The sequence below is a fragment of the uncultured Salinibacterium sp. genome, from assembly GCF_963974405.1.
Taxonomy (GTDB): domain Bacteria; phylum Actinomycetota; class Actinomycetes; order Actinomycetales; family Microbacteriaceae; genus Rhodoglobus.
In genome coordinates, this window is record NZ_CAXBBH010000002.1 from 396,063 (window position 1) to 600,371 (window position 204,309).

Annotated in this window: 189 protein-coding genes, 2 tRNA genes, 1 other RNA gene, 1 pseudogene and 1 riboswitch (1 of these 194 cut by a window edge); of the genes and pseudogenes, 118 read left to right on the top strand and 75 right to left on the bottom strand. The window is 60.5% G+C overall.

All coding sequences use genetic code 11. The annotated features are described in order from the left end of the window. The 6 genes from AACZ26_RS10280 to ilvA form a co-directional block, all read left to right on the top strand. Nucleotides 1-951: the 3' portion of an ABC transporter substrate-binding protein gene (locus AACZ26_RS10280; RefSeq protein ID WP_339621282.1), read on the top strand. The gene continues 162 nt to the left of window position 1, outside the view; 951 of the gene's 1,113 nt are visible here — the last part of the coding sequence; its start codon lies off the left edge, out of view; its stop codon occupies nt 949-951. 36 nt (nt 952-987) lie between these two features. Beyond that, the gene (locus AACZ26_RS10285) at nt 988-1,929 is read left to right on the top strand and encodes an ABC transporter permease (RefSeq protein ID WP_339621284.1); all 942 of its coding nucleotides are present in this window, start codon (nt 988-990) and stop codon (nt 1,927-1,929) included. Further along, complete coding sequence (locus AACZ26_RS10290) at nt 1,926-2,747, top strand: ABC transporter permease subunit (protein ID WP_339621286.1); 822 nt, start codon at nt 1,926-1,928, stop codon at nt 2,745-2,747. The genes AACZ26_RS10285 and AACZ26_RS10290 overlap by 4 nt, the downstream gene beginning before the upstream one ends. After that, the gene (locus AACZ26_RS10295; protein ID WP_339621289.1) at nt 2,744-3,838 is read left to right on the top strand and encodes an ABC transporter ATP-binding protein; all 1,095 of its coding nucleotides are present in this window, start codon (nt 2,744-2,746) and stop codon (nt 3,836-3,838) included. Before AACZ26_RS10290 ends, AACZ26_RS10295 begins: the two co-directional genes overlap by 4 nt. 64 nt (nt 3,839-3,902) lie before the next feature. Further along, nucleotides 3,903-5,069, top strand: a complete 1,167-nt coding sequence (locus AACZ26_RS10300) for an AI-2E family transporter (RefSeq protein WP_339621291.1) — start codon at nt 3,903-3,905, stop codon at nt 5,067-5,069. Nucleotides 5,070-5,073: 4 nt separating this feature from the next. Further along, nucleotides 5,074-6,297 carry a threonine ammonia-lyase gene (gene ilvA, locus AACZ26_RS10305; RefSeq protein ID WP_339621293.1) on the top strand — a complete coding sequence of 408 codons (1,224 nt, stop codon included), beginning with the start codon at nt 5,074-5,076 and terminating at the stop codon, nt 6,295-6,297. Here ilvA and greA read toward each other — a convergent pair. Both greA and AACZ26_RS10315 read right to left on the bottom strand, forming a co-directional pair. After that, nucleotides 6,294-6,785: a transcription elongation factor GreA gene (gene greA, locus AACZ26_RS10310; protein ID WP_339621294.1), complete on the bottom strand. Its 492-nt coding sequence runs from the start codon at nt 6,783-6,785 to the stop codon at nt 6,294-6,296. The genes ilvA and greA overlap by 4 nt on opposite strands. A 67-nt stretch (nt 6,786-6,852) precedes the next feature. Continuing rightward, nucleotides 6,853-7,308 (bottom strand): DUF4307 domain-containing protein, encoded by a 456-nt coding sequence (locus AACZ26_RS10315; RefSeq protein ID WP_339621297.1) that lies wholly within the window; start codon nt 7,306-7,308, stop codon nt 6,853-6,855. Between the two features lie 96 nt (nt 7,309-7,404). On the opposite strand from AACZ26_RS10315, the gene AACZ26_RS10320 reads away from it, so the two are divergent. Continuing rightward, nucleotides 7,405-7,755, top strand: a complete 351-nt coding sequence (locus tag AACZ26_RS10320) for a hypothetical protein (protein WP_339621299.1) — start codon at nt 7,405-7,407, stop codon at nt 7,753-7,755. Here AACZ26_RS10320 and AACZ26_RS10325 read toward each other — a convergent pair. Then, nucleotides 7,736-8,485 (bottom strand): hemolysin III family protein, encoded by a 750-nt coding sequence (locus AACZ26_RS10325; RefSeq protein ID WP_339621302.1) that lies wholly within the window; start codon nt 8,483-8,485, stop codon nt 7,736-7,738. The genes AACZ26_RS10320 and AACZ26_RS10325 overlap by 20 nt on opposite strands. A 63-nt stretch (nt 8,486-8,548) precedes the next feature. Between AACZ26_RS10325 and AACZ26_RS10330 the strand changes: the two genes are divergently transcribed. The 3 genes from AACZ26_RS10330 (at nt 8,549) to AACZ26_RS10340 (ending at nt 11,759) form a co-directional block, all read left to right on the top strand. Further along, nucleotides 8,549-9,334, top strand: coding sequence for an isoprenyl transferase (locus AACZ26_RS10330; protein ID WP_339621304.1), 786 nt, complete (start codon nt 8,549-8,551; stop codon nt 9,332-9,334). 222 nt (nt 9,335-9,556) lie between these two features. Next, complete coding sequence (locus AACZ26_RS10335; protein ID WP_339621306.1) at nt 9,557-10,918, top strand: PhoH family protein; 1,362 nt, start codon at nt 9,557-9,559, stop codon at nt 10,916-10,918. A 73-nt stretch (nt 10,919-10,991) separates the two neighbouring features. Further along, a complete protein-coding gene (locus AACZ26_RS10340; protein WP_339621309.1) occupies nt 10,992-11,759 on the top strand; it encodes a fumarate hydratase in 768 nt (255 codons plus the stop codon). Here AACZ26_RS10340 and AACZ26_RS10345 read toward each other — a convergent pair. From AACZ26_RS10345 to xseA, 5 genes are read right to left on the bottom strand one after another with little or no spacing between them, the layout of a single operon-like run. After that, complete coding sequence (locus AACZ26_RS10345; protein WP_339621311.1) at nt 11,756-13,153, bottom strand: class II fumarate hydratase; 1,398 nt, start codon at nt 13,151-13,153, stop codon at nt 11,756-11,758. The genes AACZ26_RS10340 and AACZ26_RS10345 overlap by 4 nt on opposite strands. A 55-nt stretch (nt 13,154-13,208) precedes the next feature. Continuing rightward, a complete protein-coding gene (locus AACZ26_RS10350; protein ID WP_339621313.1) occupies nt 13,209-13,850 on the bottom strand; it encodes a carbonic anhydrase in 642 nt (213 codons plus the stop codon). Beyond that, complete coding sequence (locus AACZ26_RS10355; RefSeq protein WP_339621315.1) at nt 13,847-14,494, bottom strand: DUF4245 domain-containing protein; 648 nt, start codon at nt 14,492-14,494, stop codon at nt 13,847-13,849. Before AACZ26_RS10355 ends, AACZ26_RS10350 begins: the two co-directional genes overlap by 4 nt. Continuing rightward, the gene (locus tag AACZ26_RS10360) at nt 14,494-14,739 is read right to left on the bottom strand and encodes an exodeoxyribonuclease VII small subunit (RefSeq protein ID WP_339621316.1); all 246 of its coding nucleotides are present in this window, start codon (nt 14,737-14,739) and stop codon (nt 14,494-14,496) included. The genes AACZ26_RS10355 and AACZ26_RS10360 overlap by 1 nt, the downstream gene beginning before the upstream one ends. A gap of 19 nt (nt 14,740-14,758) precedes the next feature. Further along, on the bottom strand, nt 14,759-15,979 hold the full coding sequence (gene xseA, locus AACZ26_RS10365) for an exodeoxyribonuclease VII large subunit (protein ID WP_339621318.1): 1,221 nt from the start codon (nt 15,977-15,979) through the stop codon (nt 14,759-14,761). 135 nt (nt 15,980-16,114) lie between these two features. Here xseA and AACZ26_RS10370 point away from each other — a divergent pair, with 135 nt between their 5' ends. Both AACZ26_RS10370 and AACZ26_RS10375 read left to right on the top strand, forming a co-directional pair. Continuing rightward, nucleotides 16,115-17,167, top strand: a complete 1,053-nt coding sequence (locus AACZ26_RS10370) for a 4-hydroxy-3-methylbut-2-enyl diphosphate reductase (protein ID WP_339621628.1) — start codon at nt 16,115-16,117, stop codon at nt 17,165-17,167. Continuing rightward, nucleotides 17,167-17,769: a DUF6264 family protein gene (locus AACZ26_RS10375; RefSeq protein ID WP_339621319.1), complete on the top strand. Its 603-nt coding sequence runs from the start codon at nt 17,167-17,169 to the stop codon at nt 17,767-17,769. The genes AACZ26_RS10370 and AACZ26_RS10375 overlap by 1 nt, the downstream gene beginning before the upstream one ends. A gap of 74 nt (nt 17,770-17,843) precedes the next feature. Here AACZ26_RS10375 and fbaA read toward each other — a convergent pair whose 3' ends face one another. Continuing rightward, nucleotides 17,844-18,869 (bottom strand): class II fructose-bisphosphate aldolase, encoded by a 1,026-nt coding sequence (gene fbaA / locus AACZ26_RS10380; RefSeq protein WP_339621320.1) that lies wholly within the window; start codon nt 18,867-18,869, stop codon nt 17,844-17,846. 210 nt (nt 18,870-19,079) lie between these two features. On the opposite strand from fbaA, the gene glpX reads away from it, so the two are divergent. After that, the gene (gene glpX / locus AACZ26_RS10385) at nt 19,080-20,069 is read left to right on the top strand and encodes a class II fructose-bisphosphatase (protein WP_339621321.1); all 990 of its coding nucleotides are present in this window, start codon (nt 19,080-19,082) and stop codon (nt 20,067-20,069) included. On the opposite strand, the gene rmuC is transcribed toward glpX, so the two are convergent. Further along, entirely contained in the window at nt 20,066-21,352 is a 1,287-nt protein-coding gene (rmuC, locus tag AACZ26_RS10390) for a DNA recombination protein RmuC (protein WP_339621323.1), read from the bottom strand. The two genes, glpX and rmuC, sit on opposite strands and share 4 nt — an antisense overlap. Before the next feature lie 80 nt (nt 21,353-21,432). On the opposite strand from rmuC, the gene AACZ26_RS10395 reads away from it, so the two are divergent. The 7 genes from AACZ26_RS10395 (at nt 21,433) to AACZ26_RS10425 (ending at nt 29,484) form a co-directional block, all read left to right on the top strand. After that, nucleotides 21,433-22,353: a LysR family transcriptional regulator gene (locus AACZ26_RS10395; RefSeq protein ID WP_339621324.1), complete on the top strand. Its 921-nt coding sequence runs from the start codon at nt 21,433-21,435 to the stop codon at nt 22,351-22,353. Between the two features lie 145 nt (nt 22,354-22,498). Next, complete coding sequence (locus tag AACZ26_RS10400; RefSeq protein WP_339621325.1) at nt 22,499-23,995, top strand: CoA-acylating methylmalonate-semialdehyde dehydrogenase; 1,497 nt, start codon at nt 22,499-22,501, stop codon at nt 23,993-23,995. A gap of 73 nt (nt 23,996-24,068) precedes the next feature. Further along, the gene (gene ychF, locus AACZ26_RS10405) at nt 24,069-25,145 is read left to right on the top strand and encodes a redox-regulated ATPase YchF (RefSeq protein WP_339621326.1); all 1,077 of its coding nucleotides are present in this window, start codon (nt 24,069-24,071) and stop codon (nt 25,143-25,145) included. A 701-nt stretch (nt 25,146-25,846) separates the two neighbouring features. Then, the gene (locus AACZ26_RS10410; protein ID WP_339621327.1) at nt 25,847-26,734 is read left to right on the top strand and encodes a hypothetical protein; all 888 of its coding nucleotides are present in this window, start codon (nt 25,847-25,849) and stop codon (nt 26,732-26,734) included. 449 nt (nt 26,735-27,183) lie between these two features. Further along, entirely contained in the window at nt 27,184-28,779 is a 1,596-nt protein-coding gene (locus AACZ26_RS10415) for a hypothetical protein (protein ID WP_339621330.1), read from the top strand. Nucleotides 28,780-28,963: 184 nt separating this feature from the next. Beyond that, nucleotides 28,964-29,197, top strand: coding sequence for a type II toxin-antitoxin system ParD family antitoxin (locus AACZ26_RS10420; protein WP_339621332.1), 234 nt, complete (start codon nt 28,964-28,966; stop codon nt 29,195-29,197). Further along, entirely contained in the window at nt 29,194-29,484 is a 291-nt protein-coding gene (locus tag AACZ26_RS10425) for a type II toxin-antitoxin system RelE/ParE family toxin (protein ID WP_339621335.1), read from the top strand. Before AACZ26_RS10420 ends, AACZ26_RS10425 begins: the two co-directional genes overlap by 4 nt. Before the next feature lie 105 nt (nt 29,485-29,589). Here AACZ26_RS10425 and AACZ26_RS10430 read toward each other — a convergent pair whose 3' ends face one another. The 3 genes from AACZ26_RS10430 to AACZ26_RS10440 all read right to left on the bottom strand — a co-directional run bounded on the left by AACZ26_RS10430 (nt 29,590) and on the right by AACZ26_RS10440 (nt 33,378). Then, complete coding sequence (locus tag AACZ26_RS10430) at nt 29,590-30,006, bottom strand: GNAT family N-acetyltransferase (protein WP_339621337.1); 417 nt, start codon at nt 30,004-30,006, stop codon at nt 29,590-29,592. A gap of 124 nt (nt 30,007-30,130) precedes the next feature. Continuing rightward, the gene (mcrC, locus tag AACZ26_RS10435) at nt 30,131-31,180 is read right to left on the bottom strand and encodes a 5-methylcytosine-specific restriction endonuclease system specificity protein McrC (RefSeq protein ID WP_339621339.1); all 1,050 of its coding nucleotides are present in this window, start codon (nt 31,178-31,180) and stop codon (nt 30,131-30,133) included. Further along, nucleotides 31,177-33,378, bottom strand: coding sequence for an AAA family ATPase (locus AACZ26_RS10440; RefSeq protein ID WP_339621341.1), 2,202 nt, complete (start codon nt 33,376-33,378; stop codon nt 31,177-31,179). The genes mcrC and AACZ26_RS10440 overlap by 4 nt, the downstream gene beginning before the upstream one ends. 176 nt (nt 33,379-33,554) lie before the next feature. On the opposite strand from AACZ26_RS10440, the pseudogene AACZ26_RS10445 reads away from it, so the two are divergent. Then, nucleotides 33,555-33,899 (top strand): annotated as a pseudogene (locus AACZ26_RS10445) (DUF933 domain-containing protein); the annotation flags it as partial. A gap of 38 nt (nt 33,900-33,937) precedes the next feature. Here AACZ26_RS10445 and AACZ26_RS10450 read toward each other — a convergent pair. Then, nucleotides 33,938-34,894 carry a class II glutamine amidotransferase gene (locus tag AACZ26_RS10450; protein ID WP_339621343.1) on the bottom strand — a complete coding sequence of 319 codons (957 nt, stop codon included), beginning with the start codon at nt 34,892-34,894 and terminating at the stop codon, nt 33,938-33,940. Between the two features lie 175 nt (nt 34,895-35,069). Between AACZ26_RS10450 and AACZ26_RS10455 the strand changes: the two genes are divergently transcribed. Both AACZ26_RS10455 and AACZ26_RS10460 read left to right on the top strand, forming a co-directional pair. Continuing rightward, entirely contained in the window at nt 35,070-35,327 is a 258-nt protein-coding gene (locus AACZ26_RS10455; RefSeq protein WP_339621345.1) for a DUF4190 domain-containing protein, read from the top strand. A 230-nt stretch (nt 35,328-35,557) separates the two neighbouring features. Further along, nucleotides 35,558-36,232 (top strand): SDR family NAD(P)-dependent oxidoreductase, encoded by a 675-nt coding sequence (locus AACZ26_RS10460; RefSeq protein ID WP_339621347.1) that lies wholly within the window; start codon nt 35,558-35,560, stop codon nt 36,230-36,232. A 40-nt stretch (nt 36,233-36,272) separates the two neighbouring features. Here the strand turns inward: AACZ26_RS10460 and AACZ26_RS10465 are convergent, their stop codons facing one another. Beyond that, nucleotides 36,273-36,857 (bottom strand): nitroreductase family protein, encoded by a 585-nt coding sequence (locus AACZ26_RS10465; protein WP_339621349.1) that lies wholly within the window; start codon nt 36,855-36,857, stop codon nt 36,273-36,275. A gap of 181 nt (nt 36,858-37,038) precedes the next feature. Here AACZ26_RS10465 and AACZ26_RS10470 point away from each other — a divergent pair, with 181 nt between their 5' ends. The 8 genes from AACZ26_RS10470 to AACZ26_RS10505 all read left to right on the top strand — a co-directional run bounded on the left by AACZ26_RS10470 (nt 37,039) and on the right by AACZ26_RS10505 (nt 43,636). After that, a complete protein-coding gene (locus AACZ26_RS10470) occupies nt 37,039-37,398 on the top strand; it encodes a zinc ribbon domain-containing protein YjdM (protein WP_339621351.1) in 360 nt (119 codons plus the stop codon). 128 nt (nt 37,399-37,526) lie between these two features. Then, on the top strand, nt 37,527-38,138 hold the full coding sequence (locus AACZ26_RS10475; protein ID WP_339621353.1) for a nucleotidyltransferase domain-containing protein: 612 nt from the start codon (nt 37,527-37,529) through the stop codon (nt 38,136-38,138). Nucleotides 38,139-38,147: 9 nt separating this feature from the next. Next, entirely contained in the window at nt 38,148-38,549 is a 402-nt protein-coding gene (locus tag AACZ26_RS10480) for a hypothetical protein (RefSeq protein ID WP_339621355.1), read from the top strand. A gap of 45 nt (nt 38,550-38,594) precedes the next feature. Further along, nucleotides 38,595-39,569, top strand: a complete 975-nt coding sequence (locus AACZ26_RS10485) for a Ppx/GppA phosphatase family protein (protein WP_339621357.1) — start codon at nt 38,595-38,597, stop codon at nt 39,567-39,569. Nucleotides 39,570-39,575: 6 nt separating this feature from the next. Then, nucleotides 39,576-40,592, top strand: coding sequence for an LLM class flavin-dependent oxidoreductase (locus AACZ26_RS10490; protein WP_339621359.1), 1,017 nt, complete (start codon nt 39,576-39,578; stop codon nt 40,590-40,592). 176 nt (nt 40,593-40,768) lie between these two features. Further along, nucleotides 40,769-41,659, top strand: a complete 891-nt coding sequence (locus AACZ26_RS10495) for a sce7726 family protein (protein ID WP_339621361.1) — start codon at nt 40,769-40,771, stop codon at nt 41,657-41,659. Nucleotides 41,660-41,667: 8 nt separating this feature from the next. After that, complete coding sequence (locus AACZ26_RS10500; RefSeq protein ID WP_339621363.1) at nt 41,668-42,600, top strand: sce7725 family protein; 933 nt, start codon at nt 41,668-41,670, stop codon at nt 42,598-42,600. Between the two features lie 220 nt (nt 42,601-42,820). Further along, nucleotides 42,821-43,636 (top strand): RES family NAD+ phosphorylase, encoded by an 816-nt coding sequence (locus tag AACZ26_RS10505; protein ID WP_339621365.1) that lies wholly within the window; start codon nt 42,821-42,823, stop codon nt 43,634-43,636. A gap of 23 nt (nt 43,637-43,659) precedes the next feature. Here AACZ26_RS10505 and AACZ26_RS10510 read toward each other — a convergent pair whose 3' ends face one another. Continuing rightward, nucleotides 43,660-45,297 carry a DUF6119 family protein gene (locus AACZ26_RS10510; RefSeq protein ID WP_339621368.1) on the bottom strand — a complete coding sequence of 546 codons (1,638 nt, stop codon included), beginning with the start codon at nt 45,295-45,297 and terminating at the stop codon, nt 43,660-43,662. A 537-nt stretch (nt 45,298-45,834) separates the two neighbouring features. Between AACZ26_RS10510 and AACZ26_RS10515 the strand changes: the two genes are divergently transcribed. Both AACZ26_RS10515 and AACZ26_RS10520 read left to right on the top strand, forming a co-directional pair. Beyond that, nucleotides 45,835-46,224 (top strand): PPOX class F420-dependent oxidoreductase, encoded by a 390-nt coding sequence (locus AACZ26_RS10515; RefSeq protein ID WP_339621370.1) that lies wholly within the window; start codon nt 45,835-45,837, stop codon nt 46,222-46,224. Nucleotides 46,225-46,515: 291 nt separating this feature from the next. Next, on the top strand, nt 46,516-48,183 hold the full coding sequence (locus AACZ26_RS10520) for a VWA domain-containing protein (protein ID WP_339621372.1): 1,668 nt from the start codon (nt 46,516-46,518) through the stop codon (nt 48,181-48,183). Between the two features lie 94 nt (nt 48,184-48,277). Here AACZ26_RS10520 and AACZ26_RS10525 read toward each other — a convergent pair whose 3' ends face one another. Then, nucleotides 48,278-49,270: a citrulline utilization hydrolase CtlX gene (locus AACZ26_RS10525; RefSeq protein ID WP_339621374.1), complete on the bottom strand. Its 993-nt coding sequence runs from the start codon at nt 49,268-49,270 to the stop codon at nt 48,278-48,280. A 7-nt stretch (nt 49,271-49,277) separates the two neighbouring features. Further along, on the bottom strand, nt 49,278-50,309 hold the full coding sequence (locus AACZ26_RS10530) for an ornithine cyclodeaminase (RefSeq protein ID WP_339621377.1): 1,032 nt from the start codon (nt 50,307-50,309) through the stop codon (nt 49,278-49,280). A 131-nt stretch (nt 50,310-50,440) separates the two neighbouring features. Here AACZ26_RS10530 and AACZ26_RS10535 point away from each other — a divergent pair, with 131 nt between their 5' ends. From AACZ26_RS10535 to gcvP, 4 genes are all read left to right on the top strand, one after another. After that, nucleotides 50,441-50,872, top strand: coding sequence for an Lrp/AsnC family transcriptional regulator (locus AACZ26_RS10535; protein ID WP_339621379.1), 432 nt, complete (start codon nt 50,441-50,443; stop codon nt 50,870-50,872). 147 nt (nt 50,873-51,019) lie between these two features. Beyond that, a riboswitch (glycine riboswitch) is annotated at nt 51,020-51,142 on the top strand. A gap of 139 nt (nt 51,143-51,281) precedes the next feature. Beyond that, complete coding sequence (gene gcvT / locus AACZ26_RS10540; protein ID WP_339621381.1) at nt 51,282-52,439, top strand: glycine cleavage system aminomethyltransferase GcvT; 1,158 nt, start codon at nt 51,282-51,284, stop codon at nt 52,437-52,439. Between the two features lie 2 nt (nt 52,440-52,441). Further along, nucleotides 52,442-52,813, top strand: a complete 372-nt coding sequence (gene gcvH / locus AACZ26_RS10545; RefSeq protein ID WP_197134092.1) for a glycine cleavage system protein GcvH — start codon at nt 52,442-52,444, stop codon at nt 52,811-52,813. After that, the gene (gene gcvP, locus AACZ26_RS10550; protein ID WP_339621385.1) at nt 52,813-55,737 is read left to right on the top strand and encodes an aminomethyl-transferring glycine dehydrogenase; all 2,925 of its coding nucleotides are present in this window, start codon (nt 52,813-52,815) and stop codon (nt 55,735-55,737) included. Before gcvH ends, gcvP begins: the two co-directional genes overlap by 1 nt. Nucleotides 55,738-55,868: 131 nt before the next feature. On the opposite strand, the gene AACZ26_RS10555 is transcribed toward gcvP, so the two are convergent. Then, nucleotides 55,869-56,660: a CPBP family intramembrane glutamic endopeptidase gene (locus AACZ26_RS10555; protein ID WP_339621387.1), complete on the bottom strand. Its 792-nt coding sequence runs from the start codon at nt 56,658-56,660 to the stop codon at nt 55,869-55,871. Continuing rightward, the gene (locus tag AACZ26_RS10560; RefSeq protein ID WP_339621388.1) at nt 56,657-57,058 is read right to left on the bottom strand and encodes a DCC1-like thiol-disulfide oxidoreductase family protein; all 402 of its coding nucleotides are present in this window, start codon (nt 57,056-57,058) and stop codon (nt 56,657-56,659) included. Before AACZ26_RS10560 ends, AACZ26_RS10555 begins: the two co-directional genes overlap by 4 nt. 249 nt (nt 57,059-57,307) lie before the next feature. Here AACZ26_RS10560 and AACZ26_RS10565 point away from each other — a divergent pair, with 249 nt between their 5' ends. The 7 genes from AACZ26_RS10565 to AACZ26_RS10595 all read left to right on the top strand — a co-directional run bounded on the left by AACZ26_RS10565 (nt 57,308) and on the right by AACZ26_RS10595 (nt 67,281). Further along, a complete protein-coding gene (locus tag AACZ26_RS10565) occupies nt 57,308-58,918 on the top strand; it encodes an ABC transporter substrate-binding protein (protein WP_339621390.1) in 1,611 nt (536 codons plus the stop codon). A 138-nt stretch (nt 58,919-59,056) separates the two neighbouring features. Next, on the top strand, nt 59,057-59,986 hold the full coding sequence (locus tag AACZ26_RS10570; protein WP_339621392.1) for an ABC transporter permease: 930 nt from the start codon (nt 59,057-59,059) through the stop codon (nt 59,984-59,986). Beyond that, entirely contained in the window at nt 59,976-60,935 is a 960-nt protein-coding gene (locus AACZ26_RS10575) for an ABC transporter permease (RefSeq protein WP_339621393.1), read from the top strand. The genes AACZ26_RS10570 and AACZ26_RS10575 overlap by 11 nt, the downstream gene beginning before the upstream one ends. After that, nucleotides 60,932-62,683, top strand: coding sequence for an ABC transporter ATP-binding protein (locus tag AACZ26_RS10580; RefSeq protein ID WP_339621394.1), 1,752 nt, complete (start codon nt 60,932-60,934; stop codon nt 62,681-62,683). Before AACZ26_RS10575 ends, AACZ26_RS10580 begins: the two co-directional genes overlap by 4 nt. Nucleotides 62,684-62,788: 105 nt before the next feature. Next, complete coding sequence (locus tag AACZ26_RS10585; RefSeq protein WP_339621395.1) at nt 62,789-64,591, top strand: ABC transporter family substrate-binding protein; 1,803 nt, start codon at nt 62,789-62,791, stop codon at nt 64,589-64,591. 186 nt (nt 64,592-64,777) lie between these two features. Continuing rightward, nucleotides 64,778-66,685 carry a translational GTPase TypA gene (gene typA, locus AACZ26_RS10590; protein ID WP_339621397.1) on the top strand — a complete coding sequence of 636 codons (1,908 nt, stop codon included), beginning with the start codon at nt 64,778-64,780 and terminating at the stop codon, nt 66,683-66,685. A 134-nt stretch (nt 66,686-66,819) separates the two neighbouring features. Further along, entirely contained in the window at nt 66,820-67,281 is a 462-nt protein-coding gene (locus AACZ26_RS10595) for a hypothetical protein (protein ID WP_339621399.1), read from the top strand. Between the two features lie 9 nt (nt 67,282-67,290). Here the strand turns inward: AACZ26_RS10595 and efeB are convergent, their stop codons facing one another. From efeB to efeU, 3 genes are read right to left on the bottom strand one after another with little or no spacing between them, the layout of a single operon-like run. Beyond that, nucleotides 67,291-68,556 carry an iron uptake transporter deferrochelatase/peroxidase subunit gene (efeB, locus tag AACZ26_RS10600; protein ID WP_339621400.1) on the bottom strand — a complete coding sequence of 422 codons (1,266 nt, stop codon included), beginning with the start codon at nt 68,554-68,556 and terminating at the stop codon, nt 67,291-67,293. Between the two features lie 60 nt (nt 68,557-68,616). Further along, nucleotides 68,617-69,792: an iron uptake system protein EfeO gene (gene efeO, locus AACZ26_RS10605; RefSeq protein WP_339621401.1), complete on the bottom strand. Its 1,176-nt coding sequence runs from the start codon at nt 69,790-69,792 to the stop codon at nt 68,617-68,619. After that, a complete protein-coding gene (gene efeU / locus AACZ26_RS10610; RefSeq protein ID WP_339621402.1) occupies nt 69,792-70,649 on the bottom strand; it encodes an iron uptake transporter permease EfeU in 858 nt (285 codons plus the stop codon). The genes efeO and efeU overlap by 1 nt, the downstream gene beginning before the upstream one ends. A 116-nt stretch (nt 70,650-70,765) precedes the next feature. Between efeU and AACZ26_RS10615 the strand changes: the two genes are divergently transcribed. The 4 genes from AACZ26_RS10615 (at nt 70,766) to AACZ26_RS10630 (ending at nt 74,711) form a co-directional block, all read left to right on the top strand. Beyond that, nucleotides 70,766-71,878: a PIG-L family deacetylase gene (locus tag AACZ26_RS10615; protein ID WP_339621403.1), complete on the top strand. Its 1,113-nt coding sequence runs from the start codon at nt 70,766-70,768 to the stop codon at nt 71,876-71,878. Then, nucleotides 71,875-72,210 (top strand): ferredoxin, encoded by a 336-nt coding sequence (fdxA, locus tag AACZ26_RS10620; RefSeq protein ID WP_339621405.1) that lies wholly within the window; start codon nt 71,875-71,877, stop codon nt 72,208-72,210. Before AACZ26_RS10615 ends, fdxA begins: the two co-directional genes overlap by 4 nt. Beyond that, nucleotides 72,210-73,316 (top strand): succinyldiaminopimelate transaminase, encoded by a 1,107-nt coding sequence (gene dapC / locus AACZ26_RS10625; RefSeq protein WP_339621406.1) that lies wholly within the window; start codon nt 72,210-72,212, stop codon nt 73,314-73,316. Before fdxA ends, dapC begins: the two co-directional genes overlap by 1 nt. Before the next feature lie 99 nt (nt 73,317-73,415). Next, nucleotides 73,416-74,711, top strand: a complete 1,296-nt coding sequence (locus tag AACZ26_RS10630; RefSeq protein WP_339621408.1) for a citrate synthase — start codon at nt 73,416-73,418, stop codon at nt 74,709-74,711. Between the two features lie 80 nt (nt 74,712-74,791). Here AACZ26_RS10630 and dapD read toward each other — a convergent pair whose 3' ends face one another. Then, nucleotides 74,792-75,733, bottom strand: coding sequence for a 2,3,4,5-tetrahydropyridine-2,6-dicarboxylate N-succinyltransferase (gene dapD, locus AACZ26_RS10635; protein WP_339621411.1), 942 nt, complete (start codon nt 75,731-75,733; stop codon nt 74,792-74,794). A gap of 26 nt (nt 75,734-75,759) precedes the next feature. Between dapD and dapE the strand changes: the two genes are divergently transcribed. The 3 genes from dapE to AACZ26_RS10650 all read left to right on the top strand — a co-directional run bounded on the left by dapE (nt 75,760) and on the right by AACZ26_RS10650 (nt 78,336). After that, nucleotides 75,760-76,857, top strand: a complete 1,098-nt coding sequence (gene dapE, locus AACZ26_RS10640; RefSeq protein ID WP_339621414.1) for a succinyl-diaminopimelate desuccinylase — start codon at nt 75,760-75,762, stop codon at nt 76,855-76,857. Beyond that, on the top strand, nt 76,839-78,068 hold the full coding sequence (locus tag AACZ26_RS10645; RefSeq protein ID WP_339621416.1) for a mannosyltransferase family protein: 1,230 nt from the start codon (nt 76,839-76,841) through the stop codon (nt 78,066-78,068). The genes dapE and AACZ26_RS10645 overlap by 19 nt, the downstream gene beginning before the upstream one ends. A 94-nt stretch (nt 78,069-78,162) precedes the next feature. After that, nucleotides 78,163-78,336: a DUF3117 domain-containing protein gene (locus tag AACZ26_RS10650; RefSeq protein WP_339621418.1), complete on the top strand. Its 174-nt coding sequence runs from the start codon at nt 78,163-78,165 to the stop codon at nt 78,334-78,336. 71 nt (nt 78,337-78,407) lie between these two features. On the opposite strand, the gene uvrA is transcribed toward AACZ26_RS10650, so the two are convergent. Together uvrA and AACZ26_RS10660 are read right to left on the bottom strand one after the other, a co-directional pair. Continuing rightward, entirely contained in the window at nt 78,408-80,900 is a 2,493-nt protein-coding gene (gene uvrA, locus AACZ26_RS10655) for an excinuclease ABC subunit UvrA (protein ID WP_339621420.1), read from the bottom strand. Nucleotides 80,901-81,036: 136 nt separating this feature from the next. Next, entirely contained in the window at nt 81,037-81,669 is a 633-nt protein-coding gene (locus AACZ26_RS10660; RefSeq protein ID WP_339621421.1) for an O-methyltransferase, read from the bottom strand. Nucleotides 81,670-81,731: 62 nt separating this feature from the next. Between AACZ26_RS10660 and AACZ26_RS10665 the strand changes: the two genes are divergently transcribed. Next, nucleotides 81,732-82,127, top strand: a complete 396-nt coding sequence (locus AACZ26_RS10665) for a Sec-independent protein translocase TatB (protein ID WP_339621422.1) — start codon at nt 81,732-81,734, stop codon at nt 82,125-82,127. On the opposite strand, the gene AACZ26_RS10670 is transcribed toward AACZ26_RS10665, so the two are convergent. Further along, complete coding sequence (locus AACZ26_RS10670) at nt 82,124-83,686, bottom strand: succinic semialdehyde dehydrogenase (RefSeq protein ID WP_339621424.1); 1,563 nt, start codon at nt 83,684-83,686, stop codon at nt 82,124-82,126. The genes AACZ26_RS10665 and AACZ26_RS10670 overlap by 4 nt on opposite strands. A gap of 60 nt (nt 83,687-83,746) precedes the next feature. Here AACZ26_RS10670 and AACZ26_RS10675 point away from each other — a divergent pair, with 60 nt between their 5' ends. Both AACZ26_RS10675 and AACZ26_RS10680 read left to right on the top strand, forming a co-directional pair. Beyond that, nucleotides 83,747-85,177, top strand: a complete 1,431-nt coding sequence (locus AACZ26_RS10675; RefSeq protein ID WP_339621425.1) for an MFS transporter — start codon at nt 83,747-83,749, stop codon at nt 85,175-85,177. Then, nucleotides 85,174-86,667, top strand: a complete 1,494-nt coding sequence (locus tag AACZ26_RS10680) for an aminotransferase class V-fold PLP-dependent enzyme (RefSeq protein ID WP_339621426.1) — start codon at nt 85,174-85,176, stop codon at nt 86,665-86,667. Before AACZ26_RS10675 ends, AACZ26_RS10680 begins: the two co-directional genes overlap by 4 nt. 45 nt (nt 86,668-86,712) lie before the next feature. Here AACZ26_RS10680 and AACZ26_RS10685 read toward each other — a convergent pair whose 3' ends face one another. Then, the gene (locus tag AACZ26_RS10685) at nt 86,713-87,150 is read right to left on the bottom strand and encodes a GNAT family N-acetyltransferase (protein WP_339621427.1); all 438 of its coding nucleotides are present in this window, start codon (nt 87,148-87,150) and stop codon (nt 86,713-86,715) included. A 73-nt stretch (nt 87,151-87,223) separates the two neighbouring features. Then, nucleotides 87,224-88,138 (bottom strand): LysR family transcriptional regulator, encoded by a 915-nt coding sequence (locus tag AACZ26_RS10690; protein WP_339621430.1) that lies wholly within the window; start codon nt 88,136-88,138, stop codon nt 87,224-87,226. A gap of 72 nt (nt 88,139-88,210) precedes the next feature. On the opposite strand from AACZ26_RS10690, the gene AACZ26_RS10695 reads away from it, so the two are divergent. Further along, the gene (locus AACZ26_RS10695) at nt 88,211-88,333 is read left to right on the top strand and encodes a hypothetical protein (protein WP_339621432.1); all 123 of its coding nucleotides are present in this window, start codon (nt 88,211-88,213) and stop codon (nt 88,331-88,333) included. 56 nt (nt 88,334-88,389) lie between these two features. Here AACZ26_RS10695 and AACZ26_RS10700 read toward each other — a convergent pair whose 3' ends face one another. The 3 genes from AACZ26_RS10700 to AACZ26_RS10710 are packed head-to-tail and all read right to left on the bottom strand — an operon-like array spanning nt 88,390 to nt 91,358. Further along, a complete protein-coding gene (locus tag AACZ26_RS10700) occupies nt 88,390-89,511 on the bottom strand; it encodes a P-loop NTPase (RefSeq protein ID WP_339621435.1) in 1,122 nt (373 codons plus the stop codon). Then, nucleotides 89,501-90,040, bottom strand: coding sequence for a DUF1003 domain-containing protein (locus tag AACZ26_RS10705; RefSeq protein WP_100389760.1), 540 nt, complete (start codon nt 90,038-90,040; stop codon nt 89,501-89,503). The genes AACZ26_RS10700 and AACZ26_RS10705 overlap by 11 nt, the downstream gene beginning before the upstream one ends. Continuing rightward, nucleotides 90,027-91,358 (bottom strand): magnesium transporter MgtE N-terminal domain-containing protein, encoded by a 1,332-nt coding sequence (locus AACZ26_RS10710; protein WP_339621439.1) that lies wholly within the window; start codon nt 91,356-91,358, stop codon nt 90,027-90,029. The genes AACZ26_RS10705 and AACZ26_RS10710 overlap by 14 nt, the downstream gene beginning before the upstream one ends. 36 nt (nt 91,359-91,394) lie before the next feature. Between AACZ26_RS10710 and AACZ26_RS10715 the strand changes: the two genes are divergently transcribed. Then, on the top strand, nt 91,395-91,994 hold the full coding sequence (locus AACZ26_RS10715) for a general stress protein (protein WP_339621440.1): 600 nt from the start codon (nt 91,395-91,397) through the stop codon (nt 91,992-91,994). 58 nt (nt 91,995-92,052) lie between these two features. Here the strand turns inward: AACZ26_RS10715 and AACZ26_RS10720 are convergent, their stop codons facing one another. Together AACZ26_RS10720 and AACZ26_RS10725 are read right to left on the bottom strand one after the other, a co-directional pair. Next, nucleotides 92,053-93,531 (bottom strand): aminopeptidase P family protein, encoded by a 1,479-nt coding sequence (locus AACZ26_RS10720; RefSeq protein ID WP_339621441.1) that lies wholly within the window; start codon nt 93,529-93,531, stop codon nt 92,053-92,055. Between the two features lie 96 nt (nt 93,532-93,627). Next, complete coding sequence (locus AACZ26_RS10725) at nt 93,628-94,641, bottom strand: endonuclease/exonuclease/phosphatase family protein (protein ID WP_339621442.1); 1,014 nt, start codon at nt 94,639-94,641, stop codon at nt 93,628-93,630. A 33-nt stretch (nt 94,642-94,674) separates the two neighbouring features. Here AACZ26_RS10725 and AACZ26_RS10730 point away from each other — a divergent pair, with 33 nt between their 5' ends. After that, nucleotides 94,675-95,559 carry a PHP domain-containing protein gene (locus AACZ26_RS10730; RefSeq protein ID WP_339621443.1) on the top strand — a complete coding sequence of 295 codons (885 nt, stop codon included), beginning with the start codon at nt 94,675-94,677 and terminating at the stop codon, nt 95,557-95,559. Beyond that, the gene (locus tag AACZ26_RS10735; protein ID WP_339621445.1) at nt 95,556-96,728 is read left to right on the top strand and encodes an aminotransferase class I/II-fold pyridoxal phosphate-dependent enzyme; all 1,173 of its coding nucleotides are present in this window, start codon (nt 95,556-95,558) and stop codon (nt 96,726-96,728) included. Before AACZ26_RS10730 ends, AACZ26_RS10735 begins: the two co-directional genes overlap by 4 nt. On the opposite strand, the gene AACZ26_RS10740 is transcribed toward AACZ26_RS10735, so the two are convergent. Continuing rightward, a complete protein-coding gene (locus AACZ26_RS10740; protein WP_339621447.1) occupies nt 96,725-97,429 on the bottom strand; it encodes a TetR/AcrR family transcriptional regulator C-terminal domain-containing protein in 705 nt (234 codons plus the stop codon). The two genes, AACZ26_RS10735 and AACZ26_RS10740, sit on opposite strands and share 4 nt — an antisense overlap. Before the next feature lie 84 nt (nt 97,430-97,513). Between AACZ26_RS10740 and AACZ26_RS10745 the strand changes: the two genes are divergently transcribed. Both AACZ26_RS10745 and AACZ26_RS10750 read left to right on the top strand, forming a co-directional pair. Next, nucleotides 97,514-98,254 (top strand): NAD(P)H-binding protein, encoded by a 741-nt coding sequence (locus AACZ26_RS10745; protein WP_339621449.1) that lies wholly within the window; start codon nt 97,514-97,516, stop codon nt 98,252-98,254. Between the two features lie 4 nt (nt 98,255-98,258). Further along, nucleotides 98,259-99,212 carry an L-lactate dehydrogenase gene (locus tag AACZ26_RS10750; protein WP_339621451.1) on the top strand — a complete coding sequence of 318 codons (954 nt, stop codon included), beginning with the start codon at nt 98,259-98,261 and terminating at the stop codon, nt 99,210-99,212. On the opposite strand, the gene AACZ26_RS10755 is transcribed toward AACZ26_RS10750, so the two are convergent. Both AACZ26_RS10755 and AACZ26_RS10760 read right to left on the bottom strand, forming a co-directional pair. Beyond that, complete coding sequence (locus AACZ26_RS10755) at nt 99,160-99,771, bottom strand: hypothetical protein (RefSeq protein ID WP_339621453.1); 612 nt, start codon at nt 99,769-99,771, stop codon at nt 99,160-99,162. The genes AACZ26_RS10750 and AACZ26_RS10755 overlap by 53 nt on opposite strands. 247 nt (nt 99,772-100,018) lie before the next feature. Continuing rightward, on the bottom strand, nt 100,019-101,518 hold the full coding sequence (locus AACZ26_RS10760) for a DEAD/DEAH box helicase (RefSeq protein WP_339621455.1): 1,500 nt from the start codon (nt 101,516-101,518) through the stop codon (nt 100,019-100,021). Between the two features lie 175 nt (nt 101,519-101,693). Between AACZ26_RS10760 and AACZ26_RS10765 the strand changes: the two genes are divergently transcribed. Further along, entirely contained in the window at nt 101,694-102,410 is a 717-nt protein-coding gene (locus AACZ26_RS10765; RefSeq protein ID WP_339621457.1) for a ferritin-like fold-containing protein, read from the top strand. Here AACZ26_RS10765 and AACZ26_RS10770 read toward each other — a convergent pair. Together AACZ26_RS10770 and AACZ26_RS10775 are read right to left on the bottom strand one after the other, a co-directional pair. Beyond that, complete coding sequence (locus tag AACZ26_RS10770) at nt 102,407-102,700, bottom strand: hypothetical protein (RefSeq protein WP_339621459.1); 294 nt, start codon at nt 102,698-102,700, stop codon at nt 102,407-102,409. The two genes, AACZ26_RS10765 and AACZ26_RS10770, sit on opposite strands and share 4 nt — an antisense overlap. A 2-nt stretch (nt 102,701-102,702) precedes the next feature. Further along, complete coding sequence (locus AACZ26_RS10775; protein WP_339621461.1) at nt 102,703-102,927, bottom strand: DUF3107 domain-containing protein; 225 nt, start codon at nt 102,925-102,927, stop codon at nt 102,703-102,705. A gap of 74 nt (nt 102,928-103,001) precedes the next feature. On the opposite strand from AACZ26_RS10775, the gene AACZ26_RS10780 reads away from it, so the two are divergent. Together AACZ26_RS10780 and AACZ26_RS10785 are read left to right on the top strand one after the other, a co-directional pair. Beyond that, a complete protein-coding gene (locus tag AACZ26_RS10780; protein WP_339621463.1) occupies nt 103,002-106,103 on the top strand; it encodes an ATP-dependent DNA helicase in 3,102 nt (1,033 codons plus the stop codon). Next, nucleotides 106,100-109,351 (top strand): ATP-dependent DNA helicase, encoded by a 3,252-nt coding sequence (locus AACZ26_RS10785; protein ID WP_339621464.1) that lies wholly within the window; start codon nt 106,100-106,102, stop codon nt 109,349-109,351. The genes AACZ26_RS10780 and AACZ26_RS10785 overlap by 4 nt, the downstream gene beginning before the upstream one ends. 83 nt (nt 109,352-109,434) lie before the next feature. Here the strand turns inward: AACZ26_RS10785 and AACZ26_RS10790 are convergent, their stop codons facing one another. Beyond that, nucleotides 109,435-110,289, bottom strand: a complete 855-nt coding sequence (locus AACZ26_RS10790) for a LysR substrate-binding domain-containing protein (protein ID WP_339621465.1) — start codon at nt 110,287-110,289, stop codon at nt 109,435-109,437. 87 nt (nt 110,290-110,376) lie between these two features. On the opposite strand from AACZ26_RS10790, the gene AACZ26_RS10795 reads away from it, so the two are divergent. After that, on the top strand, nt 110,377-111,843 hold the full coding sequence (locus AACZ26_RS10795) for an MFS transporter (RefSeq protein WP_339621466.1): 1,467 nt from the start codon (nt 110,377-110,379) through the stop codon (nt 111,841-111,843). Nucleotides 111,844-111,861: 18 nt separating this feature from the next. Here AACZ26_RS10795 and AACZ26_RS10800 read toward each other — a convergent pair whose 3' ends face one another. Further along, the gene (locus AACZ26_RS10800; RefSeq protein ID WP_339621468.1) at nt 111,862-112,863 is read right to left on the bottom strand and encodes a phosphotransferase; all 1,002 of its coding nucleotides are present in this window, start codon (nt 112,861-112,863) and stop codon (nt 111,862-111,864) included. A 67-nt stretch (nt 112,864-112,930) separates the two neighbouring features. Here AACZ26_RS10800 and nudC point away from each other — a divergent pair, with 67 nt between their 5' ends. After that, the gene (nudC, locus tag AACZ26_RS10805; protein ID WP_339621470.1) at nt 112,931-113,857 is read left to right on the top strand and encodes an NAD(+) diphosphatase; all 927 of its coding nucleotides are present in this window, start codon (nt 112,931-112,933) and stop codon (nt 113,855-113,857) included. Next, nucleotides 113,854-115,548, top strand: coding sequence for an ATP-dependent helicase (locus tag AACZ26_RS10810; RefSeq protein WP_339621472.1), 1,695 nt, complete (start codon nt 113,854-113,856; stop codon nt 115,546-115,548). The genes nudC and AACZ26_RS10810 overlap by 4 nt, the downstream gene beginning before the upstream one ends. On the opposite strand, the gene AACZ26_RS10815 is transcribed toward AACZ26_RS10810, so the two are convergent. Together AACZ26_RS10815 and AACZ26_RS10820 are read right to left on the bottom strand one after the other, a co-directional pair. Then, nucleotides 115,466-116,356: a TOMM precursor leader peptide-binding protein gene (locus tag AACZ26_RS10815; protein ID WP_339621474.1), complete on the bottom strand. Its 891-nt coding sequence runs from the start codon at nt 116,354-116,356 to the stop codon at nt 115,466-115,468. The genes AACZ26_RS10810 and AACZ26_RS10815 overlap by 83 nt on opposite strands. Nucleotides 116,357-116,469: 113 nt before the next feature. Continuing rightward, nucleotides 116,470-117,813: a zinc-dependent metalloprotease gene (locus AACZ26_RS10820; RefSeq protein ID WP_339621477.1), complete on the bottom strand. Its 1,344-nt coding sequence runs from the start codon at nt 117,811-117,813 to the stop codon at nt 116,470-116,472. 109 nt (nt 117,814-117,922) lie between these two features. Between AACZ26_RS10820 and AACZ26_RS10825 the strand changes: the two genes are divergently transcribed. From AACZ26_RS10825 to AACZ26_RS10840, 4 genes are all read left to right on the top strand, one after another. Next, on the top strand, nt 117,923-119,050 hold the full coding sequence (locus AACZ26_RS10825) for a S16 family serine protease (protein WP_339621479.1): 1,128 nt from the start codon (nt 117,923-117,925) through the stop codon (nt 119,048-119,050). Nucleotides 119,051-119,136: 86 nt separating this feature from the next. After that, nucleotides 119,137-122,022 carry a UPF0182 family protein gene (locus AACZ26_RS10830; RefSeq protein ID WP_339621480.1) on the top strand — a complete coding sequence of 962 codons (2,886 nt, stop codon included), beginning with the start codon at nt 119,137-119,139 and terminating at the stop codon, nt 122,020-122,022. An 89-nt stretch (nt 122,023-122,111) separates the two neighbouring features. Further along, nucleotides 122,112-122,188, top strand: a tRNA-Met gene (locus tag AACZ26_RS10835). A gap of 167 nt (nt 122,189-122,355) precedes the next feature. Then, entirely contained in the window at nt 122,356-122,751 is a 396-nt protein-coding gene (locus tag AACZ26_RS10840) for a VOC family protein (RefSeq protein WP_339621481.1), read from the top strand. Nucleotides 122,752-122,769: 18 nt separating this feature from the next. On the opposite strand, the gene AACZ26_RS10845 is transcribed toward AACZ26_RS10840, so the two are convergent. Further along, a complete protein-coding gene (locus AACZ26_RS10845; protein WP_339621482.1) occupies nt 122,770-124,611 on the bottom strand; it encodes a threonine/serine exporter family protein in 1,842 nt (613 codons plus the stop codon). A 91-nt stretch (nt 124,612-124,702) separates the two neighbouring features. After that, nucleotides 124,703-124,966, bottom strand: coding sequence for a hypothetical protein (locus AACZ26_RS10850; RefSeq protein WP_339621483.1), 264 nt, complete (start codon nt 124,964-124,966; stop codon nt 124,703-124,705). A 112-nt stretch (nt 124,967-125,078) separates the two neighbouring features. Here AACZ26_RS10850 and nadE point away from each other — a divergent pair, with 112 nt between their 5' ends. The 3 genes from nadE to AACZ26_RS10865 are packed head-to-tail and all read left to right on the top strand — an operon-like array spanning nt 125,079 to nt 128,121. Continuing rightward, on the top strand, nt 125,079-125,903 hold the full coding sequence (gene nadE / locus AACZ26_RS10855) for an ammonia-dependent NAD(+) synthetase (protein ID WP_339621484.1): 825 nt from the start codon (nt 125,079-125,081) through the stop codon (nt 125,901-125,903). 26 nt (nt 125,904-125,929) lie between these two features. After that, nucleotides 125,930-126,607: an ATP-binding cassette domain-containing protein gene (locus AACZ26_RS10860; protein WP_339621485.1), complete on the top strand. Its 678-nt coding sequence runs from the start codon at nt 125,930-125,932 to the stop codon at nt 126,605-126,607. Continuing rightward, nucleotides 126,607-128,121 carry a hypothetical protein gene (locus tag AACZ26_RS10865; protein WP_339621486.1) on the top strand — a complete coding sequence of 505 codons (1,515 nt, stop codon included), beginning with the start codon at nt 126,607-126,609 and terminating at the stop codon, nt 128,119-128,121. The genes AACZ26_RS10860 and AACZ26_RS10865 overlap by 1 nt, the downstream gene beginning before the upstream one ends. On the opposite strand, the gene AACZ26_RS10870 is transcribed toward AACZ26_RS10865, so the two are convergent. Further along, complete coding sequence (locus AACZ26_RS10870; RefSeq protein WP_339621488.1) at nt 128,118-130,328, bottom strand: S9 family peptidase; 2,211 nt, start codon at nt 130,326-130,328, stop codon at nt 128,118-128,120. The genes AACZ26_RS10865 and AACZ26_RS10870 overlap by 4 nt on opposite strands. 124 nt (nt 130,329-130,452) lie before the next feature. Here AACZ26_RS10870 and AACZ26_RS10875 point away from each other — a divergent pair, with 124 nt between their 5' ends. Next, nucleotides 130,453-131,316: a sulfurtransferase gene (locus AACZ26_RS10875; RefSeq protein WP_339621489.1), complete on the top strand. Its 864-nt coding sequence runs from the start codon at nt 130,453-130,455 to the stop codon at nt 131,314-131,316. A gap of 51 nt (nt 131,317-131,367) precedes the next feature. Here the strand turns inward: AACZ26_RS10875 and AACZ26_RS10880 are convergent, their stop codons facing one another. Next, the gene (locus tag AACZ26_RS10880) at nt 131,368-132,864 is read right to left on the bottom strand and encodes an APC family permease (protein ID WP_339621492.1); all 1,497 of its coding nucleotides are present in this window, start codon (nt 132,862-132,864) and stop codon (nt 131,368-131,370) included. Between the two features lie 142 nt (nt 132,865-133,006). Here AACZ26_RS10880 and AACZ26_RS10885 point away from each other — a divergent pair, with 142 nt between their 5' ends. Then, a complete protein-coding gene (locus AACZ26_RS10885; protein ID WP_339621493.1) occupies nt 133,007-133,816 on the top strand; it encodes an acetoacetate decarboxylase family protein in 810 nt (269 codons plus the stop codon). A gap of 75 nt (nt 133,817-133,891) precedes the next feature. On the opposite strand, the gene AACZ26_RS10890 is transcribed toward AACZ26_RS10885, so the two are convergent. Further along, nucleotides 133,892-135,238: a glutamine synthetase family protein gene (locus AACZ26_RS10890; protein WP_339621494.1), complete on the bottom strand. Its 1,347-nt coding sequence runs from the start codon at nt 135,236-135,238 to the stop codon at nt 133,892-133,894. A 110-nt stretch (nt 135,239-135,348) separates the two neighbouring features. On the opposite strand from AACZ26_RS10890, the gene AACZ26_RS10895 reads away from it, so the two are divergent. After that, nucleotides 135,349-136,056 carry a type 1 glutamine amidotransferase gene (locus tag AACZ26_RS10895; protein ID WP_339621495.1) on the top strand — a complete coding sequence of 236 codons (708 nt, stop codon included), beginning with the start codon at nt 135,349-135,351 and terminating at the stop codon, nt 136,054-136,056. Here AACZ26_RS10895 and AACZ26_RS10900 read toward each other — a convergent pair. Together AACZ26_RS10900 and AACZ26_RS10905 are read right to left on the bottom strand one after the other, a co-directional pair. Continuing rightward, on the bottom strand, nt 136,053-137,423 hold the full coding sequence (locus AACZ26_RS10900) for an aminotransferase class V-fold PLP-dependent enzyme (protein WP_339621497.1): 1,371 nt from the start codon (nt 137,421-137,423) through the stop codon (nt 136,053-136,055). The two genes, AACZ26_RS10895 and AACZ26_RS10900, sit on opposite strands and share 4 nt — an antisense overlap. Nucleotides 137,424-137,444: 21 nt before the next feature. Continuing rightward, nucleotides 137,445-138,689 carry a cytochrome P450 gene (locus AACZ26_RS10905; RefSeq protein WP_339621499.1) on the bottom strand — a complete coding sequence of 415 codons (1,245 nt, stop codon included), beginning with the start codon at nt 138,687-138,689 and terminating at the stop codon, nt 137,445-137,447. 146 nt (nt 138,690-138,835) lie between these two features. Between AACZ26_RS10905 and AACZ26_RS10910 the strand changes: the two genes are divergently transcribed. The 7 genes from AACZ26_RS10910 to AACZ26_RS10940 all read left to right on the top strand — a co-directional run bounded on the left by AACZ26_RS10910 (nt 138,836) and on the right by AACZ26_RS10940 (nt 144,991). Beyond that, nucleotides 138,836-139,336: a MarR family transcriptional regulator gene (locus AACZ26_RS10910; protein ID WP_339621500.1), complete on the top strand. Its 501-nt coding sequence runs from the start codon at nt 138,836-138,838 to the stop codon at nt 139,334-139,336. A gap of 120 nt (nt 139,337-139,456) precedes the next feature. After that, nucleotides 139,457-140,920, top strand: a complete 1,464-nt coding sequence (locus tag AACZ26_RS10915) for an aldehyde dehydrogenase (RefSeq protein WP_339621501.1) — start codon at nt 139,457-139,459, stop codon at nt 140,918-140,920. Between the two features lie 2 nt (nt 140,921-140,922). After that, complete coding sequence (locus tag AACZ26_RS10920; protein WP_339621504.1) at nt 140,923-141,834, top strand: catechol 1,2-dioxygenase; 912 nt, start codon at nt 140,923-140,925, stop codon at nt 141,832-141,834. After that, entirely contained in the window at nt 141,827-142,705 is an 879-nt protein-coding gene (locus tag AACZ26_RS10925) for a fumarylacetoacetate hydrolase family protein (RefSeq protein ID WP_339621505.1), read from the top strand. The genes AACZ26_RS10920 and AACZ26_RS10925 overlap by 8 nt, the downstream gene beginning before the upstream one ends. Next, a complete protein-coding gene (locus tag AACZ26_RS10930; RefSeq protein WP_339621506.1) occupies nt 142,702-142,893 on the top strand; it encodes a ferredoxin in 192 nt (63 codons plus the stop codon). The genes AACZ26_RS10925 and AACZ26_RS10930 overlap by 4 nt, the downstream gene beginning before the upstream one ends. Further along, nucleotides 142,893-144,119, top strand: coding sequence for an FAD-dependent oxidoreductase (locus tag AACZ26_RS10935; protein WP_339621507.1), 1,227 nt, complete (start codon nt 142,893-142,895; stop codon nt 144,117-144,119). The genes AACZ26_RS10930 and AACZ26_RS10935 overlap by 1 nt, the downstream gene beginning before the upstream one ends. Before the next feature lie 56 nt (nt 144,120-144,175). After that, nucleotides 144,176-144,991: a carbon-nitrogen hydrolase family protein gene (locus AACZ26_RS10940; RefSeq protein ID WP_339621508.1), complete on the top strand. Its 816-nt coding sequence runs from the start codon at nt 144,176-144,178 to the stop codon at nt 144,989-144,991. Here the strand turns inward: AACZ26_RS10940 and AACZ26_RS10945 are convergent. Beyond that, on the bottom strand, nt 144,988-146,190 hold the full coding sequence (locus AACZ26_RS10945) for an aminotransferase class I/II-fold pyridoxal phosphate-dependent enzyme (protein WP_339621509.1): 1,203 nt from the start codon (nt 146,188-146,190) through the stop codon (nt 144,988-144,990). The two genes, AACZ26_RS10940 and AACZ26_RS10945, sit on opposite strands and share 4 nt — an antisense overlap. Nucleotides 146,191-146,685: 495 nt before the next feature. On the opposite strand from AACZ26_RS10945, the gene AACZ26_RS10950 reads away from it, so the two are divergent. The 4 genes from AACZ26_RS10950 (at nt 146,686) to AACZ26_RS10965 (ending at nt 151,046) form a co-directional block, all read left to right on the top strand. Beyond that, entirely contained in the window at nt 146,686-148,203 is a 1,518-nt protein-coding gene (locus AACZ26_RS10950) for a trypsin-like peptidase domain-containing protein (protein WP_339621511.1), read from the top strand. Between the two features lie 128 nt (nt 148,204-148,331). Then, a complete protein-coding gene (locus AACZ26_RS10955) occupies nt 148,332-149,360 on the top strand; it encodes a glycosyltransferase family 2 protein (protein ID WP_339621512.1) in 1,029 nt (342 codons plus the stop codon). A gap of 4 nt (nt 149,361-149,364) precedes the next feature. Then, complete coding sequence (locus AACZ26_RS10960) at nt 149,365-150,183, top strand: CDP-alcohol phosphatidyltransferase family protein (protein WP_339621513.1); 819 nt, start codon at nt 149,365-149,367, stop codon at nt 150,181-150,183. Then, nucleotides 150,180-151,046, top strand: a complete 867-nt coding sequence (locus tag AACZ26_RS10965) for a glycosyltransferase (protein WP_339621515.1) — start codon at nt 150,180-150,182, stop codon at nt 151,044-151,046. The genes AACZ26_RS10960 and AACZ26_RS10965 overlap by 4 nt, the downstream gene beginning before the upstream one ends. Nucleotides 151,047-151,134: 88 nt before the next feature. On the opposite strand, the gene AACZ26_RS10970 is transcribed toward AACZ26_RS10965, so the two are convergent. Continuing rightward, nucleotides 151,135-153,054, bottom strand: coding sequence for a DEAD/DEAH box helicase (locus AACZ26_RS10970; RefSeq protein ID WP_339621518.1), 1,920 nt, complete (start codon nt 153,052-153,054; stop codon nt 151,135-151,137). Between the two features lie 192 nt (nt 153,055-153,246). Between AACZ26_RS10970 and AACZ26_RS10975 the strand changes: the two genes are divergently transcribed. Beyond that, nucleotides 153,247-154,539, top strand: coding sequence for a CDP-glycerol glycerophosphotransferase family protein (locus tag AACZ26_RS10975; RefSeq protein ID WP_339621521.1), 1,293 nt, complete (start codon nt 153,247-153,249; stop codon nt 154,537-154,539). Nucleotides 154,540-154,565: 26 nt separating this feature from the next. Here the strand turns inward: AACZ26_RS10975 and AACZ26_RS10980 are convergent, their stop codons facing one another. From AACZ26_RS10980 to AACZ26_RS10995, 4 genes are all read right to left on the bottom strand, one after another. Beyond that, the gene (locus tag AACZ26_RS10980; RefSeq protein WP_339621524.1) at nt 154,566-155,375 is read right to left on the bottom strand and encodes a hypothetical protein; all 810 of its coding nucleotides are present in this window, start codon (nt 155,373-155,375) and stop codon (nt 154,566-154,568) included. A 122-nt stretch (nt 155,376-155,497) separates the two neighbouring features. Continuing rightward, nucleotides 155,498-156,241: an ABC transporter ATP-binding protein gene (locus AACZ26_RS10985; protein ID WP_339621526.1), complete on the bottom strand. Its 744-nt coding sequence runs from the start codon at nt 156,239-156,241 to the stop codon at nt 155,498-155,500. Further along, complete coding sequence (locus tag AACZ26_RS10990; protein WP_339621529.1) at nt 156,241-157,041, bottom strand: ABC transporter permease; 801 nt, start codon at nt 157,039-157,041, stop codon at nt 156,241-156,243. Before AACZ26_RS10990 ends, AACZ26_RS10985 begins: the two co-directional genes overlap by 1 nt. Nucleotides 157,042-157,186: 145 nt before the next feature. Beyond that, a complete protein-coding gene (locus AACZ26_RS10995; protein ID WP_339621531.1) occupies nt 157,187-157,879 on the bottom strand; it encodes a phosphocholine cytidylyltransferase family protein in 693 nt (230 codons plus the stop codon). 199 nt (nt 157,880-158,078) lie between these two features. On the opposite strand from AACZ26_RS10995, the gene AACZ26_RS11000 reads away from it, so the two are divergent. The 3 genes from AACZ26_RS11000 to AACZ26_RS11010 all read left to right on the top strand — a co-directional run bounded on the left by AACZ26_RS11000 (nt 158,079) and on the right by AACZ26_RS11010 (nt 161,715). Further along, the gene (locus AACZ26_RS11000; protein WP_339621533.1) at nt 158,079-159,836 is read left to right on the top strand and encodes an ABC transporter ATP-binding protein; all 1,758 of its coding nucleotides are present in this window, start codon (nt 158,079-158,081) and stop codon (nt 159,834-159,836) included. Further along, complete coding sequence (locus AACZ26_RS11005; protein ID WP_339621535.1) at nt 159,812-161,383, top strand: hypothetical protein; 1,572 nt, start codon at nt 159,812-159,814, stop codon at nt 161,381-161,383. Before AACZ26_RS11000 ends, AACZ26_RS11005 begins: the two co-directional genes overlap by 25 nt. 71 nt (nt 161,384-161,454) lie before the next feature. Continuing rightward, complete coding sequence (locus tag AACZ26_RS11010) at nt 161,455-161,715, top strand: DUF3039 domain-containing protein (RefSeq protein WP_339621537.1); 261 nt, start codon at nt 161,455-161,457, stop codon at nt 161,713-161,715. Here AACZ26_RS11010 and AACZ26_RS11015 read toward each other — a convergent pair. After that, a complete protein-coding gene (locus AACZ26_RS11015; RefSeq protein ID WP_339621540.1) occupies nt 161,712-163,004 on the bottom strand; it encodes a nicotinate phosphoribosyltransferase in 1,293 nt (430 codons plus the stop codon). The two genes, AACZ26_RS11010 and AACZ26_RS11015, sit on opposite strands and share 4 nt — an antisense overlap. Before the next feature lie 72 nt (nt 163,005-163,076). Between AACZ26_RS11015 and murI the strand changes: the two genes are divergently transcribed. The 4 genes from murI to AACZ26_RS11035 are packed head-to-tail and all read left to right on the top strand — an operon-like array spanning nt 163,077 to nt 165,903. After that, nucleotides 163,077-163,913: a glutamate racemase gene (gene murI, locus AACZ26_RS11020; protein ID WP_339621541.1), complete on the top strand. Its 837-nt coding sequence runs from the start codon at nt 163,077-163,079 to the stop codon at nt 163,911-163,913. Nucleotides 163,914-163,955: 42 nt separating this feature from the next. Beyond that, nucleotides 163,956-164,711, top strand: a complete 756-nt coding sequence (gene rph, locus AACZ26_RS11025) for a ribonuclease PH (protein ID WP_339621542.1) — start codon at nt 163,956-163,958, stop codon at nt 164,709-164,711. A gap of 3 nt (nt 164,712-164,714) precedes the next feature. Next, a complete protein-coding gene (gene rdgB, locus AACZ26_RS11030; protein ID WP_339621544.1) occupies nt 164,715-165,311 on the top strand; it encodes an RdgB/HAM1 family non-canonical purine NTP pyrophosphatase in 597 nt (198 codons plus the stop codon). Nucleotides 165,312-165,357: 46 nt separating this feature from the next. Then, nucleotides 165,358-165,903, top strand: coding sequence for a HEAT repeat domain-containing protein (locus AACZ26_RS11035; protein WP_339621546.1), 546 nt, complete (start codon nt 165,358-165,360; stop codon nt 165,901-165,903). Between the two features lie 64 nt (nt 165,904-165,967). Here the strand turns inward: AACZ26_RS11035 and AACZ26_RS11040 are convergent, their stop codons facing one another. Both AACZ26_RS11040 and AACZ26_RS11045 read right to left on the bottom strand, forming a co-directional pair. Beyond that, the gene (locus tag AACZ26_RS11040; RefSeq protein ID WP_339621548.1) at nt 165,968-166,717 is read right to left on the bottom strand and encodes a VTT domain-containing protein; all 750 of its coding nucleotides are present in this window, start codon (nt 166,715-166,717) and stop codon (nt 165,968-165,970) included. A 186-nt stretch (nt 166,718-166,903) separates the two neighbouring features. Then, nucleotides 166,904-166,985: transfer RNA gene (locus tag AACZ26_RS11045), tRNA-Leu, on the bottom strand. Between the two features lie 142 nt (nt 166,986-167,127). Between AACZ26_RS11045 and AACZ26_RS11050 the strand changes: the two genes are divergently transcribed. Beyond that, entirely contained in the window at nt 167,128-168,195 is a 1,068-nt protein-coding gene (locus tag AACZ26_RS11050; protein WP_339621549.1) for a TauD/TfdA family dioxygenase, read from the top strand. Between the two features lie 199 nt (nt 168,196-168,394). Here AACZ26_RS11050 and AACZ26_RS11055 read toward each other — a convergent pair whose 3' ends face one another. The 4 genes from AACZ26_RS11055 to AACZ26_RS11070 form a co-directional block, all read right to left on the bottom strand. Beyond that, entirely contained in the window at nt 168,395-169,342 is a 948-nt protein-coding gene (locus tag AACZ26_RS11055) for a DUF2510 domain-containing protein (RefSeq protein ID WP_339621550.1), read from the bottom strand. A 203-nt stretch (nt 169,343-169,545) separates the two neighbouring features. Then, nucleotides 169,546-169,947, bottom strand: a complete 402-nt coding sequence (locus AACZ26_RS11060; protein WP_339621552.1) for a roadblock/LC7 domain-containing protein — start codon at nt 169,945-169,947, stop codon at nt 169,546-169,548. After that, nucleotides 169,944-170,513 (bottom strand): ATP/GTP-binding protein, encoded by a 570-nt coding sequence (locus AACZ26_RS11065; protein ID WP_339621553.1) that lies wholly within the window; start codon nt 170,511-170,513, stop codon nt 169,944-169,946. The genes AACZ26_RS11060 and AACZ26_RS11065 overlap by 4 nt, the downstream gene beginning before the upstream one ends. 180 nt (nt 170,514-170,693) lie before the next feature. After that, nucleotides 170,694-171,602, bottom strand: a complete 909-nt coding sequence (locus tag AACZ26_RS11070) for an EamA family transporter (RefSeq protein WP_339621556.1) — start codon at nt 171,600-171,602, stop codon at nt 170,694-170,696. Between the two features lie 95 nt (nt 171,603-171,697). On the opposite strand from AACZ26_RS11070, the gene AACZ26_RS11075 reads away from it, so the two are divergent. Then, nucleotides 171,698-172,207: a MarR family transcriptional regulator gene (locus AACZ26_RS11075; protein WP_339621558.1), complete on the top strand. Its 510-nt coding sequence runs from the start codon at nt 171,698-171,700 to the stop codon at nt 172,205-172,207. Between the two features lie 29 nt (nt 172,208-172,236). Here AACZ26_RS11075 and xylB read toward each other — a convergent pair whose 3' ends face one another. Both xylB and xylA read right to left on the bottom strand, forming a co-directional pair. Next, nucleotides 172,237-173,625 (bottom strand): xylulokinase, encoded by a 1,389-nt coding sequence (xylB, locus tag AACZ26_RS11080; protein WP_339621560.1) that lies wholly within the window; start codon nt 173,623-173,625, stop codon nt 172,237-172,239. Then, the gene (xylA, locus tag AACZ26_RS11085) at nt 173,626-174,816 is read right to left on the bottom strand and encodes a xylose isomerase (protein ID WP_339621562.1); all 1,191 of its coding nucleotides are present in this window, start codon (nt 174,814-174,816) and stop codon (nt 173,626-173,628) included. Between the two features lie 362 nt (nt 174,817-175,178). Between xylA and chvE the strand changes: the two genes are divergently transcribed. The 5 genes from chvE (at nt 175,179) to AACZ26_RS11110 (ending at nt 181,817) form a co-directional block, all read left to right on the top strand. Continuing rightward, nucleotides 175,179-176,285, top strand: a complete 1,107-nt coding sequence (gene chvE, locus AACZ26_RS11090; protein ID WP_339621564.1) for a multiple monosaccharide ABC transporter substrate-binding protein — start codon at nt 175,179-175,181, stop codon at nt 176,283-176,285. A 90-nt stretch (nt 176,286-176,375) separates the two neighbouring features. Further along, nucleotides 176,376-177,905 carry a multiple monosaccharide ABC transporter ATP-binding protein gene (gene mmsA, locus AACZ26_RS11095; protein ID WP_339621566.1) on the top strand — a complete coding sequence of 510 codons (1,530 nt, stop codon included), beginning with the start codon at nt 176,376-176,378 and terminating at the stop codon, nt 177,903-177,905. A 4-nt stretch (nt 177,906-177,909) separates the two neighbouring features. Further along, nucleotides 177,910-179,109, top strand: coding sequence for a multiple monosaccharide ABC transporter permease (mmsB, locus tag AACZ26_RS11100; protein ID WP_339621568.1), 1,200 nt, complete (start codon nt 177,910-177,912; stop codon nt 179,107-179,109). Between the two features lie 119 nt (nt 179,110-179,228). Then, the gene (locus AACZ26_RS11105) at nt 179,229-180,338 is read left to right on the top strand and encodes an ROK family protein (RefSeq protein WP_339621570.1); all 1,110 of its coding nucleotides are present in this window, start codon (nt 179,229-179,231) and stop codon (nt 180,336-180,338) included. A 69-nt stretch (nt 180,339-180,407) separates the two neighbouring features. Further along, nucleotides 180,408-181,817 carry a GH1 family beta-glucosidase gene (locus AACZ26_RS11110; protein ID WP_339621572.1) on the top strand — a complete coding sequence of 470 codons (1,410 nt, stop codon included), beginning with the start codon at nt 180,408-180,410 and terminating at the stop codon, nt 181,815-181,817. Nucleotides 181,818-181,835: 18 nt separating this feature from the next. Here the strand turns inward: AACZ26_RS11110 and AACZ26_RS11115 are convergent, their stop codons facing one another. Next, on the bottom strand, nt 181,836-183,470 hold the full coding sequence (locus tag AACZ26_RS11115) for a SulP family inorganic anion transporter (protein WP_339621574.1): 1,635 nt from the start codon (nt 183,468-183,470) through the stop codon (nt 181,836-181,838). Continuing rightward, the gene (locus AACZ26_RS11120; protein ID WP_339621576.1) at nt 183,467-183,859 is read right to left on the bottom strand and encodes a metalloregulator ArsR/SmtB family transcription factor; all 393 of its coding nucleotides are present in this window, start codon (nt 183,857-183,859) and stop codon (nt 183,467-183,469) included. The genes AACZ26_RS11115 and AACZ26_RS11120 overlap by 4 nt, the downstream gene beginning before the upstream one ends. 214 nt (nt 183,860-184,073) lie before the next feature. On the opposite strand from AACZ26_RS11120, the gene AACZ26_RS11125 reads away from it, so the two are divergent. The 11 genes from AACZ26_RS11125 (at nt 184,074) to AACZ26_RS11175 (ending at nt 193,069) form a co-directional block, all read left to right on the top strand. Beyond that, nucleotides 184,074-184,424, top strand: coding sequence for a hypothetical protein (locus AACZ26_RS11125; protein ID WP_339621577.1), 351 nt, complete (start codon nt 184,074-184,076; stop codon nt 184,422-184,424). Between the two features lie 220 nt (nt 184,425-184,644). Beyond that, entirely contained in the window at nt 184,645-185,877 is a 1,233-nt protein-coding gene (locus AACZ26_RS11130; protein WP_339621578.1) for an ATPase, T2SS/T4P/T4SS family, read from the top strand. Then, nucleotides 185,874-186,740, top strand: a complete 867-nt coding sequence (locus AACZ26_RS11135) for a type II secretion system F family protein (protein ID WP_339621580.1) — start codon at nt 185,874-185,876, stop codon at nt 186,738-186,740. The genes AACZ26_RS11130 and AACZ26_RS11135 overlap by 4 nt, the downstream gene beginning before the upstream one ends. Further along, complete coding sequence (locus AACZ26_RS11140) at nt 186,737-187,675, top strand: type II secretion system F family protein (protein ID WP_339621581.1); 939 nt, start codon at nt 186,737-186,739, stop codon at nt 187,673-187,675. The genes AACZ26_RS11135 and AACZ26_RS11140 overlap by 4 nt, the downstream gene beginning before the upstream one ends. Before the next feature lie 52 nt (nt 187,676-187,727). Next, nucleotides 187,728-188,774, top strand: coding sequence for a Gfo/Idh/MocA family oxidoreductase (locus AACZ26_RS11145; RefSeq protein ID WP_339621582.1), 1,047 nt, complete (start codon nt 187,728-187,730; stop codon nt 188,772-188,774). A gap of 71 nt (nt 188,775-188,845) precedes the next feature. Further along, nucleotides 188,846-190,678 carry a BCCT family transporter gene (locus AACZ26_RS11150; protein ID WP_339621584.1) on the top strand — a complete coding sequence of 611 codons (1,833 nt, stop codon included), beginning with the start codon at nt 188,846-188,848 and terminating at the stop codon, nt 190,676-190,678. A 114-nt stretch (nt 190,679-190,792) separates the two neighbouring features. Next, the gene (locus AACZ26_RS11155) at nt 190,793-190,975 is read left to right on the top strand and encodes a hypothetical protein (protein ID WP_339621629.1); all 183 of its coding nucleotides are present in this window, start codon (nt 190,793-190,795) and stop codon (nt 190,973-190,975) included. Between the two features lie 23 nt (nt 190,976-190,998). Continuing rightward, nucleotides 190,999-191,388, top strand: a complete 390-nt coding sequence (locus AACZ26_RS11160) for a TadE family protein (protein ID WP_339621586.1) — start codon at nt 190,999-191,001, stop codon at nt 191,386-191,388. Next, entirely contained in the window at nt 191,363-191,815 is a 453-nt protein-coding gene (locus AACZ26_RS11165) for a hypothetical protein (RefSeq protein WP_339621587.1), read from the top strand. The genes AACZ26_RS11160 and AACZ26_RS11165 overlap by 26 nt, the downstream gene beginning before the upstream one ends. Next, nucleotides 191,812-192,288 (top strand): Tad domain-containing protein, encoded by a 477-nt coding sequence (locus tag AACZ26_RS11170; protein ID WP_339621589.1) that lies wholly within the window; start codon nt 191,812-191,814, stop codon nt 192,286-192,288. The genes AACZ26_RS11165 and AACZ26_RS11170 overlap by 4 nt, the downstream gene beginning before the upstream one ends. Nucleotides 192,289-192,415: 127 nt before the next feature. Next, nucleotides 192,416-193,069: an SDR family oxidoreductase gene (locus tag AACZ26_RS11175; protein ID WP_339621591.1), complete on the top strand. Its 654-nt coding sequence runs from the start codon at nt 192,416-192,418 to the stop codon at nt 193,067-193,069. On the opposite strand, the gene AACZ26_RS11180 is transcribed toward AACZ26_RS11175, so the two are convergent. Then, entirely contained in the window at nt 193,059-193,706 is a 648-nt protein-coding gene (locus AACZ26_RS11180) for a LysE family translocator (RefSeq protein ID WP_339621592.1), read from the bottom strand. The genes AACZ26_RS11175 and AACZ26_RS11180 overlap by 11 nt on opposite strands. A 5-nt stretch (nt 193,707-193,711) precedes the next feature. Next, on the bottom strand, nt 193,712-194,968 hold the full coding sequence (locus AACZ26_RS11185; protein WP_339621593.1) for an MFS transporter: 1,257 nt from the start codon (nt 194,966-194,968) through the stop codon (nt 193,712-193,714). Between the two features lie 97 nt (nt 194,969-195,065). Here AACZ26_RS11185 and prfB point away from each other — a divergent pair, with 97 nt between their 5' ends. The 4 genes from prfB to smpB all read left to right on the top strand — a co-directional run bounded on the left by prfB (nt 195,066) and on the right by smpB (nt 198,578). After that, on the top strand, nt 195,066-196,172 hold the full coding sequence (gene prfB / locus AACZ26_RS11190) for a peptide chain release factor 2 (protein WP_339621594.1): 1,107 nt from the start codon (nt 195,066-195,068) through the stop codon (nt 196,170-196,172). A 107-nt stretch (nt 196,173-196,279) separates the two neighbouring features. Then, nucleotides 196,280-197,092, top strand: a complete 813-nt coding sequence (gene ftsE / locus AACZ26_RS11195; RefSeq protein WP_339621596.1) for a cell division ATP-binding protein FtsE — start codon at nt 196,280-196,282, stop codon at nt 197,090-197,092. Then, nucleotides 197,089-198,006: a permease-like cell division protein FtsX gene (gene ftsX / locus AACZ26_RS11200; RefSeq protein WP_339621599.1), complete on the top strand. Its 918-nt coding sequence runs from the start codon at nt 197,089-197,091 to the stop codon at nt 198,004-198,006. The genes ftsE and ftsX overlap by 4 nt, the downstream gene beginning before the upstream one ends. A gap of 92 nt (nt 198,007-198,098) precedes the next feature. Continuing rightward, complete coding sequence (gene smpB, locus AACZ26_RS11205; RefSeq protein ID WP_339621601.1) at nt 198,099-198,578, top strand: SsrA-binding protein SmpB; 480 nt, start codon at nt 198,099-198,101, stop codon at nt 198,576-198,578. Between the two features lie 31 nt (nt 198,579-198,609). On the opposite strand, the gene AACZ26_RS11210 is transcribed toward smpB, so the two are convergent. Beyond that, a complete protein-coding gene (locus AACZ26_RS11210) occupies nt 198,610-199,275 on the bottom strand; it encodes an SIMPL domain-containing protein (protein WP_339621603.1) in 666 nt (221 codons plus the stop codon). Nucleotides 199,276-199,277: 2 nt separating this feature from the next. Beyond that, a complete protein-coding gene (locus tag AACZ26_RS11215; RefSeq protein WP_339621605.1) occupies nt 199,278-199,550 on the bottom strand; it encodes a glutaredoxin domain-containing protein in 273 nt (90 codons plus the stop codon). Between the two features lie 182 nt (nt 199,551-199,732). Between AACZ26_RS11215 and ssrA the strand changes: the two genes are divergently transcribed. Next, nucleotides 199,733-200,107: a transfer-messenger RNA gene (gene ssrA, locus AACZ26_RS11220) on the top strand. 117 nt (nt 200,108-200,224) lie between these two features. Here the strand turns inward: ssrA and galK are convergent. The 4 genes from galK to AACZ26_RS11240 form a co-directional block, all read right to left on the bottom strand. Continuing rightward, complete coding sequence (galK, locus tag AACZ26_RS11225; protein WP_339621607.1) at nt 200,225-201,415, bottom strand: galactokinase; 1,191 nt, start codon at nt 201,413-201,415, stop codon at nt 200,225-200,227. Continuing rightward, nucleotides 201,412-202,521: a galactose-1-phosphate uridylyltransferase gene (gene galT / locus AACZ26_RS11230; protein WP_339621609.1), complete on the bottom strand. Its 1,110-nt coding sequence runs from the start codon at nt 202,519-202,521 to the stop codon at nt 201,412-201,414. Before galT ends, galK begins: the two co-directional genes overlap by 4 nt. Then, nucleotides 202,518-203,495, bottom strand: a complete 978-nt coding sequence (galE, locus tag AACZ26_RS11235) for a UDP-glucose 4-epimerase GalE (protein WP_339621630.1) — start codon at nt 203,493-203,495, stop codon at nt 202,518-202,520. The genes galT and galE overlap by 4 nt, the downstream gene beginning before the upstream one ends. A gap of 188 nt (nt 203,496-203,683) precedes the next feature. Next, nucleotides 203,684-204,169: a GNAT family N-acetyltransferase gene (locus AACZ26_RS11240; RefSeq protein ID WP_339621611.1), complete on the bottom strand. Its 486-nt coding sequence runs from the start codon at nt 204,167-204,169 to the stop codon at nt 203,684-203,686. Between the last annotated feature and the right edge of the window lie 140 nt (nt 204,170-204,309).

Here is a 204,309-nt window from a genome sequence, read left to right on the forward strand (position 1 = left end):
CAGGCTGAGGGCGAATTGAACGTCATCGCGCTGCCCGACAACTGGGCAAACTACGGCGAGATCAAGGCACTTTTCGAAGAGAAGTACGACATCGTCGTCAACTCGGCTGACCCCGATGTTTCCAGCGCCGAAGAAATCGCCGCTGCGGACAACCTCAAGGGCCAAGACACCGCTCCCGACGTCTTTGACCTCGGTACCGCTGTGGCGCTCGACAGCCTCGACTACTTCGCTCCCTACATGGTGGCCAACTGGGATGAAATTCCTGACGGCAACAAGGAAGCGACTGGCCTCTGGGTCAACGACTACACCGGCAGTATGTCGATCGGTTATGACTCCAACTCGGTTCCCGAGCCCACGAGCCTCGATGACTTGCTCAAGCCCGAATACCGCGGCGCTGTTGCGTTGAACGGTGACCCCACGCAGGCAGGAGCCGCGTTTGCTGCTCTTGGTCTCGCTACGGTTCACAGCGGTGGAACGCTCGATGACTTCACGCCAGGCATCGAGTTCTTTGAGAAGCTCAACGACGCAGGCAACTTCATCCCGGTCAATGTCACGGGAGCAACCATTGCTGCCGGCGAGACTAAGGTTGCCTTCGACTGGAGCTACAACAACCTTGCTGCCGCAGCAACGGTTGATGGCTGGAAAGTCACGACTCTTCCCGGCGCCGTCTACACGAGCTTCTACAACCAGGCCATCAACAAGGATGCCCCGCACCCGGCCGCTGCTCGCCTCTGGCAAGAATTCCTCTACAGCCCTGAAGCACAAAACCTCTTCATCGTGGGTGGCGCGTACCCCGTCACGATTCAGGCCCTGCAGGATGCCGGAACCGTTGACTCCGCAGCGCTGGATGCTCTCGGCGCTCTCGAGGGTGAACTTGTCACCCCGACCCCCGAGCAGGCTGAGAAGAACGCTGGCATCTTGGCCGAGAAGTGGGCTGCGGCAATCAGCTAACGCTGGTTCCCTCACGCACCTTCAGCTGAATACATCGTGTCGCTAGCCACCGCGCCAGCGCCCGAACAGGATGGTGTCGAGCTCACCGCTCGGCACCATCCTCGGGTGGCTTTGGCCAAGCCGTCGAATCGGCGCCGTCGCCTCGCTTATGCGGGGCTAACGCCGTTTGCGGTCTACGTTCTCATCTTCCTCGCCCTGCCGACGGTGCTTGCCGTCGTCACGGGCTTCTTCTCTGACGACGGTTCGCTGACGTTCGAGAACATCACGGGGCTGTTCACCCCGACCATCCTCGCCACTTTTGGCAGCTCGTTTTGGCTCTCGGGAATCACCGCTGTGATCGGTGCCGTCGTTGGTGCCCTCATTTGCTATGCGATGCTCGGCACCAAGGTCGGTGGGCTGCTGCGCACCATCATCGAGTCGGCGGCGAGCGTGCTTGCCCAGTTCGGCGGTGTGATGCTTGCCTTTGCCTTCATCGCGACGATCGGTGTGCAGGGGCTCATCACGGTCATCCTGCGTGACAGCTTCGGGATCGACATTTTTGCGGATGGCGTGTGGCTCTATCAGGTGCCCGGCCTCATCCTTCCCTACGTCTACTTTCAGGTACCCCTTATGGTGATCACTTTCTTGCCCGCCCTGACGGCGCTGCGCCCGCAATGGGCCGAGGCCAGCGCAACTCTCGGGGGAACCCGCTTCGCCTACTGGCGCCACATCGCGGCTCCTGTGCTGGCTCCGGCCTTCCTCGGGTCGTTGCTGCTGCTCTTTGCCAACGCCTTCTCGTCGTTCGCAACGGCGGCCGCGCTCATCAGTCAGGGCTCTCAAATCGTTCCCCTCCAAATTCGTTCTACGCTCGTCAGCGAGACCGTGTTGGGCCGCGAAAACATGGCGGGTGCACTTGCGCTCGGGATGATCGTCGTCATGGTTGTCGTCATGTGGGCGTACTCTGTGCTGCAGGCTCGCACCTCGCGGTGGCAAAAGTGAGCGCGAACCAAGCGGTGCGCATCGGAGCCGAACCGAGCCCGCTTGTTCGCCGCCTCATCCTGGGCATCATCGGGGCAATCTTCCTGATCCCCGTGATCGCGATGATCGAGTTCACTTTCCGCAATGGACTCGCGGGCGACTACACGACAAGCCACTGGGCGGGCCTCTTCAGTGAAGACAGCGCTCGAACCTACCGTGGTCTCTACCAGGCGATCGGAAACTCACTCGTTCTTGCCGCCGTCACCGTCGGCATCGTGCTCGTGCTGCTGCTGCCGACGATGGTGCTCGTGCACATGCAATTCCCGCGCCTCAAGCGCACTCTCGAGTTCATTTGCATCATCCCCATCACGGTGCCCGCGATTGTGCTTGTCGTCGGCCTCGCCCCCGTCTACTCGGTGGTCGTGCAAGTGCTCGGCGGCTCGACCTGGACTCTCGCTTTCGCCTACGGCATCACTGTGCTGCCGTATGCCTACCGCGCCATCCAGGGCAACCTCGATGCGATCCCCGTGAAGACCCTCAGCGAGGCAGCAAGCACGCTCGGCGCCGGCTGGATGACCGTGCTCTGGCAAGTGCTGCTGCCCAACCTGCGCAGGGGAGTGCTTGCGGCATCCTTCATCTCTATCGCGGTCGTGCTGGGCGAGTTCACCATTGCAAGCCTGCTCAACCGCCGCAACCTGCAAACCGCGCTGCTCCAGGTTTCACAATCTGACCCCTGGGTCGCTGTGATCTTCGCGCTCGCTGCCCTTGCCCTCGCTTTCGTCTTGCTGCTGATCATCGGCCGCCTCGGATCAGCTACGCCCTCTAGGAGAAAATCATGACCGCCACGTTTAGTCTGACGGGCCCCACCTCTACTGCCAGTCCAGCGCAACCCAGCGGGGCAACCGTCCAGCTCAGCGCTGTCGTGAAAGCGTTCGCTGGGCACACCGCCCTCAACAGCATCGACCTCGAGGTTGCACCGGGCGAACTCGTCGCACTGCTTGGTCCTTCTGGCTGCGGCAAGACCACAGCACTGCGCAGCATCTCAGGGCTTGAGAGCATCGACAGCGGTCGCATCCTCATTGATGGTGGGGATGTCGCAGACACTGCAACGAACAAGCGCGACATCGGCATGGTGTTTCAGGCGTACTCGCTGTTCCCGCACATGACGGTGCTCGAGAACGTGGAGTTCGGTCTCAAGATGCGCAAGGTTGCCACCGCTCGGCGCCGCGAACGTGCTCTCGAAACCTTGGACATGGTCGGCCTCACGAAGCATCGCGACCGTTTCGCTCATCAGCTCTCGGGCGGTCAGCAACAGCGCGTTGCTCTTGCCCGCGCACTAGTCACTCGCCCGCGTGTTCTCCTGCTCGACGAGCCCCTGAGCGCCCTCGACGCCAAAGTGCGCGTGCAGTTGCGCGAAGAGATCCGTCGTCTCCAGACCGAACTCGGCATCACGACAGTGTTTGTGACCCACGACCAGGAAGAAGCGCTCGCCGTTGCCGACCGAGTTGCTGTCATGCGCGACGGCCGCATCGAGCAGATCGGCACGCCAGAGGAGCTCTACGCGACGCCGGCCAACGCATTCGTTGCCGACTTTGTTGGCCTCAGCAACCGGATGCCCGCCGAGCTCATTGACGGCCAAGTCACCCTCCACGGCTGTAGCCTCAACCTTCTCGGCGATCCGATGCCCGATGGCCCCGTCATTGCGCTCGTTCGCCCGGAGGACATCGCCCTCTCCGCAGACGGCATCGCCGGCGTTGTCATCTCGTCGAGCTTCTTGGGCTCCCTGCGCCGCACGCGGGTGCGACTCGACGACGGCACCGTCGTGGCGATCCAGCACGAGGTGGAGCGGCATCCGTTGCCCGGCGAAGCAGTCACGGTGCGACTCAAGGGAGCGCCGGTGAGTGCGTTACCGCCCAAGGTGACGATGTAGCGAGCACGGGCGTCCATGACTGGCGCGCAGCAAGCGCACCCTTCAGCACAACTAAGATGGGCACGTGATATTCGGTCGACGTACACAAACAGACAGTCGGGTCCCGTCACGCGCCAGCACGTCAGACGCGGCTGAGGTACCCGCCGGGCTTTCGATCGCTGCTGCCTACTCGTGGCGGTTGCTTGTCGTATTGGGCTTGGTAGCAGTTCTTATCTTCTTGGTGATTACTCTCAAGTACATTGTCATTCCGTTCCTGATTGCGATTCTGATCGGGGCGCTTCTCGTTCCCGTGGTGAACTTCTTGGTACGAATGAAGTGGCCACGCTGGGCCGCAGTCACCGTGGTTCTGATCGGCTTCCTGGCTGTTGTCAGCGGACTCGTTGTCGTTGTCGTTGCTCAAGTACGTTCGGGGCTCCCCGCACTTCAAGTGCAGTCGGCGGCGGCCTACGAGAATCTGCGCGCGTTCTTGCGCGACTCTCCGCTGCACTTGAGCGATGCCGATCTCGATGGTTACTTGAGCGACATCTTTAGTGTTATTCAGCGCGACTCTCAAGCCCTTGTTTCTGGCATTCTCTCGGTAGGTTCTACCGCCGGTCACGTGCTCACGGGCGCTCTCTTGAGCCTATTCGCGACGATCTTCGTTCTTATCGATGGCAAGCGCATTTGGGCGTGGAGCGTGCGTCTGTTCCCGCGCAAGTCGCGCAACGCTGTCGATGGTGCGGGTGTGGCCGGATGGCTCACGCTCACGACTTTCGTGAAGGTGCAGATCTTCGTGGCCGCTGTTGACGCTATCGGCATTGGTCTGGGCGCGTGGATCCTTGGGCTCTTCTATGGAGGCTTCCCTCTCGTCATTCCGATCGCGGTCGCGGTCTTCTTGGGGTCGTTCATCCCCGTCGTCGGTGCTCTCGTCACGGGCGCGCTCGCGGTCTTTATCGCTCTCGTCTTCCTCGGCCCGCTCCCGGCGGTCATCATGCTGGGTATTGTTTTGCTGGTTCAGCAGGTTGAGGGCCACATCTTGCAGCCACTCGTCATGGGAACCGCCGTTAAGGTGCACCCGCTCGCCGTTGTGTTCGCGGTGGCAGCCGGCTCCTTTGTCGCAGGTATCCCTGGCGCGCTATTCGCGGTGCCTCTCGTCGCCGTGGTGAACGTCATGACGAAATACATTGCTAGTGGCGATTGGCGCGTGCACGGTCGCCCCACGATCTCTGATGTGCTCGGCGATGCTCACTAACCGGATGCCCGGCCCCACGCTTGCTGACTACGAAGCAGCACGCGTCAGGGTCGCAGAAGTTGCCGATGTCTCTCCCATGCAGACGTCGCGTTTTCTCGCGGAGATCTTAGGTTCGCCCGTCTACTTGAAGTGCGAAAATTTGCAGCGCACGGGGTCGTTTAAGCTCCGCGGCGCCTATAACCGCCTCGCCGGGTTGAGCGACGAAGAGAAAGCTCGGGGAGTGGTGGCCGCATCGGCCGGAAACCACGCTCAGGGCGTCGCTTTTGCTGCTCGTGAGTTGGGCATCAAGTCGACGATTTTCATGCCGGTAGGCGTGCCCCTGCCCAAGCTGCAAGCCACTCGCGATTACGGGGCTGAGGTTGTGTTGCGCGGTCACACGGTCGACGAACCGTTGCGGGCCGCTGCGCGTTTCGCTGAAGAGACAGGTGCTGTGCTCATCCACCCCTTCGATCACGAAGATGTAGTGGCTGGCCAAGGCACCCTCGCGCTCGAAGTTTTCGATCAAGTTCCGCTGGTAGACACCGTTATCGTTCCCATTGGTGGCGGAGGCCTCGTCTCGGGCGTCGCTGGTGCTATCAAACATCGTGCCCGGCTCGAGGGTCGCACCGTGCGCGTCATTGGCGTGCAGGCGGCGAACGCTTCTGCGTACCGGCCCTCGCTCGATAAGGGCGAGATCGTGGAGGTACGCACAACGCCCACCATCGCCGACGGTATCGCTGTCAGCCGCCCCGGGGTGCTCAACTTCAGCATGGTCCGCGAGCTTGTGGATGAAGTGATCACCGTCTCTGACGACCAGATCGCCTACGCCGTGCTCGTTCTCCTTGAGCGCGCAAAACAGGTCGTCGAGCCTGCCGGTGCCGTTGGAGTCGCTGCGATCCTCGCTGGCGCAATCGAGCCAAGCGGCAACACTGTCGTGGTGCTGAGCGGCGGAAACATTGACCCGATGATGATGGAACGCATCATTAGTCACGGTCTTTCGGCATCCGAACGCTATTTGCGTTTGCGCATCCCGCTTCCCGACCGTCCGGGCCAGCTCGCTCGTATTTCTGCCCTTGTCGCTGAAGCGAGCGCCAACGTGGTTGAGGTGCTGCACAGTCGGCACAACAACAAAGTGCAGTTCAGCCAGGTTCAGCTCGAACTGCACATTGAGACCCGCGGCCCCGAGCACGCGGAGTCAGTGCTCGCGCGGCTCAGAGACGAAGGATTTGACCCTCAGGTCGACTTCTAGCCAGAGTAGGTGGCGATCTTGACGATCTCTACTGTGATCGCTTTGCCATTGGGGGCGGTGTAGGTCGTTGATTCGCCGACCTTCATGCCGTTGATGGCGAGACCCAGCGGGCTCTTTTCGCTGTAGACATCGAGATCGCTGTCGTCGGCAACGATTTCACGGCTACCGAGCAAGAACACGCTTTCGTCGCCCATGATTTTGGCGGTGACGAGAATTCCTGGCTCGACAACACCATCATCGTCTTGAACGTCGCCCACTACAGCGTGGCGAAGCAACTGGGTGAGAACGCGGATGCGGGCCTCAATTTTGCCCTGCTCTTCCTTAGCAGCGTGGTAGCCACCGTTCTCTTTAAGGTCGCCCTCTTCGCGAGCGGCCTCAATCTTCTTGGCAATTTCGTATCGTGCTTCGCCGGTGAGCTGTTCCAGTTCGGCGGTGCGACGATCGAACGCCTCCTGGGTCAACCATGTGACGTCGTTATCTGCAGCCACTGTGTTTCTCCCTATACAAACGAGAAACCGGCCGAGATCGACCGGTTTCGAGATGATTTGGTACAGCCTAGGTGAGCCAGCACCGGTAGATCAAGCCTGACACTGCTTGTTCTGTCGTGCGAACGGTGGTGCTCAAGTCACGGTTGCGCTGATCGCTGGCCGGAACATCCACGACCTTCCAGCCAATAATCGCAAAAGTGGAGTTGAGCGCTTGAACCGCGCAGCGTGCATCCGTGTTTTCGGGAACGTTGAATTGCCAGCGCACTTCAACCGCGGTGTCGTCGATGATCTCGTAGCCGGTATCTTTCGCTTCGAACTGGGCGGGAGCCTCGAGAAGACCGCCCCAGACGAGCCAGGCGGCAAAGACCGCGACAAATCCAACTGCAGCCGCGATGACAGCGACGCGATTGTTGCGCTTTGCCTTCGGGCTGCGACCGTAGCGAGCATCCAAATCGGTGGATGCTGTGTTGCCGTTAGCGGCGTTATCAGCGGTGCCAGTGGGGTTACTGGATGCGTCAGGCACGCGGGGCTCCTTCATACGACGGTATTCTGGTTCTTACAAGGCTATTCGCAAACTCGCGTGATGAAATCATCGAGTGAACACCCCAGAGGACAACAGTTGATTTCTTTCACTTCGCTCGCAACCAGCGCGATTCTCTGGACGGCCACTCCGAGCCCCGAGCCGTCGCTCTACCCGGCGTTCGAGGGTGACCCGAACTCCGTTACACCGGGTGTTGTCGGGTTCTTGGCGACGTTGTTCATCGCGGTGGCAGCGTTGCTGATCGCAGTTGACATGGTGCGCCGCGTTCGTCGGGTGCGGTACCGCGAGCTTGCTCAGGATACGATCCGGGCTGAGCAGGAGGCTGCGGCGGCTGACAGCGCAGCAGACTTGGGCGATGGAGTCGATACTGACCCCGACCTCAACTCCGAGGCAGGGGACGACGACGCACCTACACAACGGGCGGATTAGTCGCCACGAGAAAAATGCCGACCCAGTGGCAGAGGAACGCCAGTAGCGTCAGCGTGTGAAAAATCTCGTGGAAGCCGAAGACTCCAGGGATGGGGTTGGGGCGCTTCATGCCGTACACAACGGCACCCACCGTGTAGAAGAGTCCACCGGCCAAGATCAGCGTCATCATGATCCAGTTCGCCTGAAAGAAGTCGACGACGAACATCATCGCGGCCCAGCCCAATAGCACGTACAGGGGAACGTAAAGCCAGCGTGGTGCGCCAACCCAGAAGATGCGGAAGCCGATGCCGAGAGCGGCACCGCTCCACACGAGCCAGAGCAACAGGGTTGCCTTCTCGGGCGGCAAAGCGAGCACCGTGATGGGCGTGTAGGAGCCTGCTATCAGCAAGAAGATGTTGGAGTGGTCGAAGCGCTTCAGCAGCATCCGCGATTTTTCGCTCCAATTGAAGCGGTGGTAAAGCGCTGAGATTCCAAACAACATGAGCGACGATGCCACAAAGACCGCCGAACTCACTTTGGCGGCAGTGCCATCAGCCATAACGATCAGGATCGCGCCAAGCACAATCGCGACCGGAAACGTGCCCGCATGAATCCAGCCACGCCACGTTGGCTTCTGTTCTGCCGGAGTGCGCAGCATCGCATCGTCGACGAGCGGGATCTCGGGAAGACGTGAAGCATCTTCTTGCTCGACAGCCGCTGCAGCAGCTGAATCGGCGGCATTCTGGTTCATGCGCACAGTTTACGCCCGGCGAAGTTTGACTTGCTGAGCGCCGCAGTGGTCTAACGTAGTCCCGTGAGTAAGCGACAGTCTGCATTCGGCCGCGGTTTTCTCTACGGTCTTTACCAAAAGAAACTGCGTCGCCAACTAGAGGGTCAACAATTGCCGCGCCACGTGGCCATGATCATTGATGGCAACAGGCGCTGGGCCAAGCTGAAAGATCTGGAGACAGCAGCGCACGGCCATCGCGCCGGTGCTGCCAAGTATCGCGAGTTTCTCGTCTGGTGCGACGACCTCGATATTTCGGTGGCCACCCTCTACTTGCTCTCTACCGACAATCTCACCGGGCGCTCTCCCGAAGAGTTGACCGAGCTGTTCACCATCATTGGTGACCTTGCCGAAGATCTCTCCCACTTTCGAGACTGGCGAGTTCAGCATGTGGGGTCGGATGCCGGACTCCCCGAACAGCTCAAATCTCAACTCAAAGCGGCTCATGAGCGCACCGCCTCCAACACTGGCCTTCATGTGAACCTCGCGATCGGCTACGGCGGTCGCCACGAAATCGCTGAAGCAATGCGCCGGATCGTGCGCAACCACAGCGATGAGGGCCACAGCCTCGAGGCGCTAGCCGAGCTGCTGACACCGGAACTAATCGGCGAGCACCTCTACACGAAGGGTCAGCCCGATCCCGATCTCGTGATCCGAACCTCGGGCGAGCAACGCATCAGCGACTTTATGCTGTGGCAGTCAGCCCATAGCGAGCTGTATTTCATGGAGGCTCTCGGCCCCGACCTGCGCGAGGTCGACTTTTTGCGCGCACTGCGTGATTTCTCGCGTCGCAATCGCCGCTTCGGCGCCTAGCGCACGTTCGCTGCGCCTCGGCGAACGGTATTCGCGGTGTCCCCAAAGTGACGTGATGATGTCGTCTGGCGTGTCGTTACCGCGAGATCGCTCGGCAGGTTTAGCGTTCAAGACATCAGGTATGGCGCCTGATCGAGACGGCCACGTAAGTTCGTTTTCGTAAAGTACTGGCCGTCTTCGCAGACTGGATCCGAGTGCTCGCACTCGGGGATGGAGTGCACGTTGGCCGACCTAGTTACCCCCAAGACCACGATCACCACGTCGAAGGCGGGAGGGCGGGCCAAGCGACAAGCAGAACGTACTTACGTTCTCGATACGTCTGTTTTGCTCTCCGATCCGAGTTCTATTCAGCGTTTCGCTGAACACAACGTGGTTCTCCCTGTCGTGGTGATCACTGAGCTTGAATCCAAACGCAATGACCCTGAGATTGGGTACTTTGCGCGACAGGCTCTGCGCAATCTCGATGAGATGCGCGTCAAGCACGAGCGGCTCGATTTTCCGATTGCCGTCGGTGATGCGGGCGGAACGTTGCGTGTGGAACTCAACCACTCCAACATGTCGGTTCTTCCCTCCGGACTGCAGCTCGGCGACAACGACTCGCGAATTCTCGCCGTAGCGCTCAACCTCGCTAATGAAGGTCTGGATGTCACCGTCGTTTCTAAGGACCTCCCGCTTCGTGTGAAGGCGGCATCCATCGGGCTCGCGGCCGAGGAATATCGGGCCGAGCTAGCGGTGGACTCTGGATGGACCGGCCAGGCCGAGATCGAGCTCAGCGGTGATCAAGTTGCCACTCTGTACGACAAAGAAGAACTCCACACTCGTGCCGTCGCGGATCTTCCCGTGAACACGGGACTCGTCGTGCACTCGGAACGCGGTTCGGCGTTGGCCAAGGTCACGGCGCGAGGCAAGATGACGCTCGTTCGCGGCGACCGTGACATTTTCGGTCTTCATGGGCGCAGCGCAGAACAGCGGCTCGCCATCGAGATGCTGCTTGACCCAGAGCTGGGCATTGTTTCTCTCGGTGGTCGCGCGGGCACCGGAAAGTCAGCACTCGCCCTCTGCGCTGGTCTTGAGGCTGTGCTTGAGAAGCAGCAGCACCGCAAGATCATGGTCTTCCGTCCGCTCTACGCGGTGGGCGGCCAAGAGTTGGGCTACTTGCCTGGCGATGCCGCTGAGAAAATGAATCCGTGGGCCCAAGCGGTGTTCGACACTCTTGGCTCTGTGGTTTCGGAGAATGTGCTTGAAGAAGTGCTGGATCGTGGCTTGCTCGAAGTGTTGCCGCTCACCCACATCCGGGGCCGTTCCCTGCATGATGCATTTGTCATCGTTGATGAAGCGCAATCTCTCGAACGCAATGTCTTGCTCACGGTGTTGAGCCGTATTGGCCAGAATTCTCGGGTCGTCTTGACTCACGATGTTGCGCAGCGCGACAACCTCCGGGTCGGCCGACACGATGGTGTCGCTTCAGTAATCGAAACTCTCAAGGGACATTCACTGTTTGGGCACATTACGCTCACGCGGTCTGAGCGTTCCGCTATTGCCGCTCTCGTTACTGATCTTCTGGAGGGCAATGAACTTGCCTAACAATTGAACCTCGAAGTCTGAGCGTGCCGTGAAAGTGTCAGCACGGCACGCTCAGGCGACGTAAGGTTTTCTCGTGGCTTGGGTTTGGTGGTTTCTTGCGGTTCCCCTCGGGGTGGCAGCCGTCTGGGCGATTCTTGCGCCCAAAAGTCAGTGGCGAAGTCTGTTTTCGTGGTCAGTCGCGAACGCTCACTCGTCGGAGCCGGGTGGCGCTGCCTATGCGTATCGACAAATTATTGCCGCGGCCGCGCTTGGTCTTTCCCTCCTCATGGTGCTTTTTGCCGTGATCGCTACGGCTGCACGCGAACCTCACGACCCACCGCAGGTGAGCGACACTGAGAGCATGTGGGGTTCGCCATCACCGCTACTGGTCTACCGCGCCTTCCAGACGTCCACAGCGGTCGACGAGACGCTCATTGATGTGCCGATCGAGAGCTATCTGCCGGTGAACGATGACGAGCGAGCGCCGCTTTATCTGCTCGATCTCGAACAGTTCTCGCGGCTCGGGACCACCAGCATCCCGGGTTACATCGGCAGCGCACCGACCGAAACAGATTCGACCATCAGCCGCGCTGATGTGGTTCTGCACGTGCGAGGTCCGCTGTTGTGTGTGCCGCGTCGGGTCGTGGCAATTGAGACACCAGACCTCGTGCAGCTCTCGGTGCAATATGGCTTGCCGAATCCGAGTGACGGTTCAACCCCAGACAATGTCGCCGGATGCCCTGTCGGGCAAGACCTCACCGCGTCTGTGCTGATTCCGGTGCCATTGAACGATCCGATCGGAGAGCGTTCCGTCGAATCTCTCGACGGAACGCCACTCGCGATGGCGGAATCGGAAGGTTAGCCAGGCGTCGTCATCGACAGAACGTCGAGGGCGGCATCCAGCTGTTCGAGGGTGACTTCGCCACGCTCGACGAAACCGAGGTCAATCACGGCTTCGCGCACGGTCATCGACTGAGCGACGGAGTGCTTGGCGATCTTGGCTGCTGCTTCATAGCCGATGATCTTGTTGAGCGGGGTCACGATCGAGGGCGATGATTCGGCAAGAGCCAGTGCACGTTCAAGGTTTGCCTCGAGGCCATCAATGGTCTTGTCGGCGAGGGCGCGCAACGAGTTGGAGAGCAAGCGGCTCGACTCGAGCAGCGAGGTTCCCATGACCGGAATCGCTACGTTGAGTTCGAATGCTCCGGATGCTCCACCCCAGGCGATCGTCGCATCGTTGCCGATAACGCGAGCGCAGACCATGAGAACGGCCTCGGGGATGACGGGGTTGACCTTGCCTGGCATGATCGACGAGCCGGGCTGGAGGTCAGGAATTTGCAGTTCACCGAGGCCGGTGTTGGGGCCTGAGCCCATCCAGCGCAGGTCGTTGCAGATTTTGGTGACGGAGACGGCGATCACGCGAAGAGCACCGGATGCTTCGACGAGTGAGTCGCGGGCACCCTGCGCCTCGAAGTGATCTTCGGCCTCGGTGATCGGCAGACCGGAGTTCTCGGCGAGGATCTCAATAACGCGCTGCGGGAAGCCGAGCGGGGTGTTGATGCCGGTGCCGACGGCGGTGCCGCCGAGCGGTACTTCTGCCACTCGCGGGATCGCGGACTGGATTCGTGCGATGCCGAGACGAATCTGGCGAGCGTAGCCAGCGAATTCTTGGCCAAGCGTGACGGGAGTGGCATCCATGAGGTGGGTGCGGCCAGCCTTGACGGCGCCCTTCCACAACTCGGCCTTGACGTCGAGGGCAGCAGCGAGATGTTCGAGCGAGGGGATGAGGTCGCCGATGAGGGCGCCCGTCACGGCGAGGTGCACCGAGGTGGGGAAGACGTCGTTTGACGACTGTGACGCGTTCACGTGGTCGTTCGGGTGAACGGCGCTGCCGAGCGAGTCTGTGGCCAGTCGAGCCAGAACTTCGTTCATGTTCATGTTCGACGAGGTGCCGCTACCTGTCTGGTAGGTGTCGACGGGGAAGTGATCGTGGTGCTCGCCGTCGATGATCTGGTCGGCGGCGCCCACAATGGCGTCCGCGATTGATGAGTCGAGTTTTCCGAGTTCACTGTTCGCGATGGCGGCAGCGCGCTTGACGCGGGCTAGCGCGACGATTTGAGCCGGCTCGAGCCCAGTGCCCGAGATGGGAAAGTTCTCGACTGCGCGCTGGGTCTGAGCGCCGTAGAGGGCATCCTTGGGCACACGTACCTCGCCCATGGTGTCGTGTTCGATGCGGTATTCGGTGGAACTCGTCACAGCGTTGTAATCCTTTGTTTGCGAGCGAATTGGTGTGTGAGCGTGGTGGACAGCGCTAAACGGTGCCGATTACGAGATCGGGGACTGCCCGACCTTCAAGCAAACGGTAGTTTGCGCCTACTACTGCAAGCGTACCTGCGGCTACAGCGTCGCTGATGAGCTCAGAAGCATTCATCAATTCGAGGATGGTGGCGCGCAAGTGAATGCGGCCAACGTCGTAGGCGTTGATGTTGTCGACCTCGACGGTGCCGGTGTCGCTACCAGCTACACGGCGCACGGCAGGCACAATCTTTGAAATAAGTGAGTGGATGTGTGGGGGCAGCGAGGGGGCATCCTCGGTTTGCGATTCAATCGCGGCAGCGACCGCACCGCACTCGTCGTGGCCAAGCACGAGAATGAGCGGAACGTTGAGCACGCTAACCGCGTATTCAAGCGATCCGACGACCGAGCTTGAAATGACTTGCCCCGCGTTGCGCACGACGAAGAGGTCACCGAGCCCTTTGTCAAAGATGATCTCGGCGGCGAGCCGAGAGTCGCTGCAGCCAAACAGAGCCGCGTGAGGGGTTTGAGCGTTCGCCGTTTCGGTGCGACGCTCTACGTCTTGACGGGGATGCGCGGGCTCGCCAGCAACGAAGCGTTCGTTGCCGCGCGCCATTTCATTCCAGACTTGAGCTGGTGTTCGCGTGGGGTTCGTCATTGCGCCTCCGAGTCGGCAGCAATAGCTGCAGCGAGTAGTTCGAATTGAGCATCGGCGGCGGTGCCATGAAGCACAACCGTGCTGCTGGCAATCTCTGCCGACATCGAGTATGCGTAGTTTCCGGTGTCAGCGGAAGAGCGGCGATCGTAAATTGTCCACTGGATGCCGTCGATTGTGGTGGTGCTGGTGGCAAGCGCGCCATCCGTGACAATTCCGAGCCACGTGGGATTCGCCTCTATGCCCTGCTCAAGGGCAATGAACTGAGCCGCAGAGGAATCAGTGGCTGCTGTGACGAATCCGACGTACCAGGTCTGGACTGCAGATGTGGTGCCCAGCCGTGCCGCATTCGCGTACCAGGCCTCGGGGATTTCGGGGGCGAGCAATGGTTCGCTCGCGTTGGTTTGAGCATCCGCCGCGATCGTTTGGTAGTCAGCGACAACGGGAGTCTCGGTGCTCGGACGCACGACGACTAGCACAAGGAACAACACAATGACGAGTGAAGCAACGGTGGCGCCAACAAGATTGAGCAGGGTTTGATTGGCGCGGTGCTTGCGCGACGTTTCTGCCTTGCGAGCAAAGGTCTCTTCTGGGGTTTCAGGGCGCCCCAGTTCCGCGACGATGCGTGGTTCGGTGTTCTTAGCCATTACTGGCCGTCGCTCGCGTTGGCGTCGTCGCCGAGCCCGGCGGTACGAGCCGCGTCGAGGCGAGCGCGCGCGCCAACAAGCCACTCTTCGCAGCGCTGAGCGAGGGCCTCGCCGCGTTCCCAGAACGCGAGCGATTGTTCGAGCGTTGCCGAACCTTGCTCAAGCTCGCTCACGACAGAAATGAGCTCATCCCGAGCCTCTTCATAACTGAGTTCACTGACAGGGGTTTCGTTGGGGGTAGCCACGATGTAATTCTACTGTTCTCTAGTCGTCTGCCGGCTGGCCGGAGACGGTGGTGGAAATCTTGCCGTCGGCAACCGTGAGTAGGAGCTCTGTGCCGTCGGGGGCATCGGCCGTTGACCGCACCGCAGTGCCGTCGGGCAATTGTGCAATCGCGTAGCCGCGCTGCAACGTGCGTTGAGGGGAGAGAGCGCGTAGCTGGCCAGTGAGCTCGGTGACGCCTGAGCGCGCCTTGTCGATCGCACGCTCCATGAGTTCGTTGCTGCGCGACACGTAGCGCGACAACTCATCCGCGTGGGTATCGACGAGCGACACCGGGTTCGCCAGCACCGGGCGCGTGCGCAACGACTCAAGGCGATCACCTTCGTGGCCGAGGCGCTGCGTGATTCGCAGCCGCATTCCGGCCCGAGCCTGCTGCACTCGGCTCAGCTCTTCCGCAACATCGGGCACGACACGCTTAGCCGCATCCGTGGGTGTGGATGCCCGCAAATCTGCCACGTCGTCGAGCAGCGGCCGATCGTTCTCGTGCCCGATTGCCGATACCAGAGGCGTGCTGCACGCCGCGGCTGTGCGCACCAAGGATTCATCGCTGAACACGAGCAGGTTCTGAAAATCGCCACCGCCTCGGGCGACAATAATGACATCGACTTCTGGATCGGCATCCAATTCTCGGATGCCCTGCGACACCTCATTGACGGCACGCTCACCCTGCACCGCGGCATGGGCTGTGCGGAACTTCACAGCGGGCCAGCGCAATTGTGCATTGCGGATGACATCTTTCTCAGCGTCGCTGTCTTTCGCCGTGACGAGGCCAATGCAATTGGGTAAGAAAGGGAGAGGCTTCTTGTGTTCGAAGAGGCCCTCGGCGCGCAGTTTCTGGCGCAACAACTCGAGCTTCTCCAACAGATCGCCCAAACCGACGTGGCGCATTTCGAGCACCTGCATCGTGAGGGTTCCGCCTTTAACCCAGTAGTTGGGTTTGACGAGGGCAACAACGCGATCGCCCTGCTTGAGATCATTCGGCAGCTTCGCGCGCACCGATGACCAAATCGTGAACGAAATTGTGGCATCGACTTCAAGGTCTTTGAGCTTGCCGTAGATGTTGCCGCCCGAACCACCCCACTGGGTGATCTCGCCTTCGACCCAGGCGGTGCCAAGTCGTTCGATCCAACCGCGGATCTTCTGCGATAGCACCGACACCGGCCACGGAGTATCGACGGTGGGCGGGCCCTCTGTGATCGTCACCTAGCCTCCTCAAGCTTGTGATTACAGGGTAGAGGATGCCGCTGATACCGCCCTCCGCTCGGCGTTCGTGCAGCAGTCTTCGGTAGAATCCTTTCTGTGAGCACCATTTCTAACGGAAGCGCCCAAGCGCTAGCGATGCCCCCGATGCCCGCACGCCGAGAGCAGTTGAAAGATCTGCCGGTCGCGGGCGCCAAACGCGTCGTTCTGGCGGCACCTCGTGGCTATTGCGCGGGCGTTGATCGCGCCGTCATTGCCGTCGAAAAAGCGCTCGCCAACTATGGCGCTCCCGTCTACGTGCGCAAGCAAATCGTGCACAACATCCATGTCGTCACGACGCTCGAAGCTCAAGGCGCCATCTTTGTGGATGAGGTTGAAGAAGTTCCTGAAGGATCCACCGTGGTGTTTTCTGCCCACGGTGTCTCGCCCGCCGTCGTCAAGGGTGCCGCGGATCGTGAGCTGCATGCTATTGATGCGACGTGCCCACTCGTCACCAAGGTTCACCGTGAAGCGACTCGCTTCGCTCGCGACAATTACCAAATCTTGCTGATCGGCCACGATGGTCACGAAGAGGTTGAGGGCACAATGGGCCACGCGCCTGAGCGCACGATCCTCGTGAACAGCCCCGCCGACGTGCCCAACATCGTCGTGGAGAACACCGACAATCTCGTCTGGCTCTCGCAGACGACGTTGAGCGTCGACGAAACCATGGAGACAGTTCGCTTGCTGCGCGAACGCTTTCCCACGCTTCAAGACCCGCCAAGCGACGACATTTGTTATGCAACACAGAACCGCCAGGTCGCGATCAAGAAGGTTGCCGAAGAGGCAGAACTCGTGATCGTCGTGGGCAGTGCCAACAGTTCCAACACCGTTCGTCTCGTGGATGTTGCGCTCGAGAACGGTGCCAAGGCTGCGTACCGCGTCGACTATGCGAGCGAAATCAAACAAGAGTGGCTCGAGGGCGTTTCGACGATCGGTGTCACGAGCGGAGCATCCGTTCCTGAAGTTCTCGTTCAAGAAGTTCTCGCCGACCTCGCAGAGGCAGGCTACGGCGATGTCTCTACCGTGATCACGGCCGAGGAAGATCTCATGTTCTCCCTTCCCAAAGAACTGCGCACCGACGCAGCAGGCAACCCCGATGAGCGTGGCCTCGGTGGCCGCAATCGCAAACTTGATTGGCAACAGGGTTAATGACTGATCCCCGCCCTCGCCCGAAATATGGCGAATACGCGCCGCTTCCTCCTACCGCGCCCGAGGGTGTGAGGGAGCCGGATGCGGGCACAGGGGCCTCGGGCTCCGCCGCGGGATCCCGGGTGCCACCGGTCGAGCCACCGATCGTCGACTCGTCGCTCAATGCGCAATACCAGCGCGGAGCTGCAGCGGGTTTGACCGGTGCTGGGCAGCCTGCTGTGCCAGAGCGCAAGCAGCGCATGTGGGACGTCTTTCTCACCGCAACGCTGCTGCTCTTCGGCGTTGTTGATGTCATCAACACTTTTGGCACGTTGGCGAATCTTGGCCCGGTGTTGCGACAGGGGCTCGCGCTTCAAGGTTACGATTCCTTCGCTGCAGATCAAGCGGCAGCTGACGCAGGCGCTGTGGCCAATATCGTTCGCATCGTCGCTCTGGTTGTGACAATCGTGTTTGCGCTCATTCAGGTGCAGCGCAAACGAATCGCCTTTTGGATTCCGCTCGTGGGAGCGGTTGTCGCGACTCTCGCGATCCTTATTGCGATCTTATTTGCGGCGCTGAGCGACCCAGGTTTCATGGCCTACGTCGATAGCCTTCAGCGCTAAACCGCCCTTAACGCCGCCGCCCTTAACGACACAGAGGGGCCGGTCCGAAGACCAACCCCTCTGCGCGTGAAGTCTTACTTACTGGAGAATCCAGCCGATCCCAGCTGCTTGGTGGCTTCAACGACGCGAGCGGCGAGTGCCGACTCTGCTGTCTTGCCCCAGGCGCGGGGGTCGTAAACCTTCTTGTTTCCGACTTCGCCGTCGACCTTGAGGAAGCCGTCGTAGTTGCGAAGCACGCTGTCAGCGATCGAGCGGCTGTAGGCGTACTGAGTGTCGGTGTCGATGTTCATCTTGATAACACCGTTGGCAACAGCGGTCGCGATTTCTTCATCCGTCGATCCCGAACCTCCGTGGAAGACGAGGTCGAGCGGGTTGGCGCCGGTGCCGTACTTCGCGGCGATGCCGGCCTGAATTTCGCCCAACAGTTCGGGGCGCAGCTTGACGTTGCCCGGCTTGTAGACGCCGTGCACGTTGCCGAAAGTGAGAGCTGCGATGTAGCGGCCCTGGTCGCCGAGGCCGAGCGCTTCGACGGTGGCGATAACGTCATCCAGCGTCGTGTACAGGCTGTCGTTGATGTCGTGGCTTACGCCGTCTTCTTCTCCACCGACGACACCGATTTCAACTTCGAGAATCGAGTTGATGGCCTTCATGCGGGGCAGGATGTCGCGCGCAATGGCGAGGTTCTCCTCGAGGGGAACGGCTGAACCGTCCCACATGTGCGACTGGAAGATCGGGTTACGGCCGGCCTTGACCTCTGCTTCGGATGCCGCGATGAGCGGGTAAACGAAGTCATCGAGGGCGTTCTTGGGGCAGTGATCGGTGTGCAGAGCAACCGTGACGGGGTAGTTCTTGGCAGCCTCGGTGACGAACGCGGCGAAAGCGAGAGCTCCGGATGCGCGTGCCTTGACCGACTGGCCAGCGAAGTAGTCTGCGCCACCCGTAGTGACCTGAATGATGCCGTCGGAGCCAGCATCGCTGAGCCCCTGGAGCACACCGTTGATGGTCGACGATGATGAAACGTTGATGGCGGGGTAGGCGAAGGAGTTCTTCTTCGCCTTGTCGAGCATTTCTGCGTACTGGTCTGGGGTTGCGACGGGCATTGTTGTCTCTCCTCGTACGGTACCGATTACCGCTCTGGTCCGGCTCGGGTCGATTCTATCCACCACCTCTGGGCGGGCGCGAACTGTTGCACGTTAGTGCGATCTCTGCAGTATCACCCGGGGCGGTGAAGCGATTCGGATAGAGTGGAACTGCGCTGACCACCACCGGCGCGTCCCCAGTCGACCTCTCTCAACGAAGGATGCTCTCAGGTGAGTCCAGAAACCGGCACGTTATTTCTCCATCCCGATCGCAACCTCGCTCTTGAGCTTGTGCGGGCCACCGAAGCGGCTGCAATTCGCGCCGTTCCCTTTATTGGCAAGGGCGACAAGCTCGGTGCCGATGGTGCTGCTGTTGATGCCATGCGCAAGTTCTTGGGCACTGTCGATTTCGACGGTCTCGTTGTCATCGGTGAGGGCGAAAAAGATAAAGCTCCCATGCTTTTCAACGGCGAACACGTCGGTACCGGTCGCGGCCCTGCGTGTGACATTGCGGTTGATCCGATCGACGGCACGTCGCTTACCGCCGCCGGGCGCCAGAACGCGATCTCGATGATCGCCGTGTCTGACCGTGGCACGATGCTCGACGCCTCAACCGTGTTCTACATGGACAAGATTGTGACGGGCGCTGAGGGCGTTGGTGTTGTCGACATTCACAAGCCGATCGGCGAGAACATCCGTGCGCTCGCGAAAGCTAAGGGCAAGCTGCCTGAGGACATCGTGGTTGCGGTGCTTGACCGCCCGCGTCACGCTCAACTGATTGAAGACATCCGTGCTGCGGGTGCTGGCACGCGCCTCATGCTCGATGGCGACGTTGCTGGCGGTATCAACGCGGCACTCTATGGCACGCGTATTGACATGTGTGTTGGTGTCGGTGGCAGCCCGGAAGGTGTTGCGACGGCCTGCGCGATCAAGGCTCTTGGTGGCGAGATTCAGACGATCCTGTACCCGCAGTCTGACGAGGAGCGTCAACGCGGAATGGATGCTGGGCTCAAGTTTGATCACGTGTACACGGCCGACGAGATGGTTGCCAGTGACAACACGTTCTTCGTGGCAACGGGCGTCACTGACGGTGGACTGGTGAAGGGTGTGCGTCGCTACGGCCCGATCATCCGCACTGAGTCGATTGTGTTGCGTTCACATTCGGGAACGATCCGCCGCATTTCGGCCGACCACCTCGCCGAGAAGTGGCTCGACCACTAAAGCTCTAGTTCTGGTGCAGTGATGTGCTTCGGTGAGCCTTCGACCGTGTGGGTGTCGCCGATCACTTTCGATTCGTCGAGCGCGCTGAGTTTGCGTGCTGTGACGAGCACGCGGCTTTCGAGCGAGTTGGCGAACTGGTTGTAACTGTTCACCGTGGTGTCGATCGAACGGCGCAGTTTGTCGGCGTGCTCAGCGAGTGTGGCGAGGCGCTGGTAGAGCTCTTTACTGAGATCGAACAGCGTTTTGGCCTGATCGGTGAGCACATCTTGCTGCCACGAGAAGGCCACCGTTTTGAGCACGGACCACAGGGTGACGGGGGAGGCGAGGGCGACGCGCTTATTGAAGGCGTAGTCCATGATCGAGGGGTCCGCTTCCATGGCCGATGACACCAGCGACTCGCTCGGGATGAACGCAATAACGAGTTCGGGGGAGGCATCGAGCCCCGCCCAATAGGCCTTGCTCGCGAGGGTGTCGATGTGACCTCGCATGACCTTGACGTGCTGCTTGATGAGGGCTTCACGACGAGCACCTTCTTCTCCCGTTGCCGTGACCGAGATTTGGCTCGCCTCCAAGAACGCGGTGAACGGCACCTTGGCGTCGACGGCGATGTTCTTGCCCCCGGGAAGGTGCACGACCATGTCAGGGCGGCCGGCACCGGCATCCGAAGTGATGCTCGATTGCACGTCGAAGTCGACGCGTTCGATGAGGCCAGCGGCCTGCACGACGTTGCGCAACTGGGTTTCGCCCCAGACGCCACGCGTGGAGTTGTTGCGCAGTGCGGAAGCTAAGGACTCGGCGGTGCTACGCAGGCGTTCTTCGGATTCCGTGGCTGACTTGAGTTGTTGGCTCAGCTCACCGTGTTGTTGGCTGCGCTGTGACTCCAACTCGGTGACTTTGTTCTGCATCGTGCGGAGCGTCTCTTGCACCGGGGTGAGGGCCTGCAACACCTTCGACTCGCGACGCTCGCGCTCAGCGAGTGCTGCGGCTTCCTCGCGCTGACGATCGAGAGTCTCTCGGTACTGCAGCTGAAGCGAAGCCACTTGTTCGCTCAACGCATCCGCGCGAGCCGTGATCGACGCCAACTCGGCAACAAGTCGCGACTGCTGCTCTCGCTCCTGGGCTGTCACCTGGGCGATTGCGGCCTGATGGCGTGCCTCAACAACCTGGGGATCAATGCGTTCCGGTGACGAACTTGCGCGCACGCGGGCAATCAAGAGGCCGATAACGACGCCGAGAACGGCACCAACAAGAAGGCCAATGACAAGGGCAACAACAGGATCCATGCCGTCAGTGTGTCAGCCCGCACGGACATTCGCGGGAGCAATGCGGGCGTGGAGTCGGTTCGCGCCTCTAGGGTTAAGGAATGGCCAGCGACTCCGTGCATCCACTCGATGTGAGCACCGACGATTTGCGCTACCTCATCGCTGTCGCCCGGGCTGGCCGCATGGTCTCGGCCGCCACCCTGCTCGGGGTCGACCACACGACGGTGCGCCGGCGCATCGACCGCCTCGAAGCAGCTCTCGGTGTGCGACTGCTCGACCGTGGAGCCGACGGGTGGGAACTCACCGCCATCGGCCGCGAAGTTGCCACCCGCGCTGCCGGACTCGAGAACATTGTCGAAAATGTGGTGGGAGCGACGAGCGGCAGCGCCGACGAAGTGCGCGGCACTGTGCGAATCGTGGCGCCCGATGGCTTCGGGGCCACCTTTGTTACCGCAGCGCTCGCGGCGGTGCAGGCGGAGCATCCGTCGATCACTGTCGAGCTGGTCACGTCGACCAGACCGTTGAGTTTGCGTGGCGCTGGGTTCGACCTCGCGATCACGATTGGGTCGGCGGCGACGTCGCGACTGGCCTCAGAACCCCTCGCGGCCTATGCGTTGCGGCTCTACGCGTCGCCCGAGTATGTCGCGAGCCACCCACCGATTCGTTCGGTTGCCGACCTCGACGCTCATCCGCTTGTCTTCTATGTGGATGCTCTGCTCACGGTTCGCGAATTGGATCTCGCTCCAGTGCTCGGCGGCATGCGCGTCGGTTTTGGCTCAACGAGCGTGTTCGCTCAGCTCGAAGCAACCCGGCGGGGAGCGGGCATCGGACTGCTGCATGCGTTCATGGCTGAGGATGAGCCGGGGCTCGTCGCGGTGTTGCCCGATGAGGTGAGTTTCCGGCTTGAGTTCGCGCTCTCGGTGCGCAAGGAAGCAGCCGATGTTGAGGCTGTGCAGTTGGTGCGCGCCGCTTTGCATCGTGAGGTTTCTCGCCGTAGTGCGGAGCTGTTGCCGCTCACGTGAGGTGCGGACCGGCGTCGCGTCGCGTCGAGCACCCGGAGCCGTCGGTGACGCTGTGCATTTTTGCAGATTGGCCGTGCACGAATAGGTCTTGATTGCAGATCGGTGCGGGCGCAGACTGGGGCTACCTCCGATCGAAAGTAGGCCCATGTACTCCACGATTCCGCACTGGATCAATGGCTCAGCTACCGAGGGCGACTCGCCCAACCGTGGCGATGTCTTCAACCCCGCAACCGGCGCTGTCGCACGCACGGTTCCTCTCGCATCCGTCGCTGACGTCAACGCTGGTGTTGCCGCGGCTAAAGCAGCGTTCCCGGAGTGGGGCAATACGTCGATCGCGAAGCGCACTGCGGTGATGTTCGCGTTCCGTGAGCTGTTCAACGCTCGCAAGGATGAGCTTGCGGCGATCATCACGGCCGAGCACGGCAAGGTTTTGTCGGATGCTGCAGGCGAGATTGCTCGTGGCCTTGAAGTTCTCGACTACGCCTGTGGCATCGCAACACTCAGCAAGGGCGAGTACAGCGAGAACGTGTCGACCGGCGTTGACGTGTATTCGCTGCAGCAGCCGCTCGGTGTTGTCTCCATCATCAGCCCCTTCAACTTCCCGGCCATGGTGCCGATGTGGTTCTTCCCGATGGCTGTCGCCGCGGGTAACACTGTAGTATTGAAGCCGAGCGAGAAGGACCCATCGTCTGCGATTTGGATGGCTGAACTCTTCACTGAGGCCGGACTGCCGGATGGCGTCTTCAACGTCGTGCACGGTGACAAGCTCGCCGTCGATACCCTTCTCGAGCATCCGGATGTTGCCAGCGTTTCGTTCGTTGGCTCCACCCCGATCGCCAAATACATCTACGAAACTGCTGCCCACCACGGCAAGCGCGTGCAGGCTCTCGGTGGCGCCAAGAACCACATGCTCGTGCTTCCGGATGCTGATCTTGACCTCGTTGCCGACTCTGCCGTCAACGCCGGTTTCGGTTCTGCGGGCGAGCGCTGCATGGCGGTGTCGGTCGTCGTGGCAGTTGAGCCCGTCGCTGATGAACTGATTGCTAAGGTCAGCGAGCGGATGTCGGGCCTCACGGTCGGCGATGGAACCCGCAATTGCGACATGGGTCCGCTCATCACCGCGCAGCACCGTGACAAGGTCGCGGGCTACATCGACATCGCCGAGAAGGATGGCGCCACAATCGCTGTCGACGGTCGCGGCATTGAGATCGATGGTGACGCTAACGGTTTCTGGCTCGGCCCCACCCTGATCGACAACGTTTCGACCGATTCGGATGTCTACAAAGACGAAATCTTCGGCCCCGTTCTTAGCGTGATTCGTGTCGCGAGCTACGAAGAAGGGCTCGAACTCATCAATGCCTCGCAGTACGGAAATGGCACGGCGATCTTCACGAACGATGGGGGAGCGGCTCGTCGCTTCCAGCGTGAGGTTGAGGTCGGCATGGTCGGTATCAACGTGCCGATCCCGGTGCCTGTTGCGTACTTCTCCTTTGGCGGTTGGAAGAACTCAGCGTTTGGTGACGCGAAGGCGTATGGCCCGGATGCGATTCGTTTCTTCACCCGTCAGAAGGCTGTCACGAGCCGCTGGCTCGACCCCAGCCACGGTGGAATCAACCTGGGCTTCCCACAAAACAACGGCTAAGAACGAGCTGGCTTTACTGTCGCGATAGCGGTCCCGTTCCTCGGGGCCGCTATCGCCGGTAGGATTGACCCTCGTGGCTCTCACTATTGCAATCGTTGGACTCCCGAATGTCGGCAAGTCCACCCTCTTTAACGCTCTGACCAAGAATTCGGTGCTCGCCGCGAACTACCCGTTCGCGACCATCGAACCGAACGTGGGCATCGTGAACCTTCCCGACCCGCGCCTCAAGGTGCTGGCGGGCATCTTCGGCAGTGAGCGCATTCTGCCTGCTCCTGTTTCTTTCGTTGACATCGCCGGCATTGTGCAGGGCGCCAGCGAGGGCGAAGGTTTGGGCAACAAGTTTTTGGCGAACATCCGCGAGGCTGACGCTATCGCCCAGGTTGTGCGCGGCTTTAGCGACCCGGATGTTGTTCATGTCGACGGCAAGGTTGATGCGGCATCCGACATGGAGACCATCAACACTGAGCTGATCTTGGCTGATCTGCAGACGCTCGAAAAGGCTATCGCTCGGTACGAGAAGGAACTCAAGACCAAGCGCGTGGAGCCTGCCGTTCTTGAGGCCGCGCGTGCTGCGCAGGCTTTCCTCAACGAGGGCAAGCCGTTGTCTGAGGCCACGAAGATTGAACTTGAACTGATCCGCGAGCTGGGGCTGCTCACCTCGAAGCCGTTCATTTACGTTTTCAACGTGGATGAAGCGGTGCTGGGCAGCGCCGAAAAGCTCGCCGAATTGGCGGCTCTGGTTGCCCCCGCGAAGGCGATCTTCCTCGACGCCAAGTTGGAGGCCGAACTCATCGACCTCGACGAAGAGGATGCCGCAGAGTTGCTTGCGAGCACCGGTCAAGAAGAGAGTGGTCTCGACCAGCTTGCTCGCATCGGCTTCGACACTCTCGGCCTGCAGACGTATCTCACGGCGGGTCCGAAAGAGACTCGCGCCTGGACGATCCCGAAGGGCGCCAAGGCGCCTCAGGCTGCCGGCGTCATCCACACTGACTTCGAAAAGGGCTTCATCAAGGCCGAGGTCATCGGCTTCGACGACCTCGTCGAAACCGGATCTATCGCTGAGGCTCGCTCCAAAGGTAAAGCTCGCGTCGAGGGCAAAGAGTACGTCATGCAGGATGGCGACGTCGTGGAGTTCCGCTTCAACAACTAGTGACGAAAGCGACGAGCTCTTGATAACCGCGATGTATCAAATGATTTGGACTGAGGAACCAAGCGCGATTCCCAGTAACGAGCCCGAAGTCGTATACCTTCTGAGCGCCGACCCTCTAGTGCAAAATCTCCTGACAATCTTCGGTTTTGTTACCGCACTTGGGAGCGCATTCGTGGTGGTTTGGGTGGCGATCCGGTTTTTGGTGCGGCCGATGCGAGCTCGGTGGCGCAACCGCGTTCAGCTCAGCGCCGCGATCGAAGGTAGCGCTCAGCACAGCAATGTTGTTTCACCGCGAGGACTTACGTTTCCGAAAGTAAAAGTCGTACTGCAGAACCTCTCCCTCGTACGCACTCTCCCAAACGCTGCGGTGTTAACCTCGACGCTTCCATCGGCGGTCCAATCAGGCCAAGGCAACGTTGAACCCGAGCGGACCATCGAGGTCACGCTCCCGTTGACAGACGCGCACGTGCGCGGACAACACACAAGCGAGATAATCGCACCTGAAAACTGGCAGTTAGTAGAGGAATTTTCCGTCACGCTCTCCTGGGAAACTAAGCGCATCACAGCCACAGAGAGCAAGCGTGCGAGCAAGACGTGGAAGTTTAAAACCTCGGAGGTGCAAGGACTACGCGAGTCATACTGAGGGAACTTCGTTGTGTTAGGCCCGAATTCAAGCAACATCTGGTCAAAAGTGATTGTTCGTGAGGAGCATTTTGTCCGCCTATAAGAAACCGAGCAAGCGACTGCATCGAGACTTCTTTTACCTAAATGACGAAGTAGCGATCAATTCTCTATCTGCGCTTGAGTCAGGAAAAGTCGATGAAATTGTCTCGAGAACTACAACCGCAAGAGAAGGCGGATTCAGTGGCGAAGTGAAGCTACCGATCGCCGATGTGGGTGTCGGCGCAAGTAAGAAATCCTCGTCCGAAATTGAGGAAGAAATGGTTCGCACTCGTACGCGATTCTCCATCTTCGACGCTTGGTATCAGCTCTTGCACGACAAGAAGTCAGTTGGCTCGTTCGATGGCTGGGGAGAAGATGCGCTCGACGGGGTAGAGCCCGGCGACACGATCGAGTTTCGTGCCCAGCTCTCACAGGGCCCGCTTCAGACTGTGTTGCGTATGTATTTGTGGTTTGCAGACCAAGCTACGAAAGATGGCAATTTGTTTTCGCAGAAAGGCGATGAGAGGAAGTCGACCCTGGCCGCTGTTAGAAACATTAAGCAGGTTCTGGGCGACACGGCAGACGAAACCGAAGAAATTCCCCTGATGGCTGTACCAGATGGTGGGCCTGGGCCAATCGTGCTCTTGTCGGTGTCCCAAAAATGGCTGATCGGGCGTTTGGGTCAGCTTGGTGGCATGTTCGGCGTTGTCGGTCAGGTTGTGCAGATTATTGATGATGGTGATGAATACCCGGTCATTCGCCTAACCAAGGATGTACCTCCAACGCCTCTTGAGATCAACACCCTCAAGGACGCTGTTTCGCACTTTGTGGAGCCCGCGAAAGCGCTCGGTGTTGAAGTCGAAACCGAAGAGTCGGTGATTAGAGGCCCCTTATTGGTCATCAAACCCATCGCTATTTATAGATAGGCAACTCCCCGCGGACGGTGACGTCTTGGAGTGCCGCTTTAACCAATATGGACTCCAATCGCGATTGTGTGTTGCGCGATGTGGGGTACCGGTTCAACAGCAGGATGTTGTGCCGGGGCCGGGGCCGGGGCCGGTGTCGCTTTCGGGAATGAGGTCAGTCATTTCGGCGGGCTCACCGAGCGAACCGACGCCCATGACCGTGGTGGGCGTGTAACGGCAGCAACATCGAAACCTGACATTTGGCGGTTAAATAGCCGGTGGCTTAGGGACTGGATAGTGAAGTAGCTGGCAGCTCGTCCGATGTCGTACGAGGCTGTCGGCCGGGCTTTGCCTTCTGCGTTGTGTTTTTTCGTGAGGAGGGCGAGCAGTGCGGAGCCGGATGCGAGCCACCGCAGAAGTCGTAGGTTTGCCCTAGGCTGATCGAACTACCCGATCGACGAGAGATTTTCATGTCATCTATTGAAGAAACCGCTGACGAGACTGATGAAACCCGCACCGGAAACGATCTTGCGCCGCTCGACGAACCGTCGGTCAGTCTTGTAGAGATCGAACCGGGTATGGCCGTGCTCTTTGCGGACAAAGCGCCGACCGATCTCGACTTCGTGCCGTTTGCAATGATGACTACGCAAGCACGTCAGGAGCTCACAGACAAGCTTTCTGTGGCGGCAGGTTTTAGCAACGTAGCCGTTCAAGGGGCCCAAGGCATTGTCTCTGCGCAAGGACTCGTGCGACTAGCGCCCCAGACTTTGGAAGCGCTCAAGGTAGCTCAGCCGATGACATCAGGCGGTTGGAATCTGGGGTCGATTGTTGGCAACAACGGACAGATTGCCGCATCGGTACGCTGGGCGCCGGCAACCGGAATGCAAAGTGTAGGGATACTGGCCGCTTTAGGCCCCGCCGCTGCCCTCCTCGCATTGCAGTTGCAACTCGCATCCATCTCTCGTCGTCTTGACGAGAATATCGAGCTGACTCGCGACATCCTCAAGGCGCTTCATGAAGATCAATGGGCGACGCTCCTCGGCCTACACGAAACGACCATGCGGGCGGTCGAAGAAGCGCAGGCAGCCGGTACGGTAAACGACCACATCTTCAGAGCCATCGGCACACGTGAGGCCGATCTTCGCAAGCAACGACACCTCTTCACGACGTTTGTTCGCAGCCACACCAAAGCTCTCGATTCTGATGCTAAAACACGACGTGACTACATTCAGAAAAACGTCCAGCAGCTGTTTGCGGATGCACACGGCATGCTTATGGCGGAGGGCTCCTGGTACCGGTATCAAGTATTGCGCGCTGGGTGCATCAGTCGCGATGAAGCAAATGCTGTCGAGAACGAGGGACTCCTCGCTAACCTTGTCGCTGAAACTCAGCGGGATCACGCCCAAGCAATGGACGACATGGCGGCTCTCTTGGGTGACCTCGAGCGCCAGTGCCGTTTGCTTGCCGAACTTCCGGGCGAGCTCAGTTTGCCATTTACTGCGAAACGGAAGAACTTTCACGACGCGGTTGCGATGGCTGTTGCATTGGCGCAGATAGTTTCGGAGCTCCGCAACCGCTCCCGCACTCAACTCGATCCGCTGGACCCTGAACTAGTAGTTTTCAACGGTGAGGTGCCGGCGGAGGTGTTGCGGATTCTGCGTTGGGCGATTCCTGGTTCGGCGCCGTTGCTGGCTATCGCCGATGTGAATCTAGATCGGCTCATTGGCGACAGCGCTTACCTGGGGGTAACACCCGATAGTTTCTTTATTTCGGCCCAGAGCGCCATACGCAAACAAGGCGCTATCGACCGTCAACTTCCGCTCTCGGATATCCGCTACGTTCGATTGCGCGAGAGCGAAAAGCAGGGCCCTGTGCTCGATATCATCACCGCAGATGAAAACATTCGGCTCAGCTTTGACAGCTGGGCGAACAAAGGTGAAGGACTAGACGGTGCTCGGCGGATCGCCAACCTTCTCGCAGCAGCGATGGATATCCCCGAAAGCGAGCGCCGCACTGACGCCCTGTTGAGTAGCGAGTACATGGAAAAGATTGCTATCGCGCGATAGTTATATGCGGATCGGAGTCGATCGCGATCTACTATGCTGAAGAACTTCTCCCGAGCATTGATCAAGAAGACTCCAACTTGCCCACATCGGCTTCGGCGGGTGGTGAAGTTCCGGTTCAATAACCAGCTTCGTGTCGATCTAGTGCTGTTGCACTTAGATTACCAATCTTTGGTAATCTAAGCACATGGCTCAGAACACGTCGATCAGTCTGGACGACCACTTCGCGGGTTTTCTTGCCCGAGAAGTCGAGACCGGGCGGTACCGCTCCGCAAGTGAAGTTGTCCGTGCCGGCCTCCGGTTGTTGGAAGACCAAGAGACGCAAATGGCAGCGCTGAGATCCGCGCTGATTTCAGGCGAAGCCAGCGGCGAGGCGGAAGATTTCGACTTCGACGCTTTCGTTGCGTCGAAGAAGCGGTGAAGCGCTACCGTTTCACGCTGGCCGCGCAGCAAGACCTCTCCGCGATCTGGGACTACACGCAAGAGCGCTGGGACGGGACTCGGGCGGAGCTCTACCTATCCGAGCTGAGGGCAGCGATCGAGCGGATCGCTGCGGATCCTCAGCGCGGGCGCGCTTGCGACGAGATTCGTGAAGGCTACCGTCGCTACAGCATCGGCAGCCATCTGGTCTTCTACATTGAGAGACCCGACAGCGTGGATGTGATCCGCATCCTGCACCAACGGATGGATCCGACCCGGCACGTTTAGGTGAGCTGACGGCCGATTGAGAGGCTATTTTGTGCCGGAACGCGGTGGAGTTCCGCTTCAACAACTAGGCGCAGCTCAGCCTTCGGGCTATCAGCTGTTGCAGCGTCACGCGAACTTCGTGAAAACCGAGATTGGGTGTGTGAGGTCACTCACCTCGGTGAACCCCATTGCGCGGTAGAACGTGATCTGACCAGGCCCGTCATCGGTGAGGAGAACCTTCTGCCGCACGTCATCGTAGGGCTCAAAAACTCGAAGGAAGAGTTCGCGACCGATCCCGGTGCGGTGATGCTCGGGCACGACCAGAATGTCTTGCAGATAAACGATCGTAAGCCCGTCCCCGACGACGCGGGCGAGTCCCACCAAGCGGACGCCTTCCCACGCAGTCACCACCCTGAGCGATGCCGTGATCGCCGCTTCAAGCCGTGCGGGATCATCCGTGTAGGCCGACCACTGCACCGCGGCGTACAGGTCGATGATCGCGTTGCGGTCAAGGGGCGCGTCAACACGGTAGGTGATGCTCATCCCGAGATCATATCTGCGGAGAACAATGGGTGAGGCCTCGCGCGTCAGCATCAGGAGAGCAGGGCGGCCCAAAGAGTGTGCTCAATTTTGAGATTCGCCAGCTGCCGCCGCACAACACATTTGCCTATACCCGTGCAGCAATCGTCTCTAGCTGTTCGCGCACCTGTTCCCAAGGCAGGGCGAGGTCGAGTGTTCGAGCGCCGATTCGGGTTTTTTGGATCACGACATCGAGGTCGGGGTGTAGGGCAGCAGCAGTTCGGGCGTACAGCAGCAGGGCACTCACCGAGCCGTCCTGTTTAACGTCTTCATTTTTCGCGTAGGCGAGGATTTGGTAGAGGTGGTCCGAGCGGATTTTCGGCTTGGTGCCGTTCCGCCCTATTTGCATCGGATCGTGGTAGAACTTCGCATCGACTATTAGAGTTCGACCGTCGCGTTTTAGCGTGAGATCGGTTTGCATGCTGGGAAGCTGGTCGATCCCAACAGCGGCAACAGCGGTGTAATCCCACTTAACGTGCGGCGCCGTTGGTGATAATTCTGGGTGGTGCACAATGAAGTACTCACGGAGGAATCGCTCGTAAAGGCTGCTCATTTCTTCAGGTCTAAGCCACGAAGCAAGTTTCTTTTCACCAACTTCTTCGGTGAGCAGCAACCCGCGAACAACCAGTTCACAGGCCCCCAGGAGAAGTCGATAGGGGGCGTTCGCGCGATGGAAGTTGAGTGAGTTCCAGCGGACGGATTGTGGCGCAACGTCGGTGACTTCTGCGAAGTGTGGCATGAGCCTGCGAAGGGCCTTTTTGCGATCTGTCGAGACCTCACTATGTCTGGCAAGCAACAGGAGCACTGACTTCAGCGCCTGATTGTGAAGAGTATCGGCCTCGTACTCGTCAAATCGGCACACTAACCGACCGCGGGTCATGGAGCGCGTAGCCACGGTCTGAGCCATGTCGATTCGCCCCCGCACGCCCGCGACGTCATCGATCTGGGGCTGATAGTCACGGTGGAGGCCGCGTTTTATTTGGGTGGCTACTCCGCGTTCCAGGATGTGCGCGAGCAAATCATGTAGATGATCGAACTCTTCGCTGAGCACGGGGGCAGTGCCGCTACTGTCAATCGTGCGAAACGCGTAGGCCATCATCACGTAGATGTTGCGGATGCCGATCGATTCGGCGGTCATTCCAGCGCGCTCCTGAGCTTGTGCGCCCACTCAGTGGCTTTGGGAAGTTCGTCGAACCAATACTCGTCTAGCAGTGGAATGAGTTCATCTTCGACTACCGACCGCAGCCAAGTCTCGTCAGCTTCGCCGTCAATGGGGCTCGAGAGGTAACTATGGCCGATGGTGAAGCCCCGGCCCAATGCTGGGTCATCGGTGATGGCGTCGTTCAGGGCCGCCAACGTAGCTGTTAGACGTTCAAAGGCGGGAATTCCAACTTGTTCTTGCCAGTGGACGAATCCTGCTGAATTGAAACCGGGTTCCATCTCAAAGAAACCAAAGCGTCGCCGAAGCGCATAGTCGAGAACAGCGAGGCTGCGGTCAGCAGTGTTCATCATGCCGATGATGTGAACATTCGCGGGAACCGAAAACGACTCGTCCTTGTAGAGCAAGCGCAACTCTTGTCCGCGTTTGTCTGCTTCGATGAGCATCAGCAGTTCGCCAAATATTTTGGAGATATTTCCGCGGTTAATCTCATCAATAATGAAGAAATAGGGGCGTTCGCTGTCGTCAATGCGAGCTTCCTCGCAAAACCGATAGAACGGTCCTTCGGAAAGCGAAAAGCCACCGGCTTCGGTGGGGCGAAATCCCATCATGAAATCTTCGTACGAGTAGCTTTGATGAAATTGAACCATCTGAACACGGCTCGGATCTTTAGCCCCCATGATCGAGTAAGCGAGTCGCTTTGCCGCGAACGTCTTTCCGACGCCAGGCGGGCCCGCCAAGATCACGTTTTTTTTGCGTGCCAACAGTCCTCTGACTCGGCTGTATTGCGCGTCTGAGAAGTAGACCTCGTTGAGGAATGAAGCACGGTCATAGATCGGCAGCGGCGTTGGTAGTGGGATCGGGTCTGGCTCGACGACTCCGGTAACCAATTCCTCTAACGTCTCGACGTAGCCGTGATGCGGCGTGATGTCGGTGAGCGTTTTGAGAACTGCGTTTCCCGGATGCGCCCAGGAGCCAACGTGCGTCCATGTTACGGAGCGTACTTCACGGAACGATGCACGCTCCGGCTCAAACCGCGCAGCTGACTCGACGATTCCGCGCCCGATGATCTCCTTAGTTCCCCGCTTGGCGAAGACAACATCGCCAATCGCCATGTCGTGTTGAAACTGCCAAACGGCAAGGACATCGTTTTTGAAGGAAGCGCCAGTGTTTTCAGTGTCTAACTCCTGGCGAACCTCTTCTCGGCTTGAATACTGGGCGTAGTCTCCGAGCTGATCCCAACCTAGCGTCATGATTGCGTTGGTCGAACATTCTGGCCATTCAGAGGCTGATTGGCCAGGCGAATAGATCCAGGTGCGTCGTTGCCGTGGTTCCGGCGCAGACGAAGTAACCTCCGGGTTCCAACGCTCGATTATCCCGGGCGCCCAAAAGTCGAACTCACCCGGCATTTCCTTTGCGAGATGCCCTCGGATTCTGAGAAGGTCGCGGTCAACAGATTCGGTGCCGCCTCCGATGGTCTCCGCCAAGGCGTCCCGAATTTGCCGCTTCGTCGGGTCTGAAGAAATCAATTCGAAATGCTGCGGGTGCGCGAGGAACTGTAACGCGTTTCGAATATCAGGCTGGTCGCTGCCTAAATCCATCATCACCTGCTGCAGAGCCCAGGGGTTCGAGCGCGCAGCATCACGTTCGGCCTCTGACAGCTCTGTCCAGTGAGAGACGAAAGTCGAGACCCAGATAACGTGACGCCAAAGTGACCCGTTGTACTGCCGCCCGGGATCAAAACCTGCAACGCGGGCTTCCCGTGCCAAAGCAATTGACAGTGCTTTAGGTATTTCGATCGCTTGGTCAAGATGCGCTAGAACGCGGCGGACGTTTTGCCGCCGCGTATCTGGCCGCGCGCTTGACACCACATGCCCGCGCAAGAAGATGATTTCGGCGGCGAGAAGAACGACCGCGTTGGAAGCACCAGCCAGTTGCTTGTCGAGCTTTTCCCATTGGCCTTGATCACTGCCCTCTATGGGGTTGTCGCCGACTCTGGACCTTAGGTCTTCAGCCACCGTGCTGGTCCAGATTGTAGTATCGGGATCTATCAGAGATTTACCGCTGCCAAGCATGTTTGCGATGACCGGTTGTGCTTGCGCCGCGAGCTCCAGTTGTGCCGAAAGACGCGAAGTTGCTGGAGCTGCATCCTCGTCAGTGCTTGAATTCACAGTCATGTAGCGATTCCCTCGATTCGAACAGGCACCGACGACGGCCCCGATTACTTAAGAGTACCGATTCCATTGTGACGCGGGAGAGGGGAGTATCACCTTGCATCGTTGCCCTCGCGTCCGTCACGGATGGCTTGCGGTGGCGTCGAAGCAGTGAGCCTGAAGTGGGAGCAGACGCTGAAGAGGATGCCGTAAAACTTCTCGCGAGCACAGGTCAAGAAGAGAGCGGTCTCGACCAGCTTGCCCGCATCGGCTTCGACACTCTCGGCCTGCAGACGTATCTCACGGCTGGTCCGAAAGAGACTCGCGCGTGGACGATCCCGAAGGGTGCCAAGGCGCCCCAGGCTGCCGGCGTTATCCACACTGACTTCGAAAAGGGCTTCATCAAGGCTGAGGTCATCGGCTTCGACGACCTCGTCGAGACGGGCTCCATCGCTGAGGCTCGCGCCAAGGGCAAGGCTCGCGTTGAGGGTAAGGAATACGTCATGAGCGACGGCGACGTCGTGGAGTTCCGCTTCAACAACTAGCCATACCGCTGGCCTCACAACCTCCGTGAGAAGGACCCCTAGCGCGCTGAGACCTTCAGCGTGTTGACGGTTTTGGTGATGCGCTCACCGTCGTTCTCGAGGAAGACGATCTCGCCGAACTTGAGCTGCGACCAGTCGTCACCCTCGGTCAAGGGCTCGGAGGCGAATATGACACCGGTCGCGTCATCCTCGCCGCTTTCCTCAAAGTCGTAGGTCGTTGCATCGTCCTCGAAGTTGCGCCCCATCAGTAGGTACATCGGTTCGAGGAGCATCGAGAGCGCGAAGTCGTCGCTGTCGGGGGCTGACTTCCGCAGTTCCTTCCAGTCACCAGCGGGGTTAGTCTCACCGTGGTGACCGAGGCCGACGTTGACACCGATGATGCGGTCGGCTGACACGAGGGCCATTTTCAGCTTGGTCAGAGCGCCGAGGTCGAGGTCCTTCATCGCCTGGGCGATCAGCTCGATGAGCTTCTCGATCGCTCGTTGGACGTCCTCGTTGCTGTCACCCTCGAGCAGCGAGAGGAGTAGCACGTAGATGAACTCGGTGTCCGTGTTCCCGCGCATTTGTTTGAGATACCGATCCTCGCAGTACTGCAGTAGCTCGCGCTGCAGGAGCTGCCAGTTGGGCAGGTAGCCATTTTGGGCGACGATCCACGGGGTCTCCTCGAAGGAGAACGGGTGGCAGTTCTCGTCGACCATCACGACCTTCGAGTCGTACGCCGCGGCTCGCACATGCGCCAACATCGTGCTGGCCTGGAGGCTGGGGATCATCCGGCTGGCGTTGTCGTCGTAAAAGGCCGCCATGGGGCGGCGGTAGATGAAGGGTTCTTCGGGCTTCAGCAGGTGTTCGCCCCAGATCCCGAATCCCCATCCGGCCAACTGGAGCTCGGGGTGTCGTTCGGGGTCGAGTGCCTGGTTGATCAGGCTGTTCTCTGGCTTGAGTAGGAGATTCTCCAGTGGTGTCTCAGGACCGAGGTAGGCGAGCACGCGGCACATACGTCTCTTTCGTTGGGCTCCTGTCATCCTACCGTCGGTGCATGGAGCCGGTGCTGGTCATCTGAACCGCGCACCGAGCTTAATCGGCTACGAAACGCGGCGGAGTTCCGCTTCAACAACTAGCAAGTGTCGTGGTGTCGCAAGGCGGGCTCTCGCCGTCATGCCACTATGACGTATGACAACAAATGCTGTCCCGCGTACGAACACGCTCGCGCTTGTCGGATTCATTGCCTCCTTCATGATTCCGGTTGTCGGCATAGTGCTGGGTGCGATAGGGCGCAAGCAGATCACGTCGAGTGGGGAGTCGGGTCGTGGGCTTGCTCGCGCGGCGATCATCATCGGAATGTTGGGAACACTGATCCAAGTCGCGTTCTTCTCAGTCTGGCTGACCCTTATGACTGCTGGGATCGCGCAGAGCGGCCTTCTGGGTTAGGGCTGCGCTGATGAGCCGCTCGTGATCGGTCTAGAGAGATTGACCTTGAGCTCGCGCAAGCTTGGCACTTCTTCGTTCCCGTGGGCGCAACACTGCTGTTCTCGGCGGTTGGCATGTTCGGAAGCTTGATCCACATCGTCTTGAATCCGCGAGATCGGCGATCGACCGCTTCCCGGTAGGCTCGTTCGAGCGGCACTCCCCGCCGTGTGTGTCAGCTGAAGGAGTTCACCATGCCCGTCATCGCCATCATTGGAGCCGGACCAGGGCTTGGAGCAGCAGTCGCCCACAAGTTCGGACGCGAGGGTTTCGCTGTCGCCCTGATCTCACGGGATCAGTCGAAGCTCGATGCGCTCGTCGCTGAGCTTGAATCGGCTGGAGTGACCGCCCGCGGCTACGCCGCTGACGTGCTGGAGCCAGAGGCTCTTGAGGCCGCACTCGCAAGCGCAGCTGCCGAGCTTGGGCCGATCACGACGCTGCAGTACAGCCCGCTGCCGGCACGAACTTATCTGAAGCCGGTACTCGAGCTGACCCCCGAACTCGCGCTCGAAGCGCTGCAGTTCTCAGCGCTCGGTCTCATTCATGCGGTGCGCACGGTGCTGCCCGCAATGCGTGAGAATGGCGACGGCAGCATCATCCTGATCAACGGTGGCACCTCAGTGCAGTCACGCGCCGGCTTCGCAGGAACCTCAGTTGCCTTCCCGTCGGAGAGCGCCTACGGCCAGATGCTTCACGAAGCCCTCGAAGACGAGAATATTCGCGTACGCCAGCTCGTGATCCCCGGTGGAATTCCCAAGCTTCAGCTTCCCAACGGCATCGACGATGTCGCTGCTCGCATCTGGGAGATTCAGGCTGAAGCAGGCGAGTTTCGCACCATGCTGATCCCGCTTCAAGACGGCCGCGAGTAGCGGCTAGTTGCGCAGCGTGCACCCCACGCGCCATCAAGCGCTAGGCGTTGACGAGCACCGATTCGGCAGCGGCACGTCGTGCACGGGGTGCGGTTTCGCGTTCGCGCAGTCCTTCGGGGATTTCTGCGGGGTCGCCCGGTGTTCCGACGGCCATGACGGTGGTGGGCGTGAAGTGGCTGTCGATGTCGAGGGCGGTCGCTGCGGCATCCGCATCGAATCCTGACATTTGGTGGCTGAACAGTCCGTGGCTTTGTGCCTGGATAGTGAAGTAGGCAACAGCCTGGCCGGTGTCGTACGACGCGGTTGGCTGCGCTTTGCCTTCAGGGTTGTGGTGTTCCGTGAGGAAGACGAGCAGCGCTGAGGCAGATCCGGCCCACATCTGGTTGAAACCACTCAGGGTGGCAATGATCGCGGCGTGCTGAGCGGTGCCACGACGAGCAACGACCACGCGCCACGGCTGGCTGTTGTAGGCCGACGGTGCCCACCGGGCAGCTTCGAGAGCGTTCTCTAGCGCCGCCTCATCGAGCGGCGCGGTGGCGTCGAAATGGCGGGGGCTCCACCGTTCAGCAAGCACATCAAGGATGGGGGAGTCGGTCGCCGCGACGCGGTCGTGAAGCGCGGTCATGAGTGGGCCTTTCAGGAGCTGAACAGAGTCGATCTGCGATGTCGATGGGTGCAACAGGGGTCTATCCGGTCGTATTCCAGATCAGGACATCAAACTGCAACCGCGCAATCGGGTAAAATTGACGATCAGCGACTAGCTCAGCGCTGCGCCAGCCCGATCGACGCCCGGCCGAAAGTACCTTATGCCTGACGCCCTACCCCTGTGCCCCAACTGCTCAAGCGACCTCGCCTACGAGATGGGCGCGCTGTTGGTGTGCCCGATGTGTGGTCACGAATGGTCGCCGAGTGAAGCGGATGCCGCTGCCGAAGCAGAGCAGGGCGCTGCGGTCGTCAAGGATGCGTTCGGCACTCCGCTCGCCGATGGCGACACGGTGAGCATCATCAAGGACCTCAAAGTTAAGGGCAGCCCCACGTCGATCAAGGTCGGAACTAAGGTGCGCAAGATCCGTCTCGTTGATGGTGTTGGCGACCACGACATTGACTGCAAGGTTGACGGTTTTGGCCAAATGCAACTCAAGTCGAGCGTCGTCAAAAAGGTTTAGCCGTGAGGCGTTGGCGTTTCAGGGCCGCGAAAACCCAACCTACATTTATGGACGGCTCTCTATTTTTATAGACGGTTGTCTATTATTATGTAAGTACTGCCGAGTTTAGCTCGAGCCCGGGAGGCGATATGCGTTTGCAGAACCCATTCTCAGCAATATCCACAACAGGGATCGATTCCCAGGTGCTCACCGTGCTAGTGCGTAGCGAGCAGTACCTCACGATTCGCGAGATCCACCAACTGTTGCCGGAGCAAGGCTCTCATCAAGGGGTGCGACTCTCTGCCGGACGGCTCGTCGAACAAGGCATGCTACTGCAACGACTCACCGGCAGGGGCTACGCCTTTGCCTTCAACGGAGATCATCTTTTGGCTGCCGCAGTGAGAGAGATTGCGCAGGCTAAAAGCGAGTTGATCTCTCGGATGTCTCGTGTCATTTCCGGCTGGCAGATTCAGCCACTTGTAGCGACCCTATTCGGTTCCGCAGCGAGAAATGAGATGGATACCGATAGCGATATTGATGTGTTGATCGTTGTCGCTGATGGCGTGGCCGTAGACCTTGTGGAAGAACTTGTCAGCGACTTTGCCGCTCACGTTACTTTGTGGACCGGGAATGATCTGCGCCCCTTGATCTATCAAGATTCCGAAGTGAAGCCCGCATCAATATTTGACTCCGTCATTGCTGACGGCATTGTGATCGCTGGGGACCATTCTTGGCTGAGGAAGCGGCTCCGTAAGAGTTAGGTAGCGCACGTGAATCCGAAAGCGGACAAGGTCAAGACTGTCCCAGCCAATAAAGCTGTCGAACAAGGGCGGCGGGCCAAAGCGACGCAGTTCTTGAGGGTCGCTGACGATATCCGGGAGCTTTCGGACGAAGAAGACGTGCGTGATGCGGTGGTAACGCTTTACGTTCACGCCGGAATTGCCGCGGCGGACGCAATTTGTTCCGCTGCGCTTGGAAAACACGCACAAGGTCACAGCCACAATGATGCGGTCATGCTGCTCGAATCCGTGGATAAGCATGCGTCCAGATCACTGTTCACTTTGCTCGGAATGAAAACCCGAGCAGGTTACGGCCACGACCCGATTAGCAAGTCACAGCTCGCGCGGGCAGAGAAGGCTGCGCGCACACTGGTGAATAGAGCGTCGCTGTAATTGTCCCGTAGCCTCGAAGCTGCTGTTGACCCTGAGGAGCAAGCTATGACCCGTGTTGCCGCCATCGACTGCGGAACGAACTCGATCCGCCTCCTCATCGCCGACCCCGACGGTCACGGCGGCCTGATCGATGTCGTGCGCACTCTCGAAGTCGTGCGGCTGGGGGAGGGCGTTGATCGCACCGGCCAGTTCAGCCCGGGTGCCCTCGACCGCACCCTCGCCGCGGTGCGCGCCTACGCTGAGCTGTGCCGCGAGCACGGCGCCGAGCGCATCCGTTTCGTCGCCACGTCGGCGACACGGGATGCCGCCAACCGTGCCGAATTTACCGACGCCGTGTACGCGATTCTGGGCGTGCCGGTCGAAGTGATCCCCGGAAGTGAAGAGGCCGCGCTGTCGTTCAGTGGTGCCCTCACCGCGCTCGCCGCCTCCGACCACCGCACACTCAAGCACCTCGTCGTCGATCTCGGCGGCGGCTCGACCGAACTCGTGCTCGGCAGCAGCACCCCCGAGTCGGCCTATTCAATGGATGTCGGCTGCGTGCGCCTCGCCGAACGGAATATCGTCAGCGACCCACCGTCCGAATCTGAGCTCGCCGCCATCCGCAGCGATGTCACCGCCGCGCTCGATATCGCGACTGCGACCGTCGACCTTTCGCAGGCAACAGAAGTTATCGGGGTCGCGGGCACGGTCACCACGATCACCGCGCACGCCCTGGGCCTCACGTCATACGATCCTGTCGCGATCAACGGCAGCCGCCTGCCCCTGGCAGCGGTGCTGAGCTCGTGCGAAGCGCTCACCCGCATGCCGCGCGCCGAACGCGCCACTTTGCCCTACATGCACCCCGGCCGCGTTGACGTCATCGCTTCGGGTGCCGTCATCTGGGCTACCGTTCTGCAGCGAGTGGCGGATGCCGCGGCCACAGCCGGCCACCCCCTCGAGTGGATCACGACCAGCGAGCACGACATCCTCGATGGGTTAGTGCTGTCGATCTGGAATAACACGCACGACGCACCTGTTTGAGCCGGTATGACGAAATTAGGCTTCCTCTCCTTCGGACATTGGCAAGACGTTCAGGGCTCACGCACGCGCACAGGTGCTGACGCCCTGCTGCAAGCAGTGGATCTCGCTGTTGCCGCAGAAGAAGTTGGAGTCGATGGCGCCTATTACCGGGTGCATCATTTCGCGCGACAGCACGCATCGCCGTGGCCTTTGCTCGCGGCGGCTGCCGCCCGCACGAGCACCATCGAGCTCGGCGCCGGTGTTATCGACATGCGCTACGAGAACCCTTTTGCGATGGCAGAGCTTGCTGCTCAGGCCGACCTCATCGCCGCCGGGCGACTGCAGCTGGGTATTAGCCGCGGTTCACCCGAAACCGTGATCGACGGATGGCGCGCTTTCGGTTATGAACCGGCTGCGGGAGAAAGCGATGCCGATATGGCTCGCGCTCACACCGACAAGTTCCGTCGCGCTATTGCCGGTGAAGGCTTCGCACCCGGCAACCCGCAGATGACCGGAACGAGTGCTCTGCAGCCTATCCAGCCACAAGCACCAGGGCTCAGTGAGCGTATCTGGTGGGGCGCAGGAACCCGCGCCACTGCAATCTGGACAGCCGAGCAGGGCATGAACCTGATGAGCTCGACGCTCCTCACGGAAGACACCGGAGTTCCCTTCGATGAGCTTCAGGCTGAACAGATCTCGATGTTCCGTGAGACCTGGGCGAGTGCCGGACACAGCGGTACCCCACGCGTTTCGGTGAGCCGCAGCATCCTGCCCATCATCGACGAAGAGACCGAGTACTACTTTGGTGTTCAGGGGCAAGTGGAACAGCGCGATCAAGTCGGCATGCTCGACGGTTCGCGCTCACGTTTCGGCCGCTCGTACATCGGTGCCCCTGACGTGATCGCCGCAGAACTTGCCAAGGATGCGGCAGTTCAGGCCGCCGACACTCTGCTCGTCACCGTGCCGAACCAACTCGGTGTCGAGTTCAACGCTCGCATCCTCGAAGCGCTCGTGAAGCACGTCATGCCGGTGGTCGACGCGTAGTACCGCACCAGCGGTCACTGGATCGAGTCTGCGCACCCGTCCCATCAAGGTCGCATCGTTGTGTTACTTCAACCCTCAATGGTCCAGATCGCGAGCCAGCGCCGTGGGCTAACAGGTCTCGAACGACTGGCAAACTAGAATCAGTCAAAGGTTCCGAACGGCAGGGGGTGTTTCGCGTGGGCAGACCTGCCACTGAAGAACTCGCCGCTCTCTCGCGACTCTTCTCTCCTGCAGCTATACGCGAGCTTGGTCGAAGCGGTCGTTCGCCCCTTGTCGCTCGCCTATTGAAAGCCACTTCCGTCCCAGCGGACCTGCCCGGCGGCGCAACGCTCCGGGATGCACTCGATCTCGGTTACACGAAGCTGACGAAGTCCGGCAATAGGGATGATTATGTCTATCGGAGTTCGGTAGTCGAGAAGATTGCACTCGGTCGACACAACCTCCGCACAGCGACTGTTCTGAACGAGGTGCGTGCACGGGGGTCCAAGGCGGATCTGGTCATTCTCAACGGCACCGCCACGGCCTACGAGATCAAGTCGGAAAGAGATTCGCTTAGCCGCCTCACTACCCAACTCAGCGACTACAGGTCTGTCTTCGCGAGTGTCACGGTGGTGACGAGCACTCGTCAAACGGGCGCTGTCCTTCGCCTTGCTCCGGATGACGTCGGGGTGCTTGCGCTCTCTCCTCGTCTTCGACTGCAGGTCGTCCGTGAAACCCAAGACCGCCCAGAACGCATCGAACCGACGGCGCTTTTGGAGACTCTCCGGTCAAGTGAGGCTGTGCAGGTGCTTGAGAATATCGGGATAGAGACGCCCGACGTCCCGAACACACGTCTCTGGACGGAATTGAGGAAGCTGTATGCGGCCCTCGATCCGGTCGAAGTGCATCGGCACGCTGTCGACGTCTTGAAAAGGAGTCGATCACGTGCAGCTCAGGAAGCGCACATTGACGCTTTTCCGCCCTCGATTAGGACTGCCGCACTGTTCGGCGACCTAGACGACGGCGCGCGCGCGAATCTGTCCGTAGCCACTAGTACGCTGATGTCATCAGTGATGACCTGGAGTTAGGAACGAAGATGTACTTCCCCTACTTTCGCGGCAAGCAGTTCGAGTTGATTGCGATCCGCGAGTGCGCGGAGGTCATCGCAGAAGCGGGCTTCAATCCGATCATCGAACCAGTTCGTGAGACCTTTACGGGACTTCAGCGCACACTGGACGAACTACTTCTCAAGGGCGCCAACGCAACGGTGATCGTGAATCCGAGACATGGCGATCACAGGGATAGTAGCGAGATTTTGGCGCAGTACATGGCCGACAGCCATGGGGACAACGATGCGATCTCCCCGGCGCTTCTGCTCACAAGCGACCTGACTGTGGACGATGCGACCAAACTCATCGAACCATTCGCTGACCGCCCGCTTACGCTCGTGCATGCGGGGTTTACTGACGGCAAAGTTCTAGCGAACAGCCTCCAGCCGGATTCGATAACGCATGTTTTCCTTGATGCTCGCAACACTCTCTACCGCCGCCCGTTCAAGGGCGCGCGGCGCATCCTGATTGAAGACGGGTTTGAACGGACGAAGAACGCGGACTACGACTTGGTCAACAGGTTCTCAGATCTTCACGTTACCTATGAAGAGCTAGGTGGCGACGGTTACGGTGACTTCCTAACGGTTGGCGATCACTACAGCGAGGGCGGTGGCCCTGCATACGCTGTGGCCATCCATCTGACATACATCGACCCCTCGAACGATGACGCGATGTTCGTTTATCACTTTAAGTCCGACTCAAACGACACTCCCGTCGACCCGGCAGGCAAGTTCGCACAGGCGCTCGCCAAACTCATCTCAGCGGTTGATGATCCCCACACGAAGATCCTCTCCACAACGGCTGTAGAAGAGTTCCGCGACCTGCACGAGCGTAAACACTTCCCTGGTCTGGGATATGTCAAGAAACTGTCCATCAAGCATCACATCGAGACGCTTGCGGACTACCACGCGAATGCCTGAGCGACGCTGCTGCGCGACTTGTTTCAACGATCGGCACATTCGAGTTCAGCTGATCGATCAATGCGAACCCCTCAGGCAGGATTGCGACTACTGCGGCGAGGTGGACGCGCTCTGCGTCATTCCCTCCAAGCTGAGTCAGTGGTTCGCCCCACTCATCGCGACCTACACCGAAGATCCGGGCGGGGACTTCTTAGTCCGACACCTGATCAACGAGTGGAGGATGTTCTCAAACGGGAAGTTGAGTGAAGCAGAAGCAAAAGAGCTACTCGCCGAGGTGATGGACGATGGCGAGATTGTCCGTAAGAAGTTCACGCCCATTGCACATCCGAGCGGCGGTAATCTTCGTCGCTGGGAGGAGTTGCGTGACGAACTCATGCACAGTAACCGTTGGTTCCTTGAGGAACCAATGGACATGGATCGCCTGGCAGTTCTGCTCGATCGACTGATCACTACGCCCACTGCCCTTGAGTTCAGCAACTGGTATCGGGCTCGCCTGATGACGGGCGATGATGCATTCCCTCTGGCGGACATGAGCGCACCTCCGCGTCACAAAGCGGGTCACGGTCGAGCAAATCCTGCGGGTATCCCGTACCTCTACCTGGGGTCCACCCGCGCAACCGCCGTCGCAGAGCTTCGCCCTCACACAGGCGAGCGAGCATGCGTCGCTCGATTCGACGTGCTAGACGCAGACAACCTCAAGCTGGCTGATCTTCGTGATCCTCGATCCCTCATCTCGCCGCTGAGTGATGGGGATGAGACCTTGATTATCGAGCTTCGAGCCGACTTGCCGCTCCTTGAGCGACTGGGCGAAGAGCTAACACGCCCTGTCCAGCCTAGTGGCGTCGCTTTCGAGTACGTTCCAACGCAGTACCTGTGCGAGTACATTAAGAAGAAGGGTTTCGACGGGGTCTTGTACAGGAGTTCGGTCAGCACCGACGATGGAGTGAACATCGCACTCTTTTACCCAACCGTTGCGTCAGCTGCCGAACTGGATGTGGTGTCCGTCTCGCGGGTCACGGTCACTATCGAGAACTGACCAATCACCCGACGAGATATTGCCTACTCGTCGGGAACGAACTTTGGCTTGCGTGGCTTCCTCGGTTTCACCTTGCCAGCCCGATTCGTGGCATCGGGGACCAGCTGGACACTTACTGGTACACGCATGGCGGACAGACTCCGCAATGCCCGACGCAATGAGATCCTTGAGAAGATCGGCAGGTTGTCCGACTTGAGCTCTGGAGTCCTTTTGTGACTCACGATGGCGATGGCCACTTCAAACTGGTCGTTCTCCACAGCCGCTAGTACCGAGTCAGCCGTCGCCAAGTCCGCGTTCTTCTCGACGAGCTTGTGCAACTTCTGTCTTGATTGCTTCACGGTCCTCAACAGCTCCGCTGAGTTGACGGCTTGGTTGAAAAGGTGGCTCAGATTGGCCGAACTCGTTCCAATCTTGACGTGAACCAGCTCGAACTTGTTGCCATCCCCACGCAGGATGTCGCATGGCTCAATAGCAGTCTGGCCCTTCGGACTGACGTTCGTCTGATCGAGACAGACAGCGTTCAACTCATCGCTAACTTCCTTGTTGTAGTCAGCTTCCGACGGCCACCGGTGCTCAGGGAGGTTAGCGTCGATCCAGTAGGGATCTACATCTTGCCGCAAAGCCACGATCAAGTCTGCGGCCACTCTGAACCAAGAGCCGTCGCTGAAGTGATAGCTGTAGTCCGTCCCGTCCGAGACTTCGTATACAAGCGACTTGTAGATCGACCAACGCTGACGTTGGTTGTTGCTCCCGTCAAGCAGCAACATGTAGTCGTGCTTGAGGACCTCTACAGACATGGTCTCTAGCTCAACTTCGTGAGCTTCCAGGTACTCTCGATAATGCTTCACGTAGACGTCATCGAATACCTGACTCACGCCGTGACCGGAGAACTGAATGAACGACTCATCCCTATAGTCAAGGATGTCTGGGACCGTCAGCACGATCGGGGCGGAAAGGTCAAAGACCGCTGCGGACAGCTTCTCATCCAACGTCGAGATCAGCACCGGATCGGTGATAGGACGAATCTTCGCGACATCAGGGAACGTTTTCAGGAAGCTGTCGGATCTGTAGAGCTTCCGCAGTCGCGACAGAAGCCTAGGAAGATCCTCAGCCCGCGCTGGGGTCGTCACACGCAGGCTGCTTGAACCGGTCACGCTTCGGACCAGATCGCTGTACTTCGGTCGCGCTTTTCCAGTAAGACTTTTCAGTACGGACGCATCTCCAGCGAAGCTCAGGAGCGCCAGATCCCCGTCGTAGGGTATTTGGGTCCTACGACGCTGAGACGAGTCCGGATCAAGGGTTTCCGTGCTCTTCAGCTTGCGCGGGTCCACCGCATTCAGGACAACACGCGTGCCGAAGTCATGCTCATAGGCGTCATCCCGCAGCAAGAACTGACCCGCCCCGAAGGTCAAGACCATCATTCGTTGGCCTGATGGCACGAAGGCAGCGGCAGAATTAGTCCCCTGAAGAAGGTCTTCATTCAGATCGAGGTATCCCTTCCACCAGGGCGGGTCTTGAGAGCCTCGTTTTATGAACACTCGGAGCTCGGGAATAGAACTCGAATGGTCAGCTGTCTCGGTATAGCCGTGATCATCTCGCAATGAGTCTTCGACGGTCATTCCGAGCTTTAGTGCGTAGATCGACATTGATCGTGTGGTCACGTGCTCCCCCAAGTCGCAGCCTGTAGCAGGTGGGCTCGATCCTAATGGCTTAAACACTGCAATGGCTCCGAGGCTCTCCGAATCGCACTGGGTTCGGTTCATCGGATTTTCCGAGGCTGACTGGTGTCGGCTCGGCTGATTTGAGGCCGCCGTGGTGGGTGACCTCGACTTCGATCGTGGAGAGGTAGTTAAGCTCATCACTGACGATGCGAGGGCGCGCACCCGAATGGCTCCCAGCGCGATGATCCCAGTTCCGGGCGTGACGGTCCAGACACCGAGCTTGCTGCTGACTTGGGTGATCGTCGCGAACTTGGTCTCGTGATCAGACAACGAGTCCATCAGTTCAGAAGACCACGGACCGGATACTTGCTAGCACCATCCCCAACCAACTCGGGGTCGAGTTCAACGCTCGCATCCTCGAAGCGCTCGTGAAGCACGTCATGCCGGTGGTCGACGCGGAGGTTGCGCCCTCGATCGCTTGAGATCGAGATTGGCGCCGGACAGCAGCCTCTGAGGGGCTTCGGCGATAATGGCCCAATGACCGCTACTGAATTTTCTGCTCTCGCTGCGGAGACGTATGTCTCGCTCACCACATTCCGCAAGTCGGGGGAGCCGATAGCGACGCCGGTGTGGGTTGTTGCTGATGGCGACAGGCTGCTGGTCACGACGGCTCCGACGTCGGGCAAAGTAAAGCGCATCCGTCACACGTCGCGAGTCGAGGTAACGCCGTGCGATATGCGGGGCAGTGTTTCCGAAGGGGCGACCACTGTGCAGGCAACAGCAGCAGTGCGTGATGACGAAGCGACCTTGGATGCGATGGATGCCGCGCTGAAGAAAAAGTACGGTGCAAAGTACACGGCCATTCGCCTCGCGCAAAAGGTTCGAGGCACTTCGGGTCAGTCGGTGGCTGTGGAGATTCGGCTCTAGGACGCGCCCACGGCAAAGACATTCTTTTGCGTGCATGTGCGATTTCGGTCGTATTTTCGAGGACTTCAACAACTTTTAATCAGCAAAATAAGAAAAACCTGTGCATAACCGTTTCTACGATGCGAAATTGTGTCACTATTGTCGTCGCCCCCGAAAGGGGGTCAACTCTCGGTTCCCCCGAAACCGAGTGCACCCGTGATCGATGGAGTCCCCGTGTCCCGACCTCGCCACCGTTCCAGAACGCTCAAATCCTGGCTCATACGCGCAAGTACCCCCGCTCTCGCTACCCTATTGACCCTGTCTCTCGCGGGCGGGGGAGCCCTTGTCGCGCTCGCGGCACAAGACAAGCTCGATGATTTCGTGGCGCAAACCTTTGGATGCCCGAACTCCACCGAACTCGTTGTCGTGACGGATCCCACGATCTCGTCTACTGTGCAAACTGTCGCCAACAGTTTCAACGCTGAGTATGTGGGCCAGTGCCTCACGGCGAAGGTCGTCACTCAGCGGTCTGCTGATACCGCAGCGCTGCTAGCCTCCGGCACGTCGACGGGTGCTGATGCGTGGATTCCTGATTCACCCGTCTGGCTGAACCGTGTGGAAAGCACAGCAACTGCGCTCGGTCGAGTTGTTCCTGCAACGCACGAGTGGGATTCCATTGCATCGAGCCCACTCGTGCTCGCAACGCCCGCTGTGAAAGTTGCTGAGTTTGAGGCGGCAGAAGTCGGTTGGGGCGCCATTCTTGCTGGTCGCTACCGCACCCTGCTTCCCGATCCGGAGTCGTCAGCGTCGAGCATGATCGCCCTCGCTACGCTCAACGATCTCGCTGCTGAAGGAGACCCCTCCGACTTCGATCAGGTTCTTACCAACCTGGGGCGGTCCATCCCCGATTCCACGAAGGCAGCATTCGCTGAACTGCAGATCTCGGATTCGCGAATGGTCGCTCTGGCAACGGAACGCGAAATCGTCGAACACAACGCGTCGAACCCTGACGACCCCCTCGTTGCGCTCTATCCCGCAGAGGGAACCGTCGCACTCACCTACCCCTTCGTAGTCGTCGACAATTCCACCGTCTCAGAATTAGAGCTCTCTCGCATGACCGAAGATGAGCGCGGCAAGGTTGCGGATGCTGAAACTACCCGCACCTCGCTGCTCGAAGAATTCGCAGATCTCGTTCGTGGCTCATCTGAGGTGCTGAACGCTGAAGGATTCCGCGACAACGCTGGAGAGGGCGAGATTCTTGCGTCCGGTGTGATTGCGGCCCCGGTTGCCACCAAGAGCGTTGGCGACACTGACGAACTTGTGGGCATTCTGCGCAACTGGAATGCTCTCAACTTGCGCTCGCGCATCCTTACCGTCGTTGATGTTTCTGGTTCTATGCTCGAGCGGGCATGGGATGGTCAGCGCCGCATCGAGATGTTCCAGAACTCGGCAGAAGACGCTTTCAGCACGCTCTCTGAAGACGACGAACTCGGCATGTGGCTGTTCTCTAAAGAGCGGGTCGGCACCGAGGACTGGGAAGATGTCGCAGGCATCCGATCGATGAACGATCCCGAGCACGTGAAGAATCTGCAGGCGATTATCGACACTCTCCCGTCGCGCATCAACGGCTACACGGGCCTCAACGACTCAGTGTTGGCTGCAGTGACGCATATTCGTGAAGATTTCAACCCTGACAAAGTCAACTCAGTGATGTTGATCACCGACGGTCGTAATGAAGACGACAACGGCATCTCGCTCGAGAAGCTGTTGAAAGAACTCACGGTCATGATCGAGAAAAGCAGAGACGAGCCCGTGCCCGTGGTTCTCGTCGGAATTGGCCCAGACACCGACGTCGAAGCGATGCGAAAGATCGCTCAAGTGACCGGCGGAACGGCCTACCAAGCAAACAACCCCACCGAGCTCAGCAATGTCATGCTCGAGGCGTTGTCCCAGCGCGACTGCCGCCCGAACTGCAGTTAGCGAAAAGCCCAGCAGTCTGGCGTGCTACCCGTGGTACTCCAGACTGCTGCGGTCTGCTCTGACGGCGGCGGGACCCGCCGAAGGAGTGGACCGGTCAGGCGCCTGCTGTCGGGGCTGTTTCGGCAGAACCGGCAGCAGGAACGCCTGCGGCAACATCCGCAGCCATGCGTGAACGGCGATCCAAATGGATGCCAGCGACCATGCAGCGAACCGAACCACCAGCCAGCTCGATCGTCGGAATATCGAGCGGCACAATCTCGCAACTCGCCTCGATCACCGAACGCTGAGCACGCGTCAAGCTTCTCAATGCGCGACTCGACAACGCCAAAATTCGGCCGTGAGCACCCCTGAGTTCCAGAGCATTACCCGCGAAGTTCGAGATCTGATCTGCCGTGAGATCAATGAGCGTGCGACCAGGTTCCGTCAAGCGCTCCGCCATCTCCATCCGGCGATCCCCAGAAGCAATCAGGTCGAGCCCGATCATCGCAAAGTCCGTCGCGATGCACATCATGACATTGGTGTGATAAATCGGCACACCATGGCTGTCACGCGCCTCGAACATCATCGGCTCATAACCAAATGACGCACAAAAACGCTCAAGGGCAAGCGGATTCGCGCGGTGCGACTCTGCCGCATAGGCCACCCGATTGGTGTGGTCAATGACCATCGCGCCAGTGCCCTCAAGGTAAATTCCGTCATGTTCCAGACCGGAATAGTCCACAACATCCTGCACTCGAAAGTCGTGCTTCAACATTTCGATCACATCAGTGCGCCGCTCGGTGCGCCGGTTCGGCGCGTACATCGGGTACACCGCAACACGACCACCGCTGTGGGTGGAGAACCAGTTGTTGGGGAACACGCTGTCGGGGCGTGAGCTCTCCGTGTCTTCAAACACGTGGATGTTCACGCCGGCGTCACGCAAAGTCTCCGCCACTTGGGTGGACTCTGCGTACGCGGCGCGAGCAATCTCATCCGGTGATCGTGTGGGATCAGTGGACTGGAAGGCGTTGTCTCCCGCGGTCTGGCTGTTCGGGGTGAACAAATGCGGGCGGATCAGTACTGCGGCGGAAGGCGCCTGAACGCTCATCGACGGCTTAAGCGGTCAGCGCCGGAACGCGCGAAACGAGCGAGAACAGATCCTTGGGGTCTGCCGGGTCGGCGATCAGATCAAGATGAGTTGCGTAGTCAGTGTCGCGAACGGCATCGAAAACGTAACGCAGAGCAGAGAAGTCTTCAATCGCGAAACCGACCGAGTCGAAGAGGGTTACCTCATCGGTTGAGGTGCGGCCGACAGCGGCGCCCGAGAGAACCTGCCACAGTTCGGTGATGGGGGAATCAGCGTCGAGCTGCTGAATCTCGCCCTCAATGCGGGTCTGCTCAGGGAACTCCACAAAGACTGTCGCGTCGCGCACGATAGCGGCTTCGAGTTCAGTCTTACCGGGGCAGTCGCCGCCGATCGCGTTGAGGTGCATTCCCGGTTCGATCATGTCGGCGGTGAGAATCGTGGCGTTCTTCTTGTCTGCGGTGCAGGTCGTGACGATATCGGCCCCGGCAGCGGCATCCGCAGCGGAGGTGGCCCGCACGATTTCGAAACCGAGCGGTTCAATGTTGCGGATGAACTTGTCGAGAGCTGCCGGGTCGGTGTCCCACACGCGCAGGCGTGTGATGCCGAGCCCTGCCCGAAAACCGAGCGCCTGGAACTCTGACTGAGTGCCGGTGCCGATGAGGGCGAGCACGCTCGAGTCGGGGCGTGCGAGCGCCCGCGCAGCCAAGACGGAGGTTGCTGAAGTGCGCAGTGCAGTCAGCAGTGTCATCTCCGAGAGGAAGGTCGGGTAGCCGTTGTCGACACGGGCAAGCATCCCGAGGGCCGTCACGGTTTGGAACCCGAGAGCGGGGTTCGAGGGGTGCCCATTCACATACTTAAAGGCATAGGTTTCGCCGTCACTCGTGGGCATGAGCTCGATGACTCCCTCAGGGGAGTGCGCGGCTACACGGGGGCTCTTGTCGAACTGCTGCCACTTGGCGTAATCCTGCTCAAGGTAGCTGACGATACCCATAATGATTGGCTCGATGCCGGTGTCGGCGATCCAGCGGCTCATGTTGTTGACGTCTACGTAGTGAACCATGGTCACTCCTTTCGTTGCAGTATTACTAGTCCCCACGTTACGAATGTGCACTATGTAGTTACAACTCGCAGTTGACGCGAATATTGACCAATAAATGTGCAAAACTAACGATGCACTTATACACTTTGTGCATGTCTCAACTGGATGATCTCGACCGCCGTCTCCTCGCCGCCCTGCGCGCTGATGCGCGCGAGTCAGTGGCCAGTCTTGCGCGCCGACTCGATGTCACTCGAGCGACCGTAACGAGTCGTATTGACCGCCTCGTCAGCAACGGCACCGTGCTCGGTTTTTCGATCCGAGTTCGCGAAGATCGCGACCCCTCGACCATCCGCGCCATCTCCTTTATCGAGGTAGAAGGGCGATCGACGGATGCCGTCATCCGCAAGTTGCGGGGACTACCCGAGATCCACGAACTCCACACCACGAACGGTGCTTGGGACCTCGTGGCCGACATCCGCACCGACAGCCTCAGCAACTTCGACCGGGTGCTGGCTCGCATGCGCAATGTCGAAGGCGTCGTCAATAGCGAGACGAGCCTGCTGCTCAGCTCCGCGCTGCTGTAGACCGCCGCACTGCTGTAGCCCGCCGAGTTGTAGACCGCCGCACTACCAGTCGCTCGAAAGGCACGAATTGGCGGGGGTCGACGCGCAGAACGGCGCGAGCATCCGCCCCACATTGCTATGCTGAGAGGACAACTGAACATCGGGCCGCAACACGATGCGGGAGAGCCGGGCAGCAGCGCTAATTCAACAGTCGTTGAGCAGCGTCGAGCACGGCACCGAAGGAGCAAGCCTCCCCGCCAATCTCTCAGGTTCATGTACCGCATCGCACTGGCCACTCTGGAAAGAGAACCTCGCATCACCCTGAGGTTCCGCCGACGGTGAAAGCTCACTAGATTCATAGTGTGTGAAGCTCTCAGGCTCATCACAGAGGGGGAGTTCTATTCACTAGCCCACGCGCCAGGAGAACTCCGTGTCCGATGAATCAACCTCGTCAGCATCACCCGCTGACTCTTCACCTGCCTCGGTGAAGTACTCGCCGTTGCACAGCATCCACGAAGAGCTGGGTGCTGCTTTTACTGATTTCGCTGGCTGGATGATGCCGGTGCGATACAGCTCAGATCTCGCCGAGCATCACGCTGTGCGCACTGCCGCAGGCATCTTCGATATTTCGCACATGGCAGAGATTCACGTGCGCGGCGCCGAGGCGGGTGCCTACCTCGACTTCGCGCTCGCCGGAAAGCTCTCAGGCATTGCTCTCGCACAAGCGAAGTACAGTCTGCTGCTGAACGAAGCGGGCGGCATTATTGACGACCTCGTCACGTACCGCCTAGCCGATGACCACTTCCTCGTTGTTGCGAACGCGGGCAACCGTTTCGCTGCGGCAACGGCGCTCACCGAACGCGCTGAGGGCTTCGATGTTGCGGTCACCGACGAGAGCGACGACTACGCGCTCATCGCCGTGCAGGGTCCCGTTTCACGGGCGATCCTCGAAGCGACTGCCGGTCTCACCGGTTTTGCGACGCCGCTCGATGAACTCAAGTACTACCGCAAGACAGCTGCCACCTTCAACGGCACCGACCTCATCATTGGCCGCACGGGCTACACGGGCGAAGACGGTTTCGAGCTGTACATTCATGCGGATGCCGCAGCCGACCTGTGGGCCGCGCTCACGGTTGCCGGCTCACCACTCGGTCTCGTGCCCGCGGGTCTCGCGTGCCGAGACACTCTCCGCCTTGAAGCGGGCATGCCGCTGTACGGTCACGAGCTCAACCTCAGCACCTTCCCCGTGCAGGCCGGGCTTGGCCGTGTTGTCGCGCTCAGCAAAGAGGGCGACTTTGTGGGCCGCAGCGCAATCGAAGCCGGGCCGGATGCCGGTGCTCGTGTTCTCGTCGGTCTCGCCGCTGAGGGCCGCCGCGCCGGTCGCGCGGACTACCTGCTCTTCCACGGTGACAAAGAAGTCGGCGTCATTACCTCGGGTGCGCTTTCGCCAACCCTGGGCCATCCGATCGCTATGGCTTACGTCGATCCTGACGTGAGTGAGGTCGGCACCGAGCTTCACATTGATGTGCGGGGCAGTCGCATTGCTGCATCCGTTGTTTCCCTACCCTTCTATAAAAGAGAGGCCTGATCATGGCTGAGAAGAGCGAATTGCAGTACACCGCCGAGCACGAGTGGGTGCTGGTTGACGGAAACGTCGCGACTGTCGGAATCACCGATTTCGCCGCAGGCAAGCTGGGCGACATCGTTTTCGTTGATCTCCCCAAGGTCGGCGACACCGTTGCCGAGGGCAAGATTGTCGGCGAGATCGAATCGACCAAGTCGGTTGGCGAACTCTTCGCCCCCGTTGCCGGAACCGTCGTTGAATCCAATGACGCTGTTGCCGACAGCCCAGAACTCGTCAACAGCGACCCCTTCGGTGAAGGCTGGCTCGTGAAGATCGAGTTCTCCGAACTCCCGTCGATGCTCAGCCTCGACGAATACACCGCACTGACAGGCGAGTAATGCCCAACACGATTATCAGCGGCACTTTCGCCGACCGTCACATCGGCACGGATGCTGCCGCTCAGGCGAGCATGCTCGCCGCCGTCGGCTACGACAGCCTTGAAGCGCTCGTGGATGCCGCGGTTCCGCCCGCGATTCACCAGACTCCGGTCGTGAACTCCACGATCCCGGCTCCCGCTTCGGAACGCGAAGCGCTCGCCGAACTGCGGGCTCTCGCTGGCGCGAACAAGGTTCGCCGCAGCATGATCGGGCTTGGCTACTACGACACCATCACGCCCGCTGTTATCAAGCGCAATGTGCTCGAGAACCCGAGCTGGTACACGGCCTACACGCCCTACCAGCCGGAGATCTCGCAGGGTCGCCTTGAGGCGCTCATCAACTTCCAGACGATGGTTGCTGACCTCGCCGGCATGACGACGACGAATGCGTCGATGCTCGATGAAGGCACATCGGCTGTCGAGGGAATGTTGCTTGCTCGCCGCGCTGCCCGGGTGGAGTCGAACGTCTTCATCGTCGATGCAGACACTCTTCCTCAGACCAAGGCTCTGCTCGCGAACCGCGCGGAGGCTGTCGGGATTGAGCTTGTTGAGCTTGACTTGGCGGCGTTGGGTGCGAACCCTGAGCTGCCGGAATGCTTCGGCGCGCTCATCCAGTACCCGGGTGCTTCGGGTCTTGTCTGGGATTCGAGCGAGGTAATCGCTGCGGTCAAGGCTCACGGCGGACTCGCTATTGTCGCCGCTGACCTGCTCGCGCTCACTCTTCTTAAGTCGCCTGGCGAGCTCGGCGCAGACGTCGCCGTCGGAACCACGCAGCGTTTCGGCGTTCCGATGGGCTTTGGCGGACCGCACGCCGGCTACATGTCGGTGCGCAAGGGCCTCGAACGTCAGCTGCCCGGCCGTCTCGTTGGAGTGTCTCAGGATGCCGCTGGCGATCCCGCCTACCGGCTCTCGCTGCAGGCTCGCGAGCAGCACATCCGTCGTGAGAAGGCGACCTCCAACATCTGTACCGCTCAGGTTCTGCTCGCGGTCATGGCATCGATGTACGCCGTCTACCACGGACCTCAGGGCCTCAAGCGGATCGCTCAGCGCATTCACCAAGACACCGCGCAGTTCGCCGCTCGCTTGACCGCTGCCGGCTACACGGTGGAGAACAGCACCTTCTTCGACACCCTTTCGGTGACCAAGAAGGGACAGGCTCACGCGATCGCCGCGAAGGCTCTCGAGAGCGACATCCTGCTCTATGTCGTGGATGCTGACACTGTTCGTTTGAGCTTTGACGAAGTATCGACGCAGCCCTACGAGGGTATTTTCGCGGCTCAGAAGAACGACCTAGCGAAGGCTTTTGGGCTGGATGCTGGCTTCGCGTATAGCCCCGACGACGACAGCATTCCCGCCGACCTCAACCGCACGAGTGAGTACCTCGCGCACCCGGTGTTCAACACGCACCGCTCGGAAACGAGCATGATGCGCTACCTCAAGTACCTCGCCGACAAAGATTATGCGCTCGACCGTGGCATGATTCCGCTGGGCTCGTGCACCATGAAGCTCAACGCGGCGACCGAGATGGAAGCCGTGAGCTGGCCGGAGTTTGCGGGCATCCACCCCTTCGCTCCCGCGGAAGACGTGGCCGGGTACATGGTCATGATTTCGCATTTGGAGTCGTGGCTTGCTGAAGTCACCGGTTACGACACCGCGTCACTACAGCCGAACGCCGGCAGCCAGGGTGAGCTCGCTGGACTGCTCGCGATTCGTGGTTACCACCGCGCGAACGGCGATTTCGATCGCACGATTTGCCTCATTCCTTCAAGCGCCCACGGCACCAACGCGGCCAGCGCAGTGCTTGCAGGGATGCGCGTCGTCGTCGTGGCCTGTGACGAACTCGGCAACGTTGACCTCGGCGACTTGCGTGCCAAGATCACCGAGCACGCGAGTGAAATCGCGGCGCTCATGATCACCTACCCCTCCACCCACGGTGTCTACGAGCATGAAGTGCGTGAAATCACGCAGGCAGTTCACGACGCTGGTGGACAGGTGTACGTTGATGGTGCCAATCTCAACGCCCTGCTCGGCTACGCGCGCTTCGGTGACTTCGGCGGAGACGTCAGCCACCTCAACCTGCACAAGACCTTCTGCATCCCGCACGGTGGCGGCGGGCCCGGCGTTGGTCCGGTCGTTGCGAAAGCACACCTCGCCGCGTTCTTGCCTGGGCACCCGATGGCGCAGAGCCAGCAGCATCCTGCTTTCGACATGCAGACCGGTGAAGCCGGACCGTATGTTCACAGTGGGGGAGCGGTCAGCGCTGCGCCCTACGGTAGCCCGAGCATCTTGCCCATCACGTGGGCCTACGTGCGCATGATGGGTTCGGCAGGCCTCAAGGCTGCCACCGGTGCCGCTGTTCTCGCGGCCAACTATGTCGCTGTTCGACTGCGCGAGCACTACCCGGTGCTGTACGCGGGAGACAACGGTCTTGTAGCTCACGAGTGCATCCTCGACCTGCGTCCCCTCAAGGAGGCCACGGGGATCGACAACAACGACGTCGCCAAGCGTCTCATCGACTACGGGTTCCACGCTCCGACGATGTCGTTCCCGGTGTCGGGCACGCTCATGGTTGAACCGACCGAGAGCGAAGACCTCGCCGAGCTCGATCGTTTCATCGACGCGATGATTGCCATCAAGGACGAAGCGGATGCTGTTGCTGTCGGAACGTGGCCGGCCGACGATAACCCACTCATCAACGCTCCGCACACGGCGCAGTCGGCCGTGTCGAGTGACTGGCCGCACGCCTACTCGCGGGAGCAAGCGGTGTACCCGTTGACGTCGCTTGTTTCGGGCAAGTATTGGCCTCCGGTTCGTCGAGTGGATAACGCCTATGGTGACCGCAATTTGGTCTGCTCATGCCCTCCCATTGAGGCATTTGCTCACTAGCTGAAGGCACTAATTCTGCTCATTGGTGCGGATGATGGCGCGTGCGGAGCCGAAAATGTTCGGCTCTGTACGCGCCTTTTCTGTCTCTACAGTGGGAGTTGGGCGCCCGAGGCGGCACGTATGGGCGCGGCCTAGTCGCTAGTGCTGCTCACACCGAATAACGCCGGAAAGCTGCCGACAGCCCACCCGTAGCCGACAAATATCGCGGCGTCGATGATCGTGTGGGCGATCACGAGCGGCAGTACGCGACGGTAGCGGGTGTAAAGCCAGCCAAAGAGCAATCCCATAGCAACGTTGCCGATAAAGGCTCCGATGCCCTGGTACAGGTGGTACGTGCCGCGCAGGAGCGCCGTGGAAATAATGATTTGCCAGCGGCCCCAGCCCAGGTCGCCGAGGCGGGCATAGAGGTAGCCGATCACGATCACTTCTTCAGTGATTCCGGCGCGCAGCGCGGAGAGCAGCAATACGGGCACGGTCCACCAGTACTGGTCGAGCGCGGCGGGAACGACGTTGACGGTCACTCCCAACGCGCGCCCTCCCAGGTAGACGGCTATGCCGGGAATGCCGATGAGGAGGGCGAGGCCCACTCCGCTGAGCCCATCCCGTGCAGGTCGAGTGAAGTCGATTCCTAAGCGGGAGAGTCGCGGTTTCTGGGCGTTCCAGAGAAGAAACGCGACGAGTGCGACAGGCGCGAGGTCGAACGTGATCCCGAGCAATTGGTAGATCAGGTCAAACGTGGGGCGGGGGCTGAGCGAGGAATTCAGAGTCGCCGTCTGTTGAGACAGAGATTCGGGCCGAGTGAGTCGATTCGTGATCGACACGATTGAATAAATCGCGGATGCGCCAAGAGAGAGCGCGAGAACGATCGAAATCTCACCCCAGATTCTGCCTCTCGTGGGGAGGTCAGGCGATGGATAACTCACGCGGCAGGGCGCATGGCACAGGCCGGGGTTCCTCCCGGTAGACGGTGTCGGAATCGCGCGACGAAGCGGTAGCCGAGGGCGGCGATGGTGTTGAAGGGCTCAGTCGCGATGAGGTGCCCCAAGAAGCGCCATCCGAAGTTCGGTTGGCTTCTGAGCAGCATCGAAAAGGCGAGATGGCCAGCGAATTGTCGAGTAGGAGTCACAAACCAGGCCGCTTTGTCGACGTCATCTTGAGTGAGCGCATAATCGTCGAGATTGATCCATTGCCACGGGGTTGTGGCGGGAAAAGTGGGCAATAGAGCCTCAAGGCGATCGACCCAGAGCGTGCAGAAGGCGCAATCGCCGTCGAAGATGAGAACGGTCTGGGAAGGGCTCAAAGTCGGGCTCGATAGCGACATGAATTGATGTTAACGCATGATGCTGAGCGCTTGTCTTGCGGAGTTTGCGCACTAATTCTGTGAATTACACCCTATGTGCGCGGGATACCTGCAAAGTCTGCACATAATCTTCACGAGCGTTACCGCGGTGTAACGTTTGGCTTTACAGTTTTGATTGGGGTATCCCCCCGATTTAGGGTGTGAACTATCAAGCGCGGTGCGGCGCCACAATTTCCGTGCCGCTAGCGCAATTCTGCACAGGAGGAAACATTGAAGAGATCACGCATAGGCATCAGTGCAGTCGCACTGCTGTCAGCCTCAGCACTCGCACTTGCGGGTTGCTCGGCGAGCGAGGCGCCCGCCGAAGGCGACACCGCCGCGATCATCACGACCAACGGTAGTGAGCCACAGCAGGCGCTCATTCCGACGAACACCACCGAAACCGGTGGCGGCAAAGTAGTTACATCAATTTTCGCGGGTCTCGTCTCGTACACCGCTGACGGCGATGTCGTCAACGAGGTAGCGGAGTCGATCGAGTCCGAAGATGGCCAGAACTGGACCGTCACGCTGAACGATGGATGGACCTTCACCAACGGTGAGGCAGTCACGTCAGATTCGTTCGTGAAGGCATGGCAGTACGGTGCACTGCTCAGCAACGCGCAGAGCTCCTCGTACTTCTTCGACAACATCGAGGGCTTCAGCTACGACGAAGATTCAGAACTCACCGGACTTGAGGTCGTTAGCGACACCGAGTTCACCGTTGCTCTGAACAACCCCGAAGCTGACTTCCCGCTGCGTCTCGGCTACTCGGCATTCATGCCGCTCCCTGAGTCGGCTTGGGAAGACCTTGACGCTTTCGGCGAGAACCCCGTAGGTAACGGTCCGTACATGCTCGATGGCGAAGACGCTTGGCAGCACGATGTGCAGATCGACCTCGTCACGAACCCTGACTACGACGGCGTACGCAAGCCCGTAAACGGTGGCGTTTCGATCATCTTCTACACGAGCCAAGACGCAGCATATGCTGACGCTCTCGGTGGCAACCTCGACATCCTCGATGCTGTCCCCGACTCGGCATTCGCCACGTACGAAGCTGACTTCCCCGGTCGTTCGGTGAACCAGCCTGCGGCAATCTTCCAGGCGTTCAACATGCCCTACTACCTCGAGCACTGGTCGGGCGAAGAGGGCAAGCTGCGTCGTGCAGCTATCTCGATGTCGATCGACCGCGCTGAGATCACGGATGTCATCTTCCAGGGCACCCGCACTCCCGCGACCGACTTCACCTCGCCGGTAATCGCTGGTCACTCCGACAACCTTGCCGGTGCTGAAGTTCTTGACTTCAACCCTGACGAGGCAAAGAAGCTGTGGGCAGAAGCCGACGCAATTTCACCCTACGGAGACACCGTCTTCGACCTCGCGTACAACGCAGATGGTGGACACCAGGCATGGGTTGACGCTGTTGTAAACAGCATCAGCAACACGCTCGGAATCGAAGCTGTCGGTAAGGCATACCCGACGTTCAAGGACGCGCTCAACGACCGTGACGCTAACGCGCTCACCGGTGCAACGCGTGCTGGATGGCAGGCTGACTACCCGTCGCTGTACAACTTCCTCGGCCCGCTCTACGTTGATGGCGCTGGCTCGAACAAGGAAGGCTACTCGAGCCCCGAGTTCGAGAAGATCCTGGCTGAGGGTGCTAGCGCATCGTCGGTAGAAGAGGCAACGGCGAAGTACCAGGAAGCTCAGGAAGTCCTCCTGGTCGACCTTCCTTCGATCCCGCTGTGGTACTCGAACGTCACCGGTGTCTACTCAGACAGCGTTGACAACGTTGTATTCGGTTGGGACTCTGTCCCGCTGTACAACGAGGTAACTAAGGGCTAATTAGCCTCTAGCTTTACCCAGTTTCCACTCTCAACGTGTGATGCCCGGGGCTATTTTCGGCCCCGGGCATTACACTGAGTACCCTCATTCAGTGATTGTGACTCTTATGCTTATCCGTTCCTTAGAGGGAACCATCTGATGTTTTGGTACGCAGGCAAGCGTTTCCTCCAGATGATCCCCGTGTTTTTCGGCGCGACATTCTTGATCTACTTCATGGTGTTCGCAGTCCCCGGCGATCCAATCGCGGCGCTCTACGGAGACCGCCCCCCAGCTCCCGGAGTCATCGAGCTCATCAGAGCCGAGTACAACCTCGACAAGCCATTCATCGTTCAGTACCTGCTCTACATCGGTGGGCTATTCCAAGGTGACTTCGGCACTACGTTCTCTGGCCGTGCGGTCTCCGATGTCATGGCTCAGGCCTTCCCCATCACCGCTCGCCTCGCACTCCTCGCTCTTGCCTTCGAAGCTGTCTTTGGCATCATCGTTGGACTCGTCGCTGGACTGCGCAAGGGAAAGCTCTTCGACGCTTCCGCTCTCGTCATCAGCCTCTTGCTCATCTCGGTGCCTACGTTCGTCGTCGGTTTCGTGCTGCAGTTCATTTTCGGTATTCAGCTCGGCTGGGCGAGAACAACAGTCAGCGGCGACGCCCCCTGGGGCGAATTGATCATGCCAGCCATCGTGCTTGCTTCTGTATCGTTCGCCTACATCGTCCGCTTGACACGCGCCAGCGTCGCCGACAACCTCGGCGCTGACTTCGTGCGCACTGCGACAGCCAAAGGGCTATCTCGACGTCGAGTGGTCACTGTTCACGTGCTGCGCAACTCGCTCGTTCCCGTCGTTACCTACCTCGGTGTCGACATCGGATCGCTCATGGTTGGTGCCATCGTGACCGAGGGAATCTTCAACATCAACGGTGTCGGTGGAACCGTCTACCGAGCAATCACGTTGGGAGAGGGCCCGACGGTCGTCTCGTTTGTCGCGGTGATGGTCATCATCTTCGTGCTCGCCAACTTGCTCGTCGACCTTCTGTACGCCGCGCTCGACCCAAGGATTCGTTATGCCAAGTAACAACACTGGCCGTGAACGGCCAGGCCAAGATCACTTCATCGCCTCGCTCGCGGAAACTCCGGTCGCCGAGATTGATCAGGTTGATGAGTCGGGCAAGGCTCGCAGCACGTGGACTGACGCGTGGGAAGCCATGCGTCGTCGGCCCATGTTCTGGATCTCGTCTGTGCTCATTTTCATCATCGTGATTGTCGCGATCTTCCCCGGGCTGTTTGCCACGTACAGTCCAACGGAGTGCTACCTGAAGTTCAGCGACGGCGGCCCAGAAGCTGGGCATCCGCTCGGATTCACTCGTCAGGGCTGCGACGTGTACTCGCGAATCATCTTTGGAACTCAGGCTTCGGTAACTATCGGACTCTTGACGACCATCATGGTGACCCTCTTCGGGGGGATCGTTGGTGCTCTGGCAGGCTTCTACGGCGGACTACTCGACTCGTTCGTGTCGCGAATTGGTGACATCTTCTTCGCAATCCCCACCGTTCTTGGTGCAATCGTCGTTATCTCGGTCATCCCCGTTCGCGACGCCCTTTCGGTATCACTCATCCTCGCGCTGTTCGCCTGGCCACAGATTGCCCGCATCATGCGCGGTGCTGTCTTGTCTGCGCGCAACTCGGACTACGTCACGGCCTCGGCCGCACTGGGCGTCTCGCGATTCAAGACGCTCGTGCGTCACGTGGTTCCGAACGCGATCGCTCCGGTAATCGTTATTGCGACCGTTTCTTTGGGAATCTTTATCGTGGCGGAAGCCACTCTGGGGTTCCTGGGAATCGGCCTCCCCCCGACAGTCATGTCGTGGGGAAACGACATCAATCAGGCTCGAGTATCGATCCGCACAAACCCGCAAACGCTGCTGCTGCCCTCTGCCGCACTGTCGATTACGGTTCTTGCTTTCTTGATGTTCGGCGACGTAGTTCGCGATGCCCTTGACCCGGAAGCGAGAGCACGCCGATGACCCATCCAGAAACAGTTCCCGTGTCGGCCGAATCCTCGAACGAGGAAACGCCACTGCTCAAGATTCGCAACCTCGAAGTAGGCTTTGAGACCCAGCGTGGGCTCGTTCCCGCCGTTCGCGGAATCGACCTCACCCTGTATCAGGGACAGTCGCTCGCGATCGTGGGAGAGTCCGGTTCGGGCAAGTCCACCACTGCTCAAGCAGTGATTGGCCTTCTCCCAGGAACAGGCAAGGTCTCGGGCGGTTCGATCGAGTTCGAGGGCCACGACCTCACCAAGTTCTCTGACGGAGAATTTGCACAGGTTCGAGGTAGCCAAATCGGCTACGTGCCTCAGGACCCGATGTCGAACCTCAACCCGGTCTGGAGCATTGGCTTCCAGGTTGAAGAAGCGATCAAGGCTAACGGAATCGCTCAGGGTAAAGAAGCGCGTCAGCGCACCATTGAGGTGCTTCAAGAAGCAGGCCTGAGCGACGCCGGGGAACGACTCAAGCAGTTCCCGCACCAGTTCTCGGGCGGAATGCGTCAGCGCGTGCTCATTGGTATAGGGCTTTCGGCTCGACCGAAGCTGTTGATCGCTGACGAGCCTACGTCTGCACTCGACGTTACGGTTCAGCGCCAGATCCTTGACCACTTGCAATCGCTCACGCGTGACTACGGCACTTCCGTGCTGTTCATCACCCACGACCTCGGCCTTGCCGCAGAACGTGCTGAGCAGCTAGTCGTGATGTACAAGGGCAAGGTTGTTGAGTCAGGGCCGTCACGGGCCATTCTCGAGAACCCGCAGCATCCGTACACTCAGCGCTTGGTCGCTGCGGCACCGAGCCTCGCCTCGCGTCGTATTCAGTCGATCAAGTCCGCCAAGCAGTCGGACGACGACGTGCGTATCTTCGGAGAAGGTTCGCTCGATGACGCCCTGATTGCTCGCGCTGCAAGCCGCGAAGCGAGCGCTACAGAAGATCTGATCAAGGTGAGCAACATCACCAAGGTCTACGAGATTCGCAAGCAGGGATTCCGCAAAGACAAGCTCCTCGCTGTTAACGACATTTCGTTTGGCGTGAAGAAAGGCACCACAACCGCGTTGGTTGGGGAGTCCGGTTCGGGCAAGTCGACGGTCGCAAAGCTGATCTTGCAGCTCGAGTCACTCACGAGCGGAACCATTGAGTTTGACGGCCGGAACCTCGCCGGAATCAAGGGCCAGGAGCTCTTGGAATTCCGTCGTCGCGTTCAGCCTGTATTCCAAGACCCGTATGGATCGCTCGACCCGCAGTACAGCGTGGGCAACACCATCGCGGAACCGCTTCTTGCTCACAAGATCGGCACCGCGAAGGAACGCTTCAACCGTGTGAGCGAACTGCTCGATCAAGTGTCGCTTCCGCAGGCTGCACGTCACCGTTACCCCGGCGAACTGTCCGGCGGCCAGCGTCAACGTGTAGCAATCGCTCGTGCCTTGGCGCTCAAGCCGGAAGTTCTCGTGCTCGATGAAGCAGTATCTGCTCTCGACGTGCTCGTGCAGGGACAGGTTCTGAACCTGCTCACCGAACTGCAGACGGAGCTCGACCTGACGTACCTCTTCATCACTCACGACCTCGCGGTTGTGCGCCTCGTCGCCGACAACGTGTGCGTGATGCAGGGTGGTCGCATCGTCGAAGCCGCCTCGACAGACGAAGTGTTCGAGAACTCGACCAACCCGTACACTCGGGAATTGCTCGAAGCCATCCCTGGCGCCAATATCAAACTCGGCGCTTAGTTTATTAGTGCAGAAGGGCCGTTCCCCCTCGGGGAGCGGCCCTTCTGACTTAGACTCGTTTCTAGCGTGCCACCGCGCGCTGCGAGTTCGTGTGCAGGAGGTTCAGTGAGCGCCACAAGAATCACGGCGACCCTGGCAATCGCCGCCGCCACCGCGATCGTGCTAGCCGGTTGTGTGCCTCAAGCGTCCCCGACGATTGAGGGATCTGAACTGACGGTTGCCGTCACTGAGCCCTACACCTCGGGCAATCCCGCGACTGCTTTCGGCACCGGAGATACCAACGAGAGCATTGCTTACGCGACAGGCACGGGCTTCACTTACTTCACTGCAGACTCTGAACTAGTGCGCGATGAATCCTTCGGGCACTTCGAGAAAGTGTCCGATGACCCCCTTGCCGTGACCTACACCGTGGCAGACGGAGTGCGCTGGTCGGACGGCTCAGCTGTCGATGCCGTCGACTTGTTGCTCGAATGGGCTGCGACATCCGGCGCTCTCAACGCTGCGGATGCTGATGCCGCGAGCACCGTTGACCCTGAGACGGGCGCGCCCATTGATCGTTCGGACCCCCGTGTGCTGTTTGACGCTAGCGCGAGTGAGGATGCGGGAATCGGGCTCGTCACTGAGCTGCCACAAATGAGTGACGACCGAATGTCGCTCACGCTTGTTTTTGATGAACCGACTGCGGACTGGCAGACGGCTTTCTTCGGCCCCGGTTCGTTCGCAAAGCCGGCGCACGTCGTGGGAATGATGGCATTCGCGAGCGATGACGCGATCACCGCCAAAGAGCGCGTGTACTCCGCGATTGCTGGTGACAGCGACGTTGACCTCGCCGCGGTTGCCCGCACGTGGAACACCGTATTCAATTTCTCAGGGATGCCGGCTAACAAGAGCCTCGTCGTATCGAGCGGCCCCTATGTGATCTCGGAATTTGTTGCTAACCAGTACGTCACGCTGCGCGCCAATGAAAACTACACAGGCATGCGTGAAGCAACGTTCCAAGAGATTCGGGTGCGCTTCATGAGCGACCCGCTCGCTCAAGCTCAAGCGCTGCTCGTCGGAGCAGTGCAGATCGCAATACCGTCGATGAACAGCGATGTGCGGGATGCCCTTGCCACCATGGATGCGACGATTCGCGATGGCAGTACCGACAGCTTTGAGCACCTCGACCTCCAGTTCGCGCAGTCAAAGAGTGGAGTCTTCGATGACCCTCTCGTGCGACAGGCGTTTTTGAAGACCGTGCCGCGGACAGAAATTGTGGCAACTGTGCTGGCCAACGTGCAACCTCGTGCGAAGCCGCGTGATTCTTTCCTTTTTGCACCGGGCGACCCTGGCTACCGCAGCGCGCGTTCCGCCAACGGTTCAGCGGAGTACGCCGAGCCCGATGTCGCGGGAGCGAAGGCGCTGCTGGCTGAAGCGGGAGTTTCTCAGCCCGCCGTCTGCATCCTGTATGCCGCGGACGATGCCATGCGTGCCGCTGAATACGCGCTCATCGCAGAGTCTGCCGGTGCTGCTGGCTTCGTGGTAACAGACTGCTCTCGTGACGACTGGCAAGAGACCCTCGGCACGCCGGAGGCCTACGACGCCGCACTCTTGAGTTGGCAGAACTCACGACCCGGTGTGGGAGTTGCGCCCGCCGTGTTCTCAACAGATGGCTATGCCAACCTCAACTACTTCTCCGACTCGACGGTTGATTCGCTGCTGGCCGATGCTGGTTCGGTGTCGATCGACAGCGACGAACAGACTGCGCTGCTGAAAGAGGCGGATGCTGCGCTCTGGGCCGCTGCCTACGGCATGCCCTTGTTCCAGCATCCCGCCACAATTGCCTTTGATCAGGACCGAGTGGAGAACGTTTCGTTGTCATCGCTCAGCCCCGGTGTGTGGTGGAACGTCTGGGAGTGGAAGCCGTAAAGTGCTCGGCTGCAACATTTCTTGCTAAACAGGGTAAACTGGTTGAGCAGGATACTCTGAACGATCTTCTGCGTCCTCCCAAGATCTTAACCCGGTGGCACTCGTCGCCGATCTGCTGCCGAGACTTTCTGCGCAGCGACTGCGGTGAAAGTCCGCACAGCCTCCAATGAATTAAGGAATATTGCTATGGCTATGGCCACTCGCAGCGACTTGCGCAACGTAGCTATCGTTGCCCACGTTGACCACGGAAAGACCACTCTCGTTGACGCGATGCTTCGCCAGACGAACTCATTCGAGGCGCACGCGCACCTTGAAGAGCGTGCGATGGACTCGAACGAGCTTGAGCGTGAAAAGGGAATTACGATTCTCGCGAAGAACACCGCGATCTCGTACAACGGCAAGTACGCCACTGACGGCCCCATCACGATCAACGTGATCGACACTCCCGGCCACGCCGACTTCGGTGGCGAGGTCGAGCGCGGACTCAGCATGGTTGACGGTGTTGTTCTGCTCGTTGACGCGAGTGAGGGCCCGCTTCCGCAGACCCGCTTCGTGCTCCGTAAGGCTCTTGAGGCCAAGCTTCCCGTCATCCTGTTGGTCAACAAGACCGACCGTCCCGACGCACGTATTGACGAGGTCGTCGGCGAAAGCCAAGACCTCCTGCTCGGTCTTGCCAGCGACATGGCGGATGACGTTCCCGACCTTGACTTGGACGCCATCCTTGACGTTCCTGTTGTCTACGCTTCGGGCCGTGCTGGCGCTGCAAGCTGGAACAAGCCGGAGAACGGTTCGCTCCCCGACAACGAAGACCTCGAGCCGCTGTTCGACGCCATCCTCAAGCACGTTCCTGCTCCGTTGTACGACGACGAGCACCCCCTTCAGGCCTGGGTCACGAACCTCGACTCCTCGCCGTTCCTCGGCCGTCTTGCTCTGCTGCGTATCTTCAACGGCACGATCAAGAAGGGGCAGACTGTTGCCTGGGTCAAGCACGATGGCACGCAAGCCAACGTTCGCGTGACCGAGTTGATGATTACGAAGGCTCTCGATCGTTACCCCGCCGAGAGCGCTGGCCCCGGCGATATCGTCGCCGTTGCTGGATTCGAAGACATCTTCATCGGTGAGACTTTGTGTGACCCAGATGACGTTCGTCCGTTGCCGACCATCACCGTTGACGACCCCGCTATCTCGATGACGATCGGAACCAACACGTCGCCGATCATCGGCAAGGTCAAGGGTCACAAGCTCACCGCGCGTATGGTCAAGGATCGCCTTGACCGCGAGCTCGTCGGTAACGTATCGCTCAAGCTCGTCGACGTCGGACGCCCCGATGCCTGGGAAGTTCAGGGTCGTGGCGAGCTCGCTCTCGCCATCCTTGTTGAGCAGATGCGTCGTGAAGGCTTTGAGCTGACCGTTGGCAAGCCGCAGGTAGTTATCAAGAAGATTGACGGAAAGGTTCACGAGCCTTTCGAGCACCTCACGATTGATGCTCCCGAGGAATACCTTGGCGCAATCACTCAGTTGCTTGCTGCCCGCAAGGGTCGCATGGACGGCATGAGCAACCACGGCACCGGCTGGGTTCGCATGGAATTTATTGTTCCTTCGCGTGGACTTATCGGTTTCCGCACCGAGTTCATGACCATCACTCGCGGTGCAGGTATCGCCAACGCCGTATCGCACGGCTACGAGCCCTGGGCTGGCGAGATTGTCACGCGCGTCAACGGTTCGATCGTTGCCGACCGTGCTGGTGTTGCCACTCCGTTCGCGATGGTCGCTCTGCAGGAGCGTATGTCGTTCTTCGTTGAGCCCACTCAAGAGGTGTACGAGGGCATGGTTGTCGGCGAGAACTCGCGCGCTGACGACATGGACGTCAACATCACGAAGGAAAAGCAACTTACCAACATGCGCCAGTCGACCTCGGACTCGTTCGAGCGTATGACTCCGTCACGCAAGTTGACGTTGGAAGAGTGCCTCGAATTCGCTCGTGAAGATGAGTGCGTAGAGGTCACCCCTGAGCACGTTCGTATTCGCAAGGTCGAGCTCGACAGCAACGCACGTGCACGTCTCACGTCGCGCCTGAAGAAGCAAAACGCTTAACCCTTATTCTCGCAGCGGGCTCACATGAGTCCGCAATCTGCAGAGAGTACGATGCAGCCATGGTCATGTGATCGTGGCTGCATCGTTGGTTAACGACCCGTTCAGTCGTAGTCCTTTCGTCCTCTGGAGTTGTCATGTTGAGCGCACGCCACAGTGTTAGCGCATCCGTTGCCCTCGTTCTTGCTCTTGCCGCCACGCCGGCGCTTGCTGGCTGTTCTGGCGAGAATCCCATCGGTGGCATCGTCGAGCAGGCCACGGGAGGCAACGTCAGTCTGGGCGGTACTGAGATTCCCACAGGCTTCCCCAGCGAGGTGCCTCTTGCCGACGGCGAAGTCCAATTCGCTATCGCAGCGGGGGAGGGTGACAGTCGCGGCTACAACATCACGATCATGACGGGTTCGCAATCGCCGCTTGAAGCAATCGAAGCAGAGTTCGCGGATGCGGGTTTTGAGTCGCAAGTGCAGGCGAGCGGTGCTGACGGTGTCGGCTCGGTCATTTTCTCGAGTGACGCCTGGAACGTCGCGGTTATCGTCGCGAGCACCGAAGACGGTTACACCGCGAATTACACTGTGGCGCCCGTGAGCGCCACCAACTAGCCGTTCGCTTTACGGCAGGCCGAACATCCCGGCACCGACGAAGCTTGAAGACGTAGCTCCCGGGGGCACGGCGAAGATGGCGGATCCCACGTAGCGCACGTATTCATTCATGAGGTCGTTGCGAGAGAGCGCGAGCTGAATCGGCACAAACTGCGTTCCGGGGTCGCGCTGGAAGCTGATGAAGAAGAGCCCAGCATTCAGGCGACCAAGTTCATCATTTCCATCGACGAAGTTGTAGCCGCGCCGCAAAATTTGGGCGCCACCGTGGCTGTCGGGGTGGGCGAGCTTCATGTGTGATGAGTCATCAATGAGCGGAATATCGTCTCGGCCGGTCTGCTCGAAGTCGGGCTCAGTGAATTCACTGCCGCCGCTGAGCGGTGCGCCTTCACCCTTGGTGCGACCGAAGATTTTCTCTTGCTCACGCAACGACGTGCGATCCCATGTTTCGACGGTCATGCGAATCTTGCGGCTCACGAGATAGGAGCCACCGGTCATCCATGATGCTCCGTCTTCGGATGCCGCCCACACATGCTGAGCGACGCCAGCGGTATCTTCGGCTCGCAGGTTTGCGGTGCCGTCTTTGAAGCCGAAGAGGTTGCGCGGCGTCTTCTGCGCCTGAGTCGTTGACGATGTTCGGCCGAAGCCAAGCTGAGACCAGCGAAGCGTTGCACGACCGAATGCGATCCGCGAGAGATTCCGGATGGCGTGCACGGCCACTTGCGGGTCGTCACTGCACGCTTGGATGCACAGGTCGCCGCCGACGAGTTCAGGCTGTAGGGCGTCGCTGGGGAACTTCGGCAGGTCGATGAGCGCTGACGGTCGCTGCGCCGCCAATCCAAAGCGGTCGTCGAAGAGGCTCGGGCCGAAACCAAAGGTGATGGTGAGCCCGCCCGGAGGCAAATCAAGGGCTTCACCAGTGTCATCCGGCGGCGCGTCGTAGGGCCCGCTTGCCGGGCCATACTCGCCGGCCGCTTGGCCCGCTGTCATGCGTGCGGCAGCGTAGCTCCAGTCACGGAGCAGCTCGATGAGGTCGTCACGCGAGATGTCGTTGACGTCGAACGCAGCGAAATGCAAACGGTCCTGTGCTGGCGTCGTGATGCCGGACTGGTGCTTTCCAAAGAACGGGTAGGTCGAGGCAACAGCGTTGGTCGTGGATGCTGAACCGCCGCCCACGGCGAAAGCGCCGCCGACGCCGAGGCCAGCACCCACTACTCCAGCACCGGCAAGGCCGAGCAGGCCGCGACGGGAGAGCCCTGTGCTTTCTTCTGTCGGCATGGCGGTACTTTCGTGTGAGCGTAGCGTGCTGGTCGGCGTGTGGGTGGGGCGTGCTGGGTCCTAGAGAACGAGAACCGCAGTGAGCCGTGAGAGGGGCTCGGCGAGGGCGTTCACTTGGTCGGAGAATGCGCGGATCTCACTCGTGGATAACTCAGTGTAAAGGCGGAAGCCGTCGCCCTCCTTTTGAGCATCCAGCAAGACTTGCAGCTGCTCGAACTCGGCATCGAGCGTCGAGGCGAGCTCGGCATCCTTCTCTACGAGGATGTCGCGAACACCATCGTAGAGAACGCGAGCGCCGTCGATGTTGGCCTGGAAATCCCAGAGGTCGGTGTGAGACCAGAACTCTTCCTCACCGGTGACTTTGCCACTGGCGACTTCGTCGAGCAGTCCAATGGCACCGTTGGTCTGCTGATCGAGAGTGAACTCGAGTTCTTGAACGTTGGCGTAGAGAGTGTTCGTATCAGCCACGAGTTGCGTTGCGAGAGCTTCACGCTTCGACTGGTCGTAGGCGGTGAAGCCTGCTTCTGCGTCTTGTGGCCACAAGTCCTTTTCGATGGCGTGCCAGCCGGTCCACTCTTGGCCGTCTTCGAGGTCTGCTTCGCGAAGATCCATGCGGGGGTCGAGGTCACCGAAGGACTCGGCCACCGTTTCGACGCGCTCCCAGAACACTCGCGTGGGGGCGTAGAGTGCGCGAGCGGCGTCGTCATCGCCCGCGATGTAGGCGGCGGCGAAGTCTTCAGTGCCCACAACCAGATTCTCGATCTGGTCTTTTACATAGCTCTTGTAGTTAGCGTTTGCGGTTTCGACCTGAGCGGCAATGTCTCCGCTCAAGGCGAGATCTGCACCAGAGTCGGTCACGGTGAAGGGGGTCTTTCCAAGACCCTCACCGATCATTCCGGGCTTGCAGACCGTGAAGTAGTCGCCGGGCTGCGCCACGACGACGAGATCGCGAGAGATTCCGGGGCCAATATTCTCGACTTCGCCAACGATGCGCAACCCGTCATCCGCGAGTAAGTAGAACTCGGTGACTTGGTCTCCGGAGTTGGTGACAGAAAACACAAGGTTGCCGCTCGGTGCCTCCGCGGAACTAACAGCACAGTCTGTGGCGCTGCTGTCGACAGCGATCGTGTTGTCGGATGCCGTCGTGCCGACGTTATTGGGCACGCAACCGGTGAGTGCGAGCGCAGCAACAGTGGCCGCCGCGGCGAATCCGAAGCGGGTGGAGAGGGAAGTCATCAGGCTCCTTGAGCGTTGAGAGGTGAAGTAGGAATGAGAGGTTTGTCTTCGCGGGCATTGCCGCGAACTGTGCGGATGAAGATCGTCATGACGACGCTGACGTACGCCAGCCAGGCTCCTGCCTCGAACCACGTGGTGGCGGGGGAGAAGTTGAAGGTGCCCTTGAGGAGCGTGCCGTACCAGCTGTCGGGCGGAATGACAGCGCTGACGTCGAACGCGAGGGCGTGAAGTCCAGGCAAGACGCCGGCTTCTTGAAGGTCGTGCACGCCATAAGAGAGCACGCCAGCCGCGACGATGATGAGGATGGCGCCGGTCCAGGTGAAGAAGCGGGTGAGGTTGATGCTCACGACGCCGCGGTAGATGAGGTAGCCAAGCACGATCGCGGTGGAAATCCCGAGGGCTGCACCTGCGAGGGGCAGAGTGGTGGATCCGCTGGCCTGAACGGCAGCCCAAATGAAGAGAGCGGTTTCGATTCCCTCGCGGCCAACAGCGAGGAATGCAACGAGAACGAGGCCCCACCCCGCGCCAGTGAGGTGCGAATCAACCTCGTTGCGCAACTCGCGACCGAGACCGCGGGCGGCACGCAGCATCCAGAAAATCATCCAGGTCACAAACGCGGTGGCAACGATCGACAGGATGCCCCCAATGAGTTCCTGCGCCTGGAACGAGAGTCCGTAGGCGCCGAACGTCAGGCTCGCGCCGAGCCCGAGTGAGAGCAGAACCGCGATGCCGACTCCGAGCCAGATTCGGGGGAGTACGTCGCGGCGGTCGATCTTGTGGACGTAGGCAATCAGAATGCCGACAACAAGGGCTGCTTCGAGGCCTTCGCGCAGGCCGATCAGGAAGTTTGCGAGCACGGAACTCTCTTGTCGATCGAATTTTTAGGGACTTTGGTAAGCCTAACCTAATCAAACGGAATCGATCTACCTGTGCTTATTCTGTCTAATGCAAAACAAGTGGTGAGGGAGCGGCCGTGAAAGATCGCGCACAACGCGTGCTGGTTATAGCCGCACGCCCAGAAGATGAGGCGTATGTCTTTGGGGCTACCATCGCCACCCTTGTTCACCGCGGCACCGAACTCATTGTTCTCAGCTGCAGCAATAACGCCACGGCAGCTATTTCGGCGACGCCCACTACCGCTCATGTGCCCGTCATGACAGCAGAGACCCATCTCGCGCCCGCCGCTGAGGTCGCGCATGAGACAGATGTTGAGGAGCTTTCTCCCCTCTCGGTCGACGAGGTCGTTCGCGAGATTCTCGGGATCACCGCTCATCACATCTTGCGCGAAGACAATGGGCGCCAGTTTGCAACCATGAACGCTCGAGACCTCGCATCAGACATCGCCGCCGCGATCACTTCGCTCAAGCCGGATGTCGTAGTGAGTTACGCAAAAGAGTTCAGTGGTACCGCGCGCGGCTCCGAAGCGCTGCTCGTGCACGAGGCCACCGCCCTGGCGACCGAGCTTGCAGGGGTGCCGTTCTATACGGCATCCGCTGTTCCTGTTGATCGTGGCGTTGCGGTGTCGTCGGCGACGGCGCTTGCATTTAAGCGTCGGGCGACGGAAATCTACCGCAACGAGATTCCGGTTGGTGAGGCTGTGTCTACTCCGGCGGAGTACTTGCGTCGCTTGCGGCGCCGGGAGTTGGTTGTCGGTGAGCGCAGCCGCTTCGAGCGCGTAATGCTTGCATTCCTTTCTCTTGTGCTCGGTGCTCTCGTTGGTCTTGTCTTGACCGCTGTGCATCAGTCGGCGTTTACGATCGGTGATGCTCGAATTCCTTGGGGGATTGTGGCCTCGGTAACTTTGGTCACAGCATTGATTCTTGGCTTGCGCCTTATCTACGACACTCGAGTGGCTGCGGGCTTTGCCTCCCTCGGTGTGTTGGTGATGTCTGCTCTTCTTGCCGCGGTGATGCCGGGAGGGACCATCTTGATTCCGGCGAATGTGGCGGGCTATGTGTGGACTTTTGCGCCCGTTGTTGTTGTGCTGGTTGTCGTCGGCTGGCCACGGGTGAATCGTCAGGTTTCGTCAGCGAGCCGCGCTAACATTGAACTGAACTCTCCCGTGAAAGGTGCGGATATCTCTTGACGTATGTCATCGCTCAGCCCTGTGTCGATCTGAAAGATCGCGCGTGTGTCGACGAATGCCCAGTTGACTGCATTTATGAGGGCGACCGCATGCTCTATATCCACCCGGATGAGTGCGTCGACTGCGGTGCCTGCGAACCGGTGTGTCCCGTCGAGGCCATTTACTACGAAGACGATTTGCCCGACAAGTGGGCCGATTACTACAAGGCCAATGTCGAGTTCTTCGATCTGCTCGACAACTCGTCGCCCGGTGGAGCTGCGAAGGTCGGTGTAATTCACAAAGACCACGCGCTCATCGATGCTTTGCCCGAGGGTGGCGGGTCTTCCGACTAATGACGCGCACGCCGTTGGTCCTTCCCGACTTTCCGTGGGATTCCCTTGCGCCTTTTGGCACAACCGCGCGCACGCATCCTGATGGCATCGTTGATCTCTCGGTGGGCTCTCCGGTCGACCCGACGCCCGCTATTATTCGTGAGAGTTTGGCGACGGCGACGGATGCCCACGCCTACCCGACTACAACGGGCACCGTTCAGCTGCGCGAGGCTATTGTCGACTGGTTTGAGCGTCGCCGTGGCGTCACCGGACTTACCGTTGACCACGTGCTTCCGACGGTCGGATCCAAAGAGCTCGTAGCCCTGCTGCCGCTCTTGCTCGGCCTTGGCAAAGACGATGTGGTCGTTCATCCTTCGGTCGCCTATCCGACGTATGCCATTGGCGCTGCGCTCGTGGGTGCTACCGCCGTTGCTTCTGACAACCCCGCTGAGTGGCCCGAGAATACTGCGCTGGTCTGGCTCAACAGCCCGGGTAACCCCGACGGTCGTGTGCTCGACGTCGATGAGTTGCGCGCGGCTGTCGCTCGGGCCCGCGAACTGGGCGCGGTGATCGCTTCCGATGAGTGCTACGCCGAACTTAATTGGAACGGTATCGATCCGACGCCCTCCATCCTTGACCCCGAAGTCATTGGAAGTGACCGTTCTTCGGTGCTCGCCGTGTATTCGCTCAGCAAGCAATCGAATCTCGCGGGGTATCGGGCGGCTTTTGTGGCCGGATGCTCGCATGTGATCTCAGAGCTTCTCGCGGTGCGTAAGCACGCGGGGCTGATCGTGCCGGGCCCTGTGCAGGCGGCGATGGTCACTGCGCTGCGTGACGAGGCTCATGTTGTGGAGCAGCGTGAGCTGTATCGTGCGCGTCGTGCTCGACTCCTCCCGGCGCTTGAGCGAGCCGGATTCCGCATCGATGACAGTGCGGCTGGGCTCTACCTCTGGGCGACAAAGAACGAAGACTCGTGGCAGACGGTTGGCGATCTTGCCCAAGTAGGCATCCTTGTCGTGCCTGGTTCGTTCTACGGCGAAGCTCCCGCCCGCCATGTGCGTATTGCGCTGACGGCGAGCGACGCGACAATCGCGGATGCTGTCGCTCGTCTCGATTTGCTCGCTTAAGTGCACTAACTGGCCGGGGTCTTGTCTTTGACCTCCAAAGCGAAGAGCATTTGGTTGGCTGGTGTGACAGTGGCTATCCAAGCCTTGTAGGCTGTAGCGGTGAATGAAGCCCCTCAAGACCCAGAGAAGGCCACCCTCCACTTTCCGGGCGGTGCTGCTGAATTTCCCATTATCCGTGGGGTCGATGGTCACAACAGCATCGATATCTCCACCTTTATGAAGCAGACCGGCTACACGGCGCTTGATCAAGGATTCGTGAACACTGCATCCACACGCAGTGAGATCACCTACATCGACGGAGATCGCGGCATCCTGCGCTATCGCGGTTATGCGATCGAAGACGTCGCGGCAAACTCGACCTACCTCGAAGTTGCTTGGCTGCTGATCTACGGCGAACTGCCGTCGAAGTCGCAGTTGGAAGAGTTCGACGAGAAGATTCGCCGCCACACTCTGCTGCATGAAGATCTGCGTCGTTTCTTCGACGCTCTTCCCCACAGCGCCCACCCCATGTCGGTGCTCTCTAGCGCGGTATCAGCGCTGTCGACGTACTACGAAGATTCGCACGACGTTCGCGACCCAGAGCAGGTCGAGATTTCGACCATCCGTCTCCTGGCAAAGTTGCCGGTTATCGCGGCTTACGCTCACAAGAAGTCGCTCGGGCAGGCATTGCTCTACCCCGACAACTCCATGAGCTTCGTCGACAACTTCTTGAAGCTCAACTTCGGCAACATGGCCGAAGAGTATGAGGTCAATCCCGTACTCAGCAAGGCGCTCGACCGCTTGCTTATCTTGCACGAAGACCACGAGCAGAATGCATCCACCTCAACGGTGCGCCTCGTCGGTTCGACCGAGGCAAACATCTTCGCGTCGATCTCTGCGGGGATCAATGCGCTCTACGGGCCACTTCACGGCGGTGCCAACGAGGCTGTTCTCAAGATGCTCAGCGAGATTCAGGAGTCGGGCGAAGGCGTAAAAAAGTTCGTCGATCGCGTCAAGCGCAAAGAAGACGGCGTGCGTCTCATGGGCTTCGGCCACCGCGTCTACAAGAGCTTCGACCCGCGTGCACGACTCGTGAAAGAGAGCGCGGATGAGGTTCTCGCTGATCTCGGAATCAGCGACCCCCTGCTCGACATCGCTCGTGAACTCGAAGAGGTCGCGCTGGCCGATGACTACTTCATTGAGCGCAAGCTCTACCCCAACGTCGACTTCTACACGGGAGTCATCTACAAGGCGATGGGCTTCCCCCCGCGCATGTTCACGGTGCTCTTTGCCATCGGTCGTCTGCCGGGCTGGATCGCCAACTGGCGTGAGATGAACCAAGACCCGAAGACCAAGATCGGTCGCCCGCAGCAGCTCTACACGGGCCCCGCAGCCCGTGACTGGCCCCAGCGCTAACAGCTGGGCTAGCAGGTAAACGAAACGGCCGGCACTCCGCAAGGAGCGCCGGCCGTTTCGTGTTTACGTACGGTTGCTGTTTAGGCGTGCAGGGCCGAGTTCAGTTCAACGCCGCTACCGCTGCGTGGCAGAACCTCGACGGCGCCCGTGACTGAGTTGCGACGGAACAGCAAACCATTCACGCCGCTGAGCTCCACAGCCTTGACGCTGCGCGGCGTCGCTGACCCATCGATGATGGTGACTTTTGTGCCTGCGGTGACGTAAAGGCCAGCTTCGACGACGGTGTCATCACCGATCGCAATACCGATGCCCGAGTTGGCGCCGAGTAGGGCGCGCTCGCCAATGGAGACGCGCTCAGTTCCACCGCCACTGAGGGTCCCCATAATGGATGCCCCACCACCGATATCGGCACCGTCACCGACAACGACGCCCTGGGAAATGCGACCCTCAACCATCGAGCTGCCGAGCGTTCCCGCGTTGAAATTGACGAAACCCTCGTGCATGACTGTCGTGCCGGGGGAGAGGTAGGCTCCGAGGCGCACGCGCGAGGCATCCGCGATTCGTACGCGTTCGGGCAAGACGTAGTCGAGCATCCGCGGGAACTTATCGATACCTGTCACGACGATGCCGTGGCGCTTGAGCGAGACGCGCAGGGTGCGGAAGTCATCGGGGTGCACCGCGCCGGCGTTAGTCCAGACAACGATCGGCAGCGTGCCAAACAGTCCATCGAGGTTGATGCTGTTGGGCTTCACGAGCAGGTGGCTGAGCAAGTGAAGGCGCAGGTAGGCGTCGGCGACATTCGTGGGCGCTGCATCCAAATCGATCTCAACGGTGACGAATTCAGTGCGCACTCGACGACGTTCATCGGCACCCAAGTGTTCTTCGAGGTCGGCTGGTGTGTAGTGCGGGTCGGTGCCCTCGGGAATTGATCCCAGGTGCGGAGCGGGGAACCACACGTCGAGTGTTGTTCCGTCGCTGGCGATTGTTGCGAGTCCGTATCCCCATGCTGTGCGCGAAGTCATGCCTCCAGATTACTTACACTGGGTGCATGCCTGTGACCGATCCTTCCGTTCCCGTGCTCGATCTGACGGCCTCGAGCCCTGAACTCACTCGCCAGATTTGCGACATTGAGTCGGTCTCCGGCAACGAACAGCGCCTTGCGGATGCCGTAGAGACGGCGCTGAGTGGGTTCAGTCACCTTGAGGTGATTCGGGATGCGGATGCCGTTGTCGCCCGCACAAACGGAGGCAAGGCGCAGCGCGTCGTGATCGCGGGGCACCTCGATACGGTTCCGGTCAATGCCAATCTGCCGACGACTCTGGAGATGATTGACGGCGAGGAACATCTCGTGGGCCGCGGCACCGTCGATATGAAAGGCGCCGTCGCGATCGCTCTCAAGCTCGCCGGTGAACTGGTCGACCCTGCAGTCGACGTGACGTGGATTTTTTACGACCATGAGGAGGTCGCTGCCGAACTCAACGGCCTGGGACGAATTGCACGTAATCGTCCCGATCTGATGGTCGGCGACTTTGCCATCATCGGCGAACCGTCGAATTCAACTGTTGAAGGCGGCTGCAATGGCACCGCGCGCATCGATATTTCGCTCAAGGGAGTTCGCGCTCACTCCGCCCGCGCGTGGATGGGGGAGAACGCTATCCATGCCGCCGCACCAGTGCTTGCCATTCTGGCTGCTTATGAGCCAGAGCAGCACGAGGTCGATGGGCTTGTCTATCGCGAGTGCCTCAACGCGGTAGGGATTTCTGGTGGTGTTGCCGGCAATGTGATTCCGGATGCTGCGACCGTGACCGTTAATTTCAGGTTTGCCCCGGATCGCAGCGCAGACCAAGCCATTGATTACTTGCGTGACGTCTTTGACGGTTTCGACTTCGAAGTAACCGATCTTGCGGGAGGGGCTCGCCCGGGGCTCGATGCTCCGCTCGCCAAGAACTTCTTGGCCGCCGTCGGCGGGACTCCTGCCCCCAAATATGGCTGGACCGATGTTGCTCGCTTTGCTGAGCTCGGCGTGCCCGCCGTGAACTATGGTCCCGGCAACCCGCTGCGTGCCCACGCCGATGATGAACGTGTCGCGACGAGCGAAATTGTGGCCTGCGAGCAGGGGCTCAGGGCGTGGCTGACAGCGCGCTAGCCTCCACCCTGCGCCGCGCAACAGCGGTGATGCTTGCCCCTCAACGCTGGTGGCTCGCCGTCATCGCGATCTTTGTCGCGTCTCGAGTGGTGACGACGTCGCTCTTGCTGGGGTTCGCGTCGATCCAGGGCCAGAATCCGTGGACGGGGCCTCAACCCGACTACTTCTCCTTTGCCAAAATCTGGGACGGTCACTGGTACTTCATCATTGCGATTGCGGGCTATCCCACCGAGTTGCCGGTGACAGAGGCGGGTCACGTTGCAGAGAACGCCTGGGCCTTCATGCCGGGCTATCCCGCGGTTGTGCGTGCGGTGATGATGCTGACGACTCTCGATTTCGCGGTCGCTGGCGTGCTGGTTACTCTCGCTTTTTCGATGGGTGCCGCGCTCATGCTGTATCGAGTGATGCACCTGGTGCTGCCGCCGACCACGGCACTATTCGCCGTAGCTATCTTCTGCTTCGCGCCGCTGTCGGCCATTCTTCAGGTCTCCTACGCCGAGTCGATGTATCTGTTCTTGCTGATGTTGGCGCTGTTCTGGCTCATGAAGCGCCAGTATTGGGCACTTCTGCCAGTGATTGCGGTCATGTCTCTCACCCGCCCGAGCGGTCTTGCTTTCGCCCTCGCCCTTGGCTTGCACGTGGTCTATCGCTGGTGGATTCGCCGACGCGAAGAGTTTCCGATGCGCGAGCGAGTGGCGGCGATATCGGCAACTCTGTTCAGCCTGCTCATGGGCTTCGCGTGGCTGTTGATCGCGGCCGCGGTCACAGGGTCGCTTACGGCGTATACCGATACCGAGCTCGCGTGGCGGGCGCCGTACGTCGGTAATGGCGAGCTCATCCCGTTCGCGGCGTGGTTTCAAGGGGCTGCATTTTGGGCGCAGTGGTGGAGGATTCCGCAGTGGTTGCTGGTGGTGATGCTGGTTGCCGGCGTTGTGGCGTTCTTCGTTTTTCTCATCACTAAACCCGCACAACGATTGGGGGTGGACTTGCGATTGTGGGTAGCCAGCTACGCGCTCTACCTCTTAGCGGTGTTCTTTCCGCAATCGAGCACCTTCCGGTTGTTGATTCCCATGTTCCCGTTAGCGGGAGTTCTTGCTTTGCCGCCGTCTCGGCTCTATCGGGCTCTGCTCCTTGCCGCGTGTATCGCGGGACAGTGGTGTTGGATCCATGTCGCATGGTGGGTTGACGGCTATGACTGGACGCCGCCCTAAACAGGTGCACAGCGGGTGAATGATTCGACAGAGTTTCAGTATCGGCGGTTTTTGCTGGATAATGGGAACTAGTACCGATGAAAGGGGACTATCTATGGCAGCCATGAAGCCGAGGACCGGTGACGGGCCGATGGAGGCTGTCAAAGAGGGTCGACTCATTGTCGTGCGCGTACCTCTTGAAGGCGGCGGTCGACTCGTAGTTTCTGTAAACGACGAGGAAGCAAAAGAACTGCACGACGCTCTCGCGGGTGTTGTGACTCCCGCCTAGCGCACCTTCCCAGCCTTGACCGGCAGCCCCGCCACTGTGCGGGGGTAGTCGGAACTAAACACCGGACACGATCATGTCGTGTTCGGTGCTTTTGTTTTTCTCACGCTGTCGGTGTCCATCCATTCTTTGAGGTAGTGCGCAGTTACACCGGGGCCAGCGGCAACATCGCGCGGAGTTCCTGTAGCCACGATCGTTCCACCCTTGTCACCGCCGCTGGGGCCCAAGTCGATAACCCAGTCGCTGCTGGCAATGGTAGCGAGATCGTGTTCGACAAGCACGACGGTGTTTCCGGCATCCACGAGTCGTTGCAATTGTGCAAGCAACAAATCGGTGTCTGAGGGGTGCAACCCCCCTGTGGGTTCGTCGAGCAAGTAGAGCGCGTGGCCGCGACGGGCACGCTGTAGCTCGGTCGCGAGCTTGATGCGCTGCGCTTCACCACCACTCAACTCTGTTGCGGGCTGGCCAAGACGCAGATATCCAAGCCCGACATCGCGCAGAGTGTCGAGGCTGCGCAGCGCTGAAGAGGATTCTGTGAAGAATTCCGCAGCGGTGTTCACGGTCATGCCCAGTATCTCGGCGATGTTCTTGCCGAGGTAGGTCACTTCGAGCGTCTCATCGTTGTACCGTGCGCCGTGGCACGTGTGACAGGGAGCATAGGTTCCGGGCAAGAACAGCAGTTCGACCGACACAAAGCCTTCGCCCTGGCACGTTTCGCAACGACCGCCCGCGACGTTGAACGAGAACCGGCTCGCTGTATAGCCGCGAGCCTGTGCTTCATCGGTTGCGGCGAAGAGCTTGCGCACGACGTCAAACATTCCCGTGTAGGTTGCGAGGTTGGAGCGAGGAGTGCGGCCGATGGGGCGCTGGTCGACGAGCACGAGGCGGTCGAACGAGTCGAGCCCGCTGGTGTTTTCGAGGGTGAGATCGTGCAGTTGTTCATCCGGATCCGCAGCTTCATCAGGAGCAGCACCGAGACGGTCACGCACTGCCTGGGCGAGAACGTGGGTGACGAGCGTTGACTTGCCCGAGCCAGAGACTCCCGTGACAGCGGTCATGACACCGAGCGGAAAATCGACGGTGAGATCGCGGATGTTGTGCAGCGACGCCTTCTCGAGACGCACCCACGACTGCGGTGCGCGTACCGTTCGCGCCGGTCGAGCCTCCTGCGGAAAGAGGTAACGGCCGGTCACTGATTCGGGCACATCCCGCAGGCCTTCGACGGGGCCGGAGTACACGAGTTGACCGCCGCCTTCACCCGCGCCTGGCCCGATATCGACGATCCAGTCAGCGCGACGAATCACGTCGAGGTCGTGCTCGACAACGAACAGCGAGTTGCCGGATGCCGTCAGACGATCGAGTACCTCCAGTAGCGGCGCCGCATCCGCCGGGTGCAATCCCGCGGAGGGCTCATCAAGCACATAGACGACGCCGAAGAGACCGGAACGCAATTGCGTCGCGATGCGGAGCCTTTGCGCTTCACCGGGGGAGAGCGTCGTGGAATTACGGCCAAGGCTGAGGTATCCCAGTCCGAGATCGAGGAGAACGTCGACGCGCGCAATCACATCGTCGCCGATGCGCCGTGCAACCTCATTGCCGTCGGCAGAATCACTTTCTGCGTCAGCGCGCATGATGCCCTGCCGCAGCCGGTCTGCGATCTCTGTCAGCGGTACGGCATTCATCTCGGCGATGCTGAGCCCGGCGAAGGTGACAGACAGGGCGTTAGCCTGCAGGCCGCTACCGCCACACTCGGGGCACGTCATGCTCTGCACGAAGCGGAGCGCGCGCTCGCGCATCCGCTCGCTCTGGGACTGCGAGAGCACGTTCATGATGTGCTTGCGGGCGCTCCAGAACTTGCCGTTGTAGCCGTGATCGACGCGGCCCTCTTCTGGCTGGATGAAGACGGAGGGCTGTTCTTCGGTATAGAGCAGCCAGTCGCGGTCTGTGCGGCTCAGAGTGCTCCACGGCGCTCGGGTGTCGATGCCGAGACCGTTGACGATGCTCTTGAGATTGGCGCCCTGCCACGCGCCAGGCCAGGCCGCTATTGCGCCATCGCGAATAGAGAGCGAAGCATCGGGAACGAGGAGATCCTCGGTGACATCGTGCACGACGCCGAGGCCGTGACAGCGTGGGCAGGCTCCCGTTGCCGTGTTGGGCGAGAACGCTTCGGCCGAGAGGTGGCTGACTCCCGCGGGGTAGCTTCCGGCCCGGGAATACAACATGCGAAGAAGGTTGGAGAGGGTAGTGATGGTGCCGACACTCGATCGAGAGCTGGGCGCTCCGCGGCGCTGCTGAAGGGCAACGGCAGGCGGAAGCCCCGTGATGTCGGTGACATCGGGGGCGCCGACCTGATTGAGCAGTCGCCGGGCATAGGGGGCTACTGACTCGAAATAGCGACGCTGTGCTTCAGCGTAGAGAGTTCCAAAAGCGAGAGAAGATTTTCCGGATCCAGAGATTCCGGTGAACGCCACCATGCAATCGCGGGGCACATCAAGATCAATGTTGGCGACATTGTTCTCGCGCGCACCTCGAACGTGAACCCAGCCGTCACGATCATTGTTGTTCATGGATGCTCCGTTCTGGCGACGGGCGCAGAGCCATGGTTGCTCGGCTTCGCGCGCTCAGTCGTGGTTGTCGAGATATGGCGGTGTTTCCACACTACGGAGAGGAGACTGAACGCGGGGTGAGCGTTCGCTGAGCGCGTTAGTCGCTGAGCTTGGTGAGCTGCAGAAGTCCGTCGCCCACGGGAATCAGCGAACTGATCACCGCCTCCGACTGCGCAACTTCGTTCAAGAGAGTGCGGAAGTTTCGCACCGTCGAATCACGCTGAGCGGGATCGGCAACGCGGTCACGCCACAGGGCATGAGCAACCGCCACAACGCCACCGGGGCGAACGAGGCGAAGCCCGTGCTCGACATACTCAATAACCGACTGCGGGTCGGCATCGATGAACACGAGGTCGTAGCTTGATTCATTCATGCGCGGGAGAACTTCGGCCGCCTTGCCACCGATCTGACGTACGCGGTTCGGTTGGATGCCCGCATCCGTGAATACAGAACGAGCGACCTGCTGGTGGTCAATCTCGGAATCGATAGTGGTGAGCAGTGCGCTTGGGCTGCCCGCGAGCATCCAGAGCCCGCTAATGCCAACACCGGTACCGACTTCGATGATGCTCTTGGCGCCTGTCGCGGCAGCGAGCAAAGCCAATTGGGCGCCGACAGCGGGGCTGACGGCTTCGATTCCCAGCTCACTGGAATGCACGCGCGCCGCAGCGATCTCTGGGCGTTCGACAACGAACTCCTCGGCGTATTTCCAGCTCAACTGCTTGTCTGACACATTGCTCCTATCGCTAGATCAACTGTAGACGTAGCAACGACAAGCGCAGGTAAGCTAAACGGGTGTCCTTCGGTCTCACATTCGACAAACTGCTGATCATTGGGATCATCGCTGTCTTTTTGCTTGGCCCCGACCGCCTGCCCTACTACGCCTCGCAACTTGCTCGCCTCGTCCGGTCACTGCGCGACATGGCCAACGGTGCGAAAGATCGCATGCGTGAAGAGATGGGGCCAGACTTCGACGACATCGACTGGAAGCAACTCGACCCTCGTCAGTACGACCCCCGCCGCATCATCCGCGATGCCCTGCTTGAAGAAGAGAAGCCCGCCGTGACGGTGCGCCCGGCACGATCTGCCGCCTACGCAGAACGTCAGGCAGCGCTCGCCGAACACCAAGCGCAGCTCAACTCAGGCGTGAGCGCGGGCGAGCCCGCCCCCTTCGACAACGAAGCGACCTAGCGGCGGCGCAACACCTTCAACACGGTCAGCAGGGTCACCATCATTCCCGCCATGGCCGCGAATTCGGCTCCTGAGCGGGGCAATTGCAGAATGCCATTCGATTGAGAAATTGTGCGCGATTGCACGAAACGCAGGATCCCCTCCGGCCCGTTACGGCGTCCGAGTCCTGAGTGTTTCATGCCACCCATCGGGGCATCGACACTCGAGAAGCTGCCGCGGTAACCCTCGTTGAGGTTGACGCTGCCCGCATCGAGCCGCGCGGCCACGCGGTGGGCATGAGTTAGCGAACCGCTGAAGACGGAGGCGTTGAGACCGAATTCGGAGTTGTTGGCCTGGTTGATGGCGTCGGTATCGCTCGCGACCGTCGTGATGGCGACCACCGGGCCGAAGGTTTCGTTCGCCCAGCACTCCATCTCGGCAGTGACGCCCGTCAGCACGGTCGGCGCGAAGAAGTAGGGGCCGATGTCGGGGCGCGCAACCCCACCAGCCAGCACTGTTGCACCTTTGGTGACGGCATCCTGAACATGCGCGTGAACGCGCTCCAGTTGAGCCTTAGAGGTGAGCGATCCCACATCACTCGAGTAGTCGAGGGTTGCGCTTTGCGAGAGTGCCGCAACGCGCTCGGTGAAAGCCCGCGTGAACTCTTCGGCGATTGACTCGTGCACATAGATGCGTTCGATGGAGACACACAACTGGCCCATCGAAGCGAAGCAGGCGTAGACGGCATCCGCGGCAGCCTGCACGGGGTCGGCGTCACCGAGCACGAGCAGCGGGTTCTTGCCGCCTAACTCGAGGGATGCACCGATGAGACGCCCGGCGGCGCGCTTGCCCACTGTGGTGCCCGTGGGGGTCGAGCCGGTGAAGCAGATGTAGTCGCTCGAATCGACGACGGCATTTCCGACTTGATTGCCGGGGCCAGCCACTATCGGCCAGACGGCGGCAGGAACGCCGGCATCGATGTAAGCCTCGCGAGTTGCGAGCATCGAGAGCGCGCCCTGATTGTCGATTTTTTGAATGACGGCACTGCCGGCAGCAAGAGCGGGAACAACATCCATAGCTCCCAGTGCAATCGGATAGTTCCACGGCGTCACAACACCGATCAGCTGTTTGGGGGAGTAACTCACGCGCGTCGACATCACTAGAGGGATGCCCGCCCGGCGGCGTTTGGTGGCGAGTACTCGCTCAGCCGATACCGCGTAGTACCGCGTGACCGATGCGGCTTGAAAGATCTCTTCGAAGGCCTGACCGCGGGTCTTGCCCGATTCTGTCTGCAGCAGGTCGAGCAGCTCTTCTTGACGTTCCAACAGCAGATCGTGGGCTCGCAGAAGAACCCGGCGACGGTAGGCGAACCCAGCGGCCTGCCACGCACTCTGAGCGGTGCGAGCGGATGCCGCAGCATCCCGAACATCGCGAGCAGAACTTTGCGGCAACTCATGCAGGGGTGTGCCGGTGAATGGGGCAATCACGGTGGCCGTGTCGGAGGTGGTGCACCGCAACCCGGCGACAAGAGCGTCCCGACGACGGGACCCGATCAATGAAGCAACTGTGTGAGGCGACATGTCTCAACACTACGACTGGGCACCACAATTTCGGCTGTGCATAGCGCTAGGCTCACAAAGATGACCACCGCAGCGCCGCGAGCTCTGACCCGATCCACAATCGCCACCTATGCCATTGGTTCTCTCGGCACGGGAGGCTTCAGTGCGTTGCCGGGTCTCGTGCTTGTCTACTACCTCACCGACACTCTGGGTATTGCCGCGCTCGCGGCCGGAATCTTGGTAACCACCGCCAAAGTCTGGGATGTGATTATCGATCCCGTTATTGGGGCGCGCAGTGACCGTAGCCTCGCCCACCGCGGCACGCGACGGCCCGTCATGCTGCTGGGCGCCATTGCGTTGCCAATCTTGTTTGTCGTGACCTTTGCGGTGCCTGCTGGTATCGGTCCGCTCGCCTCGGGCGTCTGGGTGTTCATTGCTTTCGTCGCAACAGCAACCGCATTCAGCCTGTTCCAAGTGCCCTATATCGCTTTGCCTGCTGAACTCACGCGCAGCTATGACGAACGCACCCGACTCTTGGCGGTGCGCGTCGTCGTGCTCACTATCGCAATTTTGCTGTTCGGTGCTGGCGCTCCTGAGATTCGTGACGCTTTTGCGGATGAACGGCTCGGGTATCTCGTCATGGCCCTCTCCGCGGCAGTGCTTATGGGCGTCTCGCTCGTGATCTCGTCGTTTGCTGCACCGCGCGGTGCCACCGCCATTGCCCCCACGGTCTCGATCGCGCAGACCTATCGAGCCGGTGTCGCTGCGCTCAAGCGCAGTCAACCGTTCCGTGCACTCTTGCTCACCTTCTTGCTGCAAGGGCTGGCAACGGGAGTCATGCTCGCGGGAGCGCAGTACGTGGCTACATGGGTACTCGACACGGGAGTCGCGATCCTCTTCGTTTCACTCATCGGCCCCGCACTGCTGTTCGCGCCGGTATGGGCCGCGATCTCGCGCCGCATTGGTAAAGAACGCGCATTCGTGTGGGCTTCCGCCTGTTACGGCGTCGGTGCGCTGCTGATCGTGCCCCAATTGTGGGTGCCAGGGGCCTGGATTTATGCGCCGGTCGCGCTCGCGGGAGCAGGCTACGCCGGCATGCAAGCCCTGCCGATGTCGATGCTCCCCGATGTGATCTCCCACGACTCTCGCCGTCACAACATCGCCTCGGCAGGAACCTTCGGGGGAGTCTGGACCGCGGGAGAAACCACAGGAATGGCCATCGGGGCGACCGTGCTCACGATCGTGCTTGCGGCATCCGGCTATCTTGAATCGGTCGCCAACCAGACGGTGACTCAGCCCGATTCGGCGATCGCCGGAATCATCATTAGCTTCAGCATCGTGCCCGCCGTCATCATTGGCCTCTCGCTGCTGACGTTCACGCGCTACCCCCTGCGTCGTCACGACATCGACGACGCCGACAACGACGAGGGCGACTCTGCCGCGACACCCGCCACCACCCCGCACCCCACCAGTGGCCTCACCACCACGGCGAACGATCAGGAGACCCGATGAAGTTCGACCATCAGCCCGCCGATATTCTCGAACGCCTCGCCGAGTTGCGAAGCGCGGATGCTCCCACCCACGGTGGGCGAGTGCTCTCGTACGTCTACGATTCGGGCCTGGCGGAACTCGACGAGCTCGCTGCGAGCGCGATCCGTGCGGTTCAGCCCGTAAACGGCCTCGACCCGACAACTTTTACGTCGGTCGCTGTCATGGAACGTGAAGTTCTTCGTTTTGCTCGTGACCTGCTCGGTGGTGATGAGGATGTCGTTGGCACCGTCACGACCGGGGGAACCGAGAGCTGCCTCTTGGCCGTCAAAACTGCCCGCGACGTATGGCGCGGGGTCGGAGCTTCGGCGCGCACTGGCACGCCGCGACTATTGGCTCCCGTGACTGTTCATGCGGCCTTCCAGAAGGCGGCTCACTACTTCGGACTTCAGCTGGATCTCGTGCCGGTTGGCCCGGGCGGTGACGTTGCTGCGGGCGATCTCATCGCACGCATGGATGATGACGTTGCTCTCGTCGTGGTCTCCGCGCCGAGTTACGCGCACGCAGCGATGGATCCTGTTGTGGAGGTCGCGGCAGCCGCATCCGAACGGGGTATTGCCTGCCACGTCGACGCGTGCATCGGCGGCTGGGTTTTGCCCTTCTGGGAGGGCGTGGAGCCGTGGACCTTTGCAGTTACTGGTGTCACAAGTATCAGCGCTGATCTGCACAAGTTCGGCTACTCGCCGAAGGGTGCTTCGGTGATTCTGCAGCGTGGGCGCGACCGCCAGCGCGAGCAATACTTCGCCACCACTCAGTGGCCCGGTTACCCGATCGTGAATCCCACAATTCTGGGGTCGAAATCGGCTGGCCCTCTCGCCGCGGCGTGGGCAATTATTCAAGCGCTGGGAACCGAGGGGCTCGCCGAGCTCTCTCGCTCCTGTGCTCGGTCTACTCGCATGCTTCGAGACGTCATCGGCGGCATTGAGGGACTTCGCGTTGTGGGCAATCCTGTAGGCCCCCTACTCGCTGTCGCAACGGACGAGTCGGTCGCTGAAGAGCGCCGCGTTGATCCGCATCACTGGGCAGATCAGGTGCGCGAGCATGGTTTCTTGCTTCAGCTGCAGCCCTCTCTCGTGCAAAGCGACGGCAGCACGTTGCCTGCGACAACTCACCTCACGGTAACGCCGGTCACCGCTGAGGTTCTCGACGAATTGAGCGTGGCTCTGACCGCCGCGGGCGACGAGGTTCGAGGCGTGCCTCCTGTCGCCGTTGAGGCGCTGCTCGCCACGTTGCCCGCTGAAGCCCTCGCCGTCTTAGGGAACCCGGATGCTGCCCCGCTCGATTCAGCGTCGGCTGCGGGCATCCTGGGCGCGCTCGGTATCGGTGCAGCCACCGGGGGACTCCCGGATCGGATGGCACCGCTACTCGCCCTCATCTCCGCGATGCCGGCGCCTCTCACACAACGATTGCTCGTCGAACTGCTTGCGCGCCTGGTCGAGCCTGAAGCGACGTAGTTCACTGGCGAGCCGCGAGAGTGGCTGCCAGGCGAGTCACTGGCTCTAGTCGAGAATGGCGGGCCGCGTCATCCACACGTCGTGTTCATCCTGGTCGTAGGGCACGAAGCCGTGACGTTCGTAGAGTCGAATTGCCGGGCTGCCCTGGAGAACCATAAGCCGGAACGGTCGCGCATCGGGGCGGGCGAGAACGTCGGCGAGAGCTCCCGTGCCGATTCCTTGACCGTGAAGACTCGTCGGCAAATAGAAGTGTTCGATCCACCGGGCATCGGTTTCGTGGCGCACCGTGATGCAGCCAGCATCGGCACCGGCTACGTGAATGATCTGGGTGTTGGCGGCGACGAAAGCATCGCTCATCCAGCGCCGAACGCGCACCGGGTCATAGAGTCCGTGGCGTTCCAGATCGTCGCGAAGCACGTCGGCGCGTAACTCAAGCAACCAATCGAGGTCGGCATCGGTGCTGGGGCGCAGAGAAAAGTTCACTTCGGAATTCTACGGCGGGCCGGATGCTGCGGACGCCTGTATGCCGAGAATCGCAGGGAGTGGCTCGTGCGCCTTAGGCAGTGTGCTCGCGCTCGAAGCGCTGGGCTTCATCCACGAGCGCTTTCACGACGGCACGAACGGAGGGGCGTTCGGCACGGTCAGGCCGCAGCAGCGCAGAAATGAGGCGCGACGACGGCACACCCTTGAGCGGCCGGGTGATGAGGCCATTTTCGCGGTCTCGAGTGGTGAAGCGCGGCAAGATCGCAATGCCGTGACCGGCCGCCACGACCGCTTCGACGATGCTGTTGTCTGTCAGCCGCTGAGCAACTTTTGCGGGGGCACCGTTTGCCGCTTCGATGCGTCGAAGAATGCGGTCGAACGGCAGCCCCGAGGGAACACCGATCCAGGTCTCGTCGATGAGGTCAGCGGGAGTGAGGGATGCCTTGCGACCGAGCGGGTGATCTTCGGGCAGCGCGACATCGAGAGACTCCCGCATGAGCGGAACCACGGCAAGCCCACGCTCGGTCCACGAGGGAAGCACGTGGGGAGAGTCGGAGACAACGACGTCGTAGTCGGCGGTCAGGTTGGCGACATCTTCGAGCACCGAGTCTTGGTCATGGCAGTCGAGGGTGAGCCCCGCAAGACGATTGATCGAATGGAAAAGGCCCGGCAGCAACATCTCACCACCCGTGGGGAAAATTGTCATCGTGACTTCACCGCGTGGCGACTCCCGAAAGTCGTTCCAGAGCGCTTCGGCCTTCTCAATAGCGGTGGCGACATCGGCCGCGGTCTGGGCCAGCGCACGCCCGGCCGACGTCAAGACGATGCCTCGGCCCACTCGTTCGGTGAGCGGAATTCCTGCCTCACGCTCCAAGATTTTCAGCTGCTGAGAGACCGCGGATGGCGTGCGCATCGTCGCCTTCGCGACAGCCGTAATGCTGCCGCGGTCGGCCAACTCGCGCAACAGCTCTAAGCGCCTGATCTCCATGTAGTTAGTCTACAAGGTTAGATAAGGAAGATCATCTTGTTCTAAAGGATTGCGGAGCGCCAGAATATAGACATGAACCTCGAACTCATCATCATCGCGGCACTAGCTGCAACCGGTATCGCAGCAACCGTGCGTGCCGTTGCAACCGACGGATACCGTCGCGTGCCCACCCGCCGCTACAACACCATGCCGTAGCCAACCGCCAGTCGGTTTACGCAACACCACAGCATTTCTGCTGTGGTGTTTTTGCGTTAACGCGTGCTGAGCCCGAGCTTGCGGCCGGCAACGCTGCGCTTGTGCGAACGGAGGGTCGCGGCAAGAGCCGTGATGGCTTGAGCTGCCGGATCCGCGGGAGCCGCAATGACCACGGGCACCCCGGCATCACCACCCTCACGCAAAGCAATGCTGAGCGGAACTGACGCGAGCACCGAGACAGGCTCTTCTGGCGTGGAGAGCTTGGCTGCGGCATCCGCCCCACCACCCGAACCAAAGAGTTCAAGCACGCTGCCGTCAGGCTGGGGGAGACCCGCCATGTTCTCAATGACGCCGATCACGCGCTGACCGGTTTGGCGCGCAACGAGCCCGCTGCGTTCCGCAACATCAGCGGCGGCCGATTGCGGGGTCGTGACAACAACCACATCGGAGTGCGGCAGCAACTGCCCGAGCGAGATCGCGACATCGCCTGTGCCGGGAGGAAGGTCAAGCAGCAGGACATCGAGGTCGCCAAAGAAGACATCAGTCAAGAACTGCTGAATCGTGCGGTGCAACATCGGCCCACGCCACGACACGGCCGTGTTGTCTTCGACAAACATGCCAATCGAAATCACCTTCACGTCATAGGCGACCGGCGGCAGAATCATCTCGCCCACCTGCGTAGGCTTTGCGCCGTGCAGGCCGAGCAACCCGGGGATCGAGAACCCGAACACGTCAGCGTCGATCACTCCGACGCGCAAGCCACTCTGGGCAAGCGAGACGGCGAGATTGGCGGTGAGCGTCGACTTGCCCACCCCGCCCTTGCCACTCGTCACGGCCACAATCTGCGTCAGCGAATCCGGCCCGAACTGCATCGTCTTCGGTTTGCCCTTGCGCAGCTTCTCCGTGAGAGCGTCGCGTTGGGCGCGAGTCATCACCGACACGTCTACCGTGACCGCCGTGATGCCGGGCACACGCTCGGTAGCCTCGCGCACATCACGTTCGATCGAGGTTGCAGCCGGGCATCCGACAATCGTCAACGTCAAGCCGACGGATGCCGCCCCCGCGTCGTCGACAGAGACCCCCGAAATCATGTCGAGCTCTGTCACGGGACGTCGAATCTCGGGATCGATCACCGAGGCAAGAGAGGTGAGTACCGCGGCTTCACGTTCAGCGTTCACGCTTCTCCGCGTCTTTAGTCTCGTCGTCCTTTTCTAGCTCCTCGAGCAGAGACCGCAGTTCTGACCTAATGAAATCTTTGCTGGCCAGATCGGTCATGGCCAGTCGTAGCGCGACAACTTCGCGCGCCAAATACTCGGTGTCGTTGAGGTTGCGCTCGGCACGCTGGCGGTCTTGCTCAATCTGCACGCGGTCGCGGTCATCCTGACGGTTCTGGGCCAAGAGGATCATTGGGGCAGCATACGACGCCTGCAACGACAGAATCAGCGTGAGCAGAGTGAAGTTGGTGGCGCGAGGGTCGAACTGAGCATCGAACGGTGCGCTCGTGTTGTAGATCAACCACACGCCAACGAAAGCCGACAAGCCCACCAAGAACCAGGGAGTGCCCATGCCGCGGGCAAAAGCCTCGGAATAGCGGCCCATGCGGTCGCGACTTTCGAACATGCCAAAACCGGTACGCAAACCCTTAGGGCTGTCGAGGCGTGCCTCGTTGCGCTGAGACCGTGGAGTGCGTCGTTTAGCGAATGCCACGTGCTGACCTCCCTGCGCGAATTTCTTTTTGCTGAACGATAGTCAGCGGTCTGGTAGATGTGTCGTCGAAACTGGCCGATTCATCGGTGGTGCTGCGCCAATCATCGGGAAGAAGATGGTCGAGCACGTCGTCAATGGTCACCACCCCAAGTAATCGATGGTTGTCATCAACAACAGGCACCGACACGAGGTCGTAGCTCGCGAGGATGCGCGACACTTCTGCCGCCGTCGTCGACGAGCGCACCGGCTCGAGCGACTGATCAATCAGCGCGCCGAGTCGCTCGTTGGGTGGATAGCGCAACATCCGTTGGAAGTGCACCATGCCAAGCAAGCGCCCTGTTGGTGGTTCGTACGGCGGCAGCGTGACACAGATTGCAGCGCCGAGGGCTGGGGCAAGTTCATGGCGACGGATGAGGGCAAGACCCTCAGCAACAGTCGCGTCAGCAGACACAATGATCGGCTCGGTCGTCATGAGTCCACCCGCCGTATCGGGGGCGTAACTGAGCAAGAAGCGCACATCTTCGGCCTCTTCGGGCTCCATGAGGTCGAGGAGGGTCTCGCCGCGCTCATCGCTGAGGTGGGCAATAAGGTCGGCTGCGTCATCCGGCTGCATCTCATCAAGAACGTCAGCAGCGCGGTTGTCGTCGAGCTTGTTGAGCAGAGCAACCTGCTCGTTCTCGGGCATCTCTTCGAGCACGTCAGCGAGGCGGTCATCGGCGAGTTCTCCCGCGACCTCCATCATGCGCTGCTCGGGCAATTCCAGCATCGCGTTGGCGAGGTCGGCGGGGAGCAGATCAGAGAAGCTTGCAACAAGTTGAGTCGCCGACTGCGCCTCACCCGTTCGTTGATTGTGCTTTATCTCATCCCACTCAGCGAAATCGGTGGGGCCCTTGGCGAAGAGCGGTGATCCGCTGGCTTTGGGGCGGCGCAAGAAGAGTTGGCTAATTTCCCACTCGCCGAGGTCGACCTCTTCGATCGCAACATCCTCGATCTGAGCCTCGCCAGAGCCATCCTGCATGCCCACACGACGGCCAAGGAGTTCTGCCATGACGCGGATCTCGCCGCCGCGCTGCTCAAAGCGGCGCAGGTTCAGTACACCCGTCGTAATAATTTGCCCAGAACCGATACTCGTCACGCGACCAATGGACAAGAAAACATGGCGTTTACCGGGAACTTCAGCGATCATTCCCACAACACGGGGGCTCGCATCGGCTCGCTCAACAACAAGGACATCGCGCACTTTACCGACGCGGTCGCCATTGGGGTCGAAGACAGAGCAGCCCACCAATCGGGCGACGAATACTCTTGAGGTGCTCACAACTAAAACCCTACCCCTGCATGGGACAATGAACTGATGAGTAATTTCAGTGGATTCTCCCGCCGTGCCCCTCTGCAGTCGAGCGTGCCCCGTGGCGACGTGCTCGCTAGCTTCTCCAGCTACACCGATGCCCAAGAGGTAATCAACAAGCTGGCCAAAGCTGAATTCGATGTCAAAGGCATCGCGATCGTCGGTCGTGACCTCACGACGGTTGAAGTGGTGACCGCGAGGCTGAGCTACGGCCGCGCCGCAATTGCCGGTGCCAGCACTGGTGCGTGGCTGGGGCTGTTCTTCGGATTGATCTCGACGATCATCTCGCCCATCACGGCACAGCAGATCGGCATCTTCTTCGCAGCCATCCTTACCGGTGCTGGAATCGGAATGATCTTTGGTGTGGTGAACTACTCGATCACCCGCAAGCGCCGCGACTACGCCGCAGCGTCACAACTGCTCGCGGAACGCTACGACATCATCATTTCCCCCGACCTCACGGCCAAGGCTCACGGAGTCTTGGGAACGTCAGCTGCGGGAATGCCCGGCGTGCACGCAGCGCCGCACGTTCCGACGCCGACCGGGTCACCTACCGCTCCGGAGCCAGAAGCGCCGGTTGACCCTGACGCGCAGCCCAAAGCGTAGGGACTTCGAAACGCAGAGCTGGCGCGCGCCGAGCTTTCGCTGACGCGCGCCTGCACGACTACGAGCGGGCGATCCACGCCTCTACGGCATCCGCTGTGCGCGGAATGTTGACAGACAGGTTCTCGGCACCATCTTCAGTAACCAGGATGTCGTCTTCGATGCGCACACCGATGCCGCGGTATTCCTCGGGAACAGTGATGTCGTCAGGCTGGAAGTAGAGGCCGGGTTCGATCGTGAAGACCATTCCGGGCTCAAGAACGCCGTCGAGGTACATGTCGCGACGGGCAGCGGCGCAGTCGTGAACGTCAATGCCGAGGTGGTGACTTGTGCCGTGCACCATGTAGCGGCGGTGGAATTGCTTGTCCGCCTCTAGCGACTCCTCAGCTGATACGGGCAGCAGTCCCCATTCGGCAGTCTTCTCAGCGATAACCCGCATTGCTTCAGCGTGGATGTCGCGGAACTTGATTCCCGGACGCACAATGGCGAACGCAGCATCCGCAGCCTCGAGCACGGCGTCGTAGACGCGACGCTGTACTTCGGTAAACGTGCCGCTGATCGGCAGCGTGCGCGTGATGTCGGCGGTGTAGTAGCTGTCGAGCTCGATGCCGGCGTCAATAAGAATGAGATCGCCGGGCTTTACCGGCCCATCGTTGCGCGTCCAGTGCAGCACGCACGCGTGGGGGCCGGAGGCAGCGATCGTGTCATAGCCGACAGTGTTGCCTTCGGCGCGAGCACGACGGTTGAACGTGCCCTCGACGAGGCGCTCGCCACGAGTGTGCTCAACGATGTTCGGCAGGTCAGCAACAACATCGTTGAAGCCCATCTGCGTTGCATCGACAGCACCGCGCATTTCAGCGACCTCATACGAGTCTTTCACGAGACGCAGCTCGCTCAAGTTGCGGCTCAGTTCGTCATCACCGTCATGCTCAAGAGCTTCAGAGTCAGCGGCGAGCAGGCGACGGCCGTCTACCTGGTCAGTGACATCGCGGTCAGCGTCACGAACGATCAGCGTTGACGCGTCAACACGATCGAGCACGGCGTCAAAATCGGCCAAGGGGGCAGTCGCGACGCCGAGATCGGTCGCCACGTTGGCGAGGGACGGACGTGGACCGGTCCAGAACTCTCCGACATCCGGGTTCGCATAGAACTCGTTCGTGTCGCGGCCGGCGGCGGGACGGAAATAGAGGGTGGCGTCGTGGCCGCTAGCGGTGGGCTCCATGACGAGCACACTGCCGGCGACAACATCCGAACCCCAGCCGGTGACGTGTGCAAACGTCGAGTGAGCCCGGAACGGGTAGTCGGTGTCGTTCGAGCGCACCTTCGCGGAACCCGCAGGAAGGATGAGGCGCTGGCCGACATGAAGCTGCGAAAGGCGCTCGCGGCGGGCAGCAGCAAACGCGGCTTGCTCGCGGGGAACCACCTCGGCGTCGACTCGCTCAGCCCACCCCGAAGAGATGAAATCAGAGAAGCCCGAAGAGTGGGGCGTCGTAGAACGGTTAGAGGTCGCGCGGGGGCTGGGAGCCGTAGAATCTGCCATACCTCTAGTGTCTCTCGTCGCGCAAGAAAACGCACTATCGCGAGCTACCCTCACGAGTCGCGAACTGCTGCAGCTGCGGCGATTCTGGCTGGGCGATTACTGAGTGCGGGAGAGTGTCGCGAGCACCGGTCGGTGGTCGCTGCCGAACCCATCGTGAGACTCGATGACGCGCATCCCGGTGGTTGTCCACTCGCTCGTGCTCATCACATGATCGATCGGGGCGCCCAGCAGCGCTGGCAACTGGGTTGGCCACGTGCCGACCGCAGCATTGTCGGAGACAGAGGCGGCATCCGTGCAACTACCGAGAGCGAAATCGGCACCGTCGGCCAGCGACGCGTAATGATCAAGTGTCGAGTTGAAGTCGCCGGCGAGGATGACGTTGCTTCCGCGACATTGTTCGGCCAGCCAGTCGAGGTCGGTGCGCCAGTTCGCCATCTCGCCGCGAACAGGGGCGACTGAGTGCACTGCGATAATCGTGGGCATCGTGGGATCTTGAGGAATGGCGACGAGGCTCGGCAGCGTCGATGTTGTTCGGGACTGGAGGTCGACGTCATATTCGCCCAGGTCGACGCTAATCAAAACAGTGGTGGAGCGTGACTTGGAAACCTGGTCGTAGGCGAGCGTGTGCACCCACATGGGCCGGTCGGCCTGTGCCATCAACTGAGCAATCTCGAAGCCCATTTCGCGCGTTGTTTCGGGCAACGTCACAACGTCGGCATCGTTCTCCAACGCCAGATCAGCAATCGCTGTTGCACCGGGTGCATCGCCCAGAGTGTTCCATGACAGCACCGTGACATCGCCTTCGGACTTGGTCTCAAAGCTCGGGCTGCCAAAACCTCGCGTCGACAGAACGATGATCGAGAGTGCGCTGAAGGCTAAACCCACCACGGCGAGTGCTGCCGCGAAACGACGCATCCGCTGCGACAACAGTGCGATGAGTGTCAGCGCGACCACGGCGAGAAAAGCAGCGGCAGCGCTCAACCCGCGCAGGGACACCACTTGAGCGATGCCGACGGTCTGTTCCAGAGAGAACAACTGGGGCCAGGCCACGACAATAAGGGCGGCAGCGGTGGCGAGTATAAAGATCGCCGCGAGGAAGCGTTGAATCATAGCCAGCTGAGCCTAGAGCAATAGGCTTACATAATGCTCAACACCCCGATCGACCTGCACACTCACAGTGCCGTGTCAGACGGTACCGAAACCCCCACTCAGCTGATTCGTTCCGCTGCTCGGGCGGGGCTTGCCACGGTAGCGCTCACTGACCACGACTCAACTGCAGGCTGGCAAGAAGCAATCTCTGCGGCAACCGTCTCGGGAATCAACGTTATTCCGGGTATGGAGCTGAGCACCAACTTCGGACCCGCGAGTGTGCACGTGCTCGCCTACCTCTTCGACCCGCTCGATCGTACGATTGTCAGCGAAACAGCCCGGATCCGCGATGGGCGCTTGCGTCGCGCTGAGCGTATCGTCGAAAAGATCGCCCGCGATTACGATCTGACGTGGGATGACGTGCTCGCCGAATCATCCGACGGCACGACTCTGGGGCGCCCGCACATTGCTGACGCGCTCGTACGCAAAGGGCACGTCGCGAATCGCAGCGCAGCATTCGAAAGCATTTTGCACTGGCAGGGTGGCTACTACGAGAAGTACTACGCGCCCAGTCCGCTTGAGGGGGTGAAGATGATCGTCGGTGCCGGGGGAGTGCCCGTGCTCGCGCATCCGGCCGCCCACGGAAAATACCGACCCATGGATGACTCGGTCATCCGTGAACTCGTTGATAACGGGCTCTTCGGCCTTGAAGTGCACCATCGCGACAACACTGACGAGGGCAAGGCCTGGTTGATGACCGTCGTGAAAAAATTTGGGCTCGAAGTCACCGGCTCCAGTGATTATCACGGTGAAGGTAAGCCGAACCGACTCGCCGAGAACACAACCGCCCCCGAGGTTGTGGAGAAACTTATCGCCAGAGCGACAGGCTCGAAACCGTACATTGTGGGCGCTAACCCCGCCGAGGAAGAGGAAAAATGAGCACCAACGCCGAACAGTGGAACGCACTCACTCCCGAATTGCTCCGCAGCCGGGGAAGCAACAAGTGGACCGCGCCTGAAGGCGAACTGCTGTGTGCCGGTGTCGCCGAAATGGACTACGGCACCGCCCCCGCCGTGCTTGAGGAATGGGCCGCGGTCGCCGAGCGATTCGGCTTCGGCTACCCCGATGAGTCAGTCGCCCTCGAAATGAACGCGGCGACAGCGAAATGGCACCATGAACAGTACGGCTGGGAGGTGGATGCCGCTCACGTGCACCCGCTGCCCGACGTGCTCACGGGGCTCAAGCTGGCCATCACGCAGTTCAGTGCGCCTGGAGCGGCCGTCATCGTGCCGACTCCCGCGTACATGCCGTTTCTGACAGTGCCCAAGGACCTAGGCCGCGACGTCATCGAGTCGCCAATGCTGCGCGGCGACGACGGCAGCTTCGCCCTCGATCTCGACGACATCGCTCGACACTTCGCTGCCGGCGCCAACCTGCTCATTCTTGCCAACCCCGGTAATCCGACCGGCAAGGTTTACTCCCGTCAAGAGCTCGTTGCGCTCGCCGACGTTGCCGATGCCCACGGTGCACGCGTCTTCAGCGACGAGATCCACTCGCCCCTCACTCTCTTCGGCAACAAGCAAGTACCGCTCGCAAGCGTCTCGGATGCCGGCGCGCGCGTCGCGATCACCGCCACGAGCACGTCGAAGGCGTTCAACTTGCCCGGGCTCAAGTGCGCGCAGATCATCCTCAGCAACGATGCCGACCGTGCACAGTGGGATTCACTGAACTGGCTCGAGACACACGGTGCAAGCACACCCGGGATGAAGCTCAACACCGCCGCCTATCTCGGTGGCGAGCCGTGGTTGCGCGAAGTGCGCGAATACATCGAAGGCAACATCGAGTTCGCGCGAGCGGCGCTCGCCGAGCACTTGCCCGAGGCACGCATGGCCCCGATGCAGGGCACCTATCTGGCGTGGCTCGACTTGCGCGCCTACTCGGATGAGCCGGAACTTGCGGAGATGCTGGCCGAGAAGGCGGGCATCCGAGTCAATGGAGGTGTGGGCTACGGTGCTGTCGGCGCTGGCCATATTCGTGTGAACTTGGCGACGTCGCGCCCGATTCTTGAGCGGATTATCACGCAGCTTGCCGCGGCGATGTTGGCTTAGAGCGCTTCGGCTGTCTCGCGCCACTCGGCGAGGGACAGCCGGTGTTCTAGAGAATCGAGGATGAGCTCTAGACCGATCTCAAACTCGTTTGAATAGTTGTAGCCGGGCAGCATCGCGTGCCCGATAGCCATTTCGGTCAGATGGGGAAACTCACCGACGGGCATGTCGGTGACGATTGCTTCGGCGACTTCGGTGAGCTCTTCTGAGCTGTCGAACGGCAGACTGAGTTCTTGAAGCACGAACCCGTAGATGTAGCTGTCGAGAGCAGAAAAAGCGTGAGCGGCTCCGGCGATGGAGAAGCCGCCGGCGCGAAGCACGCCGATTACCGCGTCGTGGTGGCGGAGTGTGGCGAGTCCCGGGTCGCGGCGGGAATCCATGAGGCCGATGGCCCAGCGATGGCGCACGAGCACGTTCCGGGCGGAGACTGCGCGGGCGTGCATCGCAGTGCGCCACCCGTGTTGCGTGGTGGGGAGGTCGATTTCGGCGAAGACGAGGTCAACAAGGCCGGTAAGGATCGCCTCTTTATTGGGTACGTGGTAGTAGATCGACATCGCCTCGACCCCAATGCGGTCAGCCAACTTTCGCATGGTGAGCGCGTTGGAGCCTTCCGCATCAGCAAGTTCGAGGGCTGCAGCGAGCACAGCATCGCGAGTGATGGGGGTGCGTTTCTGCGCTGAGCGCGCTTTGTTTTTTTCCGGCACTACTCCTGTGCTCCTTTCGTCGAGCTCTTGACTATCTTACTGCGTAAGGTAGTCTTACAGCGTAAGGTCACTTGAGAGGAAACCATGACCAGTCCCGAAATCGACCGTCCAACTCCCGAGACACCACGTCAGCGCGTGTGCATTGTCGGCATCTCCGGCAAGCTCGGCCAGTATCTGGCCACCCACGCCCTGGATCGCGGCTACGAGGTCGTCGGTGTATGCCGCCCCAAAAGTGTGTCGAAACTCGAACACTTCGGCGATCGAATCACGGTGCTCCCCGGCGAGACCTCCGATCGCAGCGTCATCGAGCAAGCAGTCGCGGGGTGCACAGCGGTTCTGACAGTGCTTGCGCCGTGGGGTGTGCGGGACTACTCGTCGCGCACCGCGCAGGCCGTACTCGACTATGCCCCCGGTGATGCCCGGCTCATCTTTTCGTGCGGCTGGCACGTGCGTGCGAGCGCTCACGATTTTTACTCGCGTCGGTTCCTTGCCACCGTTGCCGTCGCATCCTGGCTCGCTAAGGCGGTCCGGGCTGTGGACGTCGCTGACCAAATTCGTGCAGCCGAGCGCATCTTCGCTAGCGCTTCACGCTGGACGCTCGTGCGGGGAAGTGACCTCGAAGAGGGCCCGAGTGAGGGGCTGCCCGTGTGGAGCTCTGCAGTCGGTTCGCCGATCTTGGAGAGCAATCTCACGCGCCGTACCGACTTTGCCCTCTTCATGGTTGAGGCCATCACCAACGACGCCCTCATCGGCCAAGCACCAGCAATCGTTGGATGCCGCAGCGAATCCGCCCTCGCGCAGCAATCGGCGAGCGTGCCACACTGATCGCATGAGCGTTGTCGAGAACTCCAAACTGACCATCGTGGGTGCCGGGAGCGTGGGCGCGAGTGCTGCTTACGCCGCTCTGATCAGGGGGTCGGCCCGGCAGATTGCGCTCTACGACATTGCGACCAAGAAGGTGGATGCCGAGGTGCTCGATCTCGCCCACGGTACGCAGTTCACAGGGTCGAGCCAGATCATCGGCGGTAGTGACATTTCTGTCGCTGCGGGCTCACACGTCGTTGTCATTACGGCGGGAGCCAAGCAGAACCCCGGCCAGACTCGACTCGAGCTTGCTGATGTCAACGCTCGGATGCTCGGCTCGATGATCCCGCAACTGATGGAGGTCGCGCCCAACGCCATCTACGTGATCGTCACGAACCCCTGCGACGTACTTACCGTGCTCGCGCAGGAGCAGTCCGGGCTGCCCCCTGAACGACTCTTTGCCTCGGGCACTGTGCTCGACACTTCCCGACTGCGCTGGAAGCTTGCGGAGCGGGCCGGAGTGTCGCCCTCCAGCGTTCACGCCTCAATCATCGGTGAGCACGGTGATTCAGAGTTTCCGCTGTGGTCGCGAGCCACGATTGGCGGTGTTCCCGTTCTCGAATGGCAGCGTGACGGGCATCCGCGCATGACAGAAGCTGAGCTCGACGAGATCGCGATCGGAGTTCGCGACGCCGCCTACAAAGTGATCGAAGGCAAGGGAGCGACCAACTACGCGATCGGTTTATCGACGGCGCACATTGTTGAAGCAATTCTTGGCGACAAGCATTCGGTCATGCCGGTGGCGCCGGTGCTGACCGATTTTCATGGAATCAGCGGTGTCGCGCTCTCGGTGCCGTGCATCGTGAGCGCTTCGGGAGCTACCCCAATCAAAGAGACCACGTTTAGTGAGAAAGAACTGCGGCTTCTCACCGAGTCAGCGTCGGCACTCCGTGGTGCTGCGGAGTCACTTCGAGCGTAGGGGTGACCTCGCGCGAGATCGTACCCCGGCAATCCTCGATGACGTCGCGCAGAAGTGCTCTCAATCGCTGATTGACGTCGGGGGTGCACGCGTTAGCGATTCCGACTACAGACGTGCGGATGATCGACTCAATCATTCTCGTGACCGCACGACCGTGGCCGTCGACGCGATACTCCGCGCTGAACTTTTTCGCCCACTGCTCTGCTGCGGGAGCCTGAGCGAAAGCCGAGGCAACCCCATTCGCGAGTTCAGAGCCGTCAGCGGGCTCGAGTTCTGCCAGTCGCGCTTGAGCGGCCATGATGCCGACGGCGAGAGCACGTTGACGGCCCTCGCTGGCCACAGGCAGGGCCGATATCGCGGCGAGCAGTGCGACGCGGAGCTCGACTCGAGGGTCGGTGCTTGTCACGCCGATCACTGACGGGATGAGGTCAGCTAGTTCTGAGCGGTACTGGTCTGACGTGCAGTCGTTGACGAGTCGTGCGAGGAGAGCGAGCGACGGGTGCGTGCACGCGGGGTGATCGCTCCACTTTTCTCCGGCGAGGTAGGAGGCAAACTCCATGAAACATCCACCTCGGCGTGGAGTTCGATGCCGCCCCACCGAGAGAACAGGCATGAAGTCCGGCAGATAGTTCTTCTCGTGCGCCAACATTGTTTCTCCTCCGTGGCTACCGCGCTGTGAGGAACATTTTTTCTATTGTGCGCCTGTTGTGGCCATAAAACCAGTGCCTTAAACAGCCGTCCGCTTCAATGCAGAAAGCCCCGCACAAAGTGCGGGGCTTTCTTTTCACAGTTGAGGCTGGAGCGAACTAGGCGGTGGGGGGAGCGCTCGGTGCGCCTTCGCTGCCGCCGCGGCGACGACGAGTGCGTTTGCGGCGAGCAGGAGCTCCGCCGTCGTGCGTGCCGCCACCTTCGGGGCGAGTGTTGTCGTCAGCGGCGCGTGCGCTGGCGACCGAACCGCCCTCGCTCGAGCGCGATCCTGAACCGGATGCCGAACCAGACCCTGAACGGGTGCGGTTACGAGGCGGACGCGACGAGTCGGTTGAGCGCTGTGAACCACGACCGCCGCCTGATCCCGATCCGGAACCTGAAGCGGCGCCACTGGCGCGGACAACTGGCGCGTGAGAGCCAGGAAGGCGTCCCTTGGTTCCCTCAGGAATGTCGAGGTCGCTGAAGAGGTGCGGGCTCGACGAGTAGGTTTCGACGGGCTCGGGGATGCCCATTTCGAGCGCCTTGTTGATGTGCGTCCACTTGAGCATGTCTGCCCAGTCCACGAACGTGACAGCAACACCGGTCTTGCCAGCACGGCCGGTACGACCGGCGCGGTGCAGGTAGGTGTCGTGGTCGTCAGGGATGGTGTGGTTGATGACGTGGGTGACGTCGTTGACGTCGATGCCTCGTGCCGCAACATCCGTCGCGATAAGAATGTCTTTCTTGCCGGCCTTGAATGCGGCCATGGCGCGCTCGCGCTGCTCCTGGTTGAGGTCACCGTGCACGGCGGCGGCGTTGAAGCCGCGGTCGTTGAGCTCTTCAACGAGTTTGGCTGCTGCACGTTTGGTGCGCGTGAAGATCACGGTCTTGCCGCGGCCTTCAGACTGCAGGATGCGCGCGATGACTTCGTCTTTATCGAGGTTGTGTGCGCGGTATACGACGTGCTTGATGTTCTTCTGCGTCAGTCCCTCATCGGGGTCAGTGGCGCGGATGTGGATCGGCTTGTTCATGAAGCGACGAGCGAGAGCCACGATCGGGCCGGGCATCGTTGCGGAGAACAGCATCGTGTGGCGGGTGGGAGAAGTCTGAGCAAACAGCTTCTCGATGTCGGCGAGGAAGCCGAGGTCGAGCATCTTGTCTGCCTCATCCAGAACCATCACCTTGATGTCTTTGAGGGAGAGCATGCGTTGGCTTGCGAGGTCGAGCAAACGACCAGGCGTTCCGACGATGACTTGTGCGCCGGCCTTGATCTGTTCGACCTGACCTTCATAGGCCTTGCCGCCGTAGATTGCGGCGATCTTGGTTGAGCGGTTGGATGCTGCGAGCACGAGGTCTTCAGCTACCTGAACACACAGTTCGCGAGTGGGCACCACGATGAGTGCCTTCACCCCGGGCTCAGGGTCGGTGCCGAGAGACTGCAGCACGGGAAGCCCGAAGCCGAGGGTCTTGCCGGTACCTGTCTTGGCCTGACCAATAATGTCTTGACCGGCGAGGCCCATGGGAATGGTTTGAGTTTGGATCGGGAACGGTTCGAGGATGCCCTTGGTTGCAAGAGCATCGACCATGTCCTGATCGATGTTGAGTTCTGAAAATGTCACGTATGAAGCCCGTCTAGGTGCGATGCGCCCTTTTTGACCTGGGGCGCCGGACCCCCTCCAGATTCGGGGGGATGCCCGCAGTTTAGCGGGTTGCGCTGGGCTGAAGCCGTGAAGCCGGGCGGCGAGGCGAGTCGTTGCAGCCGCGCCTAGCACAAAGACGCTCTAAGCTAGCTGCGTGGTTAAGTGGTTTTCGCGCAAGCCAGGTCGCATCGAAGTGCCTCGCCTTCGGTCACGATCTGACGTTTCCGCGACTGAAAAAGTAGCCCTAGCGGAGTTCGCTCCCGACACTCTCGCCTTCCTCGGCCGCGCAGCCTATGTGCAATTGATGATCTTCGAAAACCTTTCGCGAGTGATTTCGACGGCGCCAACGACGGCCGCCAAAACAGCAATCGGCAAAGCCGCCGAACTGTCAATGGCGAAGCACCGCAAGCTGGTCGACGAGATTACGAAGGCTGGCGGCACGCCCGCCGAAGTGATGGATTCGTTCACTGACGAGGTCGACGAGTTTGACCGCATAGCTCGCGGCGCTGACTGGTACGAATCATTGCTCTCGGCGTATTTGAGCGCCGGTTTCTTCGACGACTTTTATGCTCGCCTTGCGGCGGGGCTCCCCACCGAATCTCACGCGCGGCTTGTTGAAGTGTTTCGTGCAGAGTCGGGCGAGAAAGTTCTCGCCGAGTTCTTGCAGGCAGCAATAGACGCCAACCCGCGGCTCGATTCTCGACTCGCCATGTGGGGCCGTCGTCTCATGGGCGACATGATGTTGCTTGCACGGTCTGCGCTGGTCTTCCCCGACCACACTCGCACCACCGAAGCGCAGGTCGAACCTGTCTTTACCGAACTCGTGGCTGCGCACACGCGTCGAATGGACGCGCTCGGTCTGACCGCCTAGTTGCGGCGCGAGAGTGCTTCGAAGGCACGCGCATCGGCGGCTTCGCGGTGGCGCGGAAGCAGAATCGCGGTAGCGAGAGCTGCACCTACACCGGCGATAAGGCTGGCAACCCAGATCCAGGTTCCGTCGAAGGTGAGGCCGACCCAGACAAGGGCGACCCAAATCGTCGCGGTAACGGCAGCGCCCACGGCGGGCAGCAACGCCATTCCGTACATGCCGCGCGAGGGCAGCAGGTAGCGCACGATGGTCGCGAGCGATGCACCGATAACGGTGACGAACAGCAGTTCCACTGTTAGGCCACGAAACCGATGCGGCGCGACTCTTCTTCGCCAAGTTCGACGTAGGCCACGGCCGCGGTCGGAACGATGTAGAGCTTGCCCTTGGCGTCGCGCAGGCTCACGTACTTGGCATCCGAGTTCAATGCCTCGGCAATGATCGACTCAACCTCGCTCGACGACTGTGCCGACTCGAAGTTGATCTCACGGGGGCTGTTGTTGATACCGATGCTTATGTCCACGAACACAGATTACGACACAACGCGAGTCGATGAATGTCCCGTTCACTGTCAGCGCATCCCGATAACGTTGATTCATGGTCACCTTGCCCCCAGAGCCAGCGGATGCCGCGGCAAACGCACCGCTGAATCTCGACGATTCGCAGCGGGCGGTTGTTGACCTCGCTGACGACATGAGCGCAGTGGTTGTTGGCGCGCCGGGCTCAGGTAAAACCGCGACTCTTGTGGAGCTGGTGGCGCAACGTGTGCACGCGCGCGGGTGGTCTCCTGAACAGATTGTGGTGCTTTCGGCTACTCGACACAGCGCGACGGCACTGCGTGATCGTCTTGCGGCACGCATTGACGCGCCAACGCTTGGGCCGATGGCTCGCACCGCCAACTCCTTGGCTTTTGAGGTCATTCGTGAGGCTGCCGCGGTCGCCGGAGAGGGCGCTCCGACCCTGTTGACGGGTGCTGAGCAAGACCAGATCATTGCCGACCTTCTCGCGGGTGAAATCCTTGACGGCACGGGGGCACCCTGGCCAGCGCACCTCGATACGGAGGTTCGCCGGCTTCGAGGGTTCCGCACCGAGTTGCGAGATCTCATGATGCGCTGTGTCGAATTCGGAGTCACTCCCGAACAGCTGGCGGCGCTGGGCGAACGCACCGATCGGCCGGAATGGGTGGCGGCATCCGCGTTCATTTCGGTCTACGACGCTGTGAAGGCGAATTACCGCGACCGGCACTTCGACGCCAGTGAGTTGCTTGCCGAGGCTGCCGTGCTCATTGAGGGCGGTCATTACGCTGCGATCGACCGACTGCGGCTTGTCGTTGTGGACGACGCTCATGAACTCACCGAGGCCACAATTTCGCTTGTGCGAGCTTTGGCGTCGCGAGGCATCACGATCATCGGTTTTGGGGATCCCGACCTGACAACGGGTTCCTTCAGGGGCGCTCAGCCGGCTGTGCTCTCGCGGTGGGCTCGTCGCCTTGAGCTAGAGAAGTGTCAGACGCTGTTCTTGTCTTCGGTCCATCGGCATAGTGAGCAGTTGCGGCAGACCGTCACGGCTCTCACCGAGCGCATCGGTGTCGCGGGGCTCATTGAGCAGCGCAAGTCGCCTGCGGTCGCGACGACAGCATCGAGCATCCACAGTTTTCAGTTGTCGACACCGGCAGAAGAGGTCGCCTTTATCGCGCGGCACTTGCGCGAAAAACACGTCTTGGAGTCGGTGCCGTGGTCGCGCATGGCTGTCATCGTGCGCACGGGTTCGCTCATTCCTTCGCTCGCGAGACAATTGCGCACCCTCGAGGTCGTGACGAGTGTGTCGAGCGCGCGAAGTGCTGTGCGTGATGAATTCAGTGTGAACGGGCTTATCGTGTTGCTCGAGTTGGCGCTGGAACGTCGACCTCTGGATGCCACGGCGGCCGTTGAGTTGCTGTGCAGTTCTGTTGGTGGTTTCGATGCTGTCTCGTTGCGTCGACTCAAGGCAGCGCTGCGTCACGAGGCACTCGGTGCGGAGATTTACGACTCGGCAGATGAGCTCATCGCTCAAGCCATGGCGGCACCCGCGGGGTTCATCACAATAGATAACCGGGTCGCGCGGCAGGCTGCTGCCGTGGCGAAGAACCTGCGCGAGACGGCGGCGGCCGGGGCAGCGGGCGACACTATCGAAGAGCTTCTCTGGGGTGCCTGGCAGCGCAGCGGGCTTGCTGATCGGTGGTTCGAGCAAGCGCTCGGCGCTGGGGTTGTTGCTGAAGAAGCCAACCGCCACCTTGATGCCGTTGTGGCCCTGTTTTCCTCGGCCAAGCGTTTTGTGGAGCGTCGACCGGATGCCCCAGCGAACGTTTTTCTCAACGAATGGCTTTCGGCAGACGTCGCAGAAGACACGCTCGCTGCTCGCTCGATCGTGGACTCTGTGACGGTCGGAACGCCGGCATCCGTGATTGGTCACGAGTTCGATGTTGTCGTCGTCGCCGGGGTGCAAGAGAATGTGTGGCCCAACCTTCGGGTGCGTGGCTCCCTCCTCGGCGCGCACGATCTTCCACGCGTCCTTGCAGGGGAGCAGCTTGCTGTCGCGGACCGTCGGCGCGAAGTGCTGCACGACGAATTGCGCATGTTCGCCCAGGCGGTCTCGCGCGCTACGAGCGAGGTGCTCGTGACTGCCGTGGCGGGCGACGACAATATGCCTTCCCCGTTCCTGACCCTCATTCCCGAACCGGACGAACCCGTGCGCTCGCGCCCTCCCCTCAGTTTGCGTGGCCTCGTGGGCGTGCTGCGCCGCGAACTGACGACGGGCGTGCATCCCGAAGCCGCTGGCTCCTCTTTGGCGCGTCTCGCCGCCGAAGGCGTCCCGGGCGCTGAACCCGGTTCGTGGTACGGCCTGCGAACTCCCAGCACTACCGAGCCCCTTATCGACCTCACTGAACCGGATGCCGAAGTGCGGGTTTCGCCCTCGCGCATGGAGTCCTTCGAAACCTGCCCGCTGCACTGGGCTATCGACCAGTTGGGAGGGTCAACGTCGAACACGGCGTCGAACCTCGGCACGCTCATCCACGGCGTCGCGGAGACGGCCACCGATTTCAGCGCCGAGGCGCTCTTCGCCGCTGTCGAAGATCGCTGGGGCGAAATGAGTTTCGAAGCCAGTTGGCAGTCGGAGGCCGAGAAGCTACGGGCGAAGAAGCTCACTCAACACCTCGCGACCTACTTGCGCGATTTCGCGGCTAATGGGGGAGAACTCATCAGCAACGAGATGAAGTTCGAACTACCGCTCGAATACGCGCTACTGAGCGGAAAGATTGACCGCGTCGAAAAATATGGCGGCACAACCGCCGTAATTGTGGACCTCAAGACCGGCAAGAACGAGCCATCGACCGACAAGGCTGTTGCCGATCATCCGCAACTGGCGGCGTATCAACTGGCGTTCGCTTCGGAGGCGATCGAGGGAGTGCCCAAGGGACTCGAGAATGGCGGCGCCAAGCTCGTAGTGCTTTCACCCTCCGCGAAGACTCGCGACTATGTCGACCCCAAGCAGCAACCGATGACCGATGAGGAGCTCGAACTGTTCCGACAGCGAGTTGTAGACGATGCCCGCGGAATGGCCGCCAGCGTCTTCGTGGCGCGCGTCAGCAGTCACTGCACCGATCCGTGGAGCTTCGGCAATTGCCGCATCCATGTAGTGCCGGCGGTGAGCGCTCGATGATCTCTTCTGTTGACCTCGCTGGTCTCATGGGCATCCATGCTCCAACCGCCCAGCAGCAAGTCGTGATCGAAGCCCCTCTCTCACCCGCACTCGTTGTCGCGGGCGCTGGCAGCGGCAAAACCGACACGATGGCCAGTCGTGTGGTCTGGCTCGTCGCCAACAACTTTGTGAGCCCCGACCAAATCTTGGGCCTCACGTTCACGCGCAAAGCGGCGGGTTCGCTCAGCAAGCGAGTGAGCGAGCGGATTGCGATTCTGCGCGACGTGCAAAACCGGCACCCCGAGCGGTTCGATGCGACGCCCGAGACTGCCTCGATAGAGTTCGATCAGCCGACAATCTCCACGTATAACTCTTTCGCTAGTGCCCTTTTTAGTGAGAACGCGCTGCTCATTGGGCGCGAACCCGAATCGACGCTGCTCAATGACCCTTCGTCGTGGCAGCTCGCCCGCAAGCTAGTGGTTGCGAGCACGGATGATCGGCTCGTGGGGCTCGAAAAATCCATCAATGGCCTTACCGAGGCCGTGCTCGACCTCAGCCACGCTCTGAGCGATAACGTCGCTCACGCCGATGAGGTCGCCGCCTACGCCCAGCGCTTCACGCAGATTTCAGAGCTTCCCTATGCCGACACGGCGCGCAAAAAGACCCCCTACGCTTCCGTGACCGATGCGGTCAACGAGATTGGTTCGCTCGCCCCCTTGCTTGATCTAGCCGTGCAGTATGCGCAGCAGAAAAGGGCTCAAGGCTTGCTCGAGTTCAGCGACCAAGTGGCGCTGGCGCTCGAAGTTGCCGAGAGGTCACAGGATGTCGTCGACCACTACCAAGATCGCTATCGCGTTGTGCTGCTTGATGAATATCAAGACACGAGCGTTGTACAAACCCGGCTGCTCGCGCGCCTCTTCGGCAACCACTCGGTGATGGCCGTCGGCGACCCGCACCAGTCGATCTATGGCTGGCGTGGAGCGAGTGCGGCCAACCTGGCCCGCTTCAGTCGCGACTTCACGGAGAACGCCGATGCGCACTACTTTGCACTCTCCACTAGCTGGCGCAATGCGACGTCGGTGCTCGACGCTGCCAACGTGATCGTTGAGCCGCTCAGCGCGCGTTCGCCCGTGCGGGTGGAATCTCTCGGTGCTCGCCCCAACGCACCCGCTGGCTCTGTCGACGCGTATTACTACGAACACATCGATGAAGAAGCGACGGGCGTCGCCACGTGGTTCGCGCGCGCTCTCGCCCCGCAAGCGTGGAACCACTACAACCCTGACCCGGATGCCGCCGCCCCCGAACCGCCGACCGCCGCCATCCTGTTCCGGCGCCGCAGCGACATGGATCGCTTTGCCACGGCGCTCGGCGCCCAAGACGTTCCGTACCACGTGCTCGGAATCGGCGGCCTCCTGTCGACCCCCGAAATTGTTGACCTCGTCAGCGCGCTCACCGTCATTCACGACCCGAGTGCGGGCTCCGAACTCATCCGCCTTCTCTCGGGTGCGCGCTGGTTGATCGGTACGCGTGACCTGCAAGCCCTGGCCGACCTGTCGCGGTGGCTGCTGAGCCGCTCTGTCTCCCAACACGAGTTGAGTGACGACGTGAAGCAGCGGATGCGGGACTCCGTTGCCGTCGATGATTCGGCATCCATCGTCGATGCTCTCGACTTCGTCGGAGAAGCCCCTGCCGGCCATTCGCAGCTGGAGAAATTCAGCTCCGAGGGCCTGTCGCGACTGAAAGATGCAGCCAAGCAATTGGCGTTCTTCCGCTCGCGGGCCGGGCTCGAACTCGGCGACCTTGTGCGCCTGCTCGAACAAGAACTGCTTCTCGACATCGAAGTCGTGGCGAGTCGCCCTCAAGCGCAAGGCATGGCCAATCTCTATGCCTTCCATGACGAGCTTGCCGGGTTCCTCGCGAGTGATGATCAGGCCAACCTCGGCAGCTTCCTCGCGTGGCTGCGGCGTGCCGCGCAGCAAGACATGATGGGCCCTCGCAGCGACGATGCTGAAGCGGGCACAGTGCAATTGCTCACCATTCACGCCTCCAAGGGCTTGGAATGGGATCTCGTGGCAGTGCCGCGACTCGTCGACGGCGAAGTGCCGGCAACTTCCCGAGAAGGCAAAGGCTGGGTCTCGTTTGGCAAGTTGCCCTTCGCCTTCCGAGGCGATGCTGCCGAACTGCCCGAGCTCGACTGGGAGAACGCGCAATACCAGTCCGACTTTGACGGTTCCCTCAAAGAGTTCAAAGCAGCATTGGCGGACCGCCACCAAGCCGAAGAACGTCGACTCGGCTACGTTGCGATTACTCGCGCTCGAGACAACCTGCTGCTTACCGGATCGTTCTGGTCGAGCCGCAGCAAACCTCAAGCACCGAGCACCTTCCTGCAAGAACTTGAAGAACACGAGTTGATTGGCGAGCTGCCGAGCGACCCCGTCAACGATGAGAACCCCACGCTCAACGATGTTGTTGACCCGCTGTGGCCCTTTGATCCGCTCGGCAATCGTCGGGCGAACGTCGAAGCTGCCGCCCAGCTCGTGACGACAGCTGACCCTGGCGCAGAGGGGCTGTGGGCGCACGAGATCGACCTGCTACTCGCCGAGCGCGCCCGTGCCGCGAGCGATGCCCGACGCACTCCGCTGCCACAGCGCATCCCTGCTTCACGGTTCAAGGACTACATCGCTGACCCCGAAGCCGTCGCGCTCTCGCTTCGCCGCCCCATGCCAGAGAAGCCGTACCGTGCAACGCGACTGGGAACCCAGTTTCACGAATGGGTCGAATCTCGTTTCGGGTCTTCGGCATCCGCCGAAACGCTCGACGCGTTTGCGCTCGAGCTTGACGGCACCGACGACGATAGTGCTGCGGATGCCGCGAAGCTCGCCGAGCTGCAGGCAACGTTCGAGCGCTCAGCGTGGGCCACGCGGCAACCCGTTGATGTCGAAATCGAGATCCACGTTCCCTTCGGCGACCGCGTTGTCATCTGCAAAATTGACGCGGTGTATGCCGACGGCGACCGCTTCGAAATTGTCGACTGGAAGACCGGGCGAGCACCCCGCGACGAAGCCGACCTGAAAGCTAAGCAACTACAACTCGCGTTGTATCGTCTTGCCTACGCACAGTGGAAGGGAATTCCACCGGAGAACATTGATGCCGCGTTCTACTTCGTTGCCGACGACACAGTCATCCGCCCTCCGCATATCTCGAGCGAGAGCGAACTGCGGGAAGCCTGGGCGAACTCCGTTGGCGCCGCCGATAGTTTCGGCGGCTAGCGGAAGCATCCGAGGCAGACGTAGAGGCGGTGTGTGCGGTGCCTGACCGCGTCACGCTGGCGCCGCTGCCCCTACGCTCGCCCCTACGCTCGCCGCTGCACCGGTCGACTCAGGATGGCGGTGCTGAGCGCTTCGACGGGCTCGCGAGCCGCCATCGGGTTATCGAGCAGCACGAAGTCGACATCGCCCAGCTCGGGCAACTCGAACGAGGCAGGCACTTGCGCAAGATCTGGCGGGATGAGGGACTGCGGAAACACTGCGATGCCGATTCCCGCCCGCACCGCAGCAAGGGCTCCATTGACTTCTTTCACATTGCAGGTGATTCGCCAAGTGCGTCCTTCAGCTTCGAGAGCGCGCATCGCATAGGCGCGACCCAGGCTGGGAGCTTGATAGGCGATCAGAGGAACAGGGGAGCCCGCTTCTAACGTGACGCTCTTATGGCCCAGCCACACCATTCGGTCGCGGCGCACGAGTCGACCGCCCTCGGTGCCGGTGTCTTGCTTGACGAAGATTAGATCGAGTTGCCCGGCCTGGAGGCGACGAACGAGGGTGCCGCTCTGGCTCACGGTGAGTTCGAGATTGATATGAGGATAGAGCTGGCGAAAATCCCTGAGGATTCGCGGCAATTGCGTGAGCGCCAAGTCGTCAGCGGATCCAAAGCGAAGTCGCCCGCGCATAGCGGAGCCGGTGAAGTACTTCACGGCCTGGTCTTGCGCAGCCAAGATGGCTCGGGCAAAGCCGAGCATCGCTTCACCGTTGTCGGTGAGCGAAACCGCGCGCGTATCGCGCACGACGAGAATGCGCCCAGCGGCGGTTTCGAGTTTGCGAATGTGTTGACTGATCGTGGGCTGGCTCAGTTCAAGGGCGCGTGCGGCATCCGTGAAGCTACGGTTCTCGGCGACGGCGACGAATGATTTCAGCAGTACAGGATCGAACATAATGCTCCATTACGAAACGTAATTGAATTTATAGGCTCGATTATGCAGCGAAATGACAGGCGAGACAATACGGTTGAAGGTGTGAGCATGCCATCTGAGACGTCCCCAGCGACAGTTCCCATCTCGGCGGTCATGCAACGACCGCTGTGGCGCGACACGTTTAGCTCCTTGCGGCTCCACAACTACCGCCTTTACGTGATCGCACAATTCATCGCATACACCGCGTCGTGGGTGCAGCGCATTGCGGTTGACTGGCTCGTTCTCGAGCTCACCGGCAACGTTGCTCTCGTCGGGCTGACGATCGCGATCCAGTTCACACCGACAATCGTTCTCGGTGCCTATGCCGGCGTCATCGCCGATCGCTTCGACAAGCGCGCCACGCTCATGGTCGCGCAATCGATTATCGGGCTCCTTAGCCTCGCGCTCGCCATCATCACGATTACAGGAGTGGCGCAACTGTGGTTGGTGTATTTGCTCGTCCTCCTGATGGGCATCATCCAGGTGTTCGATAACCCGGCTCGCGCTGTCTTTGTCAACGAATTGGTCGGGCCACGCCACTTGCGCAACGCAATCAGCCTCAATGCCTCGATCTTCCATTCCGGGGCATTCCTCGGGCCAGCGCTCAGCGGCGTGCTTATCGTTGCCGCGGGTTCTGGCTGGGCAATCGGCATCAATGCTGTCGCTGTCGTCATCGGCGTCATCATTCTGGCTTCGATGCGCAAGAGCGAACTGCTGATCGCGCCTCGAGCTCCCGAATCTAAAGGACAAATCCGCGAAGCCATTCGCTATATCAAGGCGAAGCCAACGCTGTTCTGGACAATGATCATGGTGTTTGTCGTCGCCGTCTTCGGTATGCCCATGCCGACTCTGCTCGCGGCCATGGCCAACACCGTCTACGACACCGGGGCCAGTGGGTATGGGCTTTACAACTCGCTCGCCGCGATTGGTGCGCTGCTTGGAGCGCTCGCTTCAGCCCGTCGCGCGAGTCTGCGCTTGCGCACGATTATCTTCGGGGCGGTGCTCTACGGAGTCATGATGATGCTCGCGGGAATCGTGCCGATCTACGGACTATTCCTTGGCGTTCTGATTGGTGTCGGTCTCAGTCGACTCCTGCTCATGACGGCGGCCGAAACCATGGTGCAATTGTCGTCGAACCTCGTTATCCGCGGCCGAGTGATGGCTTTTTGGGTCATAGTGATTTTGGGTGGCCAGGCTGTTGGCGGGCCGCTCATGGGCACGATTGCCGAACTGTGGGGGGCCAAGCTCGCTTTCGTGATCGCCGGCGGAGTTCCCGCTGCTGTCGCGATTGGCATCGCTATCGTGCTCGCACGATCTGGTCGACTCACCGTGAAGGTTGCTCCTCGTCGCAGTGGACGCTGGGTTGCTATCGTTCCTCAGCATCAGTCGCGGGCCATCACAGAACCCATCACGATTGTGGATGCCGAGGCTGTGCAGAATACGGCAACGCATCCGGTGCCTAGCCGCAATCGGCTCCGCACCCTCCGGTCATCGCTTATTCGCCGGTCGGGGTCGAAACGGCGCTCGGAAAAGTAGCCCGGTTCGATTGAGGTTTTAGCCCGCGCGGTTGTCCTTGCGCAGCATTGCTTCGACCTCGTCAACGGCCATCGTGGGCATGGTGTTGGCGCTGATGGGGTTCATGACGTCATCACGGATGTCATCGAGTAGCGTCGTGAGCATCTCACCTGCGTCGTCCACGATTTCGGTGCTGCGCACTTCGGTGCCGTGGAGCAACCATTTCGCTACCGAAAGTTCGGCATAGAAGGTGGCGCGCTGCTTGAGCTGGCGGTCACCGGCGCCCCGGGCATCCGCATAGGCGCCAAAGGCACTATCGATAATTGCGTCGTTGCGGGGGCCGAGCAGCCACTGCAAGTCTGTTGCGGGGTCGCCCACCTTGATGTCTTGCCAGCCGAGCACACCGGTGACGGCATTGTCTGCGCTCAAGAAGGAGTCAGAGACGAGCGAACCGTTGACGACAGTGGGTTGAAACTGCCACAGTGTGGAGTCTTCGGTTGCTTCGCGCCAGCGCTCAAGGAGTGCGGCAGGAACCAGTTTGGTGGCGGCCGCGCGGTCGATGATCGAAATGCACGAACGTAGTGCTTCACCTGATGTCTGAACAGGGAGTCCCGCATCCGCTACGAAACTTGTGGGCAACGCGTGAATCGCGGCGATCGCCGTGCCGACGGATGCCGCGAGTGAACCAGGGCCGGTCGTGTACGAGCGCATGGGAACTTTGTTGCCATAGACGAATTCATACACGATTCCGCGAGTTTGACCGACGGGAACCTGACCGGCATAACTCGTGACAGCGAAGGGCAGGCGAGTGCGCACTCCAGCGCTGAGGGCACGCAGGGCGACGAGGTCGGCGGATTGCACATTCTCGGCCGCAGCGTTGCGTGGCACGCGAATAATCCAGTGCTTGCCGTCGCGGCCGGTGATGAGCGCCGAGTCGAAGTCATTGCCGTTGCCGGTGCCGAACGGTGCGGCTGCGGCAACATCGAGTCCCTCGACAGCAGAGGTCGCCAGCGCGGCTAGAGTGAGATGTGATCTGGCCATAACACTCAGGGTAGGTTGCTCTGACGCGCATTTGCCGCACGCCACGCACTTGGGACGGGGTCGATACATGTCACAGTCTTTTCTTTCGCGACTGCCATTGTCGCGATACGAGATGGATCGTGACCACTTAGCTCGAGAAGATCCACGTCTTCTTGATCGCTTGTGGCGCGATTCGGCGACCCGCGTGCTGCCCATCTTCAATGGGTCTGCGCTGCTGGCTGCTGATGGTTCTTTGGCCCTGCTTCACCCGGAGGCTATTGAGCGTGGCCACACGAGCGTGTACTTGGGGCGTTCTCTGTCGACCACAAGCCCGGAGCCCGTGGGCACCCCTATCGTGACGGTCGAGCTAGAAGATGCCGGCCACTTTGCTGAAGCGAACTGGGGAAACTTACGCAGCATCGCCACACAATTGAGCGATCGGGATGCGGGGCTCTTCACCGAGGCACTCGCCATTCTGAACTGGCACGCATCGCACCTATTCTCGCCCCGCACTGGTGAGCCGACTGTCGTGGAGAAAGCCGGATGGGTGCGTCGCGATGTTGCGTCCAAACTTGAAGTTTTTCCCCGTACCGACCCTGCAATCATTGTGGGCGTGACCGATAACGACGACCGCCTGTTGCTCGGATCGAACGCGCTCTGGGAATCCAACCGCTATTCGCTGCTCGCAGGTTTTGTCGAGCCGGGAGAGTCGCTCGAGTCCGCCGTGCAGCGCGAGATTCTTGAAGAGTCCGGGGTTCCCGTTGTTGATCCGGTGTATTTGGGTAGCCAGCCGTGGCCGTTCCCGGCGTCGCTCATGCTCGGGTTTACGGCATCCGTCGCTCCCGGATTCACCGGGCTCGGTACCCCTGACGGCACCGAGATTCTCGACCTGCGCTGGTTCAGCCGCGACGAACTTGCGGGCGCTATGAATGAGATCCGACTACCAGGCCACTCGTCGATTGCTCGCGCGATCATCGAGCACTGGTACGGCCAACCGATTGACGAACAACCGTGACGCTAGAGGCGAATGCACTGCTCGACGCACTCGACGAGGGGCAGAGGCACGCTGCCGAAACCCTGCTTGGCCCGGTCTGTTTGCTTGCCGGCGCGGGCACCGGAAAGACTCGCGCCATCACTCATCGCATCGCTTACGGTGTCGCAACAGGGGTTTACCCTCCCGGCCGCGTCATGGCGCTCACCTTCACCAATCGAGCTGCCGGTGAATTGCGCGGGAGGCTCCGCGCGCTCGGGGCTGATGGTGTAGCTGCTCGCACTTTCCACGCGTCTGCGTTGTCACAACTGAATGCGTTCTGGCCGCAAACAATCGGCGGAACAATGCCCCGTTTGCTCGAGGGCAAGGCGCGCATGATTGCCCACGCGGCAGACTCTCTCAAACTGAAACTCGATACCGCTACGCTGCGCGATGTTGCCGCCGAGATTGAGTGGCGAAAGACGTCGCGGATGTCGGTCGAGCAATACGGCAATGCCGGCCGCACTCCTCCCGCGGCTCTCACTATCGATCGCATGGTTGAGCTGCAGACCGCATACGAATCGATCAAGGATGCGCGGCGCCAGATCGACTTCGAAGACGTGCTTTTGGCTGCCGCTGGAATGATCGAGGCAGAGCCGCGGATCGCTCAGCAGGTGCGCGAGCAGTATCGCTTCTTTGTCGTGGATGAGTATCAGGACGTCTCTCCGCTGCAGCACGAGTTGCTGCGGCTGTGGGTTGGCGACCGTGATGATCTGTGTGTTGTTGGCGATGTGAGCCAGACGATCTACTCATTCGCCGGTGCTAGCCCTGACTTCTTGCTGCGCTTCGCCTCCCAGCACGAGAATGCCGCGGTGCTGCGGCTTGAGCGCAACTACCGTTCAACGCCTGAGATTGTGCACGCCGCCAATCGTCTGATGACGAACCAGAAGGGCGCACTCACTCTTCAAGCGGCGACGAGCGAGCATTCAGATGCCCCGCACGTCACCGGCTATGACAATGACAACGAGGAAGCGACCGCGATTGCCGCTGCCATCGCGGCACAGATCGCGGCGGGGGTCAGCCCTGAAGAGATCGCGGTGCTCTACCGAATTAATGCTCAGTCGCAGCCTATCGAGGCAGCGCTCGCGGCCGCGGGTGTTCCCTTTCTTGTGCGGGGCGCTACCCGTTTCTTTGATCAGCGCGAGGTCAAAGAAGCGATCATGCTGTTGCGGGGCGCTTCTATCAGTACCGCCACTGAGCCGCTCTTCAAATCGGTGAGTGACATTCTGCGTTCTATCGGCTGGTCTCAAGACCCGCCGGAGACTCCTGGGGCAGTTCGCGAACGGTGGGAGTCTCTCAACGTGATCATGCGGCTCGCCGAAGAGGCTTCCCCCGAGGTCACGCTACGCGAATTCGTTGCGGACTTGGTCGATCGTCAGAGCAGCAACAACGAGCCGCTTCGATCGGCCGTGAACCTTGCGACCCTCCACTCCGCTAAAGGCCTCGAATGGGAGTGCGTGCACCTCATCGGTCTCAACGAGGGCTTGCTTCCGATCAGCTACGCGCGCACTCCCGAAGCGATCGATGAAGAGCGCCGTCTTCTCTACGTGGGAATCACTCGCGCGCGTCGATCACTCGGGATGTCGTGGTCGGCTAGTGCACAAACAGGCCGGGGTGCGCGCCGCGCCCCCAGTCGCTTCCTGGACGATGTTCGGGACCGGAACCAACGCTTGTAACGTTGCTGACTTGGTGGCAACCGCACTCCGGATGCCGGAATCGCAGGCTCTCATCGCGACGCCCCGTGGCGTAATCGATCCGAACTGACGACGTGGCGTCAGCGGGGGTCTGATCGAACACGGTGTACCCGACGCGACCGAGGCGATGCAGCGCCATTCTGCTGGTTTCAGCTGCGGCCTCAGCAACGAGCGCCGGGGTTTCGGCCAGCGATGTTCGCCCCATGAGTTGGGTCGCAATTGCAGGCCACGAGGGATCGGCATCGCGCCGCTGAAGGTCGATGCAGAGGAGGCATCCGGTGACTCCCGGAGTTACCACTGGGCCCACTTCGGCAGCAGAATCTGACACCACCACCGGCAGATGCGGGATGTCGCGGCGCAACCAGTGCGAGTGCACCGACGGAGGGATCACAAAATGTCCCACGAGAATTGCGAGATCAGGGTCAGGGGTGCTGAGTTCGTGTGGTGTCGCTGCGGTCTCAACGGTCACGCCACTAGCAGCCAAAATGCGCGCTATCGATTCGACAAGAACGCCAGAGCCCAGCACAGCGACGTGAGCACTCGGCGCTTGCGGGGGAGTGGCCACGAGAACTCGCGATAGGGCGTCGATAAGTTCGTTGGATTCGTGAGGGTGGGTTGCGGCCAGCATCTCTAATCCGCTGCGACTAATGCCGGCAACCAGCGCCGCAAGAACTTTCTCTTGTGCTTCAGTCACGTGCGGAATAACGACGGCAGGCGGGTCAATGCCAATTTGGGCGCTGGTGGGGGATCGCCACACGAGCGGTAGTCGGGGGTCTACTCGCAAGATCATGTGCCCATTGTGCACAACCGGCAGGCTCGCCAGCGTGAAGCGTCCACAGCAAGAAAATGAACGATCAGCGACGAACGTCACGCGGCAATACGGCCGCAGTGCGAAACCTGATTCTAAGAGTTGTCGCCCTCGTGGGGGCGGTCACCCGATTCGTCATTCAGAAGAGCGTTGATCGCTTGATCGATGTCATCTGGAGTGCTTCCGCCGTCGCGCAACCGCGCCACGAGAGCGGCAGGGTCATCGATGTCTGCGGCGGTAGGCATGAGATCGGGGTGCGACCACAGTGAGTCACGTTGCTCCGCGCCAAGCTCATCGGTCACGTGTTGCCACATGGCGGCAGCTTCGCGAAGTCGACGCGGGCGGAGTTCGAGGCCAACGAGAGTAGCAAAAGCAGACTCTGCCGGACCCCCGGATGCCCGACGGCGTCGCACGGTCTCAGCGATTGCGCTGCGGGCAGGCAGGCGTGAAGTGGCAGCGGCAGTTACGACATCCACCCAGCCTTCGACGAGCGCGAGAACAGTTTCAAGTCGCTCAAGTGCTTCACGCTGTTCTTCACTCTTCGGCGGAATGAGCGAGCCGTTGGTCATGGCATCGCGAAGCTCTTCAGGATTATTGGGGTCGAAGTCGCTTGCAAGCTCGGCGATCGCATCCGAATCAATGTGGATGTCGTGGGCATACGCCGTAACCGAGGTCATGAACTGAAGGCGAAGCCACTTTGCGTGCCGGAAGAGTCGGGCGTGGGCGAGCTCGCGCACCGCCAAATAGAGGTGAATCTCTTCGTCGGGTAGGTCGAGTCCGTTGCCGAAAGCGAAGACGCTTTGGGGCACAAGAGCGGCCTGCTGCTCATCAAAGAGAGGGATGCCGATGTCGCCGCCGGAGACCACTTCGCTCGACAACTGACCGACAACCTGGCCGAGTTGCATCGCAAACAGGGTGCCACCGATATTGCGCATCATCTTGCTCGCGCCGCCGAGCATCTCGCTCATCTCTTCTGGCGCATTCTGCTTGAGCACGTCGGTCAGGGAGTCAGCGATTGAGTTGGCAACGGGCTCAGCAAGCTGAGTCCAGATGGGCATCGTGATCGTGACCCACTCGCTGCGACTAAGCAGCTTAGGTTCCACGGTCAGCTCCGAGATGTCGGTGACTTCGTTAAGCCACAGTGCGGCGACGTGCAATGCCTGCTCAAGCTTGGCGCGCTCCTCCGGCAGCGAAACGACCGTACTCTGCGAGGCCAGGTTCTTGGCTTGCTCAAGCGCGATATCCCAATTGATTCCATCGCCAGATTTTCCGAGGGCATTCTGAAGCTGGTTGAGCAGTTGTTGGATCATTGCCGGGTCGTTCGGCAACCCCGCAGCACCCGCCAGCTTTGCGGGATCGATTTCGCCATCGCCCGACAGGAACTCCCGCATCATGTCGCGGAACTCGTCTTCGGAATTGTTCTCAGCATCGTCAGCCATGGTTTAACGCTAGCCGCTCGATGCCGTGCGCGGCTGAGTTTTGACCTAGGCTAGTGAGTCTTACCGTGCGCCTGTGGCGAACACCGCTCCCCACCCCGTAAGGATCTAGGTGGCTCTGTTTACTGATAATCGACCCGAACCGTCATCTCGTCGCGCCCGAAGCGGCTGGCTGGGATGGTTCATTCTTAGCGTTGCGCTGGTCGGCACCTTACTCGCGACCCTGGTCCCTTCGCCGTACATTATCGAGCAGCCGGGCCCGGTCTACGACACTTTGGGTGACGTTGAGATCGAGGGTGCACTCGTGCCGCTCATTCAAATTCCGGTCGAGACGACGTATCCCACCGAGGGAGCGCTCGATATGTTGACAGTCAACGTGAGGGGTAACCCTGATTCTCCGTTGAGTTGGTTTGAAATCGGCGCCGCCTACTTCGACCGCAGTCGAGCGATCGTGCCTGTCGAAGCCGTGTATCCCGTCGGAGTCACTGTTGAAGAATCGACCGAGGCCGGTCGCGTTCAGATGGAGACCTCGCAGCAAGAGGCTATCGCCGCGGCGCTCTCCAACTTGGACTACGAGTTCGACGCCACGCTAACCGTCGCAGAGACCACCGATGGTGGCCCTTCAGACGGCGTGCTTCAAGCGGGCGATATTGTCCTCACCGTGAACGGTGAAGAATTTGCGGATGTTGCCGGACTTCGCGACACCATCGCGGCCAACGGAACCAGCACGCCTGCCGACGTCGTCTATGAGCGCGACGGCGAAGAGCTAAGCGCAGAGATCACGCCCGTGTTGAGCGAGGGCGACGACGCGATCGCGATCATCGGCGTCGTTGTTGGCAGCGAATACAATTTCCCGGTTGATGTGAAGATTCAGCTGGAGAACGTCGGCGGTCCCAGCGCCGGGATGATGTTCGCGCTCGGAATCATCGACAAGCTCACTCCCGGCGCCATTAACGGCGGCCAAGAAGTCGCAGGCACCGGCACGATCAGCGCGACGGGCGATGTCGGCCCCATCGGCGGCATCCAGCAAAAAATGTATGGTGCCAAGGATGCAGGTGCTGACTTCTTCTTTGCGCCGGTCGAGAACTGCGATGAAGTTGTGGGCAACACCCCTAAGGGCCTCACGGTGTACGCAATCGACAACCTCAATGACGCGCTCGTCGCACTGGCCAGTATTCGCGGCGGCCTCAGCGGAGCAGGGCTTCCCTCGTGCAGTGACCAATCGGCGTCGGCTGAATAGAGTCACGCTGAGAGCGATCTCCAGCCCAACGCCCATGAAAGACCTTTAAGATACCTCTAGGCCCCCAATTTCAGGAGCGAAGTACTGTGTCGAGCCAAACCCAACCAGCCCCGAAGAGCAAAACGAGGTCTGCGTTTACGATCACGGCAATAATTCTTGCCGTCATTGTTATCGCATTCTTCTTGTTCTCGAGCCTCTACGCCGATGTTCTCTGGTTCAGCCAGACCGGCTATCTGGAGGTTCTCACCACTCAGTGGATTGCAACCGCCGTAATGTTCGCCATTGGCTTTGTTGCCATGGCAGTACCAGTAGGCGTCAGCCTCCTCGTCGCATTCCGTGCGCGTCCCATCTACGCAAAACTCAACGCGCAATTGGAGGGGTATCAGCAGGTTGTTGAGCCTCTTCGTAAGCTCGCTATGGTCGGCATCCCGATCCTGCTTGGCGTCTTCGGCGGTGTCTCGTCTGCGAGCGCATGGCCCGTTGCCCTTCAATGGCTCAACCGCAGCTCGTTCGGCAAGACCGATCCTCAGTTCGGTTTAGACATCTCGTTCTACTTCTATGAACTCCCGATGTATCACGCGATTGTCGGCTTTGCGTCGGCTGTTTTGATCATTTCGTTCATCGGTGCTTTGGCTACCAGCTACCTCTACGGTGCGCTCAGCGTTCATGGCCGCGAAGTTCGTATTTCTCGTTCCGCCCGCGTGCAACTCGCGGTCACGGCCGGTCTCTTCTTCGCCCTTCAGGCGCTCAGCATTTGGCTCGACCAGTACACGACGTTGTACTCCGCGAGTCAAGGATTCTTGCAGACCGGTGCAAGTTACACCGAAGCGAACGCGACAATTCCCGGGCGAGCGATTCTTGCCGGTATCGCCGCGATCGTTGCCATCCTCTTCATCGTGACCGCGATCATCGGTCGCTGGCGTCTGCCCATGATCGGCACGGCCCTGCTGCTCATCAGCGGTCTCGTGGTGGGAAATCTCTACCCGTGGATCGTTCAGCGCTTCCAAGTAGACCCCAACGCGCGTACGTACGAATCTGCGTATATCGATCGAAGTATTGAAGCGACCCGAGACGCCTATGGCGTCGCTGATGTCGAAGAGATTCCGTACAGCGCGACGACCGATGCCGAGTCTGGTGCGCTTCGCGAAGACGCAACGACCACGGCTAATATCCGCATCCTTGACCCAGCTATCGCGCCTCAAGCGTTCGCGCAGCTTGAGCAGTTCAAGCAGTACTACCAATTTGATAGCCACCTCGATGTTGACCGTTATGAGATCGATGGCCAAACTCAAGACACCGTTATCGCGGTTCGTGAGCTGAACCAGTCTGGACTGGGCGAATCACAGTCCTGGTACAACAACACCGTTGTCTACACTCACGGCTATGGCGTCGTTGCCGCGTTTGGTAACCAGCGCGCTGCTGACGGACAGCCGGTGTTCCTGCAGTCCGGTATCCCCAGCACGGGAGAGCTTGGCGACTTCGAACCTCGCGTGTACTTCGGTGAGAAGTCACCGGAATACTCGATCGTTGGAGCTCCTGAGGGATCGCCCGATATCGAGCTTGACTACCCGTCCGGTGGAGAAGATAGCGACCAAAACGCCACGACAACCTTCTCGGGAGACGGTGGTCCGGCCTTGGACAACATCTTCAAGAAGCTTGTTTACGCGATCAAGTTCCAGTCTGAACAGATCTTCTTGTCGTCTGATGTGACGGACGAGTCGCAGATTCTCTACGACCGCGAACCTCTTGAGCGTGTGCAGAAAGTGGCACCGTATCTGAAGGTTGATAGCGACGTGTACCCCGCCATCGTCGATGGTCGCATCGTCTGGATCGTTGACGGCTACACCACGGGAGCTAACTACCCGTACTCGCAGGTCGAGCAGCTCTCGAGCGCGATTGCCGACACGTACACGCCAGCGCCACAGTTTGCGCTCGACGACATCAACTACATCCGCAACTCGGTCAAGGCGACCGTTGATGCCTATGACGGTTCGGTGAAGCTGTACGCGTGGGATGACGCAGACCCAGTTCTGCAGACGTGGAACAAGATCTTCCCCAACACGCTGCTTCCGCAAGACGACATGAGTGTCGAACTGCTGGATCACGTGCGGTACCCCGCAGATCTCTTCAAGATGCAGCGCGAGATCCTCGGTTCGTACCACGTGACGGATGCTGGCTCGTTCTACTCAAGCGATGACCAGTGGGTAAGCCCGGAAGACCCGGTATCAACCACCGGTGCGACGCAGCCGCCGTACTACCTCACGATGCAGGTTCCCGGAACGGATGACCCCGCATTCACGCTGTACTCGACATTCATTCCGAAGGGAACGGCTGACGCCAGTCGAAGCGTTCTCACCGGTTATTTGACGGCAAACTCGGATGCTGGTCCTGACTACGGCAAGCTCACGCTGTTGAACCTGCCGAAGCAAGATACTGTGCCCGGTCCTGGACAGGTGCAGAACAGCTTCAATACCGACACGATTGTGGCTAACCAGCTCGCGCTCTTGCAGCGCGGTGATACCGAAGTGAAACTCGGTAACTTGCTGACGCTCCCTGTCGGTGGCGGACTGCTTTACGTGCAGCCTGTGTATGTTCAGTCCACAAGCGGAACTCAGTATCCGCTCTTGCGTAAGGTGCTCGTGTCGTTCGGTGACGAGATTGCCTTCGAGGACACCCTCGATCAGGCGCTCGACTCGCTGTTCGGCGGTGACTCTGGTGCAGAGGCGGGTGACGGCGAAGTTCCCGTCGATCCCGAAGTTCCTGTCGATCCTGAGGCACCCGTAGACCCGGAAGCTCCGGTTGATCCCGGCACGCCAGGTGACAACGCCGCGCTCGACAAGGCTCTCGCCGACTACAAGGCGGCTCTCGCCGATCGCAACGCTGCGTACGCAGCCAACGACCTCGTTGCCGCAGCAGAAGCTGACAAGGCAATGGTCGCCGCAATCGAACGAGCAATCGCCGCAACCGAATAACAAACTCTGACTCAGCGGGCCGCAGCACACTGTGAGCCCGCTGAGTTCGGTTTTTGCGCCGTTCACCCTGTGTTAGTCTTTAAGCACGCCGCGGGGTGGAGCAGTTCGGTAGCTCGCTGGGCTCATAACCCAGAGGTCGCAGGTTCAAATCCTGTCCCCGCAACCACGTAAAAGAATCCCGGTCTCGAAAGAGGCCGGGATTCTTGCGTTAAGCGGTGCCCTCGGAGGCAGCCACCGTGTGACGAGTATTGCGCCAGCGTTTTGCCGGGTGAATACTGAAGTCACGCGTGTGTCGGCGCTAGCTTCGGCGCAGCCCTGAACGTCGGAGGCCCCATGATTTCTGCTCTCAATAACGTTGAAGCGATCACTATCTTTTCGAATGACGTTGCTGCCTCCCGCAGTTTCTACATCTCCATCTTTAACGCCTCAGTTCTCTTTGAGGACGACGTTTCAGTGGCGCTGCGCATTGGCACCATCGTCATCAATGTGCTGGCGCGAAGCGAAGCCCCCGAGCTGTTGAACCCCGCTCCCGTTGCGAAGTCGGGCGGCGGGGCATCCGTAATGCTCACGATTAATGTGACGGATGTGGATGCCGTTTGTGTGGCGTTAGCAGAGCGAGAAGTCACGCTCGTCAACGGCCCTATTGATCGCCCGTGGGGGCGCAGAACCGCAGTGTTTCTTGATCCCTCGGGTGTGCCGTGGGAACTCGCGCAGGAGCTTGACGTGTAACGAATCGCACTGTTGTGGCTACTTCTCTGTGGGGAGAGGCCGTGTCTCGCGCTCTGCTTCGGGAACTGGCTCAAGAAAGCTGAACAAACTGGGAAGGCGACTGTCGCGCAGTGCGCGCGACACCGCTAGTCCGATCAAGACGCCTAGTGCAATCGCGAGCATCGTTCCGACCATCGTAACGATCGTGCCGATGTCGCCCGTGCCAGCGAGCAGCTCGGTCACTCCGACGAGACCGAGACCGCCCGGGACGAGAAGCCAGAAGGCGGGCAGAAAACTCACAATGGCGGGTGGCCCTGTGCGGTGTCGAGAGACGAGCACCGCGACCGGGGTCATCGCGATCGCACCGATAAGAGCAGAGAGCACTCCGCCAAACAGCACATCGCCGATGACTTGAGCGCCGTAAGCAACATAGAGCACGAGCAAGATCCAGGGGATGGAGGCCAGGCGGGCGCACTGGTAGATCGTTATTCCCACCCCGAAGACGGCGACCGCGATCCACGGCGCGATTGAGCCGAGGGGAGTGTTGGCCATGTCGAGTGAAATCGAAGGGACGCCGATGAGCGCGCCGGCCGAAACGATTCCCACACCAAGCAAGAGCAGTCGCATTGCGCCCGCTGCTGCTCGGGCCGAACCCGACATGATGTCGCCCGTCGCAAGTTCGATCACTGCGGTCGTGAGGAGCCCACCAGGCAGCAAGATCACCAAGGGAGCGATCAGCGCGGGGAGAATTCCGGGGTCTTCGGCGACTCGAGCGGCGAGCAAGAAGATAAGTGATGAACCGAGCGCGGCGCCCACAATCAGCAATGCGCTGAAACTCGCTGGCAGCCGTTCGCCGAGCAGGAGCAGCGTTCCCACGCCCAAGCCGAGTAACGCAGCGATGAGCGTTCCCAACCAGGATGATCCGAGGAGTACAGAAATCGCCCCTGAGGTGAGTCCATAGGCAAGCACGCGCTGCACGCTTGAGAATGGCGGTGCCAGCTCACGCATCTTTGCCATCTGACGTGACACCCACGCGCTTGAGCCAGAGCGGAGGCGACCCACCGTGGTCACGCGATCAAGAACATCCATTTGATGCAGCAAATACGATTGGCCGCCGGCGGAGACCGCCCGAGTGACGGTGTGTTCGTCATCCGTGAGAGAGACGAAAAGTGCGGTTGGGAACACCACCACGGAGGCAGAGGGATAGCCGTTGGCGGCGGCCATATCCTGCACTGTTGACCGCACCATACTCACGGGGTAGCCGCTGTCAATCATTGCCTCGCCGACCTCGGCCAGAGAATCGAGAACGGCTGCGGCCGGCTGCGACCGCGTGCCCACAGTCGACGTGGCCGCTCGGGAGCCATTGGCGGCCGTGACGCCGTTGGGGCGTCGCCTCAACACAAGCCACAGGACGAGGATGCTGCCCACGAGCACCCCTATGGCGATGAGCAGCGACGTGAGTGAGGTGTTCGACGTCGCGATACTGGGTGGCACGGGCGGCAGCGGTGTGACTTCGCCGTTATCAGGTTCGACGGGAGTTTCGACCGGAGTGGGGGTTTCAGTGGGAACCGGGTCTGCCGTCGGGGATGATGTGGGCGTTGGGCTCGGACTGGGAGTAAGTGTGGGGTCGACAGTCGGCGTCGGGCTCGGCGTCGGGTCGAACGTTGGTGTGGGACTTGGTGCCGGCGTTTCATCGCCGGGCGCGGCAGGAACGCCGACTGTTGCGGCCACTGACACTGAATGCGCGGCGGCAGGGAGTGCGGTCGTAATGGTGAGAGTCGAGTAGTCAACGAGGCTGCAGGCCCCCACGAGCGCGAGCGCGAGCGCGACAAGGATTCTCAAGCTGAGACGCAAGCGCAGACGGCGAAAACCCTGTTCCATCGTCGGCCGGCCTCTCTGTCGTCGAACCCTCTCTGTAGGAAAACGTACGCGGAATACGCTGAGACGGCGAATAACGCGGGCGAGTCGCTGATCAGCGGTGTGCGGAGGATCGCTCGATCTTCAGCATCACCAGTGCACCGACCACCAGTACGGGACCGAAGAGGCGAGCGAGCTGTCCCAGAGATTCAAACCCACTTACAAGAAGGCCTACGAACTGCTGGGCCATCGGAAAGTTGACCGACTGTACAGCACCGTAGAGGGGCGGAACTAGAAAGTTGAACACAACGAAGCTGGCGATAGTCAAGCCTGCGCCCGTCCAGAACGCGATCTTGGGGCGAAGTAGTTGGTCGATCATCCGAGGCTCCTGTGTTTCGTGGGCGTAACAGTTTCAGGCTAACCCGCCGAGAGTTCACGGCGCAGCAAAAGTGAACAATCCTAATAGCGCACCACGGGGTTAGATTTAACCTATGACTCCGTTGCAGGCGCGCATCATCTACGATTTGAACACCCAACCCTCGATCGATGCTGCTGAGCAGATTCGCATGCGCATCGACTTTCTCAAGGAGTACCTCAAGGCATCGCACGCCAAGGGTCTCGTATTGGGCATCAGCGGTGGGCAAGACTCGTCGCTCGCCGGGCGACTCTGTCAACTCGCGGTTGCTGAACTGCGGGCGGAGGGCGCCGAGGCGCAGTTTGTGGCCGTCCGGCTCCCGCACGGGGTGCAGCGCGACGAGGATGATGCGCAATTAGCGCTCGACTTTATTGAGGCTGACCGCGAGGTGACCTTCAACATCCAGCGGGCTGTCGACGGCATTGCTGCTGAATTCGCGGATGCTCTGGGCGAGCCGATCACGGACTTCAACAAGGGCAACGTGAAAGCTCGCGCTCGCATGGTGGCGCAGTATGCGATCGCGGGGCAGCTCGGCTACCTCGTGGTCGGTACCGACCATGCAGCAGAAGCCGTCACTGGCTTCTTCACGAAATTTGGCGATGGCGGTGCTGATGTCTTGCCTCTCACTGCGCTCACGAAGCGTCAGGGCAAGCAATTGCTCAGGCACCTCAACGCTCCCGAGCGGCTCTACGAGAAGGTGCCGACCGCTGACCTGCTCGACCACACTCCTGGTCAAGCTGATGAAGCGAACCTCGGCGTCACGTACGAGCACATTGATGACTACCTTGAAGGCCGCGACGTGCCCGCCGAGGTTGCGGTAGAGATCGAGACGAAGTACCTCAACACGCGCCACAAGCGCACTGTGCCGGTCTCGATGTACGACGAGTGGTGGACCGAGTAGCGAGAGCGCTCAGTAGAATTGGTTTCATGGGGAAATCTCACCACGGCACGGACGCTGTAGCGAGCGGTAGTGCTGTCGCCGTCGAGGTTGACTCTCTCGCGGTGCAGGTAGACAGTGTTTCGTTGCTCGAACCTCTCTCGTTCGCGCTCGACGCGGGCACAGCGGCTGCTATCACTGGCGCTAACGGCGCAGGTAAAACGACTCTGTTGCGGGCGGTCGCTGGATTGATCGTGCCTACCTCGGGAAGTGTCCGAGTGGGTGGGCTACCGGCGGATGAACGCAGCCCAGCTTTTCGCAGACTCATCGCCGGTCACATCGGCCTTGCATCATTCGCACGGGATCTGACTCTTGAGGAGCAACTCACGATGGTCGCGGTGTCGTGGGGGTCGGAGGTTGACGCTGCCCGCTCCGCAGCAGAGGTTCTTCTTGACAAGTTCGGTCTGCTTCGCCTTCGAACCAGATTTTCGCACGAACTCTCCTCGGGGCAGACGCAGATGTTTTCACTGGCACTCGCTCTTGCCCGCCCGTTCGAGGTGTTGTTGCTTGATGAGCCGGAGCAGCGGCTCGACAAGGAACGCCGGGCTCAGGTCGCAGAAATCTTGCGAGCTGTCGTCAACGACGGAAAAACACTCGTGTTTGCTTCGCACAACACCACGTTGGTGGATGCTGTGAGCGACAGGACTGTTGCGGTGAAGCGGTCGTAGTGGCAACTGATCCCACACTGAGCCGCTTGCGGCGATTGCGCCGCGAACGCCAGCGGGGCAGCGGAAGCAACTCGCGGTACACGGTGTACAGCGTCATCATGTTGCTACTGATCGTGGGCATTCCGGTATTCCGGATGCTCGTGGTGGAGCTTTCGTCAGCTGAGGGGGTAGCGGTTCTCACGAGCCCAATCGCGCCGCAGATTCTGGCGGCGATAGCGGGCTCATCGTGTGCCGCACTGGTTCTTCTCGGTCGGATCCGCGGACCAGCACTTGTGGATGCCTTTGCCGCTGAGGTGGTGGCGAGCAATCATCTGCCTCGGCGACAGACGCTGCGCCGTACGTTCCTTCGTTCGGCGGCGGTGCTGGTGCTCACGTGCATGCTGAGTGCAGTCGTCGCCGTTTCGGCGTTGGCTGTCGCTGGCATTGCGACAGCATCCACCGCTGTCGTCTTCGTAGTTGGCGCAGTGCTCCTAGGCATCCTCGCTTCGGTGGGGTGGCTGCTGGGCCAAAGCGTGCTGCCCCGCTCGTCGCGCTGGGTTGCCGCGGCGATCGCGGTCACGGCGCTTCTCGCTGCCGTCATTCCGGGAGCACTCGCGGCACTGCCCTGGGGCTGGGTTGCGCTGCTCTACCCTGGCGATACTCCTCCGTCGGCGCTCGCTCTGGTTCCCTTGGTCGTGCTCGTGGCGATTGCTGGTTGTGCGGTGCCGCCCCTGCTGGACAACATCCGTGGTGGCGAGTTGAGAGTTCAGGCCCGCCGGTGGAGCAACGCAACGACGTTTGCGGCAACCGCCGATGTGGCTGGCGGTCTTGCTGAGCTTCGAGCGCTTCCCACTGGTGGGCGCGGCTGGTTCGCGGTGCGGAATGCCCCTCTTGCCGTGCTGATCCTGGTGCGTGACCTCGTGGGGTCGCTGCGGAGCCCCGAGCGGCCGATCACGGCGGCACTCGCGCTCGTTGTGGCGGGCTTCGCGCTCGCGAGCGTCAGCGTAGTTCCCCCGGCGCTAGCGTGGATCACCGCGGTGTTCGGGGCCACTGTTGCCTTTCTCGCGCTGGGAGTCTGGAGCGATGGGTTTCGCCACGCTGCCGAGACCGTTCATGAGCTTCCGCTTTATGGCTTTGCGATCGCGAAACAGTTTGCGCTCCATTCGCTGCTGCCGATCGTGGGGGTGATCGTGTTTGTCGGGGCGGGAGCCACAGCCGCGCTCGCGGTGGGAGCCACAGCGGCGAGCGTGAGCATGTCGATTGTGTTTGCTCTGTTCGTCATTGCCATCCGAATCATGAGCGCAACCAAGGGGCGGATGCCGCTGGCGCTGCTCACTCCGATTCCCACTCCGGTGGGGGATTTCTCCGGGCTCGTTGTCGCTTTCTGGCAGGCCGACGCCCTTCTCGTGACGGCAACGGTGAGCGTGATCGTCACGGCCGAGTGGCTGAGCCTGCCGCTACTGGTGCTCGTTCTCGTGGGAGCGGGCGCAGCCGCACTGGTTATGGCCCGCAGAAACCTCCAGCACGCACGCTAAAGCGAGACCCGCGTCACATCCACCATCCACGCGTAGTTGAAGGCTCGTTCGCGCCACGCGTCATAGCGACCGGAGACGCCGCCGTGACCTGCCGCCATCTCGGTCTTGAGTAGAGCATCCGCCCCCACCTCGCGCAGCCGGGCAACCCACTTGGCTGGCTCAACATAAAGCACGCGGGTGTCGTTGAGCGAAGTCACCGCAAGAATGCGGGGGTAGTGCACGTCGTGCACATTCTCGAGCGGAGAGTACGACTTCATGTAGTGGTACACCTCCTCGTTGTGGAGCGGGTCACCCCACTCATCCCACTCGATGACCGTCAACGGCAGCGACGGGTCGAGGATTGACGTGAGTGGGTCGACAAACGGCACGACCGCGAGGATGCCCGAGAACAGTTGTGGGGCCAGATTCGCCACGGCGCCCATGAGCAGACCGCCAGCACTCCCGCCCTCCGCAACGAGACGATCGCTTGACGTGACATCGATGTCGATGAGGTGACGCGCACACGCGACAAAATCGGTAAACGTGTTGCGCTTGTGGAGCTTCTTGCCGCCCTCGTACCAGGTTCGGCCAAGCTCCCCACCGCCACGCACGTGGGCGACCGCGAACACCATGCCGCGGTCGAGCAGGCTCAGACGGCCGACAGTGAAGCTCGGGTCGATGCTGATCTCATAGGAGCCATAGCCATAGAGCACCGTCGGAGCCGGGGTGCCTGGTGCCACGAGGTCGTTGCGGTAGACGAGCGAAATCGGCACGCGCGTTCCATCGGATGCGGTGGCCCACTCCCGACGCTGCGTGTACAGCGCGGGATCAAAGCGGCCAAGCACCGGCTGCTGTTTGCGCACGACAAGTTCGTTGTCATCCACGAGGTAGTCGTAGACGATCGTTGGCGTCACGAAACTGCCATAGCTGAGGCGGATGCTCGGCTGGTTCCACTCGGGGTTGGAGCTGAGCCCGACGGTGAAGAGTTCGTCGTCAAACTTCAGTTCGTGCGGAATGTCTTCGTAGCGGCCGCCATGCTTGGGAACGATCGCAATCGCCACTCGCGTGAGTCCCTCGCGACGGTATTCGATCGCGACGAAATCCTTGAAGGCATCCACGCCCTCGAGGCGTACGGCTTCATTGTGCGGAAGAATCACGCGGCGCTCGCCGAGGGGCTCCGCCGCTGCAACGCTCACGAGCTCGAAGTTGATCGCATCCTTGTTGTGCACGATCAGGAGGCGGTCTTGCGTGCCGACGACAACGTGCTCGACGTCATACTCGACTCCGACTTCGCGCGGCCAGACAACCTCAAAATCACCCGTCGGGTCGCTCGTGTCGAGCAAGCGCGTCTCGCTCGTGAGCCGCGAACCGGCCTCGATCGCCAAGTATTTACCACTGCGTGAACGGCCGACGCCCACCCAGAAGCTCTCGTCAGGTTCATGAAAAACCTGAACTGCGGATGCCGCAGCGGTGCCCAGTTCGTAGCGCCAGACGGTATCGGGCCGCCACGCATCATCGACCGTCGTATAGAAGATGTACTTGCCTGTGGCATCCAGAAGCGCGCCGCTCGCGGTGCCCGGAATCTCGTCAGCAAGGTCATCGGCAGCGCTGAAACGAACGACGGTGTCGGCCTCGCTTGCACTAGCGCCGGCGCTACCGGCAGGGGAGCCGCCGACCTGACGCACACGCAGCGTGTATCGTTCGTCGCCTTCGACGTCGACGCCGTAAAGCAGCAAGGTGCCATCGTCACTGAGCGAGAAGGAGCCAAGACTGAAGAAGTCGTGACCCTCGGCCTCGACGTTGTCGTCGAGAAGAATTTGTTCGCCGGGGAGCGTTGCGGGCGTGAGCGCAGCATCCGTTCCCGTGTCACCGGCAGCAGGCTCGACGATCGTCGGGGGAGTCCAATCGTCGGCGTCGGCGATCGGTGCCCGGCAGTGAATGGGGTACTGCTTACCCTCTTCGGTGCGACTGAAATACCACCACTGGCCGCGGCGAACAGGCACACTCAGATCGGTCTCTTGAGTGCGCGACTTGATCTCTTCAAAGATCTGCTCCTGCAGCACACTGAGGTGACTGGTGCGTGCCGCAGTGAAGGCATTCTCGGCGTGGAGGTGCGCGAGGGTATCGGGGCTCTCCTTGTCGCGCATCCACTCGTAATTGTCGACGTAATGGTCGCCATGGTGAACGCGTTCTGTGGCAATTTTCGCGGCTTCAGGTGGGGTGAGCATACCTTCAGCGTAGGCCGGATTGCTGGGGAGCGGGAGTGCGGCACGTTGGCCAACAGCGTCACAGAGAAAATAGACGCACCGTGTCGAGTGAGATCATTGTTCAACCCCACGATCGGAGTTTCGGATGTCTCACCCTCTCGTCACCGTTCATGAACTCGCCGCGCTGCTCGACGACGCAGCACGTGGAGGCGAGCCCGTTCGCGTTCTCGATGTGCGCTGGAGTTTGGGCGTTCCAGACGGGCTGCCTCTCTATGAGGCGGGGCACATTCCCGGTGCCGTGTACGTCGATCTTGAGACCGAGCTCGCGGGCCACGGCGAACCTCGCGACGGCCGCCATCCCTTGCCGAGCGTCGATGATTTTCAAGCTGCAGCACGCCGCTGGGGGATCAATGACGGTGACGCCGTTGTCGTCTATGACGACTGGAACAGCCTTGCCGCGTGCCGCGCGTGGTGGTTGCTGCGCTACATGGGTGTCGAGAACGTGCGGGTGCTCGACGGGGCGCTGACCGCGTGGACGACGGCCGGGCATCCACTCGTCACCGGTTCAGGCGAGATGACGACAACGCAGCCCGGAACCGTCAGTCTCAGCGCGGGCAACGAGCCCGTGTTGAACGCGGATGACGCTGCCGCCCTTGCCGAGACCGGTGTGCTGCTGGATGCGCGGGCGGGCGAGCGCTACCGTGGCGAAGTCGAGCCCATCGATCCGCGAGCCGGTCATATCCCCGGAGCGATCAGTGCACCCACCGCGGGAAACCTCAATGACGCTGGCGAGTTTCTTGATGCCGAGACGCTACGCGAGCGCTACGAAGCACTCGGCGCCAGTGTCGATCAGGCGGTCGGCGTTTATTGCGGGTCTGGAGTGACCGCCGCCCACGATGCGCTTGCGCTGACAGTTGCGGGGTTTCGGCCGGCACTCTTTCCCGGTTCCTGGTCGGCCTGGTCGAACCAGAGCGAGCGCCCTATTGCGACGGGCGAGAATCCTCGTTAACGACGAAGGGCTCCAACACCAGCGCGGTGTTGGAGCCCTTCGTGTGTTTGTTTAGGAAATAACGTCCTGAAGCAGTTCTTCCTTCAGTGATTTGCGAACGCGGGCGACCACGTAGCCGATCACGAGGGTGATGAATGGCGACAGGATGAGGAACCAGCCGAATGGGCTGAGTCCCCACGGTGTTGCTGTCGGGTCGACTCCGGCTCCGGTGGCGAGCTCGCCGGCCAGAAGCGCGAAGCGTGACATCAGCAGGTATTCGCCGAGCAGCAGTCCGATGAACGCCAGAATGGGGGCGATCAGGGTGACGAAGATGTTCTCGGTTCCCTTGTTCCGCAGGAAGAACCGGATGATCGCGATGCAGACTAGTGCCTCGATGAGCACAATCGCGACGACAGCGAGTCCGCTGAACCAGAGGAACATGTTGATGGCTGGTTGCTGGAAGACAGCGAACAGGAACATGACGACCGCTGAGATGATCGCGACGATTATGGATGCTCGTCCCGGCGCACCGCGGCCATTGACCGTGCCGACTGAGGAAGCGATGACCCCGCCACGACCGAGTGCAAAGAGATAACGGCTTGCCGCGTTCTGGAAGGCTAGGAGGCCGGCGAATAAACTGGAAACAACGAGAATTGCCATCAGGCTAGCCAGCCAGGGACCAACATACTGACTTGCTAGTGCGAACAGCACCGCTGCGGGATCTTCAAGATTGTCGCCAGCCAGCGCGACTGTTTCTTCAACGACGTTGGATGCGCCGAGGCCGGTAACCATGGCGAACGAGGTGAGGGCGAAGAGCACTGTGATGACGCCGACAGCGAGGTAGGTTGCACGGGGAACTGATCGCTTGGGGTTTTTGCTTTCTTCACCGTAGATTGCCGTGGCCTCGAATCCGATAAAGGAGGCGAAGGCGAAGGCGAAGGCGATTCCTGCCGAACCGGCGAGCCCGCCGACGAGGATGTTCTCGGGCGAGAACGAGGCAGCGAAGTTGAGGCCTTCCGGACCACCATCAATGAGGATCGCGACGGCCGCAATCACGAGCACGGTGAGTTCGGCCAGCATCAGAACACCGAGTACTTTGGCGCCGATATCCACGCGCAAGAGCGAGAGCCCGGTGACGAGGATCCAGGCGATGAAGGTCCAACCCCACCAGGGAAGAACTCCTACTTGGCCCTCCATGAGCGCACCGAAGAATCCGTAAATGGCGAGCTGAATCGTGAGGTAGGCAAGTACCGAAACGAAGGATGATGCGATTCCAGCATTGCGTCCGAGTCCGCGACCAATGTAGGCGAAGAATGCGCCGGTATTCGTGACGCGTTGGCTCATTGCGGCGTAGCCCACGCTGAACAAGAGAAGTGTGATGCCGACGGCCAGGTAGGCACCGGGAGCTGCGGCTCCGTTGCCGAGAACGATTGCGACGGGCACTGCACCGGTCATTCCGACGAGTGGTGCGGCAGCGGCCACAACAAAGAAGACGATTCCGATTACGCCGAGTTGCCCTTTGCGAAGGCTGCGATCGGGATTTTCCTGCGTTTTAGGGTCAAGCGCCATGGTGAAACTCCTCATTGAGTTCTGGATCAATTCGTCCGCATCCGAACGAGTTGGGTTCAACACTGGCGAAGACAGGGCAACTTAGTCAAGCGTTTTGAGAAATTCATTCGGATACGAACTGTTTTCGGCTACACTCTGGCGCATGACCGAACTCAATGGATTCCTTCCTCCACTCACTCCGCAAGGGTCGAGTTCGCTCGTGCCGAAGATGCCCTGGTATTACTCGGGAACGCTACTCACTGTCGAGTACTTGACCGATCCAGCCAACGTACGTGCGATCCTTCCCCCCGATATTGACCTCGCTCCCGAGCAACCCGGCGCCGTTGCCATTGTGTGGGCCGACTGGCAGTCCTGCAGCACAGGCGGCCTTGAACTGCTCGACCCCGTTCGCGCCCAGTACCTCGAAGCGTTCATGGTGGTGCGTTGTTCGCACAAGGGAGTGGTCTACAGCCGCTGCGTCGCCATCTGGGTCAACAAGGACTTCGCCATCGGTCGTGGCTGGTTCCAGGGCTACCCCAAGAAGCTTGGCAACATCGCCGTTACGCGAGTCTTCAATAAGGGCAAGGCAACTCCCAAGCTCGAAAACGGCGGCCAATTCGGTGCGTCCATCGCGGCCTACGACCACCGTCTCGCCTCGGCCGTCGTCACCCTGCGCGAGCCCGCCGAGAGCAACGGCTTCGTCAATGGCCACAAGATGCTGCACAGCCGCTTCATGCCATCCATCAGCAAGGATGCCGGCATGTCGCTCGACCAACTCATCACGATGGGTGGCACTGACGTCGAGATCGGCGAGACCTGGAAGGGCGACGCCGAACTTCACCTGGGTGACTCGCAGTGGGATGAACTGCACTCGATCCTGCCCGTGCAAGAGATCCTCGGCGGCTACTATCGCGAGATCGGCGTCACCTTCAACGGTGGCGAACTCGTAGAGGACCGATCGAACGCCATCTAACTCCTCGTCATGCAAAGAAGGGCCCCGCCGAGTGAATCGGCGGGGCCCTTCTCGTGAAGTGCCGACTTGCTCGATTTAGTAGTCGGCGAAGTACTCGTCGATCTCCCACTGGCTGACTTCGCGAGTGGCCTTGTCGGTGACAGTGTCTTCATAGCGCATGACTTCATCGCGCTTGAGCACGCTGAAGACATTGATGATCGTGCTGCCCATCGTCTCGCGCATCGCTGTGTCGGCATCGAGAGCGTCGAGGGCAGCGTTGAGGGTCATCGGCAAGATCGGTGCCGACTCGTCCTCATAGGCCCAGCCTTCGACCGCTGCGGGCGCCGCGAGCTTGCGCTTGATGCCATCGAGGCCAGCGGCCAGAGTGGATGCGATCAGCAGATACGGGTTCGCTGCCGGGTCGCCGAGGCGAACTTCCAGTCGTGTGCCGGCGCCGCGCTCAGGCGGTACCCGCAGCATCGCGCTGCGGTTGTCGTGGCCCCAATTGGCGCGGTAGGGAGCCAAGGTATCCGGGCCGAGGCGTTTGAAGGCGTTGACCGTGGGGTTGGAGAGCGCTGCGAGCGATCCGGCGTGGGCGAGGATTCCGCCGATCATGTGGTTGGCGGTCTCTGAGAGCCCGGCGCCGCCATCCGACATGATGTTGTTGCCGTCTTTGTCGACGACGGAGAAGTGCAGATGGAAGCCGCTGCCGCCTTCATCGTCCCAGGGCTTGCCGACGAAGAGGGCGTGCTTGCCGGTGCGGGCGACAATGTCGCGCACGGCGGTCTTGAAGAGGAAGGTGCGGTCGGCGGCATCCAGCGCTTCGCTGTGCCAGAGGTTGATCTCGTACTGCGAGGGGCTGAATTCGTGGTTGCCGGCGAAGACGCCGATGTCCATGCCATCGAGCATGCGCATGAGGTTGAGGAACTCGCCGCCGGGGTCGACGCTTTCGCCGGTCGTGTAGACGCGGCCAGTGCGGCTGAGGCTGCGGCTCCAGCCGTTTTCTTCGTCGTAGTTGGCGATGTAGAACTCGAGTTCGGGGCCGACGGTGGGGGTGAGGCCGAGGGCGGCATATTCGGCGATGACGTTCTGCAGCACTGAGCGCGGCGCGATTTGGCTGACGCTGTGGTCGGCGTTGAAGGCATCTCCGATGACGAGGGCAACACCGGGCTCCCACGGCATCATCGTGAGTGTGTTGGGGTCGATCTGGGTCAGCAGGTCTGGCAGGCCGGATGACATGATGTCGTTTCCGTCGAGAACGTCGCCGCCGGTGGTGGTCACCCACACGCCCTGACAAAATAGCGGAGACTTCGCGCGGTGCAATTGGCTTACGAGGAGATCTTTCGAGCGCGTGATTCCCAGAACGTCTGGGAAGATCAGGCGCAGAACATCGATCCCTTTGGCCTGCAAGTCTGCTTGAAGTGCTGCTATGTCGAGAGTCATTCTTCCTCCGAAAAATAAATCGTTCGGCACTGAACGATTAGTGAGATACTAAGGCACACAGCGGTGTGGCTGTCCACTCATCGCGAGAAATTTACCTGAAAGGTACACAGTTGAGAGCTCTCCTGGTGCAACACGACCACGTCACTGCCAGCGGTCCAGTGGGGGAGCGCCTTCGGCAACGCGGCTTCGATATTGACGAGATCATGGTCGTGACCGAAGAGAACTACGACAATCCGAACGTCGACTTTGAATTCCCGGATGTTTCGGGCTACGACCTTGTCGTTCCCATGGGGGCACCGTGGGGCGCCTGGGATGACGGCTGTATCGGCAACTGGCTGACCCCAGAGCTTGAGTGGGTGCGCTCAACGATCGAGGCTGACATCCCGGTTCTGGGCATTTGCTTTGGCGGGCAACTCATCGCACGGGCACTCGGCGGAACGGTGTCCCGTGGTGCCAGGTCAGAAATTGGGTGGACCGCGATTCACAGCGACGACACCTCGCTCATCTCGAACGGTCCGTGGTTTCAGTTCCACTATGACCAGTGGACGATGCCTGAGGGAGCGGTAGAAATCGCCCGCAATCCCGTCGCTCCGCAAGCTTTTACCTACGGCCGCAGTCTCGCGCTGCAGTTTCACCCTGAGCTCAACGCCGCCATTCTTGAGGGCTGGCTCGATCAGGGAGGAATCGACGAGGTGATCGCGAGCGGTCAGGATCCCGAGATCATGCGCGCTCAGACGCGCGCCGAAGAAGGCGTCGCCGCAGAACGCACTGCAGCGCTCGTGGATGCCTTTCTCGACCGCGTCGCGAAGCTTGGCTAACGCAGTGTTTCGAGTGCCGCCATCACCTTGTCGGCCTCCGTGTCAGGGTTCACAAAGGCGAGCCGCAGAACGCTCTGGCCGCGCCAGCTCGTCGGCACGCACAGAATGACACCATCGTGAGCTACTTGTTTCGACCACGCCGAATACTGTTCTGCAGTCCACCCGGTGCGCACAAAAAGCAACACGGAAAGCTCGGGCTCGCGCACGAGCTCGAGATAGTCAGTTTCATCGATTGCGCGGGCAACAGCGCGAGCAGTTGTGACGGAGGCCTCGATCGCATCCCGGTACTTGTCGGTGCCGTGCGTGGCGAGACTAAACCACAGCGGGAGTCCCCGCACCCGCCGTGACAAGTGCAGGGCGAGTTCGCTGGGATTCCACTCATCGCGGTCGATCGCGTCCAAATAGCTCGCGTGTTGAGAGTGCACCGCTCGGGCGAGCTCGGGTTCGCGGTAGACGAGAGCGCAACAGTCGTAGGGGGCGAAGAGCCACTTGTGCGGGTCGACGATAAAGCTGTCTGCCCGTTCGATGCCGTTGAAGACAGAACGGATGCTCGGGGCGGCGAGCCCTGCACCTCCGTAGGCACCGTCGACGTGCATCCAGACGCCAAACTCGTGGCACACGTCGGCGATGTCGGCCAGATCGTCGACGAGGCCTTCGTTGGTTGTTCCCGCGGATGCCACAACAGCGAACACGTTCGGTGACTGTTCAAGAATGGTGCGCAGTGCAGCCCCGGTCATGTGCCCTCGGTCGTCGATGGGTACATCGACCACGTCGACGTCGAGCGCTTTCGCGGCGGAGTTGATCGACGAGTGAGCGTTCGTGGTGCAGGCTAGTTGCCAACCGCCAGCGGGGCGACCACCGCGGCGAGTTTTGGCTGTTTCGCGAGCGGTCATGAGCGCTGAAAGATTGCCTGAGGTGCCGCCGGAAACGAAAGTGCCGCCAGCGGTCTCTGGCCAATCGAGTAGCCCGATGATCCACTGCAGAGCCTGGTTTTCGGCAAAGATGGCGCCAGCGCCCGACTCCCAGAGACCGCCGAAGATGTTGGCGGAACTCGTGACGAGGTCAAACGCGACCGCCGCCCGAGTGGGGGCTGCCGCAATATAAGCGAGGTTCAGCGGGTCGTCCTGAGCTCGCGTGGCTGGCTCAAGAATCTCGTCAAAGAGGCGGAGCGCTTCTGCGCCTCCGATGCCTTCCGGGCGGATCGCGTCGCCAACCGCTTCTGCCAGCTCGGCTGCGGGCCGTGCTGTCGATAGCGGATCGGTTTTGCGGACCATTCTCTTGGCGGTCCAGTCGAGGGCGAGCTGAACTACTTCAGTCTCGTCGCCCCATACTGCGTGCGGTCTACCTTGTGGGCGTACCTCGCTCATGCAACTGCCTCGCTCATGTGACTACTTTGCTAATTCGACGCGTACCGGGAGTCTTTTGATTCCGTTAACGAAGTTGCTGCGCAGACGGTCAGGTTCACTGAGCTTCGTCATTCCGGTGATCCGGGGCAACAGGTTCTCGAACATGATACGGATCTCTAGTCGGGCTAGTGAGTTTCCGAGGCACATGTGCGGGCCGCCGCGACCGAAAGCCATGTGCTCGTTCGGGTTGCGGGTGACGTCCATGCGGTACGGGTTCTCGAAGATTTCGGGATCGCGGTTGCCTGCGGCGAACCACGTCACAACCTTCTGGCCTTCTTTGATCGCTTGCCCGTTGATTTCGGTGTCTTTCGTTGCGGTGCGACGGAAGTGGTAAACCGGGCTGGCCATGCGCAGGAACTCCTCAACAGCCCACGGGATGAGCTCGGGCTTCTCCTGCAGGAGTGCCATCTGGTCGGGGTTGTCCATGAGGTAGTTCATGGAGTGCGTGATGGTGTGACGCGTTGTCTCATTGCCGGCAACGACAAGTAGCAGGAAGTAGCTGTTGAAGTCACGTTCGCTGAGTTGTTGGCCATCGGCGGGGGTTTGGTTCACGAGGCGGGATACAAGGTCAGTGCCGTCCTTGCCGCGGCGCTGATTGGCGAGGTCGTTTCCATACTCGAATACTTCGCGAGCGGCGGGGGAGCGGAAGGGAAGAAGTCGGAACTCTTCGCTTTCAGCGGAGCTTGCCAGCACGTCGGCGTGTTCGGGATCGTCGTTTCCGATCATCCGGTTGCCCCAGTCGATCAGTTTGTAGATGTCGGTGTCTGGCACGTCAAGCATTTTGGCGAGCACGCGGATAGGGAAGTCGGCGGCCACTTGGTCGACGAATTCGAACTCCTGGTTCGCAAAAGCCGCATCGAGAGTGCTTGCCGTGAGGCCGCGGAGGAAGGTCTCGTAGCCGGCGACTGCGCGGGGTGTGAACTCGCCCTGCATGAGTCGACGAAGTGCACGGTGCCGAACGCCGTCGGTTTCGAGCATCGACTTGCGGGCCTCGATCTGCTCCTCATCAAGCTCTTCAAGGTTCACCGTGCCACGCTCGCTCGAGAATGTTTCGGTGTCACGGAGCACGGAGACGATGTCGTGGTAGCGAGTCAGCGACCAGAAGCCGTGGTTAGGGGAAGGCTCTTCCGACCAGTGCACGGGGGCCTCTGCTCGAAGCTTGTCGAACACGTTCCAGGGTGTGCCATTTTCGAACAGATCTAGGTCTGCCAGGGTGACGTTCGCCATTGAAGTCAACTCAATCCTCCGTGGGTTGTTTGGATACAAACAATACGATACTCGATCGAGTTTCCGCGAGTATTCGCTACAAATCTTTCTGAAGCTCAGGGGTTGGATAGAGTAACCGCAGCTAAACGCGAGCGAGGGGACTCTCCGTGGCCGGACCACACACACTCACTGAAACCGAACGCCAAGTGCAGGCGAGGGTCGGCGGCTTGCCGCTCGACTACTCAGCAATGGCTGTAGCGTCGAACCTCTTTCGTGCCGCGAATGCGGTGCGCAATCACTTCGAGCGCACCGTCCTCGCGGAACACAATCTCTCGTGGACGGCTTTCGTTGTCTTGTGGGTCACGTGGATCTGGGAGCCGATCGAGACACGTCAGATCGCGCTCGAAGGCGGTTTCTCTAAAGCGACCCTTACTGGTGTGCTCTCGACCCTTGAGCGGCGGGGCTGGGTGATTCGCGAGCGCAGCACTACTGACGGTCGCTTGGTCATCGTCACGCTCACTGAGCGTGGGCGTGAGCTCATGAAAGAGCTCTTCCCGGCCTTCAATCTTCAAGAGCAGGCAGTGACCGGTCCCGTCGATCCGGCGCGGCGCGAAGAGCTGGCCGAAATGCTGCGCTTGATCACGGCGGGCGTGGAGCCCAAGCCGTAGTCAACTCGCCCTTTTTTGTGGTCGGATGCCCCGAACTCTTGTTTGGGCTCGAATCACTCGCTAAGGTAAGTCATTAGCATCCGAATGACTTAACGGCGAGCGATTCGAGACGGGACCACTATGACCAACGTTCAAGTAGCCGGAGTGACCGTCGACACACGGCACTTCATCAACGGCGAGCGCGTCGCCTCAGACGAGACCTTCGCCAACACCTCACCGATAGACGCCAGCCCGCTCGGAGAAATCTCCCGCGGAGGTCAGCGCGAAGTCGACATGGCCGTTGCCGCTGCTCGCGCCGCATTCCCCGGATGGGCTGCCACAAGCCCCCGCGACCGTGCAGCAATCATGCACAAGATCGCCGACCTCGTCGAAGAACGTGTCACCGAACTCGCCAACGTCGAGACGATGGACAACGGCGCGCTACTGCGCAGCCACTTGCGCGGCGTGATGCCGCGAGTAGCCCACAATTTCCGGTTCTTCGCTGACTATCTCGTGAACGACCTCGGGCATCCGGACTTCGAAACCCGCGGCCACAACAATCACGTGTCGTGGGATCCCTCGGGAGTCGCCGCGCTCATCACCCCATGGAACGCGCCGCTGATGCTCGCCACCTGGAAGATCGCTCCCGCGCTCGCGGCTGGAGACACCGTCGTGCTCAAGCCTGCCGAGTGGACACCACTTACGGCATCCTTGCTCGCCGACATCACGGTTGAAGCAGGGCTTCCCGCCGGTGTGTTCAACGTCGTGCAAGGGTACGGAAAAGAAGCAGGCGCCTCACTTGTTGCGCACCCCGGCCTCAGCCGCATCTCCTTTACCGGATCCGTCCCGACCGCCAAGTCGATCGCTCGCGCGGCAGCCGACAACCTCACCCCGTGCAGCTTTGAGCTCGGCGGCAAGAGCCCGTGCATCGTCATGGAAGATGCTGACCTTGAGCTCGCAGCAACCCTCGCGGTTGAGCAGTACGACAACGCTGGTCAGGTGTGCTTGTCGGGCACGCGCATCCTCGTTCACGAGAGCATTGCGGATGCCTTTGCCGAGGCATTCAAAGCCAAGGTCGCGAGTTTGCGCCAGGGCGACCCGCGCGACCTCGAGACAGACATTGGGCCGCAGGTTCACCGCGTGCACTTCGAGCGCATCAAGGGCTTTGTCGACCGCGCGAAAGATGGCGGCGCCAACATTGTGTTCGGCGGCCAGCCGAATGACGAACTCGGCGGACTGTACTTCTCGCCGACTCTCGTGAAGAACCCCGATGTCGACAGCGAAATCGTCACGCAGGAGATATTCGGGCCGGTGCTCACGATGCAGACGTTCACGACGGATGACGAGCTCGTCGCTATGGCGAACGGTACCGAGTTCGGTCTCGCCGCCATTCTCGTGTCGGGCAACCGCGAGCATGCCGACGTCATCGCCAAGCAGTTGGTGGCAGGCACGATCTGGGTCAACTGCTTCTTCGTGCGCGACTTGCGGGCCCCGTTCGGCGGTTCGAAAAAGTCGGGTGTCGGTCGTGAGGGTGGCACGTGGTCGTTTGATTTCTACGCAGATGTAAAGAACACGGTGGTTTCACCGAACGGATGGAAGGAATAGTCATGGGAGAAATAGTTGGGGCTGGGCTTATCGCCCACGTGCCCACGATCATGTTGCCCAAGGAGATCCGGATGGAACTCAATGAGGGCAAAGACTCAACACTCGTCGAAGGCCTCGAACGACTCCGCAAGGACTATTTCGAGAATGACGACTACGACACTGTTGTCGTGCTCGACAGCCACTGGGCAACCACGGTTGAATTTGTCGTTACAGCGCACGAGCGTCGCCACGGCAAGTTCACGTCGGAAGAGCTTCCGCGTGGCATGAGCGGTGTGCCGTACGACTTTCAGGGCGATCCTGAGCTTGCGAAGCTCATGGGGGAGCAGGCCGAGAAGAACGGCACCTGGATCACCCCCATCGACGACGAGTACCTACCGATCATGTACGCCACTATCAACCTGTGGGAGTACCTCGGTAAGGGCCTGCCCGACAAGAAGTGGGTGAGCGTCTCGATCTGCCAGACCGCCACCGATGAAGATTTCTTGCGCGCGGGGCGTGCGATCGGTGAAGCGATTGCCAAGAGTGACCGCCGTGTCATCCTGCTCGCTTCAGGTGCTCTGTCGCACACCTTCTTCAAGCTGCGTGAACTGCGCAAGCACGAGATGGCTGACCCGGCGCACATCTTCTCGGATGCTGCCCGCGAGGCCGACTACGAGCGACTCGACTGGTTCAAGGCTGGTGACCACGCCCAAGTGCTCGAGACGATGCCTGCCTTCCAGAAGGTGCGCCCCGAGGCTATGTTCGGCCACTGGCTCATGACGGCGGGAGCCATTGGCGAAGAAGCCTGCACGGCTCCCGGTGTGATGTATAGCGAGTACGAAAACTCGATTGGCACCGGCCAGGTGCATGTGTGGTTCCCGAAGCCAGAGGGTGGCTTCCCGGCAGCAAAGGATGTGGTTCTCTCTCGTGACTGAATTCCGCAGAGTACTTCTTGATGGATACCCGACGCAGGTAACGCGTCACGGTGATGTTCTGGTGTCCGGCGATGGCCGCGAGGTGGGAATCGACGAGGCGATCCACTTGCCGCCGACCGAGCCGAGCAAGATCATCGCTGTGCATTTGAACTACGCGAGCCGCACTGAAGAGTTCATGACCAAGCTGCCTGCTGCGCCGACCTATTTTCAGAAGCCGGTCACCGCACTCAACACGCACAAAGGTGATGTTGTGCGCCCTGAAGGCTGCAAATGGTTGAACTTCGAGGGCGAGATCGTCATTGTCATCGGACGCACGTGCCGCAACGTGTCGCCCGAGCAGGCCAGTGACTACATCGCCGGTTACTCGATCGGTAACGACTACGGTCTGCACGATTTCAGAGACACGGATGCCGGTTCGATGCTTCGCGTGAAAGGCAGCGACACTCTCGCGCCGGTCGGTCCCGGTCTTGTGACGGATTGGGATTTCCGAGGCAAGCAATTGCGCACCATCGTGAACGGTGAGGTCAAGCAAGATGACAACACCGACAACATGGAGTGGGACATGAATTACCTTGTTGCCGACATCGCGCGCACCATTACGCTGAGCCCCGGCGACATGCTGTTCTCGGGAACGCCCGCGTTCTCGCGTCCGGTTCAGCCTGGCGATGTCGTTGAGGTTGAAGTTGAAGGCCTCGGCAAGCTCACGAACCGAATCGTTTCTGGTCCGACTCCGATCCGCACCGACGTGGGGGCGCAGCCGACCGAGAGCGAAGAGGTAGTGTCGACCGCAATGGGTGGAGACTGGGAGTTCCGAGGTATTCGAACTCCGTCGAAAGACCTGTACCCGTCGAAGATTGAGGAAAAGCGATGATCAAAATCGAAGTCGACATGAACCAGTGCCAGCACTATGGCCAGTGTGTGTTTGAGGCGCCAGACAACTTCACGCTCAATGACGACGACAAGCTCGAGTACGTGGCCGAAGCGCCCGACTCGGAGCGCGACAACATTGAAGCCGCTGTTGATGTGTGCCCGATGCAGGCTATTCGAATCGTCGAATAGTGTCTGAGGCTAACCCCGCCGCGCCGGTCGTTATTGTCGGCGCGGCGATGGGTGGGCTTCGGGCGGCGGAATCTCTTCGTCGCTCGGGTTACACCGGTGCTATTCGCGTGGTTGGTGAAGAACTTCACGCACCCTATAACCGTCCGCCTCTCTCGAAAGAGGTGTTGGCGACTGACGTGACCCATGAGGCTGTCGCGTTTCCGTCGCGAGCTGAGATGGGTGATGTTGAGTGGATGCTCGGGGTGCGGGCATCCGCGGTCGATCTCGATGCGCACACTCTCACCACAGACGATGGGTCTGTGCAGCAGTGGCGTGCCCTAGTTATTGCGACGGGCTTGCGTGCTCGCCGCTTGGATTTTGCCCCGATTGCTGGGCGTCATGTCGTTCGTTCCTTGGATGACGCGATGGGTTTGCGCGCTGAGCTCACGCCGGGTGCACGCGTTGTTGTTGTCGGTTCGGGCTTTTTGGGCTGCGAACTGAGTGCTACCGCCCGCAAGTTGGGTTGCTCGGTCACGATCGTGACGCCGAGCGCTGAGCCGATGATGCGTCCGCTTGGTGATCTCGTCGCGAAGGAGATGCGTCGTCGTCTCGCCGACGAGGGCGTAGAGATTTTCTCTGGAGTGACGATTGCGGCGATTAATGGCGAGAGTTCCGTCGAGTCGCTTGAACTGAGCGACGGTCGCGTCATCGAGGCCGACGTCGTGATCGAGTCTATCGGCTCGCACTGCAACATCGAGTGGCTTGAGGGAACCAACCTCGATGTGAGCGATGGTGTGCTCGCCGATAACGCCATGCGCGCTGTGACCACCGACGGTGTCGCCCTCGATGATGTCTATGTGGTGGGCGATATTGCGCGCTTTCCGAACCCCATGTTTGATGACGTTCCGCGTCGCATTGAGCACTGGAACATCCCGACGGACACGGGCAAGCGTGCCGGGGCAGTGCTTGCTGCGCACCTCGCTGATGATGGCTCGTTCGCCGATGTGGTGGCGAAATCGTTCGCTCCGATGCCGTCATTCTGGTCCAATCAGTTCGAGATCAAGCTGCAGGCTTACGGTCTGTTGGGGCTGGTGTCGGATGACGACATCCGCGTGCTTGAGGGAGACCTCACCGAGCAGGCTGCCGTTGGTTACTATCGCGACGGCCGTCTCGTAGGCGTGCTCGGAATTGGCATGAAGGCCGCGCTGCTGCCGTATCGCAAGCAAATTGCTGAGGGCGGCATTTAGGTCTTGTGTGTTCGCGTTCCCCGCTTGTTGTTAAGGTCGGGTCGTAGGCTGGGGTTATGACTTCCGCTTCGACTATTGCTGTAGCCCAGTTTGCACCCGGTGCCGATCGTGCTGGCAACATCGCGGCGATCACCGAGCTTGCTGAGCGTGCGGCCTCGCGCGGTGCGAGTTTCGTAGTTTTTCCGGAGTATTCGGCCTATTTCACTCCGACGATGGGCGAAGACTGGGTGGCCGCGGCTGAACCGCTCGATGGCCCTTTCGTTCAGGCTCTTACGTCGTTGGCGCAGCGGCTGCGTATTCATGTCGCTGCGGGAATGGTGGAGTCGAGCGACGAACTCGGCCGGTTCTCGAACACTCTTGTCGCGATTGCGCCGACGGGCGCCGTGGTGGCGACCTATCGCAAACAGCACCTCTACGATGCTTTTGGTCAGCGGGAGTCTGACTGGGTCATTCCGGGGTCCATTGGCGCGCCGGAGACGTTCGCGTGGGAGGGCTTCACTGTCGGTTTGCAGACGTGCTACGACATCCGTTTTCCCGAGGTATCACGCCGTTTGGTGGATGCAGGAGCCAACCTCATTGTCGTGCCAGCCGAGTGGGTGCGTGGCCCGCTCAAGGAGTACCACTGGCGCACGCTGCTCACGGCGCGAGCCATCGAGAACACTGTGTTTGTCGCCGCAGCCGACCATGCCCCGCCGATTGGTGTCGGCAACAGCATGGTCGTTGACCCCATGGGCGTGGAGCTCGCGACTATTGGTGAACGAACGGATGTCGCTGTCGCCCACATCGAGCATGCTCGTCTCGATGAGGTGCGTGCGGTCAACCCCGCGCTTGAGTTGCGTCGCTACGGCGTGCACCCTCGTGAGGAGCGCTAACTGCGCAGCTTCATCCCTGAGAGCTGGGCGGCTGCACGCTCGAGCACATCAGTCTTCTTGCAGTAGGCAAACCGGATGAGTGTCTTGTAGTCGTCGTGGTTCTGAGGGTGCACGAACGCGGTGACGGGGATGCCGACAACTCCGCTGATATCGGGGAGGGTGCGGCAGAAGTCGGCGGCGTCGCTGATTCCGAGGGGGGCGGCATCCGCAATGATGAAATAGCCGGCCTGTGGCGTGCTGACTTCGAAGCCTGCACTACGGAGGCCCGCGCTCAAGGTGTCGCGTTTGCGAGCGAGACCGCTCGCGAGGTCGTTGAAGTAGCTGTCGGGGAGTCCAAGTCCGGTTGCGATGCCCACTTGCAGTGGTGCGCCGTTGACGTAGGTCAGGTATTGCTTTACGGCCATGATTGCCTGCAGGAGTGGCTGCGGTGCCGTAATCCAGCCGATTTTCCAGCCGGTGGTGTTGAATGTTTTTCCACCGCTGGAGATGCTGATGGTGCGGTCGAACGCGCCGGGCAGGCTTGCGATGGGGATGTGTTCGTGACCGAAGGTGATGTGTTCGTACACTTCGTCGGTCACGATGAGCGCATCGTATTTGTGGGCGAGTTCGACGATTAGTTCGAGCGTCGCACGGTCGAGCACACTGCCCGTGGGGTTGTGGGGGCTGTTGAGGATGATGAGCCGGGTTCGTCCGCTGAAGGCGGCGCGGATGTCGTCGTGGTCGGGTTGAAAGTCGGGGGAGCGCAGTGGCACGGTCACGTGGGTGGCGCGGGCGTAGTTAATCATGGCGCCGTAGGCGTCGTAGAAGGGCTCGAGGGTGATGACTTCGTCGCCCTCACTCGTGAGAGCCAGGATCGTGGCGGCGAGGGCTTCGGTTGCTCCGGCGGTCGCGAGCACTTCGGTGTCAGGATTGATGTCGATGCCATAGAAGCGCTGTTGATGTTCGGCTATCGCAGTGCGCAGTACGGGGAGACCGTTGCCCGGTGGGTATTGATTGACGCCGTCGCTGATAGCTTTGCGGGCAGCATCGAGCACTTCATCGGGGCCATCTTCGTCAGGGAACCCCTGGCCGAGATTGATGGCGCCGGTGCTGACGGCGAGAGCCGACATTTCGGCAAAAATTGTTTGGCTCAGTTGCCCGTCGGCGCCAAGCAGCATGGCGCCATTGGCGGCGCGTTCCCAAGATCCGGTGACTGTCATCGTTCCGCAAGCCTAACGACTTGCTGCACTTCGTGTGCGTTCGAGCTGTGGAAAGTTGAGCACTCGCGACGGCGGAAATGTTTAGCGTCGTTATACGCGGCTACCGAACCTCGTACACGCGTCGGTTGGCGTGCTCCTCTTGGTTTTACCGATCGGATGCACGCCCTCCGACGACTGTGCGGTTGAACGACTGTGCGGTTGAACGACTGAGCTGCTTGAGTTGCTGAGCCGCTTGAGTTTGCGGCGGCGCCGCATCACTATCTCCGCCGGTGGGATTTTCCGGCCTAACTCTCGCCAAGGCAGCAACGCCAACCCCACAGGAATCGGCTTCTCAACCCGAACCTGAACGCGATCACGCGCACAGCCCGCACAAAGCCGGGAAACCCGCGCGAACCACAAAGCTCACTCTTGCGAACCGCGCAGCCAGCCCACAGCCGAACTAAATAGAATGCACAGGTTCGCGGTGGAGGCTAGCACCGCTGAAAGGAGCACACCATGACCGAGGTCCCCGAAGAACCCACCCCCAACGCAACACCCGACAACACCCCCGCACCCAGCACCCCAGAGACTTCAGCTGCAACCCCAGACGCAGCCACGCCGCAGACCACCGAAACAGGCGCCGCCCCGGTAGTTCCGGCCGCCGCCTCGGAGACCCCCGCCGCGGCCGCAGTCGAGCCTGTCAACGCCATGAGCTCCTCGGCCCCTGCAGAAGCAACTCCAGCAGCCTCGAGCGATACACCCTCCAGCGCGCCGGGCGCTAGCTTTGGGGCGGCAGCAACTGCCGAACCGGCCGCGCCCGCCAAGAAGCCCAGAATGACGCTCGGTCTCGTCGCCGGATTCGCTATCGTCGCGCTCCTCGGCGGAGCCTCCGGAGCAGGCGTCGCGCTGTGGGCAGTCGGCAACCAAGCAACCTCAGCCGTCGGCGGCAGCGCAAGCCCCGCATCCATCACCGTGAACGACCCTGGTAACGCCACACTCGTCACTTCAGTCGTCGCGAAAGCGGCCCCCGCTATCGTCACGATCAACGTGAGCGGCCAAAACGCGGGCGGCAGCGGCTCCGGCGTCATCATCAGCGAAGACGGCAACGTCATCACCAACGCTCACGTTGTTACCCTCGACGGAAAAGTCGCTGACCCCAAAGTCACCGTCACTACCTCTGACGGTCGACTGCTACCGGCAACCGTCGTCGGCTTTGACCCGATTTCTGATATCGCCGTTATCAATATTGACGACGTCAGTGACATGCCCTTCATTAACATTGCGGACTCCAGTGAACTCAATGTCGGCGATAACACCGTCGCAATCGGTGCCCCCCTTGGACTGTCGGGAACAGTCACCAGCGGAATCGTGAGCGCTCTCAACCGCAGCATCACGATCGCCTCTTCCGCACTGCCCGAAGACCCTGAAACTGACACCGAAGCGCCCGAAGAGGGCCAAGCCCCCGATCTCTGGAACTTCGACCTCTTTGGAGAACAGGGACAGGGAAACGGCCAAAGCTCGGCCAACCAAGCCTCCGTTGCTCTCGCTGTAATCCAAACCGACGCTGCGATTAACCCCGGCAACTCGGGTGGAGCGCTGCTCAACTCCGACGGCGAACTCATCGGAATCAACGTCGCCATCGCCTCATCCGGAGGCAACCAGGGCAGCATCGGCGTCGGCTTTGCAATCCCATCCAACTTCGCCAGCCGAGTTGCGAACGAGATCCTCGAAACCGGCACCGCCACTCACGGTCTCCTCGGAGCATCTGTCGCTGACGTCACCGACGATCCTGCCCAAACTTCCGCCGCAGTAGTAGGTGCGAGCATCGTTGGCATTTCCGACGGGGGAGCAGCAGCGGATGCCGGACTCAAAGTTGGCGACATCGTCACCGGCTTCGACGGTCTCCCCATCACCAACAAGACTGACCTGACTGCTCAAGTACGGGCATACTCGGCCGGCCAAAGTGTTCCACTGACTTACGTCCGTGACGGTAAGGGATACACCGTCGACGTGACCCTCGGTTCACTCCAGTAAACGAACCAAGCACGGATGCGGCGTGCTCGGGCCTCAAGCCCGAGCACGCCGCATCCGTGTGTATCCAGTACTGATTGCAATCAACGCGATAAGCTCTACCGACAACCGAGTCCTACGTATTGGAACCCATGGCAAAGAAGGCTCAAGCCCTCACTGGTGTGTCGTACGTGATGCCCGTACTCAACGAAGTTGAACACATCGAGGCAGCCGTCGATAGCCTCACAGCGCAAGACTACGAAGGACCCTTCGAAATCGTGCTCGCGCTGGGCCCCAGCGTTGATGGAACAAACGCCGTTATCGACGAAATGGCTCGTATCGACCCGCGCATTCGTCACATTCCCAACGAGCTTGGTTCCACTCCGGGCGGCCTCAACGCTGCCATCCGCGCCTCGACTCACCCCATCGTGGTTCGAGTAGACGCGCACTCCGTGCTTCCCACCAACTACACCCGCATTGCTGTCGAGACGCTTGAGCGCAGTGGGGCAGACAATGTTGGCGGCATTATGAAGGCCGAAGGACGCACATCGTTCGAACGAGCCGTCGCGCATGCCTACGGCTCACCTGAGGGCCTCGGCGGCACTCAACATCACACCGGGGGCAAAGAAGGCCCAGCAGACACTGCGTACCTCGGGGTCTTCCAACGCGATCGACTCGTCGAAGTTGGGCTCTTCGATGAAGACATCAAACGTGGTCAAGACTGGGAACTCAATCGCCGACTTCGCGCCACCGGCGGCACTGTATGGTTTACTCCCGAACTCGAAGTCGTGTACCGTCCCCGCTCCAGCCTGCGCAAACTCATTCGCCAGTTTGTGGCCACCGGAATCTGGCGCGGTGAACTTGCGCGTCGTTTCGGCAGTGCCAATTCTCTGCGTTACTTTGTGCCCCCTCTGGCGGTTCTTGGTACCGCGGTCGGACTCATTCTGGGAATCGTCGGCAGCATCACAGGCATTGACTGGTTAGCCATTGCCTATGCTGCCCCCGCCGTTTACGCGCTTTTCGTTATCGCCGCTGCTGCTGTCGCTGGTGCCAAAGAGGGGCTACGATCAGGTCTTTGGTATCTGATCGTGTTGCCGTGCATCCACTTTGGTTGGGGCAGTGGGTTCATTCTCGGATTCATGAAGCTCACCAAGAACATCACTGCGCAAACGGGAAGGTAACATCGTGTCTCCCCACACACCCTCGCAGCCCGCTGCGCGCCCTGCGACAATCGCTCACTTGCGCGAAGTCACACAGCCGCCTGAGGTGCGGCTTCGCGCTAACGCCGAACACTGGACGGCATCCCTCTACCTGCGTGATATCTCTCCCTACCTGACGTGGATGCTCCTCAAGACATCGATCAGCGCCAACGGTGTCACTGGCCTCATGATCCTGACCGGTTGGCTCACCGCTGCGGCACTTCTTATTCCGGGCTTCACCGGTGCAGCGCTCGCGCTCATCTTAGGGCAACTACAAATGCTCGTGGACTGCAGCGATGGAGAAGTCGCACGCTGGCGCAACACCCGTTCACCGGCGGGCGTCTTCCTCGACAAGGTGGGTCACTACAGCACCGAAGCGCTCATCCCTATCGCGCTCGGCATCCGAGCCGCAGGCTGGCCCCTCGACTTTCCCGCAGACTTCGCCTGGACGACAGCCGGTTTCGCACTCGCTCTCATCATCGTTCTCAATAAGGCGCTCAACGACATGGTTCATGTCGCGCGCGCGAATGCGGGACTTGAGAAGCTCAGCGACCGCAAGGGTGAGGCCGAACCAAGTCACAGTCTCGTCGCGAAACTCCGTCGTTTTGCTCGCTTCGTACCGTTCCACCGTCTGTATCACTCGGTAGAACTCACCATGATCGCTTTCGCTACAGCGATCGTCGCTCTCTTCGTTCCTGCTTTGGCTGCGGAGCGCACGGTACTGCTCATTCTGCTACCGCTAGCGTTGCTGGCACTCGGCGGACACTTCGTGGCGATCATGACCTCCAAGCGCGTTCGCTCATGACCCATCGTGTCGGCGTTGTGTCGCTGAGTCAGGGCAAGCGCCCTGACGATCTTGCACGGGGCCTTGCGTCGCTGCAGGCTCAACAGGGTGTTGAACTCGACGTCATTGTTGTGGGCAACGGGTGGAACCCGAGCGGGCTGCCGGATGGCGTTCGAGGGCTACACCTTGAAGCCAACCTTGGAATTCCTGCAGGACGCAATTGCGGTGTCGAGCATGTGCAGGGAGACTGGATTTTCTTTCTCGACGACGATGCCAGCATCCCGTCGACGACGTTCTTGAGCGATGCCATTGCCATCATGCAGGCCGATGAGAGTATTGGGCTTCTTCAGCCGCGCGTCGAAGACGCCGAGGGCAAGGAGAATCCGCGTCGCTGGATTCCGCGCATCCGCAAGGGTGACCCCGCGCAGTCCAGTGATGTGTTTTCAGTATGGGAGGGCGCCGTGCTGATGCCGCGTCCGCTCTTCGATCAGATCGGTGGCTGGGGTGATCCCTATTTCTATGCCCATGAAGGCATAGAGCTCGCGTGGCGTGTGTGGGGTGCCGGAAAGCGCGCCTGGTATGCCGGAAACTTGGTGGCGAATCATCCGGCTATCGACCCTGCGCGCCACAGCTACTATTACCGTCTCAATGCCCGTAACCGGGTGTGGTTGGCCAAGCGCAACCTTCCCGTCGTTCTCGTGCCGCTCTATGTGGCGAGCTGGACGGCAATTCAGGTGCTGCGTTCCGCGAAAAACCCGGTGGGCATGCGCGCCTGGTGGGGTGGTTGGTTTGCCGGCTGGCGCGAAAACCCTGGCGGACGCCGCAGCATTGGTTGGGCAGCGGTGGGGCGGATGGCGCGTGCCGGTCGCCCTCCCGTGATCTAGCCGCGGCCACTCCAGCCACGCCACTCCAGTCACGCAAAAGCGCGGCACCGCACCGAAGTGAAGTACCGCGCTTTCGTTAGTTCATGCTCTAGGAGCGAGGCTTGCGCTTGGGACGATCGTCGTAGCTGCCGCCGCCTTCGCGACCACCGGCGTAACCGCCACCATTGCGGTCGCCGTCACGGTTGTTGTAACCGCGTGACGCTTCACGTTCGCGGTTAGCGCGGGCGCCACCCTCGAACGAGCGGTCACGGCTCGGGTACTTGTCGCCAGCGGAACGTGCTCCGCCGCCGTTTGCCTTGCGGTCCGGCGCGATCTCAATCAGCTTGCCGCTGATGCGAGTGTCGCGCAGGCGCTCGAGAACGTCTTTCGACATGTCGGCAGGCAACTCGACGAGCGAGAAGTCTGGACGAATCTGAATGTGACCGAAGTCGTCACGGCTGAGGCCACCCTCGTTGGCGAGTGCGCCGACAATCTGGCGGGGCTCAACGCGCTGGCGCTTGCCCACCTCGATGCGGTACGCCGCCATGGGCTTGGTGGAACGCGGGCGGCGCTCGGGGCGATCGCCACGATCTCCGCGGTCGCCACCACGCTCGGGGCGATCGCTGCGTGCCTTGCGCTCGTCGCGCTCAGCGAAACGCTGGGCGCGCTCTTCTTCAGCCGAGAGCAGCAGGGGAGTCTCACCCTGAGCGACAACGGCAAGAGCGGCAGCAACATCCATCTCGGGCACGTCGTGGTGTTCGACATAGTGACCGATGATCTCGCGGAACGCCGTGATGCGTGATTGCTGGTTGAGCGCTTCGGTGATGGCATCGTCGAAGCGCGTGAGGCGCGTCGAGTTGACGTCTTCAACCGAGGGAAGCTGCATTTGTGTCAGCGGCTGGCGCGTGGCCTTCTCTATGGCGGTCAGGAGGCGGCGCTCGCGAGGAGTGACGAAGCTGATTGCCGAACCGCTGCGACCGGCGCGACCCGTGCGACCAATGCGGTGAACGTACGATTCCGTGTCAACGGGGATGTCGAAGTTCACGACGTGGCTGATGCGGTCAACGTCGAGTCCTCGAGCGGCGACGTCGGTTGCCACGAGGATGTCGAGCTTGCCCGACTTGAGCTGGTTGACGGTGCGCTCGCGCTGAGCTTGAGCAACGTCTCCGCTGATGGCGGCTGCGGAGTAACCGCGGGCCCGCAGCTTCTCTGCCAAGTTTTCGGTTTCACTCTTCGTGCGAACGAAGATGATCATGCCTTCGAAGTTCTCTACCTCGAGGATGCGCGTGAGGGCATCCACTTTTTGCGGGTAAGAAACAATGAGGTAGCGCTGGGTCGTGTTGGCCGAGGTGGTGGTCTTGGCCTTGACCGTGATCTCTTCAGCGTTGTTCAGGTATTTCTTGGAGATGCGGCGAATCTGTGCCGGCATCGTCGCGGAGAAGAGAGCAACCTGCTTGTCGTCTGGGGTGTCGGCGAGAATCGTCTCGACGTCTTCGGCGAAGCCCATCTTGAGCATTTCATCGGCCTCGTCAAGCACGAGGTACTTGAGCTCTGAGAGGTCGAGGGTGCCCTTGGCGAGGTGGTCCATGATGCGGCCGGGAGTACCGACAACAACGTGAACACCACGGCGAAGTGCTGAAAGCTGAACGCCGTAAGCCTGGCCGCCGTAAACGGGGAGCACGTGTACTCCACGCATGTGGGTGGCGTACTTCTCAAACGCTTCACACACCTGTAGGGCAAGTTCGCGAGTGGGGGAGAGCACGAGCGCTTGAGGCTTGCTCTGAGAGACATCGAGGCGCGAGAGAATCGGCAGCGCGAAGGCTGCAGTTTTTCCCGTGCCGGTCTGGGCAAGGCCGACAACGTCGCGGCCCTCCAGAAGAGTAGGAATAGTGGCTGCTTGGATAGCCGAAGGCGTCTCGTAGCCAATGTCGCGTACCGCTTTCAATACCGCATCGCTGAGAGCGAGGTCGGAGAAAGTGATCGCGGTCTCGGTGGGTTCAGACGGTGCGGTTGAATCAGAATCGGTCATTGCGTCAACAGTACCTGCTTAACCCCCAGTAATATGCGGTTTTCAGGGGTCTTACCCAGTAATCTGCCTCGAATGTGGGGGCGAGTACTATCGAATGTGTTGCTCTGACTCCTGCCCAAGGATCAGCATCGGGTCTGTAACGGTGTGGTGGGTGGGCCAGCGCCCGACGCTTCCAATGATTTGATTGTGACCATGGCATTACTGAACGACTTCAAGACCGCACGCAAGGTAGTGCGCACGATGCTGCGCTCTCGCCGCAATCGGCGGCGCGTTGCGGGGCTCATGGATGAGCATCCATTGCCCGCACCCGGTTCAGTGAGCATTGCCGTCTACTTTGCCGATACGAAGGTTAATCTCTACCAAATCAGGCAGTGGTACGCGCCTTTGGCCGAGCTCTCGAAGCGTTTTCCCGTATCGATTATTGCGCGCTCGCCCAGCTCAGTATTGGCCCTGTGGGAGGAAGCTCCCGTGCCGACGGTCTACTTGCGTCGCGTGTCTGAGCTCGAACAGTTTGTCTCTGAGCAACCGCTGAAGATCGTTTTCTACGTGAATCAGAACGCCAAGAACTTCCAGATGTTCCGCTACGGCCGCATGTGGCACGTTTTCATCAACCATGGTGAGAGCGACAAGATGTACATGACGACCAACCAGTTCAAGGCTTATGACTTCAGCTTTGTCGCGGGGGATGCCGCTCTTGACCGTTTGAGCTACAAGCTGTGGGATTTCGATCTCAAGCGAAAGGCGATCCCGATCGGGCGCCCTCAAGCCGATCATTTCGCCGGTGAACTTCCCTACACCCCGGATGACCGCACCGTCGTGCTCTACGCCCCGACGTGGGAGGGCGATCGCGATGCAGCCGCCTATGGATCGATTGAGAGCCACGGTGTCGCTCTGGCTAAAGCTGTGCTCGCGAGCGACACACACCGGCTGATCTACCGTCCGCATCCCCGCAGTGGCGTAGTCAACGAGGACTACAAGCGCGCCAATATCGACATCATCGCTGCCATTGCCGAAGCGAACGAGTCAGATCCATCGGTTCAACATGTTTACGACGACGGCAAAGAGATGGGCTGGCAGCTGGTGGCGGCGGATGTCGCGATCACAGACGTGTCTGCAATGGTCTATGACCGACTTGCCACGGGTAAACCTCTCATCGTTACTCGTCCTGTCTCGGAGCATGCGGAAATTGATGAGGGCGGGTACCTCGGGTCGTGTGAGTGGTTACGAGCTGATCAGGCCGGTGACATTCTCGCTATTGCGCAGCGTGTGCAGTTCGACGCTGAAGCGAAAGAGCGTCTGGGTTATTGGGCTGAACGTCACTTCGGAGACACGACACCTGGCTCAGCAACGGCTCGCTTTCATGCGGCCGTTGAGTCGCTCGTCGCGCTGTGGCACCGTCACGCTCAGATCCATATCGGTGACCGACATGTCAGCGAAGTCGACCCGTTCGAAGATGACGAAGACGAGTCTCCTAGCGCCGAATAGGTTTAGCGCTCTAGACCTTTAGCGCTCTAGCGCTTCTTGCGACGCTGCGGTAACGCGGGCAGTGATGGCAAAGACGGCAGTCTTCTCCGTTCGCCGCGCACTCGTGGCGTTGTGGGCTCTTTCGGCAGCGCCATCACTGGTTCAAGCCACGATGGCAGTGTTGCGGGGGCGGGGCCGAACCCTTGACGTGCGGTGCGGATGATCTGACGGCCGAGCATGTTATTGCCGCCGCCACCGATGACTGCCCCGATACCGAATGGCATGAGTCGGCCGACAACGTTGGTGCCTTGAGCGGCCGCAAATCGTTTCACGAAGGTGCGTTTGAGGCGATCGGCGATGGGGCCGACGAGGGTGCTCGGCAGGTTCTTGGCGAGGGTTTCGCCCCAGAAGGCCGAGCGTGCTGCTCCGGTGCCGGTTGCTTGGGCTGCGAGCTGTTTGACGAGGTCGCTGCCGGCGCCGCCCAGAACCATCGTCATGACAAGGGCGCGGGCGCGGTCGGGGTCGTCGACCACTATGCCGTGCACTTCGGTAATTGACTGGGCGAAGAGCGCACTGGCTTCAAGGAATCCGGCAGTCTCCACTCCGGAGAGCGCTAGTGATGCTCCCGTTCCTACGGCAGGGATCGCTGCACTCGCTCCGACAAGGGCGCCACCGGTCGTGACTGCGGCCAGGTAACGACGCTCAAGCACAGCGATGATCTCATCCGGACTGGCGTTCGGTTTGCTGCGGCGGATGCTGCGGATATGCGCCAGCACGACGGGACGCTGCACCGTGAGCACACGGTCGATGCCACGCACCACCATGGGGTGCGAGCTGCTCGTTTCGCTTGAAGCCATAACTTTGAGCGTACCTGAGGTGTCTGACGGCACCCCGGGAGTCTGGCAGCCGTTGGCGAACCGTAACGTTGTGGTGCCGCAATCCTAGTGTCGCTGTGAGCTGTGCTATCGATAGTAAAGCGCTACTGCACTCCGTAGTCGTCGTTGTACCTGGCGAGCACATCATTGATGGGGCCATCGAGCACAAGTTCGCCTTTGTCGAGGTAGAGGCCGCGGGTGCAAAAACGACGCAGGTCGCGTTCGTTGTGGGAGACGAAGAAAAGCGTGCGGCCACCCCTCAAGAGTTCTTCAATGCGGCGATAGCACTTTTCGCGGAATGCTTTATCTCCGACGGCGAGCACTTCATCGACCAAGATGATGGGCTCTTCGAGGCGGGAGATCACCGCAAAGGCGATCCGCACGCGCATTCCGCTCGAGAGATGTTTATACGGAGTATCGATAAAGCGCTTGATTTCGGCGAACTCGATGATCTCGTCAAAGCGTTCGTTGATCTCGCTCTTGGTCATGCCGTGCAGGCCCGCGGTGAGGTAGACGTTGTCGCGCACGCTCAGGTCGTCAACGAATCCACCGGTGATCTCGATGAGTGGTGCTACTCCCTGCCCGATGTGGACGGTTCCTTCGTCGGCCAGCATCACCTCTGCCACAAGCTTGAGCAGCGTTGACTTGCCTTGACCATTGCGACCGACAACGCCGATGGCCTCTCCCGCGGTCACATCGAAGCTGACATGGCGCAGCGCCCAGAATTCGTCGGCGCGCGCTCGGCGTTTACGGCCGGCAAAGAGATCTTTGAAACTTCGGCGTGAGCGTCGGTTGAGACGGAATCGGATGCCGGCATCTTCTACCCGAATAACGTGGTTGTCGCTCATTAGATCTCCTTCAGAACGGCACGTTCGGTGCGTACGAAGACGAGGATCCCGATCGCTACGAGAATCAAACTCATGAGGCCGCCGATCAATACGGCATACCAGTCAAGCTGGTCAGGGAAGAATGCGGCCCGGTAGAGCGAGAAGATTCCTGCAAGCGGATTGAACGCAGCGAGCCCGTCGAGCCCTAGCTTTTCAAGATCAGGGATGCCGTAAATGATCGGCGAGGCATAGAACAGAAAGCGAAGTGCGAGCTTCGTTGCCCGCTCAAGATCGCGGAAGAACACCACCAGCGGCGCCACAATCAGACCGACTCCAACGGTCAGAATTGCCTGCAGCAGCACTCCGAGCACGAAGTAGAACGCTTCCCAGTGCAGAACTGCGCCGGTCGCGATGGCAAAGAAAGCGAGCACCGGAAGGCTGGCGATGAACTCAATACCTTTCGAGAGCACGAGGCGTGCAACCCAGATGGTGCGAGGGATTTTGGTGGAACGGATGAGTTTGGCCTCGCGCAGGTAGGCGCGGGTCGCATCTGACACAGCTCCGTTGAACCACATCCACGGCAACAGGGCGGTGAGGAGAAATACGATATAGGGCTGCTCGCCGACAGCCTTGTCAAAGACTTGAGTGAAGACGAACCAATAGATGCCCGCCATCACGAGGGGGTCGAGAACGGACCAGACGTAGCCGAGGGCCGAGGTGGAGTACCGCACGCGAAGGTCGCGCATAGTGAGCAACCACAGGATGCGTCGGTATCGGGTGAGGGGAGACCATGCAGATCGACCCAGTGCTGTGTTCGCCACGCCCCTATAGTAAGCGGGCAATTCGACAGAAGTTGTACGCAGCGGCTCGAGAGTGAGCGATTCTTCGCTTTAACGAGCAACGTCCGCCCCAGCACAGCGTGCGGGACGGACGAAACTGAATGGCTCGACGAGCCGAAGATTGTGCTTAGACGAAGAGGTTGGCGCGCTCGAGGTCTTCAGCGAAGTCAACCTCAACGGCGTAGAGGTCGGAGATGTCGATGGGTTCGATCAGCAGGTTGTCTTCTTCGATGGCGAGCTCGATGCCGCGCTCGAAGTAGTCCTGGTCGCCGACCTTCTTGAGCTGACGCAGGAGGGTCGCTTTAGCGTCGCGCGAAATGTAATTGATTCCTACGGCTTCTCCCAGTCCACCCTTGACGGTCTTGGAGAGTTCTTTGATGAAGCCTTCAGCGTCAGTTGTGTACTTGACTTCTTCGTCTGACACCTTGGCGGTGTTGACGCTGACGAACGACTGGTCGCGCGCGACCATTGCTGCAGCGCGCTCGAGAGCGGTGGGGTCAAAGACGACGTCGCCGTTCATCCACAGCACTCCACCAGGGGCGGAAGCCTTGAGCGCACGCATGAGGCTCTTTGATGTGTTGGTCTGGTCGTACTGCTCGTTGTAGACGAACGATGCTTCAGGGAAAGCTTCGATGATGTGCTCAAGCTTGTAGCCGACAACGATCGTTACCTTGACGTTGTTGCCAAAGGCGTGGTGGATGTTGTCGAACTGCTGCTTCATGATGGTGCGGCCATCGCTGAGCTCAGTCAGAGGCTTCGGAAGCGAGCGGCCCAAACGGCTGCCCATTCCGGCAGCTAAAATCACGACTTGTGTAGTCATGGTGGTCTCCTCAGTTGTTCTGGGGCTCGGGAACAACGAATGGTTAACCTGCTGTTAACCCGAGATTGGCAAAATCGACACACCTTTGTGCGATAGTCAGGCTAACGCTGCATCCCGAGAACTCCATAGATATAGCTGGGTTGTTGCCTATTTGTGATACTCGCTCATTCTCACGGCAACTGCTTGGTAGGTTTGGACAGTGGAAAACGCCGAGACACCCGACGAGGGCAAAAAGACTGATGACACGTCGGTAACGAAGCCCGCGGCCAGCCCCCGGAAGCCTGCAGCGGCGCGTGGTTCTCAAGCCAAATCGCCTACCGCTAAGCCTTCAGCTCCTGCTGCTCGCAAGCCTGCCGCAAAGAAGCCAGCCGCCGCTAAGCCGAGCCCGACGGCCGCAAAGAAGCCAGCCGCCGCTAAGCCGAGCCCGACGGCCGCTAAGCGAACTACAGCAGCAACCTCGCGGGCCACGACCGGCACCTCACAAACGTCGGCTAAAAAGGGTTCGAAGGCGCCGAGAACTGCTGCGACGAAGCAACAAGCGCCCAAGCCAGCGAGCTCGCGATCGACGAAACCGAAGCCAGAAGCGCCCATTGTGGAGCCCATGGTCGCTTCGTCAGCGACTACTGAGGCACGCAGCGACAACGACGCGATCGTCATCGAAGAGGTCGGCGTTGACGTCGTCGTGGTCGAGCCTGAGTTGGCACAGGGCGAGACCGCTCCCGAAGCGGCGGACGAAGTCGAAGCCTCAGTCCTGGGGGCGGAAAACACAGACACCCCGGTCACCGACATCGCTCTCGAAGCCGATGACAAGCCTGCGGTAGCCGAGAAGCCGGATGCTGTCCTTGCCGGGCTCACTCGTTTACGAGCGCTCGCCGCACAGTTTGCTGCGCCCGCCGCCGAGGCGGTAGCCCAGAAGGCTGCCGCGCGCGCTCTCGAAGACGAAAAAGCTGCCGCGGCGAAAGCTGAAACGGACACGTTGAACGCTGAGCAGGCTGAGGCCGAGCGGGTCGCAACCGAGCAGGTCGAGACTGAACTGGCCGACGCTGAAGATGCCGAGACGGTACGTGCTGACGCCGACGCAAGCCTGAGTGAAGCAGAACCGGTAGCAGCGGAGGAGAAGGACGAGGCGCAAGCCGCGCGTTCAGCTGTGGTGGCTGTAAACGCAACAGTGGGTCATGGCCTTGAGGCGACATCCACTGACGTTGTATTGCAGGTTAATGGCCTCTCGAAGGACTTCGGCGACACTGTTGCGGTTGCCGACATCCGGCTGAGTGTGCGCGCGGGAGTGTTTTACGGCATTGTCGGCCCCAACGGTGCAGGCAAGACCACAACGCTCTCCATGATTACAGGACTGCTGCGTCCAGACTCCGGCAACGCCACCGTAAACGGTGTCGACGTGTGGGAATCGCCCGAAAAGGCCAAGCGCTCGATCGGTGTTCTGCCCGACCGTTTGCGTATCTTTGATCGCCTCACGGGTTCTCAGCTCTTGTACTACTCGGGAGTGCTGCGCGGCCTTGATTCCACGGAAGTGCGCAAGCGCTCCTCCGATCTCGCGAGTGCGTTCGGGCTCGACGATGTCATGGGCCGACTGGTGAGCGACTATTCCTCCGGAATGCTCAAGAAGGTCGCGCTCGCGGCTGCCATGATTCATTCGCCGCGCCTGCTCGTGCTCGACGAGCCGTTCGAATCGGTCGACCCCGTATCGGCGGCGACCGTCACGCGCATCCTGAAGCAATATGTCAATGCCGGTGGCACCGTGCTGCTTTCCAGCCACCGTATGGAACTCGTGCAGCGAGTCTGCAGCCATGTCGCAGTGATCGTCGAGGGCAAGCTTTTGGCTGACGGTACCGTTGACGAGGTTCGCAATGGCATGTCGCTCGAGGACCGTTTCGTGCAGCTCACCGGCAAAAACTCCAGCGGGGGAGGGCTCGAGTGGTTAAGCAGTTTCTCCGACTGAAGCTCACCCTTCTCGCTAACGCATTTCGCCGGGGTCCGCTTGTAGCATCCGCGATGGGCTTGGTGCTGATCTACAGCGCAGTGCTGTTCGTCATTGCGATTGTTGCCGTGGCGAACCTGCGTAGCACGACTGCAGAAGTCGCCGGCGCTACTCTCGTGGTTTTTGGTTCCGCCGTGCTTGTGGGGTTCCTCATCATGCCGCTCGGTTGGAACGCGGATGACCCGCTCGACCCTCGACGGTTCTCCTATCTGCCGCTCACTCATCTCAAGCTTGCTTCTCTGCTGTTGCTCGCAGGTGCGATCAGTATTCCCACTGTAATGCTCGTCGGGCTCGCGATCGCCCAGATTATTGCGTGGTCGGGAAGCGTTGCCTCCGCGCTCATCGCAGTGCTCTGTGCGCTCATAGCGATCGCTACAGCCGTTGTCGGTGCTCGACTCGCGAGCCTCATTGCTGCGCGCTACCTCAACACCCGACGATTGAGAGAAGCCTCGGGTATCGTCGCGATTACTCTCGTGGTGGCATCCCTGCCGATCGCTGTCATGTTGGCGCTCGCAGATTACCAATCCCAAGTGCTGCCCACGATTCGTCGCGTTGCCGCTGTTCTCGAATGGTCGCCGCTCGGCGCAGCCTTGAGCGCTCCGGCATCCGCCGCCGCCGGTAATAGCGGAGATGCCGTGGGAAAGATCGCGATCGCCATTGCCTTTCTTGCCACACTCGCTGCAGGGTGGTACTTGCTCTTGGGCTACGTGCTCTCGCGTCCTGAGCGCAGTGCGGTCGAAACGTATCGCTCCGGCCTGGGTTGGTTCCGTCTCATGCCTGCAACGCCCTTGGGCGCTATTGCTGCTCGTAGCCTCAGCTATTGGGCTCGGGATGCCCGCTACTTTGTCGCTCTGGCCGCCATCCCCATCATCCCGATCGGAATGGTGGCAGCACTTCTCGTCGGAGGCATCGGTGCCGACGTGATCGCGTGGATCCCGGTGCCCGTGATGTGCCTGTTCCTCGGCTGGAGTGCCCACAACGATGTCGCCCACGACAACACGGCACTCTGGACTCACGTCTCTGCGCATACGCGTGGCTCAGATGACCGCTGGGGCCGCATCGTTCCTAACCTTCTCGTCGGCATTCCGCTCGCGATTGTAGGCAGCCTCATCACCGTCGTCATTGTCGGAAATGAAGAGACTCTTCCCGGTCTCATGGGCCTCAGCCTCTGCCTACTCTTCGCAGGACTCGGAGTTTCAAGCATCAGCTCCGCAGCGTTCCCCTATGCGGCGCCTCTGCCCGGCCATGGTGCCTTCATTCAGCCGCAAGCTCTCGTATCGAATGCGGCCACGGTGCAGTCCTTCACTTTCGCGATCTCTATAGTGTTCGCAGCCCCAGTGCTTGCCGTTGTGTACTTCAATCCGTTCGTCGGGTTACAACCGCAATGGGCCGCATTCATCGTCGGCGTGGCGCTCGGGCTCGTTGTGCTCCTTATCGGCGTGTATGGGGGCGGTCGGATCATGGTGCGCCGCGGCCCAGAACTGCTCGCACTCTCCTCACAAAACTGACCAACACCCTCCTGTGCCGTGTCAGCACAATCACAGACACAGGTTCACCGCGACGGAAGTAGAATTGGCTCATGGCTGACACCGATATCACTGGCGGCGGAACGGACACTCTCGACCGCGAACTTGAAGAACTCCTCAACCAAGAGCAGGTTGAAGAGGGCGACCATGAACGCTTCTCGCACTACGCTCCCAAGAACAAGATCATGGAATCGGCGCTGTCGGGCAAGCCGATCCGCGCTCTCTGCGGCAAACTCTGGACCCCGGGTCGCGACCCCCAGAAGTTCCCCGTCTGCCCGACCTGCAAAGAGGTCTACGAAAAGATGAAGCCCTAGCGATACAGCGTGGGCAGCACTGGTTCGCCCCGAGATAGCCGAAAGGCCGTCTGAGGCAGTTCAGCCAGGGCATCTTCGCGGTGATCGCGGGCGGCAAGCGTTCCGCCATCGCCGAGCCACCGAGCATCCGCGGTTCCCGCCGTCATGAGCGGAACGATCAGATCGCGCCCGTCGACTTCGGGCCGACCCTCCGCTGTCTGGTAAATCAGTTCGGATGTCGCAATGCCGTGCTCCATCGTGCGGATCGCTGCTTTGTGGCCGCCGACGGTGGCTTTCGCGGTCGACTTCTTCGCGACAGACACCCATTCGCCCGCGTCGTTGTGATGGGCGACAAGTTTGTAGACCATGCCGGCGGCCGGATGACCGGAGCCGGTGACGACCGACGTGCCGACTCCAAACGAATCCACAGGGGCCGCACGCAGGGCGGCAATCGCGTGCTCGTCGAGGTCATTCGTCACGGTGATTCGTGTCTTGGTGGCGCCGAGCGAATCAAGTTGGGCGCGCACCGAGGCGACCTGGGTAGCCAAGTCGCCTGAGTCAATACGCACGGCGCCAAGCCCGGTTCCGGCGACCTTCACGGCCAACTCGACAGCATTTTCTACGTCGTACGTGTCGACGAGGAGCGTGGTCGACGGGCCGAGCGCATCAACTTGCGCCTGAAATGCTTCCTCTTCGGAATCATGCAGCAGGGTGAATGAATGAGCGGCGGTGCCCATCGTCGGCACGCCCCAACTTCGCCCAGCTTCGAGGTTGCTCGTTGCGCTAAATCCGGCAATATAGGCGGCGCGAGCGGATGCCACGGCAGAACGTTCGCCCGTGCGACGTGATCCCATCTCTGCGATGGGTCGCGCGCCGGCAGCGGACACCATGCGCGCAGCGGCGGACGCGACGGCCGAGTCGTAGTTGAGCACGCTGAGGGCGAGAGTCTCGAGCAGCACCGCTTCGGCGAAAGAGCCTTCGACGGTGAGCACGGGGGAGCCGGGGAAGTAGGCGTCGCCTTCGCGGTAGCCGCTGATGTCTCCCGCGAAGCGGTAGTTCGCAAGCCACTCAATAGTGGTGGGGCTCACGATCGAGTTGCGGGAGAGGAAGCTGAGTTCCTCGTCTCCAAACCTGAACTGCTCAACCAGCTCGAGGAGGCGACCGGTGCCGGCAACGACGCCGTAGCGGCGGCTGTCGGGCAGGCGGCGGGCAAACACTTCGAAAACGCAGGGGCGTTCGTGGCGGCCACTGCCGATAGCGGCGTCGAGCATGGTGAGCTCGTATTGGTCAGTTAGGAGAGCGGTACTCACGTCACTAGCGTACGCGACAGTCCCTCAACGCTGTCGGGGAGTGTTCGGGCATCCACCACTACGATTGGAGGCGTGACTGATGCACCCATTGGCGTTTTCGATTCCGGAGTCGGCGGCCTCACCGTAGCCCGCGCCATCATCGACCAGTTGCCTCACGAGTCGATCGTTTACGTCGGTGACACTCTTCACTCGCCCTATGGTCCTAAGCCGATAGCGGATGTTCGGCGCTATGCCCTCGAAGTGATGGACCGCCTCGTTGACGACGGGGTGAAGTTGCTCGTTATTGCCTGCAATACAGCATCTGCTGCGATGTTGCGGGATGCTCGTGAGCGGTACACCGAGGCGTACGGCATCGAAGTGGTTGAAGTGATCCAGCCCGCGACGAGGGCGGCAGTTCGTCAGACCCGCAATCGTCGCGTCGGAGTGATTGGCACCGAGGGAACGATTAAGTCGCGTGCCTATGAGGATGCCTTCGCTGCGGCATCCGATATTGAACTGTTCACGCAAGCCTGCCCGCGGTTCGTCGAGTTTGTCGAAGCGGGAGTCACGACCGGCCCAGAAGTGCTCGCGGTTGCCGAGGAGTATTTGGCACCGCTCAAGGCCGCCGAGATCGACACTCTCGTGCTTGGGTGCACGCACTACCCGCACATCTCGGCAGCCATTCAGTATGTGATGGGCCGCGACGTTACCCTCGTCTCAAGCGCCGAAGAGACAGCGTTTGACGTCTACAGCACCCTCGTAGCGCACGATCTGCTGCGCGACCCTGCTCAGCCATCGAGTCACACTTTCGAAGCGACCGGGCCAGACAAGTCAGGCTTCACCCGTTTGGCTTCCCGGTTCATGGGGCCCAACATCGTGCGCGTCGAAACTTTTGATACTGGCGTGATTAGTCTTCCGCCGCTGCCCTAGGCAGTTCCACCACAAGCCCGCACTACCGATTGAGAGAAATCCATGTCACGTCACGACGGCCGCGAAAACAACGAACTCCGCAAGGTTACGATCGAGCGCGGATGGAGCGACCAAGCTGAAGGCTCAGCTCTTATTTCGTTCGGTAAGACCAAGGTGTTGTGCACGGCGTCGTTTACCAATGGCGTTCCGCGGTGGATGGCGGGCAAGGGCAAAGGCTGGGTTACGGCCGAGTACTCGATGCTTCCCCGCAGCACGAACAGCCGCATGGACCGCGAAGCCGTTAAGGGCAAGGTCGGCGGCCGCACCCACGAGATTTCGCGTCTCATCGGTCGCAGCCTTCGCGCTGTTGTCGACATGAAGGCGCTCGGCGAAAACACGATCGTGATCGACTGTGACGTACTTCAGGCCGATGGAGGAACCCGCACCGCGGCCATCACGGGCGCTTACGTTGCTCTCGCTGATGCCATCGAGTGGGGTCGCGAAAAGAAGTTCATCGGTAAGAACTCGAAGGCCCTCTTTGATTCGCTCGCTGCGGTCAGCGTCGGAATCATTGACGGTGAGCCGATGCTTGACCTCGCCTACGTCGAAGACGTGCGCGCCGAAATCGATATGAACGTTGTTGTCACCGGTCGCGGGCTTTTTGTTGAAGTTCAGGGCACTGCCGAGGGCGCACCTTTCGACCGCCGTGAGCTCGATTCCCTCCTCGACCTTGCTCTCGGGGGAGCCGCCGACCTGACCCAGCTTCAGGTTGCCTCGCTCGCTGAAGGAACTCCCGGTTCCGCTACAGCAGCCAACTAGCCAATGCGCATCGTTCTCGCCACCCACAACGCTCACAAGGTTGCGGAGTTGCGTCGCATTCTCGGTCCGGCTCTCGACGGACTCGAGCTAGTCGCCTACGACGGTCCCGAGCCTGTCGAAGACGGCGACACGTTCCAAGCTAACGCTCTCATCAAGGCACGGGCCGCCGCCGCCCATACGGGCTTGCCCGCGCTGGCAGACGACTCCGGAATCTGTGTTGATGCGCTGGGCGGTGCCCCCGGCATCCACTCGGCTCGGTATGCGGGAACGCGCAACGACGCCGACAACCTCGAACTGTTGCTCACGAACATGACCGGGGTGGATGATCGCGCTGCCCAGTTCGCCTGTGCTGCCGCATTTGTGGTGCCGGGCGACAACGCGCACGAGTTCGTCGAATTGGCTCTCTGGCCGGGCACCGTTGCGCGCGAACGCAGCGGAACGGAAGGCTTCGGATACGACCCGATTTTCTGTCCTGATGGACAGCCGGGAACCTCTGCCGACCTCACCTCAGCACAAAAAGATGCGCTCAGTCACCGGGCACAAGCATTCTCGGCGATTATGCCTGTTGTGCGGGCGCAATTGCTCGGCGATAACCAGTAATACCGCCGCGGTCGAGCAAACCGGCACAACAACGTAGGGTTGAGGCGTGTCTGAACATGATGATCCCCACGCCGTTGACCTTGAGCTTCCTATCGCAGCCCGCATTGCTGCTGCGAGCGAGCGGCACGGCGAAGACACCGTAGTTGAGCGCGCCATCTCTCTTCTTGAGGGCAACAACGAGGGCAAGGAGTTCTTGCTCGTTGTCGGTGGCGAGCACGCGCAAGGCATCCTCGATGGTGCACCCGTGCTCTACTGGCCAGAGCTCTGGGGCACACGTGCGCTACTGCACGCCTGGAACGACAGTGCAGCGGATGCCGTACGCACCGCCCTCAGCAATCAGGCGTGGCGCGTACGCGAGATGGCAACGCGTGTTGTTGCTACTCGTCGCGTTGACGCCCACGATGAGCTTGTGACGCTCCTGCAGGACGAAACACCGCGCGTTCGTGCATCGGCGGCTCGCGCCCTCGGAACTGTCGGATCTCTCGACGACGTCGACGTGATTTCGGCCCTCGTCAAGGATGAAGACATTGACGTGCGTCGCGCAGCTCAGCAGGCTGTTGCCGCTATTCGCAAGCGCTCACCTCAGCAGTAGGGTCCCGAGCAGCTGACGCAGCTGCGGCAGCTGAACCAGTTGCCGCGGCGACGGCTCTACCTCGTTAGTCGTTGAGGTTTTGGTCGAAGTCTTTGGGGTGCAGAGCAAGCGCCTCTGCCTCGTCATCGTCGAGAATTGCAGCCTGGCCGGCCTCGCGTGCCTTCTTGGCTTTGTGCGAGGAACGGAAGTAGTGGAACGCGGTCGGTAGCACGGTGAGGGTCACAGCCGCGAGCAGAATGAGGTCGATGTACTCGACAATAAAATCGCTCAACCAGGGGATGTAACCGAGAAGGTAGCCACCGAAAGTGAGCCCGGAGCCCCAGGTGAGGGCGCCGATCGCGTTGTAGATGGAGTATTTGCGGTAATCCATGTGGCCAACGCCTGCGGCGACTGGCGCGAAGGTTCGCACGATAGGAACGAAGCGAGCAAGAATTACGGCGACGCCGCCGAAGCGTGCGAAGAATGCATTGGTGCGCTTGACGTTCTCGACGCTGAAAAGGCCGGTCTCTTTGCGTTCGAAGACCTTGGGGCCAAGTTTGTGCCCAATGAGATACCCGACTTCACCGCCAAGAAAAGCGGCAGCACTAATGGCCAGACAGACCCACCAAATGTCGAACTCGATGACGCCGGCGAACGTGAGAACGCCGGTGATGAGCAGCAGGGTGTCGCCGGGGAGAAAGAAGCCGACGAGAAGCCCCGTTTCGGCGAAAACAATAACGGCCACGCCTAGCAAGGCAAACGCCCCGAAACCGTTGATGAGGTTTTGGGGATCAAGCCAAGGGATGATGGCGGTGCCTACCAAAGTGTTCTCCATGATCGTCGGCTAGGTGCGCGTAGTCGGCGACAGTAGCTATGTACTTCACAGAGTAACGGGTTCAGCGGGGGCTTCGCTGTGGGGAATACCCCCGGAAATGTGCCGGTAGTTGTCGGCCTCATGGCGGAATGCACGCGCATCGTTCTGGGGCGGCCAGGTAATGCCCCGTTGTGTGTTGCTATGAAGTGCGGAAGGCGGGACTTGAACCCGCACGCTCGAAAGCACAGGAACCTAAATCCTGCGTGTATACCAATTTCACCACTCCCGCTGGCCGCTCAATCTTAGCGCGAGATCGCGCAACCGCGAATCACCCTTGACCTTGCTTCGTTTTTGCTGTGCACGGCCCCGCTGACCCCACAATCCTCGTGCTTTAAGGGGGTAGAGGGTGTAATTTATGAAGTGTCTTCCCTATGGAGACAACGTCCGCGACTGCGCCTTCCCAGGGCCACCAGAGCAACAGCTTGCGCAGCGCACGAAGCAAGGAGAGCGACATTACCGTTCACGAGCTCCAATCGAGCCTTTTCACTGTCGACGCGGCCATGGCCGATGCGATTCGTACCGCTGCTGAGCGCATTACTGCGCACCCCAATGAGAACCCGGATGACTTCGGTCGCCAGGCTCTCGCTGCGGCTTTCAGCCTGCCTGAAGAGGTCCGTGCCGCTGTTCTGAATTTTGCTGAAGTTGGCTCTGAAGCCGGCATCATGGTTGTGCGTGGCCTGTACGTCGATGAAGACCTCACAGACACCCCGCTCGACAACAAGAGTGGCCTCGGCGCTGGCACCATTTTTGCCAAAGAAATGGGAATGCTTGCCCACCTCCTCGGAAGCATGGTTGCTTACGAGGCTGAAGGCAACGGCCACCTCATTCAAGACATGGTTCCCAACCCGAAGCTTGCTGTAACCCAACAGTCGCAGGGCTCGAAGGTCGAGCTTGAAGCTCACACCGAGCAGTGCTTCTCTGACTTCAAGCCTGACTACGTCATCCTCGGTGCTCTTCGCGGCGACGAGAACGCGAAGACTTATGCTTTCTCGGGTCGCAAGCTTGTCGCGAACATGACTCCCGAAGAGGTTGCCAAGCTGCGCCAGCCGCTGTGGGCCACCACTATCGACGAGTCGTTCCAGCCTTACATTCCCCGCCCGGATGACGTGCGTGGCCCCTTCCCAATCCTCACCGGCCCGGAAGACGACCCGTACATTCTGGTTGACCAGGATCTCATGCACGGCATCACGGCAGAAGCTCAGCGACTGCTCGGCAAAGTCGTCGAGACCTACATCGAGCACCGCGACGCGCACGTGCTTCAGCCGGGCGACCTGCTGATGCTCGACAACCTTCGTGCCATGCACGGTCGTTCGATGTACGCGCCTCGCTTTGACGGCAAGGACCGCTTTATCGCTCGTGGTTTCGTCGTGCGCGACCGCCGCAAGCTCTGGCCTCAGTTGCTCGACGACCGCCGCACCCTCGCTGCGGTTCACAGCTAAGAGGCTCAGCGAAAGCTAGTTAGTGTGAAACGACGCGGGTCGTCTGCTCCGGCAGGCGGCCCGCGTTTGTGCGTCTCGGGGTGATGGTCGAGAAAAGACGTCGGATGTCGCACTTTCCAAGCACGCGACATCCGAAGTCAAGGATTATTCAGCCGAGAGGGCGAGTCGGGTAAGACACCCACCCGCTCGGCTGGAATTCTTAGCGGGAGTGGCGACCACGAAGTCGGGCGAAGAAGCCACGAGGGGCCGGGGCTGGTGCCGGAGCGCCAACTTCGTCGTTGCTTGCGCCGGGAAGCACTCTCAGGACACTCATGAGGCTGAGGGCGGCAAGGAGTGAGTTGGCGGCTATCTGCTCGGTTTCAGCGATTGCAGAGAGCTCTTTCACAGAGAGCGGGGCGTGGCTGAGGATTGACGTCATCCGCAGTTGGTCCGCGTCATGCGGAAGGCTTGTCATGTTCGGCCAACGGCGCAGGCGGTAGCGGGCACCGTCGGCGAGCCACGGGGCCGGAGTGTGTGCGTAGCCGATTGTTCCGATCATCCACAGAAGCGGGTTCAGGTCGAAACCGGCACCGGTAGGCATGATGACTTCTTCGCGAACATGGCTGCGCACAGTGATCTCGGCGGGGAACATGGGGAAGTCAACGATTTCTGCCTTCCACCAGTAGGCGCGCTCGGCAACGTCGATGACAAGCATGGGAAAGCTCGGCGAGGTGATCGCGAGCACGGTTGGCGCAACGTTGCCCGACGCAATCGTTATTGCTTCGGCGACTTTGGCCCACTCTGAGGCGATTGCAGTGAGATCGTCGTCGTTGCTGTCGCGGTAGGTCACGGTGGGGTCGCCGACGTCGACCGACTCAACCGCGGTCTCAGCCAACGGCGCTTCTAGCTGCCGCAGGGTGCTGGCCAGGGTGGGTTCGGGTGTTGATTCGCGTGAAGAGGGCGCGGATGCCGTGACCGGCTGGGACTCTTCGTCGCGTTCTGCTTCGGCAGGGTCGGCAAAGTCGACGTCGACCAACTGGTGCACTAGCGGCGCTCGTGCGCCGGAGATCTGGTCGGTCCAGGTGTGGTTGTCCCACCAGCGCAGCTGGGGGAGGCCAAGCGGGTCGGGGTACCAGCCGGCGGGAATGTTTGTTGTGTAAGTAGTCATCTTCACGCCTCCTGCGTGAATGTGCGTGCAATGCCGAGGGTGCACTGCGGTGGAACTTTTCGGGTAAAATTCCTCGATTCAGGGTGTGATCCGCGGGTGAAGCGAATGGATCATGCTCTGTTCGTATTTCCTGGTCCTTCTGCGGGTTGTGTAGGTGCTTCGGGTCTTGCTTGCTCTGGTCCTGCGGGTTTCAGCTTGTTGATCTAGGGCGCAACGAGCAGAGTGGTGAGCCTTCGCGCAGTGCGTCGCGCGGCGGTCAGTGATCTGCCGATCGTGTCTTTGTCGGTGAAGAGGGCTGCGAGTACCAGTGGGTGACCTTCGACTCGTACCTGAACGACGTGGCCGTGTTCGGCCGCGACGATAACAAACTCGTTGTCTCCGAGTTGCAATTCTCGAGCGACAGCATCGGCGAGCGCTTGCGTGGAACTAGCCATGCTCGCAAAGCGATTGCTGTCGAATTCGTCGCCGTCGACGTTCACGACGCTGAACCCGTCTTCGGTGAGAAGTGAGGCGTAGCGAAGTGATGGGGCAAGACTGCGAAGTCCTCCCAGCGCGAGCTCGCCCCGGGAGATGTATTTGGCGTCGAGATGGATTTCGAGGGTCATTTGCCCCTCCTCGCGATTGCAGGCGCAACGGCTTGCTTGAGCTCTACGTTGGCAACGAGAGTCATGAGCAGCACCGTCATATCGGAGGTTGAACGTGCATCCACGGTAAAGACAGGAATGAGAACGTCGGGCATCTCGTCGGCCAAGGCATTGGCGTACTCTTCGATGAGAGCTTGGGGTACGAGGTCGGCGCGAGTGAGGCCGATGACGATTCCGCCGCGCTCGTAGATCGAAAAGAACTCTTTGACGTAGTCGATGGCGGTCTCGACAGGATTCTCGGCATCCGCATTCACGAGCAGAATAACGCCCTCGGCACGTTCGGCAAGGATCGACCACATGAAGTCGAAGCGTTTCTGGCCGGGAACGCCGTAGAGACGAATTTTCTCCGCCTCGTTGACGCTGATCTCTCCATAGTCGAGAGCAACCGTCGTGGTGGCTTTTGCCGACGCGGCTTGGTCGCTGTTCGCGGCCTCGGTACTCACTACATCAATCTCGCTGAGGGCGCGGATGGCGGTCGTCTTGCCTGCACCCATCGGGCCGACGAATAGCATGACGTGCTCTGACATTTGATCCCTCCCCCCGAGAATTGGTTCTATAGTTCCTTCATACTGAAGCATGCAAGCCCCATTAGCGGGCTAGTAGCCCCCCATTGGGGTGGTGGGTAAAACACTCCGCCTGTTTGCTTGACAGAACGATCTGTCTGTCCCCTCAAAACGTGGGTGCTTTGGGTGCTCCGAGCAGTTAATCTAGACCAATTCTGTGCGTTGCGGCGAGACCGGTTGGCCCACTTCAGGCGCTGGATGACGGCGGTGAGTGGGTATTTGTGCCCCGACAATCGCGGTCAGTGCGAGGGCGAATCCGAGAAGCTGGAGCAGGCTAAATCGCTCGCCGAGGAGCAGTGCTCCCAGTGCGGCGGCGGTGAGGGGGGAGAGTAGTCCGAGCACGGCAATCGATGTGATTGGCACGATCCGAATTCCGCGGAACCACAGTGAGTACGCGACGATCCCGCCGACCACTCCGAGCCACAGGTAGCCAGCGATTGCTGGTGCATCGAGAGCCGCTGGGAATCCTTCCGCGAGCAGCGTGATCGGGAGCAAAAACAGCCCACCGGCGGTGAGGAGCCAGCCGGCGTAGCTGAGTGCCGAAACTGCCGGTGGCTTGCCCCAATGTTTGGAGAGGATCACGCCTAAGGCCATCGAAGCGGTGCCGCCGAGGCCTGCGAGGAGTCCGAGTGTGTCGAGTTGAGCGCTTGCTCGCAACACAACGAGGGCCACACCGAGAGCGCCGACAATTCCCCAGATGACGAGCCGCCAGGGCGCACTCTGGCGCAGGATGGCAACGACGAGCACCGCGACGATAAGTGGTTGAGCGGCACCCAGGGTCGCGGCGACTCCGCCGGGGAGGCGGTAGGCGGCGATGAAGAGGAGGGGAAAGAATGCGCCGATATTGAGGATACCGAGCACGAGTGACTTCCACCACCAGTTGCCCTGCGGTAGTTGCCGCGCGAGAGCGAGGGCGATGAGTCCAGCGGGGAGGGCGCGCACGAGCGAGGCAAATAGTGGATGGTCGTCGGGGAGTAGCTCAGTAGTGACGATGTAGGTCGTGCCCCACGCGATCGGCGCGATCGCTGTGATGAGCGTGTTACGTAAGTGCATCAGAATTCCTTAATGCTAAATAGTTCAACGTTAAATAATTTAGACGGTTATGCTGGAACCGTCAAACAGTTCAACCTTGAAAGATCGAGAAGAGCATGCCAGACAGTGTCGACCGGATCCTTGCGCAATGGGCAACCGTGCGCCCCAACCTCGACGTGAGCGCGATGGGCATACTCGGCAGGCTCTCGCGCCTCACTCGCCTACTCGAACGAGCGCAAAGTGATGTCTTCGACGCGCACGGACTGCACGCGGGGGAGTTCGACATCCTTGCCACCCTGTTGCGGACCGATGCAGGACCGCGGGGGCTCACCGCTGGCGCGCTCTCCGACAGCGCGATGGTCACTTCGGGAGCGATAACGAATCGACTCGACAGACTCGTGGCAAAAGGGCTTATCTCGCGCGAAATTGACCCCGAAAACCGGCGAACGGTTCGCGTTGCTCTGACCGCAGCAGGTGCCGAGGTTATTGAAGGTGCCCTAGTAGCCCACGTCGAGAACGAAGAACGACTCTTGAGTTCGATGGCGCCCAGCGATCGTAAACAGCTTGCGAACCTGCTCAGCGGATTGCTCTCCGCCCACGAAAGCAGCGACGGTCAGACCAACTAGCGATAGTCGAACACTCTGGGCCGCGAAGCTCAGACCGAGTAATGGGCGTACTGTTCGCGAATGACGGGCCGATAGTCGGATGCCGGTTGCGCGACAGTCTTGATGGTCCAGTCAGGCCGAGTGTCAGCAAGCACCCACGCGGCTTGGGCTGCTGCGCCCAACGCCACATACTCGCCCGGCTCGGGCACGACGACCGGCACCGCGAATACTTGAGAAGCGATCGTCGAGACCGCCGGATTCTGGGCAGCACCACCGATGAGGAAGATGCGCTCGGCGGTGACTCCCTGACGCACGAGAGCGTCGAGGCCGTCGGCGAGGCCACACAGTAGTCCCTCGATGGCGGCGCGCGCGAGTGACGGCCGGGTCGTGGAGGCCAGCGTCATGCCGAAGAGTGTTGCCGTGGCATCCGGCAGGTTGGGGGTTCGTTCGCCCTCAAAGTAGGGCTGAAGCACGAGGCCGTTGGCGCCAGGCTCGGCTTCGAGGGCGAGAGCGCCAAGTTCGACGTGATTCACGCCGAGGAGCGCGGCGGTGCTGTCGAGCACTCGAGCCGCGTTCAGGGTTGCAACGAGCGGCAGGAATTGTCCGCTGGCGTCTGCAAACCCGGCGACGGTGCCAGTAGCGTCGGGGACCTGAGCGGCGGACACAGCAAACACAGTGCCGCTCGTGCCGATCGACACCACTACATCGCCCGTGCGCGCGCCAAGCCCTAGGGCGGCCCCTGCGTTGTCGCCGGCGCCACAGGCAATCACGGTAGTGGAATCGGCAACGGTTCCCGCCTGCTCACCAGGGGCAACGATGCGGGGAAGCGTGATGGTTGACGCGTCGCGCCCGAGCGTAGCCCCCAATACCTCGAGATCGTACGTATCGGTTACGGAGTTGAAGTAGCCGGTGCCGCTCGCGTCCGAACGATCGGTGACTAACTGCGAGAGCTCGGGATTCTCTGGCCCGAAGCCTCGCAAACGCCAGGTCAGCCAATCGTGCGGCAGGCACACGGCGGCAACGAGATCGGCATTCTCTGGCTCGGCATCGCGCAACCAGCGCAATTTCGTTGACGTGAACGAGGCCACTGGTGTTGAACCGGTGCGCTCAGCGAGGTCGGGAAACTCTGTGCTGAGAGCATCAGCCGCGGTGGCGGAGCGAGTGTCGTTCCAGAGCAAAGCGGGGCGGATGACGCGGCCGGCAGCATCCAGAACGACCATGCCATGCTGCTGACCGCCGACCGAAATCGCGAAGACATCGTCTAAGCCGCCTGCCTCGGCGATGGCCTCATTCAGGGCAATCCACCAGGCATCCGGATCAACTTCAGTGCCCGCCGGATGGGGGGCGCGACCGCTGCGAACAAGCGCACCGGTCGCGGCATCCACAATCGCGATCTTGCAGGACTGGGTTGACGAATCGATCCCCGCGACGAGGGTCATCTAGCGGGCGCCCATGAGGTGCTCAGTAGCAAGCTGCTGCAAACGCACGAAGCCGAAGCCCTTGCCATTGAAGTAGGCCTCGTGGTCGAAGTCTTCGTACGATGCGCGGTCTGCCAGCAGGTCGTCATAGCTTTCATTCTCGCCGAGGGTGTTGTCGGCAAGCTCAAAGACGCGCGCGGCCTCGAGAGCTTCGTGCACGTCGGGGTCGGCGCGGAACGCTGCTGCGCGCTCTTTGAGGAGCAAGTAGGTGCGCATGTTCGCCGCTGCTGAATCCCAGACTCCGGTCTCGTCTTCGGTGCGGCTGGGCTTGTAGTCGAAGTGGCGCGGACCGGTGTAGCTCTGGCCACCGTTCGGCCCACCATTTTCGAGCAGGTCGACGAGCGAGAACGCGTTGTGGAGGTCGCCGTGGCCGAAGACGAGGTCTTGGTCGTACTTGATTCCCCGCTGGCCGTTGAGATCGATGTGGAACAGTTTGTCTTGGTAGAGGGCCTGGGCGATGCCAGAGGTGAAGTTGAGGCCGGCCATTTGCTCGTGACCGACTTCGGGGTTCACTCCGAACAGTTCGGGGCGCTCGAGGGTTTCGATGAACGCGATGGCGTGACCGACGGTGGGCAGCAAGATGTCGCCGCGGGGCTCGTTGGGCTTGGGCTCAATCGCGAAACGGATGTCGTAGCCCTTGTCTGTGACGTAGTCACCAAACAGGTTGAGAGCTTCGCGGTAGCGCTCGAGGGCGGAGCGAACGTCTTTCGCGGAGTCGTATTCTGCACCTTCGCGACCGCCCCACATGACGAAGGTCTTGGCGCCGAGTTCGACGCCGAGTTCGAGCTGGCGCATTGCTTTGCGCATGGCGAAGCGACGAACCCCGCGGTCGTTGGAGGTGAAGCCGCCGTCTTTGAATACGGGGGCGCTGAAGAGGTTGGTGGTGACCATCGGCACGATGAGGCCGGTATCGCTCAGTGCTTGCTTGAGGCGGTCGATCTGCTTCTGGCGTTCGGCGTCTGTTGAGCCGAAGGTGAAGAGGTCGTCGTCGTGGAAGGTGAGGCCGTAGGCGCCAAGCTCGGCGAGCTTCTCAACGGCGTGCACGACATCGAGTGGCGCGCGGGTGGGGCCGCCGAAGGGGTCGGCTCCGTTGTAGCCGATGGTCCAGAGTCCGAAGGAGAACTTGTCAGCTGGCGTGGGTTGTGTAGGCATTGAGGCTCTCCGATTGGCGGCAGTGGCAATAAGTTACTTGTAGCAACATACTAACCGTGGCCGCACCCGTCAACGTGCGATATTCGACGTTTTTCGTGAGGTTTTCCCTCGTTAGCAAACAGTTTCCCCCGAATTCCAGAAAGGTATTGCGTTCACACCGTAAATGCATATAAGTTCTCCATGTCAACAAAAGGGTGCTTCTCGAAGCCCCTCGCGATACAACGGAGTAACGCTAAGTCAGAGTCGAGCAATCGACTCCGGCTGAACCTCCCTTTCGTGAGGACTAACGCTGAGCCCCAGCCGGCCCCCTCATGGTGCCGCCGGCAAGACGTGTGGCACTCACATTCGAAAGGGACAACACGATGTCAATGAAGAAGATAATTGCGGTCGCAGCAGCGACCGTGATGGCCCTCGGGCTCGCAGCTTGCAGCTCAGACGGGTCAGGCAGCGCAGGAGGAGACTCCCTCGGCAGCATTGGAATCTCAATGCCGACGCGAAGCCTTGAGCGGTGGATCAACGATGGCGAAGGCCTCAAGGCTCAGCTCGAAGACGCCGGCTACTCGGCAGATCTCCAGTACGCCGACGACAAGGCTGACACTCAGATCAGCCAGATTCAGAACCAGATTGCTTCGGGTGTTGACGTGCTCGTCATCGCCGCAATTGATGGTGAATTGCTCGCACCGGTGCTTGCCGACGCTAAGGCGCAAGACATCATGGTCATCGCCTATGACCGCCTCATCAACGGCACCCCTGATGTCGACTACTACGCAACATTCGACAACTACAAGGTTGGACAGCTCCAGGGCGAGTTCATTGAAACGCAACTCGGCCTCGCCGATGGTGCGGGCCCGTTCAACCTTGAACCCTTCGCCGGTAGCCCCGACGATAACAACGCCAAGTTCTTCTTCTCCGGCGCCTGGGATGTGCTTCTTCCCTACGTCGAGAACGGACAGTTGGTAGTTCCTTCCGGCAAGTCGCCCGCAAGCAACGACGACTGGGCCAGCATCGGAATCCTGGGATGGAAGTCTGACTCCGCGCAGGCAGAACTCGACAACCGCATCGCTTCCTTCTACACCGGTGGCGAAAAGATTGACGTTGTTCTCTCTCCCAACGACAGCCTTGCGCAGGGTATCGCCGCATCGCTTCGCAGCGCTGGCTACACCGTGGGCGAGGACTGGCCTCTGCTGACTGGTCAAGACGGCGACAAAGCCAGCGTGGTCAACATCCTCGCCGGCGAACAGTCGATGACTGTCTGGAAGGACACTCGTGAGCTCGGCAAGGTTGTCTTCGGATTCATCGAGGCAATCCTCAACGACAGTGAGCCGGAGATCAACGACACCGAAACCTATGACAACGGTGAAAAGGTCGTTCCTTCGTTCCTTATCGCCCCAGAGGTAGTCGTCAAGGATGACGTGCAGTCGAAGCTCATCGACTCGGGCTTCCTCAAGGCATCAGACGTAGGGCTATAGCCCCAGCCTGAATCCAAGCAACACGATTCGATTTTCAGGGGACGGCGCGGTCGCCGTCCCCTGAAAGTCATCACTGCGAGCGGAGCACTAATGACTGTCATCCTCAGCATGAACCAGATCACAAAAGACTTCAGCGGCGGAGTCCGCGCTCTCGATGGCGTGAGCCTCGAGGTTGAGCGCGGCCAAGTGCACGCTATCTGCGGCGAGAACGGCGCAGGAAAATCAACCCTGATGAAGGTGCTGAGTGGGGTGTACCCCTCCGGTACCTATGACGGCAGTATCTCCTTTGAGAATCACGAAACTGCGTACAAGTCGATCAACGACTCTGAAGCAGACGGAATCGTCATCATCCATCAGGAACTCGCTCTGAGTCCCTACCTCTCTATTGCAGAGAACATTTTCCTCGGCAACGAGATCGCAACGCGCGGTGTCGTTGACTGGGCCAAGACAAACCGGGAAGCAACGATGCTGCTTGCTCGTGTTGGCCTCGACGAGAACCCCAGTACCCGGATCCTTGAACTCGGCGTCGGCAAACAACAATTGGTCGAGATCGCGAAGGCGCTATCGAAGCAAGTGAAGCTGCTGATTCTCGATGAGCCGACCGCTGCCCTCAATGACGAAGATTCCGCGCACTTGCTCGACCTGATCAATAGCCTGCGCGGCCAAGGCATTACCTGCATCATCATCTCGCACAAGCTCAAGGAGATTCGCGCTATTGCCGACAAGGTCACGATCATCCGCGATGGTCGAACCATCGAAACGTTTGCGATGACTGAACCGGATGCCACAGAAGGTCGCATCATTCGGGCAATGGTCGGTCGCGACCTCGACAGCATGTTCCCACCGCACACGCCCGAGATCGGTGAAGAACTCTTTCGGGTCGAGAACTGGACAGTGCATCATCCGGTCGACACGACACGCAAAGTTGTCGACAATGCTTCGTTCTCGGTTCGTGCTGGAGAGATTGTTGGTTTTGCCGGTCTGATGGGGGCGGGGCGCACTGAGCTCGCCATGAGCATCTTTGGGCGTTCCTATGGCAGCCACATCAGCGGTGCGGCTTTCAAAGCGGGCGAGGAGATTTCGGTGCGCACCGTGAGCGAAGCAATTCGACACGGCATTGCGTACGCCACAGAAGACCGCAAGCACTTTGGGCTGAATCTGATTGGCAGCATTGCCGTCAACATTTCGGCAGCGGCACTGTCTAAGCTGTCTCGGTTCGGAATTGTCGATCGTTTCTCCGAAAACAAAGTTGCCGAGGACTACCGCGGCCAGATGAACATCAAAACTCCGAACGTTTCGGTGTTAGCCGGGAACCTGTCTGGGGGAAACCAGCAAAAGGTGGTGCTGAGCAAGTGGATGTTCTCAGGCCCCGAGATCCTCATTCTCGATGAGCCGACTCGAGGTATTGACGTTGGCGCGAAGTACGAAATTTACGGCATCATCAACGCGCTTGCCGCTCAAGGTAAAGCGGTTGTTGTGATCTCGTCTGAGCTTCCCGAACTGCTCGGCCTGTGCGATCGCATCTATGCGATCTCCGAAGGAACTATTGCTGGCGAGGTCGACCGTGCCGGCGCCACTCAAGAACGACTCATGCATCTCATGACCGCGGGAAAGGACTAACCCGATGAGCACGACAACCCCCACCCGAAAGCTACCCAAGCTGCAGATTGATCTGCGCCAGTATGGAATTCTCGCTGCGCTCGCGGTAATTGTCATCCTGTTTCAGGTGCTCACCGATGGTCGACTGCTGCTTCCTGGCAACATCAACAACCTCATTCAGCAAAACGCCTATGTGCTGATCTTGGCGGTCGGGATGGTCATTGTGATCATTGCTGGCCACATCGACCTCTCGGTGGGATCCGTGGTGGCGATGGTGGGTGCTGTCTCTGCGATCTCGATGACTCAGTGGGGGATGCCGTGGTGGGCCGCCGTTGTCTTGGCGCTCGCTCTGGGGGCTGCCGTGGGTGCGTGGCAGGGATTCTGGGTCGCCTTTGTCGGCATTCCCGCTTTCATCGTGACCCTCGCGGGCATGTTGCTGTTTCGCGGTCTTACTCTTGTATTCCTCACGGGCGGAACGATCAACGCCCTTCCGGCGGAGTTCAACGCGATTGGCGGCGGTTGGCTACCCGAGTTGCTTGGCACAATCGGAGAGGGTCGTGGCAGCCGCGACATCCTGACCATCGTGCTCGGTATTCTTGCGGCAGCGCTCTTGGTCGCTCAGCAATTGCGCGGTCGTTCCAAGCAGCGCAAGCTCGATTTGCCGGTTGAGCGCGCAGTCTCGTTCTGGGCGAAAAATGTGATTGCCGCCGTAGCCATTGTTGCGTTGACCTTCCAACTCTCGGCCTATCGCGGAACTCCGATCATTCTGATCGTGTTGGCCGTTCTCATCTTGCTCTTTACCTTCGTGCTCAATCAGACAGTGTTCGGCCGCCACGTCTACGCGATTGGTGGCAACCTTTTCGCCGCCCAGATGAGTGGTGTCAAGACGTCGTGGATCAACTTCTTTGTGTTTGTGAACATGGGCGTGCTCGCGGGGCTTGCGGGAGTTGTGACGACGGCGCGTGCGGGTGGCGCTGTAGCGTCGGCAGGACAAAGCTTCGAGTTGGATGCTATCGCCGCGGTGTTTATCGGTGGGGCAGCAGTGACCGGTGGCGTCGGAACCGTGATCGGTGCAGTCATTGGCGCCCTGATCATGGGCGTGCTCAACATGGGGCTGTCGATCCTGTCGGTGGATGCTGCGTGGCAGCAAGCCATCAAGGGGCTCGTGCTGTTGCTCGCCGTGGCGTTCGACGTTCTGAGCAAGAGGCGCGCAGGACGTCGCTAGGATTACGGAAACGTAATTGTTGCTGACCGAGTGGATCACCCGTGAATCAAAACCCTCCGCCTGCCCCCAGCGGCACGGGCGGCAAAGGTGATCGCACTCGGCGCCACAATCTGTCGAGAGTGCTAACTCTGCTTCATCGTGGCGCTCAGCCGCGATCGCAGCTCACCGCACAGACTGGCCTCAACCGCTCCACTATTGCGGCTCTCGTTACCGAGCTCACTGAGCTTGGCCTTGCCTACGAGAGTGAGCCTGATCCCACTCGGCAGGTCGGACGGCCTTCGCCGATGGTGAACGCGGATGCTCGCACCGTGGCCATCGCCGTCAACCCCGAAGTCGATGCCATCACGATCGGTGTCGTCGGTCTCGACGGCGCTCTGCTGAAGCGCATCCGCTATGAAACTGAGGTGTCGCCGACGGTGGCGGAGTTCGTGAAGATCACGAGCGTCATCATCGAAAGCTTGCGCGGAGAATACGAAAGTGCCGGTCGAGTGATCGGTATCGGTGTGGCGGTGCCTGGCCTTGTGCGTGTGGATGACGGACTTGTGCGCTGGGCGCCTCATCTTCTGTGGCGCGATGAACCGGTGAGCCAACTGCTCACTGCCGCTACCGGCTACCCCGTGTGGACCGCGAACGATGCCAGCGTCGGTGCGTTTGCGGAACACATCTATGGTGCCGCACGCGGAATCGATGACCTCATTTACCTCAATGGTGGTGCTAGCGGGATTGGGGGCGGCATCATCAGCGATGGTCGCCCTCTGACCGGCCGTGCCGGCTATGCGGGGGAGTTCGGCCATGTGCGGGTGGAGAACGGTGCTGCAGAAAAGGGCACTCGTGAAGAAGGCAGTCTCGAAACCGAAGTTAATCGCGCAGACCTCTTGCAGGCGGTGGGTCTGACCAACGCTGATGCTGAAACTTTGGATGCCGCCCTGCGGGAGTCCACGGATCCCGCGGTGAGCGCTCTCGTGCGTCGCCAATTGCTGTCGCTTGGCACCTCGCTGCGAAACGCCGTCAACGTGTTGAACCCTGAGGTTATTGTGCTCGGCGGTTTCTTGGCATCCATTTTCTTGACGGACCCCGATTTCTTGATTGAACGTGTGCGCAGTCAAGCCTTGGAAGCGTCGTTTGAGGGCGTGAAGATTCTGCCCGCTCAGTTGGGCGCTGACTTGCTCATGATTGGTGCGGCGGAGCTCGCTTTTGCTGCATTGCTGGACGATCCGACCACGCTCTAGCGGCGCCTGATTCTGCTGCCTTCGGGATACTTTCGGCGAAATAGTGGCTCAGCGACTTAGGGTTGCTAGATGAACTCCGATTACCGCGATTCTGGTCTCGTCTTTCCGCCGAACTTTATCGTCGGCTCCGCGACAGCTGCGTATCAAGTGGAGGGCGCCGCGCGTGACGGCGGGCGCACCGAATCCATTTGGGATACTTTCAGCCACACTCCGGGCATGACCTGGAATGGTGACACCGGTGATGTCGCCGACGACCATTATTATCGTTTCGAATCCGACCTCGACCTCATGGCCGAGTTGGGCCTTGACGCTTATCGTTTCTCGATTTCGTGGCCGCGCTTTCAGCCCGGTGGGCAGGGGCCCATCAACCCGGAGGGGGTGTCGTTCTACTCGCGTCTCGTCGATGGTTTGTTGAGCCGCGGCATCCGCCCCATTGCCACCCTGTATCACTGGGATTTGCCGCAAGAACTTGAGGATGAGGGCGGCTGGCCCGAGCGCGACACTGCGATGTGGTTTGCCGAATATGCTGAGCTCGCGGCCACCGCACTTGGCGATCGGGTGCACACCTGGACGACGTTGAACGAGCCGTGGTGCTCGGCGTACTTGGGTTACGGTTCGGCCTCACATGCGCCGGGTCGCACGAGCGATAGCGACGCGCTTGCGGCTGTTCATCACCTCAATCTGGCGCACGGTTTGGCGGTGCCTCGCATCCGCGCCGCCGCGACGAATTCGCCCGAGGTGTCGGCAACGCTCAACTTCCATGTGATTCGGGGAGACGATGCCGAGGCGAAGCGCCGTATTGATGCTCTCGCGAACCGTGCTTTCACGAGCCCGATGTTGCTCGGTCGCTACGACGATGACCTCATCGCCGACACGGCTGAGGTCACCGATTGGTCGTTCGTTCATGCGGGCGATCTGGCGAGCATCCATCAGCCGCTCGATTTCTTGGGCGTCAACTATTACTCCACGGTCACAGTGAAAATGTGGGATGGCGTGAGTGAGCTGGCGAAGAACGACGGCCACAAAGACATGGGCGGTTCAGCCTGGCCCGGCAGTCGCACGGTTGAGTTCTTGAAGCAAGACGGCCCCTACACGGCGATGGGCTGGAACATTGCCCCCGATGGTCTTGAAGAGTTGCTCGTTGATCTGGGCGAGAGGTTCCCCGATCTGCCGCTGATGATTACCGAGAACGGTGCCGCCTTTGATGATGAGGTGACGGATGGTCGGGTGCACGATTCTGAGCGGGTCGACTATCTCAACCGGCACTTCACGGCCGCACACCGGGCTATGGAGCGCGGCGTCGATTTGCGTGGTTATCTCGTCTGGTCGCTGCTCGATAACTTCGAGTGGGGCTATGGCTATTCGAAGCGTTTTGGCATTGTGCGGGTCGACTACGACACTCAAGAGCGCATCGTGAAAGACAGCGGGCTGTGGGTTTCTGAGGTGGCGAAGAACAAGGTGACACCGGCGCTGAGCTAGCTCGGGTGGTGCTTTGGGTTAGCTCGCCAGCGTCGCGCGCCGAATGTGCGAGCGCGCGTGTTCGATTGCGGGTTCGAGTTCTTCGAAGAGGTGGTTCGGATGCCGCAGCGAGCGAATCACGCCAAGCCGCTGCAGCACATCCCAGTGTTCGGGGCGGATGCCTTTGATGATCACGGTCACGCCGCGTTTTTCGAGCGCGGTGATGAGTTCGGTGAGGGTGTGTGCGCCGGTGGCGTCGATGAGGTGCAGTTGCGAGAGGCGCACGATGACGACTTCGATGCCTTCGTGTTCGTTGATGCGGTCGATGAGCCGTTCGGCCGCGCCAAAGAAGAGGGATCCGTCGATGCGGAACAGCGCGATGCGTTCGTCGCCAGCTTCGGGGGAGCCGGGCAGTTCTTCGCGGTGAACGCCGCTGGCTTTGCTGAGGGCGCGCAGGGCGAAGAAGGCGGCGACGGCGATGCCGATTCCGACGGCAATGATGAGGTCGAAGCTGACGGTGATCACTCCGGTGATCACGAAGACGGCGGCTTCAGCTTTGCCGGTGCGCAGCATTGTTCTGATGAGGCTGGGTGAGACCATGCGGGCGGCGGTGGCGATGAGTACGCCCGAGAGTGCGGCGAGCGGGATGACGGCGACGATCTGGGCCGCAAGGTACACGACGGTGAGCAGTGCGAGGGCGTGCACGATGGCGGAGAGGCGAGTGCGACCGCCAGAGCGCACATTTACTGCGGTGCGGGCGATGGCGCCGGTGGCCGGCATCCCGCCAAAGAAGCTGGAGGCAATGGATGCCAGCCCTTGCCCGACTAGTTCGCGATCGGCGTTGTAGGGCCCGGTGTCAGACATGCTGGAGGCGACGCGGGCCGAGAGCAGAGATTCGATGGCGGCGAGGGCGGCGACGGCGAAGGCGGGCCCGATGAGCGCGGTGAGGTTGAAATCGAACGAGGGCACTGCGGGCGCGGGGAGCGAGGCGGGGAGTTCGCCGATGGTCGCGAGCGGCAGGGTGAGGGCCTGCGCGGCGATGGTGACGACGACGATGGCGATGAAGGAGGCGGGCAGGCGGCCGCTGACGCGGGTGAGCAACAGCATGATGGCGATGACGGCGGCGCTGATTCCTAGTGGCAGCAGTGCGGCGGGCCACTGGGCTGCGCCGATGAACGCTGCGGCGGCGAGTACGGCGTTGGTGGGGTGGTCGGTTCCTTCGGTGCCGAGGGCGGACGGCACTTGCTGCAGAATGATGATGATTCCGATGCCGACCGTGAAGCCTTCGATCACAGGCCAGGGGATGTAGCTGACGGTGCGGCCGAGGCGCAGTGCGCCCGCGATGGCGACGATGATGCCGGCGAGCAGGGTGACGATGGCGACCGCTTCGACGCCCTGGCTGACGACGATGGGGGCGAGCACGACGACCATGGCACCGGTGGGGCCGGAGACTTGGATGTTCGAGCCACCAAACACGGCGGCGACGAGCCCCGCGACGATGGCGGTGATGAGCCCGGCTTCAGCGCCGACTCCGGAGCTCACGCCGAAGGCGAGCGCGAGGGGTAGGGCGATGATTCCGACAGTGACGCCGGCGAGCAGGTCTCCCCGCCAGCTGGTGCGCAGTTCGCGGTAGTCGCTCAGGCTGGGGAGCAGGGTGCGCCAGGAGCGTTTCATCGGGCATCCGGAATCGCGGGAAGGCTGTCGACGAGGCCGCGGTGGCTGTCGGCGTCGGTGAGTATCTCGCCGAGCAGCACGCGGGCTACCCGCAGCAGTTCGGCAATTTGGGGGAGTGCGAGGCGGTAGTAGACGACGCTGGCCCGGCGTTCTGAGACGACGAGGCCGTAGCGGCGCAGCACCGAGAGATGTTGGGAGAGGTGGGATGCTTCTAGCCCGGTTTCGGCAAGCATCGTGGTAACTGACGCTTCGTCGTTGCTCGACAAGATCTCGAGCACCCGGATGCGGTACGGATGCGCGAGCCCCTTGAAGAGGTTCGCCTTGATTTCGTAGAGCGGCCTGCGCTCGTCGAGAACGACCATTGCTGTGCTCCCCGCTGTGTGCTGCATAATTGCTGAATTGATAAAATCATCATATCAGCCCTTATGGTGGCTATCCTCTGCCAGGTGCGCAGCCGTCTACCAGGCGCGCAGCGAATTCAGGCGTGCCCACATCGGGGGATCGACTTATGCGGCCATCCCGAACAGAGTGAGAATCGCAACAATCCCAGTGCGTGGAAGCCATGATCGAATCGTCAGGTTACGAGGGTGGACCAACTTGACAGTGACCAACAATGCATCGCAAGGCTCCGCTAGTTTCGCTACAGTCGCGGCGATCATCACCTGGGCGGCCATCATTCCCCTACTCAACGTCATACTCCCACTTGCATTCCAGCTCTGGAATGAGTACTCGCTGATTGCATTCTTCGGGGAAGGTCCATCCCCCGAGGAGATCCTCGCCCAGCACTGGAAACTTGACGTCGCCCGGGTGACATCCGCCATCGGCAGCGCCCTAATCATCACCGTCGTCGTCGTGCTCGCGCGCATGAAAATAGTCCGAAGGAATCTCTACTTTGCCCTCGGCCTCAGCGTGGCTCTGTCCGTGCTCTGGGTCATGGTGAACCGCTCATTCTGATTACTAAATCTGTGAGGGCGTTGCCAGGGCCGCAGCAGACGCGAGGTCGTTAGCTGTCGGAAAAGTGTCGAGCGGGCGTCATATCGACACGGCGAATCAATAGAGCTGAGCAGTCGCGCGCAGCGCCGAAGTCTCTTCCTGTGGGAAGCAAGTGTGCGCGATACCCCGCGGCTGTGGACAACAACCACAGCGCTCGCCACCCACTCCGCACAATATGAGCATGTCTAACCCCGTGACGACCATTGCTGATCAGGTGCGCCAGAGAGTTCGCCGCGACGGGGTCGATCTGTCGCGTGACGGTGAGTTGGCGTCGCGGTATGTGCGTGATGAAGTGCGCCGCTACAGCGAACGTGCGCTGGGTGGTTCGGTGCCGCTGTTGACGGATGAGGCCCAAGCCGCCCGCGAGGTAGTGGCGGCGTTGACCGGGTACGGTCCGCTCCAACCTTTCTTCGACGATGACACCGTCGAGGAGCTCTGGATCAATGGCCCCGAGCAGGTGTTCGTCGCCCGCAACGGGGTGCCAGAGTTCACGGGCATCCGCCTCACTGATGGTCAGGTTCGCGATCTGGTGGAGCGGATGTTGCAGACCTCGGGTCGCCGCGTCGACTTGAGCTCCCCGTTCGTCGACGCATCCCTGCCGGATGGTTCGCGACTTCACGTCGTCATTCCGGACGTGACGCGCCGCCACTGGGCGGTCAACGTGCGCAAGTTCAGCCAGCGCATCCGTGACCTCGATCGCCTCGTTGAGCTGGGCAGCCTGCCACAGCACGCGGCCGATTTTCTGCGACTGTGCGTGCTCTCGGGTCAGAACATTGTGGTGTCGGGCGCGACCCAGAGCGGCAAGACCACGATGCTCAATGCGTTACTCGCGGCAGGCAAACCGACCGAGCGCGTCGTTACCGTCGAAGAGACTTTTGAGCTCAGCGTCGCCAGTCGCGACAGTGTCGGAATGCAGTGCCGCCAACCCAGCCTTGAGGGCACGGGCGAGATCAGTTTGCGCCGCCTCATCAAGGAGGCACTGCGGATGCGCCCCGACCGTCTCGTTGTCGGCGAAGTGCGCGATGCCGAGTCCCTCGACCTCCTTATCGCTCTCAACTCCGGGCTGCCGGGCATGTCGAGCATCCACGCCAATAGCGCCCGGGAAGCGCTCGTGAAACTCTGCACCCTGCCGTTGCTCGCCGGCCGCAACATTGACTCAAGTTTTGTTGTGCCAACGGTTGCCAGTTCGGTGGATGTCGTCGTGCACTGTGAGCTGACCGCCAACGGCACGAGACGTGTGGTCGAGATTCTGTCGCTCACCGGTGAGGTCAGTGACGGGGTTATCGACAGCAGCGTTCTCTTTCGCTTGTCGGAGGGCACGCTCCTCCACACCGGTGCCGTTCCTGCACGCCTCGCGAAGTTCCGCGCCGCCGGTGTCGACCCCGTTTCGCACTTACTGAAGGCCGTCGCATGAGCCTGATTCTGGGCATCATCCTTGCGGTGGGCGTCACGCTTGTCGCCGCAGTGTTCTTGTGGCCAGCAGAAGCAGAGCGGCGTGTACGCGGGCCCTCCGCGTGGTCGATTCGCATGCGTGAGCGCCTCGTCCAAGCGGGCCTTCCCAACACGAGTCCCTCCGTTGTGATGATCGTTTCGCTCGTTTTCAGCATCGGGGTCGCGGCGCTGACATTCGTCCTGACCTCGGTGATTGCCGTCGTCGTGTGTGCAGCCGCGCTCGCGCTCCTCCTCCCGACGCTGGCCATCAGTTGGCGGGCTCGCGCTCGCCGCAAAGCTACCCAGGTTGTTTGGCCCGACGTCGTCGATCAACTTGTGTCTGCCGTGCGGTCGGGGCTCGCGCTTCCCGACAGCCTGATGACGCTCGCGCAGACCGGCCCGCTCGTCACCCGCAGTGCCTTCGCAGCTTTTGCCGCGCGCTACCGAACAACCGGCAACTTCTCCATTGCGGTGGATGAATTAAAGGTGGCGCTCGCCGACCCCGTCGCCGACCGTATCCTAGAAACACTGCGGATGTCGCGCGAAGTCGGAGGCAGCGAGCTCACCAACGTGCTGCGCAGCCTCAGTGTCTACCTGCGCCAAGAAGCAGCCATCCGCTCCGAGATTGAAGCGCGCCAGTCCTGGGTCATGAACGCTGCCCGCCTCGGTTTGGCTGCCCCGTGGGTTGTGCTGTTCCTGTTAACAACGCGCCCTGAGGCAGCGCTTGCCTACAATTCGGCCAGTGGCATTGCCCTCATCATCGCCGGGCTTGCGGTATCGGTCGTCGCGTACCGGATTATGGCGGGCATCGGTCGACTACCCGAGCAGCCGAGGTGGTTCGCATGAGTGATGCTCTTGCGTTGGCGCTCGTGGCAGGAATTGCGGGCGGCCTCGGGCTCTGGTCCATTCTGAGCCTTATCCCACGCCTCAGCCGTCCGACCTTAGCCACCCGGGTTGCCCCGTACGTTATCGATGTGTCGTCGGGTGCCCGCGAGCACTTGGCGCCGCGCTCAGTAGGTCCACTTCCCGTGCTCGGCGTTTTTCTGGCACCCGCCGCACGCTGGTTGCGAGAGACTCTCGCGACGGTCGTGGGAGGTGGCGATCTCATTGCCCGCCGACTCCGCCAGGCCGGATCCGAACTCACTATTGAGGCGTATCGATCGCAACAACTCATCGCGGTCTTAGCCGGCGCGATGCTGGGTGTTGTTTTCGATATCGCAGTCGCTAACCAGCAACAGGTCCCTCTCATAGCGCAGGTTGTATTGGTTGTCGTCGGCGGTGTCGTGGGGATTACGGCTCGCGACTACTTGCTGCAGCGCGCGGCGAAAGCACGCATCCGTCGGCTTACCGCCGAGCTGCCCGTCGTGTTGGAATTCTTGGCTCTCAGCCTTTCCGCGGGCGAAGGAATCTTAGATGCCGTGCGCCGCGTCTCGCAGGTCAGTGGCGGCGAGCTTTCCCGAGAACTCGCTCGCGTCGTTTCCTCCGTCAACACGGGTCTCCCGTTCGGCGAGACACTGGGAGTGCTCGCTCGTGAACTTGAGCTGCCGCCTTTCACTCGCTGCGTCGACCAGATTCTCGGTGCGCTCGATCGGGGAACCCCGCTCTCTGAGGTGCTGCAAGCCCAAGCTCAGGATGCTCGTGAAGAGTCCAAGCGCGAACTGCTTGAGTTAGCAGGCAAGAAGGAGGTCGCGATGCTCTTCCCGCTTGTGTTCCTCATCCTGCCCATCACGATCGCCTTCGCGATCTTCCCGGGCATTTTCGTGCTGCAGGTGGGGTTCTAGACTGGTCATGGCTTGCGCAGGTCGCACGTCGAGCGCCTCACCGACGAGAAGGATGTTTGTGTTCCTCACCACGTTTCCGGCCCCCATCATTCCGGCAGCAGACTCTGTGCCGGCGCTGCGCTGGGGCATTATCGGGCCCGGCGGAATAGCCGCGACTTTCGCCGCAGCCGTGCAAACCCACACCGAGCAAAAGCTCGTGGCGGTGGCATCCCGCAGTCTCGATCGTGCCCACGATTTCGCCACAACCTGGAACATCAGCAACGCGTACGGCGACTACGCCGAGATGCTTGCCAACCCCGATGTTGATGTCGTCTACATTGCCACCCAGCAGCACGTGCACCGCGATCTCGCACTGCAATCGATCGCGGCAGGCAAGCACCTCCTCATCGAAAAGCCCTTCGCGATGAACGGTGCCGAAGCGCGCGAAATTGTTGCCGCCGCGCGCGCAGCAGGTGTCTTCGTGATGGAAGCCATGTGGACGCGCTACTTGCCACAAAACTCGATCATTCAGCAGTTGCTCGACGACGGAATCATGGGAGATATCCACCTCGTCACCGCCGACCACGGCCAAAACATGCCGGAAGGGCACCGAGTTCGCTCCCTCGAAAGCGGGGGAGGCGCGCTACTCGACCTCGGCATCTACCCGATCGCCTTCGCGTCCCAGATTCTTGGCACGCCCACGGCCATCCACAACGTTGGCTCGCTCATCGAGACCGGGGTGGATGCCCAATCCCTCCTTACCCTTAGCTATGCGGGCGCGGCTCAGGCCCAACTCAACACAACCTTGCTCGCGCGCACGCCCATCACGGCATCCGTCGCGGGATCAGACGCACTGCTAGAGGTGGGAAGTGCCTTCTTTACCCCGAGTTCGTTGACACTGTCCAAGCCCGGATTCAACGGTGACGCCATTAGGTGGAACGACGAGACCGGCATCGTCGGCCACGAGGGACTCAGCTACCAAGCCACCGCCCTTGCCGGGTTCGTGGCGCAAGGACTTACCGAGTCTCCGCTTCATTCGCTCGACGAAACGATCGCCATCCTCGACACCATCGATTCGGCCCGCTGGCAACTCGGGTACCGCTTCGAATCGGAGCAATGAGTTAAGCGAGCAAAAGCGAGCAAAGGGGTCTGTACTCTGGTTAGCGCCACAACCACGCGATCGGAGACGCAATGACCGCAGGATCGACCCTTCCCAAGAAACCAGGTGCGCCGGGCCGCCCGGTCGCCGACAAGTTTCTGGCACCCTGGGTTTTCTGGCCCGCCGCAGGCCTGATCATTGTGATCACCGCGTTCGCGATTATCGCGCCGAACCTCGCTAAGACAGTTTTTGACGCCCTGCAGGCGAGCGTCATCAACTCGTTCAGCTGGTACTACGTGCTGATTGCGGCGTTCTTCGTCGCGTTCGCACTGTGGCTTGGCTTTAGTCGCTACGGCGATATCAAGCTGGGCAAGGATGATGACAAGCCCGAGTTCTCGATGATCTCCTGGATCTCGTTCCTCTTCGCTGCCGGAATGGGTATTGGGCTTGTGTTTTATGGGGTTGCTGAGCCGCTCAGTCACTTCGCGAACCCCCGCCCCGGCGTGACGGGCACGGAGATAGAGCTGGCCCAGAAGGCGATGAGCCAGACATTCCTGCATTGGGGTGTGCACGCGTGGGCTATCTATGTGGTCGTTGGTCTTGCGCTTGCGTACGCGATTCACCGCCGTGGTCGTCCCATCTCGATCCGCTGGACCCTTGAGCCCTTGCTCGGCAAGCGAGTTCGCGGTGGCTGGGGTAACGCGATCGATGTCATCGCTCTCGTCGGTACCGTTTTCGGTGTGGCAACGTCGCTCGGCTTGGGCGTGCTGCAGATCACTGCTGGTCTCGAAAAAACAGGCGTAGCCGAGGCAAACCTGACGACCCAAATCATCGTGATCATCGTGATTGTGGCCTTCACGATCATGTCGCTCGTGTCGGGCATCGGTCGTGGAATGAAGTGGCTATCGACAACCAATCTTTTGCTCGCTGCCGCGCTCATGATCTTCTTGCTCATCGTGGGGCCGACGACGTTCCTCTTCCGCGATTTCGTCCAATCGATGGGTAACTACCTGCAGGGCTTCATTGGCCTGAGTTTCAACGTCAGTGCCTACGCCGGTGAAGCGGGCGAAAAATGGCAGGCGGGTTGGACTACCTTCTACTGGGGCTGGTGGATGTCGTGGGCACCGTTCGTGGGCGTCTTCATCGCACGAGTCTCGAAGGGCCGCACCGTTCGCGAGTTTGTGGGCGGCGTTCTTCTGGTGCCCACTGTTCTGACATTCCTCTGGTTCAGCGTGCTTGGAGGAAACGCCCTCTACCGCGAGCTCTACGGTCAAGGCGGTCTTATCGCGGCAGATGGATCGGTGGATACCGATTCCGCTCTCTTCGATTTACTCGCCGGGTTGCCGGCCGGCACCGCGCTCACATTCGGCGCCATCCTGCTGATCGGTATCTTCTTCGTCACTTCGGCTGACTCGGGCGCGCTCGTGATGTCGATGATTGCCACCGGAGGTTCCGCAGAACCGCGCAAGCGCATCCGTGTTTTCTTTGCGCTGTTGGCGTCATTCTTGGCAATCGCGCTGCTGATTACTGGTGGACTCGAGACTCTCCAAACTGCAGCTATTCTTTCGGCGCTCCCGTTCAGCGTGGTGATGCTCCTGATGTGCGCGGCGACGGTGATCGCGTTCAGTCGTGAACGTCGTGCCTACGAGCGGGCTCAGCGGGCCCAGTTTGTCGATCACATTGGCGATTTCTACGGACTTGAGGTTGAGGAGCCGCTCAATCGCGAGCCGTCTCATACTCTTCGAGCTGCGCTGTCTCGACTGCGCCGCAAAGCCACCCAGAATGGCGGCGGGATTTCGGCAAAAACAGAGAAGGCAATCCTCTCTGACAGCGGCATGGCTCCCGAGGATGAGATCGCTCAGGTCGATGCGATCGTCGAAGATGAAGTGCAGACCGTGCAGTCTGAGGAGCCAGACTCGAAGTAGCTCACTGGTCTGATGACCGGGGCTTCACTGAGCCCCGGTCATCGAATCGGCCTGTGGAAAAAACTTACATGCATTTGTGTTTCGCTCAATGATTGCAGGGTGAAATCATCTCAATTGTTACTGACGAGCGGGCTACCCCGAAGCACCCGAGCGCTCAGCTCAGAACGAGGAGACGTGCCGGGCTGGGTGCTGATAACGCTGATGACTGCAGGGCTTGTGATCATCATTTGGGGCCTCGCCGGCCCAGCACTCAGCTCGGTTTTCGAACAGGCTATTGATCGCGTCACTGGCTTCTAATGCCGGCGCGATGGCGCGAACGCGTGAGTCGTCTGTGCGCTGAGCAGTCTGGTTCCGCGGTGGTTGAGTTCGTCCTTGTCTCAGCCCTGCTCACGGTGCTCACGCTCAGCGCTATTCAGTTGGCGCTTGCCCTCCACATCCGCAATACGATTCTGGATGCCGCGGCAGAGGGTGCGCGGTATGCCTCCCTTGCCGACACGTCGTTGGGTGACGGCGTGACTCGCACTCGCGACCTCATCTCCACGGCCCTCTCCGACGGTTATGCCACGGATGTGAATGTCGCTTCCACAACCCATTTGGGGCAGCCTGCAGTTGTCATCACGGTGAACGCACCTCTTCCACTTTTCGGTCTAGTCGGTATTGAGAAAGGGTTGGAGGTGTCAGCTCATGCGGCTATCGAGCAGGTTCGCTAGCGAGCAGGGGTCTGCATCGCTCGAGTTCATCACAGTCGGCATGGTCATGCTTATTCCGCTCGTCTACCTCGTGCTGACGATGTCCGCCATTCAGGCCGGGGCGTTAGCTGCGGAAGGCGCAGCGCGGCAAGCGGCTCGTGTGTTCGTGCAGTCCGAGAACCTTGAGGCAGCGCACGCAGCAGCTTCCCGCGCGGTCGAGTTCGCTCTCGATAATCACGGTGTGGATGCGGCCGGCGCCGATGTCACCATTACGTGCGCCCCTGATCCCAACGATTGTCTCGCTCGTCGTGGCTACGTCACGGTTCGAGTGGGGGTGTCAGTGCCTTTGCCGTTGGCGCCTCCCGTCTTGAGCGGGTCGTTTCCCCTTGAGGTTCCACTTGATGCTTCGGCAACTCAACAGGTTTCTCAGTTTGCCGGTTCGCGATGATGCCCGCACGCTCAAGGGCTCACCCTTCGCCTCGGCTATCTCATGGGCTCAAGGCTGAGGATGGTTCTGCTCTCCTCCTGACGATCTTCTATGGGTTCTTGTCTCTCGTTCTTATTTTCTTAGTGGTGGCGGCAACGTCGCTGTATCTCGAACGCAAGAGGCTCTTTACTCTTGCGGATGGCGCGGCTCTCGTTGGTGCAGAGTCGTATGCGCTCGACGACGTGGTTCTCACAGCCCGGGGATTTCGTCCGACGCTCACACCGCAGAAGGTGGCGAGCGCTGTCCAGGACTATCTCGCGGCTGCGCCAGTTTCTGATTTCGAGGGCTTGCGCATCGAAGAAGCAACGACTGTTGATTCGAGCAGCGCCAGCGTTTCGCTCTCTGCCCAGTGGCGCCCGCCGCTTGTGTCGTTGTTGGTTCCCGAGGGAGTCCGCATCGAGGTCTCGGCTTCCGCGCGCTCGGTATTTTCCTAGAGCGAGCACGTCCAGCGGGCGCTGCGCGCGTATTCAGCGGGCGTTCGTCCAGCGAACAGGGAGTTTCAATCCGTAGCGTGGAGTGAGCGCCTCAGGCAGGTGCACCACCGAAGCAAAGGAGTTAGCCATGAAACGTATCGCTATCGTCGGAGGCCACGGCAAGATTGCCCTGAGCTTGGCCGAACTTCTCACCGCTCGCGGGCACCACGTGCACTCGCTCATCCGCAAACCGGAACAGGAAGCAGATATCACTGCTACTGGCGCGATGCCCGTGATTGCAGACATCGAGCAGCTCAGCGCAGAAGAGCTGTCTGAGATTTTTACGGGTCACGACGCGGTTGTTTTCTCTGCTGGTGCCGGAGGCGGAAGCCCCGAGCGCACCTACTCGGTTGACCGCGATGCCGCGATTCGAACAATGGATGCCGCGGCTCACGCCGGTGTTGAACGCTACGTGATGGTTTCCTACAAGGGCGCCAGTCTCGACCACGGTGTTCCCGAAGACAATGACTTCTTCGCTTATGCCGAATCGAAGGCAGCGGCGGATGACCACTTGCGCAAGAGCCCTCTCAAGTACACGATCGTTGGCCCCGGTTCACTGTCGAGCGAGCCGGCATCCGGAGCAATCGATGTGGGTGATGCGGCTACTGCTGAGCACGCGAGTCGCGACAACGTAGCCCGGGTTCTTGCTGAGGTTGTGGATGCAGACAACACGATCGGTCATACGATCGAGTTCATGGACGGCTCGACACCGATTCCTGACGCGATTGCCGCTATCGCGTAGCGTGCGGCACGAATAGCGATCCAACGCCGAGAAGAATAAGTGCGACTCCGCCCGTCGCTGAAAGTGTTGTGATGCGGCGGGGGGAGCGCGCGAACCAGTCGCGAGCGAACCCCGCGGCGAGGGCCCATGCCGTGTCACTGATCACGGCCATCGCCATGAAAATGAGGCCGAGCACCAGCAGTTGAACCTGCACACTTCCGGCTCCGAAGCTCACAAATTGCGGCAATACTGCGACAAAGAAGACTGTCGACTTGGGGTTGGTGATTCCGACGACAAATCCTTGGCTCAGTATCTTCCATTGCGAAAGCGCGACGGGGGTTTTCTCGGCGGTTGTGGTGTGAGCGTTGCGGTGGCGTAGCGCTTGAACACCGAGATAGATCAAATAAGCGGCACCGAGGTATTTCACGACGGTGAAGGCGATAACCGATTGGGCGATGATCGTGCCAACGCCGAATGCCACCGCGACAACGAGCACCACCCCTCCGACAGCGTTTCCGAGCGAGCTGACCACTCCGCCCATCTTGCCGAGCGAGAGTGAGCGGCCGATGAGGAAGAGCACGCTCGGGCCCGGGATCAGAATGATGGGAATCGCAACAAGTACGAAGGCGATGAGGTTGCTGCTCGGGATGGCAGTCATGGCGGTTACCGTTGGGGCTTCTGGATGTAGCGGGGCACGTACCGAAGCATAATCCCGGCGCCGAGCAGGCCCAGAATTCCGATCGCGCCGGCGGCGACCGAGATGGAGGCGACGGCGGTGATTCCGGCAATCAGCAGGGGGGATGTGGCCTGACCGACTCCGCCGGTGAATCGCCACGCGCCAAGGAACGGTGCCGGGTTCTGCGGGGGAGCGAGGTCTGCGCCGAGCGTCATCAGGATTCCGCTGCCCAGTCCGTTCGCGAGCGACAAGAACATGGCCGCGAAGATGAACCACGCGGTGTTCGCACTGAGGTCGTGGGTCACTGAGAGCACGAGATGGCCGAGCCCGAGGCCAACGAGGGACGGTACAGCTGTCCATAGGCGCCCGAAGCGGTCCATAATCTGGCCGCCCGTGTAGAAGAGGGCAAAGTCGACTGCGCCGGCGATTCCAATAATGATGGCGGTATTGGTGTCAGCGAGCCCGATGCTCACCGCCCAGAGTGGCAGTATCACTTGGCGACTTGCGCGCATGGCACCGATCACAGCGGCGCCCACACCGAGCCGCGACAGTAGGGCGCGATTGCGATGAACTGTGGCGAATAGTCCGTGCGATTCTTTCTCGACGAGAGCTTCGCCATCGCGAAGTTCACGGTTATTGACGCGAGAGGTGTGTACGGCGCCGAACGTAGTCGCCGGGTCAGGCAGAAGGATCAGCACCGCTGCGGCGGCGACAGCGGCAACCACGTGGATCCAAAACGCGGCAAAGACGGTGCCGGTGAGATGGATGATGCCAGCAGAAATGAAGGGACCGATAAAGACTCCGAGGCGGAAAGTTCCGCCAAGCGTGGAGAGGGCCCGGGCGCGATATGACACGGGAACAAAGCTCGTGAGAAAGGCATGCCGGGCCAGAGCAAATACTGCGGCGGCGAGGCCGAGCAGCAGCACACCGAATCCGAGAGCGACGGGGTTGGGGGCGAGTATCGCAATCACAACGCCGATGATCGAGAGGGCACTGGCGCCGATCATGGCTGGGCGTTCGCCGATGCGGGAGATGAGCCATCCGCTCGGAATGTTTCCGAATAGCTCGCCGAGGGTGAGTACTGCGGCGACGAGACCGGCAATCGCGAGCGTGGCACCGAGGCTGTCGGCTGCGATGGGGATGAGCGGAATGATCGCCCCTTCACCGATCGAGAACAGTAGCGTCGGTAGCAATACGGGCACGGCAATCGAACGCCAGCTAAAGGGTTTTTCTGTTGTGCTCATCGCCGTCAATAATATGTCCTGACGGGCTGGCCTCGAGCACCGCGCGAGCGGCGCAACCGCATGCCGCGAACGCTTCGCGGGTAGTCTGGTAGACGACATGGATGAACTGGACTTTTCTGACGACATCGCAGGCTTGCGTTCCACTTTTGCGGACATTCGCCAGGTGGTCGACCCTGACCGCCTCGAGTCGGAGATCGCTCGCCTGAGCGAGGCTGCTGGTGCCCCCGACCTGTGGGATGACACCGATAAGGCGCAAAAGGTCACGAGTGACCTCAGCCACCGGCAGGCCGAGCTGGCCAAGATTAACTCCATTTCGAATCGTCTTGACGATCTCGAGATCATGGTCGAGCTCGCGAACGAAGAGAGCGATGAGCAGGCGGCGGCGGATGCTCGCACCGAGCTTGCCAGCATCCGCAAGACTCTTGGCGACCTCGAGGTGCAAACTCTCTTGAACGGCGAGTTTGATCAACGGCCAGCCGTCATCACCATCCGCGCCGGAGCAGGAGGCGTTGACGCAGCTGACTTCGCCGACATGCTCTTGCGCATGTATTTGCGGTACGCCGAGCAGCATTCGTATCCGACCCGCGTGCTCGATACGAGTTACGCCGAAGAAGCGGGAATCAAGTCGGCCACTTTTGAGGTCGACGCTCCGTTCGCGTTTGGAACCCTTAGCGTCGAGGCGGGCACTCATCGTCTCGTGCGTATGAGTCCTTTCAACTCGGCGGGTAAACGCCAGACCAGTTTCGCTGCCGTCGAGGTTGTTCCTCTCATCGAGACGACGGATGTTGTCGAGGTTCCCGAGAACGACATCCGTGTCGATGTTTTCCGCTCTTCCGGTCCCGGTGGCCAGTCGGTCAATACGACGGACTCTGCGGTGCGCATCACTCATTTGCCGTCGGGCATCGTGGTGAGCTGCCAGAACGAGAAGAGCCAGATTCAGAACCGTGCTGCTGCGATGCGGGTGTTGCAGTCGCGACTGCTTCTGTTGCAGCGCGAGCAAGAGGCAGCGACGAAGAAAGAGATCGCGGGCGTTATTACGGCGAGCTGGGGCGACCAGATGCGTAGCTACGTTTTGGCTCCGTACCAAATGGTCAAGGATTTGCGCACGGAGTATGAGGTCAACAATCCGTCGAACGTGTTCGATGGAGATCTTGACGGTTTCATCTCTGCCGGAATCAAGTGGCGCAAACGCGCTATCGATTAGCACATCGATCGGGCCGGGCTGTGCCCTGAATTGGGCCATCCTGTGAGTCCGTGTCTGCGGTGCGTCGCTGCCCGTTTCTGGGCGCACGCTCGCTAGGCTGGCTCCAAATGATTCGTTTTGATTCTGTTTCGAAGTCGTATCCGGGCACGACACGGCCGGCGCTGAACTCTGTTGACCTTGAGATTCTCAAGGGCGAGTTCGTGTTCCTTGTTGGCGCATCGGGCTCGGGCAAGTCGAGCTTTTTGCGGTTGATCCTCAAGGAGGAGAACCCCTCCAAGGGATCTATTCACGTGCTTGGACAGCATTTGAATACGCTGACGAACCGCAAGGTGCCGTACTTCCGCCGTAATTTGGGGGTCGTATTTCAGGACTTCCGTCTTCTGCCCAACAAGACAGTTTTCGACAACGTTGCGTTTACTTTGCAGGTAATCGGCAAGAGTCGCGGTTTCATTCAAGAGGCTGTTCCGGATGCTCTCAAGATGGTGGGACTCGCAGGCAAATCGAATCGCTTCCCCCACGAACTTTCGGGCGGTGAGCAGCAGCGTGTCGCGATCGCTCGAGCTGTCGTCAACAAGCCAGTCATCATGCTCGCCGATGAGCCAACAGGAAACTTAGACCCGGCAACGGCTGCGGGAATCATGACGCTCCTTGAACGCATCAACCTCGGTGGCACGACGGTGCTGATGGCCACCCACGACGCCGGCATCGTTGACCAGATGCAGCGCCGTGTAATCGAACTTATTGGTGGGCAGATTGTGCGCGATGAGCGCCAGGGTGGCTACCAAACGCAGACTGTTCCGACTCAGGGGCGAGTGCCGCATCCGGCCGCGAGCCAACCGTCGTCGTCGCAGGCCACGCAGGCTCCGCCTCAGCGTCCCAGTGTGCAGTCGTCTTCGAAGGGTGAGGGGCTCGACGCATGAGGCTCGGTCTAATTCTCGGGGAGGCCGGTAGCGGACTTCGCCGTAACCTCTCGATGGTGGTCTCTGTCGTTCTCGTGACCTTCATTTCGTTGACTTTTGTCGGGGCATCCATTCTTCTGCAGATGCAGATCGGTCAGATGAAGGGGTACTGGTACGACCGGGCGCAGGTCGCGGTGTACATGTGTACCGACATCGATACGACGGGCAATTGCACTTTGGCTGAGGCGACAGAAGACCAGATCGCCGCGGTAAACCAGCAACTCGAGTCTCCGACCCTTGCGCCCTATATCAACGAAGTGCAGTTTGAGACGCACGAACAGGCGTACGAAAACTTCAAGGAGCAGTTCGCTGATACGACGTTCGAAGGCATCATTACGCCGGAGTCGTTGAATGAGAGTTTCCGGGTGAACCTCGTTGATCCCGAACAGGCTGATGTGCTCATCGAGAGCTTGTCTGGGCTAGCGGGCGTCGAGAGCGTCGAAGATCAACGGGCCTATCTTGAACCAATCTTCGCGATCCTCAATGCCGCGAGTTATACGGCGATTGGTGTCGCGGGACTCATGCTTATCGCCGCGGTGTTGCTTATTGCCACGACGATTCGGTTGAGCGCCTTCTCGCGCAGGCGCGAGCTCGGCATCATGAGGCTTGTCGGGGCATCAAACCGTTTCATTCAAACGCCATTCATCCTTGAGGGCGTGTTTGCGTCGTTGATTGGTTCTGTGCTGGCCGGTGGAGCCATCGTAGCGATCGTTCAGTTCTTTGTTCGCGGCTATTTGGCGACGACGCTGCCCGTCAACACGAGTCTGCTGGGAATGGATGAGGCGCTCCTGGTGGTACCGATTCTGATTGCGGTGGGCGCGGGCTTGGCCGCCATCTCGGCCGGAGTGGCGATCAGTCGCTATTTGAAGGTGTAGCCCCAGCGTCACTCTCGCGCTAAACTGGTCTGCTGCACTGTCGGCATTCGCCGCAGTTGCGTGGCATCCCGTATTTGAGAGAGAAGTGAACCATGCCCAAGGAAAGTGAGCGGAAGGTTGTTGCCAGCAACCGTAAGGCCCGCCACGATTACAGCATCGAAGACACCTATGAGGCTGGTCTTGTGCTGTCGGGCACTGAGGTGAAGTCTCTGCGGTTGGGGCGTGCCAGTCTTATCGATGGGTACGGCTATATCGATGATCACGCGGAAGCATGGCTGGATGCCGTTCATATTCCCGAGTTCTTCCAAGCGTCGTGGACCAATCACCCTCCGCGTCGCAAGCGCAAGATGCTGCTGCACAAAGAACAGATTCTGAAGATCCATAACAAGATCAAGCAGGGTGGCTACACTCTCGTTCCGCTATCGATCTATTTCTTGGATGGTCGGGCCAAGGTTGAGCTCGCGGTTGCTAAGGGCAAGCGCGAGTATGACAAGCGCCAGACTCTGCGGGAGCGTCAAGATAAGCGTGAGGCCGACCGCGCGATTTCGGCGCGCAAGCACATGGGTGAGTAGCGCGAGGGTTCTCGCACCCTCTCGCTGACTTCTAGCTCGCGTGGAATCGCGCTTCGACGTGTGCTGAGACGGAAATATCTTCTGGCCTGAGCGACAGTTGTCGGTCGCTGCCGGGGGCAGTCATCATCCGCATTGAGGTGGTTTCGGCACCGTCGTGAGAGTTGGTTGCGACGTTGTCGAGCATTCCGGGATCAGCGATCGCCGTGGTTGTCACTTCCGAGAGGCCCACACTCTCTGCGTATTCGCGCGCTTTGGTGAGAGCGTCGGCGACGGCCATTCGCCGGGCGTGCGTGCGGGCAGCGTCGGCAGTTTCCGCTGTGAGTTCCCACTCCACATGCGACACTGTCGTGTTGTCGAGTGAGCTCACCCGCTCAATGAACAGGGCGAGGGCATCGAAGTCGTGAAACCGAACGATGTAGCTAATCGCAGCGGAATGTACGAGAGGTAATTGCTCACCGGCGTTGCTCCAGGGCCGCTGCGACGTTACTCGCACGTTGTCGGAAGACCACCGTGTGATGCCGCCGTTTTTCGCTGCGAGCGGGGCGAGGAGTTCGTTCACTCGACCGGATGATTTCATCACGTCATCGAACACGTCACTGCGGTCGGGACCATCGATGGCAACTGAGAGGTGCACGATGCCGTGCTCGGCAGGCTGCCACGACTCATGTTCACCTCGAACGGTGATCACGACGGTCATGCTTAAATGGCGCCGAGTTCTGCCAACTTGGCTTTCAGATCGTTGTCGCTTGGTTCAACCTGGAAGGTTCCATCGGTGAAGTGAACGACGGGGATGTTGAGCCGACCGCTGATGGCGTGAGCGCGGTCGGCTGCGGCGGGGTCTTTCTCCACGTCAACCTTGTTCCACTCAATCTCGAGCGAGTTGAGGAGCGCTTCAGAGCGGCGGCAATCGCGGCACCAGTCAGCTCCATACATTGTGATTTTTGCGGGGGTTGCTGTGGTCGTTTCACTCATAGGTCCAACTTAGTTTGCGTCGGCTGAGTGCGGGAGGTGCGTTCGCTGGCAGCGTGCTGGGGCAACCGGAGGGAGGCGGTGCTTGAGTGGGCTGGTTTGTGGCGCGTTTGTGAACTATCATTGAGGGCTGCCCATTAGTGAGCAGTATTGATAACTCCACAGCGCGACAACGACCCACACAGGGGGATGATCGGTTTCGACATTGCCTGCAAAACTGTGAGAAGCGGGTCGAGAATGCAGCCTTATCTCGTTAACGATGACTGCAAACTATAAGTGCCAATTCAAAGCGCACTGACTTCGCCCTCGCTGCCTAAGCGAGCGCACTAAAGAAGTCCGTCAGACCGGGAATGCTCTCTACTCGGATTCTGGCGCAATTTAGAGAGATTGCTGCGTAGTTACGCCTGAGGGCTACGTGGGACTTGCACTCTGGCTGGGCTCGTTGACCTAGGTGCTTGTGGCAAAGGTCAGAGCCAAGTAGAACGTCTGCACAAGCTACACCCGTAGAAGGCACAGAATTACAGCAGTGGACGGGGGTTCAATTCCCCCCATCTCCACCACCGGTCGTTGTCGCGTTGTGAGAGTTCTTCCGCCAGACGGTTGTGTTCCGTCCGGGCGAAAGCTCCGTGTCGCTAGCAGCGGCAATTGACAGGTGCAGTTCGCTTGCGCTTCCACCTCTAGCCGTCGAGCTCCGCCGTGCTCATGCGCTCGGCGCCGCGAGATGGCGTCACTGTGAATGTGACAGGCTCGCCGAATCCGGCCTCAGCGAACGCTGTGCGCACGGCCGTGGCGACCTCGGAGACGAGAGCGTGCGGCACGAGGGCGATGGCAGCCCCGCCGAATCCGCCGCCGGTCATCCGTGCTCCGATGGCCCCCGCACCGCGTGCGGTCTCGACGGCGAGGTCGAGTTCGGGAATCGAGATCTCGAAGTCGTCTCGCATCGACACGTGCGATTCGTCGAGCAGGGCGCCGAGGGCCAGCGGTCCTTCTTCTCTCAGAACTCGCACGGTGTCGAGCACGCGCTGGTTTTCTGTCACGACGTGGCGCACCCGGCGGTACGTGACGTCATCGAGCAGTTCGTGCGCGCGATCCAGGTCGCTCACGCTCACATCTCTCAGCGATGAGGCGCCCATGGCCGCGGCTCCTGTTTCGCACGCGGCACGACGCTCGGCGTAGCCTCCCGTGGCGTGCGAGTGCGAAACTCTGGTATCGATCACAAGGATGCTCAGCTCTGCCGCGGCGAGCCCGAGGGGAACAACGTTAGCTTCGAGCGAGCGGCAGTCGAGAAAGACGGCGGAGTCGGTAGCGCCCAGTAGCGACGCAGACTGATCCATGATTCCGGTTGGTGCTCCGACGACGTCGTTTTCGGCGAGTTGCCCGACCTGTGCAAGCTTCTCTCGGGAGAACCCCAGGTTCCAGAGATCATTGAGCGCGAGTGCCACGGAGCTCTCGATGGCGGCTGACGACGAAAGTCCGGCGCCGACGGGCACCGTCGAGTCGATGAGGATGTCTACGCCAGTGACGCTGGCCAAGTCGGCACCGTGTTCACCTAGCGCCCAAGCAACCCCGAGGGGGTAGGCACTCCAGCCCACAATTTCACCAGCGGTGCGCGCGGCATCGAGCGCGGCTAGTTCGAACTCGGCTGAGGTGTTGTCGAAGGTGCTCGTCACCCGAATGACGCCATCGTTCCGCAGCCCAACGGCGGCTCGTGTACGACGATCGATCGCGAAGGGCAACACGAAGCCTTCGTTGTAGTCCGTGTGCTCTCCGATGAGGTTAACGCGGCCTGGGGCCGACCACACGCCCTCGGGCGAGTACCCGTTTGTTTCTGCGAATTGCGTGATCATTGCGGATGCGCTCGTGTTCATGCTCGTTCAATGGCCTCTCGGATGGTGGCGGCTGCGGCTTCGGGAGTGACGTCGCCGATCCAGGCGCCCATTGCCGATTCTGAGCCGGCTAGGTACTTGAGTTTGTCTGCCGCGCGTCGTGGCGAGGTCAGTTGGAGGTGGAGTCGGAAGGTGTCGCGCGCACGGTTTACGGGCGATTGATGCCAGGCCGCGATGTAGGGCGTCGGGGAGTCATAAATCGCATCGACTCCTCGAAGCAGCTTCAGGTAGAGTCCCGCGAGTTCATCGCGTTCGGCGTCTGTGGTGGCGGCGAAGTCAGGCACGTGGCGATGCGGCATCATATGAATCTCGATGGGCCAACGGGCTGCGAAAGGCACGAAAGCTGTCCAGTGTTCGCCGCTGAGTACAACTCGATCGCCAGCGCGCTCGAAGTCGAGAATGTCCTGGAACATTGTGGGCGAGGTTCGCTCAATCGATTCGAGGGTGCGCTGTGTTTTGGGTGTGATGTAGGGGTACGAGTAAATCTGGCCGTGCGGGTGGTGCAGGGTCACTCCGATTGCTTCGCCACGGTTTTCGAAGGGAAACACTTGCTGCACTCCGTCAAGGGCAGAAAGGGCTTCGGTCCGGTCCGCCCACGCTTCGATGACCGTGCGTGCCCGGCTTTCTGTCTGGGTGCCGAATGATCCTTCGTGGTCGGGGCTGAAGCACACTACTTCGCAGCGGCCAATTGAGCTGCGGGTTCGTCCGAGTCCGAGCTCCGTGAGATCGTCAAGGCCGCTGGGTGCATTCTCGCTCCCGGCTAACGCCGGGCCGAATGAGGGGGAGCGGTTTTCGAAGACGGCGACGTCGTATACAGCGGGAACCTCTGACGGGTTCTTCGCTGTTTGAGGTGCGAGGGGGTCTTGATCCGCTGGGGGGAGAAAAACGCGATTCTGTCGGGCTGCGGCGATCGATACCCATTCTCCGGTGAGGATGTCTTGACGCATTGTCGCGGTGGCTGGTCGGGGGTCGAGCGTGCGGCTGTCGACTGACCGGTCGTCGCCCAACGTCGTGTCGGCGTCGTCAAAGTAGATGAGTTCGCGCCCGTCACTTAGCGTGGTGGGCCGTTTGGTGATCGTGGGGGTCATTCCGAACTTCCTTCTTCTGCGCGCAAGCGAGCTTCCCAGGCGCTTCGAACCATTTCTTCGGCGGTGTGGCGCATTTTCCAGTCAAGGTCGCGCGCAGCGAGGTCGCCGTTCGCGACGATGCGGGGCGGATCTCCGGCTCGGCGAGGGGCAACTTCTGGGGTGAACTCGATTCCGGTCACGGATGCCACGGCCGTCATGATTTCGGCCACCGACAGTCCGTCACCGCTGCCGAGGTTGTAGGCGGCTTCGATGGTGTCGCGAGCATCGAGTCGGCGAGCTGCGGCGACGTGAGCTGCCGCGATATCGGCGACGTGAACGTAGTCTCGCACGTTGGTTCCGTCGGGGGTGGGGTAGTCGTTGCCGTTGATCTTGGGGGTCTTGCCTGCAACGAGGGCTTCGAACACGAGCGGGAAGAGATTGTGGGGGCTCGTGTCGTACACCGCAGCATCCCCTGATCCGACGACGTTGAAGTAGCGAAGCGATGTGTGGCGCAGACCGGTGGCAACTTCTTGGTCATGCAGCAGCCACTCGCCGATGAGTTTGGATTCGCCGTAGGGAGAGAGCGGCGCTTTTTCTGTGGACTCGGTGACTTGGTCGACGTCGGGTGTTCCGAAGACGGCGGCGCTCGAGGAGAACACGATTTGCTCGACCTCGCACTCGGCCATGGCTTCCAGCAGCGCAAGGGTGCCAGTGACGTTCTGCGCGTAGGTGTGGAGGGGGCGGTTTACGGAGACTCCGGCGTACTTGAAGCCGGCGACGTGGATGACGCCCGTAACGTTGTGCGTTGTCATGGCCTCGATCAGTGCGGCCTTGTCAAGGATGCTGGACTGCACGAACGGCACACCCTCGGGAATGAACTTCTCGAAGCCGCTCGAGAGGTCATCCAGAATCACGGTGTCCATTCCCGCCTTGACGAGCGCGCGAACTACGTGGGCGCCGATATAGCCGGCACCGCCGGTCACCATCCAAGTCATCATGTTCCCTTGTGTCGAAGCAGAGGGGGAGCGGCGGCGGCAGCTCTGCACCCAGTGATTGTCTAATAATATGATTATTGGACTGATGCGTCCACTTCTGAGGCATGAACAGCTGCGGCCAGCGCGTGGATGCCCGGCTCCTCCGGTCGGCGCAGAACAAGCAGTGGTATCCGCCGCGAGCAGAACGACTATCGGCGAATGAGGCGCAGCTCCCGGATGTTCGGATTGAAGTCCATCTCTCGTACCGTCCCATCCCGCATGAAGCGGTTCTTGGCGTAGAAGGTCCGGGCGCGTGGGTTCCGCTCAAGCACCCAGACGCTTGCCGGTGCACCACCGAGAGCGGCGTCGATGAGGGCCTGGCCCGCGCCGGTGCCGTGGGCGCTCGCCAAGACGTAAATCATCTTCAGCTCTTCGGCGGGAAGGTTCGGCTCGTCGCGGTTGTGTTCGGCATGTGCGAACCCGATGATGGCTCCATCCACTTCAGCGACGACGGAGGTGGTGTCGTCGTCGGTCAGCAGCACGTTCCACATTGCCGCTCGCCGCACACGAGACTCTGCGCTCCATGCGTTCTCGGAGAACAATCCGGTGTAGGTCTCTTGCCACGATTGCGTATGCACGGCTGCGAGCTCTTCGGCATCGTCGAGCCGTGCGGCTCGGGTGGTGAAACTGGGCATAAAGCTATCTTGGACTAGAGCGTGGCTGAGGCGATAGGCCGCTTGTATGCAACGTAAACACAGTCGCCGTTGCGGGCTCAGAATCGCGACACGCCCGGGATGTTCACCGTGTTGGTGGGTGGGGGATTGTGCACGTAAAG

Excerpts from the sequence above, each read along its gene's own strand:
- AACZ26_RS10815 (WP_339621474.1), bottom strand. The coding sequence starts at position 116,356 with ATGATCTTGCGAGTAGACCCCCGACTACCGCTCGTGTGGCGATCCCCC.
- AACZ26_RS10370 (WP_339621628.1), top strand. The coding sequence starts at position 16,115 with ATGCCCCCGATGCCCGCACGCCGAGAGCAGTTGAAAGATCTGCCGGTC.
- nudC (WP_339621470.1), top strand. The coding sequence starts at position 112,931 with ATGTCACAGTCTTTTCTTTCGCGACTGCCATTGTCGCGATACGAGATG.
- AACZ26_RS10535 (WP_339621379.1), top strand. The coding sequence starts at position 50,441 with ATGTCTCAACTGGATGATCTCGACCGCCGTCTCCTCGCCGCCCTGCGC.
- fbaA (WP_339621320.1), bottom strand. The coding sequence starts at position 18,869 with ATGCCCGTCGCAACCCCAGACCAGTACGCAGAAATGCTCGACAAGGCG.
- AACZ26_RS11180 (WP_339621592.1), bottom strand. The coding sequence starts at position 193,706 with ATGACTGCCATCCCGAGCAGCAACCTCATCGCCTTCGTACTTGTTGCG.
- AACZ26_RS10675 (WP_339621425.1), top strand. The coding sequence starts at position 83,747 with ATGACCACCGCAGCGCCGCGAGCTCTGACCCGATCCACAATCGCCACC.
- AACZ26_RS10690 (WP_339621430.1), bottom strand. The coding sequence starts at position 88,138 with ATGGAGATCAGGCGCTTAGAGCTGTTGCGCGAGTTGGCCGACCGCGGC.
- AACZ26_RS11210 (WP_339621603.1), bottom strand. The coding sequence starts at position 199,275 with ATGACCGTCGTGATCACCGTTCGAGGTGAACATGAGTCGTGGCAGCCT.
- AACZ26_RS10920 (WP_339621504.1), top strand. The coding sequence starts at position 140,923 with ATGGGAGAAATAGTTGGGGCTGGGCTTATCGCCCACGTGCCCACGATC.
- gcvH (WP_197134092.1), top strand. The coding sequence starts at position 52,442 with ATGGCTGAGAAGAGCGAATTGCAGTACACCGCCGAGCACGAGTGGGTG.
- ilvA (WP_339621293.1), top strand. The coding sequence starts at position 5,074 with ATGCCCGGCCCCACGCTTGCTGACTACGAAGCAGCACGCGTCAGGGTC.
- efeB (WP_339621400.1), bottom strand. The coding sequence starts at position 68,556 with ATGCCGACAGAAGAAAGCACAGGGCTCTCCCGTCGCGGCCTGCTCGGC.
- chvE (WP_339621564.1), top strand. The coding sequence starts at position 175,179 with ATGTCAATGAAGAAGATAATTGCGGTCGCAGCAGCGACCGTGATGGCC.
- mmsB (WP_339621568.1), top strand. The coding sequence starts at position 177,910 with ATGAGCACGACAACCCCCACCCGAAAGCTACCCAAGCTGCAGATTGAT.
- AACZ26_RS10355 (WP_339621315.1), bottom strand. The coding sequence starts at position 14,494 with ATGGCTAAGAACACCGAACCACGCATCGTCGCGGAACTGGGGCGCCCT.
- AACZ26_RS10325 (WP_339621302.1), bottom strand. The coding sequence starts at position 8,485 with ATGAACCAGAATGCCGCCGATTCAGCTGCTGCAGCGGCTGTCGAGCAA.
- mcrC (WP_339621339.1), bottom strand. The coding sequence starts at position 31,180 with ATGACCGCCGAATCGATCGGCATCCGCAACATCTACGTGATGATGGCC.
- AACZ26_RS10880 (WP_339621492.1), bottom strand. The coding sequence starts at position 132,864 with ATGGCGCTTGACCCTAAAACGCAGGAAAATCCCGATCGCAGCCTTCGC.
- AACZ26_RS11115 (WP_339621574.1), bottom strand. The coding sequence starts at position 183,470 with ATGAAACGCTCCTGGCGCACCCTGCTCCCCAGCCTGAGCGACTACCGC.
- AACZ26_RS10680 (WP_339621426.1), top strand. The coding sequence starts at position 85,174 with ATGAAGTTCGACCATCAGCCCGCCGATATTCTCGAACGCCTCGCCGAG.
- AACZ26_RS10460 (WP_339621347.1), top strand. The coding sequence starts at position 35,558 with ATGCCCGTCATCGCCATCATTGGAGCCGGACCAGGGCTTGGAGCAGCA.
- AACZ26_RS10735 (WP_339621445.1), top strand. The coding sequence starts at position 95,556 with ATGAGCACCAACGCCGAACAGTGGAACGCACTCACTCCCGAATTGCTC.
- AACZ26_RS10875 (WP_339621489.1), top strand. The coding sequence starts at position 130,453 with ATGTCTCACCCTCTCGTCACCGTTCATGAACTCGCCGCGCTGCTCGAC.
- AACZ26_RS11060 (WP_339621552.1), bottom strand. The coding sequence starts at position 169,947 with ATGACCCTCGAAATCCATCTCGACGCCAAATACATCTCCCGGGGCGAG.
- AACZ26_RS10485 (WP_339621357.1), top strand. The coding sequence starts at position 38,595 with ATGACCCGTGTTGCCGCCATCGACTGCGGAACGAACTCGATCCGCCTC.
- AACZ26_RS10725 (WP_339621442.1), bottom strand. The coding sequence starts at position 94,641 with ATGATTCAACGCTTCCTCGCGGCGATCTTTATACTCGCCACCGCTGCC.
- AACZ26_RS10955 (WP_339621512.1), top strand. The coding sequence starts at position 148,332 with ATGGCAAAGAAGGCTCAAGCCCTCACTGGTGTGTCGTACGTGATGCCC.
- AACZ26_RS10850 (WP_339621483.1), bottom strand. The coding sequence starts at position 124,966 with ATGATCGACCAACTACTTCGCCCCAAGATCGCGTTCTGGACGGGCGCA.
- AACZ26_RS10860 (WP_339621485.1), top strand. The coding sequence starts at position 125,930 with ATGGGGAAATCTCACCACGGCACGGACGCTGTAGCGAGCGGTAGTGCT.
- AACZ26_RS10515 (WP_339621370.1), top strand. The coding sequence starts at position 45,835 with ATGACCGCTACTGAATTTTCTGCTCTCGCTGCGGAGACGTATGTCTCG.
- AACZ26_RS10750 (WP_339621451.1), top strand. The coding sequence starts at position 98,259 with ATGAGCGTTGTCGAGAACTCCAAACTGACCATCGTGGGTGCCGGGAGC.
- AACZ26_RS10985 (WP_339621526.1), bottom strand. The coding sequence starts at position 156,241 with ATGAGCGACAACCACGTTATTCGGGTAGAAGATGCCGGCATCCGATTC.
- AACZ26_RS10720 (WP_339621441.1), bottom strand. The coding sequence starts at position 93,531 with ATGGCAGATTCTACGGCTCCCAGCCCCCGCGCGACCTCTAACCGTTCT.
- AACZ26_RS11140 (WP_339621581.1), top strand. The coding sequence starts at position 186,737 with ATGAGTGATGCTCTTGCGTTGGCGCTCGTGGCAGGAATTGCGGGCGGC.
- AACZ26_RS11050 (WP_339621549.1), top strand. The coding sequence starts at position 167,128 with ATGGAGACAACGTCCGCGACTGCGCCTTCCCAGGGCCACCAGAGCAAC.
- nadE (WP_339621484.1), top strand. The coding sequence starts at position 125,079 with ATGACTCCGTTGCAGGCGCGCATCATCTACGATTTGAACACCCAACCC.
- AACZ26_RS10560 (WP_339621388.1), bottom strand. The coding sequence starts at position 57,058 with ATGTCGCTATCGAGCCCGACTTTGAGCCCTTCCCAGACCGTTCTCATC.
- AACZ26_RS11165 (WP_339621587.1), top strand. The coding sequence starts at position 191,363 with ATGCGGCTATCGAGCAGGTTCGCTAGCGAGCAGGGGTCTGCATCGCTC.
- AACZ26_RS10395 (WP_339621324.1), top strand. The coding sequence starts at position 21,433 with ATGGCCAGCGACTCCGTGCATCCACTCGATGTGAGCACCGACGATTTG.
- AACZ26_RS10375 (WP_339621319.1), top strand. The coding sequence starts at position 17,167 with ATGACTGATCCCCGCCCTCGCCCGAAATATGGCGAATACGCGCCGCTT.
- AACZ26_RS11130 (WP_339621578.1), top strand. The coding sequence starts at position 184,645 with ATGTCTAACCCCGTGACGACCATTGCTGATCAGGTGCGCCAGAGAGTT.
- AACZ26_RS10980 (WP_339621524.1), bottom strand. The coding sequence starts at position 155,375 with ATGGCTTCAAGCGAAACGAGCAGCTCGCACCCCATGGTGGTGCGTGGC.
- AACZ26_RS10965 (WP_339621515.1), top strand. The coding sequence starts at position 150,180 with ATGACCCATCGTGTCGGCGTTGTGTCGCTGAGTCAGGGCAAGCGCCCT.
- AACZ26_RS10900 (WP_339621497.1), bottom strand. The coding sequence starts at position 137,423 with ATGAGCGAGGTACGCCCACAAGGTAGACCGCACGCAGTATGGGGCGAC.
- AACZ26_RS11170 (WP_339621589.1), top strand. The coding sequence starts at position 191,812 with ATGATGCCCGCACGCTCAAGGGCTCACCCTTCGCCTCGGCTATCTCAT.
- rdgB (WP_339621544.1), top strand. The coding sequence starts at position 164,715 with ATGCGCATCGTTCTCGCCACCCACAACGCTCACAAGGTTGCGGAGTTG.
- AACZ26_RS10400 (WP_339621325.1), top strand. The coding sequence starts at position 22,499 with ATGTACTCCACGATTCCGCACTGGATCAATGGCTCAGCTACCGAGGGC.
- efeO (WP_339621401.1), bottom strand. The coding sequence starts at position 69,792 with ATGACTTCCCTCTCCACCCGCTTCGGATTCGCCGCGGCGGCCACTGTT.
- AACZ26_RS10650 (WP_339621418.1), top strand. The coding sequence starts at position 78,163 with ATGGCAGCCATGAAGCCGAGGACCGGTGACGGGCCGATGGAGGCTGTC.
- AACZ26_RS10505 (WP_339621365.1), top strand. The coding sequence starts at position 42,821 with ATGTTCTCAAACGGGAAGTTGAGTGAAGCAGAAGCAAAAGAGCTACTC.
- AACZ26_RS10670 (WP_339621424.1), bottom strand. The coding sequence starts at position 83,686 with ATGTCGCCTCACACAGTTGCTTCATTGATCGGGTCCCGTCGTCGGGAC.
- rph (WP_339621542.1), top strand. The coding sequence starts at position 163,956 with ATGTCACGTCACGACGGCCGCGAAAACAACGAACTCCGCAAGGTTACG.
- AACZ26_RS10845 (WP_339621482.1), bottom strand. The coding sequence starts at position 124,611 with ATGGAACAGGGTTTTCGCCGTCTGCGCTTGCGTCTCAGCTTGAGAATC.
- AACZ26_RS10930 (WP_339621506.1), top strand. The coding sequence starts at position 142,702 with ATGATCAAAATCGAAGTCGACATGAACCAGTGCCAGCACTATGGCCAG.
- AACZ26_RS10820 (WP_339621477.1), bottom strand. The coding sequence starts at position 117,813 with ATGGCTGACGATGCTGAGAACAATTCCGAAGACGAGTTCCGCGACATG.
- AACZ26_RS10415 (WP_339621330.1), top strand. The coding sequence starts at position 27,184 with ATGTCATCTATTGAAGAAACCGCTGACGAGACTGATGAAACCCGCACC.
- AACZ26_RS11150 (WP_339621584.1), top strand. The coding sequence starts at position 188,846 with ATGACCGCAGGATCGACCCTTCCCAAGAAACCAGGTGCGCCGGGCCGC.
- AACZ26_RS11135 (WP_339621580.1), top strand. The coding sequence starts at position 185,874 with ATGAGCCTGATTCTGGGCATCATCCTTGCGGTGGGCGTCACGCTTGTC.
- AACZ26_RS10475 (WP_339621353.1), top strand. The coding sequence starts at position 37,527 with ATGCGTTTGCAGAACCCATTCTCAGCAATATCCACAACAGGGATCGAT.
- AACZ26_RS10420 (WP_339621332.1), top strand. The coding sequence starts at position 28,964 with ATGGCTCAGAACACGTCGATCAGTCTGGACGACCACTTCGCGGGTTTT.
- AACZ26_RS10530 (WP_339621377.1), bottom strand. The coding sequence starts at position 50,309 with ATGGTTCACTACGTAGACGTCAACAACATGAGCCGCTGGATCGCCGAC.
- AACZ26_RS11010 (WP_339621537.1), top strand. The coding sequence starts at position 161,455 with ATGGCTGACACCGATATCACTGGCGGCGGAACGGACACTCTCGACCGC.
- AACZ26_RS10450 (WP_339621343.1), bottom strand. The coding sequence starts at position 34,894 with ATGTGCCGCGTGCTCGCCTACCTCGGTCCTGAGACACCACTGGAGAAT.
- mmsA (WP_339621566.1), top strand. The coding sequence starts at position 176,376 with ATGACTGTCATCCTCAGCATGAACCAGATCACAAAAGACTTCAGCGGC.
- AACZ26_RS10695 (WP_339621432.1), top strand. The coding sequence starts at position 88,211 with ATGAACCTCGAACTCATCATCATCGCGGCACTAGCTGCAACCGGTATC.
- AACZ26_RS10790 (WP_339621465.1), bottom strand. The coding sequence starts at position 110,289 with ATGTTCGATCCTGTACTGCTGAAATCATTCGTCGCCGTCGCCGAGAAC.
- AACZ26_RS10800 (WP_339621468.1), bottom strand. The coding sequence starts at position 112,863 with ATGGCCAGATCACATCTCACTCTAGCCGCGCTGGCGACCTCTGCTGTC.
- AACZ26_RS11175 (WP_339621591.1), top strand. The coding sequence starts at position 192,416 with ATGAAACGTATCGCTATCGTCGGAGGCCACGGCAAGATTGCCCTGAGC.
- rmuC (WP_339621323.1), bottom strand. The coding sequence starts at position 21,352 with ATGGATCCTGTTGTTGCCCTTGTCATTGGCCTTCTTGTTGGTGCCGTT.
- AACZ26_RS10905 (WP_339621499.1), bottom strand. The coding sequence starts at position 138,689 with ATGGCGAACGTCACCCTGGCAGACCTAGATCTGTTCGAAAATGGCACA.
- ftsE (WP_339621596.1), top strand. The coding sequence starts at position 196,280 with ATGATTCGTTTTGATTCTGTTTCGAAGTCGTATCCGGGCACGACACGG.
- AACZ26_RS10350 (WP_339621313.1), bottom strand. The coding sequence starts at position 13,850 with ATGACGAACCCCACGCGAACACCAGCTCAAGTCTGGAATGAAATGGCG.
- AACZ26_RS10995 (WP_339621531.1), bottom strand. The coding sequence starts at position 157,879 with ATGACTACACAAGTCGTGATTTTAGCTGCCGGAATGGGCAGCCGTTTG.
- AACZ26_RS10455 (WP_339621345.1), top strand. The coding sequence starts at position 35,070 with ATGACAACAAATGCTGTCCCGCGTACGAACACGCTCGCGCTTGTCGGA.
- AACZ26_RS10575 (WP_339621393.1), top strand. The coding sequence starts at position 59,976 with ATGCCAAGTAACAACACTGGCCGTGAACGGCCAGGCCAAGATCACTTC.
- AACZ26_RS10970 (WP_339621518.1), bottom strand. The coding sequence starts at position 153,054 with ATGACCGATTCTGATTCAACCGCACCGTCTGAACCCACCGAGACCGCG.
- dapC (WP_339621406.1), top strand. The coding sequence starts at position 72,210 with ATGACGCGCACGCCGTTGGTCCTTCCCGACTTTCCGTGGGATTCCCTT.
- AACZ26_RS11070 (WP_339621556.1), bottom strand. The coding sequence starts at position 171,602 with ATGCACTTACGTAACACGCTCATCACAGCGATCGCGCCGATCGCGTGG.
- AACZ26_RS10975 (WP_339621521.1), top strand. The coding sequence starts at position 153,247 with ATGGCATTACTGAACGACTTCAAGACCGCACGCAAGGTAGTGCGCACG.
- AACZ26_RS10580 (WP_339621394.1), top strand. The coding sequence starts at position 60,932 with ATGACCCATCCAGAAACAGTTCCCGTGTCGGCCGAATCCTCGAACGAG.
- typA (WP_339621397.1), top strand. The coding sequence starts at position 64,778 with ATGGCTATGGCCACTCGCAGCGACTTGCGCAACGTAGCTATCGTTGCC.
- AACZ26_RS10595 (WP_339621399.1), top strand. The coding sequence starts at position 66,820 with ATGTTGAGCGCACGCCACAGTGTTAGCGCATCCGTTGCCCTCGTTCTT.
- AACZ26_RS10570 (WP_339621392.1), top strand. The coding sequence starts at position 59,057 with ATGTTTTGGTACGCAGGCAAGCGTTTCCTCCAGATGATCCCCGTGTTT.
- AACZ26_RS10945 (WP_339621509.1), bottom strand. The coding sequence starts at position 146,190 with ATGACAGTCACCGGATCTTGGGAACGCGCCGCCAATGGCGCCATGCTG.
- AACZ26_RS11120 (WP_339621576.1), bottom strand. The coding sequence starts at position 183,859 with ATGCAGCACACAGCGGGGAGCACAGCAATGGTCGTTCTCGACGAGCGC.
- AACZ26_RS10885 (WP_339621493.1), top strand. The coding sequence starts at position 133,007 with ATGACCGAACTCAATGGATTCCTTCCTCCACTCACTCCGCAAGGGTCG.
- AACZ26_RS11040 (WP_339621548.1), bottom strand. The coding sequence starts at position 166,717 with ATGGAGAACACTTTGGTAGGCACCGCCATCATCCCTTGGCTTGATCCC.
- AACZ26_RS11075 (WP_339621558.1), top strand. The coding sequence starts at position 171,698 with ATGCCAGACAGTGTCGACCGGATCCTTGCGCAATGGGCAACCGTGCGC.
- prfB (WP_339621594.1), top strand. The coding sequence starts at position 195,066 with ATGGATGAACTGGACTTTTCTGACGACATCGCAGGCTTGCGTTCCACT.
- AACZ26_RS10470 (WP_339621351.1), top strand. The coding sequence starts at position 37,039 with ATGCCTGACGCCCTACCCCTGTGCCCCAACTGCTCAAGCGACCTCGCC.
- AACZ26_RS10490 (WP_339621359.1), top strand. The coding sequence starts at position 39,576 with ATGACGAAATTAGGCTTCCTCTCCTTCGGACATTGGCAAGACGTTCAG.
- AACZ26_RS10440 (WP_339621341.1), bottom strand. The coding sequence starts at position 33,378 with ATGACTGTGAATTCAAGCACTGACGAGGATGCAGCTCCAGCAACTTCG.
- AACZ26_RS11240 (WP_339621611.1), bottom strand. The coding sequence starts at position 204,169 with ATGCCCAGTTTCACCACCCGAGCCGCACGGCTCGACGATGCCGAAGAG.
- AACZ26_RS11215 (WP_339621605.1), bottom strand. The coding sequence starts at position 199,550 with ATGAGTGAAACGACCACAGCAACCCCCGCAAAAATCACAATGTATGGA.
- smpB (WP_339621601.1), top strand. The coding sequence starts at position 198,099 with ATGCCCAAGGAAAGTGAGCGGAAGGTTGTTGCCAGCAACCGTAAGGCC.
- AACZ26_RS10795 (WP_339621466.1), top strand. The coding sequence starts at position 110,377 with ATGCCATCTGAGACGTCCCCAGCGACAGTTCCCATCTCGGCGGTCATG.
- uvrA (WP_339621420.1), bottom strand. The coding sequence starts at position 80,900 with ATGAACAACAATGATCGTGACGGCTGGGTTCACGTTCGAGGTGCGCGC.
- xylA (WP_339621562.1), bottom strand. The coding sequence starts at position 174,816 with ATGCCTACACAACCCACGCCAGCTGACAAGTTCTCCTTCGGACTCTGG.
- xylB (WP_339621560.1), bottom strand. The coding sequence starts at position 173,625 with ATGACCCTCGTCGCGGGGATCGATTCGTCAACCCAGTCCTGCAAGATC.
- AACZ26_RS10915 (WP_339621501.1), top strand. The coding sequence starts at position 139,457 with ATGACCAACGTTCAAGTAGCCGGAGTGACCGTCGACACACGGCACTTC.
- AACZ26_RS11065 (WP_339621553.1), bottom strand. The coding sequence starts at position 170,513 with ATGTCAGAGCACGTCATGCTATTCGTCGGCCCGATGGGTGCAGGCAAG.
- AACZ26_RS10755 (WP_339621453.1), bottom strand. The coding sequence starts at position 99,771 with ATGGAGTTTGCCTCCTACCTCGCCGGAGAAAAGTGGAGCGATCACCCC.
- galT (WP_339621609.1), bottom strand. The coding sequence starts at position 202,521 with ATGACCCCCACGATCACCAAACGGCCCACCACGCTAAGTGACGGGCGC.
- AACZ26_RS10870 (WP_339621488.1), bottom strand. The coding sequence starts at position 130,328 with ATGCTCACCCCACCTGAAGCCGCGAAAATTGCCACAGAACGCGTTCAC.
- AACZ26_RS10840 (WP_339621481.1), top strand. The coding sequence starts at position 122,356 with ATGATTTCTGCTCTCAATAACGTTGAAGCGATCACTATCTTTTCGAAT.
- AACZ26_RS10295 (WP_339621289.1), top strand. The coding sequence starts at position 2,744 with ATGACCGCCACGTTTAGTCTGACGGGCCCCACCTCTACTGCCAGTCCA.
- AACZ26_RS11145 (WP_339621582.1), top strand. The coding sequence starts at position 187,728 with ATGTTTGTGTTCCTCACCACGTTTCCGGCCCCCATCATTCCGGCAGCA.
- AACZ26_RS10500 (WP_339621363.1), top strand. The coding sequence starts at position 41,668 with ATGTACTTCCCCTACTTTCGCGGCAAGCAGTTCGAGTTGATTGCGATC.
- galE (WP_339621630.1), bottom strand. The coding sequence starts at position 203,495 with ATGACTTGGATGGTGACCGGCGGTGCCGGCTATATCGGCGCCCACGTA.
- AACZ26_RS10465 (WP_339621349.1), bottom strand. The coding sequence starts at position 36,857 with ATGACCGCGCTTCACGACCGCGTCGCGGCGACCGACTCCCCCATCCTT.
- AACZ26_RS10940 (WP_339621508.1), top strand. The coding sequence starts at position 144,176 with ATGACTTCCGCTTCGACTATTGCTGTAGCCCAGTTTGCACCCGGTGCC.
- dapD (WP_339621411.1), bottom strand. The coding sequence starts at position 75,733 with ATGACTTCGCGCACAGCATGGGGATACGGACTCGCAACAATCGCCAGC.
- AACZ26_RS10785 (WP_339621464.1), top strand. The coding sequence starts at position 106,100 with ATGATCTCTTCTGTTGACCTCGCTGGTCTCATGGGCATCCATGCTCCA.
- dapE (WP_339621414.1), top strand. The coding sequence starts at position 75,760 with ATGCCTGTGACCGATCCTTCCGTTCCCGTGCTCGATCTGACGGCCTCG.
- AACZ26_RS10430 (WP_339621337.1), bottom strand. The coding sequence starts at position 30,006 with ATGAGCATCACCTACCGTGTTGACGCGCCCCTTGACCGCAACGCGATC.
- AACZ26_RS10745 (WP_339621449.1), top strand. The coding sequence starts at position 97,514 with ATGACCAGTCCCGAAATCGACCGTCCAACTCCCGAGACACCACGTCAG.
- ftsX (WP_339621599.1), top strand. The coding sequence starts at position 197,089 with ATGAGGCTCGGTCTAATTCTCGGGGAGGCCGGTAGCGGACTTCGCCGT.
- galK (WP_339621607.1), bottom strand. The coding sequence starts at position 201,415 with ATGAACACGAGCGCATCCGCAATGATCACGCAATTCGCAGAAACAAAC.
- AACZ26_RS10715 (WP_339621440.1), top strand. The coding sequence starts at position 91,395 with ATGAGTAATTTCAGTGGATTCTCCCGCCGTGCCCCTCTGCAGTCGAGC.
- AACZ26_RS10890 (WP_339621494.1), bottom strand. The coding sequence starts at position 135,238 with ATGACTCTCGACATAGCAGCACTTCAAGCAGACTTGCAGGCCAAAGGG.
- AACZ26_RS10950 (WP_339621511.1), top strand. The coding sequence starts at position 146,686 with ATGACCGAGGTCCCCGAAGAACCCACCCCCAACGCAACACCCGACAAC.
- AACZ26_RS11110 (WP_339621572.1), top strand. The coding sequence starts at position 180,408 with ATGAACTCCGATTACCGCGATTCTGGTCTCGTCTTTCCGCCGAACTTT.
- AACZ26_RS10525 (WP_339621374.1), bottom strand. The coding sequence starts at position 49,270 with ATGAGCGTTCAGGCGCCTTCCGCCGCAGTACTGATCCGCCCGCATTTG.
- AACZ26_RS10780 (WP_339621463.1), top strand. The coding sequence starts at position 103,002 with ATGGTCACCTTGCCCCCAGAGCCAGCGGATGCCGCGGCAAACGCACCG.
- AACZ26_RS11185 (WP_339621593.1), bottom strand. The coding sequence starts at position 194,968 with ATGAGCACAACAGAAAAACCCTTTAGCTGGCGTTCGATTGCCGTGCCC.
- gcvP (WP_339621385.1), top strand. The coding sequence starts at position 52,813 with ATGCCCAACACGATTATCAGCGGCACTTTCGCCGACCGTCACATCGGC.
- AACZ26_RS11055 (WP_339621550.1), bottom strand. The coding sequence starts at position 169,342 with ATGACTACTTACACAACAAACATTCCCGCCGGCTGGTACCCCGACCCG.
- AACZ26_RS10730 (WP_339621443.1), top strand. The coding sequence starts at position 94,675 with ATGCTCAACACCCCGATCGACCTGCACACTCACAGTGCCGTGTCAGAC.